This window comes from Amycolatopsis bullii (assembly GCF_014654205.1).
Taxonomy (GTDB): Bacteria; Actinomycetota; Actinomycetes; order Mycobacteriales; family Pseudonocardiaceae; genus Amycolatopsis; species Amycolatopsis plumensis.
In genome coordinates, this window is the sequence record NZ_BNAW01000001.1 from 224,539 (window position 1) to 452,341 (window position 227,803).

214 protein-coding genes and 1 riboswitch (1 of these 215 cut by a window edge) are annotated in these 227,803 nt (G+C 72.5%); of the genes, 87 read left to right on the forward strand and 127 right to left on the reverse strand.

Going from position 1 to position 227,803, the window contains the following annotated elements:
- From IE317_RS01060 to IE317_RS01075, 4 genes are all read right to left on the reverse strand, one after another.
- A protein-coding gene (locus tag IE317_RS01060) for a helix-turn-helix transcriptional regulator (RefSeq protein WP_191306112.1) crosses the window boundary here: on the reverse strand, positions 1-729 show its 5' portion. 228 nt of this gene lie to the left of the window's left edge; 729 of the gene's 957 nt are visible here — the first part of the coding sequence; it begins with the start codon at positions 727-729; its stop codon lies off the left edge, out of view.
- Between the two features lie 89 nt (positions 730-818).
- Entirely contained in the window at positions 819-1,832 is a 1,014-nt protein-coding gene (locus IE317_RS01065; RefSeq protein ID WP_191306113.1) for a HEAT repeat domain-containing protein, read from the reverse strand.
- Positions 1,826-2,524, reverse strand: a complete 699-nt coding sequence (locus IE317_RS01070; protein WP_191306114.1) for a HEAT repeat domain-containing protein — start codon at positions 2,522-2,524, stop codon at positions 1,826-1,828. The genes IE317_RS01065 and IE317_RS01070 overlap by 7 nt, the downstream gene beginning before the upstream one ends.
- 317 nt (positions 2,525-2,841) lie before the next feature.
- The gene (locus tag IE317_RS01075; RefSeq protein ID WP_191306115.1) at positions 2,842-4,287 is read right to left on the reverse strand and encodes a non-reducing end alpha-L-arabinofuranosidase family hydrolase; all 1,446 of its coding nucleotides are present in this window, start codon (positions 4,285-4,287) and stop codon (positions 2,842-2,844) included.
- Positions 4,288-4,634: 347 nt separating this feature from the next.
- On the opposite strand from IE317_RS01075, the gene IE317_RS01080 reads away from it, so the two are divergent.
- From IE317_RS01080 to IE317_RS01110, 7 genes are all read left to right on the forward strand, one after another.
- Complete coding sequence (locus IE317_RS01080; RefSeq protein WP_191306116.1) at positions 4,635-7,088, forward strand: ATP-binding protein; 2,454 nt, start codon at positions 4,635-4,637, stop codon at positions 7,086-7,088.
- 151 nt (positions 7,089-7,239) lie between these two features.
- On the forward strand, positions 7,240-12,276 hold the full coding sequence (locus IE317_RS01085; RefSeq protein WP_191306117.1) for a non-ribosomal peptide synthetase: 5,037 nt from the start codon (positions 7,240-7,242) through the stop codon (positions 12,274-12,276).
- On the forward strand, positions 12,273-19,151 hold the full coding sequence (locus tag IE317_RS01090; RefSeq protein WP_191306118.1) for a non-ribosomal peptide synthetase/MFS transporter: 6,879 nt from the start codon (positions 12,273-12,275) through the stop codon (positions 19,149-19,151). Before IE317_RS01085 ends, IE317_RS01090 begins: the two co-directional genes overlap by 4 nt.
- 5 nt (positions 19,152-19,156) lie before the next feature.
- Positions 19,157-20,083 (forward strand): threonine ammonia-lyase, encoded by a 927-nt coding sequence (locus IE317_RS01095; protein ID WP_191306119.1) that lies wholly within the window; start codon positions 19,157-19,159, stop codon positions 20,081-20,083.
- Complete coding sequence (gene sbnA, locus IE317_RS01100) at positions 20,070-21,059, forward strand: 2,3-diaminopropionate biosynthesis protein SbnA (RefSeq protein ID WP_229902397.1); 990 nt, start codon at positions 20,070-20,072, stop codon at positions 21,057-21,059. The genes IE317_RS01095 and sbnA overlap by 14 nt, the downstream gene beginning before the upstream one ends.
- Positions 21,060-21,069: 10 nt before the next feature.
- Complete coding sequence (locus IE317_RS01105; protein ID WP_191306120.1) at positions 21,070-21,984, forward strand: ornithine carbamoyltransferase; 915 nt, start codon at positions 21,070-21,072, stop codon at positions 21,982-21,984.
- On the forward strand, positions 21,981-23,012 hold the full coding sequence (locus IE317_RS01110; protein ID WP_229902398.1) for an ornithine cyclodeaminase: 1,032 nt from the start codon (positions 21,981-21,983) through the stop codon (positions 23,010-23,012). The genes IE317_RS01105 and IE317_RS01110 overlap by 4 nt, the downstream gene beginning before the upstream one ends.
- 1 nt (position 23,013) lies before the next feature.
- On the opposite strand, the gene IE317_RS01115 is transcribed toward IE317_RS01110, so the two are convergent.
- The gene (locus IE317_RS01115) at positions 23,014-24,066 is read right to left on the reverse strand and encodes an alpha/beta fold hydrolase (protein WP_191306122.1); all 1,053 of its coding nucleotides are present in this window, start codon (positions 24,064-24,066) and stop codon (positions 23,014-23,016) included.
- Between the two features lie 55 nt (positions 24,067-24,121).
- Complete coding sequence (locus IE317_RS01120; RefSeq protein WP_191306123.1) at positions 24,122-25,453, reverse strand: cytochrome P450; 1,332 nt, start codon at positions 25,451-25,453, stop codon at positions 24,122-24,124.
- A gap of 158 nt (positions 25,454-25,611) precedes the next feature.
- On the opposite strand from IE317_RS01120, the gene IE317_RS01125 reads away from it, so the two are divergent.
- Positions 25,612-26,439, forward strand: a complete 828-nt coding sequence (locus IE317_RS01125) for an SAM-dependent methyltransferase (RefSeq protein WP_191306124.1) — start codon at positions 25,612-25,614, stop codon at positions 26,437-26,439.
- Between the two features lie 461 nt (positions 26,440-26,900).
- Positions 26,901-28,418, forward strand: coding sequence for an enoyl-CoA hydratase-related protein (locus IE317_RS01130; protein ID WP_229902399.1), 1,518 nt, complete (start codon positions 26,901-26,903; stop codon positions 28,416-28,418).
- 19 nt (positions 28,419-28,437) lie between these two features.
- On the opposite strand, the gene IE317_RS01135 is transcribed toward IE317_RS01130, so the two are convergent.
- Complete coding sequence (locus tag IE317_RS01135; RefSeq protein ID WP_191306125.1) at positions 28,438-28,860, reverse strand: MarR family winged helix-turn-helix transcriptional regulator; 423 nt, start codon at positions 28,858-28,860, stop codon at positions 28,438-28,440.
- Between the two features lie 88 nt (positions 28,861-28,948).
- Here IE317_RS01135 and IE317_RS01140 point away from each other — a divergent pair, with 88 nt between their 5' ends.
- The 4 genes from IE317_RS01140 (at position 28,949) to IE317_RS01155 (ending at position 32,186) form a co-directional block, all read left to right on the forward strand.
- The gene (locus tag IE317_RS01140) at positions 28,949-29,707 is read left to right on the forward strand and encodes an alpha/beta fold hydrolase (protein ID WP_191306126.1); all 759 of its coding nucleotides are present in this window, start codon (positions 28,949-28,951) and stop codon (positions 29,705-29,707) included.
- A 415-nt stretch (positions 29,708-30,122) separates the two neighbouring features.
- Positions 30,123-30,800 carry a sensor histidine kinase gene (locus tag IE317_RS01145; RefSeq protein ID WP_191306127.1) on the forward strand — a complete coding sequence of 226 codons (678 nt, stop codon included), beginning with the start codon at positions 30,123-30,125 and terminating at the stop codon, positions 30,798-30,800.
- 4 nt (positions 30,801-30,804) lie between these two features.
- Entirely contained in the window at positions 30,805-31,455 is a 651-nt protein-coding gene (locus IE317_RS01150) for a response regulator (protein WP_191306128.1), read from the forward strand.
- Positions 31,456-31,559: 104 nt separating this feature from the next.
- Positions 31,560-32,186, forward strand: a complete 627-nt coding sequence (locus IE317_RS01155) for a response regulator transcription factor (protein ID WP_191306129.1) — start codon at positions 31,560-31,562, stop codon at positions 32,184-32,186.
- A 14-nt stretch (positions 32,187-32,200) separates the two neighbouring features.
- Here the strand turns inward: IE317_RS01155 and IE317_RS01160 are convergent, their stop codons facing one another.
- The 15 genes from IE317_RS01160 to IE317_RS01230 all read right to left on the reverse strand — a co-directional run bounded on the left by IE317_RS01160 (position 32,201) and on the right by IE317_RS01230 (position 50,568).
- Positions 32,201-33,529 (reverse strand): COG1470 family protein, encoded by a 1,329-nt coding sequence (locus tag IE317_RS01160; RefSeq protein ID WP_191306130.1) that lies wholly within the window; start codon positions 33,527-33,529, stop codon positions 32,201-32,203.
- Positions 33,530-33,629: 100 nt separating this feature from the next.
- Positions 33,630-37,715, reverse strand: coding sequence for a VWA domain-containing protein (locus tag IE317_RS01165; protein WP_191306131.1), 4,086 nt, complete (start codon positions 37,713-37,715; stop codon positions 33,630-33,632).
- 27 nt (positions 37,716-37,742) lie between these two features.
- Entirely contained in the window at positions 37,743-38,723 is a 981-nt protein-coding gene (locus IE317_RS01170; RefSeq protein ID WP_191306132.1) for a zinc ribbon domain-containing protein, read from the reverse strand.
- Positions 38,724-38,728: 5 nt separating this feature from the next.
- On the reverse strand, positions 38,729-39,268 hold the full coding sequence (locus IE317_RS01175) for a phage tail protein (RefSeq protein ID WP_191306133.1): 540 nt from the start codon (positions 39,266-39,268) through the stop codon (positions 38,729-38,731).
- The gene (locus tag IE317_RS01180; protein WP_191306134.1) at positions 39,265-41,226 is read right to left on the reverse strand and encodes a putative baseplate assembly protein; all 1,962 of its coding nucleotides are present in this window, start codon (positions 41,224-41,226) and stop codon (positions 39,265-39,267) included. Before IE317_RS01180 ends, IE317_RS01175 begins: the two co-directional genes overlap by 4 nt.
- Positions 41,226-41,636, reverse strand: coding sequence for a GPW/gp25 family protein (locus tag IE317_RS01185; protein WP_191306135.1), 411 nt, complete (start codon positions 41,634-41,636; stop codon positions 41,226-41,228). Before IE317_RS01185 ends, IE317_RS01180 begins: the two co-directional genes overlap by 1 nt.
- A 1-nt stretch (position 41,637) precedes the next feature.
- Complete coding sequence (locus IE317_RS01190) at positions 41,638-41,919, reverse strand: PAAR domain-containing protein (protein ID WP_003098529.1); 282 nt, start codon at positions 41,917-41,919, stop codon at positions 41,638-41,640.
- 12 nt (positions 41,920-41,931) lie between these two features.
- On the reverse strand, positions 41,932-43,755 hold the full coding sequence (locus IE317_RS01195) for a VgrG-related protein (protein ID WP_191306136.1): 1,824 nt from the start codon (positions 43,753-43,755) through the stop codon (positions 41,932-41,934).
- Entirely contained in the window at positions 43,748-44,515 is a 768-nt protein-coding gene (locus tag IE317_RS01200; protein WP_191306137.1) for a CIS tube protein, read from the reverse strand. The genes IE317_RS01195 and IE317_RS01200 overlap by 8 nt, the downstream gene beginning before the upstream one ends.
- 3 nt (positions 44,516-44,518) lie before the next feature.
- The gene (locus IE317_RS01205; RefSeq protein WP_086680386.1) at positions 44,519-44,965 is read right to left on the reverse strand and encodes a phage tail protein; all 447 of its coding nucleotides are present in this window, start codon (positions 44,963-44,965) and stop codon (positions 44,519-44,521) included.
- Positions 44,966-44,976: 11 nt separating this feature from the next.
- On the reverse strand, positions 44,977-47,856 hold the full coding sequence (locus tag IE317_RS01210; RefSeq protein WP_373308955.1) for a hypothetical protein: 2,880 nt from the start codon (positions 47,854-47,856) through the stop codon (positions 44,977-44,979).
- A gap of 93 nt (positions 47,857-47,949) precedes the next feature.
- Positions 47,950-48,108, reverse strand: a complete 159-nt coding sequence (locus tag IE317_RS01215) for a DUF6760 family protein (RefSeq protein ID WP_003098516.1) — start codon at positions 48,106-48,108, stop codon at positions 47,950-47,952.
- Positions 48,105-48,551, reverse strand: a complete 447-nt coding sequence (locus IE317_RS01220; protein WP_191306139.1) for a hypothetical protein — start codon at positions 48,549-48,551, stop codon at positions 48,105-48,107. Before IE317_RS01220 ends, IE317_RS01215 begins: the two co-directional genes overlap by 4 nt.
- Before the next feature lie 4 nt (positions 48,552-48,555).
- Positions 48,556-48,999 carry a phage tail protein gene (locus IE317_RS01225; protein WP_086682601.1) on the reverse strand — a complete coding sequence of 148 codons (444 nt, stop codon included), beginning with the start codon at positions 48,997-48,999 and terminating at the stop codon, positions 48,556-48,558.
- A 15-nt stretch (positions 49,000-49,014) separates the two neighbouring features.
- Positions 49,015-50,568, reverse strand: coding sequence for a phage tail sheath family protein (locus IE317_RS01230; protein ID WP_191306140.1), 1,554 nt, complete (start codon positions 50,566-50,568; stop codon positions 49,015-49,017).
- 191 nt (positions 50,569-50,759) lie between these two features.
- Between IE317_RS01230 and IE317_RS01235 the strand changes: the two genes are divergently transcribed.
- Positions 50,760-54,158 (forward strand): phage tail protein, encoded by a 3,399-nt coding sequence (locus tag IE317_RS01235; protein WP_229902400.1) that lies wholly within the window; start codon positions 50,760-50,762, stop codon positions 54,156-54,158.
- Between the two features lie 26 nt (positions 54,159-54,184).
- Here the strand turns inward: IE317_RS01235 and IE317_RS01240 are convergent, their stop codons facing one another.
- The 4 genes from IE317_RS01240 to IE317_RS01255 form a co-directional block, all read right to left on the reverse strand.
- The gene (locus tag IE317_RS01240; RefSeq protein WP_191306141.1) at positions 54,185-54,937 is read right to left on the reverse strand and encodes an eCIS core domain-containing protein; all 753 of its coding nucleotides are present in this window, start codon (positions 54,935-54,937) and stop codon (positions 54,185-54,187) included.
- A gap of 103 nt (positions 54,938-55,040) precedes the next feature.
- The gene (locus IE317_RS01245; protein ID WP_191306142.1) at positions 55,041-57,026 is read right to left on the reverse strand and encodes an ATP-binding protein; all 1,986 of its coding nucleotides are present in this window, start codon (positions 57,024-57,026) and stop codon (positions 55,041-55,043) included.
- Entirely contained in the window at positions 57,023-57,682 is a 660-nt protein-coding gene (locus IE317_RS01250; RefSeq protein WP_191306143.1) for a DUF4255 domain-containing protein, read from the reverse strand. The genes IE317_RS01245 and IE317_RS01250 overlap by 4 nt, the downstream gene beginning before the upstream one ends.
- A gap of 481 nt (positions 57,683-58,163) precedes the next feature.
- On the reverse strand, positions 58,164-58,961 hold the full coding sequence (locus IE317_RS01255) for a hypothetical protein (protein ID WP_191306144.1): 798 nt from the start codon (positions 58,959-58,961) through the stop codon (positions 58,164-58,166).
- A 602-nt stretch (positions 58,962-59,563) separates the two neighbouring features.
- Between IE317_RS01255 and IE317_RS01260 the strand changes: the two genes are divergently transcribed.
- Positions 59,564-61,054, forward strand: coding sequence for a right-handed parallel beta-helix repeat-containing protein (locus tag IE317_RS01260; RefSeq protein WP_191306145.1), 1,491 nt, complete (start codon positions 59,564-59,566; stop codon positions 61,052-61,054).
- Here the strand turns inward: IE317_RS01260 and IE317_RS01265 are convergent.
- Complete coding sequence (locus tag IE317_RS01265; protein WP_191306146.1) at positions 61,038-61,535, reverse strand: hypothetical protein; 498 nt, start codon at positions 61,533-61,535, stop codon at positions 61,038-61,040. The two genes, IE317_RS01260 and IE317_RS01265, sit on opposite strands and share 17 nt — an antisense overlap.
- Positions 61,536-61,551: 16 nt before the next feature.
- Positions 61,552-62,976 carry an amidohydrolase family protein gene (locus IE317_RS01270; protein WP_191306147.1) on the reverse strand — a complete coding sequence of 475 codons (1,425 nt, stop codon included), beginning with the start codon at positions 62,974-62,976 and terminating at the stop codon, positions 61,552-61,554.
- 130 nt (positions 62,977-63,106) lie between these two features.
- Between IE317_RS01270 and IE317_RS01275 the strand changes: the two genes are divergently transcribed.
- The 5 genes from IE317_RS01275 (at position 63,107) to IE317_RS01295 (ending at position 67,787) form a co-directional block, all read left to right on the forward strand.
- Positions 63,107-63,919, forward strand: a complete 813-nt coding sequence (locus IE317_RS01275) for an IclR family transcriptional regulator domain-containing protein (RefSeq protein ID WP_191306148.1) — start codon at positions 63,107-63,109, stop codon at positions 63,917-63,919.
- Between the two features lie 112 nt (positions 63,920-64,031).
- Positions 64,032-65,189 carry a CaiB/BaiF CoA transferase family protein gene (locus IE317_RS01280; RefSeq protein ID WP_191306149.1) on the forward strand — a complete coding sequence of 386 codons (1,158 nt, stop codon included), beginning with the start codon at positions 64,032-64,034 and terminating at the stop codon, positions 65,187-65,189.
- Entirely contained in the window at positions 65,182-65,976 is a 795-nt protein-coding gene (locus IE317_RS01285; RefSeq protein WP_191306150.1) for a citryl-CoA lyase, read from the forward strand. Before IE317_RS01280 ends, IE317_RS01285 begins: the two co-directional genes overlap by 8 nt.
- Before the next feature lie 11 nt (positions 65,977-65,987).
- Complete coding sequence (locus IE317_RS01290; RefSeq protein WP_191306151.1) at positions 65,988-66,848, forward strand: dioxygenase family protein; 861 nt, start codon at positions 65,988-65,990, stop codon at positions 66,846-66,848.
- Between the two features lie 3 nt (positions 66,849-66,851).
- Positions 66,852-67,787 (forward strand): quinone oxidoreductase family protein, encoded by a 936-nt coding sequence (locus tag IE317_RS01295; RefSeq protein WP_229902401.1) that lies wholly within the window; start codon positions 66,852-66,854, stop codon positions 67,785-67,787.
- A 28-nt stretch (positions 67,788-67,815) separates the two neighbouring features.
- Here IE317_RS01295 and IE317_RS01300 read toward each other — a convergent pair whose 3' ends face one another.
- The 4 genes from IE317_RS01300 to IE317_RS01315 form a co-directional block, all read right to left on the reverse strand.
- Positions 67,816-67,971 (reverse strand): hypothetical protein, encoded by a 156-nt coding sequence (locus IE317_RS01300; protein WP_191306152.1) that lies wholly within the window; start codon positions 67,969-67,971, stop codon positions 67,816-67,818.
- A 144-nt stretch (positions 67,972-68,115) separates the two neighbouring features.
- Positions 68,116-68,841, reverse strand: a complete 726-nt coding sequence (locus tag IE317_RS01305) for a hypothetical protein (RefSeq protein ID WP_191306153.1) — start codon at positions 68,839-68,841, stop codon at positions 68,116-68,118.
- A gap of 55 nt (positions 68,842-68,896) precedes the next feature.
- Positions 68,897-69,430 carry a carboxymuconolactone decarboxylase family protein gene (locus tag IE317_RS01310; RefSeq protein WP_191306154.1) on the reverse strand — a complete coding sequence of 178 codons (534 nt, stop codon included), beginning with the start codon at positions 69,428-69,430 and terminating at the stop codon, positions 68,897-68,899.
- Positions 69,431-69,532: 102 nt separating this feature from the next.
- Positions 69,533-71,248: a glycosyl hydrolase family 18 protein gene (locus tag IE317_RS01315; protein ID WP_191306155.1), complete on the reverse strand. Its 1,716-nt coding sequence runs from the start codon at positions 71,246-71,248 to the stop codon at positions 69,533-69,535.
- Between the two features lie 285 nt (positions 71,249-71,533).
- Between IE317_RS01315 and IE317_RS01320 the strand changes: the two genes are divergently transcribed.
- Genes IE317_RS01320 through IE317_RS01330 form a run of 3 tightly spaced genes read left to right on the forward strand, consistent with a single transcriptional unit; the run spans position 71,534 to position 75,466 of the window.
- Positions 71,534-74,116, forward strand: a complete 2,583-nt coding sequence (locus tag IE317_RS01320; protein WP_191306156.1) for an FtsX-like permease family protein — start codon at positions 71,534-71,536, stop codon at positions 74,114-74,116.
- Positions 74,109-74,801 (forward strand): ABC transporter ATP-binding protein, encoded by a 693-nt coding sequence (locus tag IE317_RS01325; protein WP_191306157.1) that lies wholly within the window; start codon positions 74,109-74,111, stop codon positions 74,799-74,801. Before IE317_RS01320 ends, IE317_RS01325 begins: the two co-directional genes overlap by 8 nt.
- Positions 74,798-75,466 carry an ABC transporter ATP-binding protein gene (locus tag IE317_RS01330; RefSeq protein WP_191306158.1) on the forward strand — a complete coding sequence of 223 codons (669 nt, stop codon included), beginning with the start codon at positions 74,798-74,800 and terminating at the stop codon, positions 75,464-75,466. The genes IE317_RS01325 and IE317_RS01330 overlap by 4 nt, the downstream gene beginning before the upstream one ends.
- Before the next feature lie 34 nt (positions 75,467-75,500).
- On the opposite strand, the gene IE317_RS01335 is transcribed toward IE317_RS01330, so the two are convergent.
- Positions 75,501-76,685 (reverse strand): FAD-dependent monooxygenase, encoded by a 1,185-nt coding sequence (locus IE317_RS01335; protein WP_191306159.1) that lies wholly within the window; start codon positions 76,683-76,685, stop codon positions 75,501-75,503.
- Positions 76,686-76,832: 147 nt separating this feature from the next.
- Here IE317_RS01335 and IE317_RS01340 point away from each other — a divergent pair, with 147 nt between their 5' ends.
- Positions 76,833-77,186, forward strand: coding sequence for a VOC family protein (locus IE317_RS01340; RefSeq protein WP_191306160.1), 354 nt, complete (start codon positions 76,833-76,835; stop codon positions 77,184-77,186).
- Here IE317_RS01340 and IE317_RS01345 read toward each other — a convergent pair.
- Complete coding sequence (locus IE317_RS01345) at positions 77,183-78,022, reverse strand: oxidoreductase (protein WP_191306161.1); 840 nt, start codon at positions 78,020-78,022, stop codon at positions 77,183-77,185. The two genes, IE317_RS01340 and IE317_RS01345, sit on opposite strands and share 4 nt — an antisense overlap.
- A 97-nt stretch (positions 78,023-78,119) precedes the next feature.
- Between IE317_RS01345 and IE317_RS01350 the strand changes: the two genes are divergently transcribed.
- Positions 78,120-79,022, forward strand: coding sequence for a LysR family transcriptional regulator (locus IE317_RS01350; protein ID WP_191306162.1), 903 nt, complete (start codon positions 78,120-78,122; stop codon positions 79,020-79,022).
- On the opposite strand, the gene IE317_RS01355 is transcribed toward IE317_RS01350, so the two are convergent.
- Positions 79,010-79,345 (reverse strand): rhodanese-like domain-containing protein, encoded by a 336-nt coding sequence (locus tag IE317_RS01355; protein WP_191306163.1) that lies wholly within the window; start codon positions 79,343-79,345, stop codon positions 79,010-79,012. The two genes, IE317_RS01350 and IE317_RS01355, sit on opposite strands and share 13 nt — an antisense overlap.
- 10 nt (positions 79,346-79,355) lie before the next feature.
- Complete coding sequence (locus tag IE317_RS01360; protein ID WP_191306164.1) at positions 79,356-79,985, reverse strand: FMN-dependent NADH-azoreductase; 630 nt, start codon at positions 79,983-79,985, stop codon at positions 79,356-79,358.
- Positions 79,986-80,047: 62 nt separating this feature from the next.
- Between IE317_RS01360 and IE317_RS01365 the strand changes: the two genes are divergently transcribed.
- Together IE317_RS01365 and IE317_RS01370 are read left to right on the forward strand one after the other, a co-directional pair.
- Entirely contained in the window at positions 80,048-80,680 is a 633-nt protein-coding gene (locus tag IE317_RS01365; RefSeq protein ID WP_191306165.1) for a TetR/AcrR family transcriptional regulator, read from the forward strand.
- Between the two features lie 43 nt (positions 80,681-80,723).
- Positions 80,724-81,803, forward strand: a complete 1,080-nt coding sequence (locus IE317_RS01370) for a GDSL-type esterase/lipase family protein (RefSeq protein WP_191306166.1) — start codon at positions 80,724-80,726, stop codon at positions 81,801-81,803.
- Between the two features lie 250 nt (positions 81,804-82,053).
- Here the strand turns inward: IE317_RS01370 and IE317_RS01375 are convergent, their stop codons facing one another.
- Positions 82,054-82,521: a winged helix-turn-helix transcriptional regulator gene (locus tag IE317_RS01375; RefSeq protein ID WP_191306167.1), complete on the reverse strand. Its 468-nt coding sequence runs from the start codon at positions 82,519-82,521 to the stop codon at positions 82,054-82,056.
- Between the two features lie 37 nt (positions 82,522-82,558).
- Here IE317_RS01375 and IE317_RS01380 point away from each other — a divergent pair, with 37 nt between their 5' ends.
- Positions 82,559-83,794: an MFS transporter gene (locus IE317_RS01380; protein WP_191306168.1), complete on the forward strand. Its 1,236-nt coding sequence runs from the start codon at positions 82,559-82,561 to the stop codon at positions 83,792-83,794.
- On the opposite strand, the gene IE317_RS01385 is transcribed toward IE317_RS01380, so the two are convergent.
- The 4 genes from IE317_RS01385 to IE317_RS01400 are packed head-to-tail and all read right to left on the reverse strand — an operon-like array spanning position 83,691 to position 85,842.
- Positions 83,691-83,990 carry a hypothetical protein gene (locus IE317_RS01385; RefSeq protein WP_191306169.1) on the reverse strand — a complete coding sequence of 100 codons (300 nt, stop codon included), beginning with the start codon at positions 83,988-83,990 and terminating at the stop codon, positions 83,691-83,693. The two genes, IE317_RS01380 and IE317_RS01385, sit on opposite strands and share 104 nt — an antisense overlap.
- Complete coding sequence (locus IE317_RS01390) at positions 83,977-84,201, reverse strand: hypothetical protein (RefSeq protein ID WP_191306170.1); 225 nt, start codon at positions 84,199-84,201, stop codon at positions 83,977-83,979. Before IE317_RS01390 ends, IE317_RS01385 begins: the two co-directional genes overlap by 14 nt.
- Before the next feature lie 46 nt (positions 84,202-84,247).
- On the reverse strand, positions 84,248-84,703 hold the full coding sequence (locus tag IE317_RS01395) for an Lrp/AsnC family transcriptional regulator (protein WP_176169504.1): 456 nt from the start codon (positions 84,701-84,703) through the stop codon (positions 84,248-84,250).
- Positions 84,700-85,842, reverse strand: coding sequence for a M24 family metallopeptidase (locus IE317_RS01400; RefSeq protein WP_191306171.1), 1,143 nt, complete (start codon positions 85,840-85,842; stop codon positions 84,700-84,702). Before IE317_RS01400 ends, IE317_RS01395 begins: the two co-directional genes overlap by 4 nt.
- Positions 85,843-86,049: 207 nt before the next feature.
- Here IE317_RS01400 and IE317_RS01405 point away from each other — a divergent pair, with 207 nt between their 5' ends.
- Positions 86,050-86,994 carry a 5'-3' exonuclease gene (locus IE317_RS01405; RefSeq protein WP_191306172.1) on the forward strand — a complete coding sequence of 315 codons (945 nt, stop codon included), beginning with the start codon at positions 86,050-86,052 and terminating at the stop codon, positions 86,992-86,994.
- On the opposite strand, the gene IE317_RS01410 is transcribed toward IE317_RS01405, so the two are convergent.
- The 4 genes from IE317_RS01410 to IE317_RS01425 form a co-directional block, all read right to left on the reverse strand.
- Positions 86,991-88,208 carry a GNAT family N-acetyltransferase gene (locus IE317_RS01410; RefSeq protein ID WP_191306173.1) on the reverse strand — a complete coding sequence of 406 codons (1,218 nt, stop codon included), beginning with the start codon at positions 88,206-88,208 and terminating at the stop codon, positions 86,991-86,993. The genes IE317_RS01405 and IE317_RS01410 overlap by 4 nt on opposite strands.
- Before the next feature lie 52 nt (positions 88,209-88,260).
- Entirely contained in the window at positions 88,261-89,463 is a 1,203-nt protein-coding gene (locus IE317_RS01415; protein ID WP_191306174.1) for a GNAT family N-acetyltransferase, read from the reverse strand.
- A gap of 70 nt (positions 89,464-89,533) precedes the next feature.
- Entirely contained in the window at positions 89,534-90,301 is a 768-nt protein-coding gene (locus tag IE317_RS01420; protein ID WP_191306175.1) for a DUF4333 domain-containing protein, read from the reverse strand.
- Positions 90,302-90,460: 159 nt separating this feature from the next.
- Positions 90,461-93,238: a DEAD/DEAH box helicase gene (locus IE317_RS01425; protein ID WP_191306176.1), complete on the reverse strand. Its 2,778-nt coding sequence runs from the start codon at positions 93,236-93,238 to the stop codon at positions 90,461-90,463.
- 121 nt (positions 93,239-93,359) lie between these two features.
- Here IE317_RS01425 and IE317_RS01430 point away from each other — a divergent pair, with 121 nt between their 5' ends.
- Positions 93,360-93,935, forward strand: coding sequence for a hypothetical protein (locus IE317_RS01430; RefSeq protein WP_191306177.1), 576 nt, complete (start codon positions 93,360-93,362; stop codon positions 93,933-93,935).
- Between the two features lie 47 nt (positions 93,936-93,982).
- On the opposite strand, the gene IE317_RS01435 is transcribed toward IE317_RS01430, so the two are convergent.
- From IE317_RS01435 to IE317_RS01465, 7 genes are all read right to left on the reverse strand, one after another.
- A complete protein-coding gene (locus IE317_RS01435) occupies positions 93,983-94,864 on the reverse strand; it encodes a diacylglycerol/lipid kinase family protein (protein WP_191306178.1) in 882 nt (293 codons plus the stop codon).
- On the reverse strand, positions 94,864-95,835 hold the full coding sequence (gene tatC, locus IE317_RS01440; protein ID WP_191306179.1) for a twin-arginine translocase subunit TatC: 972 nt from the start codon (positions 95,833-95,835) through the stop codon (positions 94,864-94,866). Before tatC ends, IE317_RS01435 begins: the two co-directional genes overlap by 1 nt.
- Positions 95,836-95,921: 86 nt before the next feature.
- On the reverse strand, positions 95,922-96,236 hold the full coding sequence (gene tatA, locus IE317_RS01445; RefSeq protein WP_191306180.1) for a Sec-independent protein translocase subunit TatA: 315 nt from the start codon (positions 96,234-96,236) through the stop codon (positions 95,922-95,924).
- Between the two features lie 31 nt (positions 96,237-96,267).
- Positions 96,268-96,480, reverse strand: a complete 213-nt coding sequence (locus IE317_RS01450; protein ID WP_191306181.1) for a bacteriophage holin — start codon at positions 96,478-96,480, stop codon at positions 96,268-96,270.
- A 9-nt stretch (positions 96,481-96,489) separates the two neighbouring features.
- Positions 96,490-97,470, reverse strand: a complete 981-nt coding sequence (locus IE317_RS01455) for a helix-turn-helix transcriptional regulator (RefSeq protein ID WP_191306182.1) — start codon at positions 97,468-97,470, stop codon at positions 96,490-96,492.
- Entirely contained in the window at positions 97,467-98,450 is a 984-nt protein-coding gene (locus tag IE317_RS01460) for a helix-turn-helix transcriptional regulator (protein ID WP_191306183.1), read from the reverse strand. Before IE317_RS01460 ends, IE317_RS01455 begins: the two co-directional genes overlap by 4 nt.
- A 10-nt stretch (positions 98,451-98,460) precedes the next feature.
- On the reverse strand, positions 98,461-98,892 hold the full coding sequence (locus IE317_RS01465) for a winged helix-turn-helix transcriptional regulator (RefSeq protein WP_191306184.1): 432 nt from the start codon (positions 98,890-98,892) through the stop codon (positions 98,461-98,463).
- A gap of 108 nt (positions 98,893-99,000) precedes the next feature.
- On the opposite strand from IE317_RS01465, the gene IE317_RS01470 reads away from it, so the two are divergent.
- Both IE317_RS01470 and IE317_RS01475 read left to right on the forward strand, forming a co-directional pair.
- Positions 99,001-99,924 (forward strand): NADP-dependent oxidoreductase, encoded by a 924-nt coding sequence (locus tag IE317_RS01470; RefSeq protein ID WP_191306185.1) that lies wholly within the window; start codon positions 99,001-99,003, stop codon positions 99,922-99,924.
- A gap of 10 nt (positions 99,925-99,934) precedes the next feature.
- Positions 99,935-100,633, forward strand: a complete 699-nt coding sequence (locus IE317_RS01475; protein WP_191306186.1) for an SDR family oxidoreductase — start codon at positions 99,935-99,937, stop codon at positions 100,631-100,633.
- Here IE317_RS01475 and IE317_RS01480 read toward each other — a convergent pair.
- Both IE317_RS01480 and pafA read right to left on the reverse strand, forming a co-directional pair.
- Positions 100,630-101,652: a WD40/YVTN/BNR-like repeat-containing protein gene (locus IE317_RS01480; RefSeq protein WP_191306187.1), complete on the reverse strand. Its 1,023-nt coding sequence runs from the start codon at positions 101,650-101,652 to the stop codon at positions 100,630-100,632. The two genes, IE317_RS01475 and IE317_RS01480, sit on opposite strands and share 4 nt — an antisense overlap.
- A 118-nt stretch (positions 101,653-101,770) precedes the next feature.
- On the reverse strand, positions 101,771-103,129 hold the full coding sequence (pafA, locus tag IE317_RS01485; RefSeq protein ID WP_191306188.1) for a Pup--protein ligase: 1,359 nt from the start codon (positions 103,127-103,129) through the stop codon (positions 101,771-101,773).
- A 200-nt stretch (positions 103,130-103,329) separates the two neighbouring features.
- On the opposite strand from pafA, the gene IE317_RS01490 reads away from it, so the two are divergent.
- Both IE317_RS01490 and IE317_RS01495 read left to right on the forward strand, forming a co-directional pair.
- Entirely contained in the window at positions 103,330-104,754 is a 1,425-nt protein-coding gene (locus IE317_RS01490) for a bifunctional phosphatase PAP2/diacylglycerol kinase family protein (protein ID WP_373308956.1), read from the forward strand.
- Positions 104,755-104,858: 104 nt separating this feature from the next.
- Positions 104,859-106,073, forward strand: coding sequence for an alpha/beta hydrolase (locus IE317_RS01495; protein ID WP_191306190.1), 1,215 nt, complete (start codon positions 104,859-104,861; stop codon positions 106,071-106,073).
- Between the two features lie 309 nt (positions 106,074-106,382).
- Here the strand turns inward: IE317_RS01495 and prcA are convergent, their stop codons facing one another.
- The 4 genes from prcA to dop all read right to left on the reverse strand — a co-directional run bounded on the left by prcA (position 106,383) and on the right by dop (position 109,988).
- Positions 106,383-107,183 (reverse strand): proteasome subunit alpha, encoded by an 801-nt coding sequence (prcA, locus tag IE317_RS01500; protein ID WP_191306191.1) that lies wholly within the window; start codon positions 107,181-107,183, stop codon positions 106,383-106,385.
- A 53-nt stretch (positions 107,184-107,236) separates the two neighbouring features.
- Positions 107,237-108,091, reverse strand: a complete 855-nt coding sequence (gene prcB, locus IE317_RS01505) for a proteasome subunit beta (RefSeq protein ID WP_191306192.1) — start codon at positions 108,089-108,091, stop codon at positions 107,237-107,239.
- A 114-nt stretch (positions 108,092-108,205) separates the two neighbouring features.
- Complete coding sequence (locus tag IE317_RS01510) at positions 108,206-108,400, reverse strand: ubiquitin-like protein Pup (protein WP_013226725.1); 195 nt, start codon at positions 108,398-108,400, stop codon at positions 108,206-108,208.
- An 85-nt stretch (positions 108,401-108,485) separates the two neighbouring features.
- Positions 108,486-109,988: a depupylase/deamidase Dop gene (dop, locus tag IE317_RS01515; RefSeq protein ID WP_191306193.1), complete on the reverse strand. Its 1,503-nt coding sequence runs from the start codon at positions 109,986-109,988 to the stop codon at positions 108,486-108,488.
- 41 nt (positions 109,989-110,029) lie between these two features.
- Between dop and IE317_RS01520 the strand changes: the two genes are divergently transcribed.
- Positions 110,030-110,548: an NUDIX hydrolase gene (locus IE317_RS01520; protein ID WP_191306194.1), complete on the forward strand. Its 519-nt coding sequence runs from the start codon at positions 110,030-110,032 to the stop codon at positions 110,546-110,548.
- Here the strand turns inward: IE317_RS01520 and IE317_RS01525 are convergent.
- The 3 genes from IE317_RS01525 to IE317_RS01535 are packed head-to-tail and all read right to left on the reverse strand — an operon-like array spanning position 110,539 to position 112,480.
- Complete coding sequence (locus IE317_RS01525; RefSeq protein WP_191306195.1) at positions 110,539-111,159, reverse strand: hypothetical protein; 621 nt, start codon at positions 111,157-111,159, stop codon at positions 110,539-110,541. The two genes, IE317_RS01520 and IE317_RS01525, sit on opposite strands and share 10 nt — an antisense overlap.
- A gap of 53 nt (positions 111,160-111,212) precedes the next feature.
- A complete protein-coding gene (locus IE317_RS01530; RefSeq protein ID WP_191306196.1) occupies positions 111,213-112,148 on the reverse strand; it encodes an aldo/keto reductase in 936 nt (311 codons plus the stop codon).
- Entirely contained in the window at positions 112,145-112,480 is a 336-nt protein-coding gene (locus IE317_RS01535) for a hypothetical protein (RefSeq protein WP_191306197.1), read from the reverse strand. Before IE317_RS01535 ends, IE317_RS01530 begins: the two co-directional genes overlap by 4 nt.
- A gap of 47 nt (positions 112,481-112,527) precedes the next feature.
- Here IE317_RS01535 and IE317_RS01540 point away from each other — a divergent pair, with 47 nt between their 5' ends.
- On the forward strand, positions 112,528-112,866 hold the full coding sequence (locus IE317_RS01540) for an ArsR/SmtB family transcription factor (protein ID WP_191306198.1): 339 nt from the start codon (positions 112,528-112,530) through the stop codon (positions 112,864-112,866).
- 66 nt (positions 112,867-112,932) lie between these two features.
- A complete protein-coding gene (locus IE317_RS01545; RefSeq protein WP_373308953.1) occupies positions 112,933-113,814 on the forward strand; it encodes a TIGR03620 family F420-dependent LLM class oxidoreductase in 882 nt (293 codons plus the stop codon).
- Here IE317_RS01545 and IE317_RS01550 read toward each other — a convergent pair.
- A complete protein-coding gene (locus IE317_RS01550) occupies positions 113,803-114,627 on the reverse strand; it encodes a DUF3626 domain-containing protein (RefSeq protein ID WP_191306199.1) in 825 nt (274 codons plus the stop codon). The genes IE317_RS01545 and IE317_RS01550 overlap by 12 nt on opposite strands.
- 76 nt (positions 114,628-114,703) lie before the next feature.
- Here IE317_RS01550 and IE317_RS01555 point away from each other — a divergent pair, with 76 nt between their 5' ends.
- Positions 114,704-115,630, forward strand: coding sequence for a DMT family transporter (locus IE317_RS01555; RefSeq protein WP_191306200.1), 927 nt, complete (start codon positions 114,704-114,706; stop codon positions 115,628-115,630).
- A 51-nt stretch (positions 115,631-115,681) separates the two neighbouring features.
- On the opposite strand, the gene arc is transcribed toward IE317_RS01555, so the two are convergent.
- Positions 115,682-117,484: a proteasome ATPase gene (gene arc / locus IE317_RS01560; protein WP_191306201.1), complete on the reverse strand. Its 1,803-nt coding sequence runs from the start codon at positions 117,482-117,484 to the stop codon at positions 115,682-115,684.
- Positions 117,485-117,852: 368 nt separating this feature from the next.
- On the opposite strand from arc, the gene IE317_RS01565 reads away from it, so the two are divergent.
- Positions 117,853-118,887, forward strand: coding sequence for a hypothetical protein (locus IE317_RS01565; protein WP_191306202.1), 1,035 nt, complete (start codon positions 117,853-117,855; stop codon positions 118,885-118,887).
- A 10-nt stretch (positions 118,888-118,897) separates the two neighbouring features.
- Complete coding sequence (locus IE317_RS01570; RefSeq protein WP_191306203.1) at positions 118,898-119,347, forward strand: hypothetical protein; 450 nt, start codon at positions 118,898-118,900, stop codon at positions 119,345-119,347.
- A gap of 4 nt (positions 119,348-119,351) precedes the next feature.
- Here IE317_RS01570 and IE317_RS01575 read toward each other — a convergent pair whose 3' ends face one another.
- On the reverse strand, positions 119,352-120,182 hold the full coding sequence (locus IE317_RS01575) for a tRNA (adenine-N1)-methyltransferase (RefSeq protein WP_191306204.1): 831 nt from the start codon (positions 120,180-120,182) through the stop codon (positions 119,352-119,354).
- 62 nt (positions 120,183-120,244) lie between these two features.
- Positions 120,245-121,396, reverse strand: coding sequence for a site-2 protease family protein (locus tag IE317_RS01580; RefSeq protein ID WP_191306205.1), 1,152 nt, complete (start codon positions 121,394-121,396; stop codon positions 120,245-120,247).
- 304 nt (positions 121,397-121,700) lie between these two features.
- Here IE317_RS01580 and IE317_RS01585 point away from each other — a divergent pair, with 304 nt between their 5' ends.
- The 4 genes from IE317_RS01585 (at position 121,701) to IE317_RS01600 (ending at position 125,695) form a co-directional block, all read left to right on the forward strand.
- Positions 121,701-122,600 (forward strand): RecB family exonuclease, encoded by a 900-nt coding sequence (locus tag IE317_RS01585; RefSeq protein WP_191306206.1) that lies wholly within the window; start codon positions 121,701-121,703, stop codon positions 122,598-122,600.
- A complete protein-coding gene (locus IE317_RS01590) occupies positions 122,600-123,391 on the forward strand; it encodes a thioesterase family protein (RefSeq protein ID WP_191306207.1) in 792 nt (263 codons plus the stop codon). The genes IE317_RS01585 and IE317_RS01590 overlap by 1 nt, the downstream gene beginning before the upstream one ends.
- A gap of 64 nt (positions 123,392-123,455) precedes the next feature.
- Positions 123,456-124,394 (forward strand): ParA family protein, encoded by a 939-nt coding sequence (locus IE317_RS01595; RefSeq protein ID WP_191306208.1) that lies wholly within the window; start codon positions 123,456-123,458, stop codon positions 124,392-124,394.
- Between the two features lie 149 nt (positions 124,395-124,543).
- On the forward strand, positions 124,544-125,695 hold the full coding sequence (locus IE317_RS01600) for an IS481 family transposase (protein WP_191306209.1): 1,152 nt from the start codon (positions 124,544-124,546) through the stop codon (positions 125,693-125,695).
- Between the two features lie 75 nt (positions 125,696-125,770).
- Here IE317_RS01600 and hisG read toward each other — a convergent pair whose 3' ends face one another.
- The 6 genes from hisG to metH all read right to left on the reverse strand — a co-directional run bounded on the left by hisG (position 125,771) and on the right by metH (position 133,619).
- Positions 125,771-126,616, reverse strand: coding sequence for an ATP phosphoribosyltransferase (gene hisG, locus IE317_RS01605; protein WP_191306210.1), 846 nt, complete (start codon positions 126,614-126,616; stop codon positions 125,771-125,773).
- A gap of 29 nt (positions 126,617-126,645) precedes the next feature.
- On the reverse strand, positions 126,646-126,909 hold the full coding sequence (locus IE317_RS01610) for a phosphoribosyl-ATP diphosphatase (protein ID WP_043784093.1): 264 nt from the start codon (positions 126,907-126,909) through the stop codon (positions 126,646-126,648).
- 466 nt (positions 126,910-127,375) lie between these two features.
- Positions 127,376-127,861 (reverse strand): methylated-DNA--[protein]-cysteine S-methyltransferase, encoded by a 486-nt coding sequence (locus tag IE317_RS01615; protein ID WP_191306212.1) that lies wholly within the window; start codon positions 127,859-127,861, stop codon positions 127,376-127,378.
- A gap of 17 nt (positions 127,862-127,878) precedes the next feature.
- The gene (locus IE317_RS01620) at positions 127,879-129,339 is read right to left on the reverse strand and encodes an AlkA N-terminal domain-containing protein (protein ID WP_191306213.1); all 1,461 of its coding nucleotides are present in this window, start codon (positions 129,337-129,339) and stop codon (positions 127,879-127,881) included.
- Positions 129,340-129,398: 59 nt separating this feature from the next.
- Positions 129,399-130,031 (reverse strand): HAD family hydrolase, encoded by a 633-nt coding sequence (locus IE317_RS01625; protein WP_229902423.1) that lies wholly within the window; start codon positions 130,029-130,031, stop codon positions 129,399-129,401.
- A 42-nt stretch (positions 130,032-130,073) separates the two neighbouring features.
- Positions 130,074-133,619, reverse strand: a complete 3,546-nt coding sequence (metH, locus tag IE317_RS01630) for a methionine synthase (RefSeq protein WP_191306215.1) — start codon at positions 133,617-133,619, stop codon at positions 130,074-130,076.
- A gap of 38 nt (positions 133,620-133,657) precedes the next feature.
- On the opposite strand from metH, the gene IE317_RS01635 reads away from it, so the two are divergent.
- Positions 133,658-134,563, forward strand: coding sequence for a PAC2 family protein (locus IE317_RS01635; protein WP_191306216.1), 906 nt, complete (start codon positions 133,658-133,660; stop codon positions 134,561-134,563).
- A gap of 1 nt (position 134,564) precedes the next feature.
- On the opposite strand, the gene IE317_RS01640 is transcribed toward IE317_RS01635, so the two are convergent.
- Positions 134,565-135,500, reverse strand: a complete 936-nt coding sequence (locus IE317_RS01640) for a phosphotriesterase family protein (RefSeq protein ID WP_229902402.1) — start codon at positions 135,498-135,500, stop codon at positions 134,565-134,567.
- Between the two features lie 38 nt (positions 135,501-135,538).
- Between IE317_RS01640 and IE317_RS01645 the strand changes: the two genes are divergently transcribed.
- On the forward strand, positions 135,539-136,084 hold the full coding sequence (locus IE317_RS01645) for a CGNR zinc finger domain-containing protein (protein WP_191306217.1): 546 nt from the start codon (positions 135,539-135,541) through the stop codon (positions 136,082-136,084).
- A gap of 94 nt (positions 136,085-136,178) precedes the next feature.
- Here the strand turns inward: IE317_RS01645 and IE317_RS01650 are convergent, their stop codons facing one another.
- Both IE317_RS01650 and IE317_RS01655 read right to left on the reverse strand, forming a co-directional pair.
- Positions 136,179-137,012, reverse strand: a complete 834-nt coding sequence (locus IE317_RS01650; protein WP_191306218.1) for a metallophosphoesterase family protein — start codon at positions 137,010-137,012, stop codon at positions 136,179-136,181.
- A complete protein-coding gene (locus IE317_RS01655; RefSeq protein ID WP_191306219.1) occupies positions 136,976-137,950 on the reverse strand; it encodes a helix-turn-helix domain-containing protein in 975 nt (324 codons plus the stop codon). Before IE317_RS01655 ends, IE317_RS01650 begins: the two co-directional genes overlap by 37 nt.
- A 145-nt stretch (positions 137,951-138,095) precedes the next feature.
- Here IE317_RS01655 and IE317_RS01660 point away from each other — a divergent pair, with 145 nt between their 5' ends.
- Positions 138,096-138,347 (forward strand): hypothetical protein, encoded by a 252-nt coding sequence (locus tag IE317_RS01660; RefSeq protein WP_229902403.1) that lies wholly within the window; start codon positions 138,096-138,098, stop codon positions 138,345-138,347.
- Positions 138,344-139,717 (forward strand): serine hydrolase, encoded by a 1,374-nt coding sequence (locus tag IE317_RS01665; RefSeq protein WP_191306221.1) that lies wholly within the window; start codon positions 138,344-138,346, stop codon positions 139,715-139,717. The genes IE317_RS01660 and IE317_RS01665 overlap by 4 nt, the downstream gene beginning before the upstream one ends.
- Here the strand turns inward: IE317_RS01665 and IE317_RS01670 are convergent.
- The gene (locus tag IE317_RS01670; protein WP_191306222.1) at positions 139,621-140,859 is read right to left on the reverse strand and encodes an MFS transporter; all 1,239 of its coding nucleotides are present in this window, start codon (positions 140,857-140,859) and stop codon (positions 139,621-139,623) included. The two genes, IE317_RS01665 and IE317_RS01670, sit on opposite strands and share 97 nt — an antisense overlap.
- Positions 140,856-141,443: an ArsR/SmtB family transcription factor gene (locus IE317_RS01675; RefSeq protein WP_191306223.1), complete on the reverse strand. Its 588-nt coding sequence runs from the start codon at positions 141,441-141,443 to the stop codon at positions 140,856-140,858. Before IE317_RS01675 ends, IE317_RS01670 begins: the two co-directional genes overlap by 4 nt.
- 145 nt (positions 141,444-141,588) lie before the next feature.
- Between IE317_RS01675 and IE317_RS01680 the strand changes: the two genes are divergently transcribed.
- Positions 141,589-142,065: a MarR family winged helix-turn-helix transcriptional regulator gene (locus IE317_RS01680; protein ID WP_191306380.1), complete on the forward strand. Its 477-nt coding sequence runs from the start codon at positions 141,589-141,591 to the stop codon at positions 142,063-142,065.
- Positions 142,066-142,219: 154 nt separating this feature from the next.
- Positions 142,220-143,851, forward strand: a complete 1,632-nt coding sequence (locus tag IE317_RS01685; protein WP_191306224.1) for an ABC-F family ATP-binding cassette domain-containing protein — start codon at positions 142,220-142,222, stop codon at positions 143,849-143,851.
- A gap of 43 nt (positions 143,852-143,894) precedes the next feature.
- On the opposite strand, the gene mshC is transcribed toward IE317_RS01685, so the two are convergent.
- Together mshC and IE317_RS01695 are read right to left on the reverse strand one after the other, a co-directional pair.
- Entirely contained in the window at positions 143,895-145,133 is a 1,239-nt protein-coding gene (gene mshC, locus IE317_RS01690; RefSeq protein WP_191306225.1) for a cysteine--1-D-myo-inosityl 2-amino-2-deoxy-alpha-D-glucopyranoside ligase, read from the reverse strand.
- Between the two features lie 25 nt (positions 145,134-145,158).
- Positions 145,159-145,935: a MerR family transcriptional regulator gene (locus IE317_RS01695; protein ID WP_191306226.1), complete on the reverse strand. Its 777-nt coding sequence runs from the start codon at positions 145,933-145,935 to the stop codon at positions 145,159-145,161.
- A 48-nt stretch (positions 145,936-145,983) separates the two neighbouring features.
- Here IE317_RS01695 and IE317_RS01700 point away from each other — a divergent pair, with 48 nt between their 5' ends.
- Positions 145,984-147,270, forward strand: coding sequence for an amidohydrolase family protein (locus IE317_RS01700; RefSeq protein ID WP_229902404.1), 1,287 nt, complete (start codon positions 145,984-145,986; stop codon positions 147,268-147,270).
- A 34-nt stretch (positions 147,271-147,304) separates the two neighbouring features.
- On the opposite strand, the gene IE317_RS01705 is transcribed toward IE317_RS01700, so the two are convergent.
- The gene (locus IE317_RS01705; protein WP_191306227.1) at positions 147,305-149,272 is read right to left on the reverse strand and encodes a vWA domain-containing protein; all 1,968 of its coding nucleotides are present in this window, start codon (positions 149,270-149,272) and stop codon (positions 147,305-147,307) included.
- Entirely contained in the window at positions 149,269-150,666 is a 1,398-nt protein-coding gene (locus tag IE317_RS01710; protein ID WP_191306228.1) for an ATP-binding protein, read from the reverse strand. Before IE317_RS01710 ends, IE317_RS01705 begins: the two co-directional genes overlap by 4 nt.
- A gap of 100 nt (positions 150,667-150,766) precedes the next feature.
- Between IE317_RS01710 and IE317_RS01715 the strand changes: the two genes are divergently transcribed.
- Entirely contained in the window at positions 150,767-151,555 is a 789-nt protein-coding gene (locus IE317_RS01715; protein ID WP_191306229.1) for a hypothetical protein, read from the forward strand.
- 11 nt (positions 151,556-151,566) lie between these two features.
- The gene (locus IE317_RS01720) at positions 151,567-152,325 is read left to right on the forward strand and encodes a class I SAM-dependent methyltransferase (protein WP_191306230.1); all 759 of its coding nucleotides are present in this window, start codon (positions 151,567-151,569) and stop codon (positions 152,323-152,325) included.
- Here IE317_RS01720 and IE317_RS01725 read toward each other — a convergent pair.
- Positions 152,322-153,365 carry a ferrochelatase gene (locus tag IE317_RS01725; RefSeq protein ID WP_191306231.1) on the reverse strand — a complete coding sequence of 348 codons (1,044 nt, stop codon included), beginning with the start codon at positions 153,363-153,365 and terminating at the stop codon, positions 152,322-152,324. The two genes, IE317_RS01720 and IE317_RS01725, sit on opposite strands and share 4 nt — an antisense overlap.
- Positions 153,366-153,452: 87 nt before the next feature.
- On the opposite strand from IE317_RS01725, the gene IE317_RS01730 reads away from it, so the two are divergent.
- Positions 153,453-154,034: a TetR/AcrR family transcriptional regulator gene (locus tag IE317_RS01730; protein ID WP_191306232.1), complete on the forward strand. Its 582-nt coding sequence runs from the start codon at positions 153,453-153,455 to the stop codon at positions 154,032-154,034.
- A 68-nt stretch (positions 154,035-154,102) separates the two neighbouring features.
- The gene (locus IE317_RS01735) at positions 154,103-155,263 is read left to right on the forward strand and encodes a Cmx/CmrA family chloramphenicol efflux MFS transporter (protein ID WP_191306233.1); all 1,161 of its coding nucleotides are present in this window, start codon (positions 154,103-154,105) and stop codon (positions 155,261-155,263) included.
- A gap of 3 nt (positions 155,264-155,266) precedes the next feature.
- Here the strand turns inward: IE317_RS01735 and fabI are convergent, their stop codons facing one another.
- Positions 155,267-156,034, reverse strand: coding sequence for an enoyl-ACP reductase FabI (fabI, locus tag IE317_RS01740; protein ID WP_191306234.1), 768 nt, complete (start codon positions 156,032-156,034; stop codon positions 155,267-155,269).
- A 35-nt stretch (positions 156,035-156,069) separates the two neighbouring features.
- Complete coding sequence (gene fabG, locus IE317_RS01745; protein WP_191306235.1) at positions 156,070-156,774, reverse strand: beta-ketoacyl-ACP reductase; 705 nt, start codon at positions 156,772-156,774, stop codon at positions 156,070-156,072.
- Between the two features lie 180 nt (positions 156,775-156,954).
- Here fabG and IE317_RS01750 point away from each other — a divergent pair, with 180 nt between their 5' ends.
- The 7 genes from IE317_RS01750 (at position 156,955) to IE317_RS01780 (ending at position 162,820) form a co-directional block, all read left to right on the forward strand.
- Positions 156,955-158,265, forward strand: coding sequence for an MFS transporter (locus IE317_RS01750; RefSeq protein WP_191306236.1), 1,311 nt, complete (start codon positions 156,955-156,957; stop codon positions 158,263-158,265).
- A 7-nt stretch (positions 158,266-158,272) separates the two neighbouring features.
- A complete protein-coding gene (locus IE317_RS01755) occupies positions 158,273-158,941 on the forward strand; it encodes a response regulator transcription factor (RefSeq protein ID WP_191306237.1) in 669 nt (222 codons plus the stop codon).
- A 4-nt stretch (positions 158,942-158,945) separates the two neighbouring features.
- The gene (locus IE317_RS01760) at positions 158,946-160,340 is read left to right on the forward strand and encodes a sensor histidine kinase (RefSeq protein WP_191306238.1); all 1,395 of its coding nucleotides are present in this window, start codon (positions 158,946-158,948) and stop codon (positions 160,338-160,340) included.
- Positions 160,337-161,281 carry a TAXI family TRAP transporter solute-binding subunit gene (locus tag IE317_RS01765; RefSeq protein ID WP_191306239.1) on the forward strand — a complete coding sequence of 315 codons (945 nt, stop codon included), beginning with the start codon at positions 160,337-160,339 and terminating at the stop codon, positions 161,279-161,281. Before IE317_RS01760 ends, IE317_RS01765 begins: the two co-directional genes overlap by 4 nt.
- Positions 161,282-161,398: 117 nt before the next feature.
- Positions 161,399-161,821, forward strand: a complete 423-nt coding sequence (locus tag IE317_RS01770; RefSeq protein WP_191306240.1) for an acyl-CoA thioesterase — start codon at positions 161,399-161,401, stop codon at positions 161,819-161,821.
- 4 nt (positions 161,822-161,825) lie between these two features.
- A complete protein-coding gene (locus tag IE317_RS01775) occupies positions 161,826-162,287 on the forward strand; it encodes a tRNA (cytidine(34)-2'-O)-methyltransferase (RefSeq protein ID WP_191306241.1) in 462 nt (153 codons plus the stop codon).
- Between the two features lie 23 nt (positions 162,288-162,310).
- The gene (locus tag IE317_RS01780; protein ID WP_191306242.1) at positions 162,311-162,820 is read left to right on the forward strand and encodes a hypothetical protein; all 510 of its coding nucleotides are present in this window, start codon (positions 162,311-162,313) and stop codon (positions 162,818-162,820) included.
- Between the two features lies 1 nt (position 162,821).
- On the opposite strand, the gene IE317_RS01785 is transcribed toward IE317_RS01780, so the two are convergent.
- The 6 genes from IE317_RS01785 to IE317_RS01810 all read right to left on the reverse strand — a co-directional run bounded on the left by IE317_RS01785 (position 162,822) and on the right by IE317_RS01810 (position 168,684).
- Positions 162,822-163,802 carry a VWA domain-containing protein gene (locus IE317_RS01785; protein ID WP_191306243.1) on the reverse strand — a complete coding sequence of 327 codons (981 nt, stop codon included), beginning with the start codon at positions 163,800-163,802 and terminating at the stop codon, positions 162,822-162,824.
- Positions 163,799-164,743 (reverse strand): DUF58 domain-containing protein, encoded by a 945-nt coding sequence (locus IE317_RS01790; protein ID WP_191306244.1) that lies wholly within the window; start codon positions 164,741-164,743, stop codon positions 163,799-163,801. The genes IE317_RS01785 and IE317_RS01790 overlap by 4 nt, the downstream gene beginning before the upstream one ends.
- Before the next feature lie 7 nt (positions 164,744-164,750).
- Positions 164,751-165,818, reverse strand: coding sequence for a chaperone MoxR1 (moxR1, locus tag IE317_RS01795; protein WP_191306245.1), 1,068 nt, complete (start codon positions 165,816-165,818; stop codon positions 164,751-164,753).
- A gap of 227 nt (positions 165,819-166,045) precedes the next feature.
- Positions 166,046-166,591, reverse strand: a complete 546-nt coding sequence (gene mobA, locus IE317_RS01800; RefSeq protein WP_191306246.1) for a molybdenum cofactor guanylyltransferase — start codon at positions 166,589-166,591, stop codon at positions 166,046-166,048.
- 9 nt (positions 166,592-166,600) lie between these two features.
- Complete coding sequence (locus tag IE317_RS01805; RefSeq protein ID WP_191306247.1) at positions 166,601-167,311, reverse strand: SAM-dependent methyltransferase; 711 nt, start codon at positions 167,309-167,311, stop codon at positions 166,601-166,603.
- 47 nt (positions 167,312-167,358) lie between these two features.
- Positions 167,359-168,684, reverse strand: a complete 1,326-nt coding sequence (locus IE317_RS01810; protein ID WP_191306248.1) for an NlpC/P60 family protein — start codon at positions 168,682-168,684, stop codon at positions 167,359-167,361.
- A 343-nt stretch (positions 168,685-169,027) separates the two neighbouring features.
- Here IE317_RS01810 and IE317_RS01815 point away from each other — a divergent pair, with 343 nt between their 5' ends.
- On the forward strand, positions 169,028-171,841 hold the full coding sequence (locus IE317_RS01815; protein WP_191306249.1) for an aconitate hydratase: 2,814 nt from the start codon (positions 169,028-169,030) through the stop codon (positions 171,839-171,841).
- A gap of 284 nt (positions 171,842-172,125) precedes the next feature.
- Here the strand turns inward: IE317_RS01815 and IE317_RS01820 are convergent, their stop codons facing one another.
- The 8 genes from IE317_RS01820 to IE317_RS01855 form a co-directional block, all read right to left on the reverse strand.
- Complete coding sequence (locus IE317_RS01820; protein WP_191306250.1) at positions 172,126-172,830, reverse strand: MgtC/SapB family protein; 705 nt, start codon at positions 172,828-172,830, stop codon at positions 172,126-172,128.
- A 210-nt stretch (positions 172,831-173,040) separates the two neighbouring features.
- A complete protein-coding gene (locus tag IE317_RS01825; protein ID WP_191306251.1) occupies positions 173,041-174,636 on the reverse strand; it encodes an alpha/beta hydrolase in 1,596 nt (531 codons plus the stop codon).
- Positions 174,637-174,777: 141 nt separating this feature from the next.
- Complete coding sequence (locus IE317_RS01830; RefSeq protein WP_191306382.1) at positions 174,778-175,200, reverse strand: nitroreductase family deazaflavin-dependent oxidoreductase; 423 nt, start codon at positions 175,198-175,200, stop codon at positions 174,778-174,780.
- A 46-nt stretch (positions 175,201-175,246) separates the two neighbouring features.
- Positions 175,247-176,224, reverse strand: a complete 978-nt coding sequence (egtD, locus tag IE317_RS01835; protein ID WP_191306252.1) for an L-histidine N(alpha)-methyltransferase — start codon at positions 176,222-176,224, stop codon at positions 175,247-175,249.
- A complete protein-coding gene (gene egtC / locus IE317_RS01840) occupies positions 176,221-177,039 on the reverse strand; it encodes an ergothioneine biosynthesis protein EgtC (protein WP_191306253.1) in 819 nt (272 codons plus the stop codon). The genes egtD and egtC overlap by 4 nt, the downstream gene beginning before the upstream one ends.
- Before the next feature lie 4 nt (positions 177,040-177,043).
- Positions 177,044-178,381: an ergothioneine biosynthesis protein EgtB gene (gene egtB / locus IE317_RS01845; RefSeq protein WP_191306254.1), complete on the reverse strand. Its 1,338-nt coding sequence runs from the start codon at positions 178,379-178,381 to the stop codon at positions 177,044-177,046.
- The gene (locus tag IE317_RS01850; RefSeq protein ID WP_191306255.1) at positions 178,378-179,640 is read right to left on the reverse strand and encodes a glutamate-cysteine ligase family protein; all 1,263 of its coding nucleotides are present in this window, start codon (positions 179,638-179,640) and stop codon (positions 178,378-178,380) included. Before IE317_RS01850 ends, egtB begins: the two co-directional genes overlap by 4 nt.
- 122 nt (positions 179,641-179,762) lie before the next feature.
- Complete coding sequence (locus IE317_RS01855) at positions 179,763-180,689, reverse strand: LysR family transcriptional regulator (RefSeq protein WP_191306256.1); 927 nt, start codon at positions 180,687-180,689, stop codon at positions 179,763-179,765.
- A 122-nt stretch (positions 180,690-180,811) separates the two neighbouring features.
- On the opposite strand from IE317_RS01855, the gene IE317_RS01860 reads away from it, so the two are divergent.
- Entirely contained in the window at positions 180,812-182,011 is a 1,200-nt protein-coding gene (locus tag IE317_RS01860; RefSeq protein ID WP_191306257.1) for a Glu/Leu/Phe/Val dehydrogenase, read from the forward strand.
- On the opposite strand, the gene pip is transcribed toward IE317_RS01860, so the two are convergent.
- The 5 genes from pip to IE317_RS01885 all read right to left on the reverse strand — a co-directional run bounded on the left by pip (position 182,001) and on the right by IE317_RS01885 (position 186,175).
- Positions 182,001-182,945, reverse strand: a complete 945-nt coding sequence (gene pip / locus IE317_RS01865; protein WP_191306258.1) for a prolyl aminopeptidase — start codon at positions 182,943-182,945, stop codon at positions 182,001-182,003. The genes IE317_RS01860 and pip overlap by 11 nt on opposite strands.
- 77 nt (positions 182,946-183,022) lie before the next feature.
- A complete protein-coding gene (locus IE317_RS01870; RefSeq protein ID WP_191306383.1) occupies positions 183,023-183,751 on the reverse strand; it encodes an ESX secretion-associated protein EspG in 729 nt (242 codons plus the stop codon).
- A 25-nt stretch (positions 183,752-183,776) separates the two neighbouring features.
- Positions 183,777-185,123, reverse strand: coding sequence for a WXG100 family type VII secretion target (locus IE317_RS01875; RefSeq protein WP_191306259.1), 1,347 nt, complete (start codon positions 185,121-185,123; stop codon positions 183,777-183,779).
- A gap of 3 nt (positions 185,124-185,126) precedes the next feature.
- On the reverse strand, positions 185,127-185,768 hold the full coding sequence (locus IE317_RS01880) for a DUF3558 domain-containing protein (RefSeq protein ID WP_191306260.1): 642 nt from the start codon (positions 185,766-185,768) through the stop codon (positions 185,127-185,129).
- Positions 185,769-185,779: 11 nt separating this feature from the next.
- The gene (locus IE317_RS01885) at positions 185,780-186,175 is read right to left on the reverse strand and encodes a hypothetical protein (RefSeq protein ID WP_191306261.1); all 396 of its coding nucleotides are present in this window, start codon (positions 186,173-186,175) and stop codon (positions 185,780-185,782) included.
- Positions 186,176-186,359: 184 nt separating this feature from the next.
- Between IE317_RS01885 and IE317_RS01890 the strand changes: the two genes are divergently transcribed.
- From IE317_RS01890 to IE317_RS01910, 5 genes are all read left to right on the forward strand, one after another.
- The gene (locus tag IE317_RS01890; protein WP_043784004.1) at positions 186,360-186,941 is read left to right on the forward strand and encodes a TetR/AcrR family transcriptional regulator; all 582 of its coding nucleotides are present in this window, start codon (positions 186,360-186,362) and stop codon (positions 186,939-186,941) included.
- 200 nt (positions 186,942-187,141) lie between these two features.
- Positions 187,142-188,491: a hemolysin family protein gene (locus tag IE317_RS01895; RefSeq protein WP_191306262.1), complete on the forward strand. Its 1,350-nt coding sequence runs from the start codon at positions 187,142-187,144 to the stop codon at positions 188,489-188,491.
- Complete coding sequence (locus IE317_RS01900) at positions 188,488-189,531, forward strand: hemolysin family protein (RefSeq protein WP_191306263.1); 1,044 nt, start codon at positions 188,488-188,490, stop codon at positions 189,529-189,531. Before IE317_RS01895 ends, IE317_RS01900 begins: the two co-directional genes overlap by 4 nt.
- Positions 189,528-190,409, forward strand: a complete 882-nt coding sequence (locus IE317_RS01905) for a 3-methyladenine DNA glycosylase (protein ID WP_191306264.1) — start codon at positions 189,528-189,530, stop codon at positions 190,407-190,409. Before IE317_RS01900 ends, IE317_RS01905 begins: the two co-directional genes overlap by 4 nt.
- Before the next feature lie 116 nt (positions 190,410-190,525).
- Positions 190,526-192,256 carry a hypothetical protein gene (locus IE317_RS01910; RefSeq protein ID WP_191306265.1) on the forward strand — a complete coding sequence of 577 codons (1,731 nt, stop codon included), beginning with the start codon at positions 190,526-190,528 and terminating at the stop codon, positions 192,254-192,256.
- 56 nt (positions 192,257-192,312) lie between these two features.
- Here the strand turns inward: IE317_RS01910 and IE317_RS01915 are convergent, their stop codons facing one another.
- Together IE317_RS01915 and IE317_RS01920 are read right to left on the reverse strand one after the other, a co-directional pair.
- Positions 192,313-193,092, reverse strand: coding sequence for an aldo/keto reductase (locus tag IE317_RS01915; RefSeq protein ID WP_191306266.1), 780 nt, complete (start codon positions 193,090-193,092; stop codon positions 192,313-192,315).
- Positions 193,093-193,132: 40 nt separating this feature from the next.
- Positions 193,133-193,927 (reverse strand): helix-turn-helix domain-containing protein, encoded by a 795-nt coding sequence (locus IE317_RS01920; protein ID WP_191306384.1) that lies wholly within the window; start codon positions 193,925-193,927, stop codon positions 193,133-193,135.
- 169 nt (positions 193,928-194,096) lie between these two features.
- Here IE317_RS01920 and IE317_RS01925 point away from each other — a divergent pair, with 169 nt between their 5' ends.
- Positions 194,097-194,456 (forward strand): nuclear transport factor 2 family protein, encoded by a 360-nt coding sequence (locus tag IE317_RS01925; protein WP_191306267.1) that lies wholly within the window; start codon positions 194,097-194,099, stop codon positions 194,454-194,456.
- Between the two features lie 71 nt (positions 194,457-194,527).
- On the opposite strand, the gene IE317_RS01930 is transcribed toward IE317_RS01925, so the two are convergent.
- A complete protein-coding gene (locus IE317_RS01930; RefSeq protein WP_191306268.1) occupies positions 194,528-195,682 on the reverse strand; it encodes an NAD-dependent epimerase/dehydratase family protein in 1,155 nt (384 codons plus the stop codon).
- Positions 195,683-195,821: 139 nt separating this feature from the next.
- On the opposite strand from IE317_RS01930, the gene IE317_RS01935 reads away from it, so the two are divergent.
- Positions 195,822-196,319: a GtrA family protein gene (locus IE317_RS01935; protein WP_191306269.1), complete on the forward strand. Its 498-nt coding sequence runs from the start codon at positions 195,822-195,824 to the stop codon at positions 196,317-196,319.
- Here the strand turns inward: IE317_RS01935 and IE317_RS01940 are convergent.
- Both IE317_RS01940 and IE317_RS01945 read right to left on the reverse strand, forming a co-directional pair.
- Entirely contained in the window at positions 196,249-198,423 is a 2,175-nt protein-coding gene (locus tag IE317_RS01940; RefSeq protein WP_191306270.1) for a glycosyltransferase, read from the reverse strand. The two genes, IE317_RS01935 and IE317_RS01940, sit on opposite strands and share 71 nt — an antisense overlap.
- Entirely contained in the window at positions 198,420-199,355 is a 936-nt protein-coding gene (locus tag IE317_RS01945; RefSeq protein ID WP_191306271.1) for an NAD-dependent epimerase/dehydratase family protein, read from the reverse strand. Before IE317_RS01945 ends, IE317_RS01940 begins: the two co-directional genes overlap by 4 nt.
- A 122-nt stretch (positions 199,356-199,477) precedes the next feature.
- On the opposite strand from IE317_RS01945, the gene IE317_RS01950 reads away from it, so the two are divergent.
- Together IE317_RS01950 and IE317_RS01955 are read left to right on the forward strand one after the other, a co-directional pair.
- On the forward strand, positions 199,478-199,957 hold the full coding sequence (locus IE317_RS01950; protein WP_191306272.1) for a hypothetical protein: 480 nt from the start codon (positions 199,478-199,480) through the stop codon (positions 199,955-199,957).
- A 68-nt stretch (positions 199,958-200,025) separates the two neighbouring features.
- Positions 200,026-200,754: a response regulator transcription factor gene (locus IE317_RS01955; RefSeq protein WP_191306273.1), complete on the forward strand. Its 729-nt coding sequence runs from the start codon at positions 200,026-200,028 to the stop codon at positions 200,752-200,754.
- Here the strand turns inward: IE317_RS01955 and gcvP are convergent.
- Together gcvP and IE317_RS01965 are read right to left on the reverse strand one after the other, a co-directional pair.
- On the reverse strand, positions 200,743-203,628 hold the full coding sequence (gcvP, locus tag IE317_RS01960; RefSeq protein WP_191306274.1) for an aminomethyl-transferring glycine dehydrogenase: 2,886 nt from the start codon (positions 203,626-203,628) through the stop codon (positions 200,743-200,745). The genes IE317_RS01955 and gcvP overlap by 12 nt on opposite strands.
- Before the next feature lie 174 nt (positions 203,629-203,802).
- Positions 203,803-203,901, reverse strand: a riboswitch (glycine riboswitch).
- 42 nt (positions 203,902-203,943) lie between these two features.
- Entirely contained in the window at positions 203,944-204,522 is a 579-nt protein-coding gene (locus IE317_RS01965; RefSeq protein WP_033260631.1) for a MerR family transcriptional regulator, read from the reverse strand.
- A 277-nt stretch (positions 204,523-204,799) separates the two neighbouring features.
- Between IE317_RS01965 and IE317_RS01970 the strand changes: the two genes are divergently transcribed.
- Positions 204,800-205,432 carry a TetR/AcrR family transcriptional regulator gene (locus IE317_RS01970; RefSeq protein ID WP_229902405.1) on the forward strand — a complete coding sequence of 211 codons (633 nt, stop codon included), beginning with the start codon at positions 204,800-204,802 and terminating at the stop codon, positions 205,430-205,432.
- Here the strand turns inward: IE317_RS01970 and trxA are convergent.
- The 9 genes from trxA to IE317_RS02015 form a co-directional block, all read right to left on the reverse strand.
- Positions 205,413-205,748: a thioredoxin gene (trxA, locus tag IE317_RS01975; RefSeq protein ID WP_191306275.1), complete on the reverse strand. Its 336-nt coding sequence runs from the start codon at positions 205,746-205,748 to the stop codon at positions 205,413-205,415. The genes IE317_RS01970 and trxA overlap by 20 nt on opposite strands.
- A gap of 10 nt (positions 205,749-205,758) precedes the next feature.
- Complete coding sequence (locus tag IE317_RS01980) at positions 205,759-206,154, reverse strand: MerR family transcriptional regulator (RefSeq protein WP_191306276.1); 396 nt, start codon at positions 206,152-206,154, stop codon at positions 205,759-205,761.
- A 41-nt stretch (positions 206,155-206,195) separates the two neighbouring features.
- On the reverse strand, positions 206,196-206,594 hold the full coding sequence (locus IE317_RS01985) for a VOC family protein (protein WP_191306277.1): 399 nt from the start codon (positions 206,592-206,594) through the stop codon (positions 206,196-206,198).
- Between the two features lie 14 nt (positions 206,595-206,608).
- Positions 206,609-207,082, reverse strand: a complete 474-nt coding sequence (locus tag IE317_RS01990) for a bifunctional nuclease family protein (RefSeq protein ID WP_004559569.1) — start codon at positions 207,080-207,082, stop codon at positions 206,609-206,611.
- A gap of 216 nt (positions 207,083-207,298) precedes the next feature.
- The gene (ftsR, locus tag IE317_RS01995; RefSeq protein WP_191306278.1) at positions 207,299-208,045 is read right to left on the reverse strand and encodes a transcriptional regulator FtsR; all 747 of its coding nucleotides are present in this window, start codon (positions 208,043-208,045) and stop codon (positions 207,299-207,301) included.
- Entirely contained in the window at positions 208,042-208,506 is a 465-nt protein-coding gene (garA, locus tag IE317_RS02000) for a glycogen accumulation regulator GarA (protein ID WP_004559567.1), read from the reverse strand. The genes ftsR and garA overlap by 4 nt, the downstream gene beginning before the upstream one ends.
- Positions 208,507-208,620: 114 nt before the next feature.
- Positions 208,621-209,007, reverse strand: a complete 387-nt coding sequence (gcvH, locus tag IE317_RS02005) for a glycine cleavage system protein GcvH (protein ID WP_013226819.1) — start codon at positions 209,005-209,007, stop codon at positions 208,621-208,623.
- An 89-nt stretch (positions 209,008-209,096) separates the two neighbouring features.
- Positions 209,097-209,717: a CDP-alcohol phosphatidyltransferase family protein gene (locus IE317_RS02010; RefSeq protein ID WP_191306279.1), complete on the reverse strand. Its 621-nt coding sequence runs from the start codon at positions 209,715-209,717 to the stop codon at positions 209,097-209,099.
- A gap of 378 nt (positions 209,718-210,095) precedes the next feature.
- Positions 210,096-210,302 carry a hypothetical protein gene (locus IE317_RS02015; RefSeq protein WP_191306280.1) on the reverse strand — a complete coding sequence of 69 codons (207 nt, stop codon included), beginning with the start codon at positions 210,300-210,302 and terminating at the stop codon, positions 210,096-210,098.
- A gap of 276 nt (positions 210,303-210,578) precedes the next feature.
- On the opposite strand from IE317_RS02015, the gene IE317_RS02020 reads away from it, so the two are divergent.
- Both IE317_RS02020 and IE317_RS02025 read left to right on the forward strand, forming a co-directional pair.
- A complete protein-coding gene (locus IE317_RS02020) occupies positions 210,579-211,082 on the forward strand; it encodes a hypothetical protein (RefSeq protein WP_191306281.1) in 504 nt (167 codons plus the stop codon).
- Positions 211,083-211,117: 35 nt separating this feature from the next.
- The gene (locus IE317_RS02025) at positions 211,118-211,510 is read left to right on the forward strand and encodes a hypothetical protein (protein WP_191306282.1); all 393 of its coding nucleotides are present in this window, start codon (positions 211,118-211,120) and stop codon (positions 211,508-211,510) included.
- Between the two features lie 83 nt (positions 211,511-211,593).
- Here the strand turns inward: IE317_RS02025 and IE317_RS02030 are convergent, their stop codons facing one another.
- Complete coding sequence (locus IE317_RS02030) at positions 211,594-213,288, reverse strand: AMP-binding protein (protein WP_191306283.1); 1,695 nt, start codon at positions 213,286-213,288, stop codon at positions 211,594-211,596.
- A gap of 8 nt (positions 213,289-213,296) precedes the next feature.
- On the reverse strand, positions 213,297-214,139 hold the full coding sequence (locus IE317_RS02035; protein WP_191306284.1) for a crotonase/enoyl-CoA hydratase family protein: 843 nt from the start codon (positions 214,137-214,139) through the stop codon (positions 213,297-213,299).
- Positions 214,140-214,274: 135 nt separating this feature from the next.
- Between IE317_RS02035 and IE317_RS02040 the strand changes: the two genes are divergently transcribed.
- Positions 214,275-215,150 (forward strand): alpha/beta fold hydrolase, encoded by an 876-nt coding sequence (locus IE317_RS02040; RefSeq protein WP_191306285.1) that lies wholly within the window; start codon positions 214,275-214,277, stop codon positions 215,148-215,150.
- A gap of 192 nt (positions 215,151-215,342) precedes the next feature.
- The gene (locus IE317_RS02045; RefSeq protein ID WP_191306286.1) at positions 215,343-215,681 is read left to right on the forward strand and encodes a hypothetical protein; all 339 of its coding nucleotides are present in this window, start codon (positions 215,343-215,345) and stop codon (positions 215,679-215,681) included.
- 127 nt (positions 215,682-215,808) lie between these two features.
- Here IE317_RS02045 and cobA read toward each other — a convergent pair whose 3' ends face one another.
- The 7 genes from cobA to rpmB form a co-directional block, all read right to left on the reverse strand.
- Entirely contained in the window at positions 215,809-217,029 is a 1,221-nt protein-coding gene (gene cobA / locus IE317_RS02050) for a uroporphyrinogen-III C-methyltransferase (protein ID WP_191306287.1), read from the reverse strand.
- A 47-nt stretch (positions 217,030-217,076) separates the two neighbouring features.
- On the reverse strand, positions 217,077-218,942 hold the full coding sequence (locus IE317_RS02055) for a vWA domain-containing protein (protein ID WP_191306288.1): 1,866 nt from the start codon (positions 218,940-218,942) through the stop codon (positions 217,077-217,079).
- Positions 218,939-220,000 (reverse strand): ATP-binding protein, encoded by a 1,062-nt coding sequence (locus tag IE317_RS02060; protein WP_191306289.1) that lies wholly within the window; start codon positions 219,998-220,000, stop codon positions 218,939-218,941. Before IE317_RS02060 ends, IE317_RS02055 begins: the two co-directional genes overlap by 4 nt.
- A gap of 86 nt (positions 220,001-220,086) precedes the next feature.
- Positions 220,087-220,341 carry a 30S ribosomal protein S18 gene (rpsR, locus tag IE317_RS02065; RefSeq protein ID WP_191306290.1) on the reverse strand — a complete coding sequence of 85 codons (255 nt, stop codon included), beginning with the start codon at positions 220,339-220,341 and terminating at the stop codon, positions 220,087-220,089.
- Positions 220,338-220,643 carry a 30S ribosomal protein S14 gene (gene rpsN / locus IE317_RS02070; RefSeq protein ID WP_191306291.1) on the reverse strand — a complete coding sequence of 102 codons (306 nt, stop codon included), beginning with the start codon at positions 220,641-220,643 and terminating at the stop codon, positions 220,338-220,340. Before rpsN ends, rpsR begins: the two co-directional genes overlap by 4 nt.
- Positions 220,643-220,810: a 50S ribosomal protein L33 gene (gene rpmG / locus IE317_RS02075; protein WP_003091682.1), complete on the reverse strand. Its 168-nt coding sequence runs from the start codon at positions 220,808-220,810 to the stop codon at positions 220,643-220,645. Before rpmG ends, rpsN begins: the two co-directional genes overlap by 1 nt.
- A complete protein-coding gene (gene rpmB / locus IE317_RS02080; RefSeq protein ID WP_191306292.1) occupies positions 220,810-221,046 on the reverse strand; it encodes a 50S ribosomal protein L28 in 237 nt (78 codons plus the stop codon). The genes rpmG and rpmB overlap by 1 nt, the downstream gene beginning before the upstream one ends.
- Before the next feature lie 79 nt (positions 221,047-221,125).
- On the opposite strand from rpmB, the gene mrf reads away from it, so the two are divergent.
- The 9 genes from mrf (at position 221,126) to IE317_RS02125 (ending at position 227,792) form a co-directional block, all read left to right on the forward strand.
- On the forward strand, positions 221,126-222,370 hold the full coding sequence (gene mrf, locus IE317_RS02085) for a ribosome hibernation factor-recruiting GTPase MRF (protein WP_191306293.1): 1,245 nt from the start codon (positions 221,126-221,128) through the stop codon (positions 222,368-222,370).
- A complete protein-coding gene (locus IE317_RS02090) occupies positions 222,367-222,621 on the forward strand; it encodes a type B 50S ribosomal protein L31 (protein ID WP_191306294.1) in 255 nt (84 codons plus the stop codon). Before mrf ends, IE317_RS02090 begins: the two co-directional genes overlap by 4 nt.
- The gene (gene rpmF / locus IE317_RS02095; protein WP_191306295.1) at positions 222,621-222,773 is read left to right on the forward strand and encodes a 50S ribosomal protein L32; all 153 of its coding nucleotides are present in this window, start codon (positions 222,621-222,623) and stop codon (positions 222,771-222,773) included. The genes IE317_RS02090 and rpmF overlap by 1 nt, the downstream gene beginning before the upstream one ends.
- Positions 222,770-223,825: a GTP-binding protein gene (locus tag IE317_RS02100; protein WP_191306296.1), complete on the forward strand. Its 1,056-nt coding sequence runs from the start codon at positions 222,770-222,772 to the stop codon at positions 223,823-223,825. Before rpmF ends, IE317_RS02100 begins: the two co-directional genes overlap by 4 nt.
- 21 nt (positions 223,826-223,846) lie before the next feature.
- Complete coding sequence (locus IE317_RS02105; protein WP_191306297.1) at positions 223,847-224,518, forward strand: hypothetical protein; 672 nt, start codon at positions 223,847-223,849, stop codon at positions 224,516-224,518.
- 149 nt (positions 224,519-224,667) lie between these two features.
- Positions 224,668-225,102, forward strand: coding sequence for a MarR family winged helix-turn-helix transcriptional regulator (locus tag IE317_RS02110; protein WP_229902406.1), 435 nt, complete (start codon positions 224,668-224,670; stop codon positions 225,100-225,102).
- Positions 225,099-226,769 (forward strand): MFS transporter, encoded by a 1,671-nt coding sequence (locus IE317_RS02115; RefSeq protein ID WP_191306299.1) that lies wholly within the window; start codon positions 225,099-225,101, stop codon positions 226,767-226,769. Before IE317_RS02110 ends, IE317_RS02115 begins: the two co-directional genes overlap by 4 nt.
- A complete protein-coding gene (locus IE317_RS02120; protein ID WP_191306300.1) occupies positions 226,766-227,506 on the forward strand; it encodes a dienelactone hydrolase family protein in 741 nt (246 codons plus the stop codon). Before IE317_RS02115 ends, IE317_RS02120 begins: the two co-directional genes overlap by 4 nt.
- Before the next feature lie 13 nt (positions 227,507-227,519).
- Positions 227,520-227,792, forward strand: coding sequence for a DUF6295 family protein (locus IE317_RS02125; RefSeq protein ID WP_191306301.1), 273 nt, complete (start codon positions 227,520-227,522; stop codon positions 227,790-227,792).
- Positions 227,793-227,803 lie beyond the last annotated feature (11 nt).

Here is a 227,803-nt window from a genome sequence, read left to right on the forward strand (position 1 = left end):
GGCCTGGCTCCAGACCAGCTCGAACAGCATCCGCAGCGCGGCCACGATGGTCGGGCTGCGGACGAAGACCGCGCCCTCCATCCCGCTCGGATCGAGCGGCATCAGCGCCGAGTGCTGGTCGGCGATCACCATCTTCATCGGCAGCTCGGGGGCGACCCGCATGGTCCAGCCGGCGGCGATGCTGGCCTCGACGACGCCCTTCGCGCCCTCGAACTCCAGCGCGGCGCGCTCGTAGACGTTGCGCAGCCGCACGCCGCGTTCGGTCACCGCGTCGGGCAGGGCCATCACCGTGTTCGCGTCCGGTTTGCGCTTGAAGTGCCGGGTGGTGAAGGTGAGGAACTCCTCCTTCGCCGACAGGCACAGCTCGAGGGACAAGGCCCCGATCCGCTGCGGGTCGGACAGCACCTCGACGGCCGCGTCGCTGCCGCCGCCGTAGGCCGCCCGGTAGACGGTCTGGAGCAGGTCCAGCTGCTGGCGCGCCGCGACGATCTGGCGCTGCTGTTCGAGCAGCCGCTGCTGCGCGCCGAGGATCGCGTGGTCGACGGCCCGGACGGGTTCCATCGGGGCCAGCACCGGGTCGCCGCGGTAGTCGCGCCGCACGAAGCCGCGGTCGATCAGCTCCTGCATCTCGGGGCTGGTGGCACGCGAGTCGTCCAGCGGCACCGGCCCGGACCGCACCATGGCGTCGTACAGCGCGCCCGCGTCGGCCGACAACAGCCCTTCCAGCATCCCCGCCCCCTCCGGCGTCGTCCCGGCTCAGATTAGTCCATCCGGCCGCCTGCCGGAGCCGGGAACGCCGCGCCGGACGCGGGGCCGGTTCAGCCGCCGGGCCGGGCTTCGAGGGCTTCCACGAGGGCGGACGCGACGAGCGCGACGGCTCGGTCCTCGTCGCGGCCCAGGTTCCGCAGGACGTCTCGGGCGGCGCGGCCCGGCAGCTCGGCCAGTGCCTGGGCCACGCGGATCCGCACCGCGGTGTCCGCCGGGTGCGCGGCGAGCGCGTCGGCCAGCTCGCCGGCGATTCCGTCCGCGTGCCCGTCGTCCCGGGACAGCGTTCCCAGCACCTCGGCCGCCTCGACGTCGTTCGTGCCTTCGACCACCATGCCGGTGAGGACCGGTACGGCGGCGATCGCGCCCCGTTGGCCGGAGGCCAGTGCGGCCAGCCGGCGCACGGCGGGGTCGGAGTCGCCGAGCGCCTCCGCGAGCACGGCGTCGGCCTCGGCACCGGGCAGCTCGGCGATCGCCCGCACCGCGCGGCGCCGGACCTCGGCGTCGTCCGAACGCAGGCCGGGCGCGACGCTCGCGACCGCGTCACCGCCGGCGCGGGCGAGGGCCCACCGCAGGGCGCCGGCGACGTTCGGGTCGGCTTCGTCGAGGATCGCCCTGGCCAGCGGGTCGACCGGAACGGGCACCTCCTCGGTCCGCGCCAGGACGGCCTGCTGCCGGCGTGCGGGACTGGGCGAGCCGAGGCCGCGCAGGAGCTCGACGACCCGCAGGACGTCCGGCCAGCCCGAGGGCGCCGAGGCGTCGATCGCCCGGAGGCGCTCGAGGAGTTCCCGCTCGCGCTGCAGCCGGTCCTCGGTCCGGCGGACGAGGTCACCGACCAGGGTGGCCGGGGTGAAGGCGGGATCCTCGAGCGCGCGCCCGATCTGCCGCAGCGACATGCCGAGCGACCGCAGGCCTTCGACGTGGAAGATCCGGCGGATGTCCGCCGCGGAGTACTCGCGGTAGCCGCCCACGGTGCGGCCGGTCGGCCGCACCAGCCCGAGCGACTCGTAGTGCCGGAGCATCCGGGTGCTCACCCCGCAGCGGCGGGCCACCTCGCCGATCAGCACGCGGCTCCCCCGGCGCGCTCCGGGCCGAGCGCGACGATCCGGTCCGCCTCGTCGACGGCGAGGTCGAACGCGGCGTCGGGGTCGTGCAGGAGCCGCTCGGTGGCGCGGGCGTGCGCCCGCACCGCCGGGTCGGCACTCGCCAGTCCCGCCCGCAGGGCCGGTTCGGTGACGTCTCCGAGCGCGGCGAGCGCCCGGCTGAGGCTCAGCTGCACGGTCCGGTCGCCGCGGCCGAGCTGCCCGGCCAGTTCGGCGGCCAGCGCCGCCCGCTCTCCGGCGGGCACCAGGACGACGGCGGCGCGCCAGGCGCTGCGCGCGACCTCGTCGTCGGCGTCGCGCAGCAGCGACCCGGTGATCGCGGGCCAGGTCGACCGGGCCCCGATCTTGGACAGCGTGTGCAGTGCCTGGCTCCGGGCCTGGGCCCGCTCCGAGCGGAGCTCGGCGAGCAGTGCGGGCACCGTGGTCTCCGCCGGGAGGCGGGTCAACGCCCAGGTGAGCATGTCACGCACGAAGAAGTCGGGCTCGATCGCGCACCGGGCGACGAGCGCGCCGGTGAGGGCGGGATCGGCGCGGGTGCCCGCCGCGAGCGCGGCCTGCAGCCGCGTGGACGAGTTCCCGCTGCCCAGCGCGGCGAGCAGGCGGTCGTGGTCCTCGGTGTCCTTGGTTACGGGGTTGATGGGGATCACCTCCTGCACGCAGTGAAGACCTTGTCACAGTGTCAAGGTCAAGCGCGGAACCGGGCACGACGGAAGACGTGACGAGGACCATCCGTTTCCCAGCATTTCGTTCGGTGAGCTTCGACGAGGAGGTCCGATGGAACCCGAAGAATTCACCGCCTCAGCCGCGCTCGTGGACGAGGACCGGACGGAGATCCCGCCGTCCGAGGACCAGTGCATCGTGCTCGGCTACAACTGAGCCCTCCCGGGTTCCGCTGCGCCCGATCGCCTCGCGGCACGCACGAAGGAGCCCCAGCCACCGGAGTGACTGGGGCTCCTCGCCTCCCTGATCTCGGCTAGCGCTGCAGCGTCAGCACACCCGGCCGCCACGGGAGCCGGTTGTAGTCGCCGCCGGCGGACGGGTCCTTGCCCTGGTAGAGGAACTGGAGGTTGCAGGGGTCGATCGTCTTGGTCTGGTCGGGGTTGGTGCGGACCAGGTCACCGTGGCTGATGTCGTTGGTCCAGCTCGCGCCGCTGTTGGCCTTGCCGGCGAAGGGCCGGCTTTCGCTGGCCGCCTGCGGGGTCCACGAACCGCTCAGGCTGCTGGAAGTGAACGACCGGAAGTAACGGCCGCCCGAGCCCATCGCCTCGACGATCATCAGGTACTGGTTCTGGCCCTGGACCTTGTAGACCTCGACCGCCTCGAACAGGTTCGCCTGCGTGTCGCTCATGACCGTCGTGTAGTTCGACCCGAAGCTGCCCGGGAAGTTCCCGATCGGCATGCTGGCGCGGTAGATCTTGCCGTTGTCACCGGCGAAGAACAGGTACATGTTCGAGCCGTCGGCGATCAGGGTCTGGTCGATCGGGCCGGTGCCGGAGCCGGAGATGCTGCCCGTGAACAGCGGCTGCGGCGCGGACCAGCCGTTGGGGTTGGTCGGGTCGCTCGAGGTGCGGTAGATGAACGGCCACTGGCCCCACTGGTAGGCCAGCACCCAGATGTTCTTGGGCGCGAAGTAGAACAGCGTCGGGGCGACGGTGCCGGAGTTCATCCCGGTCTGCCCGGCCGAGGCCATGTCCGACCAGTTGGTGAAGGGGCTGAACGCCATCGAGCCGTAGGACCCGGACGAGTTGACCGTCGAGCCGTAGACCAGGTGCTTGCCGTTGTAGACGACGTTGGTGAAGTCCTTGAGCGAAAGCCAGCCGTTCTTCGGCTGCGCCAGCGCGCCGGAGGACGACCAGCGGTAGGTCGACGGCAGCGAGCAGCCGCTGCTCCCGGTCGTCGTCGTGGTCGTGGTGGGCGTGCTCGACAGGCCCGTCCACTGCTGGTTGGTGCCGCCGTGGCACGTCCAGAGCGCCACCGCGGTGCCGTTGGCCGTGCCGGCGCCCGTGACGTCGAGGCAGAGCCCGGACTGCACGCCGACCACCGTGCCGTCGGCGTTCACCCGCCACTGCTGGTTGGCCCCGCCGTGGCAGGTCCAGATCTGCACCCGGGTGCCGGCGGTGGTGCCGCTGCCGGCCACGTCCAGGCACTTGCCGCCGAACACGGTCAGCTGACCGCCGGCGGTCGAGGTCCACTGCTGGCCCGCACCACCGGAGCAGTCGTAGATCTGCACCGAGGTGCCGTCGGCCTGGTTGGCGTTCGGGACGTCCAGGCACCGGCCCGAACCGACCCCGCGCAGGGCGCCGGTGACGTCGGCCTGGGCCGCGCCGGCCCCGAACAACGCCGTCACCGCGACCGTCGCCGCGGCGGCGGACACGGCCATCAGGTGCCGGCTCCTGCGGCTGAGACTTCTTCTGTTCATGACGACCTTCCCGGTCCGCCACACCGTCGTGGCACGCCGACTGTTATCGCTAACATGCGTCGCGCCAGCCTGAACGTCACGGCGCGCGATTGTCAATGCACGCGCAGGCGCCGCGAGATCCCCCAAGCGGGACCGGAACGCTTTGCCTCCTCAAGGCCGGTGTCGTCGGTCCACAGAGGACAGCCGATCGGTGAAAATTACACCGGTCGCGAGCCGTCGAAACTTTCGAGATCCCTGGTCACGGCCTCGGCGGCCGCGAGACCGGGACCGTGCGTACCGGACGCGCTGCGAACGGTGATGATCACCGTTTTGCCGTGCCGGCAAGGAAAGCCGGAATACCATGCCGCATGGACAGTCAGCCGGACCCGAACCTGCTGGGCGAACTGCGGCGCGTCGCCGGTCTCACGCAGGAAGAGCTCGCCGAACGCACCGGGCTGACCGTGCGGGGCATCAGCAACATCGAACGGGGCCGGGTCGCCCGGCCGCGGCGCAGTTCGCTGGAAGCGCTTGCCCGGGGCCTCGGGCTGCGCGGCGACCAGATCCACCGGTTCGTGCTCCACTACTTCCCCGCCGCGCCGGAACCGGTGCGCACCCCGCACCCGGTCGCGGTGCCGGCCCAGCTGCCCGCCGGCAGCACCGCCTTCACCGGGCGGCAGCGGGAAATCGCCACGCTGGACGCCTTGAGCGCGCGCCGCGACCGCGGGGTGGTCGTCGCGGTGCTCGAAGGGATGGGCGGGGTCGGCAAGACGTCACTGGCCGTGCACTGGGCCCAGGCCGCCCGCGCGGACTTCCCCGACGGCCAGCTGTTCGCGAACCTGCGTGGCTACGGCCCGGGGGCGCCTGCCGAGCCGGGTGACGTGCTGCACGCGTTCCTGCTGGCGTTCGGGGTGCCCGCGTCGGACGTCCCGGCGGACGTCGACGGGCGGTCCGCGCTGCTGCGCAGCGTCCTGGCCACCCGTTCGGTGCTCCTGCTGCTGGACAACGCGCGCTCGGCCGACCAGGTCCGGCCGCTGCTGCCCGGGCACGCCGGCTGCGTGGTCGTGGTGACCAGCCGGACGATGCTGCACGGCCTGGCCGTCAGCGACGACGCCCACCGCCTGCCCGTGCCGCCGCTGGACGAACGGGAGTCGCTGTCGCTGCTCGACCGGCTCGCGGGCGGCAGGCCGGCCGACCGCGCCGCCCTCGCCGACGTCGTGTCCGGCTGCAGCGGGCTGCCGCTGGCGCTGCGGATCGTCGGGGAACGGCTGGCCCACGACCGGGGCCTGGCCGAGGTCGCCGCGGCGATGCGGTCGGCCGGCGACCGGCTCGACGCGCTGACCACGGAGGAAGCCCGCACGTCGCTGCCGGCCGTGCTGTCGTGGTCCTACGAGGCCTTGCCGGAAGATGTCGCGTCGGCGATGCGGCTGCTCGGGCTGCACCCCGGACCGCACTGGGCGGTGGACGCGGCGGCCGCGCTGCTGGCCGAGGGGCCCGGCGAGGCCCGGCGGCGCCTGCGGGTGCTCGTGTCCGGGCACCTGCTGGAACACCGGGCGGACGGCCGGTACGAGTTCCACGACCTGGTCCGCGACTACGCGCGCGGCCTCGCCGCCGCGGACGAGCGGCGGACGGCGGCGCTCGGGCGCCTGGCCGGGCACTACCTGGCCGGAGCCGCCGCCGCGGCGGACACGATCGCGCCACGCGATCCCTACCGCCGTCCGCTGCTCACCGACGTCACCGAGGCCCCGCCGGGCTTCTGCGGCGCCGACGACGCCGCGGCTTGGCTGGCCACCGAACTGCCCACCCTGCTCGGGCTCGCCGAACTGTCCGCCTCGACCGGCCGCACGGCCTACGCCCGCGACCTGTCGACGCTGCTGTGGCAGGCACTGCGGGTGCACGGCCACTACGACGCCTCGCGCAGTCTGCACGGCTTCGCGCTCGCGGAGGCCCGCGCCGCCGGGGACTCCATCGGCGCGCAGCAGGCTCTGGTCGACGTCGCCGCGATCTGCGCCAGGGTCGGCAGTTACGACAAAGCGGTCGAGCACCTCACCGATTCCCTCGGCTTCGACGGCACCCCGGCCATGACCGCGCGCGCCACGAGCACCCTGGGCACGGTGTACGCCCAGCTCGGCCGGTACGACGACGCGGCGTACCACCTCGGCCGGGCGGTCACCCTGGCCAGGGCCGCGGGCGACACCCTCGCCGAGGGACGCACGTACGGGAACCTGGCGTTCGTCCAGGAACGGCTGGGCGAGTTCGACGCCGCGCTCGGGACCTACCACCACCAGCTGGCCATCGCGGAGGAAATCGGCGACCGGGCCAGCGAAGCGATCAGCCTGCACAACCTCGGCGACGTCTACCGCGCGCTCGGCCGCTACGAGGAAGCCCGCGACCACCTCGACCGCTCGCTGTCGGTCAGCCGCGCCGAAGGGCACCGCGAAGCCGAGGGCTACGCGCTGGTCTACCTCGGGCTCGTGCACCCGCACCTGGGCACCCCGCCGGCCGAGGCGAGCCGGTACCTCGAGGACGCCCTCCGCATCGCGGCGGCCACCGGCATCCGCCCGCTCGAAACGCTGGCCCACAACGGCCTCGGCGACAACGCGCGGGCCACCGGCGACCGGGCGGCGGCGCTGGAGCACTACCTGCGGGCCCGAGACCTCGCCCAGGGCACCCACGAGCAGCACGAAGAAGCCCGCGCGCTCGAAGGGATCGCCGGCACCTACGAAGACGCGGGCGAGGCCGACAAGGGCCGGCCGTACCGGCAGCGGGCGCGGGCGCTGTACGACGCGATGGGGATCAAGGCCGAGGCCACCCGGCCGGAGTAGGCCCGACCGGAACTTCCGCGCCCGGAAGTTCCGGTCCGTTGTTCATGGCCCCGCCGGTCCGGCACCGATTCAATCGCGGCAGGTCCGGATGGACCTACTGGGGCGTGAAAGGTTCGGCGGGTTGCGGGCAGATCTCGGCATTGCTGATCGGGTGAACGACGCCTTCGAGGCGCAGAAGAACAGGACACCGCACCGCTGTGCGGTCGTCGCCGGCGATCGCCGGCTGAGCTACACCGAAGTGGACGAGGCGGCCAACGCGGTGGCCCACGCGCTCCTCGGCCGGGGGCTGCGCCGCGGTGACCTGGTCGGGGTGCGCCTGCGCCGCGGGCCGTGGCTGGTGCCGGTGCTGCTGGGCGTGCTGAAGGCGGGCTGCGCGTACGTGCCGCTCGACCCGGCCGCGCCTCCCGCGTCGATCGCCGCGATCGTCGAGGACTCGGGCCTGACCCTGGTGGTGGCGGACGAGCCGGGGCCGGGCGTGCTCGCCGTCGGCGACATCGACGGGACGCGGACCTCCTCCCCCGGCGTCGCGGGCATCGGGAGCGATCTCGCCTACGTCATCTACACCTCCGGCTCCACCGGCCGCCCGAAGGGGGTGGAGGTGGAGCACCGCAACGTGCTGACGTTGCTGCGCTGGGCCGCGGGCACGTACTCCGACGACGAGTTGCGCGGGGTGCTCGGCGCGGCCTCGGTCTGCTTCGACGCCTCGGTCGCGGAGATCTTCCCGCCGCTGGTCACCGGCGGCAGCGTCATCCTCGCCGAGAACCTGCTGGCCCTGCCCGGGTTGGCGGCCCGCGACGAGGTGACGTTCGTGCAGGGCGTGCCGTCGGTGCTCGCGGTGCTGGCCAGGACGCCGCTGCCGGAGTCGGTGCGAACCGTGGCCATCGCGGGCGAGGCGCTGAGCCGTTCGCTGGTCGACCGCCTGTACCGCAACCCCGGCGTGCGCCGGATCGTCAACTGCTACGGCCCCACCGAGGCCACGGTGAACTGCTCGAGCCACGAGGTCGGCCGGGACGGGCGGGCCGACCCGCCGATCGGCACGCCGCTGCCCGGCGCGGGCTTCTCCGTGCGCGACGACGCGGGCCGCCCGCTCGGCGACGGCGCGGTGGGCGAGCTGTGGGTGAGCGGCACGCTGGTGACCCGGGGCTACCTCGGGCAGCCGGAGCTGACCGCGCGCAAGTACGTCCTCGACGAAGCCGGTGTCCGGCACTACCGCACCGGTGACCTCGTCCGGCGCGACGGCGGGGTGTACCACTTCGCCGGGCGGGCCGACGACCAGGTCAAGGTGCGCGGGTTCCGCGTCGAACCGGGGCAGGTGCAGGCGACGCTGCTGACGCATCCGGGTGTCGGCAACGCCGTGGTGCTCGCGCCGGCCGACGCCTCCGGGGAACGGCGGCTCGTCGGGTTCGCCGAACCGGCCGGGGAGCCGCTCACCGAGGCCGGGCTGCGGGACTGGCTGCGGGCGCGGCTGCCGGGGCACCTGGTCCCGTCGCGGATCGCGGTACTGGATGCGATCCCGCTCGGCACGACCGGCAAGGCCGACCGGGCCGCGCTGGCGGCGTGGGTGTTCGACCGCGACGACGCGACCGGGTACGTCGCGCCCGGTACGGCCACCGAGCAGCTCGTGGCTTCCGTCGTCGCGGCGGCGTTCGGGCTGCCGGAGATCGGCGTGCGGGACCGGTTCAGCGATTCCGGCGGGCATTCCCTCGCCGCGGCGCGGGCGGTCGCGCGGCTGCGGGAGGAAGCGCGCCGCGAAGTGACGCTGGAAGAGTTCCTGACCGACGGCACGGTGGCGGCCGTCGCGCGGCGGCTGGACGCGGCCGCGGCGATCGCACCGGCCGCGGCGCCCGTCCCCGATCCCGGGCGGGCCGGCCATCCGCTGACCAACACCCAACGCGACCTGTGGACCCTCGCCCAGCTCGGCTCGACGGGCACCGCGACGACGGCCGCGTGGCGGCTGCGGTGGCACGGCCCGTTTTCCGTGGCGGCCCTGCAGACCGCGGCGGACGCCGTGGTGGTCCGGCACCACTCGCTGCGCGGGACGATCCAGGAGCGCGACGGCGAACCGGCCGTGGTCATCGGCGAACCGGCGCCGGTGCCGATCGACGTGCACGACCTGCGCCCCGGGCAGCACGCGCAGGCCGACGAGCTCGCGGCCGCCGCGGCCCGGCACGCCTTCGACCTGTCCGCCGAAACGCCGTTGCTGCGGATCACCGTGCTCCGGCTGGCCGGCGACGTCACCGACCTGGTCGTCGTCTCCGACCACATCGCCACCGACGGCTTTTCGATCGGCGTCCTGATGGCGGAACTCGCCGGGGTCGTGCCGGACGGCACCCCGGCGCAGGTCGGCGAGATCGCCGTGCGGGAACGTGCCCTCGCCCGGCCGGACCGGGAGCGGTACTGGGCCCGCGAACTGGCCGGGGCCACCCCGCCGGACGCCCTGTTCGACCGCGCCGGCCACCGGTTCCTCGGCGACCGGATCATCAGCCCGCTGCCCGATTCGCTGCGCTCGTCGGTCCGCGCGCTGGCCGAGTCGGCCGGTGTCACGCCGTTCGCGGTGTACCTGGCGGCGCTCGGCGTCCTGGTCGGCGAGCTCGGGCGCACCTCCGACGTCCTGCTCGGCACGGCCGCGGCCCAGCGGGACCGGCCGGAACTCGAACACACCGTCGGGCCCCTGGTCGACGTGCTCCCGGTCCGGTTGCGGCTCACCGCGGACATGACGTTCCGCGACCTGCTGCGCGCGGCGATGACCACGACGGCCCGGGCGATCGACCACCGCGGCCTGCCGACCGGCGAGCTGACCCGGCTGTGGGGCGGCGACCGGCCCGCCGGGATGCCGCTCACCCCGGTCTCGCTCGCCGTCCAGCCGGCCGGGCTGCCGGTGTCGGTGCCCGGCCCCGGAGTCCGTCTCGACCTGCTCGGCGAGCTGCCGACCGGCGGCAGCCACACCCCGCTGACCGTCTTCGTCAACGAACACGCCGACGGCGGCGAGCTGATCGTCGAGCACGATCCGGACCTGCTCTCCCCCGCACGCGCACAGTGGTTCTCCCAGTCCCTGCTGCACGTTCTCCGCACCGCACTGTCCACGCCGGACATAACCTTGTCCACTCTGGACTTGGTCGCCGACGACGAACGGGCGCAGCTGGAAGCTTGGGGAACGGGCCCCGAACTGCCGGCAGCCGAGACGGCGAGCGTGCCGGAGGCGGTCCTGCGGCACGCCGAGCTGACCCCGGACGCGGTCGCGGTGTCCACCGTGGACGGGCAGCTGACGTACGCCGAGCTGGTCCGGCACGCCGATCGGGTCGCCGGCGCCCTGGTCGCCGCGGGGGTCCGCGCCGGTGACGCGGTCGGCGTGTGCCTGCCGCGCGACGAACACCTGCCCGCCACCCTGCTGGGGGTGTGGCGGGCCGCAGCGGCCTACCTGCCGCTCGAGCCGGACCAGCCGGCGCGGCGGCTGGTCCAGCTCGCCGCCGAGGCCGGTGTGCGGGTCGTCCTCACCCACGGCGTCGCCCGGAACACCGCGGCGGAGGTCGTCGCGGCGATGCCGGACGCCGTGCTCGTCGACGCCGGCGACGACGCCCCGCCCGCCGAGCCGGCGGTTCCGGGTGGTGACGCCCTCGCCTACGTGCTCTCCACCTCGGGCTCGACGGGACGGCCGAAAGGCGTCGAAGTCACCCACGCGAACCTGCACGCCTTCGTCCGGTCCCGCACGCTGAGCCACGGCCTGCGGCGTGACGACGCGATGGCCGCGATCGCGCCGCTGGCCTTCGACGTGTCCGTGGAGGAGCTGTGGTGGCCACTGGCGACCGGCGCGCGCTGCGTCGTCGCCGACCGGGACACCGCCGTCGACGGGCACCAGCTCGGGCAGTGGCTCACCAAGACCGGCGTCACCGTCGCCGACCTGACCCCGACGAGCCTGCGGATGCTCCTGGCCGCCGGCTGGACCGGCGATCCCGCACTGCGGCTGCTGCTGGGCGGTGAGGTGCTCGACGCCGAGCTCGCTGCCCGGGTGCGTCCGCTGGTCGGCGAGCTGTGGAACGGGTACGGGCCCACCGAGACGACGGTGGCGGCGACCGCGCACCGCGTCACCGACGCCCGGGTGCCGCTGGGTGCGCCGACGCCGGGGACGCGCCTGTCCGTGCGGGACGAGGCCGGCCGCGTGGCGCCGCCCGGAGCGATCGGCGAGCTGTGGATCGGCGGCGCCGGTGTCGCCCGCGGGTACCGCGGGCGGCCGGAGCTGACGGCGGCGGCGTTCACCGGCGGCTGGTACCGCACCGGCGATCTGGTCCGGTGGCGCCCGGAGGGCACCCTCGAGTTCCTCGGCCGTGCCGACGACCAGGTGAAGGTCCGCGGCAACCGGTTCGAGCTCGGCGAAGTCGAGGCGGTCCTGCGGGCGCAGCCCGGAATCGCCGACGCCGCCGTGGCGGTGGTCGAGGACACCTACCTCGCCGGCTATCTCACGCCCGCCTCGGCCGACGCGGTGGCCGCCGAACGGCAGGTGCGGCGGCTGCTGCCCGGGTACATGGTGCCGACCCGGTGGGCCACGATGGACGCACTTCCGGTGCTGCCCAACGGGAAACTCGACCGGCGCGCCCTCGCCCCGATCCCGGCGGCGCGCCCGGCTCCGGCCGCGCCGCTGACCCCGGCCCAGGCAGTGGTCGCCGAAGTCTGGCGAGCCTGCCTGGACGTCGGCGAGCTCGGTCCGGACAGCGACTTCTTCGCCCTCGGCGGCCGGTCACTGGCGGCGACGCGGGCGGTCGGGCTGCTGCACGAGCGGCTGGGCCGCCGGATCACCGTCCGAGCCCTCTTCGACCACCCGGTGCTCGCCGACTTCACCGCCCACCTGGCCACGGAAGGGGCACTTTCCCGGGAAAGCGGCACGGAGGCACCCTCCGGGGCACTTTCACGTGAAAGTGCCCCCTTGGTGGAAGGGGCGATCGAGGAGCTGGTGGCGGCCGTGTGGGCCGACGTGCTCGGCCGGGCCCGGATCGGCGCGCTCGACGACTTCCGCGCCCTCGGCGGCACACCCGCGCAGGCGGCCGGGGTCACCGGCCGCCTCGGTGAGGCTCTCGGGTTCCCGATCCCGGCCGCCACCCTGCTCGACCGGCCGGTCCTGCGCGACTTCGCGGCCGGCCTGGAAAACCTCGCCTTGGCGGCGCTCGACGCCGTCCCGACCGGAGGCACGGCATGACCGAGTCGGTGCTCACCCCCGCCCAGCGCGTGCGGGAACTCCTCGAAACCCGGGCCGCCGCGGCCCTGCGCGCGACCGCCTCCCGCCCGGCGAAACTCTCCTCGGCCCAGGCTCGGCTGTGGTTCCTGTCCCGGTTCGAACCCGCCGGGCACGCCTACAACATCCCGGTCGCGCTGGAGCTGACCGGACCGGCCGACACCGTGGCCCTGCTGGCGGCGGTCCGCGATGTCGCGGAGCGGCACACCGTGCTGCGCAGCGTGTACCGGGAGATCGACGGCGAGCCCCGCGCCTGCCCGGTCCCCGCCGCCCGGGTCCCGGTGTCCACTGTGGACGTCGGGACCGATGAGCTCGAGGCCGCGCTCGCCGCCGAGGCGGAGAAGCCCTTCGCCCTGGCGGACGAGCCGCCGATGCGGGCCACCCTGTTCCGGCTCGCCGCGGACCACCACGTCCTGGCGCTGACGTTCCACCACATCGCCATGGACGCGGACTCCACCACGGTGGTCCTCGACGACCTCGCCGCCGGTTACGCAGCGCGGCTCGGCGCGCGCCCCGCTCCCGAACCGCCGGCCCGCCAGTACGCCGATGTCGCCTCGGCCCCGTCCGAGGACGACCTGGACTGGTGGTGCGAGCGGCTGGCCGGGCTGCCGCCGCTGCTGGAACTGCCGACCGACCGGCCCCGCCCGGTCGTGGCCACCGACGAAGGCGCGGAGGTCGCCGTCGCGGTGCCGGCCGGACTCACCGCGCGGCTGGAGGAGGTCGGCCGCGCGACCGGCTGCACGCCGTTCGTGGTGCTGCTGGCCTGCTGGCAGGCGCTGCTCTCGCGGCTGGCCGGCACCGGTGACATCGCCGTCGGCGTGCCCGGATCGGGGCGGGGACCGGAGGCCGACCGCGTCGTCGGCTGCTTCGTCGACACGCTCGTGCTGCGCACCGACCTCTCCGGCGTCACCACCGGACGCAGCCTGCTCGCCGCCGCCCGGGACACCGTGCTCGACGCCTTCGCGCACCCGGACGTCACCTTCGAGCGGATCGTCGAACGCGTCGCCCCGAAGCGGAGCCTCGGCGCCTCGCCGGTGTTCCAGGTTATGCTGAACGTCCTCGACGACCCGCCGGGCGAGCCCGCGCTGCCCGGGCTGGGGGTGCGGGTCCGGCCGACGCCGGTGCGGGGCGTCAAGTTCGACCTCAGCCTCGCCCTGTCGCGGGTGGCCGGTGGCTACCGCGGCGGGCTGGCGTTCCGCACCGACCTGTTCGACGCCGGCACGGCCGAGCGGATCGGCCGGTGGTTCGTGGCCCTGCTCGACGGCGTCACCGCGGACCTCGACCGGCCGGTCGCCGACGTGCCGCTCGAAACCGTGACCGGCCCGGTGCTGGCCGGCCCGGAACCGGACGGGACCGAGCCGGTTCCGGTGCCGGTGCTCATCGAGCGGGCCGTCGACCGGTACCCGGACGCGGTCGCCGTCGTCGGCGCCACCGGCGCGCTGACCTACCGCGAGCTCGACGAACGCGCGAACATGCTGGCCCACCGGCTGCGGGCGCTGGGCGTGCGCGCGGACGAGCCGGTCGGGATCCTGCTGGAGCAGGGCACCGACGTCGCCTGCGCGGTGCTCGGCATCATGAAGGCGGGCGGGGCCTACCTGCCGATGGACACGACGTACCCGGCCGCGCGGGTGGCCGCGATCCTGGGGACGGCGAAGGCGCGGATCCTGCTCGCGGAGCCGGGGCTGCCGATCGAGGTCCCCGGTGTGAGCGTGCTGACCGTCGGCGACGCGATCGCGGGGCAGCCTCGCACCCGCCCGGACGTCACCATCGACGGCCGGCAGCTGATCCACGTGATCTTCACGTCGGGTTCGACGGGCGCGCCGAAGGGGGTCGCGGTCGAGCACCGCAACGTCGCGCACTACCTGGCGGGCATGCTGCCGCGCCTCGGCGACGTCGCCGGTGCGTCGTTCGCGGTCGTCTCCACCCCGGCCGCGGACTTCGGCCTGACGTGCGTGTACGGCGCGTTGACCACCGGCGGCACGGTGCACCTGGTCGAGCGGGACACCGCGATGGACCCGGAGGCCTACGCCGCCTACGTCGCCGAACACCCGGTCGACGTGCTCAAGTGCGTGCCCAGCCACCTCGAACTGCTGGCACGCCACGGCGATCTCGCGGCGGTGCTGCCGCGGCGGCTGCTGGTCCTGGCCGGGGAAGCGTGCCCGTGGCCGCTCGTCGAGCGCGTGGAGGCGGCGCGGCCGGGGCTGCGCGTGCAGAGCCACTACGGGCACACCGAAAGCACGATGATCTCGCTGACCTGCGACGTGGCCACCATCCCCGGCCACGAGCGGGCCGGGTACGTGCCGCTCGGGACGCCGCTGCCCGGTGTGGTCGGTCACCTGGTCGACCACACCGGGACGGTCGTGCCGCCGGGTGTGCCCGGCGAGCTGCTCATCGGCGGCCCGCAGATCACCCGGGGCTACCTCGGTGACGACGCGCAGACCGCCGCCCGGTTCCGGCCCGACCCGCTGGGCACCGGCGTGCGCTGTTTCCGCAGCGGGGACGTGCTGCGGGTGCGGGCCGACGGCACCGTCGAGTTCCGCGGCCGGGCCGACGACCAGGTGAAGGTGCGCGGCCACCGCGTCGAACTCGGCGAGGTCGCCGCCGCCTTGCGGGACGTCGAGGGGGTCGCGGAAGCCGTCGCGCTGCCGGTCGGCGAGGGCCTCGACCGCCGGCTCGCCGCCTGGCTGGTCCCCGCAGCGGGCACCGCGCTCGACGTCGCCGCCGTGCGCCGGGCCCTGCGCGACCGCCTGCCGGACTACCTCGTGCCGTCCTCGCTCACGGTGCTGGACCGGTTGCCGCTCAACGCCAACGGCAAGATCGACCGGGCCGCGCTGCCGGACGCGGCCGCCCCGGCACCCGCGGTGCGGCGCCCGGTCGCCACCCCGGCGGAACGGCTGGTGGCGCGGATCTGGGCCGACGTCCTCGACGTGGTCGAGGTCGGCGCCGACGACGACTTCTTCGCCGTCGGCGGCCAGTCCTTCGCCGCGGTCCGCGTGGCCGGGCGGCTGAGCGAGGCGCTGCGCCGGGACGTCGCCGTCCGGACGGTGTTCGAGTACCCGGTCCTGGCCGACCTCGCCGCCGCGCTGGAGTCCGGCGCGGGCGGGGCGTTCGGCGGCGCGCCCATCCCGGTGCGCCCCGACCCGGAGGCGCCCGCGCCGCTGTCCTCGGCGCAGGCGCGGCTGTGGTTCCTGGACCTGCTGGAGCCGGGCCCGGCCTACAACCGCGGCATGGTGCTGCGGCTGCGCGGCCCGTTGGACGCCGAGGCGATGCTGCGGGCGGTCCGGGAGGTGGCGGCCCGGCACGTGGTCCTGCGCAGCGTGATCGAGGAGCGCGACGGCACGCCGACGGCCGTGCCACAGGAGTCCGTCCCGGTGTCCCTCGTGGACGCCGACGGCACCGGGCCTTGGCTGTCCGAAGTGGACCGGCCGTTCGCTCTCGACCGCGAGCCACCGTTGCGGGCCAAACTGTTCCGCGTCGCCCCCGACGACCACGTCCTGGCGGTCACCGTCCACCACATCGCCACCGACAACTGGTCGCGGGGCATCATCGGCGCCGAGCTGGCCGCCGCCTACGCGGGCCGGACGCTCGCGCCGGCCCGCGTCCAGTACGCGGACTACGCCGCCTGGATGGCCGGCCGCAGCAGCACCGCCGACCTCGACTGGTGGTGCGAGCGGCTGGCCGGGCTGCCGCCGCTGCTGGCCCTGCCCACCGACCGGCCCCGGCCGCCGGTGGCCGACTGGTCCGGCGGGCACGTGCGGTACACGCTGGACGCCCCGCTCACCGCGGCGATCCGGCGGGTCGCCGTCGAGCTGGGCGCCACCCCGTTCATGGTCGTCCTCGCCTGCTGGCAGGTGCTGCTCGGCCGGCTCGCGCGCACCGGCGACGTCGCGGTCGGCGTGCCGGAATCGGGCCGCCACCATCCGGACGTCGAGTCGACCGTCGGGTGTTTCGTCAACACGCTGGTGCTGCGCACCGACCTGGGCGGCGACCCGACGGTGCGACAACTCGTCGCGCGGGTCCGGGAGACCGTGCTCGGCGCGTTCGCCCACGCCGAGACCCCGCTGGAGCAGATCATCGAGCGGCTGCGCCCGGACCGGACGATGGCGGCCACGCCGCTGTTCCAGGTCCTGCTCAACGTCCTCGACGAGCCCGCCGCCGAGCCCGCGTTCCCGGGACTCGAGGTCACGACGCTGGGGGCCGCGGCCGAGCGGGTGACGTTCGACCTGAGCATGGTGCTGGTCAACGAAGGCGACCACTACCAAGGCGAACTCGCCTACCGCACCGACCTGTTCGACCCCGGCACGGCCGAGCGCGTGGTCGCCGACTTCCGGCACCTGCTCGCCGATCTGCTGTCCGATGTGGACGCCGTGGTGACGGTCACCGCTTCCGCCCCGCCGGAACCGGTTGCCGTGGCGGAGAAGAAGGGCGGCGGCGTCCTGGCGACGCCGTCGGAGCAGCGCGTGGCCGCGGTGTGGGCAGAGGTCCTCGACGTGCCCCGGGTGGGCGCCGACGACGACTTCTTCGCCCTCGGCGGGCACTCGTTCACCGCGGTCCGGGCGGTGCGCAAGCTCGACGAGCGGCTGCGGGTCATCGACCTCTTCCTGCACCCGACGGTGCGCGAGCTGGCCGCCTACCTCGACGCGGGCGAGGAAACCGGCGGCATGCTGCACCAGCTCTCCCCCGCCGGGACCGCGGAGCTGACGTTGATCTGCGTGCCCTACGGCGGCGCTTCGGCCGCGGTGTTCCGGCCGCTGGCCGACGCACTGGCCGGTTCGGCGATCGACGTCCGGGCCGTGGAGCTGCCCGGGCACGACGTCGCGCGCCCGGACGAGGAGTTCCGGTCGATCGACGAGGTCGTGGCGCTGCTGGCCGAGGAGATCGGCCGGACGGTCACCGGGCCGGTCGTCCTGTACGGGCACTGCGTGGGTTCCGCGGTCGCGACGGCCCTGGCCGCCCGCTTGGAGGCCGACGGCCGGCCGGTGGTCGGCGTGGTGGTGGCGGGCAGCTTCCCGGCGGCGCGCCTGCCGGGCCGGCTGTCGGCGTGGTGGCAGCGCCGGTTCCCGCGGGAGCGCTGGGTGTCGGACCGGCTGTACCGGGACACGCTGCGCGCCGGAGGTGGCCTGCTCGACGACATGGACGAGCGGGCCAGTGCGGCCATGCTGCGCGGGTTGCGGCATGACGCGGAGCAGGCCCAGGCGTGGTTCGGGCGCGAACTGGCCCGGGAGCGGCCGCGGCCTGCTGGGGCGAGCGACCGCGCCCCGGCCTCGCCGAGCGCCGAGCAGCCACCACCGGCCGCCGGGCACCCCGCCGAGCCGAGCCACCCCGGCCTCCTCTCCGCGCCGATCCTCTGCGTGGTCGGCTCCAGCGATCCCGCGACCGAGCTCTACGAAGAACGCCACCGCGAATGGGGCGCGTTCGCCGACCGGGTCGAGCTGGCCGTCATCCCCAAGGCCGGTCACTACTTCCTGCGTCACCAGGCCGCCGAAGTCGCCGAGGTGCTCAAGACCCGGCTCGCCGGCTGGGCCGCCGGGCACCTGCCGCCGCGCGTCGACGACGTGCCCGTCGCCGCCAAGCGCGGCCTCCGCGCGTTCTACACCGTGGCCGGCGGGCAAGCCGTCTCGATGATCGGCAACGAGCTGAGTTCCTTCGCCCTCGGCGTCTGGGCCTACCAGCGCAGCGGCCGGGTGCTCGACCTCGCCCTCGTCGTCCTGCTCGCCCGCGTGCCGGCCATGCTGCTCACCCCGGTGGGCGGCGCGCTCGCCGACCGGGTCGACCGGCGGCGCATCCTGCTCGCCTGCGACCTCGTCGCCGGTGCCGCGATGGCCGCGCTCGCCGTCCTCATCGCCGTCGGCCGGCTCGAACTGGGGTCGGTGTGCGCGATCGTCGGGGTCACGTCGGTGGCGTCGGCGTTCCACCGGCCCGCCTACCTGGCCGCCATCGCCCAGCTGGTCCCGAAACCGTACCTGCCGCAGGCCAACGCGCTCGCCGACATCGGTGCCGGGCTCGGGACCGTCCTCGGGCCGATCCTCGGCGGCCTGCTGATGGGCTTGTCCGGGCTGACCTCGGTGGTCGTGGTCGATGTGGCCACCTTCGCCGTCGGTGTCGGGACGCTCGTGGCCGTGCGGTTCCCGGACCGGCTGTTCTTCACCCGGCACGAGCCGTTCAAGAAGGCACTCACCGGCGGGCTGCTGTTCGTGGTGCGCCGCAAGCCGCTGCTGGCGATGGTCGGCTACTTCGCCGTCGTCAACTACTTCACCGCGCTGATGTGGGTCGTCATCACGCCGCTCGTGCTGTCGGTCGGGTCGGCCGGCGAGCTCGGGCTGGTCAGCGCCGCCGGCGGGATCGGGGCCGCCGTGGGCGCGGTCGTGGTGGTCTTCTGGGGCGGCACGAAACGCCGCGCCACCGGCATGATCGCCTTCGTCATCGGGTCGGGGGCCGGCGTGCTGCTGATGGGCGCGTGGCCGTCGGCCGCCGTTATCGGCGCGGGCCTGTTCGTGCGGCTGGCCTGCATGAGCATCGGCAACGCGCACTGGCTGTCGATCATCCAGACGAAGGTCGGCCAGCACCTGCAGGGCCGGGTGCTCGCCATCAACGTCATGCTGGCGACGGCGATGACCCCGCTCGGCTACCTGACGGCGGGCGCGTTGTCCGACCGGCTGGGCCCGGCCACGCTGATGGTGGTCTCCGGCCTCTTCCTCATGCTCTGGGGCGGGTTCGGGCTGCGCTGGCGGCGGCTGCGCGACATCGACGTCCTGCTGCCGGACGCCGCCCCACCGGCCGAGGTCGACACCGACCTCGACCGCGTGCAGGCCCTCGCCGACCGGGCGCTGGCGCGGTGACGGCGATGACTCTGGTGACCGGAGCGGACGTCGCCGAGGCCGCGGCCCTGATCGGCCCGTCGCTGCTGCCGACGAAACTGGCCGGGCCGGTCCGCAGCCTGTGGATCAAACCGGAGAACCGGCAGCGGACCGGGTCTTTCAAGGTCCGCGGCGCGCTCAACGCCGTGGCGCGCCTGTCCGGACGACAGCACGTGCTCGCCCAGTCCTCGGGCAACCACGGGCGGGCCATCGCCTACGCCGCGGCCCGCCACGGCCTGCGCGCCACCGTGGTCCTGCCCGACACCGCACCCGCGCACAAGGTCGACGCCGTGCGGGCGCTGGGCGCCGAAGTGGTCATCGTGCCGCCCGCGCGCCGGGAACCGGCGACGGCCGAGCTGCTGGCGAGCACCGGCGCGGCGTTGGTCGGCTCGGCCGACTTCGCCGTGATCGCCGGGCACGGCACGGTCGGCGCGGAGATCGTCCGGGACCTGCCGTCCGCCGGCACCGTGCTGGTGCCGGTCTGCAACGGCGGCCTGCTCGCCGGTGTCGCCGTCGCGGTCAAGGCCCTGTCCCCGGGGACGCGGGTCGTCGGGGTCGAGCCCGCACTGGCCGCCGACGCCGCCGAGTCGCTGCGGACCGGACGGCTCGTGCGCTGGCCGGTCGCCCGGACCTACCGCACGATCGCCGACGGGCTGCGGGCCCCGGTGCTGGGCGAACTGGCCTGGCAGCACATCCGGGCGCTGGTCGACGACATCGTCACCGTCGGCGAGGACGACATCGTGGCCGCGCAGGCGTTCCTGCTCGAGTCGTTCGGCGTGCTCGCCGAACCGAGCGGCGCGGTGGCCACCGCCGCGCACCTGACCGGGCGGGTCGCCGGGCCCGTGGTCGCCATCGTTTCCGGCGGGAACGTCGCCGCCCCGAGCAGAGAGCGGGTGTCCGTTGAGCACGGCTGAAATCGGCGGGGTGCTCGCGACCATCGGCGGCACGCCCCTGGTCGCCCTGGACCGGATCGGCAAGGGCCTGCGTGTCTTCGCGAAGATGGAGAAGTTCAACCCCGGCGGCAGCGTCAAGGACCGGACCGCGCTGCACATGCTGCAGGGCGCGCTGCGCGCGGGCGCGCTGGTGCCGGGCCGCTCGGTCGTGGTCGAGTCCACGTCGGGCAACCTCGGCGTCGGCCTGGCCCAGCTGTGCGCCTACTTCGGGCTCGACCTCGTCTGCGTCGTCGACACCCGCACGACCGCCCAGACGATCGCGCTCCTGCGGGCCTACGGCGCCACCGTCGAACTGGTCACCGAGCCGGTGGACGGCGATCTGCTCGGCGCCCGGATCGCCCGGGTGCGCGAGCTGCTCGCGCAGCTGCCGGACGCCTTCTGGCCCGATCAGTACGCCAACCCGCTCAACCCCGCGGCGCACGAGCAGACCATGCGCGAGATCGCCGATGCTCTCGACGGCCGCGTCGACTACCTGTTCTGCTCGGTCAGCACCGGCGGCACCATGCGCGGCTGCGCGGACTACATCCGGCGGCACGGGCTCACCACCGAACTCGTCGCGGTCGATGCCGCCGGCAGCGCGATCTTCCACGTCCCGACCGAGGGACGGCTGCTGCCCGGGCACGGCGCCGGGCGGCGCCCGCCGCTGGTGGACCCCTCCGCCGTGCGCGAGGTGGTCCACGTGACCGACCTCGAGTGCGTGCGTGCCTGCCGCGACCTCGTGGCCCGCGAAGCAATCCTCGCGGGCGGTTCCTCGGGCGCGACCGTCGCCGCACTGGGGAAGCTGCGGGACCGCATCCCGGCGGGCTCGGTGTGCGTGCTCGTCTTCCCCGACGACGGCAACCGGTACCTCGACACCATCTACTCCGACCACTGGGTGCGCGAACACTTCGGCGAGCTGCCCGCTCCCGCGTCCCGCGCGCTCGCGGCCCTTCCCTGAGGAGCTTTTCGTGCGTCATCTCATCTCGCTGGACGACCTCGCCGACGACGATCTGCGGGCCATCGTGCGCCGGGCCGCCCAGCTGGCCGAACGGCCGCGCTCGGCGGGAACGTCGCTGCGCGGCGACGTCGTCGGCATCCACTTCCGCAAGACCTCCACCCGCACCCGCACCGCGTTCTCCGCCGGCGCGCTGCGGCTGGGCGCGCAGATCATCGCCTACGGTCCCGGCGACCTGCAGACCAACACCGGCGAAACCATCGAGGACACCGGCCGGGTGCTGTCCTCGATGCTCGACGTCCTGGTGGCCCGCACCGCCGCCGACCCGGCCGAACTGCGGACCCTCGCCGCGCAGGACCGGATGGCGGTGATCAACGCCATGAGCGAGGACGAGCACCCGACCCAGGCCCTGGCCGACCTGACCACCCTGGTCCGCCGGTTCGGGCGCGTCGACGGGCTCCGCGTGCTCTACCTCGGCGAAGGCAACAACTCGGCGGCCGCGCTCGCACTGGCGCTGAGCCGGTTCCCCGGCGCCGAACTGCACCTGCGCACCCCACCCGGGTACGGCCTCACCGCGGACGTGCTGGCCAGGGCCCAGGCCCACGCGATCCGCAGCGGAGCCTCCATTGTGGAGCTCCACGACCCGGAAGACGTGCCGGACGGCGTCGACGTCGTCTACACCACCCGGTGGGAGACGACCGGCACGACCAAACCCGACCCCGACTGGCGCAAGCTCTTCGCGCCGTTCCAGGTGACGACGCAGCTGTGGCGGACCAGCCCCGGCGCGGTGTTCCTGCACGACCTGCCCGCCCACCGCGGCGAAGAAGTCACCACCGAGGTGCTCGACGGCCCGCACAGCCTCGCCTTCGCCCAGGCGGAGAACAAGCTGTACTCCGCGATGGCGGCGCTGGAATGGTGCCGCTCGTGACCTGGTTCGACGAAGCAGCCACCGGGCTGGCCGGCGCGGGCGAGGTCACCCTGCTGTCCCGGGACGACGTCCGGCGGTGCCTGGCCGGCTTCGACCCCGTCGACGTCGTCCGCGCCACCCTGGAAGACCACGACCGAGGTGCCACCGTGCTGCCCGCCGAGGCGTACCTGCGCTGGGAAAACTCGCACGGCGCCTACACGCGGTCGATCGGCATGCCGGGCGCGGTGCGGTCGCACTACGGCATGAAGATCATCAACGCGAGCGTGTCCAACCCCGCGGCCGGCCTGGAACGCGCGGGCGGGCTCGGCCTGTCCTTCGACCCGGAAACCGCGCGCATCACCACGATCATGGAGGCCGGCCTGCTCAGCGCCGTCCGCACCGCCGCCGTCAGCGCGGCCGGGATCGACGCCGCCGGCTACGCGGAGGCGCGGTCACTGGCCGTCGTCGGCTGCGGTGCCCAGGGCCGGATGCACGCACTCCTGCTGGCCCGCCGCCTGCCCGGGCTGCGGACGGTGGCGCTGTACGACCGGTCGCCGGAAGTGGCGGCCGCGCTGGCCGCCGCCCTCCCGGGACCGGAGGTGACGGTGCACGACTCCGCGCGGGCCGCGGTGTCGGCCGCCGAGATCGCGGTGTTCACCACCACCGCCGACGACGGCTACGCCGAGCCCGACTGGGCACGGCCGGGCGCCCTGCTGGTCAACGTGTCCCTCGGCGACCTCACCGACGCGGTGTTCCTCGAGGCGGCCGCGGTGTACGTCGACGACCTCGACCTGGTCGCCGACAACCCCCGCCGTCCCCTCGGCCGCCTGATGGCCGCCGGCCGGATCAGCCGCCCCGGCGGCCCGGCGCGCCCGATCGACGCCACCCTCGGCGGCCTGCTCACCGGCCGCTACCAAGCCCGCGGTGTCGCCCACCCGTTCGTGGTGCTCAACCCGTTCGGCATGGGCGTCCTGGACGTCGCCCTCTACGCCGCTGTCGCGGAACAGGCCCGGCGCAGCGGGCTCGGGACGGCCGTCCACCTCGGCTGAGTCACCGGCCGACCTTGCGATCGGCCCAGGCGATGACGGCCTTGAAGTAGTCGGGCGCGTTGGGCGCGTAGTTGATCGCGTGCCCGTACCCCTGCAGCGCGTACGTGGTCAGGTCGGCGCCGGCGGCGTAGTACGGCGTCTCGGACGCCTTGATCCCGCCCGCCGACGCGCAGTCGGTGGCCAGCAGCCCGCAGAACACCGTGTCCTGACCCAGCACCACCATCACCGGCCGGTCGATCAGCAGCGAGTAGGGCGCGATGATGCCGATCGGGAAGAGGTCGGCCGCCTGCTCGTACGCCGAAGTGTCCTTCGTCGCCTCGTCGAAGGCGATCGCGCCGTCCACCTTCGGCCCGGGGGCGTGGAAGATCGAGTACCGGCTGCCCGGCATCGTGGTCAGGTAACCGACGTCGTAGCCGCCCCGAGCGAACCTGGGGTCGAGCATGGCCGGGTAGGTCGAGGCGAAGACCGCCGTCGTCCCGGTGAGGTTCAGCCGGTGGGCCAGCCCGGTGACGAGCACCGCGTCGACGTCGGCGAAGGTGGCCGCCTCGATGCTGGCCGTACCGGAGCCGAACGAATGCCCGGCCAGGATCACCTTGCCGAACCGCGGCCCCTGCGCACCGGACCGGACGGCCTGGATCACCTGGTGCACCACGGCCGCTTCGGTGATCGTCGTCAGCACCGCACTCGGCGGCGTGCTGCTCCCCCCGGTGCCCAGCCGGTCCAGGGCGAGCGTGGCGTAACCGGCGTTGTTCATCGCCAGCCGGTAGGACCGGATCGCCGGCTGGTAACCGATGTCCCAGTAGGAACTGTTGTACGTGCCGCCGGGAACGAGCACCTGAACCGTGTTCGCACCCCCCGACGGCACGCACAGGGTGCCGTGCATCGTCTGCGGCAGCGCCACGAGCGTCACCGGGAAATACAGCTCCCGGCAGCTCGCGCCGTCCGCTCTGGCGGACACGGGCACCAGCAGGAAACCCAGCGCCACCAGCACGAGCACGACGGCCCGCCGTCGACGACCGGCGGCGCGCTTCAGCCCACCAAGGATTCCGAACACGGGAAACTACCTCCGAAAGAGATCGAAAATCAGGAAAGGGATCTTCCGGTGCCGGTCAGGCCGCGCGCCGGGGCAGCACGGTCATCGGCATCCGGTCCGGGTAGGCGGCCGAAGTGACGGTGAGCCGCACCGGCACCCCCGGCACCGGGAACAGTTCCCACCCGGCCAGCACAGTGGCCGCGACCAGCGTGATTTCGGTGTGGGCAAACGCCTGCCCGAGACATTGCCGCCCGCCCGCGCCGAACGGCACATACGCCCCCTTCGGGAGGCGCGCCGCTCGCTCGGGCAGCCAGCGATCGGGATCGAACCGCTCCGGATCTTCGTGGAACCGCGGATCGAAGTGCAGCGCAAAGGGGCTGAACATGACCTCCGTACCGGCGGGCAGCCGCACCCCGCCGAGTTCGATGTCCCGCAGGGCCCGCCGCATGAGAATCCAGATCGGGTACATCCGCAGGACTTCGCTGACGACGCGGCGCAGGTACCCCAGCTTCGCGACGTCGGCGAAGGTCGCCGCGCGGCCACCCAGGACCTCGTCCACCTCCGCCCGCGCCCGCCGCTCGACCTCCGGGTGCCGCGCCAGCTCGTGGAACAGCCAGGTCAGCGCGACGGCGCTGGTCTCGCTGCCCGCGGTCAGCAGCGTGATCACCTCGTCGTAGACCTGCTCGTCGGTCATCCCCTCACCGGTGCCGGGATCCCGGGCCAGCATCAGCATGGACAGCAGATCGCCGTGGTCCTCCCCGGTGACGCGCCACCCGGCGATGACCTCGTGCACGACCCGCCGGAGCCGCTCGACGGCCCGGTCGAACCGCCGGTTGGCGGGGACGACCGGAACGTGTTCGAGGAACCGCGGCGACAACGCCCGGACCATCCCCGCCTTCAGCACCACCGGGATCGACCGGCGTGCCTCCGCGACGGCCTGCCGCCCGAGCTCGGTGGCGAACAGCGTCTCCCCCACCACGGTGATCGCCAGCCGCTGCAGGTCGGCGTCCAGCCGGCGGACCTCCCCCGCCCGCCAGGTACCGGTCAGCTCGGTGGCGGCCCGCACCATCGTGTCCGCGTACGCGTCGAGCCGGGCACCGTGGAACGCCGGCTGCATCAACCGGCGCTGCCGCAGGTGGAAGACCCCTTCCGACATGACGAGCCCGTTTCCCATGAACGGCCGGAAACGGTCGAAGATGATCCCCTTCGAGAAGCTGGTCCCCTGCGTCACGAGGACCTGATTGACCAACTCCGGGCTCGTCAGGAAATACGTCTCCAGCGGCCCCAGGAACAGGCGCACGATATCGCCGTGTGCCCGCAGGGAAGACGTGAACCCGACCCGCCGCCGCAACAAAGACGGCGTGTGCCCCAGCAGGATCCGACGGCCGGGTGCGACCGGGACGCTCATTTCCTCTCCTTGGCTGTCCGGAGGAGGACTGCCACCTTAGGCCCAACCGGCGGCACGCGACAGCACCCATCGGCTGAATTGCTGTCACACCGATGGCGTAATCGGGGCCACCGCGGGAGTGAGTATGTTCTTCGTTCGAAGGATCGAGGTGGACCGCGATGACACAACACCGGGAAGAGGAATGGGTTCCTCCGGGTATCGACACGACGAAACCCAGCAGTTCCCGCACCTACGACTATCTGCTCGGTGGCGCGCACAATTTCCAGGCCGACCGGGACGCCGCCGAACAGGCCGAGAAGATCATGCCCGGCATCCGCGACGTCGCCCGCCTCAACCGCGCGTTCCTCGGCCGGGTCGTGCGCACCCTGATGGACCTGGGTATCCGGCAGTTCCTCGACATCGGCTCGGGGATTCCCACGGTGGGCAACGTCCACCAGATCGCCGCCGAGCTCGACCCCCGGTGCCGGGTCGTCTACGTCGACCGCGACCCGATCGCCGTCACGCACAGCAAGATGCTCCTGCGCGCCAGCGAAAACGCCACCATCGCCCACGGCGACTTCACCGACCCCGGCGGCATCTTCGCCGACCCGGACGTGCGCCGGCTCGACTTCGGCGAACCCATCGGCCTGCTCATGGTCGCCATGCTGCACTGGATCCCCGACGCCAGCGACCCCCACACCCTCCTCGCCGAATATCGCCGCCGCGTCCCGCCCGGCAGCTATCTGGCGATCTCGCACATGATCAGCGACCAGGAAGGCAACCGGATCAACACGGCGGTGGGCACGTTCAACCAGGCCAGGGGCCAGGACCAGGCGACCACCCGGACCTACGGGGAAGTCGCGGCGATGTTCGGCGACTTCGAGCTGATCGAACCCGGCCTGGTCGGCTGCGCCCTCTGGCGACCGGGCGGTCCCGGCGACATCTCCGATGATCCCTATACCAACACGCAGCTCTACGGCGGAGTGGCGCGAAAAGTCGCTGGATAATCCGCTGCCGTATATTCCGTTATACACTTTACTGCCGCCGTGATTCCGCATTCGCGGTGAGCGCGGAAAAATATCTCCGGGAAAGCGGCGGGAACGTTATTCCCCGGCTTTGTGGCCGCCGCCGCGCGACCCCGAATGCGCTGTCAGACAACGATCATCGGGGCCGACGTCCCGGTCGGCCGAATGCGCCCACCCTGTTGGTCGCGTCGGCTCCGGTGCCTTGCGGGTAACGTCGACCGGTCGTTCGCCGTCCGTTGTCCGGTCCCTCTCCGAGTGGAGGCCCGTTGAAAATCCTGCTGTTGTGCTCGGCGTTCAACGGACTCAGCCAGCGCGCCCGGCTCGGCCTGCGCGACCGCGGCCACCAGGTCACGGTCCGGACCGTGACCGATCCGCAGTAGATCGCCGCGGCCGCGGCCGCCACGGATCCCGAGCTGATCGTCTGCCCGTTCCTGCGGCAGCGGGTGCCGGAGGCCGTCTGGCGCCGCCACCGCACGATCATCATCCACCCCGGGCCCGAAGGGGACCGCGGCCCGTCCGCGCTCGACTGGGCGATCATGGACGCCGAACCCGCCTGGGGCGTCACCGCCCGGCAAGCGACCGGGGACCTCGACGGCGGGCCGGTCTGGGGCACGCGGGTGTTCCGGATGCCGTCCGAACCGCCACGCAAGAGCACTCTCTACAACACCGAGGTGTCCGACGCGGCGATGAGCCTGCTCGCCGAGGTCGTGGCCAAGGCGGAAGCCCCCGGGTTCACGCCCCGCCGCCAGGATCGGCGGGCGGTGACCGTCCGCCCCTTGGCCCGGCAGGCCGACCGGGCCTTCTCCTGGGGCGACCCGACCGCCCGCATCCTGCGCCGCATCCGCGCCGCGGACGGCCATCCCGGCGTGCACACCGAGCTCGCCGGGATGCCGGTGGCGGTGTTCGACGCCCATCCCGGGGAGGCCTCGGCCGGCGAGCCCGGCACCATCGCGGCCCGCGGCCGGGGTGCCGTACTGGTCCGCACCGGCGACGGCGCGTTGTGGATCGGGCAGGCGCGGCGGCTGGCTCCGGAAGCGCCGGGGACGACGGTCAAGCTGCCCGCGGTGCTCGCGCTCGGGGACCGCGTCCGCGAGGTGCCGGTGGCCGCCGTCCCGCCGGGCCTGCGGGAAATCGGCTACCGGCGGGTCGGCCGGGTGGGGTGGCTGCAGTTCGCGTTCGCCAACGGCGCGATGTCCACCGGTCAGTGCCGCCGGCTCGCCGCGGCCGTGCGCCACGCCGCCGCGCAGGACACCGCCGTCCTGGACCTGGCCGGCGGCGAAGTCTTCGCCAACGGCATTCACCTGGGCGTGATCGACGCCCACCCGGACCCCGCGGCCGAGGCCTGGCGGAACATCATCGCGATCGACGACCTCTGCCGGGAGATCATCGGCTGCATCGGCCAGGTCGTGGTCGCCGCGCTCGCCGGCGACGCGGGCGCGGGTGGCGTCATGCCCGCACTCGGTGCCGACGAAGTGATCGCCCGGGACGGGGTGCTGCTCAACCCGCACTACCGCAGGATGGGCCTGTACGGCTCGGGGTACTGGACGTACCTGCTGCCTCGCCGGGCCGGCGAAGACCAGGCCCGGCGGCTGACCACCGGCTGCGAGCCGATCGCCGCGGCCGAGGCGGCCGAGCTCGGGATCGTCGACCGCCTCGTCGGCGGCGACCGCGCGGAGTTCGCCGGAACCGTGCTCGACCACGCCACCGCGCTGACCGCCGACGCGGCCGCTCTCGTCCGCCGCAAGCAGGCGGCGCGCGACGCCGACGAGCAACGCCGTCCGCTGGAGACCTACCGGGTCCGGGAACTCGCCGAGATGAGCCAGGACATCTTCGACGACCGCCACGGCTTCGCCGGCGCCCGGCGCGCCTTCCTCACCGGACGCGCGCCCGGCCCGGCACCGGAACCGGAACCGCCCGTGCTTCCGGTCCCTCGCCTGCCCGGGATGACGCCGGTCGGCTGACGGTCCGAGGACGGCGCCGTCAGCCGGCCGAATCCGGTCCCAGTGCGCGTTCCAGCAGCGCACCCAGCTGGTCGAGTTCCGCCGCGGACAGGGCGCCGAAAGACGACTCGGCGATGCCGTCGACGAGCTCCTGGCCCGCGGCGCGCAGCCGTGCTCCCTCCTTGGTGAGCCGGTGCCGGACCGCCCGCCCGGGGCCGGGGACGCGTTCGATGAGCCCGCGGTCGGCCATTCGGGTCGCCAGCGAGCCGAAGGACTGGTCGGTCTGGAAGGTCAGCACCGCCAGCTCGTGCAGCGAGGCGTCCGGGCGGCGGTCCAGGTGGCGCAGGGTGTCCCACTGCACGAGGGAAAGCCCGAGCGGCGCCAGCGCCCGGCTCAGCGTCCGGTGGTGGCGGTGCTGCAGGCGCTTGACGGCCAGTGCGACGTCGCCGGGGCGGTACTTCATGCGATCACCCTATCCCATCGAGGTCAGGTTGCTTATCTAAGAAAGCTTATATAAGGTTCCTTATATCGGACCTCCGAAAGAAGGAACCATGACGACCGTCCACACCGGAACCCGCACCCTCGGCCCGGCCGAGGTGACCCTCCAGGACCGCGACCGCACCCGGACTTTCCTGCTCCTGCACGGCGGTGGCGGCGTGGCGACGATGACCGGCTTCGCCGATCTGCTCGCCGACCGCACCCGCTCCCGCGTGCTGCTGCCCACCCACCCGGGCTTCGCCGGCACCCCGAAGGCCGCCGGCCTGACCGGCGTGCCCGAGCTGGCCCGCCTCTACGTCGACCTGCTGGCGGACCTCGACCTCACGGACGTCACCGTGATCGGCAACTCCTTCGGCGGCTGGCTGGCCGCCGAGATCGCGCTGCAGCGGAGTCCGCGCGTGCGCGGCGCGGTGATCGTCGACGGGATCGGCATCGAGGTCGAAGGCCACCCCCTGACCGACATCAGCGGGATGTCCCCGGCGGAGATCCGGGCGCTGTCCTTCCACGACCCCGCCAAGGCGCCGGTCCCGCCGGGCGGCGGCACCGGCCCGAGCCCGGACGTGCGCGCCCTCATCGGGTACACCGGGCCGGCCATGACCGATCCGGCGCTCGCCGGGCGGCTCGGCGAGCTCGACCTCCCCGTGCACGTGATCTGGGGCGAAAGCGACGGCATCGCCGGGCCGGAGTACGGGAAGGCCTACGCCGCCGCGATCCCGGGGTCGACGTTCACCCTGCTCCCCCGGACCGGCCACCTGCCGCAGGTCGAGACGCCCGAAGGACTGCTGGCCGCGTTACCGGACCTCGCGGGCTGACGCATTCATGATCGATCGGCAGATCGAAAACGATCGGCGCACCCGCTGTTCGGCCGGTTGCCACCGGCGTTCTACTCCGTCCGCCGTGCGACTTCCCGAAAGTGCAGCGTCCCGGCTCTGTCGAATTTCCACCGGTCCCGCGCGCAGTTCATGAATCGTTTTTGACTGCCGAAGCCCGATGCGCCGAACGGATCATTGCCCCGACCTGCACCGTTACGAGCGTTTCCGCATCGCGACCATACCGTGACCTGTGGCGACGGCTCCGAATGAAACACCGGGGCGGGATGCGGCGATTAGTACAGCGGGTGACCATCCCGCTACGCGGAACGGAGCAGCCGGCTGGGCTACCCGCACGAGAGCTGGTTCCCCCGGTTCGCGAGGGGGGTCCAGACCATTTCTGGCGGACGGGGAGAAGATGCGCCGGACATTCGTCGTCGCCGACTTCGGTCGTCCCGCGGGGTACGAAGACCGGCTCAAACGCGTGCTCCACGATCTGCACGACGGGCTCGGGCCGACGCTCACGGCCGCCGTCCTGGGGTTGCGCGCCGCCCGGGAGCTGCTCGGGCGGGACCGGGCGGGCACCGAGCACCTCCTGGCCCGGCTCGAGGACGAGCTCTACGGCGCGATCACCGACCTGCGGCGGATCGTGGCCGACGCCCGGCCGCCCGCCCTCGACGAGGCCGGGCTGGTGCAGGCCGTGCGGCGGTACGCGGCCACGCTCACCGGGCGGGTGCCCGCCGAACACGGGCCGCTGCGGGTCGGGGTCGAGGTCCGCGGCGAGCTGCCGCCGCTGCCGGCGGAGGTCGAGGTCACCGCCTACCGGATCATCCGCGAGGCACTGGTGAACGTCGCCCGCCACTCCGGGGCCCGGGAGTGCACCGTGCACCTCTGGCCCCGGGACGGCGACCTGCACGTGGAGATCGTCGACGACGGCGTGGGCACCGACGGCGGCGCCCTGCCCACGGTCGGCGGGACCGGGCTGCGGTCGATGCGGGAACGCGCCGGCGACCTCGGCGGCGGCTGCCGGATCGAGCCGGTTTCCTCCGGTGGCACGCGGATCGCCGCCTGGCTGCCGCTCGCCGCGGGGAAGTGAGGCCGTGTTCGGTTCCCTGCGCGTCCTCGTGGTGGACGACCACCCCGTCTTCCGGTCCGCGCTCTGCGCGATGCTCGACGCCACCGACGGGATGGAGGTCGCCGGCGAGGCCGCCGACGGCCTGACCGCGGTCGCCGACGCGGGCCGGCTCGAACCCGACGTCGTCCTGATGGACCTGAACCTCCCGGACCTGGACGGGGTCGAGGCGACGCGGCGGATCGTGAGCGCGAGCCCGCACACCGGCGTGCTCATGCTGACCATGTTCGAGAACGAGGCCGCGGTGTTCGCCGCCATGCGCGCGGGCGCCCGCGGCTACCTGCTCAAGGGCGCGCGCAACGAGCAGATCATCCGCGCGGTCCGGGTGATCGGCGACGGCGAAGCCATCTTCAGCCCGGCGATCGCCACCCGGGTGCTGTCGCTGTTCGGGACGGCGACCCCGCGCGACGAGTCGTTCCCGCGGCTCACCCTGCGTGAAAAGGAGATCCTGCGGCTCGTCGCGCAGGGCATGGGCAACGCGTCGATCGCCGAGGAACTGGTGCTGAGCCACAAGACCGTGCGCAACCACGTGTCCCACATCTTCCGCAAGCTCCGGGTCACCGACCGCACGCAGGCCATCGCGAAGGCCCGCGAGGCCGGCATTGCCCGATCGGAGTAAGAAAGCGGGACATATCGGGACTCCATGTCCCTGTTCGGCGGGCGTCCGCGCCACGATCCTTGGGGGTGGAGCGATCCGAAGTCGTTCGAGGGAGGGCCACACCCATGATCACCGACCAGGTTCCGGTGCTGCTGCACGCCACCGACACCATCACCCACGCGGGCGTCACGGCCGCGCTGCGGTCACGTCCCGAAATCCGCTTCGCCGATGAGGACTCCGGCGAGCCCGCCGTCGTGCTGGTCATCGTCGAGCGGCTGAACGAACAGGCGCGGCAACTGCTGCGCAGCCTCCAGTGCGCCGGCCACGCGGGCGTCGTCCTGGTCGCCGGTGAGGTGGAGGACTCGGAGCTGCTCGACGTCGTGGGCAACGGCGTGTCGGCGATCATCCGCCGGGCCGACGCCACCCCGGACACGCTGGTGCGGCTGGTGAAGGCCGCGGCCGTCGGCGAAGGTGCGCTGCCGCCCGACCTGCTGGGCCGCCTGCTGTCGCGGGTGTCCCGGCTGCAGCGGGACGTGCTGCGCCCGAACGGCTGGGACCTCGCCGGGATGTCCCAGCGGGAGACGCGGGTGCTGCGGCTGGTCGCCGACGGGTTCGAGACCAAGGAGATCGCCGACCAGCTCAGCTACTCGGAGCGGACGGTGAAGTCGATCCTGCACGACATCACCAACCGCTTCCAGCTCCGCAACCGCGCCCACGCGGTGGCCTTCGCCATGCGCGAAGGGCTGATCTAGCACGAGGCCACGGCCTACTCGACCCGCCCGGAGAAGGAGACCGACGGGGTGCAGCGGCCCCGGTCCCCCGGGTTCTGGCAGCTGACCGCGAGCACGATCTTCTCCCCCGGCTGGAACCGCCAGGCCTGCAGCCAGTGGTGGTCGAGGTCGCGGAAGTTCGAGAGCCCGACCTCCAGCAGCACCGTCTTGGTGCCACCGGAATCCCGCAGCAGCCGCAGGGTTCCGGTGTCACCGCGCGGGTTCTGCAGGATCAGGTCGGTGATCACCAGCGTCTTGGACTCGTCCGGCAGGGTGTAGGGGAATTCGGCGAAGCGGTTGACGTTCGAATCGATCTTCGCGTCCGCGGCCACCCGGAAGTCCGTCGGAGTCCCGTCGGCCGCCGCCGCGTTCGAGACGCGGGTCGGGGGCGTGCCGGGACCGGAGCCGGGAGGCGCGGGGTTGTAACCCGGCGGGGTCAAGCCGACGGCTTTCATCGCCTGCTCGGAGTTCTGCTTGGCCTGGTCGGCCTGCTTCTTCGCCTGGTCGGCCCCGGCGCCGGCGTCCTGCGCCGCCTTCACGATCTCGTGGTTCTGCTCCTGTGCGGCCTCGCGGGCCGCCGACTTCACCGCGGGCCGCAGCACGGTGAACCACAGCGTCACCAGGGCGAGCAGGAGGACCAGCAGCGCGGCGAGCGCGGGCAGCAGCCACTTCGGCAGCAGCTGCCGCTGCACCATCGTGCCTTCGGTCTTCAGCGGCTCGGCCCCGTCGGCAACGACGAACACCTGGAAGCGGTGCCGGATCGGCTGCCCGCGCAGGAACCGCTTCCGCGGCCGGGTGCGCATCCGGATGAACGCGGCGGTGCCCGGCGCCAGGTCGGCCCGGTCGCGCTCGAGCCGGAAGTCCAGCTCGTCCTCCGGGTCCAGCGGGCTCAGCTCGACCGCCACCGGCCGGTTGCCGCGGTTGTCGACGGCGACCTCGAAGTCGGCCTTCGAGCTGCCTTCCACCTTGGCCGGCACGATTTCGGCGGTGACCTCGGTGAAGGCGCCGAGCTCGACGGTGCCCTCCTCGACGACCGAGCCGGCCGGGTCCTCGCTCGAGAACACCCGGACCCCGAACGGGATGGTCCCGGCGGGGACGTCGGAGGACCGCGGCGGCGCGAACCGCACGGTGACCGTCCCGGTCTCCCCCGGCATCAGGTTGACCGTCGCCGGTTCCGCGGTGGCCCAGCCACTCGCGTCGCCGACCACGTCGACCGCGAACTGGTCGACGACCTGCCCGGCGTTCCGGATGGTCACCGTGCAGCTCGTCTCCTGGCCGGGTTCCGCGACCAGGCCGGCCTCGGACAGCGTCGCCGTTGCTCCCATGCGCGGAAGTCTCCCTTCTGTGTCCCGGGTCCGGCACCAGCGGACGGGTGTGCGGCCGTGCGCCGGTGGTTGCCCCTACGGGCAGCGGTTCCGGCGCGGCTCAGCCGCGCGAGATGAACGGCGGTTGCTCGGTGCGCAGCACCACCAGGATCGGGTTCGACGGCACGGTCCCGAACTTCGGCCCGCTCACCGAGGCCGCCGACACCGTCCGCGGCCCGATCAGGTCGTGGTGGAAGACCAGGAACTGCGCCTCGAACTTCCCGTCGACGCCGACGGTGGCCAGGCCCGGTGTCTCGGAAATCCCGTCCGACCAGCTCAGCCGGACCGTCGCACCCGGCGGGAAGTCGGTGCCCGTCACGCGCGGCACGGAGCCCAGCGGGGCGACGCCCGGGTCCACGGTGACCACCGGCCGGCGGATCACCACGCGGCCGGCGGCCGTGTTGTCTCCCGGGTTGTCGTCCGGCCCGCTCGTGCCGACCGTGCCGGACACCGGCGCGTCGGCCGCGGTCCTGGCCGCCAGGGAAATCCGGACCTCGACGGTCTGGCCCGGGGCGAGTGTCCCGAGTGCACAGCTGCCGCCGCCCGGTGTGCACCCCGGTGGCACCGAGGCCACGGGCAGCTGCGGCGGCAGCTGGGTGACCAGGCGGACGTCCGGCATCGGCGCCCCGGAACCGTTGTGCACCAGGAAGGTCAGCACGACGTCGTCGCCGCCGACGAACAGCGGCACCGCCGACACCGCCAAGCCGACCGACAGCGATCCCGGCGTGACCGGGGGCGCCGGCCTTTCGCCGACGGTGACCACGGCCGCGGCGGAGTTGTCGCGCGCGTCGGCGTCCTGACCGGCCGTGGTCACCGTGCCGGTCGCGGCCTGCGCCCCGGGCTCGGTGCCGGTGGCGGTGAACCGCACCCGCGCCTGCGCGCCCGGCGCCAGCGTGCCGAAGGTGCAGACGAGCTCCGGCGTGCACGTGCCCACGCCGGTGATCGGGGCCTGGGGCCGCAACCCGGCGGTCAGCCGGACGAACAACCCGACCCCGGGTGACGCGGCGACGCCGTGGTTGGTGACCACGAACTCGAACGTCGTCAGCCCGGAAAACGGGATCGCCGCGGGGATGGCGGTGGCGGTCACGCCGACGTCCGCGATCCGCTGGAACGCCGGTTGCGCGGCGCCGCCCGGACCGGCGATCAGGACCGTGGGCGTCCCCCCGGACGCCGGCACGATCCGGATGTCCGGCTGCCCTTCGCCGGGTGTGCGGTCGAAGGCGACGAGCGTGCCGTCCGGCGACCAGTCCGGGTTGTCGACGGATCCGGCGTTCTGCACGAGCACCCGCGCCGCGCCGCCGTCGGCCGGGGCCACGCAGATCTGCCGTCGCTCGGTCTGGAACGCCAGCGCGGCGCCGTCCGGCGCGACGTCCGCCGAACCCTGCCGCCCGGCGCACGCCGTGCCGAACGACGGCGAGAGGTTCCGCTGGGTCCCGGCGACGACGGTGTCCGTACCCTCGGTCAGCGAGACCTGCCACAGTTCCTGCCGCGACTCCCCGCCCGGGTCGACCGCCATCACGGCGGTCTCGGTCGCGGTGCCGTTCCGCCCGGTCGCCGTGCAGGTCACGGTGGTGGCGCCGACCGGGAACAGGCTGCCGGACGACGGCGTGCAGAACGGCGTGAGCGGGGTTTTCCCGTCGGCGTCGGCCGCGGTCGCGGGGTACTCGATCACCGTCGGCGCGGTGCCGGGCACGGTCTTGTCGTGCACCGTGATCAACGGCAGCCGCGGATCCTTCACCCGCACGGTGACGTCTTCGGTGTAGCCGGGTCGCGCGGTGGATTCGCCGTTCAGCCGGAAGTCCACCTGGCAGTGCAGCACCGAACCGATCGGCGCGTCCGGGGAGACCGTGGCGGTTTCGACGAAGTGCGCGTCGGCGCCGCCCGGCACCTGCTGCGTCCCTTCGGGGCTGAACGTCAGCGTCAGCCTGGAGTCGCAGTACGGCACCGGCAGCATCTTCACCGGGAGGTCGGTGATCCCGCGGATGATCGCCGGGGTGACCTGCGCCGGGTCCGCGTTCGCGGTCAGGATGCCCTCGGTGGCCCGGGTGATCGCCGTCGCCTGGCCGCGTCCGTCGAGGGCCGCGTCCGTATCCGGTTCCTCCGCGGCGAAGCCCTCCCCCGTTCCGCCGCCGCCCGTGATCGCCGGCACCGCGACGACCCGGATCTTCGCCGCCTTGAGCGCGTCGGCGACGGCCGCGGTGGTCGGGAACGTGCCCCGCTTGTCGTCCTTCGGCGACTCGTGGCTGGCGGCGTCGCCGACCAGCACCACGATCCGGTTGCTGGTGTCGCGGAAGCCGATCGCGCCGGTGGCGATCTTCTGGAGGGCGACGTACCAGTCCTCGGCGGTGTCGTCGCCGCCGGTGGCGGTGATCCGGCCGAAGGCGTCGGTGAGCAGCTTGCGCTGGGCGTCGGTGTCGGCCGCGGTGAGCGGCTGCTGCACGTAGAAGGCCCGCGGCGGGTTCGGCGGCGAGCCCTCGGTCACCCGGTCGTCCACCAGGTCGCCGTACGCGGCGACCGCGAAGTGCGCCGACGGCTGCACCTTCCGCACCTCGTCGATGACGTTGCCGAGGTTTTTCTTGACGTCGTCGATGACGCCGCCCATCGACCCGGTCTGGTCGACGAGCAGGACCACGTCCGGGTCGGGCGGGACCCGGTCGGTTTGCACGGTCTTGTCGGTGACCTTGCGCGAAGTGCCCTGGCCGATCGGGATGTCGGCCACCGACGGGTCCACTCTGGACGGTCCGGGCGGTGGCGTCCGGGTGGCTGCCCTGGTCAGCGTGATCTTCGTGCCGTCGGCCGACCACACCGGCTGCGAGTCCCAGCCGCGCAGGTAGGGCGGGATGGGGATCTCCCCCAGGATCCGGCCGTCGGCGACGCGCGCGATCCGCACGGTGTCGGCCCGGTGTTCGTTCCGGATACCGGTGTTGGTGAAGGCGATCATCGTGGCGTCCGGTGACCACGCCGGGTGCTGCTCGCGTTGGGTGCGGTCCGCCGTGGCGGTCAGCGGGCGCGGTGCGCTCCCGTCGGCGTTCGCCACGACGATCGCGGTCTCCGCCGATTCGCCGGGGGCGGCCTGGGTGTAGGCCAGCTGCGCGCCGTCGGCGGAGAAGGCCGGGTCGTACTCGTCGGCGTCCGGGCGCTGGGTGAGGTCCCGCCGGTCGCCGCCGGTGGCGTCGGAGCTCCAGATGTCGGCGGTGCCGCCGTCGCGCAGCTCGGTGAACACCGCCCGGCCGTCCGGCCGGAACGTCGGCTCGGTCTCGCCGGTGCCGCTCAGCGCCGACAGGACCGACACCTTGCCGCCTTCGATCTGCTTGACGTCACCGGCGGGGTCCTGCGCGCGGGTCGTGAAGGCGAGCCGGGTGCCGTCGCGTGACCACGCCGGCTCGGCCGAGTCGCCGGGGTCGGGGACCGCGCGGGTGACCGCGCCGCCGTTTTCGGCGACCAGGACGACGTCGCCGGCGGGGTGGAAGCGGGTCGTGGTGAACGCGATCCGCGCCGGACCCCACGCGGGCTGGGTGTCCGCCGCCGGGTCGGCGGTCAAGCGCGCCGGCTCGCCGCCGGCGACCGGGACGGTGTAGATGTCCCCGGCCGGGTCGTCGCGGGTGCTGCTGAAGGCCAGCCGCGTGCCGTCGGGTGACCAGCTCGGGGAGTCGTCGGCGGCCGGGCCGGACGTCACCTGGCGCAGGCCGCGGCCGTCCACGCCGATCACGAACAGCTTCCGGCTGCCGGTGCGGTCGGAGGCGAACGCGACCGTACGGCCGTCCGGCGAGAGCGCCGGGTGGAGGTCGACGGCGTCGTCGTCGGTCAGCCGCAGCGGCGCGGTGTCGCCGTCGCGGAGGTAGTACAGCTCGCCGTCCCGCTCGGCGCCACCGGACGCCGCGGCGCGGTGGCTCACCCACACGATGCCACCGGTGCCCGCGGACGCGCCGGAGTCGACGCTGGCGGTGCCCAGCGGCAGCGCCTGCTCCGGGCCTTCGCTGCCCGCCTGGTACAGGCCGGTGGTGGCCTCGCTGACGTACCCGACGCGGTACGGCGAGGCCACCGCGGCCGGTGCCTGGGCCTCGGTCGGCGAGAGCGCTCCGGTGATCGCCCAGCCGCCGAGCACCGCTACGACCGCGATGCCCGCCACCGCTCGGTTCGCGCGCATGGTCGGTCCTCCCCAAAAGCTTCGTGATCAGCCGGCTTCGAACAGCTCGATCTCGGAGATCGCGACGTCCGTGCCGTCGAGCGAGCGGTACAGCCCGGCCACGTGCAGCTCGACGCCGGTGGCGCCTTCGCTGTTCTCGATCGGGACTTCCTGGGCGTCCGGGGTGTCGGCCAGCGCCATGTCGTAGGTCTTGCCGGTGGAGAAGACCAGGTGCAGCTTCGACGGCCGGTGCTCGGCCGGGAAGTTCGCCGCGTCGCCGAGGTAGACGATCGCCTTCCGCAGGTCCGCCGGGTGGTCGAAGGTGAACACCACGGTCTGTTCCCGGTCGGCGGGCGCCGCCCAGAAGGTGTTCTTCGCGTTGTCGCTGATCAGCGGCGCCGCGTGCCCGGCGGCCTCCGCGGTCGCGGTCACCTTGATCGGGTGGACCGGGTTCAGCTTGGCCTCGAAGATGCCGGTCACCTGGCTCCACAGCCCCACCGCCGCCGTATTCATCGCGCCGCGGAAGGGCTGGTACAGCGCGTAGATCAACGCCGAGAAGATCAGCGCCACCGCGACGGCCCGGCGGATCACCTTGCCCACGGTCCGGCGCGCGGCCCCGGCCCGGCCGGTCCGGCGGCGGACGCCGTCCTTGCCGGGCCGCTCCCCCGCCTTGTGCTCCTTCGGCTTGCGGCCGAGCAGCCGCCGCCACCACGACGTCTTGACGACCTCGGACTCGGCCAGCGACGCGCCGCAGCGGCTGCAGAAGTTCCGCGTCGGCGCGTTGCCCTTGCCGCACCGGCCGCAGATCAGGTCGCCGGGGTTGAGGACCTGCTCCTCCACGGTCTGCTGCACCGGCTGCCGGACCGGGGCGATCGGCTCGGCGGGCTGCACGACCTGCTGCTGTTGCACCACCGGCTGCGCCTTGACCGCGACCGGGCCGTCGTCGTCCCACTTCAGGTAGCGGCCGCATTCGCCGCAGAACTCGACGTCGGCGGGCCCCTGGTGCCCGCACTCCGCGTAGATGACCATCTCCGTCAGCCCTCCAGCACTTCCACCGTGACCCGCACGTGGGCGGGCACCGCATCCACGACCGTCGCCGTCAGCCGGCGCACGTCGACCCGGGCCGGGTCGGGCACCCGCACGCGCACCTGCACCCACGGCGGTCCCGGGTCAGGCAGCGGCGCGCCCGGCTGCGGGTCGGCGACGACGCCCCCACTGTCGGTCACCTCGACGACGCCGCCGGTCAGCAGCCGCACGTGCTCGGTGAGGCCGCGCCGCGTGCCGCGCCACCGGTGCAGCTCGACCGAGCGCGTCACCAGCTGCCGCAGCTGCTCCGGACTCCAGCTCTCGTCCACGCGCAACGCGACCCAGTGGGCCAGCCAGCCGACGAAGTCGGCGGGTGCCACACCCGGGTCGAGGTAGCCCGCGAAGTTGTCCAAAGTGGAGATGACGGGGGCGAGGACCTCGTCGAGCGCGCCGGTGAAGCCCTGCACGAAGCGGTCCTCGGCGTACACCGCGGGCAGCTGCTCGCCGATCGGGTGCGGGCTGGCCAGCCCCGGGATGCCCGTCCTCATGCGCCCGCCTCCCGCACCCGCACCTGGTGCCCGAACGAAAACGCCAGCGCGTTCGGCGGCAGATCCAGCCGGTCCACCTGCTCGCCGCGCTCCCGCGTGATCGGGTTCGCGGCGAACAGGCGCACGTCCTCCACCAGCTCGACGCCGGGCAGCCGTTGCAGCACCGCGAACACCTCGCCCGACTGCACCGGCCGCCCGAACGGCCAGCCGTCGCCGTCCGGGCCGCCGCTGATCGGGTTGAAGTAGTCGTACAGGGCCTGGCTCGCCCGGGCGCCCAGCGCGCCCGCCGTCGTCCGGCGCCGGGCGCGCAGCCGCGCCACCACCGTGACCCCCTGGTAGAAGGGCGGCTCCACGGACACGAGCGCACCCACGCACCGCCGTTCGCCGAGGTGGCGCTCGATCCGGGCGCGCATGCCGGCTTCGAGCATCAGCGTCGCGAAGGCGAGTTCGCCGGTGTCGGGCACCGCCGGCACGACCAGGACCCGGATCGCTCCGGTCTCCCGCCCGTCGGCGCCGTGCGCGGGGATGCACCGCACCCGGGCCGCTTCCGGCGCCGCCTCGCGCGCGAGCTGCTCGTAGTCCTCGGCGGTGACCGCGCGGTCGCGGGTGCGCAGCAGCAGCGGGCCGCGGACCGCCGCGTCCCGCACCGACTCGCCGTCCACCCCGCCGATCGCCGGACGGCGGTTCACCACGCTGCTGACGAACGGGATCGGGTCCCGCTGCACCTCGAGCACCTCACGGGCGACGTTGCCGCGCCGGCCGCCCCCGGACCGGTACTCGGGCACGCGGATCGCGGCGGACTTGGCCGGGACGGCCCCGTAGTACCGGAGGCCGCCCTCGGGCTGGCGCACCGCCGGCCCGAACTCGACCTGCCCGCCGACGCGGTCGAGCATGACGTGCCGGTCGTCCGGGCCGGAGTCGGCGAAGGAGCGGACCTCCGTCCACGGCTGCCAGCCGTCCGGGCCCGAGACCTCGACGACCAGTTCGCCCTCCCCGACGACCACCGCGGGCCGGCCGAGCGGGAACCGCTGGCCCGGCGTGCCGTCGGAGGTCCCGACGACCTCGTTGCGGATGATCTCGGCGTGCACGGCGGCGACCGTGCCGCCGATGGTCGAGGCCTCGGCCGTGTGCAGCCGCGGCGAGCGCTGGTAGAACGGCTGGTTCTGCTTGGCCTCGACCAGGCGGCAGCGCAGCCAGCCGGCCCGCTGCCGGGCGAGCACCGACATCGCGTGCCCCTCCGGGACGTGCACCACGATGTCGCCGGCCCGGTTGAACGCGCCGGTGCTGTCCCGGTCGACCTCGCACGCCGCCCAGCCGGTGCCGTCCCAGGCCTCCCACAGCCACGGCGGGTCGCGCGGGTCGACGCCCTGGCCTTCGACTTCGCAGTCCATCCGCAGCAGCACCGCGCAGCCGGGGACGGCGTCCGACAGTCCGAAGAGGACCGCGTCGCCGGGGGCCGGCGTCTCGGAGAAGGCCGCGGGGCCACCGCCGACGAGCAGTTCGTCGGTGCGGTCGACCGGCGGCAGGCCGGTGTCGGCCGTGCTGGTCGCCAGGTGCGCGAGCGAGCACGGCACGATGTTCAGCGTGCGCTCGACGGTGAACACCACCGGGTCCTCGACCTCGTTGCGCACGCTCGCGACCTGCTTGCCGGCCGCGACGACCACCGGGACGTCCCGGGCGGCCGAAAGCCAGAACGTCACGTCGGTCCGCGCCGCGGCGGGCGGGAACAGCCGCACCCCGATCAGGTCGAGGAAGCGCAGGTAGTGCAGGTCGGGAACCCGGTTGAGCCGGTAGAGCAGCTGGTCGACCATCTGCGCGAAGGTCTCGATCAGCGTGACGCCGGGGTCGGAGACGTTGTGGTCGGTCCACTCCGGGCAGTTGCGCTGGACCAGGTACTTGGCTTCGTCCACCAGGTCCTGGAACCGGCGGTCGTCGAGGTTGGGCAGCGGCAGGGACATCACGCACCGTCCTCTGCGGACTCGTGCGGCGGGATGACGTAGAACGGGAAGACGAGGTTGCGCGGGTCGTTGGTGCCGCGCAGGCGGTAGCGGATGTCGATCAGCAGGGTGCCGCGGTCGGCCTGGTCGAAGCTGACGACGACGTCGTCGAGGGTGATCCGCGGCTCCCAGCGCTCGAGCGCGACCCGGACCTCGTAGGCGATCTGCCCGGCGGTCGCCGCGTCGGCGGGCGCGAACACGAGGTCGTGCACCGCGCAGCCGAACTCGGGGCGCATCGGGCGTTCGCCCGGCGAGGTCGCCAGGATCAGGCGGATGCTTTCGACGACCTCGCGCTCGCCGCCGACCAGCGCGATCGACCCGGTCGCGTCGGTGTGCAGCGGGAACGCCAGTCCCCGGCCCAGGAAATCCATCTCAGCCTCCGATCAGGACGGTCGGGCAGCCCATGACGATCGGCGCGCCGCAGGCGGCCATGTCGCCCATCCGGGCCGCCGGCATGCCGCCGATGAGCACCGTCGGGCAGCCCGGCGGCGCGATCGGCGTCGGCGGGTGCACCGCGGGCGGCGGGAACGAGCACGTGTGCAGCGTCCCGACGTTCGCGGCGGGCATCCCGCCGATCAGCACGGTCGGCACCCCCGGGCCGGCGATGACGCCCGGGTGCCCGGTCGGGTCGCCGACCCTCGCGGCTGGTGGCATGCGCACTCCCCGTCAGTTGATCTTGACCACGCTGCCGCGCACGGTGACGACACCGCTCGCGGTCAGCTCCGTCTGGCCCTGGCCCGCCACCGAAACCGTGGCGCCCTCGACCTTCACGCCCGTGGTGCCGTTCAGCTTCAGCTGGCTGGTCGCCTCGATGCTGGCGTCGGTCCGGGACTGCACGGACACCTTCTGGCCCTTGAGCTCCAGCGGCCCGGTGCCGGCGTCGATGCTCACGCCGTTCTGCGCCTTGACCGTGACGCTCTTGCCGCTGGTCACCTCGATGACCTGGTTCTTCTGGTCGATCTTGACCACGAACTTCGCGTCCCCCGACGCCAGGATGATCCCGTCGTCCTCGGCGAACTCGAGCTTGTGGCCCTTCCGCGAGACGAACCCGCGCAGCGCCACCTCGCCGCTGTTGCCGTCGACGACGGGTTTGGTGAACTTCGACGGCGCGGCGTCCTTGGTGTTGTAGAGGCCGCCGAGCACGTAGGGCGCCTCGAAGTCGCCGTGTTCGAAGCCGACCAGCACCTCGTCGCCGACTTCGGGCAGCACCACCGCGCCCCGGTCCTTGCCCGCGCCGGGCTGGACCGTGCGCGCCCAGGTGCTGGCGAAGTCCTTGTCCAGCCACGGGAACGTGAGCTTGACGCGGCCGAGCTTCGCCGGGTCCTTGAGGTCGCTCACCACCGCCGGCACGACGCCCGGCCAGGTCGAGCTCTGCGCCCCGCCCGCGACCAGGCCGTAGAGCGAGCGTTCCTGGCGGCCGGACACGGCGAACTCGGTGGTGTAGCCGACCTCGTCGTTGAACAGGTGGCGCGTGCTGGTGAGCGTGTACTTGCCGGAGAAGGGCCGGCCGACGCCGGTGAGCGTGACGGCGGTGCCGGCGCGCAGCTTCGGGTTGCCCTTGGCGACGCCGTCGAGCTCGGTGCACGCGCTGCCGAACCGGTCGGCCAGTGCTTTCGCGGTCGCGTCCGCCTCGCCCTGGCTGCGCCGGGGCGACGCGGCGTCGAGGAAGGCCGGGCTCGCGAACTTCCCCGCGAGCGCCACCGGGTCCACCCCCGGTACGTCGGTGCCGGCGTTCTTCGGGGTCGCGGTGGCGGCGATCGGCTGCTTGTTCTCGTAGTCCCAGCCGGTGACCCGCACCTCGGGGACCTGCTCGGCCGCGGTGACGCTGGCGCGCAGGGTGAGCAGCGTCCCGTGGGCCTCGAGGACGAGCGGGTCGGCGGTGGCCTTGGTGGTGGTCGGGGGCGCGCCGGACGGCTTCTCCGGGAGTTCGAAGTTCAGCTTCCCGTCCCGCACGGCGATCTGCGCGCCGACCACGTCGGCCAGCCGGGACAGGAACTCCCAGTCGCTGACGTTGTCCTGGGACAGCTGGGTGTTCGGGCGGCCGCCGAAGCCCTTGACGCTGTCGATCCTGCCGACCGGGAGGTTCGCGCGCTGGGCGACCTTGCGCACGACGTCCGAGACGGTCATGTTCGGGTACGCGGCGACCCGGCGCCCGCGGAACAGCCGGTGCGCGTGGTCGTACCCGCGGACCTCGGTGAACGTGCCGTGCGGGTCGAGGTCGATCGCGACCGCGGTGACCTCGCCCGAGAGCAGGTCCTGCGGGCCTTCCGGGTCCGACGTCTGGACCTTGAGTTTGATCTTGGCCCCGACCTTGAACTTCCCCTTGTCGAGCACGACGGTGCCGGGGTCGCGGAAGCGCAGCACGAACGTGTCCGGCAGGTTCCGGCTGTCGTCGACGTAGGCGTAGCTGAGCATCACCCGGACGTCGTCGGGCAGCGCGGTGCCCTCGACCTCGACCATGAGGGTGTTCGTGAAGGTCTCGTTAGCCATGGAGCTCCTCCAGCGCGGGCACCAGGAGGCGGGTGCCCGGCCGCAGCCGCATCGGGTCGTCGATGTCGTTGGCGTCGGCGATCTCGCGCCACTTCCCGGCGTCGCCGTAGGCGCGGAAGGCCACCGACGGCAGCGAGTCCCCGGCGACGAGCACGTGCGTGTCCCGCGCGGCGAGCGCACCGGAGGTCGGGTTCTGGCCGCCCAGCTCGCCGGAGATCTCCTCCAGGTTCACCGTGCAGACCGCGCGCACCGGCGTCCCCGCCGGCGTGAACAGCGTGTACTTCGCGGTGACGCTGGAGACGTACGCGGGGAAGCCGGTCATGCCACCCCACTTGAAGATCACCCACGGCGGTGACGGCTTCTTGTGCTGACGGCTGTCCTCGGTGGCCACGCAGCAGGTGAACAGCTGCTCGACCTTCTTGACGACGGCGTCGTCCATCTTGTCGGTGGCGTCGAGGAACATCTCGAGCGCGAGCTTGGCCGGATCGGACCCCTTGAACTGCGGTGGCGCGCTCTTCTTGGCGTTCGGCTGCGCGTCCCGGCCCCACTTGGCGTTCTTGCTCAGGGACAGTTCTTTGGGGTTGAACTGGAAGTCGATGTCGAACATGAAGTCCCCGGGCGGCTGCCCGGTCCCGCCCGACTGCGGCGGCTTGTGGACCTTGAGCTTCGCGCGCTGCAGGTTGCTGGGCGCCGGCGCCCCGGACCCGTAGGCCGCGGGCGGCTGGGAGCCGGCCGAGGTGAAGGTGACAGGTGAGGACACGGGTCAGCCCTTCTTCGCCGGGCTGAGGAAGCCGTGGTGGGCCAGTTCGAGGGTCTCGGTGGCGACCTTCGGCGAGTCGGGCGAGAGCTGCGGGCCACTCCAGCGCACCGGGACGACGCCTTCGAGCGCCCAGCTGGCGATCACCTTGCCTTCGAGGGTGCGCGCCTCGATGGTGGCGGTCTTGCGTTCGATCCCGCTCGCCAGGCTGGCGAACCACTTGGTGATCTGGGCACTGGCCTCGGTGACCGGGCGCGAGAGCTTGATGTTCGAGTACTTGATCCGGGTCGGCAGCTGCCAGACCATGCCGTTGTTGCCGCCTTCTTCCCGCTGTTCCATGACGAATTCGCAGCCGAGGCCGTCGCAGCTGGAGAACGCGCCGAGGTTGCCGAGGTTCTTGTCGTCCAGCTTGACGACGTAGCACACGGCAACGGCCTCTTCGGTGTCCGGCATCGGCTCCTCCTTCAGTGCGGGCGGTCGGTGAGCGCGCCCCGGCGCTCACGGTCCAGACGGAGTTCGGTCTTCAGGCGCCGCAGGAGCGGGTCGAAGAGTTTCTTGACGAGTTCTTCGGTTTCCATGGGCGGTTGGTGCTGTGGTGCGGGCGCCGGGGTGGGTGCGGGTTCGGGGTCGCGCTGGACGACCTGGGTGAAGGTGGGGCCGGGCGCCGGGTCCGGTGTGGACGGTGGGGCGCTGTGGTCGTTGCTGTGGTCGGCGATCCGCGCGACGGGGAGGACCGCGGGGGGCGGCGGGGCTTCGGGGGTGTGTGGGACCGAGGTGGCCGGGCCATCGATAGCCCGTGCGACTGGCAGCGGCGCGGAGGTGGTTTCGGAGCTTCCGGCTGCGCGGGCCACCGGGAGTGCCGGGGCATCGGTCGCGCGCGCGACCAGAAGCGGTGGCACGGCGGCTCCGGCGACGGGCGCCAGGTCGTTGGCGGCCCGTGCCACCGGCAGCACCGGGTGTCCGGTCGGCGGGGAGCTCTCGGTCGCGCGGCTGACGGGAAGTCCTGGGGTTTCTCCAGCTCGGGCGACCGGGAGCGCGGCCGTGGAACTTTCAAGTGTGCGAGCCACCGGGAATGCCGCGGTTTCTGCCGGCCGGGTGGTTCCGCCCATCGGCGCTGCTAGGCCTTCGACCGTCCCGTCGGAAGCCATGGGAACGGTGGGGACCTCGTCGGCTCGAGCCACCGGGAGCAGCGGCACCGCGGCGCGCGAGGGCTCGAGGATGCCGACGACCTTCGGTGCCGCTCCCGCCGGGGAAGCAGGCGCGTCCTCGACCGCTCGCGTGATCGAAAGCAGCGGCGCCGCCCCGGCCGGTGCCGCTTTCGTGGCGGGGAGTGCCGGAATCTCCGTCGCTCGCAGCACCGGAAGCGGTGCTCGCTCGGCCACTCGCGCCGCGGGGTCGGCCGGGGTCTCGGCCACGCGCAGGACCGGAAGCGGTGAAGCCTCCTGGGCCACCGGGAGAGCCGAGCTCTCGGGCGACGGCGCGGACTTCTGGACCGTCGACGCCACCGGAACCACTGCGATCTCGGCCGACGGCAGCGAGGACCTCTGCGCCACGGGGAGCGCCGAAGTCTCGATCCCTCGCGTCGACAGAGGCAACGGATCCTCCGCCATCCTGGCCACCGCAAGCGGCGAGTCACCGGCAGGCCCCGCCGCCGGGGACTGGAGCGGTGCGGGAGATTCGGCCGCCCGCGAGACCGGAGACTGCGCCGCGGTCGGCGGCGGCTCGACCACCCGCGAAACCGCCAGTGAAACCTCCGCCGCAGTCTCCGCCGCCCGAGAAGCCACCGACGGCGCCTCCACCGGTGGCACCACCGGACTCGCACCTGCCCGCGACGACTCCCCCGCGACCGGCAAGACCGGGACCTCGACCGTCCGCGAACCCGCCAGCGGGGACTCCCCCACCACCGGAGTCTCGACCGCTCGCGAGACCAGCGGAGATTCCGCCGCGGTCGGCGCGGTCTCAGCCGCCCGAGAAGCCCCCGACGGCGCCTCCACCGCCGGACTCTCGATCGCCCGCGAAACCACCAGCGGAGACTCCCCCGCGATCGGCGCCATCGGGTGCTCAACCGCCCGCGGAGACTCCCCAGCGGTCGACACCACCGGCAGCGCCGGGCTCTCGACCGCCCGCGCGACCGTCAGCGGCGACTCGTGCACCGCTCCCCCCATCGGGCCCCCGGAGCTCTCGACCACCCGCGAGACCGTCGGCGGCAACTCGTACGCCGCTCCCCCCATCGGGCCCCCGGAATTCTCGACCACCCGCGGCGGCGACTCGTGCACCGGACCCCCAACCAGGCTTCCGGAACTCTCGACCCCCGAGACCGTCGTCGGCGACTCGTGCGTCGCTCCCCTCATCGGCTCCCCGGAACTCTCGACCACCCGCGCGACCGTCAGCGGTGACTCGTGCACCGGACGCCCAACCAGGGTTCCGGAACTCTCGGCCACCCGCGAGACCACCGGCGGCGACTCGTGCGCCGCTCCCCCCATCGGCTCCCCGGAACTCTCGACCACCCGCGAGACCGTCGGCGCAGACTCCTGCACCGCGAGAGGCACCGGCGTCTCGGCCACCAGCGGCGAACTCTCGACCACCCGTGACACCGGCAAGCCCGCCTCCCGAGCCCCCGACGCGACCGGAAGTTCCGAGACCGGAGCGGAAACGCTCGTCGAGCCGCCCGGTGTCCCGGGCGGCTCCGTGGTGTCGAGCGGGCGGAAGCTGTTCACCGGCGGTGAACCGGTCGGCGGCATCGCGGACGAAGCGATCGGCGAGCCGGGCGAATCTTCAAGGCGCGACACCGGAAGCGACGGAGCAGGCCCAGGCAGCATCGGCGCGCCGAGCCCCAGCCGCCGTGGCACCGCCTGCTCCGTCCGCTGGACGAGGGGCAGCGCCGGCCGCGCCGGCTCGACCGGCGCCGGTTCGGGCGCCCGCGGTTCGGGCGCCGCCAGCGGGACCACCGGGGTGTCCGCGGCCGCCGGAGTGTCCACGGGGGACGGCTCCGCGATCGCCTGCAGTGTCCGCACCGGCGGGGTGACCGCGCTCCCGGCCGACGTCAACGGCGGCACGGCCGCGGTCGCCGCGACCACCGGCAGCACCAGCGGCAGGTCCACGGCCGGGGACACGGCCCGCTGCACCGCCGGCCCGGGAGTCGCCACCGGCAGGGCCGGTCGCACGAGGTCGCCCATGACGCCTGCGGGCTCGCCCGGGCCCACGCTGTGCCCGAGCGGCTCGAGGTAGCCCGGGCTCTGCCACGACGTCAGCGCCGAGCTGAACCGCTGCACCGGGTTGACCAGCGGGTGCTCGGCCAGCACCCGCTGGATCGGCGCGACGCTCCGCCACTCCCCGCGCGTCACCGGCAAGGCGGCCGGTTCAGGCGAAGGCGCCGGCGCAGGCGCAGACGAGACCGCCGGCGGCCGTGCCTCCTTCCTGCGGAACCACATCGTGCGTCACCGTCCCTGGCTCATCCGGGTGTTGATCCGGGCGATCTCGGCGACGTAGGTCAACCGGTCGGGGTGTTCGAGGTCGAGGATGTCGTCGAGGGACCAGTGCAGGTGGTAGGCGACGTACGCGACTTCCTCGTGCAGCCGGTCGGCCGCGTACGTCACGATTCCCCCAGGCGGCCACCGGCGACGTCGACGACGAAGCTGTGGCCGCACTCGGGACACGCCACGCTCGCCCTGGTGTGGCCCTCGCTGTTGACCCGGCGGTACATGTCCTGCAGGAACGCCAGGTCGGAGGCGAACAGGTTCTCGATGATCCCCGCGTGCACGTCGGTGATGTCGCCGATGCGGGTGACCACCCGGGCCAGCAGCACCACCGTGAGGAACGCCGAGTTCTCGCGCACCCGGTCGTCCCGCAGCGGGATCAGCTCGTCGCGGGCGGTGGCCAGGCGCATCACACCGGAGTGGTGCACCTTGCCCTCGTCGTCGACGTACCCGCGCGGGAGCTCGAACGCGAACTCCGTCCGCAGCTTCGGCCGCTCGGTCCGGGGCTCGCCCGCCGGAGCGGGCGCTTCCTCGACCGGCGCCGACGCCATCACCCTGCGCATCGGCTCACTCGACTTCCATCTGCTCGTAGGTGATGACGAGCTTCTCGGTGAGCACGCTCGTGTCGCCGGCCTTCAGCGAACCGATCTCCAGGCTCTTCGGCCAGGCGTTGGTCAGCTTGTAGCGCTTGAGCGCGGTGCCTTCGTAGTCGTAGACGATGATCGCGCCGCCCTTGCGGGCGGTCGTCATCTTGCCGAAGTGGGCGTCCTTGACCCACTTCTCGAAGCTGTTGTCCTCGGTGAGGCCGCGGGTCAGCGTGACCTCGCCCGCCTTGGGGCGGCCGGGCAGCTTCTTGATGACGTACTTGCCGTCGACGGTGTTCTGCTTGAGCTCGATGACGTCCTGCTCCATCTTGAGGCCGGAGACCTCGGAGATCTGCTTGATCTGGACGCCGTCGATCTCGAGCCCGAAGGAGTGGCCGACAGCCTTGTCGAGATCGGGAAGTGCCATGTCAGAACCCCTTCACTACTCGTTGACGAGGCTGGTGCCGCCGGACATCTGGGCCAGCCGGAAGATCACGAACTCCGCCGGTTTCACCGGGGCGATGCCGACTTCGCAGATCACCTGGCCGAGGTCGATGCCCTCGGCCGGGTTGGTCTCGCGGTCGCACTTGACGAAGAAGGCCTCGTCCGGGGTGAGCCCGAACAACGCACCCTTGCGCCACTCCATGACCAGGAACGCGCTGATCGTGCGCCGGATCCGGGCCCACAGCGCGTCGTCGTTCGGCTCGAACACGACCCACTGGGTACCGCCGAGGATGGACTCCTCGAGGTAGTTGAACAGCCGCCGCACGTTCAGGTAGCGCCACGCCGGATCGCTCGACAGCGTCCGCGCGCCCCAGACCCGGATCCCCTTGCCGGAGAACGACCGCACGCAGTTGACGCCGATCGGGTTGAGCAGTTCCTGCTCCGCCTTGGTCAGGTGCGTCTCGAGCGCGAGCGCGCCGCGGACGACCTCGTTGGCCGGGGCCTTGTGCACACCGCGGGTGGCGTCGGTGCGGGCCCACACGCCGGCCATGTGGCCGCTTGGCGGAATGTACGTGTTGGTGCCCGAAGCGGGGTCGAGGACCTGGACCCACGGGTAGTACAGCGCGGCGTACTTCGAGTCGTACCCGGCCGCGTCCATCCGCCAGCTGCGGACTTCCTGGGGGTTGAGCGCGGGCGGCGGGTCGATGATCGCCATCCGGTCGCCCATCAGCTCGCAGTGCGCGATCATCGCCAGCTGCACGGCCTTGACCGTGTCGAGGTCGATGAGGTCGCGCTGGTAGGCGGCCATCAGGTCCGGCGCCGCGACCATGGTGATCTCGTCGATCGCCTCCAGGCCGCCGAAGCCGGTCCGGTCGGCGACGTCGCCGACGTAGTCGTCCGCCGCGACCCGGCCCGGGACCGGCGGGGCGTCCGACTCCTTCGGCGGCGGCGAAAGCACCGCGGTGCCCTTGTCGGGCTTGGTGACCGCACCGCCGGTGGCGACCTCTTCGACGGTGATCAGGCCGGACTTCTCCCGCACCGCGGTGACGACGTTCTCCTTGGTGCGCTTGGTCGTCACGTTGTGCGTTTCGACGACCTTGCCGTCCTGCTTGACCAGCACGGTGAAGCGGTCGTCGGCGGGGTTGTCGCCGGCCGCGTCGGCGACCTCGACGGTGATCTCGCCGGCCTGCTTGCCCTCCGGCAGCTCCTTGGCGACGAAGCGGTAGCCGCCGAGCACGGCCTGGCGGCCCGTGAGCTGTTTCGGCGCGGCGCCGTTGTCCTGGGCGCGCGATCCGCCGATGCGGACGATGTAGCAGTTGGTGCCCCCGTTGAGGAAGTAGCCGTAGACCGACTGGGCCAGGTAGCAGCCCTCCATGAAGTCACCGAAGGTCTGGGTGAACTGACCCCAGTTGGACACCAGCGTCGGGGTGTTGAAGGGACCGTCCGCCGCGAAGCCGACGAAGGCGGCCACTGCGGTGCCCACGCCCTCGATCGGCCGTGCGCCGGCTTCGATCTCCTCGACGTACACCCCCGGCGTGAGATAGGTGGGCATGCGTGCCTCCCTTGTCGACGCACAAGTCTTGTCTTCGGCGATGCTGCTGCCAGGGCCTTCCCCGCGGAACGACCGTGCGGCTAGGCCCGCGGGAACCGATCTCTGCCCTTAAAGGCAACTGCCCGGAGGGGCAGCCGGGCCTGCCCCGACGGCCGTTGGCAACCGCCCCCGGCGCGGCCGACAGTGAAGCCATGCCACCGGCGCGGGACAAAGCGCCACGCGAGCTGTCCGGGCAGCCCGCGCGGCCACCTCGCCCTGCGCGCCGTCCGGTCCCGCCGGCGTTGCTGCGTCTGCAGGCCTCCGCGGGCAACGCGGCCGTGTCGAGGCTCGTCGCACTGCAGCGGCAGAGCTGCCCCGCTCCCCCGGTCGCGCCGCCGGGCGTGACACCGGCGTCCGACCCGAAGTTCCAGTCACTGAAGAAGGACGTCGGCGACAAGGCGAAGACGGCGAAGGCGCACCCGCCCGCCGCCGCGGAGGTCAAGAAGGCCCAGGACGCCGCGGTGGCGCCCGCCGACGACAAGGACGCGCAGGCCAAGGCGGCCCAGGCGGACAAGATGGCGGCGGCGAAGCCGGCCGGCTTCGACAAGGCGGCCTTCATCGCCGCGGTGAACGCCGCGATCGCCAAGCAGGCGCCGAAGAACCTCGACGAGGCCGACAAGTTCGCCACGTCCGGCAAGGCGGACCAGGTCAAGACCGAGGTGCTGGGCAAGGTCACCAGCGGCAAGGACGCCTCGGCCAAGGACGTCACCGACCGGACGAAGGAGCCGCCCGATCCCGGCCGCGCCGTGGAAAAGCCGGTCACCCCGCTGCCGGAAGCCCCGGCCCCGCCCGCGTTGACCCCGCCGGACGCACGCAAGGCCACTCCGGACAAGGCGCCCCCCGAACAGACCGACCTGCGCGCCGACCAGTGCGAAACCCACGGCGCGATGGCCGCGGCGGGCGTCACCGACCAGCAGCTGGCCGAGTCCAACGAGCCGGCGTTCACCGGCGCGCTGGCCGCGAAGCAGGAGGGCGAGCAGCACACGGCTTCGGCGCCGGCGGCGGTCCGCGAGTCCGAAGCCGGGCAGCTGGCCGCGGTGACCGGCGCGGCCCAGGCGTCCGGGCAGGCCGCGATGGCGGGCATGACGGGCGCGCGTTCGTCGTCGGCCCAGCGCGGCCAGGCGGCGAAGTCGGCCACCAAGTCGAAGGACGAGCAGGACCGGGCGCGGATCACCGGCGAGATCAAGGCGATCTTCGACGAGACCAAGACGAAGGTCGAAGGCGTGCTGGGAGCGCTCGACGACCAGGTGGCGAAGAGGTTCGAGGCGGGCGAGGCACAGGCCAAGGCCGCGTTCACCGCCGACCACCAGGCGCGGATGAAGCGCTACAGGGACGAGCGCTACGACGGCGTCACCGGCGCGGCACGGTGGGCGTACGACCTGTTCGCCGACCTGCCGGCCGAAGCGAACAACCTGTTCCTGGAGGCCAAGAAGGTCTACGAGTCGAAGATGCAGGCGGTCATCAGCGACATCGCGGACTTCGTCGGCCAGAAGCTGACCGAGGCGAAACAGCTCATTTCGGACGGGCGCGCGAAAGTCCAGCAGAAGGTGGCGTCCCAATCCCCGGCGTTGCGCAAGATCGCGGGCGAGGCGGCGAAGGAGTTCGGCGGCCAGTTCGACGACCTCGAGAAGTCCGTCGACGAGAAGCAGGAATCGCTGGTCGAGGACCTCGCCCAGAAGTACACCGAGGCCCGCAACGCGGTCGACGAGGAGATCAAGGCCCTGCAGGCCGAGAACAAGGGCCTGTGGAGCAAGGCGAAGGAGGCCGTCGGCGGCGCGATCGAGACGATCCTTTCGCTGAAGAACCTGCTCCTCGGCGTGCTGTCCCGGGCGGCGAACGCGGTCGGGTTGATCATCGCCAAGCCGATCGAATTCCTCGGCAACCTGGTCAACGCGGTCAAGACCGGCGTCATGAACTTCGGCGCCAACATCGTCCAGCACCTCAAGGACGGGCTGAAGGGATGGCTGCTCGGCAACCTGGCGAACGCGGGCATCGAGATCCCCGAGTCACTGGACGCCAAGGGCATCCTGAAGATGGTCCTGTCGCTGCTGGGCCTGACCTGGGCGAGCGTCCGCGCCCGCATCCTGCGGTTCATCCCCGAGCCGGTGCTGACCAAACTGGAGCAGACGTTCGAGGTGGTCAAGATCCTGATCACCGAGGGCGTCCCGGGCCTGCGGCGCTGGATCGTCGAGAAGCTGGGCGACCTGAAAGAGATGGTCCTCGGCCAGATCAAGGAATTCGTGATCGAGAAGATCGTCAAGGCAGGCATCACCTGGATCATCTCAATGCTCAACCCGGCGGCAGCGTTCATCAAGGCCTGCAAGGCGATCTACGACATCGTGATGTTCTTCGTGGACAAGGCGGCGCAGATCAAAGAATTCGTGGACTCGGTACTCGACTCGGTGGAGTCGATCGCCCGCGGCGGGGCGGGGGCCGTAGCGGGGCTGATCGAGCGGACGCTGGCGAAGGCGTTGCCGATGGTGCTGGGGTTCTTGGCCAGTTTGCTGGGGCTGGGCGGGATTTCGGAGAAGATCAAGTCAGTGCTGGAGAAGGTCCAGGCCCCGGTGGGCAAGGTGATCGACTCCGTCGTGGGGACGATCGTCAAGGCGGGGAAGAAGGTCTGGTCGAAGCTCAAGGGCGGCAAGAAGAAGGACGACGATCCGCCAGCCAAGCAGAAGCGCCTGGACGATGGGCTTGCCGCCGCCCAGAGTGCGGTCAACCGGTTCGCCGGACGGCCCGTAATGGCCAACGTGCTGAAACCGCTGATGTTCGGCATCAAACTGAGGTACCGGATGACCCGCCTCGAAGTCGTTCCAGAGGGGGAAAAATGGGCAGTGGAAGGTGAAGTCAACCCGAAGGGAAAGAATTCGACCAACGCTCAAATCACCAAGATCGATCCGCAGAAGGTCCGGGCGGCGATCTCTGCTGCCAAGTCCGAACTCGCTCGGGCGAAGAGTGAATACAAGGCCATCAAAGCTCACGACCCGGAAGCCGTACTCGCGTGCGGGAACGGGCAGACGCGACGACAGGGAGGAGGGTCCTCGCCCGAGCATGAGACGAAGGACGCCGAAAGCGGACAACGCTGGCTGGAAGCCGATGCGGCCCGATGGGGCGATCTCGGCCGGGTGACAGCGGCGAACCTCCGCGAGATGACCACCTTGACCCCTGCCGCCGAACGGAAGCTCCGGCGGCTGCGCAAGCAGGAGAGCATCGACGAACTGTTGAGCAAGTCGAGCAGCTACATGTACGCGGGCCGGCGCAAGAAGGACCGTGAAGCTCACTTGGCGAAGACCGGCGAGTACCTGCCCCGTCGCGACTTCAAGGACCGCGGAATACCCGGTGCGACGAGCGTGGTGCACGCCGAGAAGCTCCTCCGGCAGGCAACCGGAGCCCAAGCCATCGGCGTCGACCCGCTTGACCAGTGCGGGGACTGTCAAATGTGGTTCCAGGCTCAAGCAAAGGCGGCCAACGACTTCATCGTCGTCGCCTCGAAGCAGGTTAGGATATTCATGCCGGACGGCACGGTTAAATCGCCATCGGACTTCCGCTGACGTCACCGCGCGCGAGAAGCGGGACCTCAGGCCTCTTCTTCGCCCTCTTCCTCACGCTGCACAAACGTCTGCGCCATCTTCTCCTCTTCGCCCTCTTCAGCGGCAGGAGCTTCTTCCTCACGCTGGACAGTCATTCGCTGCACCTGCTCCTCGTGCGCCCCACCATCCTCACACCGCTGAACCGCAGGCCCGGCAGCCACAGCGGGCGCAGACATCAGCCGATCCGCGTTCGCCACCGCTTCACGCTCGAACCGATCCGAAGGATCCGAAACCTTGACCCCACCCCCGGCATCCGTCCCCTCCACCGGACCGCTCCGCTGCTGCACCACATGCGTCAGCTCATGCGCCAGCATGTGCTTCCCGGAATCCGACGACGGGTCGTACTTGTCCCGCTGGAAAACGATGTTCGACCCCACCGTGTAAGCCTGCGCGTTCACCGACTTCGCCGAGTCGTGCGCCGCCCCGTCGGTGTGCACGCGGACGTCGGAGAAGTCGGTCCCGAAGCGGGTCTCCATGTCCTCGCGCGTCGAAGAATCCAGTGGCGCTCCGCCGCCCGAACCGACCACGTCGTGGACCGGGGAGCGCTCCTCCTCCACCAGCGATGCCGTCCCCGCGTTGCCCACCGCGCGCTGGAGACCCAGCATGCCCGCCGGGCCCAGGACGTCGGTGCGGCCGGCCGCTGCCGCGCGGCCCAGGAGGTCGTGGTCCTCCCGGTCGATGCGGTCACCCTTCGGCCGCAGGGTCGGGTCGAAGTCGTTGTCATGGCTGTACCCGCGCATGTTCGCTCCCTCCACCGCCCGTAAAGCTTGCCCTGCCGCGGCAGCGAACACCAGACTGCGCCGGCCGTCCGAACGGGCAGCGAAACCTGCCCCGATGGGCAGCTCAGGCGTCGGTCACCATCGCCAGGTACGGTCCGAACTCGCGGTCGAGGCAGAGCCGGCCCAGCTTGCGGTACTCCCGCGCGACCGCGCCGACCAGGTCGGTCATCGCCACCGGACGCCCCGCCTCGGCGGCCAGGTACGCGCCGGTGACCGCCGCCGAGCGGATGTGGCCGCCCGCCAGCTCGAACGCCTCGGCGAGGAACCGCAGGTCCAGGTCCACACCCCGGGGCATCCGGGCGCCCAGGCAGCGGTCCCACAGCCGGTGGCGGAGCTCGACGTCCGGCAGCGGGAAGTCGACGATGACGTCGAGCCGCCGGGTGAAGGCCTCGTCGAGGTTCGCCCGGAGGTTGGTGGCCAGCACCGCGATGCCGTCGAACGTCTCCATCCGCTGCAGCAGGTACGCGCTTTCGATGTTGGCGTACCGGTCGTGCGCGTCGCGGACCTCCGACCGCTTGCCGAAGATCGCGTCCGCCTCGTCGAAGAGCAGGACGCCGTTGACCCCGGACGCCTCGGTGAAGATCCGCTCCAGGTTCTTCTCCGTCTCGCCGACGTACTTGTCGACCACGGTCGCCAGGTTCACGGTGTAGAGGTCCAGGCCGAGGGACGCGGCGATGACCTCGGCGGACATCGTCTTGCCGGTTCCCGAATCCCCCGCGAAGAGCCCGGTGACGCCCCGGCCGCGGCCACCGCCCGGGCGCATCCGCCACTCGTCGAGCACCTGGTCGCGGTAGCGGGCCCGCGCCGCCAGTTCGTCCAACAGCGACAGCACGCCCGCCGGCAGCACCAGGTCGGACCAGCCGACGACCGGTTCGATCCGCCGCGCCAGCCGCTGCAGGCCGGCCGCGTTCTGGCTGCGCGCGCCCGCCCGGACGTGGTCGGTGCGGACCAGCCCGTCGTCGGCCAGCGCGGTCACCGCCGCCGCCTTCGCCGCGCGGGCGATCTGCCCGGGCCCCAGCACGAAGTGGGCCGTCTCCTCACCCGGGTCGACGTCCGGGGCGAGCCGGCCGTCGAGGCGGCTGCGCCAGAGTTCCGCGCGGTCGGCGGCGGACAGCGGCAGCGCGTCGAGCTGCAACGGCGGTGTCGCGCTCCAGCGCGGGTCCCAGGCGCCGGTGCCGTGCGCCACCAGCGGGATCGCCGGGTGCGCCAGCTCCTCCAGCCGCGGGTCCTCCACCGGGCCCAGCACGATCCCGGCGCCGCGCAGCAACGCTTCCCGGCGCAGCGACGCGGTGAGCTCGGCGCGGCCGGGCTCGGCCTGCCAGCGGGCCGCGTCCACCACCAGCGCCGGGTACCCCGCCGCCGCCAGCGCGCCGACGCCGAGCTCCTCGGCCCCGCCCCCGGGATGCTCCTTCAGGTAGACCAGCCCGACCCGGCCGCGGATGGCCCGCGCGAGCCGCTCCCGGCCCGGCACCTCGACCAGCTCGGTGCCCAGGCGCGCACAGCCGGCCAGCTCGGGCGCCAGCCGGTCGTCGCCGAGCAGGTGGTTGACGACCCGGTCGGGGACGCGCAGCGTGCGCGAGAGGAACGGCCGTTCCTCCTCGCCCACGGCGAGCAGGCCGCAGGTGACCAGCGGGGAGTCGGCGTCGAGCCGGGCGCGGCCGGCCGCCGAGGCCTCGGGGATCCCGCACAGGCGCAGCGCCAGTCCGGCGCTGGCGCGGCGGCGGGTCACGTCGTCGTTGAGGTAGCCGTAGAACTGCTCGAACCGGCTGTCCAGGTCGGGGGCGAGCGCGACGAGCAGCAGTTCGACGTCGACGCCGGTGAGCCCCGCGCGTTCGGCGAGCGGGCGCAGCCGGCCGTCCGGGACGGAGTCGGTGAACGGCGCGAACGGCTCGCGCAGCCCTTCCAGCAGCGCGTCGATCGTCTCGTTGGACAGGTAGAGGCCGCGGAAGGGGTCGTCGGGGTTGGGGTCGGCCGCGCGGCGGCTGTCGACGGCGTCGCGGATGCGCTGTTCGAGCCGGGCCAGCCGCTCGAACAGGTACTCCAGGCTCACCGGGGCTTCCGGTGGGTGCGCGCCATGGCGACCCGGCGCTGCCCCTCGACGGCCCCGGTCGCGGACACGTGGTGCCCGAGGAGCTCGCCATCGCCGGTGTCGAGCTTGAGGCCTTCCTTGGCGGGCGGCCCGGCCGGGTAGACGCGGCCGCTGTGGATCGGCGCGGAGACGACGACGTCCAGCGACGGCTTGAGCTCGCCGCCCAGCGCGGTCCACACGTCGGCGAACGCGCGGTCTTCCGGTGGCGGCAGCGCGACGGTCATCGGCACCGGCAGCCCCATCTCGGCCAGCGACCCGGTGAGCACCTCGGCCGGCACGGCCTCGTGGCGCAGCAGGCCGAGCAGCAGGTCCGACAGCACCCGGTGCTCGTCCTCGGGGCGCTGGGTCCACGCGGTGACCAGGTAGGACAGCTTGACGTGCTTGGGCGGCAGGTGCCGCGCGGCGACCTCGCCGCGCTGGTCGTACTCGTTGAGCAGCCCCCGCGACCGGCGGCGCATGTCCTCGCGCACGTCGTAGAGGTAGATGTTCACGGTGGGTGCGTTGCGCCGGGCGGCCCAGTCCTTGGTGGGTGCGTCGAAGGCGACGTCGACCTCGCTGCCGCGCAGCGCCTCGTCCTTCACCAGCCGGCGCAGCGCCTCGTCGACCTCGTGGATCACCGGCGGACCTCCTCGCACTGGCGGTGCTTCCACGATGATCGCGACCGGCGGGAGCGGCCAGCCACGCAGCGGCAAACCTTCGGGTACGCCAGGCTGCCCGTAAGGGCAAAGTGGCCGGCATGACGATGGTCGCCGGCGGTCGGGCGTCGGCGTCGCCCTGCGCCCGGCTCGGCGACGCGGCTGCTCGCGGCCCGAGTCGGGCGGCCGCTGCCACCGCGGCGGCGACCACCAACGGGATGGCGCCGTTCGGGCTGGTCAGCGTGGATCTTGTTCCGGGCCGTGGCGACTACTCCGCCTCGGGCGGCGTCAGCCAGCTCGAGGCCACGCCGGGGTGCGCGAAACGCTGTGCCGCAACCCCGGCAGCTCCTCCCGCTACCGGCGCACCGGCCTGAAGCCGATACTCCGACCCGGAACGAGCTGAGCGAGCCGGGTCCGCAGTGCGCGGACCCGGCTCGCTCAGCCTCGGCTTCGCCCGGGAGCGTCAGCCCCGGTCGTAGTCGGAGTCGCTGTCCGCGTCGTGGTCGGCCCAGACGTTGTCGTGGTCCGTGGCGTCGGCCACCGAGGTGACCGAGTGCGCCGCGGCACCGCCCACGCCGGCCGCGGTGTACCAGGCGTGGTAACCCGCGTAGTCCGGCACCGCCACCGCGTGCGCACCCTCCGACGATGCGCCGAACGGCCCGGCGGTGTACTTCTCCGCGTCGTACGTGGCGTGGTGGTCACCCGCGTGGCTCACCACGTGCCCCGAGGTCGCACCGTCGATCCCGGCCGAGTGCTGCTCGGCGTAGTAGCCCACGTCGTCGGCGTCGTCGTTGTCGACGACGTGGTACACCGGGCGGACGACGTCGTGGTCCACCGGGTCGGGGTGGCTCACCACGTGGTGCACGACGATGTTGTCGTCGTCATCGTCGTAGTCGCCGGTGCCGTGACCGTCGTAGTCGTCGCAGTCGCCGTCGTCTTCGCCGTACCAGCCGTCGTGCGCGGTGTGGTGCCAGGGGCGGTTCCAGCCGTGGTCGCCGGACTCGCCGTTGTGCGTGACGTACGCGCCGCCGATGCCGGCCACCGCGGACTCCGACTCCGACCAGTGGTGTCCCCACCAGGTCGCGCCTTCGTCGGTGTCGGTCGTGCCCGCGCCGCCGATGCCCGCCCAGCTGCTGGAGCTCTCGCTGCTCCAGGAGTCGTGCGGCCAGCCGAGCGGATGCGCCGTCGCCGGCCCGGCGATGACGAGGGAAAGCGGCAGCGCGAATGCGCCGGCGACAGCCAGTCGTCGCAATGTGGACATGATTTCTCGGGGTTCCTTCCTGGGTGCGGCGACCGGGTTTCATTCGGGGCCCGGGCGCCGGGGCAGAAGCTCTGTCCGATAGGTGACGTTACCGCCTCGGTGAGGTCTTCATACGGCCGTGACCTGCGCGAATACCCGATCGGTGCGTGGGAACGCACCGAGTGGAGGACAGATGCGGAATGGGGTTGGACAAGCCTAGTTCGCCACCAGGGGAGTGACCGCAATGAATGGCGGGAAATCACTCGCTCAGGTAGTCCTCCGTTTAAGGGAAAAAACCGTGGTCCGGCCGCCGGGCACCGGGACGGCGCCTGGGGGACCACCCGGCCCCTCCCCCGGCCGACCGCGGCCGCGCTCGGCCGAGCGGTCGACCGCCACGCGGCAGGTGGCCTACCCGCGCGACGCCCGGCACCGCGTCCCGGCGGGGAATTCCGGTCGCCGGCCGCCGTCGAACCACGATAACAGAGCCTTCCACTGATTGTTCCCACGGTATTCACAGTAGTGGAGTAATCACTGCATTTTTCGTTACCTGGTACACCCGAAAAGCACATGAATGGACTCGTTCGGACCAAGCCGCTGCGCGGTCAATTGCGTAGGTTCACGGCATGTCGCCGATGAGATCCATTCTGGCCGCCGTTCTGCTGGCCGCGTTCGTCATGCCACCCGCCTCGCCGGTGGCCGCGGCCGCGGTGACGCCCGGACCGGTGTGCGATCACCAGCCGCTCGCCAACGCGACGGCTCCCGCGGGTGCGGTCACCGTCGACGCCGCGGTGCCCGGCGACCTCTACCGCAAGTCGCAGGAGTCGCCGCCCGGCACGACGTTCTGGCTGCCCCCGGGCACGCACCTGCTGGCGGCGGACCCGTTCGGGCAGGTCATCCCCAAGGACGGCGACGTCTACCTCGGCGCCCCCGGCGCGGTGCTCGACGGCCAGGGCATCAACCGCGCGGCCTTCACCCAGCAGGCGAAGGACGTCGTCATCCGCGGGCTCACCATCCAGAACTTCGTCGCGCCGCAGGACCAGGGCGTGGTGAACCACGATTCCGGCGAGCATTGGATCATCGAAAACACCACCGTGCAGAACAACAAAGGCGCGGGAATCATGGCCGGCGCACGCCAGGAGGTGCGCCACAGCTGCCTGCGCAACAACGGCCAGTACGGCATGAACGCCTACCGGTCGGACAGCACGATCTCCGCGCTGATCATCGAAGGCAACGAAATCTCGGGCAACAACACCGACGACTGGGAAACGCGCAGTCCCGGCTGCGGGTGCAGCGGCGGGATCAAGTTCTGGGTGGTCGACAAGGCCGACGTCCGCGGGAACTGGATCCACCACAACCACGGCGCCGGGCTCTGGGCCGACACCGACAACAACGACTTCCTGATCGAGAACAACCTCATCGAGGACAACGACGCCGAGGCGCTGTTCTACGAGATCAGCTACAACCTCGTCTTCCGCGACAACGTCCTGCGCCGCAACAGCCTGGTCGCGGGCAAGCGCCGCGCCGACAAGGGCGACAACTTCCCGGTGGCGAGCGTCTACCTGTCCGAGTCCGGCGGCGAGCCCCGGGTGCCGGCCCGCACGCACCTGGTCGACATCTACGACAACACCTTCGAGGACAACTGGTCCGGCATCACCGCCTGGGAGAACGCCGACCGGTTCTGCAACAGCCCGGCCAACACCTCGATCAACACCTGCACCAAGCTCGTCGCCGACCGCACGCAGTGCTCGGCACCCGGGATCGCGTCGCCGCCGCTGTACGACGACTGCCGGTGGAAGACCCAGCTGGTCGAGGTGCACGACAACACCTTCCGCTTCGACCCGGTCCGCGCCGGCTGCACGAACGGCTCCTGCGGCAAGATGGCCCTGCTGTCCAACTGGGGGACCTACCCGTCCTGGTCGCCGTACCAGGGCAAGGTCGTCCAGGACGCGATCACCCACGACCAGGGCAACTACTGGTTCAGCAACGCCTACTACGGCCCCTGGAAGTTCGTCGCGGGCGACACGTCCCGGATCCTGACGGCCGAGCAGTGGCAGTCGACCCCGTGGGACCAGGACAACTGCGCGTCCTTCGACGACGTCATGCCGCACTGCTGAGCAGGCCCAGCACCGCGGCCGACTTCGCCTCGTCGAGGAACCGCAGACCCATGAAGTTGTCGCCGGCGTTGAAGCCGGGCAGCGCCCAGACCGCTTCGTACGGCAGCTCGACCCGCCGGTAACGGCGCAGGCTGTAGACGTTGCTGAACAGGCACTTGCCCGGGTCCGGGCGCCACAGGCGGCGCGCGAACGCGGGGTTGCGGAACCCGTGCCCCACCTCCGCGGTGGCCTGGACGTGCTTGCGGCCGGTGAAGAGCACGACGTCGCCGGTGGTCACGGTGTCCATCCGGCGGTCGTACTTGTCCTTGGCGCCCCAGAACCGGGCCCGCCCGCCCGGGTGCAGGTCGTCGAGGCGGGCGAGGTCCGCGGGGTCGAGCAGGTCGGCGAGCTCGCGGAAGGCCACGGTCCGCTCGAGGGATCGCGCGCCGTAGCGGCGGGCGTCCGCGGTGCCGTAGGCGGGCTGGACGAATACCTGGACCACGACCGGGAACGGTAGCTCAGCCGCCGTGGGTGCGGTCGCTCTGGTAGTCGGTGTAGGTGTAGGGGTTGTCGAGGATCTTGGTTTCCGGGACGTCGGGGTTCATCCCCTGCCGCCACGCCTCCTCCCCCAGCTGCGCGCGCAGGTGCTCCACCGTGTCCTCGACGCGCCGCCGGAGGGCCGGCAGGTCCACGCCGACCAGGCGGCCGTCGCGCTTGACCACCCGGCCGCCGACCAGCACGGTGTGGACGTCGGCGCGCTGGGCCTGGAACGCCACGTGGCCGAACGGGTTCAGCAGCGGGAACGACACCGGCGAGTGGTCGTTCTTCAGCAGCACGACGTCGGCCTTCTTGCCCACCTCGAGGCTGCCGATGTCCGAGCGGCCCAGTGCCGCGGCGCCGCCACGGGTGGCCCACTCCACGACCTGTTCCGCGCGCAGCGCCGCGTGCGTCACCGTTTCGCCCTTGGCGTGGGCCTCCAGGTGCTCCCGGGACCGGTCGGCGCCCAGGGTGGCGCGCATGGCCGAGAAGAGGTCGCCGCTCCACCACACCGAGGTGTCCATCGACAGCGACACCGGGATGCCGTACTGGCGCAGCGCCCAGGTGGGCGGGTAGCCCTGGCCGGCGCTCTGCTCGCTTTCGGTCGAGACCGACACCGACCCGCCGGTGGCGGCGATCCGCTGGTAGGAGTCGGCCGAGAGCGACGCGCCGTGGACGTAGATCGTCTCCGGGGTCATGAACCCGTGGTCGTACATCAGCCGGATGCCGTCGTCGCCGGTCGCGCCCCACACCCCGGCGTGCGTGGTCACCGGGACGCCGAGTTCGCGCGCCACCTCGAAGGCCGGCTTCTCGGGGAAGGCCGGGTCGCCGGTGACGTCGAAGGCGAGCTGGAAGCCCTCGAGGCCACGGTCCCCGCCCGTGCGCCGCGAGACGAAGTCGCGGAACTCCGGCGTGGCCGTCCAGTTCGCCGGGGCGTCCTGGATGTTGCCGTAGGCCAGCACGAACCGGCCGGGGACGGCTTCGAGCGCGTCGGCCGCCGCGTCGGCGTGCTGAGTGGTCTGCAGGCCGTGGGACCAGTCGACGGTGGTCGTGACGCCGGCCTCGAGGGCTTCCCACGCGCCGAGCAGGTTGCCCGCGTAGATGTCTTCGGGGCGGAACACCTTGCCCCACTCGAGGTAGTACCAGACGAAGTACTGCGTCAGTGTCCAGTCGGCGCCGTAGCCGCGCATGGCGGTCTGCCACAGGTGGCGGTGGGTGTCGATCATCCCCGGCAGGACGATGCCGCCGGAGGCGTCGATCTCGGTCGTGCCCGCCGGAACCTCCAGCGCCGGGCCGATCGCGGTGATGCGGTCGCCCTCGACCAGGACGTCTTCGCCGGGCAGGACGCGGCGCGCGTCGTCGAGGGTCAGCACCGTGCCACCGCGCAGCACGATCGATCCGGACATGGCTGCCTCCAGTGCGTACAATTGTCCGCTGGACGGACACCCGATGGGTGACGTCACTTTCGTCCAGCGCCGCGCCGGTGTCAATCCCCGCCGTTACGCTGCCCGGAGGGCTACTGCAGAGGGAGGCGGCATGCCACGCGAGGGAACCGGTCCCGACTTCATCGAGGCGCTGGCGCGCGGGCTCGAGGTGATCACGGCGTTCCGCCCGGGCCGGCCGGCGATGACGCTGGCCGAGGTCGCCACCGCGGCCGGGCTGGCCCGCCCGACCGCGCGCCGGATCCTGCTGACCCTCGAGGAGCTCGGCTACGTGCGCACCGACGGGCGCGACTACTCCCTGACCCCGCGGGTGCTCGACCTCGGCGTCGCCTACGTGCACTCCACCGGCCTGTGGGACGTCGCCCGCCCGCACCTGGAACGGCTGGTCGCGCGCACGAACGAGTCGTGCTCGATCGCCCAGCTCGACGGCTCCGACATCGTCTACGTCGCCCGGGTCGCGGTGCCGAAGATCGTCGGCCTGAGCGTGCAGATCGGCACCCGGTTCCCGGCCCTGCCGACGTCGCTGGGCAAGGTGCAGCTCGCGGCGCTGCCGCCGGAGGAGCTCGAGGCGGTGCTGGCCGAGCCGACCCGGTCGGGGCTGGTCCCCCGCTGGCAGCCGGACCGCGCCGAGCGCGACGCCGAACTGCGCGAGGTCCGGGCCCGCGGCTGGGCGCTGACCGACGAGCAGCTCGCGCTGGGCATCCGCTCGGTGGCCGCGCCGCTGCGCGACGGGTCCGGCCGGGTGATCGCCGGCGTCAACGTCAACTGCCACGCCGCCGAGACGCCGGTCGAGCGGCTGGTCGAGCACCACCTCCCGCTGCTGCTGCAGACGGCCGGCGAGATCAGCGCCGACTTCGCCCGCCTCGACGCCATCCCGGCCGTGGTCGTGAGTGGTAAGGCGGGTTAGAACCCGCCTTACCACTCACGAGGGCCGCGGCAGACTCCTTGACCGGTGGCGGCACCCTGTCGCAGACTGGCGGACACGAGTCCGTCTGACGGACAGAAGGCGAGGAGCTGCCTTGGATTCCCCCACCGGCCCGCTGTCCGGGCTGCTGGTCGCGGACTTCTCGCGGGTGCTGGCCGGCCCGTACGCCACGATGCTGCTGGCCGACCTGGGCGCGGACGTCGTCAAGGTCGAGGGCCCGCAGGGCGATGAGACGCGCACGTGGATGCCGCCGGTGCGCGGGGACGTCTCGACCTACTACCTCGGCGTCAACCGCGGGAAGCGGTCCATCGCGCTGGACCTGCGCGACGAGGCCGACGCCGTCGTCGCCCGCGAGCTGGCGGCGCGGGCGGACGTGCTGATCGAGAACTTCAAGCCCGGCGGCCTGGCCAAGTACGGCCTGGACTACGCGGCGGTGAGCGCGGCCAACCCGGGCAGCGTCTACGCCTCGATCAGCGGGTTCGGGGCGGGCGAAGGCGCGCACGTGCCCGGCTACGACCTGATGGTGCAGGCGATCTCGGGCCTGATGAGCCTGACCGGCGATCCGGACGGCCCGCCGTACCGGGCCGGGATCTCGGTGTTCGACGTCATGGCGGGCAACCACGCGGTGATCGGCATCCTGGCCGCGCTGCGCCACCGCGACGCGACCGGTGAGGGCCAGCACGTCGAGGTCAACCTGCTGTCCTCGGCGCTGACCGGGCTGGTCAACCACAGCTCGGCCTTCGCCGCCGGCGGCGTGGTGCCGTACCGGATGGGCAACGCCCACCCCAGCGTGTTCCCCTACGAACCGCTGCCGACCGCCGACCACGACCTGATCGTCGCCGCGGCCAACGACGGGCAGTTCCGCCGGCTGTGCGAGGTCCTCGACCTGCCCGGCGTCCCGGACGACCCGCGGTTCGCCCGCAACGCCGACCGCACGAAGAACCGCGAGGAGCTCCGGCCGATCCTCGTCGAGCGACTGGCGAAACGCGGTGCGGTGGACTGGTTCGACGCGCTGACGAAGGTCGGTGTCCCGTGTGGACCGATCAACACGATCGACGGCGGGTTCGCCATGGCCGAACGCTTCGGGCTGGACCCGATCGTCGAAGTCGGCGAGGGCGACCGCGCGGTCCCGACCACCCGTCACCCCATCCGGTTCTCCGCGACGCCGGCCGGGTACCGGCTGCCGCCACCGGAGCTCGACGAACACGGCGCCGAACTGCGGGCGTGGCTGACGGAGGCCGCCGATGGCTGACCCGGTCTACGAAACCGCCCTCGGGGCGTCCACCCGGGACAGGATCACCCTGCTCGGGCAGGACCTGGCCGAGGACGTGATGGGCACGGTCGGGTTCGGCGAGCTGGCCTTCTGGCTGGCCACACAGCGACGTCCGTCCCCAGGGGAAACGAGGGTCTTCGAGGCGGTGCTGGCCGCGCTGGCCGACCACGGCTTCACCCCGACCGCGATCGTCACGCGGCTGACGTACCTGTCCGCGCCGGATTCCGTCCAGGGCGCTCTGGCGGCCGGCCTGCTGGGCGGCGGCTCGCGCTTCCTCGGCGTCACCGAGGACTGCGGCCGGTTCCTGCACGCCGTCCTGTCCGAAGTGGACACCCTTCCGGACGACGACGGCGGCTGGGACGCCCTCGCGCTCGAAACCGTCGAAGAGTGCCGTGCGCAGAAGCGGTTCCTTCCCGGCCTCGGGCACCACGTGCACAAGGACGGCGACCCGCGCACCCCGCGGCTGTTCGCCATCGCCGACGAGGAGGGCTTGCGCGGCCCGCACCTGGAGCTGTTCGCCGCGATCGGCCGGGTGCACCCGCGGGTGCTGGGCAAGACGCTGCCCCTCAACGGGGCCGGCGTCTGCGGCGCCGCGCTCGCCGACCTCGGGCTGCCGCTGGAACTGCTGCGCGGCTTCGCGCTGCTGGCCCGGACGGCCGGGCTGATCGGCCAGCTCGCCGAGGAGCTGCGCCACCCCGTCGCCAACGACATCTTCCTGTCCGTCGACTTGAACAACCGGTCGGTCCCGCCGGATCCGCACGCGTGAGAGGAACGCCGATGCAGCTGGTCACCGAGGACAACATCACCGAACTCGCCGCGCGGCGCTGGGCGAGCGCGCACGATCCGCGGACGGCCGAGGTGATGGCGGCGCTCGTGCGCCACCTGCACGCCTTCGCCCGCGAGGTGCGGCTGAGCGAGCCCGAGTGGATGGCCGCGATGCGGTGGCTGACCGAGACCGGGCAGATCAGCGACGAGAAGCGCGAAGAGTTCATCCTCGCCTCCGACGTGCTCGGCCTGAGCATGCTGGTCGTGCAGATGAACCACGTCTTCGACGCCAAGGCGACCCCGGCCACCGTGCTCGGTCCCTTCCACATCGAGGGTTCGCCGGAGAAGGAGTTCGGCGGCGACATGTCCGACGGCCTGCCCGGCACGCCGCTCTACATCACCGGCACGGTCCGCGGCCTCGACGGCTTCCCGGTCGTCGGCGCGGTCCTCGACGTCTGGCAGGCCGACGAGGAAGGCGCGTACGAGTCGCAGATCCCGGACGTCGACGAGGCCCGCCTGCGCGCGAAGTACACCAGCCGCGCCGACGGGACCTACTGCGTGCGGACCATCGCGCCGAAGGGGTACTCGATCCCGATGGACGGCCCCGTCGGCGCGCTGATCCGCGGCACCGACATCAGCCACTTCCGTCCCGCCCACGTGCACTTCCTGATCAACGCCGCCGGGTACGAGCCGCTGATCACGCACCTGTTCCAGGAGGGCGCGCAGTACCTGGACAGCGACGTCGTCTTCGGCACCAAGCAGGAACTCGTGGTCGCGTTCGAGCCGCGCGATCCCGGGCCGACGCCGGACGGCGGCGAATCGGCGCACCCGTGGCTCGAGGCGCGCTACGACTTCGTCCTGCAGCCGGTCTGACCGGTGCGCGCGGCCGAGATCCGGACGGCCGGACAGCCGCCGGTGGTGGCCGTCCGGGCCGAGCCCGAGCCGGGGGCCGGGCAGGTCGCCGTCCGCGTGACGGCGGCGCCGATCACCCCGCTCGACCGGCTCTGCGCGTCCGGCACGTCCTACTTCGGCGTGCCCGCCACGCCTTACGTGCCGGGAGTGCAGGGCGTCGGGCTGCTGGCCGGGACGCCGGTCTGGTTCGCCACGGCGGCGGGCATGCGTCCGGGGGACGGCAGCATGGCCGAGTGCGCGGTGGCCGCGTCGGCCGATGTGGTCGTCCTGCCGGAGGGGGCCGATCACGCCCTCGTCGCGGCGCTCGGGTTGTCGGCGGTCGCGGCGTGGATGTGCTTGACGGGCACGGGGCAACTCGCCGCGGGTGAGACCGTGCTGGTGCTCGGCGCGGGCGGGGTGGTCGGGCAGTCGGCCGTCCAGCTGGCGCGGGTGGCCGGGGCCGGGCGGGTGGTGGCGTGCGCGCGGTCGGAGACCGCGCTGGAGCGGGCGCGCCGGCTCGGCGCGGACGCCACGGTCGGGCTCGAGGACGGCGAAGACGTCGAACACCTGGCGCAGCGGCTCGAGGCGGTGGCCGGCCCGGTCGACCTGGTGCTCGACCCGGTGTGCGGGCTTCCGGCCGCGGCGGCGCTGCGCACGCTGCGTCCCGGCGGGCGGCTGGTCAACCTGGGCAGCGCGGCCGGCGAGGTGTGCCCGGTTCCCTCGGCCGTCCTGCGCAGCCGGTCGCTGCGCATCCTCGGCTACACGAACAATGAGCTTTCCGCCGACGAGCGCCGGGAAGCGCTGCGGACGGTGGTGGGGCAGGCGATGACGGGTGCGCTCACGGTCGACCACGAGCGTGTTCCGCTGCACGACGCGGCCCGGGCGTGGAGCCGCCCGGGCCGCGTCGTGCTGGTGCCCTGAATCGGGCGCCCGGCGGTGACCGCTGTGGTCACCGGCCCCCAGGGCCGGGTTTCGGCACGTCGCCGATGTAGGGACCGCTTCCCACCCCGCCGACCGGGTTGGGGTCGCTCGTCGCGGACGCCGCGGGGGCGAGCACGGCGAGCGCGGCCGCGGTGAGCAGAGCGGCAGCTACAGCACGTTTCATCGGTGAGCTCCTTCGCGTTCCCCCGCATTGTGCTCGATCCGGCTTCCAAACCGCTTCCGCTTTCCGGAATCCACCGCCGCGACGGCGGGGTTCGCGCGGATCGGCCGCGCACGGTGCCGGTCCGGGTGCGGGGAGCGATCACCGTCACGACGGCGGGGCGAGGTTCTGGCACAGCGCGGTGGGGAACTTCGGGTCGGCGGCCAGGAGTTCGGCGCAGCCGCCGCCCTTCGCCTCGGCGAAGCTCGCCCAGCCGTAGCTCGCCCAGCGGTAGACGACCCGGGTCGCGGCCTGGCCGCCGTGCCGTTGCCGGTCCTGGATCAGCCAGTCCTGGTCGCACGAGCGCGTGGTGCCGGAGTACTCCGCGTCGGCGCCGCCGTTCCTCTGCGCGATCCACGCCGGGTCGCAGTGGTCGGCGGGCGGATCGCAGCCGAGGCCGGGATAGCACTGCTTCGGGCCGGCGGCCACCGGCCAGGCGTCACCGCCGTTGACGATCACCGGCCGGTTCCCGATCGGCGCCGCCGTCGTGATCGGGAAGTCGGCCGGCCCCGGCGTGCAGCGCACGCCCTTTCGCGGCCGGAAGAGGACCTCGGCCTCGACGCGGTCACCGGCCTCGGTGACCCGGGCGTGCGGTGCTTCGGCGCAGGGGGGCAGGTTGACGTGCAGCACCGCGCTGCGGTCGTCGGGACCCGCCCGGACGTCGAGGACCCACGCGCGCTGCTCCGGCGGTGGGGCCGTCGACGGGACCGGAGTGGTGACCGGCGTGGCGGTGCTCCGGTACGGGATGTCCAACGCCAGCAGCAGCCAGAACGCGAGGCCACCGGCGGCGAGCGCCCCGAACGTCCACAACGCGGGCTTGACGAATCGCGACATCGAAGCTCCCCCCTCAATGCTCGAGGCGGGAGCCTATCCGAGGGATACGACCGCTCTAGCGGCCGTATCCCTCGGCGGCCAGCACCTTGCCGATCCGGTCGTAGACCGCCGGGTCGTCCGGGGCCACCGTGGCGAGGCCGTCGACGTAGCGGTTGAACATGCAGAAGGCCGCGGCGATCAGGACCGTGTCGTGCAGTTCGACGTCGGTCGCGCCTTCCGCGCGGGCCGCCTCGATCAGCTCGGGCGTCACCGCCCGGCCGGTCTCGCGCGTGGCGAGAGCGATCCGCAGCAGCGCCTTCAGCTTCTCCCCCACCGGGGCGTCGTCGATTCCGGTGCAGGCCGCGTCGACCACCGCGCGGCCGCCGTCGAGGGTTTCGGCCGCCACGGCGGCGTGGCTGCCGTGGCAGAAGCGGCACTCGTTGCCGTTCGAGACCACCGCCGCGATCAGTTCACGCTCGCCCACGGTGAGACTGCCCGGGCCACGCAGCAGCGTCTGCGCCAGGTCGTTGAGCGGGACGGCGGTCTCGGGCCGGAACGCGAACAGCGACCGGATACCGGGCAGCTGCGGGTCGAGCGGGATGTGCGGCATCGGTTCCTCCTGGCGCGGGCGAAAGATGGTCCCGCGCAGTCTTTCGCCACGCGGCGGCCCGGCCAACCTCCGTGTTGCCGAACCGGGCCGCCGCCGAAAGCGCTAGCCGATGGCGAAGTCGTCCGCGTAGACGGCACTTTGGCCGTACCAGCCGTGGACGTACACCGTCACCGCACCGGACGCGCCGGTGGTGAAGGGCACCGACAGCTTCGTCCAGCCGCTGCCGGAGGTCCACGCACTCGCCGTGGCCCCGCCGCGGACGCCGACGTAGGCGTAGCTGCCCTGCACCCACGCGGTGAGCGTGTAGGAGTGGTTCGGGGCCAGCGTGACGTTTTGCGCCGCTTCGCCGGTGGCCGACGCCGAGGGCGTCACCTGCAGCGCGTGGGTGCCCGAGTGCGCCGGCGAGGCGACGACCGCGTCGCCGGGTGCGGTCCACGGGCTCAGCGCACCGGTTTCGAAGCCGCCGTTGACCACGCCGCCGGCGGGCGGGGTGCCCTTGACGGTGAGGGTGAAGGTGGCGCTGCGGCTGCCGGAGGCGCCGGTGCCGGTCACCGTGAGCGGGTAGACGCCGGGCACGGCGGCCGCGGTGGTGGCCACCGACAGCGTCGCGCTGCCGCCCGCGGTCACCGTGCCGGGGCTGACCGTGGCGGTGACGCCGGCGGGCGCGCCGGTGACCGACAGCGCGACCTGCTGGGCGGAGCCGGACGTCACGGCCGTGCTCACGGTCGCCGACGCCGAGCCGCCCGGATCCACCGCGGCCGAGGCGGGACTGGCGGCGAGGGAGAAGTCGTTGCCGGGCACGGAGGTGCCGCCGGTGAAGGGCTCGAAAGCGTGGCTGAAGAACCACGTGTCCTGCGCGATGCCGGAGCAGTTGTCGGCCGCGGCGCCGCCGGGGCAGCTGCCGTTGTCGCGTTGCAGAGCCCAGAACGACAGCGTGTTGATGCCCTTGGCCACCGCCCAGTTGTAGACGGTGGTGGCGTCGGCGGTGGTGAACGTTTCGGCCGGGCCGAAGTCGTCGACGCCGATCATCTCGGTGACGCCGACCATCGCCCACAGCTGGGCCTGCGTCTTGCCCGGGTAGAGCGCGCCCAGCTGGGAGACCAGGCCGGTCGCGGCGGTCTGGGTGTCGGTGGCCATCTGGTGGGCGGCGTTGTCGTAGTAGTCGAAGGTCATCAGGTTGACGACGTCGACGCGGGTGCCGTTGGCGACGGCGTTGCGCAGCACGGCCAGGCCGCTGTCGGCCAGGCCGCGGGTGGTCGTCGGCAGGGTGTAGGAGATCTGCAGCGAGCGCCCGGAGGCCGCGGCCCAGTCCTGGACCTTCTTGAGGGCCTTGTTGCGGCGGTCGATCCCGGCGGTGTTGGTCAGCGAGTTGTCCTCGATGTCCATGTCCAGCCGGGGGACGTCGTAGGTGGTGATCACCGACTCGTAGGCGGCGGCGATGGAGTCCACAGTGGTGCAGCTGTCGGCGATTTCGGTGCCGGTGTTGTCGGCGGTGTACCCGCCGAAGGACGGGATGACGTCGCCGCCGCGGGAGCGGATGGTGGCGATGTCGGTCCCGAAGACGCCGGCGGAGACCGGCATGCCGGTGTCGCCGTTCCAGTACACCGTGCAGGAGCCCTTGGTGGCGGCCTGCAGGAACGCCATCGTGAGGTGCTTGGCGCCGGACTGCTGTGCCAGCGCGGCCGGGCTCTCGCCGGTCCAGGCTTCGAAGTACGGCGCGAAGACGTGGGCGGGCAGCGGCGTGGCGGCGTGGGCGGTCCCGGCGGCGGCGACCAGGGAACCGGCCGAGAACGCCGCCAGGGCCAGGGAAACGGACAATCGGGAGAAAGGTCTGCGTCGACGCATCTGCGCTCCTGAGCCGGCGGGGAGCCGTGCGGCGGCGTGGCACGGCGGGACCACCCCAGGATTGGATCAGACCAATTGGCTCGTCAAGGTCTAGACCACTAAACCGGCCGGATGGCCGCAGTGGTTGCTCGGTCGACACCACCGGGCATGAACACACTTGGTGAGCAACGATCGGAACAAAAACGTTCCAACTCCGGGGTGCGGCCGGTAGCGTCCTCGGCCATGCGGGTGATGTGGGGGAAGAATGGACGACGCAGAGTGACCAAGCCGTGGCGGGCGGCCCCGAGGGCCGCCCTCTCCAGCCCGCTGACGCTGATCGTGGCGGCCGTGACCTCCCTGCTGGCGTGCTTCCTCGGCACGGCCGCGGTGCTGCAGGCCTCCGCGGCCGGCGGCGCGGCGGTGCGATACCAGACGGGCATCACCTGCCCGGACAGCTACGGCCCGATGTTCGGCAAGGGCAACATGCCGGTGCGGGACATCCCGGCGGTGACCGGCGCGATCCGGCGCCACGCCGCCGCGCACGGGTTCGGCGCCCCCGTCGTCGGCCAGTTCACGAACGTGCTGCGGGGAACCGAGTTCAACGGCGACCCGCACTACAAGATCCGCCTCGGCTACCGCGACCAGGCAGGCCTGGACAACCTGACGCTGCAGCAGGGCACGCGCGCGCCGGGGCTGTGGCTGGGCAACGTGGTGGCCGACGCCGAGCACATCGGCGTCGGCACGAAGCCGAGCCTGCAGGGCGTGCCGCTGCCGCCGGTCACCGGCATCTACCGCGACCTGCTCGACCCGCCGCCGCGGTGGTGGTGCTCCCAGCAGTCCGGCGCCGTCATCGACCGCCTGGTCGACGACCCGATCGACTCGATCGTCTTCGCCACCGACGGCAAGACCTTCGACGACACGATCAAGGCGATCGGCCTGCCGACGATGCAGTACTTCCACGTCTCCTTCTACGAGCCGGCGCCGGCGACGCTGAGCGCGGCCGAAGACCTGCTGCAGCGCTCGAAGGACCTCGTCGCCGACGTCCGCGCCGACCTGACCGCCCAGGGCCTCGGCTCGCTGATCGCCGCCGACGTCCCGGACTTCGGGCGGTCGGTGCAGATCTCCCGCCAGGCGCAGGACAACGTGTTCGTCTCGATCCTGCCGCTCGCACTGATCAGCGTCCTGGTCGGCTGCGCCGGCCTCGGCACGGTGGCGCTGCAGTGGTACCAGCGGCGGCACGCGCAGCTGCGGCTGCTCTCCGCGCGCGGCAGCGGCCCGGCGGCGCTCGGCGGCCTGGCCGTCGCCGAGCTGGGGCTGCCGATCCTGCTCGGCGGCGCGGTGGGTGCGCTCGCGGCGCGGCTGCTGCTCGGCGTGTACGGCCCACCCGGTGCCCCCGATCCGTCGGCCGAGCTGCGCGCCGCCGGGGTCGCGGCGGGGACCCTGGCCGTGTCGGTGGTGCTGCTGGCGCTGGTCGTGGCGGTGCGGGTGCACCGGGAGTTCGAGCTGGGCCGGGTGCGCCGCGGCGGCAACCGGGTGCGGGTGCTGGCGTACTTCCCGTGGGAGCTGGCGACGGCGGGGATGGCGTGGCTGGGCTGGACGCGCCTGGCGCACTACGGCACGACGTCGCGGCTGGGCAATCCCCTGCCGCAGGTGGATCCGCTGGCGCTGACCTACCCGGTGTTCGTGGTGCTGACGGTGGGGCTGCTGACCGCGCGGCTGGCGTGGCTGGCGCTGCACGCCTCGCACCGGGCCCGGTTCTGGTCGCGCCCGGCGCTGCAGCTGGCGATCCGGCGGCTGGCCGGCGCCCGAGCCCCGGTGACCGGGGTGCTCGTCATCGGCACCCTCGCCATCGGCACGCTGGCCACCGGCATCGGCATCGCCAACGGCCAGGAAGAGGCCCTGGACACCAAGTCGGCGATCTTCGTCGGCAGCAACGCCCGCCTCGACACCGACAGCCCGATCGGCATGGGCCAGGTGGCGATGCCCGCGGCGCTGGCCGGCACCAGCACGGTGGTCGGTGAGCTGACCGGCACCGGCAGCGTGGTGCTGGTGGTCGACCCGGCGACGTTCACCCGCGGCGCCGCGGTGGACCGCGTCCCCGGTGACGACCTGGCCGGGCTGCTGGAGCGGATCTCGCGGCCGGACCCGCGCGGGACGCCGGTGATCCGGGTCGGGCACACGGCCAAGCAGAACACCAAGCTGCCCGACGACCTGCCCGACGCGGTCGTCGCCGGTGACCTGCCGGTGTTCCCGATGATCGGCACCTCCCCCGGCTACGTCGTCTCGCGCACGGTGCTCAGCCACGCCCAGCTGGACGGCATTTCGAAGTGGAGCGTGCTGACCACCGCGCCGATGGCGGAGGCGACCACGGCGCTGCGGGCGGCGGGGGTGTTCATCCCGAACCGGATCAGCCGGGAGTCCGCTTTGGACGGTCTGCCGTTCTTCGTGGTGTCGTGGACGTTTTCGTTCGTGGCGCTGCTGGGCGCGGTGCTCGGCGTGGTGGCGGTGCTGGCCCTGCTGGTGGCGGTCGAGGTCCGGCGGCGGCAGAACGCGCTGGCCGGGGCGCTCGTGCTGCGGATGGGCATGCGGCCGCGGACGCTGCTGGCCAGTCACCTGATGGAGCTGGGTGCGCTCAGCGGGCTGGCGATCGTGGTCGGGGTGGTGTGCGGGGTTTCGGTGGCCGGCCTGTCGGTGCCGCGGTTCGACCCGGCGACGTTCCTCGCGCCGCGGTCGGAGCTGCCGGATCCGCTGCCGTTCGTGCTGACCGTCGTCGCGATCGGCGCGGCGGTGGTCGCGCTGGCCGGCTGGATCGCGGTGCGCTCGGTGCGCACCGCCCGGACCGCGGAGCTGATCCGTGCCTGAGAAACCCATCTTTTCCCTGCGTGGCATCGGCGTCGACTACCCGACGCCGGCCGGGGTCGTCACCGGTGTCGACGACGTCAGCCTCGACGTGCCCGCGCGCGGGATGACCGTGCTCGCCGGCCCGTCCGGGTCGGGGAAGTCGACGCTGCTGCGGGTGCTGGGGCTGTTCGAGCAACCGGCGCGGGGCACGCTGACGTTCCAGGGCGCCGACGTCCGCAAGCTCAAGCACCGCGAGCGGCGGGCGCTGCGGCGGCACCACCTCGGCCTGGTGTTCCAGAACCCGGGCGACAACCTGCTGGGCTACCTGACGGTCGCGGAGAACCTGCACGCCGCGGCCGAGGCCGCCGGCACCGAGTGCAACGCCGAGGACATCCTCGGGCAACTGGGCCTGCACGGCACCGGCGGCTGGAAGATTCCGGCGCTCTCGGGCGGGCAGCAGCAGCGGCTGGCGTTCGGGTGCGTGCTCGCCGCGCGCTCGACGGTGATCCTCGCCGACGAGCCGACGTCGCAGCTGGACGAGGCGTCGGCCGATCTGGTGCTGGAAACCCTGCAGTACCTGGTTGACCAGGACTTCGCGGTCCTGGTCGCCTCGCACGACGAACGCCTGATCGACCTCGGCGCCCGGGTCGCCCGGCTGCACAAGGGCGCGCTCGAGGGCATCGAAGAACGGGAGCTGCCGGCATGACAGTCGTGGAAGCGGTCGGGCTGCGCCGCAGTTTCACCCACCCCAGCGGCGACATCGAGGTGCTGCGCGGGCTGGAACTGCGCGTCGGCGCCGGGGAGCTGGTGACGGTGTCGGGCCGGTCCGGGTCGGGCAAGAGCGCGCTGCTGGCGCTGCTGTGCGGGTTCGACTCCCCCGATTCGGGATGCGTGCTGCTCGACGGCGTCCCGATCAGCGGCGCGCCGCCGTGGCACACGTGCGCGGTGCTGCCGCAGGCGCTCGGGCTGGCCAACGAGCTGACGATCGCCGAGAACGTGGCCTTGCCGCTGCGGCTGCGCTCGGACGTGCCCCGCCCGTCGCCCGCGGCGATCGCCGAGCGGGTGGGTGGACTGCTGGACGAGCTGGGCATCGGCGACCTCGGCGACCGCTACCCCCTGGAGGTGTCGTTCGGGCAGCAGCAGCGGGTGGCCTTGGCCCGCGCGGTCGCCGGACGGCCGCGGGTCCTGCTCACCGACGAGCCGACCGCGCACCTGGACGCCGGCTCGACGCCCCGGGTGCTCCGGCTGCTGCGCCGGTGCGCCGAGGAGGGCGCGGCGGTGATCGTCGCGACGCACGACGACGACGTCCACCGCATCGCCGACCGCCGCGTCCGCCTGCTCGACGGGGTGCTCACCGCGCTGCTGGACTGACGAGGGCCGGGTCCGGCAGCGCCCGGCCGCCTCTTTACCGCGCCGCCGAACCGACCGAACTCCCCGAATCCGGCACCCCCGCGTAGTCCGGCAGCTCGACGCCGTTGATCGCGCGCTCGACCAGCGGCATGACCGCCTCCATGTCGAGCTCGGCGCCGTCGCGGCTCTGGACGTGCAGCCGGCCGATCTCCTGGTTGGCCTCGACGTACGGGCGCATCAGCGTCTCGTACGCGGCGAACCCGGCCTCCGGGTCCCACCCGGCGGCGGCCAGCTCGCCCGCCAGCAGGTAGGCACCGACCAGGGCCAGCCCGGTGCCGCCGCCGGACATCGGTGACGAGCAGAACGCCGCGTCGCCGATCAGCCCCACCCGGCCGTGCGACCAGCGGTCCATGACCACCTGGGCGACCTGGTCGAGGTAGAAGTCCGGGGTGTCGTCCAGGTGCGCGAGGATCTCCGCGGTCCGCCAGCCCAGACCGGCCATCCGCTCGCGCAGCAGGTTCTTCTGCGCTTCGATGTCGCGGTGGTCGACGTCGAAGCCGTCGGCCGGGAAGGACAGCATCGCCATCGCCCGGGTGTCGTCCTTGAGCGGCCGCAGGCCGGCGGAGCGGCCTTCGTGCTGGTAGTCGAGCAGCCAGCGGTCGATGCCGAACTCGTTGGGCACGCTGTAGAAGGCCAGCACCATCCCGAGGTGGCGGACGAACCGCTCGCGCGGCCCGAAGACCATCGCGCGCAGGGCCGAGTGCAGCCCGTCGGCCCCGATCACCAGGTCGAAGCGCCGGCGGCTGCCGCTCGCGAAGGTGACGTCGACGCCGTCGGCGTCCTGGGCCAGCTCGGCGATCCGGTCGCCGAACAGGTACTCCACGCCGTCCCGGGTGTCGTCGTAGAGCACCTGGGACAGGTCTCCGCGCAGGATCTCGATGTCGGCGATGTAACCGTCACCGCCGTCGTCCTCCGCGCTGAAGGTTTCCAGCACGTTCCCGTCGGCGTCCACGTGGTGCGCGCCGGCGGTCTCGGTGCGGGCCGCGCGCACCGCCGCGTCCAGCCCCATCAGCCGGATGACTTCCTTGGCCACCCCGCGCGCGTCCACCGCCTGCCCGCCGGGCCGCAGTCCCGGCGCTCGTTCCACGACGGTCACCTCGGCGCCCCGCCGCCGCAGCCAATGCGCCAGCGCGGGCCCCGCGATGCTCGCCCCGGCCACCAACACCCTGCGCCCGCTCATCGCGGTCCCCCCATCGCCGTCCGGATGACGGTCCGGAGTGTAGCGGCGCGGGCCGCGCCAACCGATCAGGAATCGAGAAGCGCTGGTCAGCGGACCGCGAATAGCGTCAGCGACGTACCGCAGACGACGACTTCAGGAGAACCGAAGATGAGCACCCAGGGGATCAAGACCGTCCTGCACCCCGTCACCGACCTGGCCGCCGCCAAGGCCGTCTACACCGCGCTGCTGGGTATCGAGCCGCAGGCCGACGCGCCCTACTACGTCGGCTACGACGCCGAGGGACAGCACATCGGGCTGGTGCCGAACGGCGCGCAGCAGGGCATGACCGGGCCGGTGACCTACTGGCACGTCGGCGACATCGAGGCGAAGCTCGCCGAGGTGACCGCGGCGGGCGGGAAGGTCAAGGACGAGCCGAAGGACGTCGGCAACGGGCGCCTGGTGGCGACCTTCACCGACCCCGACGGCAACGTCCTTGGCGTGCTGCAGGACCCGCAGTCCTAGTCGAGCGCGGTGGCCCGGCTGACCTCCTCCCAGGCGGCCAGGTCCGCCGCGACGGCCTCGTGGTGGGCGCGGATCGCTTCGACGGCGTCCGCGCCCAGCGCGAGGCGCAGCGGGGCGTCGTCGCTGCCCACCGCCCGGACGATCGCCGCGGCGGCCTTCGCCGGGTCGCCGGGCTGGGTGCCGTCCATGTTCTCGACCGCTTCGCGGGTTCCGCCGGTCGACACCGCGTAGGCGTCGATCGTGCGGGAGCGGTGCATGCGGCCGCCGCCGAACTCGGTGCGGAACGCGCCCGGCTCGACGATCAGCACCTTGACCCCGAACGGCGCCACCTCGGCGGCCAGTGCTTCCGAGATGCCTTCCAGGGCGAATTTCGCCGCGCAGTAGGCGGCGAAACCCGGCGGGGCCAGCTGCCCGCCCATGGAGCTGAGCTGCACGACCGTGCCGCTGCCCTGCGCGCGCAGGTGCGGCAGCACCGCCTTGGTGACCGCGACCGCGCCGAAGAACATGACCTCCATCAGCGCGCGCAGCTCGTCCATGGTGAGTTCTTCGACCGCGCCGACCGACCCGCTGCCGGCGTTGTTGACCACGACGTCGATCCGGCCGAACGTTTCGAGCGCGGTTTTGACCGCCGCGTCGATCTGCCCGGTGTCGGTGACGTCCAGTGCCGCGGTCCGGAGCCGGTCGCCGCCGCGCTCCCGGAGCTCGGCGAGGGCTTCCGGCCGGCGGGCGGTGGCCAGCACGCGGTCGCCCTCGGCCAGCGCGGCCAGCGCGATCTCGCGGCCGAAGCCCGCGGAGCAGCCGGTGATCAGCCAGACGCGGCCGTCGGTGTTCGTCATTCTCGTGTCCTCCCAGTGCTTTCCTCCCTTCCATCCTGGGGACGATCACGGCCGGGCCGCCAACACCGATGTCCTGCCGCGGCTACAGTCAAAGCCTGTGACCCCTGAGTTGCGCCAGCTCCGGTACTTCGTGGCCGTCGCCGAGGCGACCAGCTTCACCCGCGCGGCCGCCGCGCTGCACCTGGCGCAGCAGTCGCTGTCCCAGCAGATCACCGTGCTCGAACGCGCCCTCGGCGTGCGGCTGTTCGACCGCGACGCGCGCGGGACGCGGCTCACCGCCGTCGGCCGGCTCTTCCTGCCGGAGGCCCGCGCGGTGCTGGCGCGCGCCGACGAAGCCGTCGCGACGCTCGGGCGGGCGGTCCGCGGCGAGATCGGCGACGTCCGGCTCGTCTTCCTCGCCACGACGGCGAACTACCTGCTGCCGCCGGTGGTCCGCGCGGTCCGGGAGCGGCTGCCCGGGCTGGCGGTGACGACGGCCGAGGCGCCGATCGCCGAGCTCGTCGAGGGCCTGCGCGAGGGCCGGTTCGACCTGGCGTTCACCCGGCCGCCTCTGGTCGGGGATCTGCAGTCGCGCACTTTGCTGACCGAAGAGGTGTGCGCGGTGCTGCCGGCCGAGCACCCGCTGGCCGGGCGGGCGTCGCTGAAGCTGGCCGACCTCGCGGACGAGCCGTGGGTGCTCACCCCGCGCGCGAGCTGGGAGCCGTGGCACCGAAGCTACGACGACGACTTCGCCGCCGCCGGCTTCACCCCGCGGGTGGTCCAGCGGGCCGCGACCGTGCAGGGCCTGCTCGGTCTGGTCGCGGCGGGCGTCGGCGTCACCCGGCTGGCCCGCTCGTCCCACAGCCTGCGCCGGTCCGGGGTGGCGTTCGTGCCCCTGGACGGCGATGTCGCCCGCACGGAACTGGTGTGGGTGCCCGGCAACGACACCCCGACGGTGCGGGCGATCGCCGAGGTGGCGGTCGCCCTGGCGGCGGCGACGGACCTGACTCAGGCGGGCTGACCGCTTTCGGTGGGCAGGCCGGCGCTCACCCAGTCTTCGATGCCCGCGGCGTACTTGCGGACGTCGGTGTAGCCCAGCCGTTCCAGCTGCGCGGCGACCTGGCCGCTGTTGGCGCAGGCGGGGTTGGAGCAGTAGGTGACGATCGCGGCGGCCTTGTCCGGCAGGAGCCGCGGTGCCTTGGCGGCGACGTCGTCGGCGACGAGGTTGATCGCTCCGGGCAGGTGCCGGGTCTCGTAGGAGGACGCGGGGAGCGCGTCGACGAGGACGAGAGTGCCGGCGGCGAGCCCGGCGCGGAGCGTGGCACGGTCGATGGTCTCGGTCATGGCGGGCCTTTCAGAAGGTCTTGGCGGTGTCGCGAGCGGCTTCGTGGGCGATCCGGCCGAGTTCTTCGACGTCGCCGGTGAGGGTGGGGTGGAAGCGGATCTCGGTGACGTCGTCGATGCCGGTCCAGTTGAGCCAGCCGGTGAAGAACGGGGCCTGGAAGTCCGCGCCGAACTCCGGGCCGAGCCCGGGCGCCCACACCGCGCTGGTGTAGATGACCGCGGCGCGCTTGCCGCGGCCTTCGAGCAGGTGGCGGTAGCCGGTGACCGGGTCGACGCCGAAGATCCAGCCGGGCTGGGACACGACGTCGACGAACTGCTTGAGGACGTAGGGCACGCCGGAGTTCCACATCGGCACGCTGACCAGGATCCGGTCGGCGGCGTCGAACCGGGCGAACGCCGCCTGCGCCGCCGCCCACGCTTCGGCTTCCTCGCCCTGCGGGGTGCCGCCGCCGAAGACGGTCATCTTGGCGCGGGCCGCGGCCGGGCCGAACGCGGGCAGGGAGCCGTCCCAGAGGTCCCATTCGTCGATCTCGGCGTCCGGGTGGAGGCTGCGGTAGGTGTCCAGGAAAGTAGCTGCCAGACGCAGCGATTGGGACGCTTCGCCTCGTGGGGAGGCGGAAATGTGCAGCAGATCGGGCATGGCGATGCTCCTCGATCGGGTGCCGGCTTTCGCCGGAGAGGGAATCGGACTAGAGTCCGCTTATGTCCTCGAACCGTAGCGGACCGCAGTCCGCTTCGTCAACGCCCGCCGGGCTGCCGGTGCTCGGCGCCCCCGTCCGCGAACGGGCCGACGCCGCCCGCAACCGGATCCGCGTCCTGGAAGCCGCCGAGACGCTCTTCGCCGAACGCGGTGTCGACGCGGTCACCATGGACGACGTCGCGGGCGCCGCCGGCGTCGGCAAGGGCACGCTCTACCGCCGCTTCGGCGACAAGGGCGGCCTCGCCATGGCCCTGCTCGACCAGCGCGAACGCGAACTGCAGGAGCGGATCCTCAGCGGGCCGCCGCCCCTGGGCCCCGGCGCCGGCACCGCGGACCGGCTCGGCGCGTTCATCGAGGCCTACCTCGACCTCCTCGACCGGCAGCTGGACCTCGTCCTGCTGTCCGAAACCGCCACGACCGGGGCCCGGTTCCGCACCGGCGCCCACACCCTGTGGCGGCAGCACTGCCGGCACCTGCTCGAAGCCGGCGGCGCGCAGGGCGCCGAGATCGCCGCGGACGTCCTGCTCGCGGCCCTCTCCGCCGAACAGGTACGGCACTGGCGGCGGGACCGGGAGATCGGCTCGGCGACCCTGGCGGAGTCGCTCGTCCGGCTGGTGCGGAGCTGGCTGCCGTGACGCACCGTGTCCGCCGCCGGGCCGGTCCGTAGAATCGGGGGCGATGCGACGTCTTCGGTGGTACTGGGGAGCCCTCGTCCTCGCGTGCGCGGCCTTGCTGGCCGGCTTGTTCGTCTTCTTCGGCTCCGAAAGCCAACCCGGGCAGCCGCAGCCACGGCAGGGCCCGCCGGGCACCGGCCCGCTCACCGTCGTCGCGATGGGGGACAGCACGGTTTCCGGTGAAGGCGCCGGCCAGTACACCGCCGCCACCAACGGCCAGGGCGGCAACTGGTGCCACCGCTCCCCCAACGCCTTCGTCGGGAAGATCGCCGCTCCGGGCATCACCGCGCACGTCAACCTCGGCTGTTCCGGCGCACCCGCCGAGCAGGTCGCGCTCGGTGACGTCAAGCAGTGGACCGAGGCGTCGCAGGCGCAGCAGCTGGCCGCGCTGGTGAAGGACCACCGGGTGGCCGCGGTGGTGATCGCGGTCGGCGCGAACGACGAGCCGAAGTTCTCCAACCAGGTCAACGAGTGCTTCAAGGCGTGGTTCGACCCCGGCGGCCCGGCGTGCAGCGACGCGCTGAAGCAGACCTGGCAGTCCAAAGTGGACGCCATGGTGCCGAAGGTCGCGAAGGCGGTCTCGGACGTGAAGGCGGTGCTCGCGCGAGCGGGGTACGTCCCGGCGGACTACCAGCTGATCCTGCAGTCCTACGCGGCCCCGATCGGCCCGGATCTGCCGGAGAACCTGCGCAGCCTCAACGGCTGCCCGTTCCGCTCCGAAGACCTGCGCTGGATCGCCCAGACCGGCATCGGCGTGCTGTCCTCGGGCCTGAAGGCGGCCGCCCAGCAGACCGGGGCCCGGTTCCTGGACCTGGCCAAGGCGGGCGTCAAGCACGAGGCCTGCAGCGGCGGAGCCAACCCGGCGACGGAGTGGTTCACCCGGCTGACGCTGCAGCTGTCCGACCTCGCCCAGGCCGAGCGCGCCGGCCACGCCCTCCAGGAGTCGTTCCACCCCAACGCCGCCGGCCACGCGGCGATCGCGAACTGCCTGACGGAATTCATCGCGGCCAAGGACGGCAACGCCTCCTGCCTCGCCGGCGCGGACGGCAAACTCCACGCGGTCCCGGAGGTCGTGGCCCGCTGACCCAAAGGGTCGGCCCACGTACCCGGAAAGTCGGCCTGCGTACCCAGAGGGTCGGCCTGCGTACCCAGAGAGTCGGCCTGCGTACCCAGAGAGTCGGCCTGCGTACCCAGAGAGTCGGCCTGCGTACCCAGAGAGTCGGCCTGCGTACCCCTGGAGGGTCGGCTCGCCATCCGACCCTCCAGGTACGCAAACCGACCGCCCGGGTACGCAAACCGACTGCCCGGGTACGCGATCCGACCCTCCGGGTACGTCAGCCGGTTTTGCGGACCGTGGTCGTTTCCACGTCGGCGGGGGTGCCGTCCGAGCCGAGCGGGATCAGCCGGGGCAGCGGGAGGCCGCGGCCGTCGATGAGGACCGAGTGCTCCTCGCCGGGGGCGAACGCGTGCCGTTCGCCCCACTGCCGCAGGGCCACGACGACCGTGAAGAGGTCGCGCCCGGCCGGGGTCAGCACGTAGACCTGCCGACGGCCCGTTGGCGCGGTCCGCCGGTCGAGGACGCCGCGGTCGACCAGGCGGCGGAGCCGGTCGGTGAGGATGTTGCGGGCGATGCCGGTGCGCTGCTGGAAGTCGGTGAACGACCGGGCGCCGTCCATGGCGTCGCGCACGACGAGCAGGCTCCAGCGGTCGCCGACGAGGTCGAGCGTGCGCGCCACGGGACAGCTCGGGTCGGTCCAGTCCTCGGCCACCACACCTCCGGAAGAGTTGCTGTTCGAAACCATTCTGCCGTACGGTCAGATCAGTTGCAAACTGCTACTGATGGGGGCTGGAATGGGCCGGAACACGGTGCTGGCGGCGGTGTGCGCGGTCGCGGTCGCGAGCATTTACGCAGCTCAGCCCGCACTCGCCGGGATGGGCGCGGACCTGGCCGTACCGGCGGCCGGCCTCGGCTGGATCGTCGCCGCCGGACAGCTCGGCTACCTGGCCGGGCTGTCGCTGCTCGTTCCCCTCGGCGACCTGCGGGACCGGCGCAAGCTCATCGCGGCTCACCTCGTCCTGACGGCGGCGGGCGCGGTGGTCGCGGCGGCCGCGACCCGGCTCTGGGTGCTGCTGGCCGGACTCGCGCTCGCCGGCCTGTTCGCGGTCGTCGTCCAGACGACGGTCGCCTACGCCGCGGCGAGCGCCACGCCCGCCGAACGCGGCCGCACCCTCGGCGCGGTGACGTCCGGAGTCGTCCTCGGCATCCTCGGCGCCCGCGTCGCGGCCGGAGCACTGGCCACGGCGTGGGGCTGGCGCAGCGTGTACGTCGTGCTCGCCGTGCTCCTGGTGACATTGGCGGCGGTGGTGCTCAAGACGCTGCCGCCCGACCCGCGCACCGGACCTTCCACGTACCGGGAAGTGCTGACGTCGCTGGGAAAACTGTTCCGCGAACGGCTCTTCGTCTCACGCGGCTTGATCGCGTTCTTCCTGTTCGCCTCGTTCGGCACGCTGTGGAGCGGGCTCGCGCTGCCGCTCGCGGCCGCACCGTGGCGGCTGAGCCCGGCGCAGATCGGCCTGTTCGGATTGGCCGGCCTGGTCGGGGCGCTGGGTGCCGCCCGGGCGGGCCGCTGGGCCGACGCGGGCTTCGCACGCCCGGTCACCGTCGGCGCCCTCGCCCTGCTCGCCGTCTCGTGGGCGGCGATCGGGCCGGTGTCGTGGTCACTGTGGCCGGTGATCGGCGGCGTGGTCGTGCTCGACTTCGCCGTGCAGGCCGTGCACGTGAGCAACCAGCACCTGCTGACCACCGCGCACCCGGACACCACCAGCAGCGCCATCGGCGGCTACATGCTCTTCTACTCGCTCGGCTCGGCCCTGGGCGCCACCGCGACGACGGCCGCGTTCGCCGTCGCCGGCTGGGCGGGCTCCAGCGTGCTCGGCGCGGGGTTCGCCTTGTGCGCCCTGGCGGCCGCTCTCACAGGTCGAGCGCGGCCCGCAACGCGATGTCGATGCGCTCCTGGACGTCCTGGTCGATCTCGGCGACGCGTTCGTCGAACCACGGGCGGTAGAGCCGGGTGAGGTTGAGCGTCGACACCCAGTAGCGGGCGTCGACGGCCACGCCGAGGATGTCCATCGGGTCGCGGTCGAGGAGTTCGGTGCCGAGCAGCCACGGGCGCTCGGACTCGTTCACCCCGTCCGAGGACAGCAACACCACCGTGCGCTGCCGGGCCGGGTCGGTCGGGGGGTGGTACGTCCAGACTTCACCCCTGCGCACGCAGATCCTTCTCCGCCGCGCTCAGCTCGGCCTCGTCCGATTCCGCGGCGGCCGGTTCCGGCTTCTGCGGGGTGTAACCCGTGCGCACCGCCTCGCGCCTGGCCGCCTTCGACAGCCAGGACGAGACCGAGATTCCGTGGGCTTTCGCGGCTCGTTCGGCGAATTCCAGCGCGCCGCTGTCCAGCGAAAGGGTGACCTTACGTGTTGCCATACCTTTTACCGTACCAGCGCCCCGGCCGCCGGACGGGGCACCGGCGTCAGAACGTCGGCGAACGTCCCTCGAACGGCGTAGAGAGCACCACCGTCGTGCGGGTCGACACCTTCGCCGCCTCCCGGATCCGCCGCAGCAGGTCCTCCAGGGCCAGCGGCGACTGGACCCGCACCAGCAGGATGTAGGACTCGTCGCCGGCCACGGAGTAGCACGACTCGATTTCCTTGATGTGCTGGATCCGCTGCGGGTAGTCGTCCGGGGCCGCGGGGTCGTTGGGGGTCAGCGAGATCAGCGCCGTCAGCGGGAGGCCGATCTGCTCGCCGTCGAGCCGGGCGGTGTAGCCGAGGATGACCCCGCGCTGCTCGAGGCGGCGCACCCGCTGGTGCACCGCCGACACCGACAGCCCGACCCGCTCGGCGAGGTCGGTGAAGCTGCGCCGCCCGTCCGCCGCGAGTTCCTGGACGATCGACTGGTCCAGCGGCTCCAGGCCGCCGGCGGTCATGCGTCCAGCACGACGAGCTCGTGCGGCTGGTTGTTGACGGACTCGGCACCGTCGGCGGTGACGACCACGATGTCTTCGATCCGGGCGCCCCACCGGCCCGGCTGGTAGATGCCCGGCTCGACGCTGAAGGCCATGCCCGGCTCCAGCGGCAGCGCGTTGCCGGCGATGATGTACGGCTCCTCGTGCACGTCCAGGCCGATGCCGTGCCCGGTGCGGTGGATGAAGTACTCGCCGAACCCCGCCTCGGCGATGACGTCGCGCGCGGCGGCGTCGACGGCCTCGGCGGTGACGCCCGGCTTGACCGCGGCCACCGCGGCGGCCTGGGCCCGCTGCAGCACCGCGTAGGTCTCGGCCACGTCGGCGTCGCGGGGCGTCCCGACGGCATAGGTGCGCGTGGAGTCGGAGTTGTAGCCGGCGGGCAGCGGGCCGCCGATGTCGACGACCACGACGTCACCCTTCTCGATGACCCGCTCGGAGACGTCGTGGTGCGGGCTGGCCCCGTTCGGACCGGACCCGACGATCACGAAGTCCGCCTGGACGTGGCCCTCCTCGACGATGGCCGCGGCGATGTCGGCGCCGACCTCGGCCTCGGTGCGGCCCGGCCGCAGCCACTCGTGGACGCGGGCGTGCACGCGGTCGATCGCCGCGCCGGCTTCGCGCAGCGACGCGATTTCGGCGGCGTCCTTGCGCATCCGCAGCTCCCGGACCACGGGGCCGGCCAGCGTCTGCTCGGCGTCGCCGAGGGCGGCCCGCAGCGCGAGGACGTGCAGGGCGGGGGTGAAGTCGCTGACGGCGACCCGCCCCGGCTTGCCGAGCCGGTCCGCGACGAGCTTGTACGGGTCGTCGCCGTCCACCCAGGTGAGCAGCTCGACGCCGAGGTCGTCGGTCGGGACGTCGGCGTACCCGGGCGCCTCCAGCTTCGGCACGACCAGCGCGGGGGTGCCGTCGGCGGGGACGACGAGGGTGGTCAGCCGCTCGAACGAGCCGCCGGCCTGCCCGAGCAGGTACCGCAGGTCGGAGCCGGGCGCGATCAGCAGGGCATCGGTGCTCGCGGCGGCCGCGGCAGCGCGGGCACGGTCCAGCCGCGCCCGCAGGGCGGCGGCGTCGGGAGCGGGGGTGTGGAGGGATCGGCGCGACATGAAGGCGAGCCTAGTGGGGCGGCGGGCGAAGTGAACGCGCCCGGGGCGCGACATGCCGGGCCGGGTGACCCACCTTCCCGCTCCCCCGTCCCGGTCGTGAGTGGTACGGCGGGTGAGAACCCGCCCTACCACTCACGACCCGGGGCGGGCACGAGATCGCGGTGCGTCGCGCCCCGCCACCGGCGTCCACCATGGCAGGCTGTGCGGGTGACCGGATCCCTTGCGCTGCTCGACTCCGCGAGCCTGTACTTCCGCTCCTTCTTCGCCCTGCCCGACTCGATGCGCGCCGCGGACGGGACGCAGGTCAACGCCGTGCGCGGGTTCGCCGACACGATCGCGCGGATCCTCACCGACCGGCGGCCCGCGCGGCTGGTCTGCTGCCTCGACGCCGACTGGCGGCCGAAGTTCCGGACCGACCTGCTGCCCAGCTACAAGGCGCACCGGGTGGCCGAGGAGACCGGCAGCGGCCCGGACGTCGAAGAGGTGCCCGACACGCTCACCCCGCAGGTGCCGATCATCCTCGACCTGCTCGAAGCGTTCGGGTTCGCCACCGCCGAAGCCGCCGGCTACGAGGCCGACGACGTCATCGGCGCCCTGGCCACCCGCGAGAAGGCCGACCCGGTCGAGGTCATCACCGGCGATCGGGACCTCTTCCAGCTCGTGCGCACCGAACCCACCCCCACCTCGGTCATCTACGTCGGCAAGGGCTGGGCCAAGGCCGAAGTGCTGGGCCCGGCCGAGATCGCCGAGCGCTACAGCCTGCCCCGCGACACCGCCGGGCCCGCCTACGCGGACATGGCCGCCCTGCGTGGCGACCCGTCCGACGGCCTGCCCGGGGTCGCCGGCATCGGCGAAAAGACCGCCGCGAAGCTGATCACGCAGTTCGGGTCGCTCGAAGCCCTCGTCGCCGCGGGCCAAGCCGGGGACTCCGCGCTCCCCCTCAAGACACGGCTGCGGCTGAAGGACGCGGCGGACTACCTCGCGGTCGCCCCGACCGTGGTCCGCGTGGCCGTCGACGCGCCCGTCGAGCAGTCACGCCCCGACACCGTGCCCGCGACACCCGCCGACCCCGGCCGGGTCGCCGAGCTGGCCGAACGGTGGAACCTCGGCAACTCCGTCGAACGGCTGCTCAAGGCCCTGCCCGGCGCCTAGAAGTGGGTGCCGCACCACGGCGCGGCCGTCGTGGTGAACAACTCGTCGGCCCGCGCGAGCGCGGCCGCGTCGCGCACGTCGACGCGGCCGGCCTCGGCCAGCGTCGTCGCGGCCCAGTGCCCGAGGTAGAGCATGCCGAGCGTGTCGACGTCGAGCGCCAGGTCCGCGGCCGCATCCGTGCGCCGGGCGCCGTCCGGGCCGACTTCGTAGTGCCCCGTGTTGGCCGGCAGCAGCCGGTCGGTCACCGCGAGCACCACCGGACCGGCCGCGCGGTAGGTGCGGGCGGCGAGCGCGGCCGCGACGTCGACCGGGCGCAGCCACAAGTCGTCTTCGACCGCGGCGGTGGCCGCGTGCCGGTGGTCGGTCAGCATCAGGGCGAGGGGCTCGTCGACCGGGCGGTGGCGGGCGTGGACCTCCGAAACCAGGTCCACCGACAGCAGGTACCGCCAGAGCGCGGCCCGCGCCGCCGGGCCGGCCGCGTGCAGGTCGTGGACGTCCAGCGCGGCCCCGTGGTCGGGTGCATCGAACGACCGGCGGGTGATGGTGTCGTACACGACGAACCCGTCATCGCCGTCCGGTCCACTGTGGACGGCGACGAGGTGCGCGCCGTCCGGGCCCGCATACCGGTCGTGGGTCATCGGCCACCACACCTCCGGACGCCCGATCATGCCCGCACGGTGCAGGCTGATCCGGCGGTACAGCGGCGGAAGCTCGCGCACCGCCTCCTCGGGTGTGAGCAGCCGGACGTCACCCCCGGTCGCGACACGCTCGTGGAGACGCGCCGCCGGCCGCGACACCCGCAGGGTCTTGCCGAGCGCGGCCGAGCCGTAGCCGAACCGCCCGTAGATCGTGGGCTCGCTGGCGTGCAGGGCCGCGAGCGGCAGCCCCCGCGCGGCGAAGTCGGCCAGCTGGACGGCCATCATCGCGCTGAGCACCCCGCGGCGGGTCCGGTCGGCGCGGACACCGACACCTTCCACCGCGGCGACCGGCAGCGTCCGCCCGCCCGGGACGGCCATCTCGGTGTCGTAGGAGCTGACGATCCCGATCGGTGTCTCGCCGTCGAACGCGCCGAACTTGTGCGCCGCAGGCCAGGAACCCTCGATCCGGGCCCAGCGTTCGTCGGTGACGCGCTGGGCGTGCAATGCGCGGCGCAGCAGGTCGGCCGTGCTGCGCCGCTCTTCTTCGGTGATCGGGCGGACGTCGAAGTCGGTCATCCGCCCGATCCTGCCGCGGGACCTCCGGCCCGGCACCCGGTTTTCCGCGCCCTCAGAAGTGGCTGCCGCTCCAGGCCGCCGACCTGGTCCCGAACAGCAGGTCCGCCGCCTCCGGGGCGGCCGGGTCACGCAGCTCGATCCGCCCGGCCGCCGCCAGCGCCGAAGGCCGCCAGGTCCCGAGGAACATCATGGCCAGGGTGGTGACGTCCAGGCGGAGCCCGGCCGGCCGGTCCGTGCGTTCGGCGCCGTCCGGGCCGACGCGGTAGGTGCCGCCGTTGGCGGGCAGCAGCGGGTCGGTCACCTCGAGCACCACCGGATCGGCGGGCCCGTACTCGCGGCCGGCCAGTGCGGCGGGGACGTCCACGAGCCGGATCCAGTGCTCGTCCCCGATCCGGTCGACGCTCCCGCACCGGTGGTCGGCGAGCAGCAGCTCGATCGGATCGTCGAGCGGACACGACCCGACGACGACCCGGTCGACCAGGTCGACGCCGAGCAGGAACCGCCACAGCCCGGCGAACGCGCTCGGCGAACCGGCGAACAGGTCCGCCACCTCCAGGGTCCTGGTCCACGGGTGGGCGAGCGCGCCCCCGACGTGGTAGGTCGCGAACCCGTCCGGCCCGCCGGGGCCGTGGTGCACGACCGCCTTCGCCGGCGGGGTGTGCCGCCGCAGCTGCGTTTCGTAGAGCCGCCACAACACCTCCGGCCGGCTCATCATCCCCGGCCGGCGCTCGAGACCGTCGTACACACCCGGGCAGACGGCCATCGCCTCGCCGAGGTCCAGCAGCTCCAGCTCCCCGCCTGCCGGAGCGTCCGGACGCAGCCGCGCCCGGTGCCGGTCGACGCTGTAGGTGCGGTGCCGCGTCGCCAAGCCGTAGCCGAACCGGCCGTAGATCCCGGCTTCGGTCGCGAGCAGGTTCGCGAACACCACCCCGCGCGCGGCGAAGTCCGCCAGCTGCGTCGTCATCAGCGCCCGCAGCACCCCCCGGCGGGTGCGGTCGGCCCGCACCCCCACCGACGTGACCCCCACCATCGGCAGCCGCGCGCCACCGGGCACCGTCAGCTCCGCGTCGAACGACCGGGCCGTCCCCACGAGCTCCGGATCGAACGCCCCGATCGCGCCGCCGGGCTGGTAGTACTGCGCCGCGTACTCCCATTCGGCGTCGTCGGACGGGGGGAAGTGCACACTCTCCCGGAACAGGTTGCTCGCCGCCCGGTGCTCCGCGGTCTCCAGCGTCCGGATCTCGAAGTCGCTCATGCCCGGATCATCTCCGGAAACGCCGAAGCCCGGCCACCGGAAAAATCCGGCGGCCGGGCCGCGGGGCACGCTACTTGGAGACGGGCGGGGAAACCTCGTAGTTGCCGCCGTCGCCCTTCACCGTGATCGGCACCTGCTGCGGCTTCCCGGCGATCGTGGCGGTGCACTCGAACTTCGCCCCGTCCTCCACCTTCTGCTCGGCGGGGCAGGTGACGCCGGTGACGCCGTCGATCTTGTAGGTCTCGGTCAGCAGCTTCTGCACGTCGGTCTGCATCTGGGTGTTGTTGAAGACCTGCGTCTTGAAGAACCCGGGCGCGACGAAACCCAGGATCAGGACCGCCGCGACCACCACGATCGCCGCGACCACACCGATCAGCAGGCCCTTCTTCGACTTCGCCGGCTTCTCCTCCTCCGGAGCGGCGGTGCCGGGGAACTGCTGGCCGTAGTCGTACTGGCCACCGGGCTGCTGCCCGTACTGCGGCTGTGCCTGCGGCCCGCTCTGCGGGTACGCCCCGCCCGGCTGCTGCCCGTACTGCGGCTGCGCCTGCGGCCCGCTCTGCGGATACCCGCCCCCGGGCTGCTGGCCGTAGGGCGGCGGCTGCTGCCCCCACTGCGGCTGCTGCGGCGGGGTGTACCCGCCCGGCTGCTGCCCCCACTGCTGCGGTTGCTGGGGCTGCTGCGGCCGGCCCCACTGCTGCTGCTGGTTCGGGTCGTAAGAAGGCTGCTGCGGCTGTCCCCACTGCGGCTGCTCCTGCGAGCCGCTCGGCGGGTACGCGCCGCCCGGCTGCTGCCCGTACTGGGGCTGCTGTGGGTCGTTGCCGCCATACGGCGTGCTCATCTTCTGCCTCCGCCTGCTTCGCTCATCTCGCTGACCACCCCGAAACCACCGTCAAGCCGCATACAGACGGTGTCGCAAACGATCCAACCACAGGTCGGAGCCGAGCACACGCGCCCACGCTCACCGCCTCCGCCGCTTGGAGCAGGCCTAACACGAAGTTCACGCCGCTCCCGCGGCCACGACTCCGCGGCGAAGCGCCTTCACCGCCTCGGCCGCCGCCGCACCCACCGGATCCGCCTTGCCGAGCACGTCCCGGATCTGGTCGAGCAGATCGATCACCTGACGCGACCAGCGCACGAAGTCACCGGCCGACAGCTCCTGGCCGTTGGCCTCGGCCGCGGTGAGGACCTTCTCCAGGGATTCACCCCGAGCCCACCGGTAAACCGGCCACGCGAACCCCGCGTCGGGCTCCCGGGTCCGGTCGAGCCGGTGCCGCCGCTCGTCCTCGGTCAGCTCCACCCACAGCCGCGCCGTCTCCTGCCACGCCTCGGGCACCGCCCCGCCCGGCAGCCGCGGCTCCCCCGCGGTGTCCCGGCGGGCCTCGAACACCAGCGTCGACACGACCGCCGCCAGCTCGGCCGGATTGAGCTTGCGCCACACGCCGTGCCGGATGCACTCCGCGGCCAGCAGATCGGACTCGCTGTAGAGCCGCGTCAACCGACGACCGTGCTCGGTGACGCGGTCCTCGCCGTCCCCCGCCGACTCCGGCCCCAGGTAGCCGCGCTCACCGAGCAACGCCAGGATCCGGTCGAACGCCCGCGCCAGCGAGTGCGTCGTCGCCGCGACCTTCCGCTCCAGCTGCTGCGTTTCCGCCGCGAGCCGCTGGTACCGCTCCACCCAGCGCAGGTTCGCCTCGCGCTCGGCCAGCCCGTGGCACGGGTGCGCCCGCAACGCCCGCCGCAACGCCGCCAGCTCGCCGTCCTCGTTCGCCCCCGAACCCCGCTTCTGCCTGCCCGGCAACGAAATCCCGGCGTTCCGCAGCGTCGAGGCGATGTCCCGGCGCGTCCGCGGCGACCGCAGCTCGACGTGCTTGGGCAGCCTGATCCGGCCCAGCGCCTCCACCGGCGCCGGGAAGTCCGCCACCGACAACGGCCCCGACCACCGGTCCTCGGTCACCACCACCGGCCGCGGCTCCCGGATCGGGTCCAGCCCCGGATCGACCACCACGGCCAGCCCCGCCCGCCGCCCCGCCGGCACGGCGATGACGTCACCCTTGCGCAGCTTCTCCAGCGACTCGGCGGTCCCGGCGCGGCGCGCGGCCGTGTTCTGCCGCGACAACGCCTTCTCCCGCGCCGAAATCTTCGCCCGCAGCTCGACGTACTCCAGCATCTCGTCGAAATCGCCGGTCACCGCGGCCGTGTAGCCCTTCAGCGCTTCCTTGTTCCGCTCGATCCGCCGCGCGGTCCCCACCACCGACCGGTCGGCCTGGAACTGCGCGAACGACTGCTCCAGCAGCTCCCGCGCCTCGGCCGCCCCGACCTGCGCCACCAGGTTGACCGCCATGTTGTACCCCGGCCGGAACGACGACCGCAGCGGATACGTCCGGGTCGACGCCAGCCCGGCCACCTGCTTCGGATCCACCCCCGGCTGCCACGCGACGACCGCGTGCCCCTCGATGTCGATGCCCCGCCGCCCGGCCCGGCCGGTGAGCTGCGTGTACTCCCCCGGCGTCAGGTCGACGTGCGCCTCGCCGTTGTACTTCACCAGCCGCTCGAGCACGACCGTGCGCGCCGGCATGTTGATCCCCAGGGCCAGGGTCTCCGTCGCGAACACGACCTTCACCAGCCCGCGGACGAACAGCTCCTCGACGGTCTCCTTGAACGCCGGCAGCAACCCCGCGTGGTGCCCCGCGATCCCGCGCTCCAGCGCTTCCCGCCACTCCCAGTACCCGAGCACGCCCAGATCGCCCTCGGGCAGGTCCGCCGTGCGCTCCTCGATGACCCGGCGGATCTCCTCGACCTCGCCCGGCCCGTTCAGCCGCAGCCCCGACCGCACGCACTGCGCCACGGCGGCGTCGCAACCCGCCCGGGAGAAGATGAACACGATCGCCGGCAGCAACCCGGCCCGGTCCAGCTGCTCGACGACGTCCACCCGCGACGGCGGCCGGAACCGCGGCATCCGCGGCGGCGCACCCCGGCGGCCCCGCGGGCTCCGGAACCCCGCCGGCGCGTACTGGCGGCCGATCTCCTCGGTCCGCCGCAGCAGGGTCGGGTTGATCCGCAGCTCGGCGTTCGGCGCGTGCACGTCGTCCCCGGCGAACAGGTCCAGCAGCCGGTTGCCCACCAGCATGTGCTGCCACAGCGGCACCGGCCGGTGCTCGTCGACGACCACCGTCGTGTCGCCCCGGACCTCCACCAGCCACTCGCCGAACTCCTCGGCGTTGCTGACCGTCGCCGACAGCCCGACCACGCGGACGTGCTCGGGCAGGTGCAGGATCACCTCTTCCCACACCGCGCCGCGGAACCGGTCGGCCAGGTAGTGGACCTCGTCCATCACCACGTACCCGAGGTCGGTGATCGTCGACGACCCGGCGTAGAGCATGTTGCGGAGCACCTCGGTGGTCATCACGACCACCTGCGCGTTGCCGTTGATCGAGGTGTCCCCGGTCAGCAGGCCGACGGCGTCGCTGCCGTAGCGGGCCACGAGGTCGGCGTACTTCTGGTTCGACAGCGCCTTGATCGGCGTCGTGTAGAAGCACTTGCGGCCCTCGGCGAGCGCCAGGTGCACGGCGAACTCGCCGACCACGGTCTTGCCCGCGCCGGTGGGCGCGCAGACCAGCACACCGTGCCCGTCTTCGAGGGCCTCGCACCCGCGGATCTGGAACTGGTCGAACTCGAAGGACACTTCCGCGGCGAAGCGCGTCAGCTGGGCGTACTTCCCGCGGCGTGCGGAGGCCGCATAGGCCTCGGCCGGGGACGGAGAAGGGCTACTGGCCACCTCGTCAGGGTTTCACACCCGTCCGACAGTTCGCACGTTGCGTGCACCGACCCGCCGTATAGGTCGTTATACGGGAAAGGGGTCCCGGAACCGGATCGCTTGCGGCCACGTCGGAGCGGGCATGACGGAACCGTGCCCGAGCTGCGGCTTGCTGGACCAGGTGCAGCACGTGCCCGCGGTCTACCACGGCGGTCACTCGTTCTTCCGCGGTCAGGGCCCGACGGTGGCCGTGCCGGTCGGCGATGGCCTCGTTTACACGAGCAGCCAGGTCAGCGGCGTGTCGGTGACGGCGGTCGCCCGCTCGCTGGACCCCTTTCCCCCGCCCCGCCGCGGCGGCGGCCTGCTGGCGGCGACGATCCTCCTGGCCCTGGTCGGGAGCTGTTTCCTGCTGCTCCCGTTCTCGGTGTCCGACGACCCGCCACCGGGCGGTGCGGTGTCGGAGGCGCTGGGTACCGCGCTGTTCGCGCTGCCGTCGGTGTGCGTGTACGTCGCGGCGGGGGTGCTGGTCTGGCTGTACGTGCGCCGGGTGCGGGCGCACCGGCGGCAGCGGCGCGGGGTGCCGGCGGCCCGGCAGGTGTGGGAGCAGGGCTGGTTCTGCCACCGCTGCGGCGGCGTCTACTTCGCCGACTCGGGACGGCTGCTGACACCGGCGCACTTCCGGCACCTGGTGGCGCGGGCGGGCGGCTACGACCGCTGACCCCGCACCCCGGAGGCGGGCACTTTCCCGTGAAAGTGCCCCTCCGGTCAGGCGAGCACGGTGAGCGCCCCGGGCACGCAGGTGGCCGTCACCGGCACCGTGCCCTGTGGTTCCCCGTCGGCGTAGGCAGGCCACGTGTTGCCGGCCAAGGTGACCGAACGGGCGCGCAGCGTCCGGACCGCCGGGTGGGTGAGGTGCTTGCCGGTGCGCAGGCCCGGGAGCATACGGATCAGGCCGCGGCGGGTGGCGTGGCCGATGATCGTGACGTCGAAGACGCCGTCCTCGGGGTCGGCCGTCGGGCAGATCGGGACGCCGCCGCCGTAGAAGCGGGTGTTGCCGATCGCCACCAGGGTGGCGTCGAGCTCGAGGCGGCCGGTGCCGGTGTCGACGACCACCGGGCGGGAGCGGAACGCCGCCAGCTCGGCCAGGATCGCCACGTCGTAGCGGCGCGGGCCGGACGGCCAGCGCATCCGGTTGGCCCGTTCGTTGACGCTCGCGTCGAATCCCGCGCAGAGCACCGTCGCGAACCAGGTGTCGCCCACGCGGCCGAGGTCGACCCGCCGCCGGGCGCCCGAGCGCAGGGCCGCGACCAGCGCGTCGACCGCCGGGAACGGCTCGCCGGGGATGCCGAGGGCGCGGGCGAAGTCGTTGCCGGTACCCGCCGGGACCAGCCCGAGTGCGACGTCGTGGTTCGCGCAGAACTGGACACCCTGGTGGGCGGCGCCGTCGCCGCCGAGCACGATCAGGACGTCCAGCCCGGCGGCGTGGGACGAGCGCATCAGCGCGCGGGACTCTTCGACGGTGTGGGCGACCAGCACGTCGAGCCGGTCCACGGCGGTGCGCAGCCGCTCGGCGACGGTGTCGGCGATCCGGGCGGCGGCGCCGTGCCCCGACGCCGGGTGCACGGCGAGCGCGGCGTGGATCCCCACTAGGTGACGTCGTCGGTGCTCGAGCGGCCGCCGGACGCGGTCGGCGCGGACGGCTCGTCGTCGATGGTGCTCGGCGTGTAGTCGAACGGCGCGGCTTCGTCGTCGGCGAGCTGGTCCCAGCCCTCGTCGGCGCGGACCTTGTCGAGCTTGCGGTCGTGGAAGCGGGCCATCTGCACGGCGATCTCGAACAGCACGGTGAGCGCACCGGCCAGGCCGAGCATCGAGAACGGGTCCGAGCCCGGGGTGGCGAAGGCCGCGAAGACGAACAGCGCGAACACGATGCCGCGCCGCCACTTCTTCAGCTGCACGTACTTCACGACGCCGACGCGGTTGAGCATCACCACCAGCAGCGGGAGCTCGAAACTGATCCCGAAGATGACCAGCAGCGACAGCATGAAGGAGATGTACTTGTCCGCGGTCAGCGCGGTGATGAACTCACCCTGGCCGAAGCCCATGAGCAGCTGCAGCGCGTGCGGGAACAGGATGTAGGCGAGGACCGCACCGGCGGCGAACAGCACCGACGCGAAGCCGACGAACGTCAGCGCGTACTTGCGTTCCTTGGAGTACAGGCCCGGCGCGATGAACGCCCAGAACTGGTAGAGCCAGGCCGGCGACAGCAGCACCGCACCGGCGGCGACGCTGACCTTCAGCTGGATCATGAACGCTTCGAACGGCTGCGTTTGCAGCAGCTGGCAGCCCATCGCGCCGTTGAGCCGCCGGTCGGGCGGGATGGCGCAGTAGGGCGCCTTCATGATCTCGCCCAGCGACGGGACCGGCCCCATCTTGGTGCTGAACCAGATGAACCCGAAAATGGCCCCGACGACGACGGCGAGCAGTGCGAAGCCGAGGCGGCGGCGGAACTCGTAGATGTGCTCGATGAGCGTCATCGTCCCGTCGGGATTGGCCCGACGGCTGCGCTTGCGCCGCTTCGACCGGCGGCTGTCACCGTTTCCGGAGGCGGATTCCGCCACGGGTTGTTCCGTTCTCGTCGGAGTCCGCCGGAGCGCGCCGGGTGCGGCGCGCTCCGTGGACGGGGGACCGGGTGTGGCCTAGCCGCTCAGCTGACGTTCTTCTGCGGCTGCTCGGCGGCCTGCTGCTTCTTCAGCTCGTCGAGCTGACGCTGCAGGTCGGCGACCTGCTGGTCGGTCGAAGCGGGCGTGGCGGGCTGAGCCGGGATCTGCTTGGTGTCGGCGGGCACGGCGTCTTCGTGCGCCGCGGTCTTGTCGCCGGTGAGGTCCTTGGTTTCGGCCTTGAAGATCTTCATGGACTTGCCGATGGACCGGGCCGCGTCGGGAAGCCTCTTGGCCCCGAACAGCAGCACGACGACGAGCACCAAGATGATCAAATGCCACGGCTGCAATCCGTTCAGCATGGTGGCCTCCTATCTGCGTCTGGTAGGGATGTTACTGGTTTTCCGCTTTGCGGTGGCGTTGCCCGAACGCGACGCGCAGCCCCGCCGCCCGGGCCCGGACGAGCCCCGCCCGGTCCTGGGTGTTCGTCACCACCATGCTTGTGGTTTGCCGGAAGGCACGCAAGACCTTGACGGTCCGCACCAGCAGGACCACGAGGACGACGAGGCCGAGCACGAGGAGCGCGGCGGTGGGCAGGTACGGCACGCCGTCAGCCTAGTGGCCGCAGGTTGACGGAAGGTGACGGGCTCGGGCCACGGCGCCGGCGGCCCGGCGGCCGACGTCGGACGCGAGGTCCGCCGGGCTCTCCACCAGCGCTTCCCCGCCCAGTCCCAGCACCAGGCGCACCATCCAGGACTGGTCGGCGTAGCGCATCCGGATCCGCAGGCGGCCGCCGTCGAGCTCGTCGAGCTCCTCGCAGGGGTAGTACTCGGCTACCCAGCGTGCGTCCGGGTCGAGGACCAGGACGGCCTCCCGCTGGTCGGGACGCTCGCGAAAGACACCCTCGGAGATGTCGGTGGGGTGGGCGTGCGCGGGCGGCCGCGACGGCTCGTCGAGGATCGCCAGCTCGTCGATCCGGTCGAGCCGGAACAGCCGGACGCCCTCGGCGCGGCGGCACCAGGCTTCGAGGTAGCCGACGGCCTGGACGATCAGCAGCCGCATCGGGTCGACCGTGCGCTCGGTGATCTGGTCCTTCGAGGCGGTGTAGTAGCGGATCCGCAGGGCGCGCCCGTCCTGCAGCGCGCGGGCGACCTCCTCGCGGGTCCGCGCGGTCTTCTTGCCCTCCCGCACTCCCCCGCCGACGACCACGCCGGCCGGCTGGGCCTGCCCGGCGGCCGCTTCGATCTTGGCGATGGAGCGGCGGACGGCGTCGCCGTCGACCACGCCCGGCGTCTCGGCCAGCGCGCGCAGCGCCACCAGCAGCGCGGTCGCCTCGCCGCCGGTCAGCCGCAGCGGGCGGCTCATCCCGGCGTCGTGGGTGACGACGATCGTGTCCCCCTCGAAGGACAGGTCGATCAGGTCGCCCGGGCCGTAGCCGGGCAGCCCGCACATCCACAGCAGCTCGAGGTCCTTGCGCAGCTGCTTCGGCGTGACGTCGAAGTCCTGCGCGGCGTCGTCGATCCGGATGCCCGGGCGCGCCAGCAGGTACGGCACGAGCGCGAGCAGCCGGGACATCCGGTCGGTGGACCCGCTCACAGCACGCTCCCCTGCCGGGCGACGACGGCTTCCAGCCGGTCCTGGACGCTCTTGGCCAGCAAGTCGGGTTCGAACACGACGACGTCCGGGCCCTGCGCGCTGATCCAGTCGGCGGCCGACTCCGGGTACAGCAGGCCGATCTCCACGACGTCGCCCTCTTCGCCGTCGACGGTGGCGCGGCCGACCACGGTGCCGCGGCGGCGGACCCCGGCCGCGCGGCCGTCGGCGACCCAGAGCCGGGCGGTGGTGACCGGCGACGGTTCGCTGTCCCCGGTCGCCGTGACGAGCTTGAGCAGGTTGACGCCTTCGGGGCGCCGGACCTCGCCGGGCCGGCCGACCGGGCGGACCTGGCCGGTGACGCGGGAGAGCCGGAAGCAGCGGGTGGCGCCGCGGTCGCGATCGTGCCCGACGACGTACCAGCGGGCCCGCCACGACACGATGCCCCACGGTTCGAGGGTGCGCATCATCCGCTCCGGGGAACCGCTGCGGCGGTACTCGAAGCGCACGGCCTGGCCGTTCTGGACCGCGGCCAGCAGCGGCCCGAACGCCGGTTCGGCGCGCACGCGCGGCTCGACCACGGTGGGGGCCTGGTCGTCGACCTCCAGGCCGGCGGCGCGCAGCTTGACGAGCGCGCCCTGCGCCTGGCCGGTCAGTTCCGGGGAGTCCCACAGCCGGGAGGCCAGCGCGACGGCGGCGGCTTCGTCGGGAGCGAGGTCGATCTCGCCGAGTTCGTAGTCGCGGCGGGCGATGCGGTAGCCCTCGATGGCGTCGAACGCGCCGTTGCGGCCGGTCTCCAGGGGGATGCCGAGCTCGCGCAGTTCGGTCTTGTCCCGTTCGAACATCCGGAAGTAGGCGTCGTCGCTGGCCGCGTCGCCGTACCCCGGCACGATGCCACGGATCTTTTCGGCCGTGAGGTACTGCCGGGTGGACAACAGGGCCAGCACCAGATTGACCAGCCGTTCGGCGCGTGCGGTGGACACCCGGTAGAGCCTAGCCCGCGCCGTCCGGCCCGATCGTGAGGTCCGGGGTGCGCGCGTCGTAATCGGTCCGCGCGGCGTCGACGGCATCGAAGTTCGCCTCGGCCCACTCCTTGAACCCGGCCATCAGCGCGCGCAGCGATTCCCCCAGTGGCGTAAGGGAATAGTCGACCCGCACGGGCACCGCCGGAGTGACCTCGCGGCGGACGAGACCGTCCCGCTCGAGCACCCGCAGGGTCTGGGTGAGCATCTTCTGGCTGACCCCGGCGATGCGCCGCGAAAGGTCGCTGTAGCGCTGCGGCCCGTCACCGAGCGCGACCAGGATCAGGCTGACCCACTTGCCGGCGATCTCGTCCAGCAGCTTCCGCGTGGGGCAGGCGGCGAGATAGGCGTCGTAGGCGGCTTTCTCGGCCTGCCGCCGCTGTTCCGCCGTGCGCGTGGGCACCGGGCGCACCTCCTCGTCGGGTAGGCACCTGCAAGTACGTACTTCCCGATGGAGAGTAGCTCCCCATACGTTCGCGGCGGAAGGGTTCCCGGTCGAGAGGAGCAGGCGATGCGTGCGGTGGTGGTCCGGCGGTTCGGTGGACCGGAGGTGCTGGAGGTGGCCTCGGTGCCGCGGCCGGAACCGGGTCCGGGCCAGGTGCGGATCCGGGTGGCGGCGGCCGCGGTGAACCCGGTGGACCTGGCGACCCGCAGCGGGGCGCTGAGTTCGGCCGGGGTGGTGCCGCCGCGCGAGGTGCTCGGGCTGGGCTGGGACGTCGCGGGCGAGATCGACGACGCCGGGGACACCGGGTTCGGTGTCGGCGACGCCGTGATCGGCCTGCGCGACCGGATCGCCACCCCGCTCGGCGCCTACGCCGACCACATCGTCCTCGACGCCTCGGCCGTGGCACCCGCTCCCGCCGGTGTCTCCCCCGTCGAAGCCGCCACCCTCCCGTTGAACGCGCTGACCGCCGCCCAAGCGCTCGACCTCGTCGAAAGCACCGGGACCGTCCTGGTCACCGGCGCTGCCGGGGCCGTCGGCGGTCATGCCGTCGCCCTGGCCCACGCGCGGAAGCTGCGGGTCGTCGCCGTGGCGTCCGAAGCCGACGAAGCGCAGGTCCGGGCGTTCGGCGCGGCCGAGTTCGTGCCGCGCGGGCCGTCGCTGGGCGATCGGGTCCGCGCGGTGGTGCCGGGCGGTGTCGACGCCGTCCTCGACACCGCGCTGCTCGGCCTGGACGCCCTCGACGCGGTCCGGGGCGGCGGCGAGTTCGTGGCGTTCGCGGCGGGGGCGGCCCCCCTGCCGCTGCGCGGGATCCGGGTCCGCAGCGTGTGGATCCGCGCGGACGGCGAGCGCCTGGGCGAGCTGGCCCGGCTGGCCGGGAACGGCACGCTCCCGCTGCGCGTCGCCGGAGTCCTCCCCCTGGCCGAAGCCGCGACGGCGCACGAACGGCTGGCCGCGGGCGGCCTGCGCGGCAGGCTCGTCCTGACTCCCTAGCCTGGAAGGCATGGATGATCGCGTTCTCCTCATCACCGGTGCCTCCCGCGGCCTGGGCGCCGCCACCGCGCGGCTGGCCGCCGCCTCCGGGTTCAAGGTCGCTCTCGTCGCCCGCAGCGCCGAGTCCGTGACGCCCCTGGCCGCCGAACTCGGCGAGGACCGGGCCCTCGCGCTCGGCGCCGACGTCGGCGACTGGGCGGACATCTCGGGAGCCGTCGCCGAGACCGTCGCGAAGTTCGGGCGGCTCGACGCCGCCTTCGCCAACGCCGGCATCGGCGTCGGGACGTCGTTCTTCGGCGACGACGATCCCGATCCCACCGCGTGGGAGCCCATGGTCCGCACGAACGTCCTGGGCGCGGCCTACACCGCCCGCGCCGTCCTCCCGGCGCTCAAGGAGACCGCCGGGCACCTGCTCATCACCGGCTCGGTCGCCGGCCGCTACATCCGCAACGCCAGCCTGTACTCCGCGACCAAGTGGGCCGTGACCGGGATGGCCGGCGCGATCCGCGAGGAAGCCGTCGGCACCGGTGTGCGGGTCACGCTGATCAACCCCGGCATCACCGACACCGACATCCTCTCCGAGGAGCAGCGCGCGAAGCCCAAGCTGGAGCCGGACGACATCGCCCGCGCGGTGCTCTACGCGCTCCAGCAGCCGCCCTCGGTGGACGTCAACGAGATCCTCGTCCGCCCCACCGGCCAGGTGCTCTAGCGGAGCCGGGCGACGCGGCCCTGGGCACCACTGGCCCAGCAGGCGGTTCCGGCGCAGTCCACGCTGTCGAAGCCGCCGGTGTCGAACGGCGTCCAGTGCCGGCCGCCGTCCGGGCTGTAGTCGCTGCCGCCGGGGCCGACCGCCAGGACCGCGCCCCCGCGCCAGGCCAGGCCCGAGCGGTAGCCGGCCGGGTACCGGCCCGGGGTCGTCCAGGTGCGGCCGCGGTCGCGGGTCAGCGCGACGGCGGGACCGGGTGCCGTCGGGTTCGCGAAGTCGCCACCGATCGCGATCCCCCGGGACGGCGAGCGGAAGGCCAGCGCGAACACGCCCGCCGAGGCGCTGCTCGGCAACGGCGTGTCCGACGCCGTCCAGTGCCGGCCGCCGTCACCGGAGTGCAGGACACGGGCGGTCGCACCGCCGCCGGTCGCGAGCCAGGCGTCGAACGGGCCGGCCGTCGTGACGCACTGGCCGCTGGCGGCGAACCCGGCCTCACCGGGAAGCGCGGGCGGGAAGCCGCTCTCGGGCACCGGGCGCCAGCTGCGGCCGCCGTCGAAGGTGGCCTGGACCTGGAACCGGCCGTCGACCGGGTCGCTCATCGCCAGGCCGCGCCACGGGTCGAAGAAGGCCAGGCAGTCGTAGAAGGCCGCCGCGTCGGTGTTCTGGAAGGTCTGGCGCCAGTGCGCGCCGCCGTCGTCGGTCCGGTAGACGCGGGAGTCGGTCCCCGGGCCGATGGAGAGCACGACCGCGTGGTCGGCGTCGAAGGCCTCGATGTCGCGGTACTGGAGCGCCTCGGTGCCCGGCGGTCCCACGGACGTCCAGGTGGCCCCGCCGTCGGTGGTGCGCAGGACCGTGCCCTGGGTGCCGCTGATCCACGCCACCCGCGCGCTGACCGCGGACAGGCCCCGGAACTGGGCCGTGACGCCGGTGGGCTTCAGCTCCCACGCCGGCGTGCGCTCCCCCGCCGAAGCCGGAGCCGCGATCGAGACCAGCAGGGCGAGCACGAGCAGCACGACACGCATGCGGGAGATCCTGCCGCAGTCCCGACCCGACTTTCGTCGCGTCCCGGCCCGGTCGGGAGTGAGAAACAGGGTTAGAACACTGTTTCTCACTCACGACCGGCTGCGGTAGAGCGCTGGGCTAGAGCGAGCTGATCAGGCGCTCCACCCGCTCGTCGACCGAGCGGAACGGGTCCTTGCACAGGACCGTGCGCTGGGCCTGGTCGTTGAGCTTCAGGTGCACCCAGTCGACCGTGAAGTCGCGGCCCGCGGCCTGGGCGGCGGCGATGAAGTCGCCGCGCAGCTTCGCCCGGGTGGTCTGGGGCGGGGTGTCCTTGGCGGCCTCGATCTCGCCGTCGTCGGTGACCCGGCGGACCAGGCCCTTGCGCTGGAGCAGGTCGAAGATGCCCCGGCCACGGCGGATGTCGTGGTAGGCCAGGTCGAGCTGGGCGATGCGCGGGCTGGACAGGTCCAGGTCGTGCTTGTGCCGGTAGCGCTCGACCAGCCGGTGCTTGATCGCCCAGTCGATCTCGGTGTCGATCTTGGCGAAGTCCTGCTGCTCGACCGCGTCCAGCGCGCGGCCCCACAGCTCGACGACGCGCTCGTTCGCCGCCGTCGTGCCGTTGTCCTTGATGTGCTGGACCGCGCGGGCGTGGTACTCGCGCTGGATGTCCAGCGCCGAGGCCTCGCGCCCGCCGGCCAGCCGCACCTGGCGGCGGCCGGTGAGGTCGTGGCTGATCTCGCGGATCGCCCGGATCGGGTTGTCCAGGGTGAAGTCGCGGAACTGGACGCCGGCCTCGATCATCTCGAGCACCAGGTTCGCCGAGCCGACCTTCAGCATGGTCGTCGGCTCGGCCATGTTCGAGTCACCCACGATGACGTGCAGCCGCCGGTAGCGCTCGGCGTCGGCGTGCGGCTCGTCGCGGGTGTTGATGATCGGCCGCGAGCGGGTCGTGGCGCTGGAGACGCCCTCCCAGATGTGTTCCGCACGCTGGGAGAGGCAGTAGACCGCGCCCCGCGGGGTCTGCAGCACCTTGCCGGCGCCGCAGATGAGCTGGCGGGTCACCAGGAACGGGAGCAGGACGTCCGCGATCCGGGAGAACTCCCCCGCCCGGGTCACCAGGTAGTTCTCGTGGCACCCGTAGGAGTTGCCCGCCGAGTCGGTGTTGTTCTTGAACAGGAAGATGTCGCCGCCGATGCCCTCGTCGGCGAGCCGCCGCTCCGCGTCGACCAGCAGGTCCTCGAGGATCCGCTCCCCGGCCTTGTCGTGCGTGACCAGCTGGACCAGGTCGTCGCACTCGGCCGTCGCGTACTCGGGGTGCGAGCCGACGTCCAGGTAGAGCCGCGAGCCGTTCGAGAGGAACACGTTGGAGGAGCGTCCCCACGACACGACCCGCCTGAACAGGTAGCGGGCCACCTCGTCGGGCGAGAGCCTGCGCTGTCCGTGGAAGGTGCACGTGACCCCGAACTCGGTCTCGATGCCAAAGATCCGCCGCTGCATTCCACCAGAGTAGGCGCTGCACCCCCTTCGACGGTGCGCCGTTCGGGCGTCGACACGCCCCCAGTACGCCACAGACGGTGAAATCTCCCCGAATCAGGCACGATTGGAGCACGGCTCTTGACGTCACGCGGAAGGCGGACTCCTTGTCACACCAGCTCATCCGGGCCTTCCGGCGGGTCGGCCGGACCGACCGCGCCCTGATGCGCCGCAGCGCCGCGCTGCCCGCTTCGAAAGCCGACGACGCCCTGATGGCGCTGTCCAGATCGGCGAACAAGTCCCGCCTGTGGTGGGGCGTCGCCGCGCTGCTGGCCGCGCGCCCGGGCGAGACCCGCCGGGCCGCGCTGCGCGGGGTGGTCGCGATCGCCGGGGCCAGCGCCGCGGCCAACCTCATCGGCAAGCCGCTCTTCCCGCGCCGCCGCCCGGCCGAGGAGGAGACGCCGATGCGCCGCCGCCTGCGGAAACGGCCCACGTCCTCGTCGTTCCCGTCCGGGCACTCGGCGTCCGCGGCGGCCTTCGCCACGGCCGTGGCGATGGAGTCGCCGCGGGCCGGCCTGGCCGTGGCCCCGCTGGCGCTGGCGGTGGCCTACTCGCGGGTCCACACCGGCGTGCACTGGCCCTCCGACGTCGGCGTCGGCCTGGGCATCGGTGTCGGGGTCGGCCTGGCCACCCGGCACTGGTGGCCGCTGCACGACGACATCCCGGGCCGCGCGACCCGCGACGCGGACGCCCCCGAGATGGTCGACGGCGAGGACATGCTGGCGGTCGTCAACCCGAACTCCGGCGTGGCGGGCCAGGACCCGACCGACGACGTCAAGTTCGCCTGGCCGAAGGCCACGCTGCTCTACCCGGACCCCGACCGGGGCCTGCGCGCCCAGCTCGAAGCCGAGATCGACGCCCGCGGCACGATCCGCGCGCTGGCCGTCGCGGGCGGGGACGGCACCGTCGCCGCGGTGGCCTCGGTCGCCGCCGAACGCGGCCTGCCGCTCGCCCTGGTCCCGGCCGGGACGCTCAACCACTTCGCCCGCGACGTCGGCATCGGCTCCATGCCCGACGCCGACGCGGCGACCGAGGTGGGCAACGCCGTCCGCGTCGACCTCGGCGAGGTCGAAATCGACGGCGCCGGCGAGGCGGACCACCGCTGGTTCGTCAACACCGCCAGCCTCGGCGGCTACCCCGAGATGGTCCGGCTGCGCGAGAAGCTGCAGGAAAAGCACCCCAAGTGGCCCTCGGCGGCGATCGCGCTGGCCCGGACGCTGCGGCACGCCAAGCCGCTCACCGTCCGGCTCAACGGCAAGAAGACGCAGGTCTGGCTGCTGTTCGTCGGCAACGGCACGTACGCGCCGAAGGGGTTCGCCCCGAGCCGGCGGCCCGCGCTCGACACCGGCCTGCTCGACATCCGCTACCTGCGGGCCGACCTGCCCTACTCGCGCGCCCGGTTCCTGCTCGCGATGATCACCCGCAGCCTCGCCGCCAGCCACGTCTACCAGGAGCTGGACCTGCCCGAACTGGACGTCGAACTGCTCGACGGCAACCGCCGCGTCGCCACCGACGGCGAGGTCGGCCCGCTCGGCAACCGGTTCCGCTTCCGGTCGCGCCCCAGCGCCCTGACGCTCTACCGCCAGTAAAGGTTGCTTTACCTTTTCTCAACGAACCCACAGGCGGCCCCGGCTAGTTTCGCGATCGAGTTGCGGGCCCTCCTGCCCGCGGCCAGGGGACGAGCGGGGAGCAGATGGACGGGCACGGCCTGGCGAGCGTCATCCACCGGGCCGCCGTCGATCCGGTGCTGCCGGGTGACGTCACCGCCCGGGCCCGTGACCTGGGCCCGCTCGAGTCGCCGCTGATCTGGCTCGGCTTCGCCTCGGCCGCCGTCGCCGTGCTCGCCGTCGTGGTCGCGCTGTGGTACCGCCGCCGCGTCCGGCGCTGGGGGTTCACCGCCTTCGGCGTGCTCCTGCTGATCGCGGCGGTCACCGCGCTCAACAGCTACGTCGGGTACGTCCGCACCTCCGACGACCTGGCCCGGCTCCTCCAGCGCGGCCCCGGTGTCGTCAACTACGCCGGCCGGCTGCTCGACGACGGCAAGGAAGCTCCGGAGCCGTCGTCGGACGCTGCGTCTTCGCCGGCGCCGCGGCCCGGCGCGGGCACCGCGGCGGCCGGGCAGCGCATCGACGTCGTCAACCTCCCTGATCCGGCCCACGGGGTTCCGTCGGGGAGCAACTACGTCATCTTGCCGCCCGGGTACGACAGTGACCCCCAGCGGCGGTATCCGGTCGTCTACCTCATCCACGGGTATCCCTTCGGGGGGCCGCGGGACTGGCTCACCTCCGGGGACGCCCCGGGGACGCTTCAGGCGTTGCAACAGGCCAATGTCATCGCGCCGATGATCGTGGTCAGCGTGGACATGACCGCCGGCAATCCGAGTACCGACTGGGAGTGCCTGAACGTTCCCGGCGGGCCGCAGCTGGAGAGCTACCTGGCCGGGACCGTGGTCCCCGGGATCGATCAGCGGTACCGGACGCTCGCCGACCGCACCCACCGGGCACTGGGCGGCATGTCCGGCGGCGGTTTCGGGGCGCTGAACATCGGCCTCCACCACGTCGACGAATTCGCCACCCTGGTGATCGCCCTGCCCTACGACGACCTCAACGACTCGATCGGCATCCTCGACGGCAACCGGGCGGCCATCGCCGCCAACACGCCCCGCCGCTACCTGCCGACGATGAAGTTCAGCGCACCGATCTCGGTGATGCTCGCGGTCGGCACCGGCGCGCCCACCGACGTCTCGACGGCCCACCGGATCGCCGACGCGCTGCACGCCAGGGGGCAGGAGGCGGTGGTCCACGCCGAACGCGGCTTCAACCACACCTGGCACACCGCCCGGGCGACCCTGCCGTACCTGCTGGCGTTCGCCGACCAGAACTTCCGGACCTCGCCTGCGGCGTCCTGAGTCCGTGGATCTCGCGTGGTCCGGCTGGGCGGCTGACTCTGTCGTTGGGACTCTCCCTGTTGGGAGTTCTGCCGGATTGAGTTCTGCCGGATTCTTCCCCGCCGGCCCGAACGCCGGATTGTTCAACGGCCGACAGGCCGTGTCAAGGCGGGAAAGCGTGCCTTGACACGGCCTGTCGGCCGCTGATGCGGCTGCGTATCGGGTCGGCAGGGGGGTGTGGCCGGAGGTGTTGTGCTGATCGTTGCCCGCTCATCGAAACGGGAGTGGGGCGCGGCCTCTCGGCCACGCCCCACTCGTTCCGTCGGGAACTCACTCGCCTTCGGGCTTGCTCTCCGGCTCTTCGCCGTGGGGGTCCGGGACCGGGAGCAACGTGTCCAGTGCTGCTCCGGTGAGCCTGCGGAATGCGCGGCGGGGGCGGTCGCGGTCCAGGACCGCCACCTCGAGCTTGATCGGGTCCGCGTCTCCGTTGCCGTTCGCCGAGTTGGCCGCCGAGGAGGACGATGACGAGCTGCTCGACGAGGATGCTGCCGGGGCCGGCTGGCTCGGGGCCCTCAGGGCCGCCACCGCCACGCCGAGGGCCGCCTGCAGGTCCATGCCGTCTTCGAAGGTCTCCTTCAGCTTGGCCGCGATCTTCTCGTTCTGGCCGCCCATCACCACGTACTGCGGCTCGTCGAAGATCGAGCCGTCGTAGGTCAGGCGGTAGAGCTGGTCCTCCGCCGGGCCCGCGCCGACCTCCGCGACGCAGACCTCGACCTCGAACGGCTTCAGCTGCTCGGTGAAGATGCTGCCCAGCGTCGCCGCGTACGCGTTCGCCAGTGCCCGCGCGCTCACGTCGCGGCGGTCGTACTGGTAGCCCTTCAGGTCCGCGTGGCGGATGCCCGCCACGCGCAGGTTCTCGAACTCGCTGTAGCGCCCGACCGCCGCGAAACCGATGCGGTCGTAGATCTCGGAGACCTTGTGCAGCGTGGCCGAGGGGTTCTCCGCCACGAACAGCACGCCGCCCGAATACTTCAGCACCACCACGCTCCGGCCGCGCGCGATGCCCTTGCGCGCCAGCTCGGAACGCTCCCGCATCAGCTGCTCGGGAGAGGCATACAACGGCATCGTCACGGTGTGCGCTCCAGGTCTTTCGGTGTTCCAACGTTCACTGGTTCAGGCCCCGGTCAGGACAGCCGGCGCTGCTGGCGCTCGATCCGCCCGGCCACCACCGCTTCGGCCACCGCCGCCGTCTCCGACTCCGACAGCTGCACTGCGCCGCGCTCCGCGGTGATCGTCACGACGCTCGGGAAGATGCGGCGCACCAGGTCCGGGCCGCCCGATGCCGTGTCGTCGTCCGCTGCGTCGTACAGGGCCTCCACCGCCACCCGCACCGCGCCCTCGACGTCGGCGTCCGGGTCGTGCAGCTTCTTCAACGCCGATTTCGCGAACAGCGAACCCGAGCCGATGCCCGCGTAGCCGCCGTTCTCCTCGTAGCGCCCGCCCGCGGCGTCGTACGACACGATGCGGCCCGCGTGCTTGGCGTCCTCGGCCTCCAGGTCGTAGCCGACGAACAACGGGATCGCCGCCAGCCCGGCCATCGCCATCTCGAGGTTCGCCTTGACCATCCCGGCCAGCTTGTTCGTCTTGCCGTCCAGCGACAGCGAGACGCCCTCGATCTTCTCGTAGTGCGCCAGCTCGACCGCGTACAGCCGCACCATCTCCACGGCCAGCCCGGCCGTGCCCGCGATGCCGACCGCCGAATACTCGTCGGTGACGTGCACCTTTTCGATGTCGCGGCTGGCGATCAGGTTCCCCGACGTCGCCCGCCGGTCACCCGCGATCAGCACCCCGCCGGCGAAGGTGCACGCCACGATCGTCGTGCCGTGCGGCACGCCCAGCTCCGCCGCGCCCGGTGCCACGCGCCGCTCGGGCAGCAGCTCCGGCGCCTGCACGCGCAGGAAGTCCGAAAACGACGACGTCGCCGAGGAGAAGTACGCCGCAGGCAGCGCGGGACCCGAGATGCCCCTGGTGTTGTCCATACGTGCTCAAAAATCCCATCTGTGCGGGCCGGAGCCCCGCGGACGGCCAGCCGCCACGCGGAACCCCGGCCGCCTGCTGAACGGTCGGCAAGGGCGCAGTGCCCTCGACAGCGGCTACTCGCCGCCCTTCTGCACGTAGGCCCGGACGAAGTCCTCGGCGTTCTCCTCGAGCACGTCGTCGATCTCGTCGAGGATCGTGTCGACGTCCTCGCCGAGCTTTTCGCGCCGCTCCTGACCCGCCGCGCCGGTGTCGTCGAACTCCTCGTCGGAGTCACCACCGCCGTGCTTTTCGATCTTTTCCTGGGCCATCTCGCCTCCCGGTGTGGCTGATGATTCCTAGCCTACCCAGCGGCCCCGACATTCGGGGCAACGCCGCGATCGGTGTGCCAACCGCCTAGTCCGAACCGGTGAGCGCCTCCACCAGCTCCTCCGCCGTCGCCGCGTTGTCCAGCAACTTGCCGACGTGCGCCTTCGTGCCCCGCAGCGGCTCCAGGGTCGGGATCCGCACCAGCGACTCCTTGCCGACGTCGAAGATGACCGAATCCCACGAAGCCGCCGCGATCGACGTCGCGTACTTCTCCAGCGCCCGGCCGCGGAAGTAGGCGCGCGTGTCCGACGGGGGTGTCGTCACCGCGGCCAGCACCTCCTCCTCCGAGACCAGCCGCTTCATCGACCCGCGCGTGACGAGCCGGTTGTACAGGCCCTTCGCCAGCCGCACGTCCGAATACTGCAGGTCGACCAGCCGCAGCCGCGGCGCGCCCCAGGCCAGGTTGTCGCGCTGCCGGTAGCCCTCCAGCAGCCGCAGCTTGGCCGGCCAGTCCAGCCGGTCCGCGCACTCCTGCGGGTCGCGCGCCAGCGCGTCCAGGATCTCGCCCCAGACCCGCAGGACCTCCTTCGAGGCCTCGTCGGCGCCGGTGCGCTCGAGGTTCTGCGAGGCGATCTCGTGGTAGGCGAACTGCAGGTCCAGCCCGGTGTACTTCTTGCCGTTGGCCAGCGCGACCTGGGTCTTCAGCGTCGGGTCGTGGCTGATCTGGTGGACGGCCTTGACCGGCTCGTCGAGCTTCAGGTCGTCGAACCGGATGCCCGACTCGATCAGGTCCAGCACCAGCGCCGTCGTCCCGACCTTCAGGTACGTCGAGTACTCCGACATGTTCGCGTCGCCGATGATGACGTGCAGCCGCCGGTACTTGTCCGCGTCCGCGTGCGGCTCGTCGCGGGTGTTGATGATCCCGCGCTTGAGCGTGGTCTCCAGGCCGACCTCGACCTCGATGTAGTCCGCACGCTGGGAGAGCTGGAACCCGGCCTCTTCACTCTGCTGGCCGATCCCGAGCCGTCCCGAACCGGTCACCACCTGCCGCGACACGAAGAACGGCGTCAGCCCCGCGATCACCGCGGTGAACGGCGTCGACCGCGCCATCAGGTAGTTCTCGTGCGTGCCGTAGCTCGCGCCCTTGCCGTCGACGTTGTTCTTGTACAGCTGCAGCTGCGGCTGACCCGGCACGGAAGCGGCCTTCATCGCCGCCTCCTCCATCACCCGCTCGCCCGCCTTGTCCCAGATGACCGCGTCGCGCGCGTTCGTCACCTCGGGGGCGGAGTACTCCGGGTGCGCGTGGTCGACGTACAGCCGCGCCCCGTTGGTGAGGATGACGTTCGCCGCGCCGAGGTCCTCGACGTCGGGGTCGTGGCCCGGGCCGCCCGGCCCGGTCAGGTCGAACCCGCGCGCGTCCCGCAGCGGGCTCTCCACCTCGTAGTCCCACCGGGCCCGCCGGGCGCGCGGGATGTCGGCCGCCGCCGCGTACGCCAGCACGACCTGGGTGGAGGTGAGTACCGGGTTCGCCGTCGCGTCGCCCGGCACGGAGATGCCGTACTCGACTTCGGTTCCCATGATCCGCCGCATACGCCCACCCTACGGGGTCGTCCTAGTGGAACGATGCACCCATGCCAGGCAGTGACGAACTCGTTGCCCTCTATGACCAGGCCGGCGCGGTGGTCGGCAGCACCACGCGCGCCCGGGTCCGCGCCGGCGCGCTGTGGCACGCCGCCGGCGTCGTCCTGGTCCGTTCGGGTGATGGAAACGCGGTCTACGTGCACCTCCGCACCCCCGGGAAGGACGTGTTCCCCTCCACCTGGGACTGCTGGGCCGGCGGTGTGGTGGCCGCCGGGGAGACCCCGGCCGAGTGCGCCCGCCGCGAACTCGCCGAAGAACTCGGCGTCCGCGGAGTGGAACCCGTGCCGCTGTTCACCAAGGTCTACGACGACGGCCGCAACCGCTGCCACAACTTCGCCTTCGAGGTCCGCTGGGACGGCCCGATCCGCCACCAGGCCGAGGAGATCGTCGAAGGCCGCTGGATCACCTTGGCCGAACTGCGGGCCTGGGTCGACGACCCGGCCCCGGACCTGCCCTTCATCCCCGACGGCCGCGAAGGCGTCCAGGAGTGGTTCCGCCGCTACGGCTGAGCAGCGAGCTTCGCCGTCATCGCGGGCAGCAGGCGCTTCGCCGCGTCCACCGCCCGGGTCTCCGTGCTCGCCGAGACGGTCAGCACGGACACGAGGCTTCCCTTCGCCAGCAACACGGTGCAGGTCTTGCCCTCGCACCACGCCCGCTGGCGCTCGACCCCGGCCTGCGCCGGGACGCTCACCGTCCGGCCCGCGCAGTCCGCGTCCGCGACCACCCCGGCCGCGGTGCGGTCCGGGTACGCGACGACGCGATGGCTCAGCACCGACCCGCTGGGGTAGTGCCAGGTGGCGGTCCGGCTGCCGGCCGACGCCGGGCCGGTCAGGCACCCCGAGGCCTCCCCCGAAGCCGGCTGCACGCCTTCCTCGGCGACGTCGGCGTCGGACAGCAGCGCCCGCTGCGCGAGCCCGCCGAGATCGGGTGCCGCCGGGGTCGCCTTCGCCGGGCTCATCGGGACTTCCGACGTCTTCGGAGCCGGGGCCGGCGGCGCGGTCGACGACGTGGGCACCGGATCGTCGTAGTACGTCTCGAGGTTGTTCGGGTCGGGCCCGTCGCAGCCCGTGAGGCCGACCAACGCGACCGCGGCCAACGCGATCGCCTGCCGATGACGCACCTGCTCCGGCCTCCTGTCGTGGGTGGCGTGCCTGCGAAGGGTAGTGCAGCCCCTCAGTCCCACGCCAAGGAGGACCGGTGTCGCCAGTACGCCCCGGGTTCCTCGGCGAGCGCCGCCAGCGCATCCCGTTCCGCCGCGGTGAGTTCCAGGGCCGTGGCCCGCAGGTTCGCCGCGAGCTGCGCCGGGCTCGCCGGGCCGATGACCGCCCGGTCCACCCAGTCGTTCGCCAGCACGGCGGCCACCGCGACCGCGTCCGGCCCGGTGCCGTGTGCCGCCGCGATCTCCCGCACCGCGGCCGGCGCTTCGACCGCGAGCCTGCCGTTGGCCAGGGTTTCCTTGACCAGCACCCGCTTCCCGGCCGCGTGCGCCGCCGCCAGGGCCGTCCCCGCGGACGGTTCCAGGACGTTCCACGTCGACTGCACCGCGGAGAACACCGGCCGCCCGGCCGCTTCCACCGCGAACGCCCGCTCGATCGCCGCCGCCTGGGCCGGCCCGGACGTCGAAAACCCCACCGCGACCCCGTTCGCGGCCAGCTCGGCGAGCGCTTCCAGCAACGGCTCGTCGGCGAACAACGGACTGTCCACAGTGAGCGAATGGACCTGGTAGAGCCCGACCCGATCCGCCAGCAGGGCCAGGGTTTCCGCCCACTGCGCGGCGAACCGCGCCGCCGAGTGCTCCTTCACCTCGTGGACATCGGCCTCGAGCCGCCACTCCCCGACGTAGGCGTAACCCCACTTGCTGGAGACCTCCACGTCGGCGTGCCCGCGTTCGGCGAGCCAGCCGGCCAGGAACTCCTCGGAACGGCCGTACGAGCGGGCGGCGTCGACGTGCCGGACGCCCGCGGCGTAGGCGGCGTCGAGCACCGCGAACGTCGCCGCACGCATCGAAGCGACGTCCCGCACCGGCGGCAGTGCCCCGTCCCGGCCGAGGTTGATGTACGCGGGACGGCCCAGCGCGGCCAGGCCGAGGGCGATGCGGTCCACGCTCATGCCGTCTGCTTGTGCCGCAGGATGGCCAGCCACTGGCTCGCGTTCTGGGCCTGCCGGTGCAGCTTCTCGAGGCGGGCGGCCGGGGCCCGGACGTAGCCCTTGCCGAACACCGGCGCGATCTGGCGCAGGCTGGCGCCGCCTTCGCGCGCCGCGAGGAGCAGCCAGTCGGACGCGTCGGCGCAGGCCGCGGACGCCCGGCGCAGCTCGCCGAGCATGTCGATGAGTTCCGGGGCGCTCACCTCCCCCGCTTCGACGGCGGCGGCCGTCGTCTCCAGCCAGGCCAGGACGGCGGCTTCGGTGATGGGCGCACGGGGCCGGGTTTCTTCGGTCACGGCGCTGAGTATAGGTCGTTATACGCCGATATACTGGGCGCCACACCATGACGACGCACACTTCATCCCCGGCCGACGTCGAGCGGTTGCTCGACGTGTTCAAGGCGCTCGCGAACCCCGTCCGGCTGCAGGTGCTGCAGTGGCTGCGGGAGCCGGAGCGGCACTTCCCGGTCGAGCGGGCGATCGCCGACCCGGTGGAGGTCGGCGTGTGCGTGAGCCACATCCAGGAGAAGCTGGGGCTGGCGCAGTCGACCGTGTCGGCCTACATGGCGTCGCTGCAGCGAGCCGGGCTGGTCCGGGCGACGCGGGTCGGCAAGTGGACGCACTACAAGCGTGACGAAGCCCGGATCGCCGAGTTCGTCGCGGTGCTCGGCCACTCCCTCTGACTCCCCCTGCTCCCGTTCGCCACCCCTGCCGGCGTCTCACATCGTAAATCTGCGATACTTCGATTTATGGGTATGATCGAGAACATGCGGCTCGGCCGCTACGGGATCTGGACGTTCGACTTCGAGGACCAGCCGGCCGGCCTGATCCGGGACTCGGTGCAGGAGCTGGAGGAACTCGGCTGGCCCGCGATCTGGATCCCGGAGAGCGAGGGCCGGGAAGCCCTCACGCACGCCGGGTTCCTCCTGTCCGCCACCGAACGCCTCACCGTCGTGAACGGCATCGCGCAGATCTGGTCCCGCGAGGCGCAGTGGACCCGCGGCGCGGCCCTGCTGCTGGCCGACGCCTACCCGGACCGCCACCTGCTCGGCCTCGGTTTCGGCGCCGGGAAGCCCGGCGCGAAGCCGCTTCGGGCGATGAACGACTACCTCGACGCGCTGGACGCCGACAAGCACGTCAACCCCGCCCCGCGGGCCCCGATGCGGCGGCTGCTCGCGGCGTACGGCCCGAAGATGCTGGAGCTGGCCCGGGACCGCTCGGAGGGGGCGCACACCTACCACGTGACGCCGGAACACACGGCCCAGGCGCGGGAGATCCTCGGCACCGGCCCGCTCCTCGGCGTCGAGCACGCCGTGCTGTTCGAGACCGACGCGGCCAAGGCTCGCGAGATCGCCCGCAAGCACCTGCACCCGTACCTCACCACGAAGTACAACATCGCGAAGTTCCTCCGGCTCGGCTACACCGAAGCCGACATCGACGGCGGCCACGGCAGCGACCGGCTCGTCGACGACCTGGTGTTCTGGGGCGACCTCGAATCCATCACCGCGAAGCTCCAGCGGCACCTCGACGCGGGCGCCGACCACGTCGGCGTCCAGGTCATCGGGGTCGAGCCGGGCACCTCGGCCATGCCGCACTGGCGACGGCTCACCGAAGCGCTGCTACCCGCGTAGGCCGAACCGCGCGGTGCAGTGCCACACGCGCTTGAGCACCTGGGGGTCGTGCCGGCCGGCGCGGACGGCGTCGCCGATGACGCGGGCGTCCAGCCACCCGTCCTCGGCGATGTCTTCGCCGGCCCGCACGGCGTCCTCGCCGCGGTAGTCCGCGTGCTCGGCGAGCTTCGCCACGGGCAGCCGGAACCCGTGGTGCCAGCAGACCGGGAAGGGGAACTCCGCGGCCGCCGCTTCGACGTCGGTGCCGCGGAACGACGGGTCCAGCACCAGGGCCGCGACGTCGGACGACAGCCGGAGCGGGCCGTGGACGTGGGCCTCGACGTAGTCGTCGAGCTCGTCGGGCGCGTCGGCTTCGACGAGGGGGATCAGCGGCATGTGCGCGGCCGTGCCGAAGTCGGCCGGCTCGCGGAAGCTGTCCGGGTAGCAGAACGTCACCCGCTCCAGCACGGCACGCCGGAGCCGGAAGTGCGCGGAACCGAACCGGACCGAGCCGCCCGCGGGACGGCGGCGGTGGTTGAGCGAGCCGTACTTCGGACGGGACGCGGGCGGCAGGGTGTCGTAGACCCCGCCGAACATCCGGTGCTCCCAGTGCCAGCGGGCCCCGCCCGGGTGCGCGGTCAGGCCGCCGTTGCCGGTGCCGGTCTCGAACTGGGAGCGGTAGACGCCGTCGGTGAGCCAGTGCCGCAGCAGCGGCACCGCTCCCACCAGCCGGTCCGGGTGGAAGTGGATCGTGACGTCCATCTCCGCCGGCAGTGGCGGCCCATCGACCCGGGCGGCGACGTATTCGACTGCTGTCTGCCATTCCTGCCCCATGGTATAGGTCGTTATACACAACACGGCGTCGGAAAACCACTGGCTTCGCGGCCGGTCCGGCCGTTTGACTGCGGCCATGCGATCGGCGGAGTTCGGGGTCACGGTGCGGTTCGCGCTGCTGGCGGTGGTGTGGGGTGCGAGTTTCCTGTTCATCAAGGTGGGTCTGGGCGGGCTCTCCCCCGGTCAGGTCGCGCTCGCCCGTGTCGGGCTGGGTGCGCTCGCGCTGGCCGTGCTGCTGCTGGTGCGCCGACGGCCGCTGCCCCGCGATCCGGTGCTGTGGGGCCACCTCGCGGTCGTGTCGGTGTTGTTGTGCGTGGTGCCGTTCCTGCTGTTCTCGTGGGCGGAGCAGTACATCTCGTCCGGGCTGGCCAGCATCTTCAACGCGACGACGCCGCTGGTCACGATGCTGCTGGCGGCCGCGGCGCTGCCGGAGGAGCGGTTCACGCCGCCGCGGGTGCTCGGCCTGCTGCTGGGGTTCGCCGGCGTGCTCACGATCGTCGGGGTGTGGCACGGCATCGACGTGTCCCACCAGCTGACGGCCCAGCTGGCCTGTCTCGGTGCGACGACCTGCTACGGCGCGTGTTTCGTGTACCTGCGCCGGTTCGTCTCACCGCGGGGGACGGATCCGGTGGTCGTCGCGTTCGGGCAGACGGCGTCGGCGACGGTGATCCTGGGCCTGCTGACCCCGGTGATCGCGGCGACGCCGGTGCGCCTCGACCTGCCGGTGGTGGCGAGCATGCTCGCGCTCGGCGTCTTCGGCACAGGCATCGCGTACGCCTGGAACACCCGGATCATCGCCGCCTGGGGCGCGGCCAACGCTTCGGCGGTGACGTACCTGACGCCGGTCGTCGGGGTGCTGCTCGGCGTGCTCGTGCTGGGCGAGCCCGTGAGCTGGAACCAGCCGGCCGGCGCGCTGCTGGTGGTGCTGGGCATCCTGGCCGCACACGGACGGCTGCGCCTGCGCCGCTCAACCCGGGCGGAAGCGGAACTGGTCCGCCGTTAGACACGCCGATGGGGCGGCCGCCGCGGCGGCCACCCCATCGCACGTTCGCACCTATAGGTACTGACCGGTGTTCGTGGCGGTGTCGATCGCCCGCCCCGAGTCCTGGTTCTTGCCGGTGACGAGCGTGCGGATGTAGACGATCCGCTCGCCCTTCTTGCCGGAGATCCGGGCCCAGTCGTCCGGGTTGGTGGTGTTGGGCAGGTCCTCGTTCTCCGCGAACTCGTCGACGATCGCGTCGAGCAGGTGCTGCACACGGAGACCCGGCTGCTGGGTCTCCAGCACCGACTTGATCGCCGACTTCTTCGCCCGGTCCACGATGTTCTGGATCATCGCGCCCGAGTTGAAGTCGCGGAAGTACAGGACTTCCTTGTCCCCGTTGGCGTAGGTCACCTCGAGGAACCGGTTCTCGTCGCTCTCCTCGTACATCCGCTCGACGGTGTGCTGGATCATCGCGTCGAACGTCGCCTTGTGGTCCCCGCCGAACTCGGCGAGGTCGTCGGCGTGGATCGGCAGGCCTTCGGCCAGGTACTTGGAGAAGATGTCCTTCGCGCCTTCGGCGTCCGGACGCTCGATCTTGATCTTGACGTCGAGCCGGCCCGGCCGCAGGATCGCCGGGTCGATCATGTCTTCGCGGTTGGAGGCGCCGATGACGATGACGTTCTCCAGGCCTTCGACACCGTCGATCTCCGACAGCAGCTGCGGCACGATCGTGGTCTCCACGTCGGACGACACGCCCGACCCGCGGGTCCGGAAGATCGAGTCCATCTCGTCGAAGAACACGATGACCGGGGTGCCCTCGGAGGCCTTCTCCCGCGCCCGCTGGAAGATCAGGCGGATGTGCCGCTCGGTCTCCCCGACGAACTTGTTGAGCAGCTCGGGACCCTTGATGTTCAGGAAGTAGGACTTCCCGTCCGCGGCGTCGCCGCGGGCCTCGGCCACCTTCTTGGCCAGCGAGTTCGCCACCGCCTTGGCGATGAGCGTCTTGCCGCAGCCCGGCGGGCCGTAGAGCAGGACGCCCTTCGGCGGCCGCAGCTGGTACTCCTGGTACAGGTCTGCGTGCAGGAACGGCAGCTCGACCGCGTCCCTGATCTGCTCGATCTGCCGGGTGAGGCCACCGATGTCCTCGTAGCGGACGTCGGGCACCTCCTCCAGCACCAGGTCCTCGACCTCCGCCTTCGGCACGCGCTCGTACGCGTAGCCGGCCTTGGAGTCGACCAGCAGCGAGTCGCCCGGCTTGAGCGGCTGCTCGGCCAGCAGGTCGGAGAGCAGGACCACCCGCTCTTCGTCCGCGTGCCCGACCACGAGCGCACGGGGGCTGCCGCCCTCGACGTCCGGGGCGAGCACCTCGCGCAGCGCACACACCTCACCGGTGCGTTCGAACCCGCCGCCCTCGACCACGGTGAGCGCCTCGTTGAGCCGCAGCGCCTGACCGCGGCGCAGCGACGAGATCTCGACCGCGGGCGAGACCGACACCCGCATCTTCCGGCCGGCCGTGAAGACGTCCACCGTGTTGTCCTCGTACGCCTCGACGAAGACGCCGTACCCGGACGGTGGCTGGGCCAGCCGGTCGACCTCCTCGCGGAGGGCGAGGAGCTGTCCTCGCGCTTCGCGCAGGGTTTCGACCAGTTTGGTGTTGCGTTCGGTGAGCTGGCTCACCCTTTCCGAGGCCTCGGCGAGCCGCTGTTCGAGAACTCGGTTCTGCCGTGGCGAGTCCGTCAGTTTGCGGCGCAGCAGCGCCACTTCTTCCTCGAGAAAACGGATCTGCCGAGCCTGCTCGTCCGCCGTCGTCCCAGCTCCGGATGTTGCTGAAGGGTCGGCCTCCTCGCGCCGACCTCCGGGAAGGTCATGATGCATCGGGCACCTCCTCGGAGTGCTTTTCATTCCACGGTACCGGCGATCACCGACAAGAAAAGGCCTTTCCGGATCACAAGATCGGCGCGTCGCGGTTTGCCTGCCCCCTCCAGCACGGACATTCCCGCAGCGCAAGCGGCCATTTCGGTGCCGTGGCGCCGGTGTGTCGCGGGTCCGTCCGGGCCGGGACGAAGCAAGCACGTCGGGAGTACCCCGCCCGGAAGAGGGCCAACCCCCGCCCGGGAGCCGGGCAAATCCGGCCGGATCCGCCCTAACCGCGCGGCGGGACGGCCCGGTGGCTAGCATCGGGCGACGCTGTACCGGCCTCGACGGCCGGGCGCCACTCGAAGGAACGCTAGGGGGCACCCGCCATGACCTACCCGCCGCAGCAACCGGGCGGCTACGGCCAGCAGCCCGGCGGCTACGGGCAGCAGCCCGATCCGTACGGCCGGCCCCCGCAGGGCGGCCACCCCCAGAGCGGCCCCCAGGCCCAGCCCGGCTACGGCGGCACCCAGCAGTTCGGCCAGCCGGGCCCGTACGACGGCACGCAGCAGTGGGGCCAGCCCGGCGGGTACGACGGGACCCAGCAGTACGGCCAGCCCGGCGGGTACGACGGCACGCAGCAATACGGTCAGCCCGGCGGGTACGACGGCGGGACGCAGCAGTACGGCCAGCCGGGCCCGTACGACGGCACGCAGCAGTACGGCCAGGCCGGCCCGTACGACCAGCCCGGCCAGGGCGGATACCAGCCCCAGACGGGCCCTCAGCCCCAGCAGGGCCACCCGCAGTACGGCCGTCAGGACCAGTGGGGCGGGCCGCCCCAGTCCTTCGGCGGCCACGACCCGTACGGCGGCGGCAGCTTCGGCGAGGCGCCCCCGCCCAAGAAGAAGACCGGCCTGATCGTCGGCATCGCGGCCGCGGCGGTCGTGCTCGTCGGCGGCGGCGTCACCGCGTTCGTCCTCATGAACGGCAACGACGAGCAGACCGCCGCACCGCCGGCGAGCAGCACTTCGGCGGCGCCGACGACCGCGCCGAAGGCGTCCACCCCGAAGCCCAAGAGCACCGCGCCGGCCAGCCCGTCGACGCCGAAGAGCAAGTCCGCGGGCGGCCCCGCCCCCGGCGGCAAGCCCAGCTCCCAGGAGCTGTTCGACTCGACGATCTCGGCCTACAACGCCGGCGACGAGAAGGCACTCGGCGACACCATCTGCCGCAGCGTCTACGAGGGCACCACGGGCGAAATCCCGAAGGTGACGGTGAAGCTGACCGCCACGCCGCAGGAGACCGGCGACAAGGCCACCGCCCGCTACTCCGCCACCGACGGCAGCAAGACCAAGGTCGGCACGATGTCGGCGCAGAAGGAGTCCGGGCTCTGGTGCCTGTCCAACGTGCAGGCGGACGGCTCGTGAGCACCCGGCGGTGAACCGCGTGTTCGCCGCCGGGCTGGTCCTGCTCGGCGTGGCCGGGGCGGGCGTCGTGCTGGGCCTGGTGCTCGTCGCCCCGGCCGGCTCCCCGCCCGCGGCGTCGGCCACGCCGCCGCCGGCCCGGCCGTCGGCACCGCCGCCGGCTCCCGACCAGGCCGACACGGCCGCGGTGGCGGTGCTGGCCCGCGCGATCGTCGACGCGATCGCCCGCCACGACTCGGCGGCGTTCGGGAAGCTCACGTGCCGCCCGCAGACCGCCGAAGCGCTCGCGGGCCTGCAGCGGACGTGGGACGCCGCCGGCCCGGTCACGGCGAAGCTGGCCGCACCCCCGGAACTGCGCGGCGAGTCCGCGACGGCGAAGGTGCACGTCGAAGCGGCGGGCGGGACGAAGGACACGCCTTTCCCGCTGCGCAAGGAGAACGGCCGGTGGTGCGTGCCGGGCTAGGCGGTCAGCCCTTGCCCTTGCTCGGACGGCGCGAGACCCGCGGGGACACGGTGCCGTCCGCCAGCCGGCGCGCGGTCAGCAGGAACGCCGTGTGCGCCACCATCCGGTGGTCCGGGCGGACCGCCAGGCCCACCACGTGCCACGGGCGCATCAGCGTCTCCCACGACTCGGGCTCGGTCCAGCACTGCTGCTCGCGCAGCGACTCCGTGACCCGCGAAAGCTGCGTCACGGTCGCGACGTAGACGGTCAGCACGCCGCCCGGCACCAGGTGGGCGGCCACGTTCGGCAGCTGGTCCCACGGCGCGAGCATGTCCAGCACGACGCGGTCGACCTCGCCCTCGTGCGAGGCCAGGTCGGCCACCGTGAGCGACCAGTTGGCCGGCTTCTCGCCGAAGAACTTCACCACGTTGCGCTCGGCGTGCTCGGCGTGGTCGTCGCGGATCTCGTAGGAGTGCACGCGCCCGGCCGGGCCGACCGCCCGCAGCAGCGAGCAGGTCAGCGCCCCCGAGCCGGCGCCCGCCTCGAGCACGCGCGCACCCGGGAAGATGTCGCCCCACATCACGATCTGCGCGGCGTCCTTCGGGTAGATCACCTGCGCGCCGCGGGGCATCGAGAGCACGTAGTCCGGCAGCAGCGGGCGCAGCGCGAGGTAGGTCGACCCGCCCGCGGACGTGACCACCGACCCTTCGGGACGGCCGATCAGGTCGTCGTGGGCCAGTGCGCCGCGGTGGGTGTGGTACTCACCACCGGCGGCCAGCGTCAGGGTGTAGTGCCGCCCCTTCGAGTCGGTCAACTGCACCCGATCACCCGCGCGAAACGGTCCGCTGACCGACAACACTTCCTCCTGTAACCCGTTTGGCCGACGCCAGATCTTCGCAGGCCGCGTGGGCCGGTGACTCAGCGGGTGCGGCGGTTCAGCGCGGCCCGCAGGTCGTCCCGGCGGAGCACGCCCGCCGGGCGGCCCTCGTCGTCGACCACGAGGAACTGCCACGCCGCGGTTTCACGGACCCGCTCGACGACGTCCTCGCCCGGCTCCGAGGCCAGCAGCACGGTCTCGGCCCGGATCGGCTCGGCCGCGAACTCGGCCGGGGCGTGCGGCGAGGAGCTCGCGAGCCGCTCGGCCGCGCCTTCGTCCAGGAGCCCGGCCGCCACGCCGTCGGCGCGGACCAGGACCACACCGCGGCCGGCCGACGCGGCCAGCGCGTCCGACACCGGGCTTTCGGCGGGCAGCTGCAGCACCGGCCGGACCAGTTCGCCGAGGACCAGGCCGTCCGGCCACGTGCGGCGTGCTTCGGCGGCCAGCTCCGAGCGGGCGCCGAGGATCACGAACCACGCCGTCACCACGCAGACGCCCAGCCGCAGCCAGCGGTCCGGGCTCGCGGTCGCCAGGCCCCACAAGGCCCAGACCAGCAGCCCGGCGGCCACGACCGCGCCGCCGGCGACCGCCGCGCGGGTGCCCTTGGCGCGGATGCCGGTGACCGCCCACACCCCGGCGCGGACCAGCCTGCCGCCGTCCAGCGGCAGCCCGGGCAGCAGGTTGAAGACGCCGACGGCGAGGTTCGCCACCGCGCACTCGGCCACCAGGAGCCAGACCGCACCGTCCGGGGGCACGGCGAACATCAGCAGGCCGCAGAAGCCGCCGAGCAGCAGCGACACCGCGGGCCCGGCCGCGGCGACCAGGCCTTCGTCGCCGGGGCGCTTGGGCGTCCTGGCCACTTCGGACAGGCCGCCGAGGAGGAACAGGCGCAGCCGCCGCACGGGAATCCCCAGCCGCAGCGCGACCAGGCAGTGCCCGAGTTCGTGGGCGAGCACGGACAAGCCCAGCAGCAGCGCGAACGCCCCGGCGAGCAGCCACGACGTCGTCGCGGAGGCCTCCGGGAGCAGCCGCCCGACCAGCGGCGCGTACAGCACGACGACGATCAGCGAGCCGACCCACCACGACGGCGCGAGCAGCACCGGCACCCCGGCGACCCGGAACAGCAGGAGGCCACCGTCCGAGCGGACGGCCTGCCGGGTGCCCCCGGTGCCCTGCTCACTGGTCGCGGCCATGCGGAGAGCCTAGAGCCCCGGGTGTGGGTACGGAGTGATCCGCCCCCACCGGTGTGGCCCGCGCACCCGAAGGGTCGGCCTGCGTACCCGGGCAGTCGGCTTGCGTACCCGGAGGGTCGGCTGCGTTCCTGGGGGGGTCGGGCGGCGCCGGGATCGAACCGACCCCGTGGGTACACCAACCGACCCTTCCGGTACGCAAACCGACCGTCGGGGTACGCAAGCCGACCCTTCCGGTACGCGGTCGTCCGGGGTGGCGGGCGTTGCGGTCGCCGGAACTGTCGGACCCCGGCGTTACGCTCTGCCCATGCCCGACGCCGACACCGTCACCACCGACTCCCCCGCCTCCGCCGTCGCCACCGAGGTACGGCGGCGGCCCGCGTTGTCGCCGTCGAGGGCCAGCGACTTCAAGCAGTGCCCGCTGCTCTACCGGTTCCGCGCGGTCGACCGGCTGCCCGAAGTCCCGACCAAGGCCCAGCTGCGCGGCACGCTCGTCCACTCGGTCCTGGAGCGCCTGTTCGCCCTCCCGGCGGCCGAGCGCGTCCCCGCCCAGGCCCGGGAGCTGCTCGGCCCGGCGTGGACGGACCTGTCCGCGGACCGTCCGGAGTGGACCGAGCTGTTCGACGGCGAAAAGCCCGAAGAACACGCCGAATGGCTGCGGTCGGCCGAAAAGCTCCTCGACGCCTACTTCGACCTGGAAGACCCGCGGCGGCTCGAACCCGAGGCGTGCGAGCTGCACGTCGAGATCGAGCTCGGCTCCGGCGTGCTGCTGCGCGGCTACATCGACCGGCTCGACGTCGCCCCGACCGGCGAGATCCGGGTCGTCGACTACAAGACCGGCGCCGCGCCGCGCGAGATCGGCGAGGCGAAGGCGATGTTCCAGATGAAGTTCTACGCCGTGGTCCTGTGGCGGCTGCGCGGGATAGTGCCCCGCCAGCTGAAGCTCATGTACCTCACCGACGGCCAGTCGCTGGCCTACACGCCCGACGAAGCCGAGCTGCTGCGGTTCGAGCGCACCCTGGAGGCCATCTGGCAGGCCATCCTCAAGGCGGGCAAGACCGGCGACTTCCGGGCGAACAAGAGCAAGCTGTGCAACTGGTGCGACCACCAGGCGCACTGCCCCGAGTACGGCGGCACCCCACCCGCCTACCCCGGCTGGCCGGAGCCCGACGCGGGCGACGAGACGCCCCTGGACCGGGCCGACTGATGGCCGACGCCTTCTACGTCCCGCTCGGCGACGGCCGGTTCTCCGCGACCGGGCACACGGCCGGGCCCTGGACCCCCGACGCCCAGCACTTCGGCCCGCCGTCGGCGTTGCTCGTCCGGGCCCTCGAAAACGTCGAAACCGCGCACCCGGCCGAACTCGCGCGCGTCACCGTCGAGATCCTCGGCCCGGCCCCGGTCGCCGAGCTCACCGTGCGGGCCCGGGTCGAACGGCCCGGCCGGTCGGTCGAGCTGCTGCAGGCCGAACTGGCGAGCGCCGAGCGGGTGGTGGCGCGCGCCTCGGCGTGGCGCATCGCGACGTCGGACACGGCGGCGGTCGCCACCGACGCCGGCCCGCTGCTGCCCGGGCCGGGCAGCGTCGAAGAGTCGCCGTGGCCGGAGGGCTGGCAGGGCGGCTACCTCGACGCGGTCGAGTGGCGCGCGGTGCGCGGCGGCATGGACGCGCCCGGCCCGGCGGCGGTGTGGGCGCGCCAGCGCGTCCCGCTGGTCGACGGCGAGGAGCCGAGCGGCCTGCAGCGGCTGTTCGCCGTCGCCGACTCCGGCAACGGCGTGTCGAACTACCTCGACCCGCGGCAGTGGTGGTTCATCAACTCCGAGCTGACCGTCCACCTGCGGCGGGTGCCGGCGGGCGAGTGGATCGGCCTCGACGCGGTCACGCTGGTCGGCACGCACGGCATCGGCACGGCGACGAGCATCCTGCACGACGACGGCGGACCGGTGGCCACCGGCGCGCAGGCGCTGATGGTCCGGCCGCGACAGGCCGGGGGCGGATAGCCACCCACAACGGGCCCGCATCCAATAACCTTCGCGGAACGACCGACTTGAGGAGCGCTCCGGCATGCAGATCACCTCGGTGGTCAACCAGAAAGGCGGGGTCGGCAAGACCTCTCTGAGCGTCGGCACCGCGGCCGCACTGGCCGAGCGGGGCCGCCGGGTGCTCCTGGTCGACCTCGACCCGCAGGGCCACGCGACGACCGAGATGCTCGGGCTGTCCGAGGTGGCCGCGGACCAGCCGAGCCTGGCGAAGGCGCTGGCCAAGACGTGGAAGGGCCCGATCGAGGAACTCGTCGTGCCACACCCGCGCAGCAACCTCGGCCGCGGCGGCGCGCTCGACGTCGTGCCGACGTCCCCGGGCATGTTCGACCTGATCCGGCGGCTCGACTCGTTCCGCGTCCCCGGCTGGCAGCTCGCGCGGGTCATCCAGTTCGCCAACTACGACCACTGCGTCATCGACTGCCCGCCGGCGCTGGACGTGCTGACGAACAACGCGCTGGCGGCGTCGCACGGCATCCTCGTGCCGGTCCAGCCGGACAAGACGAGCATCCGGGCGCTGCGGCTGCTGGCCGACCAGGTCCGGTACGTCGAGCAGACCGTCGGGCGGCAGCCACTGTCGTGGTTCGGCCTGGTGCCGAGCCTGTACCGGCGGCCGATCTCGCACTACGCGGCCGCGGCACTGCAGGAGATGTACGACTTCGGCATTCCGATGCTGTCGCACCTGCCGCTGGGTGTGGTGATGAACGAGGCGGCGGCGCACGGCGTCCCGGTGACGACGTACGCGCCCGAGACGCTGCAAGCGCTGTCTTTCCGCGAGATCGCCGAGACGCTGGACAGCTACCTGGAGCAGAACGCGGCGCCGGCGGTGGTCCCGGCCGACGAGGAGTTCGTCTTCGAGGACTTCATCTCCGAGGTCGCGGTGGCCCGCAACGTCAACGACAACGGCGCCCGCAAGGGCCTCTACGACCTGCTGCCCAAGAAGCCCAACCGCCCCCGCTCGTGAGTGGCAAGGCGGGTGCTGACCCGCTGTTGAGTTTCAGGAGTTGTCGGACAGTTGATGTCTCAGGACCTCACGGACACTGACCGGCCTGTCGGTGTCGTGATCGGGTGGGTTGTACCGATCATGCGGCGATGGGCAGAGCAGGGTTTGCGATGGATCCTCAGTTCGTCGCCGCGGTCGCTCGGGCCGCGGGCGGGGAGAAGATCAACGTCGCGGTGTTCTGCCGCGAGCACGGACTGTCCCGGGACACCTTCTACCGGTATGTGACCCGGTTCCGGGCCGAGGGCGCCGACGGGTTCACCCGCCGCAGCACCGCCCCGCACCATCACCCCACCGCGCTCGCGCTGGAGGTGGTCGAGGCGGTGCTGCGGGCCCGCAAGCAGCTGGCCGAGGCAGGCTTGGACAACGGGCCGATCTCGATCCGCTGGCGGCTGCAGGACGCCGGGTTCCACCCCCTGCCCTCCCGGGTGTCGATCTACCGGATCCTGCGCGAACGAGGCCAGATCGTGGCCCAGCCACGCAAACGCCCCAGGACCCGGCGGCGGTTCAGCTACGCCGACCCCAACGGCTGCTGGCAGATCGACGGCATGGAACACCACCTCGCCGACGGCACCACCGTCTGCATCATCCAGATCCTGGACGACCACTCCCGCCTCGACGTCGGCACCTACGCCGCAGCCGGTGAAACCACCGCCGGCACCTGGGCCGCCCTGCAACGAGCGTTCGCCGGCTACGGCCTGCCGGTCAGAATCTTGTCCGACAACGGCCTGGCCTTCACCGGCCGCCACCGCGGGTGGATGGTCGAACTGGAACGCCGGCTCGCCGCGCTCGGGGTCACCACCATCGCTGCCACCCCGCACCACCCCCAGACCTGCGGGAAGAACGAACGCGCCCACCAGACCCTGCAGAAATGGCTCGCCGCCCGCCCACCCGCCAGCACCCTCACCGAACTGCAGGACCTGCTCGATGAGTACCGACAGATCTACAACCACCGCCGCCACCAAAGCCTCAACGGCGACACACCCCAGCAGCGCTACGACGCCCGACCGAACGCCATCCCCGCCACCGGCCCACACCGGCCCAGCGGCGTGACCACCCGACCGGTCTCGGCCACCGGCGTGATCGCGTTCTCCGGCTGTTCCATCGTCCTGGGACGCACCTGGGCCGGCCGCACCGCCAGCGTCTACTGGCAAGGCGACCGCGTCACCGTCATGATCGGCGACACCGTCACCCGCCAGCTCACGCTAGACCGCTCGGTACGCTACCAACGCCTCACCAACCACACACTGTCCAGAAAGTCCTGAGACACATCTGTCCGTGAGGTCCTGAGACAGCACAGCGGGTGCTGACCCGCCTTGCCACTCACGACGGGTGCGCGGTCAGAGGCGGCAGGAGCGGATGTCGGAGGCCAGGATCGCCTTGGCGCCGACCTCGGCCAGTTCGTCCATGATCTGGTTGACCTTCTTGCGCGACACCATGGCGCGCACGGCCACCCAGTCTTCGTGGGCGAGCGGGGCGACCGTCGGCGACTCCAGGCCCGGCGTGATCGCGATCGCGCGCTCCACCAGCGTCCGCGGGCAGTCGTAGTCCAGCATCATGTACTGCTGCGCGAACACGACCCCGCGCAGGCGCGCGGCCAGCTGCGACTTCGCCTTGCTCTGCTCGGTGCCCCGGCGCTGCAGCAGCACCGCTTCCGACACGCAGATCGGGTCGCCGAAGGCCACCAGGTTGTGCTGGCGCAGCGACCGGCCCGACTCGACGACGTCGGCGATCGCGTCCGCCACGCCGAGCTGGATCGAGATCTCCACCGCGCCGTCGAGGCGGATCACCTCGGCCTCGACGCCGTGGCGGGCGAGGTCGTCGCGGACCAGCCGCGGGTAGGACGTCGCGAGCCGCTTGCCGTGCAGGTCCGCCGGCTTCCACTCCCGGCCCGCCGGGGCGGCGTAGCGGAACGTCGAGCCGCCGAAGCCCAGTGCCTGGACCTCCTCGACCGGGGCGCCGGAGTCGAGCGCGAGGTCGCGGCCGGTGATGCCGAGGTCGAGCTCGCCGGAGCCGACGTAGATCGCGATGTCCTTGGGGCGCAGGAAGAAGAACTCGACCTCGTTCACCGGGTCGAGCACGGTCAGGTCGCGCTGCTCATGCCGCTTGCGGTAGCCCGCCTCGCCGAGCATCTCCGTCGCCGCGGCGGCGAGGGCTCCCTTGTTCGGCACGGCAACACGCAGCATTGCTTTCTCCTCGTTCTTCGAGCGACCCGTCACAGGTAGCGGTAGACGTCCTCGGTCGACAGGCCACGGCCGAGCATCAGCACCTGCACCCGGTACAGCAGCTGGGAGATCTCCTCGGCGAGGCGCTCGTCGGACTCGTGCTCGGCGGCGATCCACACCTCGCCGGCTTCCTCCAGCACCTTCTTACCCTGGGCGTGCACCCCGGCATCCAGGGCGGCGACGGTGCCGGACCCGTCGGGACGGGTACGCGCGCGCTCGGCAAGCTCCGCGAACAGCTCATCGAAGGTCTTCACGGTCCGGAATCCTTCCATCCCGCAACCCCCGACGCCGCTTCGCCCCGCCGCGGATGCATCCCATCTCACACGGCCGTGGACGCGGCTTCCCACGAACTGGGATCCGGCCGGACGAGAGGGCGGCAAGGTTGCCGCCGGCGGCTGATGAGCCGAACCCGGGCCGCCTGCGGCATGGCTCGGGAGCGACCGGCGCCGATCGCCGCCGCGGGCGGCGCGAGCTCGCCGAGCGCCGGTCGCCAGGAGCCGGTCTTGGGCGCCGTTCGCCGGGGATCTCCGCCGGGCCCGGGCTTTGGCGTTCCGCCGCCGGGCTGCAACGGGTCCGCCGCCGGGCACTTCGGCCGCCGGGCACCGGTCGGCCGCGCGCCGGATTGCCCGCGAGGGCTCGGCGTTGCCCGATTCCGGACACCCCGGCGCCGGAGCCCGGAGTGGTGGCAGTTCCCTGGCCCACCCGATTCCCCGTCATGTCTCAGAACAGCGCGCCCTGCTCGAAGTCCAGCAGGTACCGCTTGCGCTCGAGGCCGCCGCCGTAGCCGGTGAGGGAGCCGGTGGAGCCGACCACCCGGTGGCAGGGGACGATGATGCCGATCGGGTTCTTGCCGTTGGCCAGGCCCACCGCCCGCGACGCCGCCGGGTTGCCCAGCCGGTCGGCGAGCTGGCCGTAGGAGATCGTCGTGCCGTACGGGATCTTACGGAGCTGGGCCCAGACCGCCTGCTGGAACGGCGTGCCCACGAAGGCCAGCGGCACTTCGAACTCGTGGCGCTGCCCGGCGAAGTACTCCTTCAGCTCGGTTTCGGCGCGGTCGAAGATCTCCGCGCCCGGGTCGTGCGAGCCGAAGGTCAGCTCGTCCGGGCGGTGGCGCTGGTCGACCATGTAGAGGCCGCAGAGCGCGGCCCCCTCGGCGACCAGCGTCAACGGGCCGCACGGGCTGTCGACGACGGCGTGGGTGCGCATCGGGACTCCTGTCTGGTTCATGCCGCGGGCATCCGGTTGATCGCGTGGTCACCGGTGGCCCACAGGTGCTGGGTGGCGTAGGCGCGCCAGGGGCGCCAGGCCGCGGAACGGGCGACGACGGCGGCCTGGCCGCCGAGGCCCAGGGTTTCCGCCGCGTACTTGATGCCGAGGTCGGTCGGGAGGAAGGCGTCCGGGTCGCCCAGCGCGCGCATGGCGATGCTCTCGACCGTCCACGGCCCGAAGCCGGGCAACGCGCTCAGAGCGGCCCGCGCCGCCTCCCAGTCGCTGCCCGCGCTGAGGTCCAGGCCGTCGGTCAGCGCCGTCACCAGCGCGAGCAGCGTGCGACGGCGGCTGCGCGGCATGGCCAGGGTCTCCGGGTCCAGCGAAGCCAGCGCCGCCGGTGACGGGAACAGGTGCGTCAGGCCGCCTTCGGGGTCTTCGACCGGTTCGCCGTGCGCGACGACGAGCCGGGCCGCGTGGGTCCGCGCCGCCGCCGTCGAGACCTGCTGCCCCAGCACGGCGCGGACGGCGAACTCGGCCCCGTCGACCGTGCGCGGGACGCGGCGGCCGGGCGCGGCCGCGACGAGCGGGGCGAGCAGCGGGTCGGTGGCGAGCTGGTCGTCGACGGCGACCGGGTCGGCGTCGAGGTCCAGCAGGCGACGGCACCGGCTGGTGGCGGCGGGCAGGTCCCGGAGGTCGGCCAGGGTGAGCCGGCAGGCGATGTGGCCGTCCTCCGGTTTCAGCGCGACGACGCCGTGGCCGTGCGGCAGCCGCAGCGTCCGGCGGTAGGCGCCGTCCCGCCACTCCTCCACCCCCGGCACGCCGGTGGCCACGAGGTGCCCGAAGAGGTTGTCGGGGCACAACGGCTTCCGGTAGGGCAGCCGCAGGACCAGCGCGCCGGCCGCCGCCGGCCTGCCCTTCGCCCGTTGCCGCAGCTGGGTCGGCGAGAGGGCGAACACCTCGCGGACGGTGTCGTTGAACGTCCGGATGCTGCCGAACCCGGCGGCCAGGGCCAGCTCGGTCATCGGCAGCGCGGTCGTCTCGATCAGCGTCCGCGCGGTCTGCGCGCGCTGGGCGCGGGCCAGGGACAGGGGGCCGGCGCCGAGTTCGGCGAACACCTGGCGTTCGACCTGCCGGACGCTGTAGCCGAGCCGGGCGGCGAGGCCGCGGACGCCTTCGGTGTCGACGACGCCGTCGGCGATCAGCCGCATCGCCCGCGCCACCAGGTCGGCGCGCTCGTTCCACAGCGGCGAACCCGGGCTCGCGTCGGGACGGCACCGCTTGCACGCCCGGAACCCGGCCTGCTGGGCGGCCGCCGCGCTCGGGTAGAAGCTCATGTTCCGCGGCTTGGGCGGCACCACCGGGCAGCTGGGCCGGCAGTAGATCTTCGTCGTCAGGACGGCCGTGTAGAACCACCCGTCGAACCGGGCGTCCTTCGCCTGCACGGCCCGCACGCACCGTTCGAAGTCCTCATGCACCCCGTCAGCATCGCGGACGCCGGGGACCCGGGGCTAGCGGAAATGCGACATGGTGGTGATCAGCCGAGCAGGGCCGCCAGCGCCGGCACGTCGATGCCCACCAAGGATTCGCGGAACACCCGCCGCTCCCCCGCCTCGACCGGGACGTCGTTCGGGATCACCAGCACGGTGCAGCCCGCCGCGACGGCGGACGCGGTGCCCGGCGGCGAGTCCTCCACCGCGACACAGCGCGCCGGGTCGACCCCGAGGAGCTCGGCCGCCTTGAGGTACGGGCGCGGGAGGGGCTTGTTCAGACCTTCGACCTCGTCGCCGCACACGGTGACGTCGAAGAAGTCCCGGCCGATCGTGTTCAGCGCGAGCTCGGTCAGGTCACGTTCGGTCGAGGTGACCAGCGCCGAGCGCAGGCCCGCTTCGCGCACCGCCGTCAGCGCCTCGCGCGCGCCCGGGCGCCACGGCAGTTCGTCGTCGAACAGCCCGGCCGTGCGACGGCGGATCTCCTCCCCCGTCGAGGCGATCGCCTCGGGGGTGACTGGGAGGCCGACCACTTCGAGCAGGTACGCCGAGGTGTCGTCCATGTTGGACCCGACGAGGGTCATCCGCTGTTCCTCGGAAAGCTTGCCGCCGAGCCATTCCGCCGTCTCGTAGAGGGCGACGTCCCACAGCTTCTCGGAATCGACGAGCGTGCCGTCCATGTCCCACAACACGGCGTCGATACGGTCCACAGTGGAGGCTCCTCAGGTGTTGAAGTACTTGGCTTCCGGGTGGTGGCAGACGATCGCGTCGGTCGACTGCTCGGGGTGCAGCTGGTACTCCTCGGACAGCTTGACCCCGATCCGGCCCGGTTCGAGGAGGGCGACGATCTTCGCCCGGTCTTCGAGGTCGGGACAGGCGCCATAGCCCAGGGAGAACCTGGCTCCACGGTAGCCGAGCTTGAAGAAGTCCTCGACGTCGTCGGGGTCCTCTGAGGCGACCGCCACACCGCCGGGGAAGGTCAGCTCCTGCCGGATGCGGCAGTGCCAGTACTCGGCCAGCGCCTCGGTGAGCTGCACGCCGAGGCCGTGCACCTCGAGGTAGTCGCGGTAGGCGTTGGCCGCGAACAGCTCGTTCGCGTAGTCCGCGATCGGCTGGCCCATGGTCGCGATCGTGAACGGGACGACGTCCACCTCGCCCGCTTCGCGCGGCCGGTAGAAGTCGGCCAGGCACAGCCGCCGGTCCCGGCGCTGGCGCGGGAAGGTGAAGCGCAGCCGCTCGGGTGCGTCCGGTTCGGGCGCGGTCAGCACGACCAGGTCGTCACCTTCGGCGTAGCACGGGAAGTAGCCGTAGACGACGGCCGCGTGGGCCAGGATCCCGTCCGCGGTCAGCCGGTCGAGCCAGTACCGCAGCCGCGGGCGTCCTTCGGTCTCGACCAGTTCCTCGTACGTCGGCCCGGCGCCGCCGCGGGCGCCCTTGAGCCCCCACTGCCCCATGAACGTCGCCCGCTCGTCGAGCATCGCGGCGTAGTCGGCGAGCGCGACGCCCTTGACCACCCGGGAGCCCCAGAACGGCGGGCTCGGCAGCGGCACGTCGGTGGCGACGTCCGACCGTGCCGGCAGCGGCCCTTCGTCCTCGGCCTTGCGGGCTTTGCGCGCTTCGGCGATCCGCAGCGAGCGTTCGCGGCGTTCCTTGCGCTCCTGACGCTTTTTCTCCGCGTCGGCGTCCACGAGCGGCGACTCGCCGCGCTTGGCGGCCATGATCGCGTCCATCAGCCGCAGGCCCTCGAACGCGTCCCGCGCGTAGCGCACGTCGCCGAGGTACAGCTCGGTCAGGTCGTTCTCCACATAGGACCGGGTGAGCGCCGCGCCGCCGAGCAGCACCGGCCAGCGCGCCGAGACGCCCCGGGAGTTCATCTCCTGGAGGTTCTCCTTCATGATCACCGTGGACTTCACCAGCAGCCCGGACATCCCGATCGCGTCGGCGCCGTGTTCCTCGGCGGCGTCGAGGATGGTCGTGATCGGCTGCTTGATGCCGAGGTTGACGACTTCGTAGCCGTTGTTGGACAGGATGATGTCGACGAGGTTCTTGCCGATGTCGTGCACGTCGCCGCGCACGGTGGCCAGCACGATCCGGCCCTTGCCCGAGTCGTCGTCCTTTTCCATGTGCGGCTCGAGGTGGGCGACCGCGGCCTTCATCACCTCGGCGGACTGCAGCACGAACGGCAGCTGCATCTGCCCGGACCCGAACAGCTCGCCGACGGTCTTCATGCCCGACAGCAGCGTGTCGTTGATGATCTGCAGGGCGGGGCGCTGCTCCAGGGCCGCGTCGAGGTCGTCGGCGAGGCCGCCCCGTTCGCCGTCGACGATCCGGCGTTCGAGCCGTTCGAACAGCGGCAGCGCGGCCAGCTCCTCGGCCCGCGACGCCTTCGACGACGCCGCGCTGCCCCCTTCGAACAGGGCCATCAGCTCCTGCAGCGGGTCGTAGCCTTCGCGACGGCGGTCGTAGACGAGGTCGAGGGCGACCGCGCGCTGGTCGTCCGGGATGCGGGCCATCGGCAGGATCTTCGACGCGTGCACGATGGCGGTGTCGAGCCCGGCCTGGACGCACTCGTGCAGGAACACCGAGTTGAGGACCTGCCGGGCGGCCGGGTTGAGACCGAAGGAGATGTTCGACAGGCCGAGCGTGGTCTGCACCTCGGGGTGGCGGCGCTTGATCTCGCGGATGGCCTCGATCGTCTCGATGCCGTCGCGGCGGGATTCCTCCTGGCCGGTGGCGATGGTGAAGGTCAGCGCGTCGATGATGACGTCGGAGGTGCGCAGGCCCCAGTTCCCGGTGATGTCCTCGATGAGCCGGGTCGCGATGTCGGCCTTCTTCTGCGCGGTCCGGGCCTGGCCTTCCTCGTCGATGGTCAAGGCGACGACGGCGGCGCCGTACTCGCTGACCAGGTCCATGACCTGGGTGAACCGGGATTCCGGGCCGTCGCCGTCCTCGTAGTTGACGGAGTTGACCGCGCACCGGCCGCCGAGGCGTTCGAGGCCCGCGCGCAGCACGGGGACCTCGGTCGAGTCGAGCATGATCGGCAGGGTGGACGCGGTGGCCAGGCGCCCGGCCAGCTCGGCCATGTCCGCGGTGCCGTCGCGGCCGACGTAGTCGACGCACAAGTCCAGCAGGTGGGCACCGTCGCGGGTCTGTTCGCGGGCGATCTCGACGCAGTCGTCCCAGCGGCCTTCGAGCATCGCGGTGCGGAAGGCCTTCGAGCCGTTGGCGTTGGTCCGCTCGCCGATCATCAGCACGCTGGCGTCCTGTTTGAAGGGCACCGCCTGGTAGAGCGAGGACACGCCCGGCTCGGGCCGCGGCCGCCGGGGCACCGGAGACGTGTCCGCGACGGCCGCGGCGAGCTGCCGGATGTGCTCGTCGGTGGTGCCGCAGCAGCCGCCGACCAGGCCGACGCCGAACTCGCGGACGAACCCGGTCAGCGCCTCGACCAGGGCTTCCGGACCGAGCGGGTAGACCGCGCCGTCCGGGCCGAGCTCGGGCAGGCCGGCGTTCGGCATCACCGACAGCGGCACCCGGGCGTGCTTGGCCAGCTGCCGCAGGTGCTCGCTCATCTCGGCCGGGCCGGTGGCGCAGTTGAGGCCGATGACGTCGATGCCGAGCGGTTCGAGCGCGGCCAGCGCGGCGCCGACCTCGGTGCCGAGCAGCATGGTGCCGGTCGTTTCGACGGTGATCGAAGCGAGGATCGGGACGTGCCGCCCTTCGGCGGCCATCGCCCGTTTGGCGCCGATGATCGACGCCTTGGTCTGGAGGATGTCCTGGGTGGTTTCGACGATCACCGCGTCGGCGCCGCCGGCCAGCAAGCCGCGGACTTCCTCGCGGTAGGCGTCACGCAGCGTGGTGAACGGGGCGTGGCCGAGCGTCGGGAGCTTCGTGCCGGGCCCGACCGAGCCCAGCACGAACCGGGGCCGGTCCGGCGTCGAGAACTCGTCGGCCGTCTCGCGCGCCAGCCGGGCCCCGGCCTCGGCGAGCTCGAAGATCCGCCCGGTGATGTCGTACTCGGCGAAGTTGGCGAAATTGGCCCCGAAAGTGTTCGTCTCGACGGCGTCCGCGCCCGCCTCCAGGTACCCGCGGTGCACCGAGCGGACCACGTCCGGCCGGGTCACGTTGAGGATCTCGTTGCAGCCTTCGAGCCCGCCGAAGTCGTCCAGGCTCAGGTCGTGGGCCTGCAGCGCGGTGCCCATCGCCCCGTCGGCGACCAGGACGCGCGTGCGAAGGGCATCGAGGAACGGTGACGACAGGCGGTCGGACATGCTGAACAGGGTAAGGCCGGTGGTCGTAGGCTGGTCCGGTGAGTGAGCCCGTCGACGAGACCCCGCGGCCGCCCGGCGGCCGCCCCGAACCCACCCGACCGTTGATGGTCGTCGCCTTCGAAGGCTGGAACGACGCAGGTGACGCGGCCAGCCGGGCGGTCGAGCACCTGCAGCTGAACTGGGACGCCACCCCGCTGGCGGAACTGGAGCCCGACGACTACTACGACTTCCAGGTCAGCCGCCCGACCGTCCGGATGGTGGACGGCGTCACTCGACGGGTGGACTGGCCGACGACGCGGCTGTCGGTGTGCCGCCCCGACGGCTTCGACCGCGACGTGGTCCTCGTCCAGGGCCCCGAGCCCAACATGCGGTGGCGCGCGTTCTGCGCGGAGCTGCTGGAACACATCCAGCAGCTCGACGTCGCGACGGTGGTGACGCTGGGGGCCCTGCTCGCCGACACCGCGCACACCCGGCCCGTCCCGGTCACCGGAACGGCGTACGACAAGGACACCGCGTCGCTCTACGGCCTCGACCTGAACAACTACCAGGGCCCGAGCGGCATCGTCGGCATCCTCCAGGACTACTGCGTGCAGGCGGGCATCCCGGCGGTGTCGATCTGGGCCGCGGTGCCGCACTACGTGTCGCACCCGCCGTCCCCGAAGGCGACGCTGGCGCTGCTGCACAAGCTGGAGGACATCCTCGACGTCGAGATCCCGCTGGGCGCGCTGCCCGAGCAGTCCGAGGAGTGGCAGCGCACGGTCAGCGAGATGGCCGACGAGGACGAAGAGATCAGCGAGTACGTCCGCAGCCTCGAAGAGCGCGGCGACGCCCAGAGCGAGGTCGCCGAGCAGGACGTCAGCGGCGACAAGATCGCCGCCGAGTTCGAGCGCTACCTGCGCCGCCGCGGCCGCGGCGGCGGGCAGGAAGGCTTCGGCCTGCGGTGACTCACTTGCGCCAGCTGGTGGCGAACGCCCGCGCGGGGTTCGCCACCAGCATGGCCGTGACGACGTCGCCGCCGAGCTGCTTGGCCAGCCGCGGCGCCAGGGTGGTGAGCAGGTAGGCCGCGCCCGGCTGGTTGCGGGCGGCCGCGGTGGTCGTGTCGCCGCCGAGCAGGATCTGCCCGCCGTGCCCGGCCTCGACGAGCGCCTCGAGGCCGTCGAAGAGCTGCGGGTCGGTGGCGTGGTTGGCCCGCGAAGGGCCGTCGAAGCCCAGGAACACGCCGGTCTCGGCGATCTCCCGCTGCAGCCGCGGGTCCGGGTTCCGGTTCAGGTGCCCGAGGATCACCTTGTCCGGGGGGACGTCCAGCTTGCCGCAGAGCAGTTCGGCCACCTCCAGGGCCGCCGTGCCGAGTTCGAGGTGCACCGCGATCGGCGCGCCGGTCTCCTCGTGGGCGACCGCCGCGGCGGTCATGGTCAGCCGGGCGTGCGAGTCGATCGTGTGGAAGGCGCCGGCCACCTTGACCAGCCCGGCCCGCGGGCCGGTCCGCGGCTCGTCGGGCAGGTCGGCGGGCTGCGTCCCCTCGGTCAGGTCGGCGACGAACTCCCGGACCGGATCGTCGATGACCCGGCCGAGGATGACCGGGGCGTAGTGCTCCGCGCGGTGCAGGCCGGTGGCCGCGACCAGGTGCACCCCGACCTCCTCCGACATCCAGGCGAGCTCGCGCGTGCGCCGGGTCAGGCCGTACGGCGTCCACTGGACGAGTGCCGCGCCGCCCCGCGACTTGAACTCGAGCAGCGTGTGGGCGGCCTCGGCCGGGTCGTCCAGCTCCTGGCCGGGCAGAAGTTTCGAGGCGAAGAAGAGGTGGTCGTGCGCGTTCGTCACGCCGAGTTCAGCCGGATCGATGTCGCCCAGCACCGTCCGGACCTTGGGTTCCCCAGTCACGACCCCGAGTGTAACGCCTAAGCCGTTACGATGGCGAGGTGTCCGAAGACTTCCGCCTCGACATGGGCGCACCCTGGCTGAACCTGCTGGCCACCCGCGGCCGCCACTTCGGTGCCCAGCCGGTCGAGCGCCTGCCCACCGTGGACCGGCTGCGCGACTGGCTGGCCGCCTGCGAGCTGACGCCGCTCGCCCCGGTCACGGACGCCGACCTGCGCGCGGCCCGCGAACTCCGCGAGAGCCTGCGCGAACTCGCGCTGGGCGCGGTCGACGGGCTTGCGCCGCGAGCCGACCAGGTGACCCCGCTGACGGCGTTCCTCAAGACCGAGCCGGTCCACCTCGCCGCCCTCGACCGCCTGCACCGCAGCGCTCCCGCGACCACCGCCGACGCGCTCGGGCGGCTGGCGCACCAAGCCGCGGACTGGCTCACCGGGCCGCTGCGGGCGGACCTGCGGGCCTGCCCCGAGCAGGACTGCCGCGGGGTGTTCGCCGATCCGGGCGGCCGGCGGCGGTGGTGTCCCGCCCCCGCCTGCGCCAGCCGAGGCCGCGTGCGCGCGCTCAGGGAGCGGCGGCGCGCGGAATCATGACGCCCGGGTACCGCCGGAGTCGTGGGGGGGGAACAGGGTCAGAACACTGTTTCCCACTCACGACCGGCCGCGGCAGACTGCTCACCGGCGCCCCTCAAGAGGGCCACAGGATCCTGCGCATCGGCACCGCACCTCGCGCCCGCTTCCGCCACTCGCGCGGATAACCCAGCGAGACCTCCTCGAACCGGACGCCGTCGGCCTCGGTGCTGCGCGGGATGTGCAGGTGCCCGTAGACGGCGATCTCCGCGCGGTAGCGGACGTGCCAGTCCTCGGTCTTCGTCGTGCCGCACCAGAGCGCGAACTCCGGCCAGTACAGCGGCGCCGTCGGGTGCCGGTGCAGCGGCCAGTGCGACATCAGGATCGTGCCGTGGTCCTCGGGGATGGCGTCGAGGCGCTCGGTGCTGATCTTCAGCCGGGCCTCGCACCACGCCTGGCGGCTGGGGTACGGGTCGGGGTACAGGAAGTACTCGTCCGTGCAGACCACCCCGGCCTCGCGGGCCTGCCGCAGGGCCTCCTCCAGCGACTCGCCCTCCGCGTCCGGGGTCCGCCAGCTGTAGTCGTAGAGCAGGAACAGCGGCGCGATCGTCAGCGGCCGCGAGCCGTGCCGCCAGACCGGGAACTCGTCTTCCGGGGTCAGGACGTCGATTTCGCGGCACCGCTCGACCAGGTGCTCGTAGCGGGCCTGGCCGCGCAGCTGGCACTCGTCGTTCTTCGTCGTCCACAGCTCGTGGTTGCCCGGTACCCAGACGACCTTCGCGAACCGGCTGCGCAGGGTCTTCAACGTCCCGATGGTGGCTTCGGCCAGCTCGGCGACGTCGCCGGCGACGAGCAGCCAGTCTTCGGGGGTTTCCGGGACGACCGAGTCGAGGATCGGGCCGTTGCCCTCGTGGGTCACGTGGAGGTCGCTGGTGGCGAAGAGGTGCGGCACCCCTCCACCGTAACCACCGTGGCCGGAGAACCTACGCCAAACCTGCGGATCCCTTCGCGGTGAGCCGGGCTCAGGCGATCGGATCGCGCCGTGGCGGTGACCGTCCCGGAGCCGCGCAGTTCGAGGGGATCGGCGATGGCCGGGCGGTGCCGGAGCGCGGCCAAGGCCGCCTCCAGCCGGTCGGGGGGCCAGCCGAGCGCGGTGGCCAGCTCGGCCACGGGCACCGGCCGTCCGGCGTGCACGAGGGCGGCGACCACGGTCAGGGCGTCGTCCCCGGTGGTCTCCGCGACGGTGCTGCCGCCCATCTGCTCGCTGAGCCGTCCGAAGAACCGTGCCATCCGGGCGAGCCGGGCGCCCGCGGTCGTGTGCGGGCCGAAGCGCTCGCTGCCCTCCCGCGCGGCGTCGGCCAGCCGGCCGTGGGCGCCGGTGTCGGCCTGCCACGCCCGGAGCCAGACGTCGTCGTCGATCCGGTAGCGCTCGCGCCGTCCACCGGGGTCCGGCCCGCGCGCGACCAGCTCCATCGCTTCGAGGGCACCGATGGACTTGGACACCGACGCCGGGCTGACCCGCAGCAGCCGGACCAGGTCGGCCGAGGTCAAGCCGGTCTCGGCGGTGAGCAGGCAGGTGAACACCCGGGCGGTCATCCGCGGGAGGCCGGTGGCGGCCAGCAGGGCCGCGAACTCGTCGACGAACCCGCGCACCGCCTCCGCCGGTTCGCCGCCGGGCCGGGGCGGCCGGCGACGGCGGGCGCGGTGGGCGGCGGCTTCCTGCGCGTGGCCGGGCCGGTACTCGCCGGCCGCGCTGTTGCGGGCCACCTCCCGGCTGATCGTGGACGTCGGCCGGCCGAGCCGCCGCCCGATCTCGGCGTACCCGAGCCCGCTCACGAGCCATCCCGCGATGCGGCGGCGGTCGTCCAGGCTGAGCCTGCGTGCGTTCATCGTCACTCCAGCGCAACGACCCGTTGCGTTCATCGGCAGTCTCGGTGCAATGATCTGCCATTCCACCAGGGATTATGTCGTGATCTCCGTTGAGGCGGCCGAAAACGCGCCATAGCTTTTCCGTATGCGGAAAGAGAAGAAACACGTGTTGGCCATCTCGGCCGTCTCGGACGAAGGCCGGTTCTGGAACGGCTTGAAGAAGGCCCACGGCCGGCTGCCCGCGGGCGCCTCGTGGAAGCTGGCGGTCGCGAGCCAGGACGGCACCCGGGCGGTCAACGTCCTCGCCCACGACTCCGTCGAGGAGGTCCGGGCGTTCTTCGAGACCCACGCCGGGGCGCACGCCACGACGGAGTACTTCGAAGCGGACGCCGCGAACGCGGTCGGGCTCGCCCGATGACGGTCCGGGACCGGGTGTCGGCGCTGGCGGCCGAGTACAGCATCCCGAGCGCCGCGGTCGGCGTCCTGCGCGACGGCGAGATCACCGAGTTCGCCGTCGGCGTCAAGAACGTCGAAACCGCCGAGCCGGCGACGACGGACACGGTCTACCAGTGCGGTTCGCTGACGAAGACGTGGACCGCGCTGGCCTTCCTGCAGTTCGTCGACGAGGGGACGGCGGACCTCGACGCGCCGATCCGGACGTACCTGCCGGAGTTCGCGGTGGCCGATCCGGAGACGACCGCGAAGGTCACCGCGCGGCACCTGCTCAACCACACCAACGGCATCGAAGAAGCCTTCGGCGACCCCGGCGAGGGCGACGACGTCCACGAGCGCATGGTCGAAAACATCGCCGGCGCGCCCCAGGTGTTCCCGCTGGGCCACACCCACGGCTACAGCGCGGCGCTGGGCTACGCGATCCTCGCGCGGGTCATGGAGGTCCTCGACGCCAAGCCCTGGGACGACATCATGCAGGACCAGCTCTTCACTCCCCTGGGCCTGAAGAGCACGAACAGCCGCCGCGAGCGGGTGGATCCGGCGCGGGCCGCGACCGGCCATCTGCTCCGGTCTCCGGCCGAAGGCCCGATCGTCACGCCGGTGGACCACCTGCCCCGGGCGTTCGGCGCCGGCGGCGGCCTCACGTCGACCGTCCGTGACGTGCTCGCACTGGCGCACGTGCTGCTCAACGCGGGGATCGCGCCGGACGGCACGCGGATCGTGTCGGCCGCGGGCGTCCGGGAGATGATGCGGTCGCGGGTGCCGGTCCCCGATCCCTACCTGTTCGGGCCGGAGTGGGCGCTCGGCCTGATCGTCTGCGACTGGCACGGCGAGACCGTGTACGCCACCGACGGCAGCACGATCGGCCAGAACGCCCGGCTGCGGATCCTGCCGGACCGGAACGCCGCCGTCGTCGTGCTGACGAACGGCGGCCCACGGGAAAGCTTCGCGCGCAAGGTGTTCCGCGAGATCCTGGGCCCCGTGCCGGACCTGCCGGAGCCGGACCCGGCGCTGAACCTCGACCTGTCGCGGTACGAGGGCGTGTACGAGCGGCCCGGCACCCGGTACGAGGTGTCCGCCGAGGGCGGCGCCCTGCACCTGACACTGGACCTCGACCCGATGCACGCGGAGTTCCTCGGGAAGCCCGGTCGCGTGCGGTACGAACTGCTCCCGGTCAGCCCGACGCACTTCCTGATGCCGTCGGCGGATCCCCTGGAGGACACCCGGACGGTGGCGCTCTACGACTTCAGCGACGGCGCCGCCCGGTACCTCCACACCGACTGCCGGGTCCACCCGCGGCGCGGGAGCAGCATCAGCAGCCCGGCGAGCACGTAGACGCCGGCCTGGACGTTCAGCAGCACAGCGGGCCCGGTCATCGCGACGAGCGCGCCCGCCAGCAGCGCGCCGGCCGTGGTGAAGGTGGCCACGGCGGCGAACGTCGTGCTCAGCACCCGCCCGGCGCGCTCGGGCGCGACCGCGCTCTGGATCTCCGACAGCACTCCGGCGCCGACCACCACGCCCGGGGCGCCGGCCAGGGCGAACAGCCCGACGTACAGCCCCAGCGCCGTCGTGACGAGAGAGAGGTTCCAGATCACCGCCGACAGCAGGCCCAGCACCACCGAGCCCCAGCCGAGCAGCGCGGCCGGCGCGACCCGCCGCGCCACGGTGGCGACGGCGAACCCGGCCACCAGGCCACCGATCGCCTGCACCCCGCGCAGCAGGCCCGCGTCGGCTTCGCTGCCGCCGAGCACGTCGAGGACGTAGACCACGAACAGCACCAGGAACATGCCCTGGGCCAGCGACGTGAACACCAGCGCGAGCCCGGTGCGCCGCAGCCGGTGGTTGCGGGTCAGCTCGCGCAGGCCGTCGAGCCAAGCCCGCACCACCGGCTCCCGCGCGGACGACGCCGCCGGAGCGGCGACCCGGTGGAACGGCTTGGCCAGCAGCGCCGCGGCCACGGCGAGGACGGCCAGGTACCCGATCATCACGTCGGCGAGGCCGCCGAAGCCGAGCAGGGCGCCACCCGCCCAGCCGCCGGCCAGCCGGGCGACACTGCCGTTGACGCTCATCAGGCCGTTCGCCGCGGTCACGTCCGCGACGCCGACGAGCTCCGGCACGAGCGCGTTGCGCGCGGGTTCGAACACCGACGCCAGCGCCGCCTGGGCGGCCATCACCGCGTACACGACGGTGACGCCGGGCTCGGCCACCAGCGGGAGTGCCACGAGGGCGAGCCCGACGCAGACGCCGAACAGCACCGCGCGGCGGTCCCACCGGTCGGCGACGACCCCGGCCACCGGGCTCAGCAGCACCGCGGGCAGCAGGCCGAGCACGATGCTCAGCGCCGTCGTCGCGGCGGAGCCGGTGCGCTGGAAGACGTACACCGGCAACGCCACCTGCAGCATCCACTCGGCCGTCTCGCCGAAGAACGCGGCCACCCACAGCCGCGCGAACCCGGGCACCCCCAGCAGCTGGTTCATTCCTCCGCCTTCCCCGAGTGCTCGATACGCGGGAACGCGCGGAGGCCGACGTGCACCGAGCGGGCGTCGGCGGGGGCGTCGCTCCGGATGGCGCCGATGTACGGGCGGACCAGCGCGTCGATCGCTTCGGTCAGCCGGGTCAGCTCCGCCGGGGTGACGCGCAGGGCGTAGGTCGACAGCCCGGTCGCGGCCCGCCACTGCGGGTCGAGGTCGTCGAGGGAGTCGAGGTACCGCTGGGTCAGCTCCTGCTCGTGGGTCAGCGTCGCGCCGACCGCGCCCAGCTGCGCGGCCCGGTGGGCCGGGTCTTCGGCCAGGTCCCCCAGCTCGAGGCCGACCTGCCGGGCGCGCCACGGCCGTTCGCGGCCGTCCTCGGCGTCGGCCCGCTCGACCAGGCCGTACTGCGCGAGCTGGCGCAGGTGCCAGCTGCAGTTGGACGCCGTCGAGCCGACCGCTTCGGCGCACTCGCTGGCGGTGCGCGGGCCGACGGCGGTCAAGTGGTTCAGCAGCGCCGACCGCAGCGGGTGCGCCAGCGCGCGCAGCAGCTCGACGTCTTCGATCCGCTTGCGCGGCGGCAGCTCGGCCATGGGTCGCCCTATCTGAAAGAATCATTTCGAAAGTTCTCTTTCATGGTTTGCCCCGCCTGCGGGTTTGTCAAGCGGTTCCGCTATCGTTTGCGGGGCAGTGACTGCACGAGGCAGTGGCTGCGCCGTGACCGAACTGGGATGGACGTTGCCCGACCAGCGCGAACTCGCCACCGCCGCCGCTCTCGCCCTCCCCCGGTTCGTGGGCTCGACCGCGCTCTTCCACGCGGCGGTCGCCGAGCGGATGGGCGTCACCCCGACCGAGCTGCACTGCCTGCACCTGCTCCACGGCAGCGTCAGCGACTCCCCCTCCGAACTCGCCCGGCTGCTGGGGATGAGCACGGGCGCGTTCACCCGGCTGCTCGACCGGATGGAGCGCCACCGGCTCGCCGAACGCGCCCCCGATCCCGCCGACCGGCGGCGGCTCGTCGTCCGCCCGCTGCCCGACCGGATGGCCGAGCTCGCCGAGCTGTACGCGCCGATGGCGCGGTTCGTCGGCGAACGTCTCGCCCGCTTCGACCGTCGCCAGCTGATGGCCCTGCTCGAATTCCTCACTGACGGCACCGCGGCCGCGGAACGGTCGACCGGCGACCTGCCGGATGTGACCCAGGCCATATCGAGTTGACTAACTCTACGGTTGTTGCGTTAACCTGGTTCCACTATGAGGAACTGAACTGCGCCCATCCCGCCTGAGGCGGCACCCGGTCGAGCCGACGCTCCCGCGTGCCACGACGCCCGGCCGGGATCCCGCTTCTTCCCCCAGGGCTCGGTGATCGCACATGTCTCCCGTTTTTCCGTTGCAGGCCAAGGACGTCGTCTTCGGCTACGGCACCCGCGTCGTCCTCGACGGCGTCTCCCTCACCGCGTCGGCCGGCCAGCGGCTCGGCCTGGTCGGCGAGAACGGCACCGGCAAGTCCACGCTGCTCCGGCTGCTCGCCGGGCTCGAAGAACCGCGCTCCGGTGCGGTGCTCCGCGGCCCGGACGTCGGGTTCCTGCTGCAGGAACTGCCGTTCCCGATGAACGCGACCTTCGCCGACGTGCTCGACGACGCGCTCGCCGAGATCCGCGCCGCCACGGCCCGGCTCGACGAGCTGACCGCGGCCATGGCCGACCGGCCCGACGACGCGGCCGCGCTCGAGGAGTACGGCCGGGTGCTGGAGTGGGCCCAGGCCCACGACCTGTGGGACGCCGACCGCCGCGCCAAGCTCGTCTGCGACGGGCTCGGCCTCGGCGGCCTCGAACCCGGCCGCCGGCTCGGCACGCTCTCCGGCGGGCAGCGGTCCCGGCTCGGGCTGGCCGCGCTGCTGGTCCGGCAGCCGGAAACGCTGCTGCTCGACGAGCCGACCAACCACCTCGACGGCGGGGCGATGGAGTTCCTGGAACGCCACCTCACCGAGCTGACCGGGATCGTGGTGCTGTCCTCGCACGACCGGGTCTTCCTCGACGCCGTCTGCACCGACATCGTCGACCTCGACCCGGCCGCGGCCGACCGGCAGGCCGGCGGCGCGGTCCGCTACGGCGGCAGCTACACCGATTACCTCGGTCACAAGAAGGCCGAGCGGGCGCGCTGGGAGCAGCGCTACGCCGAGGAGCAGGAGGAGCTGAAGGAGCTGCGAGAAACCGTGGCCGTCACAGCCCGGAACGTCGCCTACGGGCGCGCCCCGCGCGACAACGACAAGTTCATCCACCACTTCAAGGGCGCCCGCGTCCAGAAGACGATCTCGCGACGGGTGCGGGACGCCGAGCAGCGCCTGGAGAAGCTGGAACGCGACCAGGTGCGCAAGCCGCCGGCGCCGTTGCGGTTCCGGGCGGACCTCACCGGCCGCGCGAACGGCGACGGCCCGGCGATCTCGGTGCGGTCACTGGAGGTTCCGGGCCGGCTGAGCCTGCCCCGGCTGGACGTCGGCGGCTCGGCCCGGTTGCTCGTCACCGGCGGGAACGGCGCCGGGAAGTCGACGCTGCTGTCGGTGCTGGCCGGGCGGCTCGCGCCCGCGGCCGGAACGGTCCACTTCGGACAGGGGGTCCGGGTCGGCCTGCTGGAGCAGGACGTCGTGTTCGCTTCACCGGAGCGAACCGCCGCCCGGGTCTACCGGGACACGCTCGGCGAAGACGCTCCCCCGCTGAGCCGGCTCGGCCTGCTGGCGTCCCGGGACCTGCGGCAGCCGGTGGGGGCGCTGTCGGTCGGCCAGCGGCGGCGGCTGGCCCTGGCGATCCTGCTCGCCGACCCGCCGGACGTGCTGCTGCTCGACGAGCCGACCAACCACATTTCGCTGACTCTGGCGGAAGAACTGTTCGCGGCACTGGAGACGGCGCCGGGCGCGGTCGTCATCGCCTCCCACGACCGGTGGCTGCGCCGGGACTGGTCCGGCGACCACCTGGAGCTGGCCGGCGGCCGTCCCGCCGCGGTATAGACCGTTATACGGCCGAAGGGGGGAAAGTGCCCCCTTCGGGTCGTCAGAGGGAGATGCCGAGGAGGGCGTCGACGGCGTCGCGGATCAGGCCCGGCGCTGTCGGGTCGTTCCCGTCGCGGCGCAGCGCCTCGTTCGCCCACGCGTCGACCGCGGCCAGGGCCTTCGGCGTGTCGAGGTCGTCGGACAGGTGGTCGCGCAGCCGCCGGACGGTGTCCTCGGCCGCCGGTCCGGTGGGCAGCGAGACCGCGTCCCACCAGCGCGCGAGCCGGGCTTCGGCGTCGGCCAGCAGCTGATCGGTCCAGGGGCGGTCGTCGCGGTAGTGGCCGGCGAACAGCGCCAGCCGGATCGCGCCCGGGTCGACCTTGTCGGCGCGCAGCCGCGAGACGAACACCAGGTTCCCGCGCGACTTCGACATCTTCTCGCCGTCGAGGCCGATCATCCCCGCGTGCACGTAGTGGCGGGCGAACTGGCCGTCCTTGGCGACGGCCTCCGCGTGCGCCGCGCTGTACTCGTGGTGCGGGAAGATCAGGTCCGAACCACCGCCCTGGAGGTCGAAGCCGAGGCCCAGCCGGTTGACCGCGATCGCGCTGCACTCGATGTGCCAGCCCGGACGGCCCGGGCCGAGCTCGGACTCCCACGACGGCTCGCCTTCGCGGGCCACGCGCCACAGCAGCGCGTCCAGCGGGTGGCGCTTGCCGGCGCGGTCGGGGTCGCCGCCGCGCTCGGCGAAGAACTTCGCCATGGTTTCGGCGTCGTAGTTCGACTCGTAGCCGAACCTCCCGGTCGCCGCGTGGTCGAAGTAGACGTCGGGGAACTCCGGGTCGTCCGCGCGGTAGGCGCTGCCGTTGGCCAGCAGCTTCGCGATGACCTCGACGATCTCCGGGATGCTCTCGACGGCGCCGACGAACTGCCGCGGCGGGAGGACCCGCAGCGCGGTCATGTCCTCGCGGAACAGCGCCGTCTCGCGCATGCCCAGCACGACCCAGTCGTCCTTGTCACGCGCCGCCCGCTCCAGCAGCGGCTCGTCGATGTCCGTGACGTTCTGCACGTAGTGGACGTCGTGCCCGTTGTCCCGCCAGATGCGGTTCACCAGGTCGAAGGCCAGGTACGTCGCGGCGTGCCCCAGATGTGTCGCGTCGTAGGGCGTGATGCCGCAGACGTACATCCGGGCGGTGGCGCCGGGCGCGGTCGGGCGGATCTGCCCGGTGGCCGTGTCGTGGAGCCGCAGCGGGCGGGGGGTGCCGGGGATGCGGGGCACGTCGACCGATGACCAAGTCTGCATACCCCCGACTGTAATTGCCCGGCGTTCAAGCCTTCCCAAGCGGTGGGACGAGCCTCACTCGCGCGTAGGCTCCGATGGCGCGCGCGAGCCACGACGGCAGCTCCGGATCGGCCCGTTCGGCCAGCTCCCGCTGCCGGGGATCGTTCAGGTACAGCTCGCCCATCGCGGCGTAGGCCGGGGCGGTCGGCGACCAGAAGTGGCTCACGGACTCGTAGTGCTCGGCGACGGCGTCGAGCGCGGCGGGGTCCTCCGGCGCGGCGCCGGAGCGCATGACGGCGGCCAGCCGGCGGAACAGCGCGGCGCTGCGGGCGGCGGCGTGCTCGTAGTCCGCGGCGGTGAGTCCGGCCTGGGCGGCCCGGGCGGTGTCGAAGACCGCCGCGGCGCCCTCGCCGAACGTCTCGCGGTACTGCTGCCGCATGGCGGCGCCGTCCTTGCGCAGCCCGGCGAAGAAGCGCTCCGGATCGTCGATCCGGGCGTGGCCGAGGTCGGTGATCGTCTCCTCGACGGTCGCGATGACCCGGTCGAGGCGCCGCCGCTCCTGCTCGAGCTGGGCCAGGTGCCCGCGCAGCGCGGCCGCCTCGTCGACCTGGTCGCCCAGCACGGCACCGATCTCGGCCAGGCCGAGCCCGAGCCGCCGCAGCAGCAGGATGCGCTGCAGGCGCAGCAGTTCGTGCCTGCCGTACCAGCGGTAGCCGTTCGCCGTGACCGACGCGGGGGTGAGCAGGCCGATCGCGTCGTAGTGGCGGAGCATCCGCGCCGAGACGCCGGACGCCTTCGCGACCTGGCTGATCGAGTACTGCATCAAGTCAGCTTAGAAGTTGACCTTCACACCGTGTCAACTTTTACCGTGATGCTCGTGACCACGACCATCACCGGCGCGCGCCTCTTCGACGGCGAGCGCCTCACCGCCCTGACCGCCGTCCGGATGGAGGGCGGCCGCATCACCGCGATCGGGGACGCCACCCTGCTCCGGCCGGGCGACAAGCACGTCGACGCCCGCGGCGGCACCCTGCTGCCCGGGCTGATCGACGCCCACGTGCACCTGCTGCCCGGCGCGCCCCGGCAGGCGCTCACGTTCGGCGTCACCACCGTGCTCGACATGTTCAGCAAGCCGGACACGGTCGCCGACGCCCTGGCCGCCGGACCGGACTGCGCCGACGTGCGGTCGTCGAGCATCGGGGCCACCGCGCCGGGCGGGCACCCGAGCCTGATGTACGCGCCGTTCCCCACCGTGACGGGTCCGGGGGACGCCGAGCGGTTCGTCGCCGACCGGATCGCCGAAGGGGCGGCGCACCTCAAGGTCCTCTACGACGACGGCAGGGGTGGCCCGATGCCGATGCCGTCGCTGGACGTGCCGACGATCGCCGCGCTGACCGAGGCCGCGCACGCGGCCGGCCTGGTGGTGGCCGCGCACGTGTCGACCGCCCGCGCGGCCGTGGACCTGCTCCGCACCGGCGTGGACGTGCTGGCTCACGTGCCGTTCGACGCGCTGTCCGCGCACCAGGTGGACGCGATCGCCGCGGCCGGGGTCGCGGTGATCGCGACGCTGTCGATCGCCGACGGCTTCCCCGGCGGCTCGCTGCTCGACGAGCCCGCGCTCGTCTCCCGGCTGGGCCCGGCGTGGTGCGCGGTCCTCGAACGGCAGGCGCAGCGGTGGCTGCCACCACAGCTGCCGGACTTCGCCGCCGCGCGGGACAACGCGCGGCGGCTGCACGAGGCCGGCGTGCTGGTCCTGGCCGGCACGGACGCGCCCAACCCGGGCACGGTCCACGGCGCGAGCCTGCACCGCGAGCTGGGCCACCTGGTGGCGGCGGGGCTCACCCCGGCGGCGGCGCTGACCGCGGCGACCGCGCGTCCCGCGGACGTGTTCGGGCTGGCCGACCGCGGCCGGATCCGGCCGGGCCTGCGCGCGGATCTCGTGCTGGTCGCGGGACGCCCCGACGAGGACATCACCGCGACCCGGCGGGTTTCGGCCGTCTGGAAGCAGGGAGTCCGGGCGGACTTGGCGGGTTACGTCGGCTCGGCCGACGAGCAGGCGGGACTCGCCGCGTTGCGGGCGCAGACGGAGAAGGTGATCGCCGCCGTCCGCGCCCGGCTGGGAGGGCCCACCGCGGCCGTGGGTGGTGAGGCGGGTTAGAACCCGCCTCACCACCCACGACCGGCTACGGCGGCTATCGGCGGGTGCGCAAGTAGTCCCCCACCACCGCCGCGCCGAGGCCGTCGAGGTCCGGGGCGACCACCCGGCCACCCGACCGGCGCGCGATCAGGTCCACGAACGACGTCAGCCGCGGGTCGTCGCCGAGGCGGAACACCGAGATCGAGGCGCCCAGCTTGGCCAGCCGGTCCACTTCGGACAGTGTCTTGTGGAGGGTCCGCGGCTGGGGCGGGTAGTCGAAGACCGCCTCGCCGTCGGGTTCCAGGTGGGCCGTCGGCTCGCCGTCGGTGACCATCAGGACCACCGGCTGGGCGTCCGGGTGCCGCCGCAGGTGCTGCCCGGCGAGCAGCAGCCCGTGGTGGGCGTTGGTGCCCTGCTCCCAGGCGCCCTCCAGGCCGACCAGCTCCGGCAGCTCCATCGACTGCGCGTAGCGGCCGAAGGTGATCAGCTGCAGGGCGTCGTTGCGGAAGCGGGTGCTGATCAGCTGGTGCAGCGCGAGCGCCGTGCGCTTCATCGGCAGCCAGCGCCCTTCCGACACCATCGACCACGACGTGTCGACCAGCAGCGCCACCGCCGCGCGGGACCGGTGCTCGGTCTCGACCACTTCGACGTCCTCGACGTCGAGGCGCACCTGCCTCTCGCCCACCGAGACCGAGCGCAGGACGGCGTTGCGGATGGTCCGCGGCACGTCCCAGGGCTGCATGTCCCCGAACCGCCACGGCCGGGACGCGCCGGTGGGCTCGCGCTCGCCGGCCGCGCCCGCCGATTCCGTCTCGCGTTCGCCGGTCTTGCCGCGCAGCGCGTTCACGATGTCGGACAGCACCGTCTCGCCGAGGCGCCGCAACGCCTTGGGGGACAACCGGAGCGAGCCGTCGGCGGCCCGTTCGAACAAGCCCTGGCGGCGCAGCTCGCGCTCCAGTTCGGCCAGCCGGCGGGCGTCGACGCCCGCGTCCTTGCCGAGCTGGCGCTCCAGCGCCTCCAGATCGATGTCCTCCAGCCGCGCGCCCGGGTAGGACTGGCCGAGCTGTTCGGCCAGCGCGTCCAGCTCGGCGAGGTCCTGCATGGCCTGGGCGCCTTCGCCCATGCCCAGCGGGTTGTTGCCGCGGAAGCGCGCCGACCCCGTCCAGTCCTCGCCCGGCCGCGCCGCCTGCAGCTGACTGTCCAACCGGGACAGTTGCTGGGCCAGGCGCGGGTCGCCGAAGGCCTGCTGGGTCAGCTCGGCGAGCTCGGCGCGCTGTTCCGCCGACATCGAGTTCAGCATGCGCTGGGCGGCCGCCGACCGCTCGGCCAGCGCGTCGATCAGCTCTTCGACGGTGCGGGGGTCCTCCGGGAAGAACTCGCCGTGCTTGCCCATGAAGTCTTCGAAGCGCTGCTGGATGTCCTCGGCGCCGCGGGCGTGCGCTTCGAGGAGGTCGTTGAGGTCGCCCAGCATCTCGTTGATCCGCTCGACGTCCTCGGGCCCGGCGTTCTGCAGCGCCTGCTTCATGCCCTGGAACCGGGACTCCATCAGCTCCTGGCCGAGCAGGTCCCGGATCTGCTGGTAGTTCTCCCGGCCCTGTTCGGAGCGCCAGTCGTAGTTCGCGAGCTCGTTGACGGCCGCGGCCGTGCCCGGCGGCAGCGCGTCGAGCTGGGCTTCCCGGAAGCGGGCCTCGTCGTCCGGGTCCGGGAACAGCTCGCGGCGCTCGGCGTCGAGGGCCTCCTGCAGCAGGCGCTGGACCTCCTGGAGGGTGCCGTCGAGGTTGTTGCGCCGCTGGATCTGCGACCGGCGCTGCCACAGGCGCCGGGTCAGCTCGTCGAGCCCCGCGGTGCGGTTCGTGCCGCGCCGCAGCATCTCCTCCAGCGCGGCCCGCGGCGAGGCGCCGGCCATCACGTCCTGGCCGATCTCCTCGAGCGCGTCACGCAAGTCAGCCGGCGGCGCGAGGGGGTCCGGCCCGTCGTGCCACGGGCCGTAGGAGTAGCCGTCGGGAAGCGGGACCGCGGTCATCGGCCGTAGACGGTCGTCGCGTCGTCGGAGTCCTTCGCGAGCCTTCGCGACAGGAACAGCATCTCGAGGGCGAGTTCGACGGCGGCCGCGATCCGCCCGGCGGGCTCGTCGGCGGCGACGCCGGCGCGCTGGGCGACCTCGTGCAGCACCGGCAGTTCGGGCAGGGCTTCGAGGACGTCCTTGCCCGGCACGCGCTCGCCGGTGGCCACCAGGTGGCCCTCGCCGACCGCGTCGGCCAGCGGCCGCAGGTCAAGACCGGCGAACCGGTCGCGCGCGGTCTCCGCGATCGCCATCCGCAGCAGGTGCACGAGGTGCTCGATCTCGCGGCCCTCTTCACCGGGCTCGAACTCGATCTTGCCGCGCAGCACCGACGGCACGGCGTCGAGGTCGACCGGGCGCGCCACGGCGGGCTCCTCCCCGGTCAGCGCCGAACGCCGCAGGGCCGCGGCCGCCACGGTTTCCGCCGCGGCGACGGCGAACCGCGCCGACACGCCGGAGCGCTGGTCGATCACCGTGGATTCCCGGAGGTTCCGGACGAACCGGGCGAGCACCTCCAGCAGCGGCTCGCCGACTTCGGCGACGAGGTCGGCCTCCTGCTTGACGACGGCGACCTCGGCCTCGACGTCCAGGGGGTAGTGCGTGCGGATCTCGGCGCCGAAGCGGTCCTTCAGCGGGGTGATGATCCGGCCGCGGTTGGTGTAGTCCTCGGGGTTCGCGGTGGCGACGAGCAGGACGTCCAGGGGCAGCCGCAGCGTGTAGCCGCGGACCTGGATGTCCCGCTCCTCCATCACGTTGAGCAGCGCGACCTGGATGCGCTCGGCGAGGTCGGGCAGCTCGTTGATGGCGACGATGCCGCGGTGGGCGCGCGGGACCAGCCCGAAGTGGATGGTCTCGGGGTCGCCGAGGCTGCGGCCTTCGGCCACCTTCACCGGGTCGACGTCGCCGATCAGGTCGCCGACGGAGGTGTCCGGCGTGGCGAGCTTTTCGGTGTAGCGCTCGGAGCGGTGGCGCCAGGCGACCGGCAGGTCGTCGCCGAGTTCGGCGGCACGGCGGATCGACGCGGGCGTGATCGGCTGCAGCGGGTGTTCGCCCAGCTCGGAGCCCTCGATGACGGGCGTCCATTCGTCGAGCAGGCCGGCCAGGGTGCGCAGCAGGCGGGTTTTGCCCTGGCCGCGTTCGCCGAGCAGCACGACGTCGTGGCCGGCCAGCAGCGCGCGTTCGAGCTGCGGCAGCACGGTGCGGGAGAACCCGACGATGCCGGGCCAGGCGTCCTCGCCGTTCCTGAGGGCGGTCAGCAGGTTGTCGTGGATCTCTCGGGCGATCGGGCGCGGCTCGTACCCGGCCGCGCGCAGGGCCCCGGCGGTGCGGGGAAGAGCGTCTGGAACAGCGTTCACCTCCTCGACGCTACTGCCGGATCGGCGGTGCGTCGACGTGGAGCGGCTCCAGCGTGGGCGCGCTGCTGTCTTGCCCGCCGGACCGGTAAAATAGGGCGTCGTGTGCCGTCCCAGTGCGACTTTCGCCGTCTGGTCGAGCGCGTGGCTCAACGGGGCCGCCGCGTCCGACGATGTCCTCGATGCCCTGCTCGCGTGGGGTGAGGCCCATGACGTCGTGGCCGCCGACGCGGCCGCGGCCGAGGCTTTCGCGCTCCCGCTGGCGTTCAACCGGGCGGCCACACCGGTCCAGCTGCTGATGGCGCTGCGTTCGCAAGGAGCGAAATCCCTCCAGCTGGTCCTCCCGGTTCCCGGCGACGTCCGCGGCCTCGGCGGCGGTGGTCCGTTCACCGAGGCGGCGTTGCGCGCGGGTGACGCACTGGTGCTCTCCGAGCTCGGCTTCGGTCTGGTGCCGGAGCCGATCGCCGAAGGCCTGGTGCGCTGGACGGTCTACTCGCTGACGTCGCCGGAGTACGTGGCGCTCGGCGAGGCCGAGCACGGGCTGACCGACGCGATCCGGGCCAGCGCGGGGGCATTGCAGACCCTGGACGTGGCCTCGGACCGGCCGGGCGTGCGCGCGGAGCTGTCGGCCCACCTGCGCTCGCGGCCGGACGTCGACTGGCCGGCCGGGACACCGGGGCGCGCGTTGCGGGTGCTGCAGCGAGCCGAGGAGATCGCGGCGATCCTGGCCATCGCGTCCTCGGACGACCCGGGCGGAGCGTTGTCGGCATCGGCTTCGACGTTGCGCGCCCAGGCACTGCGGCCGCTGTCGGACGCGGTCCGGACGGCCCGCTGCGCGGCGGTCAACGAGGCGGTGCGGGTGTTCGCGGAGCAGACGGCCCGCGAAGGCTGAGGTCCCGCGCGTTGAGCGAGGACACCTGGGCCGCGATCGCCGACGATTTCGCCGACGGTGCCTACGCGTCCGTGAAGGGGCGCGTGCGCACCTACGTGATGCACCGCCAGCTGCTCGAACACTTGCCCGCTCCGCCGGCCACGGTGCTCGACGTCGGCGGCGGTGCCGGCCACCAGTCGTTCCCGCTCGCCCGCGCGGGCTACGACGTCACCCTGCTCGACTCCTCGGCGGCGATGCTCGACAAGGCCCGGCAGCGGATGCCGGACCGGGTGACGCTCGTGCACGCCGACGGCGCGAACGCCGAAGAGGCGGTCGCCGGCCGCCGCTTCGACGCCGTCTTGTGCCACGGCGTGCTCGGCTACCTGGAGCGGCCGGAGCCCGTGCTCGACCAGCTGTGCCGGTGCGCCGCCCCCGGCGGCCTGGTCTCGATCATGGCGGGCAACGCCGACGCGTCCGCCGTGCGCCCGGCCATGGAACGGCGCTGGGAGGACGCCCTGGCCGCGTTCGACGCCCGCGCCGAAATCGGGGTGCTGGGCCTGCCGACGCACGCCGGCACGGTAGCCGAGCTCAGCGACGACCTCCGCCGTCGCGGGGTGGAACCCCTGCAGTGGTACGGAGTCTGGCTGTTCGTCGACTGGTTCGACCTCAGCGGCACCGAACTGGACCCGGCCGACGCCGAACGGGTCGCGGCCGTCGAATTCGAGGCCGGCCGGCGGGATCCGTACCGCCGGCTCAGCCGCATCTTCCACCTCGTGGGGCGCCGGACCTAACGCGCGGGTCGCTTCGCCGGTTCGCAGCAGCCGATCGCGCACGGCGCACCGTTGACCGTGCAGCCCGCCGCCGGGAACGGGGACAGCTTGCGCGGCCGGACGCCGTGCGTGTGCTCGCGGATCAGCTCCACCACCAGCTCGGCGAACCGCGGATCGCTGCCCGCGGTCGCCGCGCGGGCGAACTTCATCCCGTGCTCGGCCGCGCGGTCCGCCGCCTCGTTGTCCAGGTCCCAGATCACCTCGAGGTGGTCGGACACGAACCCGATCGGCGAGACGACCACGCCCGGCACCCCCGCCTCGTGCAGCGCGTCGATGTGGTCGACGATGTCCGGCTCCAGCCACGGTACCTGCGGCGGCCCGGACCGGGACTGCCACACCACGTCGTAGGAGCCGATACCCGCCTCGGCCGCCACCAGGCGAGCCGCCTCGGCGATCTGGCGCGAGTAGCGGCGGCCGCCCTCCGCGGGCGGGCCGGACGCGCGATCGGCGCTGTCCGGCACCGAGTGCGCCGTGAACACCGTGCGGATCCCCGGCTCGTCGCCCAGCGACGCGTGGGCCGCGCGCACGCCGTCGGCGACCGCCGAGACGAACAGCGGGTGGTCGAAGAACTGGCGGATCTTCACCAGCTCCGGGGCGCCGGCCCCGACGGACGCGCGGGCGCGCTCGATGTCCTCGTCGTACTGGCGGCACGCCGAGTAGCCGCCGTACGCGCTCGTGGGAAACACCAGCACCCGCTTCGCGCCCTCCGACGTCAGGGAAGCCAGTGTCTCTTCGACCATCGGGTGCCAGTTGCGGTTGCCGAAGTGCACCGGCAGGTCCATGCCGGCCGCCGCGAGCTGCTTCCCGACCGCGGCCATCGCGTCGCGGTTCAGCTTGTTGATCGGCGAAACCCCGCCGAAGTGCTGGTAGTGCTCGGCGACCTCCAGCAGCCGCTCGCGCGGCACCCCGCGGCCCCTGGTCACGTTCTCGAGGAACGGCATGACGTCGTCCGGCCCTTCCGGACCGCCGAACGAGAGCCACAGCAACGCGTCGTATCCCACCCCGTCATCTTGCCGATGTGGCGGCCCGCACGCCGACTCGGGCCCGTTGTGAATCGATCAGTCCAAAACTCTGGTACGGTGTCCCCCATGGCCAGGCCACGGGAGTTCGACGAGACCGCCGCCGTCGAGAAGGCGATGCACGCCTTCTGGGAGCGCGGCTACGAAGCGACGTCGACCCAGGACCTGTGCGACGCCACCGGACTCGGCCGCAGCAGCGTCTACAACACCTTCACCAGCAAGCGAGCGCTCTTCGGGCGCTCGCTGGCGCACTACACCAGCACCCAGCTCGACAAGCGCCAGGCGATCCTCGACGGGCCGGGCACCGCGGCCGAGCGGCTCGACGCGGTCCTGCGCAGCGCCATCGAAGACGACCTCGAAGAGCACCGCCGCGGCTGCCTGGTGGTCAACACCCTGGCCGAGCTCGGGGTGCCCGACGACGAAGTGGGCGCCGCCCTGCGGGCCGACACCCACCGGAACCTGACCATGTTCGCCGAGTGCGTCCGCGAAGGCGTGCAAGACGGAAGCCTCCGGGACGGCCTGGACCCCGCCGAGGTGGCGGAGTACCTGCTCAGCACCACTTCGGGCCTGCGCGTGATGGCCCGCCGCGGTTCGAGCCGCGACAGCATGCACGCGGTGGCCGATCTCGCCCTTTCGGCCCTCACGCGCTGACCACCGCAGGACCGGGTCCGCCCGCGCCCTGATTTTGGACCGATCGATACACAACAGGAGGAGAACCCATGCCCCTGGCCGTCTTCGTCCTCGGGCTCAGCGTGTTCGCGCTGGGCACGTCCGAGTTCATGATCACCGGCTTGCTCCCCGGCATGGCCGCCGACCTGCACGTGAGCATCCCCGACGCCGGCCTGCTGATTTCGGCGTTCGCCATCGGCATGGTCGTCGGCGCCCCGCTGCTGGCGATCGGGACGCTGCGGCTCCCCCGCCGCCGCACGCTGCTGGCCCTGCTCGGCGTGTTCGCCGTCGCGCACGTCGTCGGCGCCCTCGCCGAGGGGTACGCGCTCCTGTTCGCGACCCGCGTGATCGCGGCGTTCGCCTGCGCCGGGTTCTGGGCCGTCGCGCTGGCGACGACGATCGCGCTCGTCCCCGCCGAACGGCGCGGGCGCGGGATGGCGGTGCTGGTCGGCGGGCTGACCGTGGCCAACATCGCCGGGGTGCCCGCCGGCACGTTCCTCGGCCAGCACGCGGGCTGGCGGACGGCGTTCTGGGCGGTGACGGCGGTGACGCTGGTGGCGGTCGCCGGAGTGGCGCTGCTGGTGCCGGAGACGACCGGCGGGCCGCTGAGCCTGCGCGGTGAGCTGCGGCTGTACCGGCGGGGCCGGGTCTGGCTCGCACTCGGCGTGATCGCCCTGTGCCAGGCCATGATCTTCGCCGCGTTCAGCTACCTGGCGCCGTTGCTGACCGAGACCGACGGCCTGCCCGGCGAGTGGGTGCCGGGGGTGCTCGCGCTGTTCGGCGTCGGCGCGCTGATCGGGATCAGCGCGGGCGGGCGGCTGGCCGACCGGCGGCCGTTCGCCACGCTCTACGGCTGCCTCGCGCTCGCGCTGGCCGCGTTGCTCGTGCTCGCCCTGACCACCGACGCGCTCGTGGCCGTCGCGGCCGTGCTCGTGTTCGGCGTGGCCGCGTTCGGCGCCAACCCGGCGCTGAACCTGCGCGCCTTCCAAGCCGCCGGCGACGCGCCGACGCTCGTCGGGGCCAGCACGACGTCGGCGTTCAACGTCGGCAACACCGCCGGGCCGTGGCTGGGCGGGGTCGCGATCGACGCCGGGCTCGGCTTCACGGGCGTCGCCTGGACCGGGATCGCCCTCGGCGTGGCGACACTGGCCGCGCTCACGGTCGCCGCCGCCGTCCAGCGCGGCGACGACCGTGCGCTCGTGGCCGTGTGAGGCTCAGCTGCCGAGGAAGTGGACCCCGCCGTCGACCATGATCATCGACCCGGTGGTGGCGGGCAGCCAGTCCGACAGCACCGCGCAGACGCTCTTCGCCACCGGGTCCGGGTCCGTGCTGTCCCAGCCGAGCGGCGCGCGGTCGCCCCAGCCGTCTTCGAGGTCCACGAAGCCCGGGATCGACTTCGCGGCCATGGTCTTCATCGGGCCCGCGCTGACCAGGTTGACGCGGATGCCCTGCGGGCCCAGCTCCTTGGCCAGGTACCGGTTGACCGACTCCAGCGCGGCCTTCGCGACGCCCATCCAGTTGTAGACCGGCCAGGCGACGCGGGCGTCGAAGTCCATGCCGACGATCGAGGAACCCCGGCCCAGCAGCGGCAGGCACGCCTTCGCCAGCGACATGAAGGAGTACGCCGAGACGTCGACGGCGGTCTTGACGTCCTCGGCCGGGGCGTCCATGAACGGCGCGCCGAGGCAGCTCTGCGGGGCGAACCCGATGGAGTGCAGCACCCCGTCGAGGCCGTCGACGTGCGCGCGGACCTTGTCGGCGAGGCCGTCGAGGTGCTCCTGGTTGGTGACGTCGAGCTCGATCACCGGCGCCTCTTCGGGCAGCCGCTTCGCGATGCGCTCGACCAGCGACATCCGGCCGAAGCCGGTGAGCACGACCTTGGCGCCTTCCTGCTGCGCGATCCTGGCCGCGTGAAAGGCGAGCGAAGCGTCGGTGATGATGCCGGTGATCAGCAGGCGCTTGCCTTCGAGCAGTCCGGGCACGGGTCCTCCAAGTCTTGTTCTGGGTGAGGGAAAGATCAGTGGCCGAGGCCGAGGCCGCCGTCGACGGGCAGCACCGCGCCGTTGACGTAGCCGGCTTCCTCCGAGGCCAGGTACCGCACGGCGGCGGCGATCTCCGACGGCTCGGCGTAGCGGCCGGAGGGCACCTGCGCGAGGATCTCCTTCTTGCGGTTCTCGGGCAGTTCGTCGGTCATGTCGGTGTGGACGAACCCGGGTGCGACCACGTTCGAGGTGATGTTGCGCGAGCCGAGTTCGCGGGCCAGCGACCGGGCGAAGCCGACGAGGCCGGCCTTCGACGCCGCGTAGTTGGCCTGGCCGGCCGAGCCGGAGAGCCCGACGACCGAGGAGATGAAGACGAACCGGCCCCACTTGCCGCGCAGCATCCCGCGCGAGGCGCGCTTGGCGACCCGGTAGGCACCGGTGAGGTTCGCGTCGATCACGCGCTCGAACTGCTCGTCGCTCATCCGCATCAGCAGCGTGTCATCGGTCAGCCCGGCGTTGGACACGAGCACCTCGACCGGCCCCTGGTGCTCCTCGACGAGCTTGAACGCGGCGTCGACCTGCTCGGTGTCGGTGACGTCCGCCTGGACGCCGAACAGGCCATCGGGCGCGCCCGAACCACGGTGCGTGACGGCGACCCGGTGCCCCTGCTCGGCGAGGTCCCGGGCGATCGCCAGACCGATGCCCCGGTTGCCCCCGGTGACCAGAACCGACCGTCCCACTGTGCTCTCCACTCTTCGTCTGCGCGGCTGACGCGCACGAGGTTATCGGCAGTGCCCGCGGGTCGTGCAGCCGCGCCCGGGCTCGCCGCGACCGTCCTAAGCCCGTGTTAGGAACCGCCTCCCGACCTTGCTGGTTACCCGCTGGTTGGTCACCGTGAGTCGCAACACAGGAGGTCGACGATGACAACCCGGCTCACCCCCACCGCCGCGCCCGCGGTCGGCGAAAAGCGCGTGATCGGCAACGTGCTGCGCGGCTCGATCGGCAACTTGGTCGAGTGGTACGACTGGTACGCCTACGCCGCGTTCACCACGTACTTCGCCAAGTCCTTCTTCCCGACGACGGACACGACCGCCGCCTTCCTCGGGTCCGCGGCCGTGTTCGCCGTGGGGTTCCTCATGCGGCCGCTGGGCGGGTGGATGCTCGGCCGGTTCGCCGACCGGTTCGGCCGCCGCAGCGCGCTCGTGCTCTCGGTGACGCTGATGGCGGGCGGCTCGCTGCTCATCGCCGTCACGCCGAACTACCACACGATCGGGATCGCCGCGCCGATCCTGCTGCTGACCGCCCGGCTGATCCAGGGCCTTTCGGTCGGTGGCGAGTACTCCACCTCGGCGACGTACCTGTCCGAAGTGGCCACGCCCGGCAAGCGCGGCTTCTACTCGAGCTTCCAGTACGTGACGCTCTACGGCGGCCAGCTGCTCGCCCTGGGCCTCCAGCTGATCCTGCAGGCCCTGCTCACCGAGCAGCAGCTGACGTCGTGGGGCTGGCGGATCGCGTTCGGCGTCGGCACGGTCGCCGCGCTCACCGTCATGTGGCTGCGGCGCGGAATGGACGAATCGGAGAGCTTCCGGCGCAACGCCGGGGAAGGCAAGGGCGACCGCGGCACCCTGCGCGCGCTGGCGAAGTACCCCAAGGAGATCGCCCTCGTCGTCGGCCTGACCCTCGGCGGCACGGTCGGCTTCTACACCTTCGCCACCTACAGCCAGAAGTTCCTCGAGAACACCGCGCACATCCCGCGGCGGCAGGTCACCATCGTGCTGTTCTGCGCGATCCTCGTCGCCGCGTTCCTGCAGCCGGTGTTCGGGCGCCTGTCCGACCGGATCGGCCGCCGTCCGCTGCTGCTGTTCTTCGGCATCGGCGGCACGCTGCTCACCGTCCCGCTGATGACGGTGATGGGCTCGACCCGCAACCCCGTCGGCGCGTTCTTCCTCGTGCTGGCCGGGCTCGTCATCGTCGCCGGGTACACCTCGATCAACGCCATCGTGAAGGCCGAGCTGTTCCCGACGAAGATCCGCGCCATCGGCGTCGGGCTGCCCTACGCGCTCACCGTGGCGATCTTCGGCGGCACCGCCGAGCTCATCGCGCAGGCGCTGAAGAGCGCCGGGCACGAGCAGGTCTTCTTCTGGTACGTCGCCGGGACCGTCCTGGTCTCCCTGATCGTCTACGGCACAATGCGGGAAACCTCGAAGACCTCCGAGCTCGAAGAGCGCTGACAAGGGGATGGCCGTGCGCGTGCTCCTCGTCGAAGACGACGCGGGTGTCGCCGGCGCGCTCGCCGAGTCGCTGCACGCGCGCGGTCATCCCGTCACCAGCGTCGCCCGCGGGGCCGACGCCCTGCACCACCACCGCACGGCCGACCTCGTCCTGCTGGACCTGGGCCTGCCCGACCTGGACGGCCTCGACGTGCTGCGCAAGATCCGGGCCGTCTCGCCGGTGCCGGTGATCGTGCTGACCGCCCGCGGCGACGAACGCTCCGTGGTGCGCGGGCTGCGGCTCGGCGCCGACGACTACCTGACGAAGCCGGTCCGGCTGGCCGAGCTGCTGGCCCGGATGGACGCGGTCGTGCGCCGGGCGGTGGCCCGCGCCACCCCGGCCGGGGACGTCGTGCGGATCGAAGACGTCGAGATCGACCTCGGCGCCCGCCGGGTGCTCGTCGCCGGGCACGACATCGGGCTCACCACCAAGGAGTTCGAGATCCTGGCCGTGCTCGCCGTGCGCCCCGGCACCGCGGTCAGCCGCCAGCAGCTGATGGACGAGGTCTGGGGCGACGCCTACCTCGCGGTGTCGCGCTCGCTCGACGTCCACCTGACCGGGCTGCGCGCCAAGCTGGACCGGCCGGGCCTGCTCACCACCATCCGCGGCTTCGGCTACCGGCTCGGCCGGGACTGACCCCGTGCGCGCCCGGCTGCTGGTGGTACTGGTCGCCCTCGCCCTCGCGGTGGTCGCCGCGTTCGCCGTGCCGCTGCTGACCGCCACCGCCGAGCAGCGCACCCAGCAGCTGGTCATCTCCCGCACCGCCGACGTCGACCGGTTCGTCGTGCTCGCCCAGCAGGCCGTCGACACCCACGACCCCGCGGCCCTCGCGGCCGACGCGGAACGCTACGCCGAGCTGTACGGCGAAGGCGTCCTCATCGTCGACGCCCGGCGCCTCCCGCTGGTCCAGGCGGGCGGGCTGACCGCGGGCGACCCGGCGGTGCGCGCGCTGGTGGAAGCGACCATGCGCAACGAACCGGCGCCGCGGGTGGACCGGCTCGACCCGTGGTCGGCCGCACCGGCCTACTTCGCCCGCCCGGTCGGCACCGGCACCCGCGTGTCCGGGGTGGTCGTGCTGCGCGCGTCGGTGACGGCGGCGGCCGCGGACGTCGCCACCCGGTGGGGCACCATCGGCGCCGGCGCGGTGCTGGTCGCGATGGTGTTCGTGCTGCTCGCGGTGCTGCTGGCCCGGTGGATGGTGCGGCCGCTGCACGAGCTCGAGACCGGCGTGCTGGCCGTGGCCGGCGGGCACCGCGCGCACGTCCCGGAACGCACCGGGCCGCGCGAGCTGCGGTCACTGGCCGCCGAGGTCAACCGGATGTCCGAGGCCGTGCTCGAAGCCGCCGAGCAGCAGCACCGGCTGGTCGCCGACGCCTCGCACCAGCTCCGCAACCCGATGGCCGCGCTGCGCCTGCGCGTCGACTCCCTGGCCGGGCGCATCGACGGCGACGACAAGACCTACCGGGCGACCGTCGCCGAGGTCGAACGCCTGGAGAAGCTCCTCGACGGCCTGCTCGCGCTCGCGCTGGCCGAGAGCACGGCGACCAGGGTCGCGGCCGGCGGGGCCGACGAGGCGTGCGACCTGGCGTCCGTGCTCGCCGAACGCGTCGACGCCTGGCGCCCGGCCGCCGAGGACGCCGGTGCGACGATCGTGCCGCCGCTGAGCCACGATGAGCCGGTGACCGTGCGCTGCCCCGAAGGCGAGCTCGCGCAGATCCTCGACGTGCTGCTGGACAACGCCGTCCACTACGCCGGCCGCGGGGCGAAGATCGCGACCGACTGGGAAAGCGGCGCGTCGACGGCCACGCTCGTGGTCGCCGACGACGGGCCGGGACTGTCCGAAGAGGACAGAGCGCGGGCGACCGAACGGTTCTGGCGCGCGGGTGGCGAAGGTGCCCCGCGCGGTACCGGGCTCGGCCTGGCCATTGCGCAGCAGCAGGTGCGCACCCGCGGCGGCGTCCTGGACCTGCGGCAGGCGGACCCGCACGGCCTCGAAGTCCGCGTCACGCTGCCGCTGCGGGAGGTGCCGGGATGACGCTCACCCGCCGCACGGCCCTGCTCGGCGGCCTCGGCCTCGCGGTGGCCGGGTGCTCGACGGCAGGCTACCGCGGCCCGGAACGCCCGCTCACCATCGCGGCCGGCGAGCGCGGCGGGTTCTACCTGGCCTTCGCCAAGCTCCTCGCCGCCGAGCTGAACCGCGCGGAACCGCTGCTGCACGCCACCGCCCTGCCGACCGAGGCGAGCGTCGCCAACGTCGGGCTGGTGCAGCGGGGCCAGGCCGACCTGGGGCTGGTGCTCGCCGACATCGCCCAGACCGCGCTCGCCGGCGGTCCCCCGTTCGCCGGGAAGGTCCCGCTGTTCGCGCTCGGCCGCGTCTACGAGAACTACCTGCAGCTCGTCGTGCGGGCGGACGGGCCGGTGCGCGACCTCGCCGACCTCGCCGGGCGGCCGGTGTCCCTGGGCGCGAGCGGCTCCGGGGCGGCACAGCTGGGCGAGCGCCTGTTCGCCAAGGCGGGGGTCGCGGTGGACGCCCGGCACCTGCCGTTCGAAGACGCGGTCCAAGCGCTGGCGCGCCGCCGCGTCGACGCCATGCTGTGGTCCGGCGGCGTCCCGACGCCGAGGCTGGCCGAGCTCACCCTCACGACCCCGATCGCGCTGCTCCCCCTGGATTCGGTGGTGCCCGCCCTGCGCGCGGCCTACGGCCCGGTCTACGACCAGGTCCACGTCCCCGACGGCGCGTACCGCGGGGTGGGCGCGCTGAGCACGATCGGCGTGGCCAACCTGCTGGTGTGCGCGCCGTCCCTGCCCGACGACGTCGCCGCGGCCGTGGTCCGGCTGCTCGTCGAACGCGCCACGGCGCTGGTGCCCGCCGAAGCCGTCGGAACGCAGTTCCTCGACGTCCGGCCGCTGATCGGCACCCAGCCGGTGCCCCTGCAGCCCGGCGCGGCAGCCGCTTATCGGGCCCTCCACGGCTGACTGTGCTGATGGTTCCCGATCCGACCTCAGCCACGGCCGCATGGTTCGGCGACGCCGGTCGCGTGCCGCGGAGGGGTGCGGCCTGCTTCGGGTCGGATCGGCAACTAGATTGGGCGGGTGACCGCACCTCGCCGCCCGATCGCCGAGATGCCGCTGCGCGTGCGCTACCACGAGTGCGACGGCCAGGGCATCGTCTTCAACGCCCACTACCTGGCCTATGTGGACATGTGCTCCTTCGAGGCGGAGAAGGCGCTGTTCGGCTCGCACGACGCATTCCTCGCCCACGGCGCCGACGTCGTGGTCGCCGAAGCGAACCTCAAGTTCCGCTCCCCCGCCCGCTACGACGACGACCTGGTCGTCTCGCAGTACCTGAACCACCTCGGCACGACATCGCTGATCTTCGACTTCGAAATCCACCGCGGCGAGACCCTGGTCGCCGCGGCGACCATCCGGTACGTGTTCATCGACCCGGCCACGCTGCGCCCGCAAGCGCCGCCCGACGCCGTCCGCAAGGTCTACGCGACCCTGCTCGGGGACTGAGCCCGTGTTCCGCGTTCTCTTCTACCACCCCGAAATCCCGCCCAACACCGGCAACGCGATCCGGCTGGCCGCCAACACCGGCTGCGAACTCCACCTCGTCGAACCGCTCGGGTTCACCCTGGAGGACAAGCAGCTGCGCCGGGCCGGGCTCGACTACCACGACCTGGCGCGCGTCCACGTCCACGCTGCCCTCGAGGCGGCCTGGGAGGTGCTGCTGCCGTCGAAGGTCTACGCGTTCACCGCGTCGGCGACCCGGCTGTACACCGACGTTTCCTACGCCCCGGGCGACGTGCTGATGTTCGGGCCGGAGTCCGTGGGCCTGCCCGCCGAGGTCCAGGACGCACCCGAGGTCACCGAGCGCGTGCGCCTGCCGATGCGGCCGTCGAACCGGTCGCTCAACCTCGCCAACACCGCGGCGATCACGGTCTACGAAGCCTGGCGCCAGAACGGCTTCGCGGGAGCATGATCGGCCTCCGGTAGGTTCGCCGGATGCGACAGCAGTTCCTGGGGGCGCTCATCGGCGCCGCGTTCGGCACCGTCTTCGTCCTGGTCAACTCCGGTGACCCGCTCCCCGCCGCGCTCGGCTGGGTCCTGCGCGCCCTCGCCGTGCTCGCCCTGGCCGCCGTGGTGGTCCTCGGCGTCCGCGCGGGCGGACGGCCGACCCTGGAGGGCCGGCCGATGTTCGGCCCGAGCTACCGGTTCGTCGTGCTCGGCGAGGTGGTCCTGCTGATCGCCGGCTTCTTCGTGCTGCGGCTGCTGGACGCGCCGGTCCAGGCCAACGTCGCCTGGATCGCGACCGTCGTCGGCCTGCACTTCGCCGCGCTCGCGTCGGCGTGGAAGACCCGCTCGATCCTGGTGGTCGGTGTGGTGCTGACCGCGCTCGGCGTCGTCGGCCTCGCCCTGCTCGGCACCGCCGCGGAGTGGGTGCCGTTCCTCAGCGGCGTGCTCTCCGGGGTGACCCTGCTCGGCGGCAGCCTCTACGGCGTCCGCCGAGCCTGAGTCACGGCAATCTCTGCCCGAAGAACAGGCTCGCCGCGGCACCCAGCATCAGGATCAGCGTGCCCACCACGACCCACGGCTTGCTCGCGTCGGCGTCCTTGAGCTCGTAGCCGATCTGCTCGCCGAGGTCGGCGTAGACCTTCTTCAGCTCCTCGGCACTGGCCGCCTTGTAGAAGTCCCCACCGGAGAGCCGGGCGATCTCGCGCAGGGACTCGTCGTCCACGCTGACCGGCTGCTGCTTGTCGTCGATGGTGACCGAGCCGTGGGTGGTGCCGAACGAGATCGACGAGATCGGCACGCCGGCCTGCTTCGCCGCCTGCGCCGCGGTGTACCCGCCGCGCGCCGCGTACAGGTCTTCCGGGACCGTCTGCTTCCCATCGGACATCAGCACGATCCGCGCCGGCGGCGGCCCGTCGGCACCGCCGACGACGCTCGAGAAGCTCTCCACCGACTGCAGTGCCGCGAAGATGCCTTCGCCGGTCGCCGTCGACTGGGCCAGCTTCAGGTTTTCGATCGCCTTGATCACGCCGTTGCGGTCGGTGGTCGGGTTGACCAGCACCGTCGCCGTGCCCGCGAACGAGATCAGGCCCAGGTTGATGCCCGGCGTCATGTTCCGCGCGAAGCTCGTCGCCGCTTCCTGGGCCGCCTGCAGCCGCGTCGGGAGGACGTCGGTGGCCTCCATCGACAGCGAAACGTCGATCACCAGCATCACGGTCGCCCGGTTGCGCGGCACCTTCTGCTCGGCGGTCGGGCCCGCGAGCGCCACCGTGAGCAGCAGCAGCGACAGCACGATCAGCACGGCCGGCAGGTGCCGGATCCAGCCCTGGCTCTTCGGCGCGACCTTCTCGAGGAGGTCCAGGTTCGCGAACCGCATGGTCCGCTTCCGCCGCGCCCGCTGGGCGAGCACGTACCCGACGGCGACCGCGGCGACCGCGATCAGCAGCAGGAACCACCAGGGTGAAGCGAACCCCGTCAGACTCACGCCACACCTCCCGACCAGCGGCGCTTGCGGGCGACGACGAACCGCACCATGTCGGCGATCCAGTCGGCGTCCGTGCGCAGCGTCAGGTGGGCCGCGCCCGCGCGCCGCAGGCCGGCCGCCACGCGCTGGCGGTGGGCGTGGGCCGCGGCCCCGAACTCCTTGCGCAGCAAGGCCGAAGCGTGCACTTCGCGCTGTTTCCCTGTCTCCGGGTCGGCCAGCACGACGGTGCCCACCTCGGGCAGGTCGACGTCGCGCGGGTCGAGGACTTCGATCGCGATCAGTTCGTGGCGCCCGCCCAGCGCACGCAGCGGCCGCTCCCAGGACTCGTCGCCCAGGAAGTCGGAGATCACCACGGCCAGGCCACGGCGGCGCGGCGGACGGCGCAGCGCTTCCAGGGCCTGGGCGAAGTCGCCCCGGGTGCCCTCGGCCGCGCGCGGGGTCTCGGCGAGCTTGCGCACCAGCCCGCGGGCGTGCGCCAGGCCGCCGCGGGCCGGGATGCGCGTGGTGTCGGCGCCGGTGGAGATCAGCGCGCCGATCCGGTTGCCGCCGCCTCCGGTGAGGTGGGCGACCGCCGCGACGGCGCAGACCACCAGGTCGCGCTTCTCGCACAGCGCGGTGCCGAAGTCGAGGCTGGCCGAAAGGTCGGCGACGACCCACGTTTCCAGCTCGCGGTCGGCCACGGTCTCGCGGATGTGCGGGGTCGTGGTGCGGGCGGTGACCGCCCAGTCCATCCGGCGGACGTCGTCACCGGGCTGGTACGGGCGCGCCTCGCCGGGCTCGGACCCGGGCCCCGGCACGAGGCCGAGGTGGTTGCCCTGCAGCAGGCCGTCGAGCCGGCGGCGGACGTCGAGCTCGAGCGTGCGGAGCCCGGCTTCCATCCGGTCGCCGCGCAGGATCGGCGGCGCCCACGAAGGGCGGACGCCCTTCTCGTTCTTCGCCATCGCCGGGTTACCTGACCGGCGCGCCCGCCGGGACCGGGCCCTGGCCGGCCCCGCCCTGCGGCCGGGCCGAGACCTGCGGCAGCGGCACGGTCTGCAGCACGCGCGTGATGATGTGGTCGATCGGCACGCCGTCGGCCAGCGCGTCGTAGGACAGCACGAGCCGGTGGCGCAGCACGTCGGGAACGACGTCGACGACGTCCTGGGGCAGCACGTAGTCGCGGCCGCGGACCAGGGCCAGCGCTCGCGCGGCCGCGATGATGCCCAGGCTCGCGCGCGGCGAAGCGCCGTAGGAGACCCAGCCGGCGACGTCGGCGAGGCCGTGCTCGTTCGGCGTGCGCGTGGTCAGCACCAGCCGGACCACGTAGTCGACGAGCGCGTGGTGCACGAACACCTGCGACGCGACGCCCTGGAGCCGGACCAGCTCGCCCGGGCTGAGCACCTCGTGCGGGGTGGGCGGGGTGACGCCCATCCGGTAGATGATCTCGCGCTCCTCCTCGGCGGAGGGGTACTCGACGACGATCTTGAACAGGAACCGGTCGCGCTGGGCTTCCGGCAGCGGGTAGACGCCCTCGTTCTCGATCGGGTTCTGCGTGGCGAGCACGAGGAACGGGTCGGGCATCGGGAACGTCTGGCCGCCGATCGACACGTGCCGCTCGGCCATCACCTCGAGCATCGCCGACTGGACCTTGGCGGGCGCGCGGTTGATCTCGTCGGCGAGCACGAAGTTCGCCACGACCGGGCCGAGCTCGACGTCGAAGCGCTCGGCGCCCTGGCGGTAGATCCGGGTGCCGAGGATGTCGGCGGGCACCAGGTCGGGGGTGAACTGCACGCGGGAGAAGGAGCCGCCGACGACCCGGGCGAACGTCTCGACGGCCAGGGTCTTCGCCACGCCGGGCACGCCTTCGAGCAGCAGGTGGCCCTTGGCCAGCAGGCCGACCAGCATCCGCTCGACCAGGCGGTCCTGGCCGACGATGATCCGCTTGACCTCGAACACGGTCCGCTCCAGCAACTGGGCGTCCCGCGCCGGTGTCGCCTGCTGGCCGTTCCCGCCCTCGGCGTAGCCGGGCTCGGTCACACTGCCTCCTCGAAATCTCGTGCGCCGCCCCCGCGACGGTGATCACGCGGTGCGACCGTACTGCGCCCCCGGCCGTGCGTCGCATCCGGCACGCGGGCGGGCTGGCCCCAGGATCAGCCAACACGGTCCCCGGTATGGCACCTGTGAAGCCCCGTTCGGCAGGACAGCGCACTCGCCGAGCTGGTCGCCACCCTCTCGCTGGTGGCCGACCTCAGCATGGGCGCGGCTCAGCGGTGGCGCTCGAGATCCTCAGGCGTGTCGATGTCGTCCGCTTCGCCCCGTTCGGCCGGGACCTCCGCGACCACCAGCCCGCCCAGGACGCGGCGCAGGGCCGCGTTCTCCGCCTGCTCCGGCACCGCCGCCCGCAGTGCCGCGAGCCGCCAGGCGCCCAGGAGCCACTGGCGCTTCCCGGCCGCGTCGACCAGGACCGCGCCGTCTCCCTCGCCGATGGCCGCCGTGAGCCTGTCCACTGTGGACCTACGGACGCCCGGGAGGTCCGCGGCCAGCACCACGACCGCCTCCACCTCGTCGGGCACGAAGACCAGGCCCGCCGCCAGCGCCGCCACCGGGCCGGTGCCCGGGACCGGTTCGCGCGTCCACACGACGTCGAAGCCCGGTCGCCGCGGGCCGACCGCGATCACCCGCTCCGCGCCGTCGAGGGCGTGGATCGCGCGGGCCAGCAACGGTTTCCCGCCCACCGACAGCGCCGGCTTGTCCACACCGGACAGCCGGCGGGCCGCCCCACCGGCCACCACGATCCCCGCGTAGCGCACCGGGGCACCCTAGCGGCCCAGCACGAGGTAGGTGAAGCCCAGCACGCCCCGGTACTCCCGGACGTACTCCCGCAACCGCCGGTCGAGCCACTCGCGCACCTCGGGAGCACGCGGGTCGGCCGGGTGCGCCGCCAGCCACTCCGCCCAGCCGGCGCGCGAGGTCGACTCGAAGTCGTCCCATTCGAGCTGGTCGGCGGTGCTCAGGTGCAGCACGCGCCAGCCGGCGCCGTCCGCCGCGTCGAGCAGGTCCGGCAAGGTCAGCAGGTCCGGGCCGAAGATCTCGCGGGCCGCCGGGCCGGGCGGAGCCGCCCAGAAGCCGTCGCCGTAGAGCAGCCGTCCGGACGGCACCACGCGCGCGAGACGCTCGAGCGCCGCCTTCGTCGAGCCGAAGACGTGGGCCGAGCCGACGCAGAAAGCCCGCTCGGCGGGGACGTCCCAGCCGGCGGCGTCCGCCTGGCGGAACTCCACCGCCAGGCCCCGCGACGCGGCCGCCGCCCGGCCTCGCGCCAGCCCCGTCTCGTCCGTGTCGACGCCGGTCCCGCGCAGGCCCGGCGCCCGGCCGAGGGCCCGCAGCAGCAGCTCACCCCAGCCGCAGCCGAGGTCGACGAGGTGCCCGCCGTCCAGGGCCATCCGGTCGAGCAGCAGCTCCGCGTGGGGCTCCGACAGGGGCGTGTTCCAGCGCATCCGGGTGCGCCGCAGCGCGTTCAGCTCGTCGTCCACCCGGCCGATCTTGACGGCGCGCCGTCCCGGACGTCGAGCGGGTTTTTTCAGCCGACCAGCCGGGTCGCGTACGGCATGATCCCGCCGTAGCGCACCGGGGCGATCCGGACCCGCAGACCGGACTGCGGCGCCTCGACCATCTGCCCGCCGCCGAGGTACAGCGCGACGTGGTGGATGCCGCCCGGCCCGCCCCAGAACAGCAGGTCGCCGCGGCGCATCTGGGACAGCGGCACCTGACGGCCCGACGAGTACTGGTAGCCGCTGTAGTGCGGCAGCGAGCGCACCCCGGCGAAGGCGTAGATCATCAGGCCGGAGCAGTCGAAGCCGATCTTGTTGTAGTCGCCGTAGCGGTCGGCGACGCCGCCGTCGCGGATGCCGCGGGTCGGGCCGCTCGCGTTGCCGCCGCCCCACGCGTACGGCATCCCCAGCTTGGACAGCGCCCGCGCGATCACCGCCTCGATCGACGACCCGGCCGGACCCGACGGCGCCGGGCCGCCCGCGGGACGCCCACCGCCCCCGGCCGCGGCCGCCGCCGCGGCGAGCGCGGCCTGCCGCGCGCGCTCCTCGTCCTCGCGCTGCTTCTGGGCGAGCCAGTCCTGGTAGCGCTGCCGCTGCCCCTGCAGGCCGCTGACCTTGGCCTGGGCGTCGTAGAGCTGCTGCTCGACGTCGGTCTTGTCCTTCTCGAGCGCCGCGTTCTGGGCGGCCTGGCCGTCCTGGGCGCGCTCGGCGGCCGTCCGGGCGGCGTCGGCGCTGGTCTTCGCCCGGCGGGCCGCGTCCTGCTTCTGCTCGGCGATCTCGGCGGCCTTGCGGGCGGCGGCGTCCTTGTTGGACTTCTCGGTCTGCGCCTGCTGGAGCCGGTCGAGGGCGTTGAGCCGGTCGCCGCCCACGGCGTCGAGCAGCTGCGCGCGGGCCAGCATGTCCTTCGGGCTGTCCGCGCTCAGGTACGCCGAGAGCGAGCCGACCGTGCTGCCCTGCTGGAAGCTCGCGGCGGCGAACGTCTTGAGGTCCGCCCTGGCCTTCTCGATGGCCGCCGACGCCGCGTCCGCCTCGGTGCGCGCGGCCTTCGCGTCGTTCTCCGCGCGCGCCGCGTCGTCCTGCGCGGCCTGCAGGTCGACCAGGGCCTTGTTGGCCTGCTCCTGCTTGAGCTCGACGTCGTCCTGCAGCTGCGTCAGCTTCTGCTCGGCCTGGGCCAGCTGGTTGGTCAGCCTGCCGACCTCGCCGGCCTTCGCGTCGGCTTGGGCCTTGCCGGCCTGGATCTCGGAATCGCTGGGGTTGGGCGGCGGCGGGGGCGCCGCGAGGCCCGTGCCGCCGGCGCCGAACAAGATCACCAGCGTGAGCGTGCTCACGCTGAGTCCCCGGCGGACGCGCGGCACCCTCGGACCCCGGCACCGTCCTAACAAGACTGCCACCTCCGCTCACCAGCGCACACGCCGTCACTGCAGTCACATCACTATCACAAGCCCCAGCGGAAACTTACACAACGTAGGCACCAATTCCCCTCATTGAGGGACCTGAGGTTTCGGATGGCGCAGCCCACACCGCGTGTCGTCTTGTCCGTTAAACAGGACGCGCGTACTGTTTGAGGCACCGCGAGGTGTGCCATCCCGCATCCGGTCCTACGGTGGGGGTGCGCAAGACTCGCCCCACCGAACCGACCGAACTGACCCGGGACTCCCCTGCCGCGACGGCGCGGCGTCCCCGCCACTGGAGTTAGACGTGACCTCACCCGCCAGCAAGGACAGCTTCGGCGCCAAAGACACGCTGAAGGTCGGCGACGCCTCGTACGAGGTGTTCCGCCTGAACAAGGTCGAGGGCGCCGAGCGCCTGCCGTACAGCCTGAAGATCCTGCTCGAGAACCTGCTGCGCACCGAGGACGGCGCGAACATCACCGCCGACCACATCCGCGCGCTCGGCTCCTGGGACCCGGGCGCCGACCCGTCGATCGAGATCCAGTTCACGCCGGCCCGCGTGATCATGCAGGACTTCACCGGCGTGCCGTGCGTGGTCGACCTCGCCACCATGCGCGAGGCGGTCACCGACCTCGGCGGCGACCCGGACAAGGTCAACCCGCTCGCCCCGGCCGAGCTGGTCATCGACCACTCGGTGATCATCGACGTCTTCGGCCGTCCCGACGCCTTCGAGCGCAACGTCGAGATCGAGTACGAGCGCAACCGCGAGCGCTACCAGTTCCTGCGCTGGGGCCAGGGCGCCTTCGACGAGTTCAAGGTCGTCCCGCCGGGCACCGGCATCGTGCACCAGGTCAACATCGAGCACCTCGCGCGCACGGTCATGAGCCGGGGCGGCCAGGCCTACCCCGACTCCTGCGTCGGCACCGACTCGCACACCACCATGGTCAACGGCCTGGGCGTGCTGGGCTGGGGCGTCGGCGGCATCGAGGCCGAGGCGGCCATGCTGGGCCAGCCGGTGTCGATGCTCATCCCGCGCGTCGTCGGCTTCAAGCTGACCGGCGAGATCCCGGCCGGCGTCACCGCCACCGACGTCGTGCTGACGATCACCGAGATGCTGCGCCGCCACGGCGTGGTCGGCAAGTTCGTCGAGTTCTACGGCGAGAGCGTCTCCGCGGTGCCGCTGGCCAACCGCGCCACCATCGGCAACATGAGCCCCGAGTTCGGCTCCACCGCCGCGATCTTCCCGATCGACGAGGAGACCGTCCGCTACCTCAAGCTGACCGGCCGCTCGGCCGAGCAGGTCGCGCTGGTCGAGGCCTACGCCAAGGAGCAGGGCCTCTGGCACGACCCGTCGCGCGAGGCCTCCTACTCCGAGTACCTCGAGCTGGACCTCTCGACGGTCGTCCCGTCGATCGCCGGCCCGAAGCGCCCGCAGGACCGCATCGAGCTGTCGGACGCGAAGTCGTCGTTCCGCAAGTCGATCCACGACTACGTGGACGGCGAGGACCTCACGCCGCACACCAAGATGGACGAGGCCTCGGAGGAATCCTTCCCGGCCAGTGACGCGCCGTCGCTGTCCTTCGCCGAGGACGACGCCCCGCCGGTCACCTCCTCCGCCGCGAACGGCGCGCAGGGCCGCCCGAGCAAGCCGGTCAAGGTCTCCACGCCGGACCGCGGCGAGTTCGTCCTCGACCACGGCGCCGTGGTGATCGCCTCGATCACCTCGTGCACCAACACCTCGAACCCGTCGGTCATGCTCGGCGCCGCGCTGCTCGCGCGCAACGCCGTCGACAAGGGCCTCGCGGTCAAGCCGTGGGTGAAGACGTCGATGGCGCCGGGCTCGCAGGTCGTCACCGACTACTACACCAAGGCCAACCTGTGGCCGTACCTGGAGAAGCTGGGCTACCACCTGGTCGGTTACGGCTGCACCACCTGCATCGGCAACTCCGGCCCGCTCTCGGACGAGATCTCCGCGGCCATCCAGGAGAACGACCTCACCGCGGTTTCGGTGCTTTCGGGCAACCGGAACTTCGAGGGCCGGATCAACCCCGACGTGAAGATGAACTACCTCGCGTCGCCGCCGCTGGTCATCGCCTACGCGCTGGCCGGCACGATGGACTTCGACTTCGCGACCCAGCCGCTGGGCCAGGACGCGCAAGGCAACGACGTCTTCCTCAAGGACATCTGGCCGACCGCGCAGGAGATCCAGGAGACCATCGACTCCGCGATCACCCAGGAGATGTTCAGCAAGGACTACGCCGACGTCTTCGACGGCGGCGAGCGCTGGAAGTCGCTGCCCACCCCGGAGGGCAAGACCTTCGAGTGGGACCTCGAGTCCACCTACGTGCGGAAGCCCCCGTACTTCGAGGGCATGACACCGGAGCCGGCCCCGGTCACCGACATCACCGGCGCGCGCGTGCTGGCGAAGCTGGGCGACTCGGTCACCACCGACCACATCTCCCCCGCCGGCGCGATCAAGCCGGGCACCCCGGCCGCGCAGTACCTGACCGAGCACGGCGTGGAGAAGAAGGACTTCAACTCCTACGGCTCCCGGCGCGGCAACCACGAGGTGATGATCCGCGGCACGTTCGCGAACATCCGGCTGCGCAACCAGCTCCTCGACGACGTGCAGGGCGGCTACACCCGCGACTTCACGCAGGAGGGCGCGCCCCAGGCGTTCATCTACGACGCGGCCCAGAACTACGCGGCGGCGGGCACCCCGCTGGTCGTGCTGGGCGGCAAGGAGTACGGCTCGGGCTCGTCGCGTGACTGGGCGGCCAAGGGCACGTCGCTGCTGGGCGTGCGCGCGGTGATCACCGAGTCGTTCGAGCGCATCCACCGGTCCAACCTGATCGGCATGGGCGTGATCCCGCTGCAGTTCCCGGCGGGCGAGTCGGCCTCGTCGCTCGGCCTCGACGGCACCGAGACGTTCGACATCACCGGCATCACGAAGCTGAACGAGGGTTCGACCCCGCGCACGGTGCACGTCACGGCCACCAAGGAGGACGGCACCAAGGTCGAGTTCGAGGCGGACGTCCGCATCGACACCCCGGGCGAGGCGGACTACTACCGCAACGGCGGCATCCTGCAGTACGTGCTGCGGAAGATGACGCAGGCGTAAGGTTTCCGTGCTTGAGGAGGGCCTCCCCGCTCGGGGAGGCCCTCCTTTTTCGGTGCCGTCGCAGGGGGGAACTGCTGCACCACGAGGAACGCGGCCGATCCGCGGTGCTGGTGGGTTTCCCGCTCAGCAGCCCGAGGGTGAACGGGTCGCGCTCGACCATGCCGCTCAACCCGGGCGAGGTGAGCACCAGCCCGTCGACCCGATCCGGGTGCGCGAGCGCGAAGTCGGCCGCGGTGCGGCGCCCCGGAGCAGCCAACCCGGTTCGGCGAATTCCCCCACACCGGCTAGGCGGGCACGGCTTCCCAGCGGACGCTGGACACCGACGGCTCCAGCGACAGCCGCGACACCGCCGCCTCCATCTGGGCGTCGTCGCGCTGGTCTCCGATCAGCTCCGCGCGGACCTCGACCGTGCGGTCCTGGCGGTCGATGCTCAGCACCGACAGGAGCCGGAAGTCCGTGCGGGTCAACGCCTGCACCAGCAGCGCCCGCACGTGGGCCTCGGCTTCGTCGCGGGTCACCGCCTGGAACGCGTACTTCGCCGGGGTCTCCTCACCCGCGTCCGGGCGGCGGTCGACGACGCGGCCGAGCGGCCGCAGCAGCACGTTCACCCCGACCACGACGGCGGTCCCGGCCACCGCGACCGGGTACAGGCCCGCCCCGGCGAGAGCGCCGACGGCGGCCGAGCACCACAGCGTCGCGGCGGTGTTGAGGCCGCGGACGTTGAGGCCGTCGCGCAGGATGACCCCGGCGCCGAGGAACCCGATGCCCGAGACGATCTGGGCGGCCACCCGGGTCGGGTCGGCGTCGCCGCTGGAGGCCAGCCCACCGAAACCGTGGGCGGACAGCAGCACGAACAGCGTGGCGCCGACCGCGACGAGGGCGTTGGTGCGCAACCCGGCCATCCGGGCGCGGAACTGGCGCTCGACCCCGATGACGGCACCCAGGCCGACGCCGGCCCCGACGCGCAGCAGCATTTCGAAAGTGGTCATTTCCGGCTCTTTCCGGCGTGCGTGCACTGCCGGACAGGGGGCAGCCGGGCTCAGCCCCGCCGGAAACCTCCGGTGAGCGCGCGCCCGGCCGTCCGAGGACTGTCCGCTGGCATGTGCCGCTCACCTCGCTTCCCGTGTTCGTCGATGATCAACCCGTCCAGCGTAGCCGGTCCCGCGGCCCGGGGAAGGGCCGCGGGACCGGGTTCACACTCAGAACGGCTGGACGTTCGGCTGGAACACCTGCCCGTTCGCCGGCACCTTGAGGTCGGTCAGGTAGTCGGCCACGGCCTGGTCGACGCCGAGGGCGTCGCCGAGGATGCAGTGGCCGAACGCGTCGACCGACAGCAGCCGGGTGTTGCCGAGCTCGGCCGCCATCCGCTGGGCGAACTTGTACTGCGTGGCCGGGTCGTAGTAGTTGCCGACCACGACCACCGGGACGTCGGTCTTCGCCCGCCACGGCCCGCGGTAGACGTCCGGCTTCTTCGCCGGCCACACCGGGCAGCCCGCCGTGTCGGCGAACGCCTGGTAGCGGCCGAAGGTGCGCGACTCGCGCTCCCACTTCGCGGCGATGTCCGGCACCTGCTCCTGCCGGATCCGGAACGGCTTGTCGGAGCAGTTGACGGCGAAGTACGAGTCGTCGCTGGTGTACGGGCTGTCCGGGTTCTGGTCGGCCAGGCCCTGCCGGCCCGAGCCGACCACGGTGAGCTTCGCGGCCTGCAATGCCTGCGTCTGCGCCCCGGCCGGGTGGATCGCGGTGTAGAGCGCCTGCAGGTCGGCCGCCAGGCCGGCGAACCTCGCGGGCGAATACAGCGCGCTGGACACCCCGCCGGTGAACCGGCTGATGTCCAGCGGGTCGGCGCCGGGGAGCGTGATCGGCTGCTTGCGCAGGTACTCCCGCAGCTCGTCGAACTTCGCCCGCGGGTTGCCGTCACTGAACGCGCACTTCGCGCCGGCCTGGTCGCAGCGCTTGAGGAACGCGTCGAGCGCGATTTCGAAGCCCTGCGCGCGTTCCCGGTCGTACTGCACGCCGTCGCTGGTGCGCAGCGCCGGGTCGACGTTGCCGTCGATCACGATCGCCCGCGACTGCTTCGGGAACATCGAGGTGTACGTCGAGCCGATCAGCGTCCCGTACGAGAAGCCGACGAACGTCAGCTTCTGGTCGCCCACGGCCGCGCGCAGGGTGTCGAGGTCGCGCACGACGTCCTTGGTGGACATGTGGTTGAGCAGCGCACCCGCGTTGTTCCTGCAGAACCGGCCGTAGTCGCGGTAGCTGGCCAGGGTGCTCGAGATTTCGGCGCGCGACAGCGGCACGCCGACCTGGGCGCCGAAGACCTCGTCCGCGTCCTCCTGGGTGGTGAAGCAGCGCAGCGGGTTGCTGTCGCCGACCCCGCGCGGGTCGAAGCCGATGAGGTCGAAGCGGTCGAGGACCTGCGGCTGGAAGTAGTATTGACCGCCGGTCGGCATGGTCAGGCCCGAGCCGCCGGGGCCGCCGGGGTTGAGGAACAGCGAGCCGACGCGCTGGCCGGGTGTGCGGGCGGCGCGCTTGAGCAGGGCGATGTCGATGGTGCCCACGGAGGCGTTGTCGTGGTCGATCGGCACGCGGTAGCGCGCGCAGCTGTAGAGCCCGAGCTGGTCGGCGGGCACTCCGGCGAGCAGTTCGCTCGGGCAGGTGCCCCAGGCGACGGCCGGGGTCGCGCCGACGGCGGCGGGCTTGACCGCGGCGTCTTCGGCCGCGGCGGCGGTGCCGGCCGGCCCGGCCAGCCCGACGCCGGCCACGAGCGCCCCCACCAGTGCGAACGAACGCATCCGGCCCTGTGTGGATCTCGGCAAGACGTCCCTCCCTAGGTCACGCGCTCCGCCGCGCGGTCACGGCGTCACGGCGCGTTACCCGCGTGAGACTGGCACAAACCGGCGATTACCGGCACCGGCCGAACGGATGGTCAGAACCTACCGGGCCACCCGGGTCAGGACGAAAACCGGCAACGGCCGGGCGGCCTCGCGCTGCTCCATCGCGTACCCCGGCCAGAAGGCCAGCAGCTCGGCCCACATCCGCTCGTACTCCTCGCCGTGCAGCTCCCGGGCGAGCACGTCCAGCGGCCTTCCGGCCAGCGCGACCTGGCACTTCGGGTTCGCCCGCAGGTTCAGCGCCCACGCCGGGTCGTGCGGACGGCCCCAGTTGGACGCCGTCAGCACGAAGTCCTCGCCCCGCGGGTAGTAGAGCAGGTTGGTGCTGCGCGGCAGCCCGCTCTTGCGGCCGGTCGTGGTGAGGCGCAGCGACGGCAGCCCGGCGAGCGCCACGAGGCTCACCCGGCCGCCGAACGCCCTGTGCAGTTTGGTGTCCGCCCAGACGACGAACCGGGCCGTGCGCATCAGCCAGGGTTTCGTGCCGGCGGCCCGGGCCAGCGCCCGGAGAGGATTACCCACGCACGGATTTTGCCAGGCTCACCCCGAACCGCTGCTGGGAGTCGGTCCACCAGTGCTCGAGGGCGAACCCGGCCGCGGCCAGCTCGGTCTCGACGCCGCGCGGGCGGAACTTCGCGGAGATCTCCGTCCGGATGTGCTCGCCCTCGGCGAAGCGAACCGTGAGGTCCGCGCCGGGGATCTCGACGGTCAGCTCGCGGCGGGCTCGCAGGCGCATCTCGATCCACTCGTTTTCCGCGTCCCAGTACGACACGTGCTCGAACTCGTCGACGTCGAAGTTCGCGCCGAGCCGGGCGTTGACCACCCTCAGGACGTTCTTGTCGAACTCCGCCGTCACACCGGCCGCGTCGTCATACGCGCGTTCGAGAATCCGGGGGTCCTTGACCAGGTCGGTGCCGAGCAGCAGCCACTCCCCCTCGTCGAGGACCTCCCGGACCGAGCGGAGGAAGACCGCGCGCTCGGCGGGCAGGAAGTTGCCGATCGTGCCGCCGAGGAAGGCCACCACCCGCGGCTGGCCGTCCGGCAGCAGGTTCAGGTGCTGGGTGAAGTCGCCGACGACCCCGCGGACGGCGAGGCCCGGGTAGTCCTTCGAAATCGCTTCGGCGGCCTCGGCCAGCGCGGATTCCGACACGTCGAGGGGGACGAACGCCTCCAGGGTGCCGTGGGCGGTGAGCGCGTCGAGCAGGAGCCGGGTCTTCTCGCTCGACCCCGAGCCGAGTTCGACGAGCGTGTGCGCATCGGTCAGCTTCGCGACGTCGCCGGCGTGCGCGGCCAGCACCTCGCGCTCGCTGCGGGTCGGGTAGTACTCCGGCAGCTGGGTGATCTTCTCGAACAGCTCGCTGCCGTCGGCGTCGTAGAACCACTTGGGCGGCAGCCACTTCCGCGCCGCGGTGAGCCCGGCGACGACGTCGGCGCGCAGTTCCGCGGTGACGGCGTCGCCGGAGCGGTGGTGGTCGAGATCGACTTCGGTCATGAGAGCTCCTGGGTGAGGGGAAGCACGTCGACGCCGGCCGCGGTGGCGCGCACGGCGTGGTGGTCGGGGACGGGCCGCCAGCGCGGGTCGCCGTCGAAGGGTTCGGACGCCAGCCACACGTTGCTTCCGGGGGTTCCGGGTGGCGGAGCCCCCGGCCCGGGGCGAAGCCCCGGCACAACACTGCCGGCCGGGGTCTCCAGCACGGACAGCGCGTGCGTCCAGGTGGTGCCGATCAGCGTGGCGCCGTCGGTGAGCAGGAAGTTGAGCCGGGACCCGGGCGCGGCCGCTTCGACGGCGAGGGTCAGCCCCGCCACCGCCGTCAGCGGGTCCTCGCCCGTGGCGAGCCGGGCGCGCAGCAGGGCCCAGAGCACCACCGAATCCGTCGGCGCTTCCAGGGTCAGCAGCTCGGTGACCGGCAGGGTCTTGGCCAGTTCGGCCAGCGAGTGCGGGTAGCCGCGGACGACACCGTTGTGGCTGAACAGCCAGGGCCCGGCGGTGAACGGCGCCGCGGCCGCTTCGGTCACCGGCAGGCCGGTGGTGCCGTTGCGGACCGCGGCGACGAACGCGCCCGAGGTCACCGCCGCGGCCAGCGGCGGCAGCGTCTCGTCCGTCCACAGTGGAGTCGACCGGCGGTGGCGCAGGGGCGGCGAGCCCGGGCCGGGGTACCACCCCAGCCCGAACCCGTCGGCGTTCACCGAGCCGCCGCCGCGCATGTCGGCCGGCGCGTACGACTGCACCAGCAGGGAATGCGGGGCGCGGAAGAGCGCCTCGGCGGGCGATGCCGGCTCGCCGAGGTAGCCGATGTGGCGGCACATGCGCCTACCCCACCTCGCCGGGGGCCGCGTCGCGGGCGGTGCGGAAGCCGGCGAAGATCTGCCGCCGGATCGGGTAGTCCCAGTTGCGGAACGTGCCCCGGATCGCCGCCGAGTCGGTGCCGAACGAGCCGCCGCGCAGCACCTTGTACTCCGGGCCGAAGAACACCTCCGAGTACTCCCGGTACGGGAAGGCGGAGAAACCCGGGTACCCGTGGAAATCCGTGGAGGTCCACTCCCAGACGTCCCCGATCAGCTGGTGCACGCCGGTCGGCGACGCACCGGCCGGGTACGCCCCCGCGGGCGCCGGGCGCAGGTGCCGCTGGCCGAGGTTGGCGTGCTCGGCCGACGGTTCCTCGTCGCCCCAGGGGAACCGGCGCGACCGGCCGGTGGCCGGGTCGAACCGGGCCGCCTTCTCCCACTCCGCCTCGGTCGGCAGCCGACGCCCGGCCCAGGCCGCGTACGCCTCGGCTTCGAAGTAGGAGACGTGCACGACCGGCTCGCCGGCGGGAATCCGCTCGTACACGCCGAACCGGGTCCGCCACCAGCCGTCCTGCTCCCGCTTCCAGAACCGCGGCGCGGTGATGCCGTTGTCCTGCCGGTACGCCCAGCCCGCCGGGCTCCACCACTGCTCGTCGTCGTAGCCGCCGCCGTCGAGGAATTCGACGTAGGCGCCGCACGTCACCGGGACGGTGTCCATCCAGAACGCGTCGACGGCGATCTCGTGCGCCGGGCGCTCGTTGTCCAGGGCCCACGGCTCGGCCGACGTGCCCATCGTGAAGGCACCGCCCGGCACCAGCACCTCGGCGGGCAGCGTGCCCGAGCGCGCGGGCGGCGGCTCCGGCGCGTGCAGCACCGGGTCGCCCTTGCGGAGCTGGTGGGTGGCCAGCATGGTCTCGTCGTGCTGCTGCTCGTGCTGGGTGATCATGCCGAACGCGAACGCCTGCTCGGTCAGCCGCCTGCCTTCCATCGGCGCGTGTTCCAGCACGTCGAAGGCCTTTTCGCGGACCTGCTTGACGTACGCGCGTGCCTCGGCCGGCCCGAGCAGCGGCAGCTCCGGCCGGTCCGCGCGGGCGTGCTGGAAGGCGTCGTAGATGTCGTCGATGTCCGGGCGCAGCGGTTCCCGGCCGCCGACGTCGCGGACCAGCCACAGCTCTTCCTGGACGCCGATGTGCGCCAGGTCCCAGACCAGCGGCGACATCAGCTTCGAGTGCTGGCGGACCAGGTCTTCGTCGTCCACGGCGTCGGTCAGCGCCACGCTGCGCGCCCGGGCCCGGGTCAGTGCTTCGGCCGCCCGGGCGCGCAGGTCCTGCGCGCTCAGCTCGCCCAGTGCTTCCGTGCTCATGCTTCGCTCCTCGATCGGTACGCGCGCCCCAGCACGCTCTCGCAGATCTCGGTGGTCGACTCCTCCGCCAGCCCGGTCGCGCCCAGCTCGGTGCAGCCGAGGTCGGCCAGGGCCGCCGCGACGGCCGCCAGTTCCGGGTCGGCCAGGCCGCGCCGCGCCGCCGTGGTCCACCGGTCCGCGACCGGTGCGCAGAGCTCGCGCACCTTGTCGACGGTGGCCGGGCGGGCGAGCAGCGCGGACACCAGCGCCACCGGCGCCAGCCACTCGCCCGGCGGTTGCGCGTCGAGGTACCGGATCTCCAGGTACCCCTGCGGCCGGACCGGCGTGAACATGGTCGTGAGGTGGTAGTCGAGGTCTTCGACGGTGGGCCGCGGCAGCAGCGCCGCGGCGCCCCGGCCGTCGATCCAGTCGGCGAACGTCAGCCCGTCGGGCGCGTCCCACGGCCGGTCGCCGCGGGGCAGCACCATCAGGGGGACGTCCATCAGGCGCCCGGCCCACGCCCCGGCCGGGTCGTCGCCCGTCACGGCGGGCGTGCGCGTGCGCACCGCTTCCGTGTCGTGCACCGCCAGCCAGCGGGCGGAGGCGTGGCCGGTGTCCCGGCCGGCGTGGACGCGGGAGTTGGCGAAGAGGGCGAGCAGCGGCGGGCCCATCGCGTGCGCGGCCGCCCACCGCGCGGCGTAGTGCTCGGGCTCCCCCGCGTCGACGCAGATCTGCAGGCCGGCGGTGCTGCACATCATCGTGAGGCCGCCGGGGCCGATCGGCGCGAACCGGCGCTCCATCGCCGCGTAGCGCGGGGTGTGCAGGAGCCGGCGGGGCGCGCGGTGGGCGTCGATGCCCGTTTCGCCCAGGACGAGGTGGTGCCGGACGAGGCGTTCACGCAGGTGGTGGAGGTCGGCCGTGACGACTGCGTCGAGCTCGCGCAGGGAGGCCTGGGGAGGAGCGGAAATCTCCACCTGGCACCCGGGTTCGAGGCTCACGGGTGAGCCGGCCGGGAGCGGGGTGGCGGGGCTGCCGGGGCGGAGCGTCCGCGGGGTGTGCGGACCGAGCGCCGCGGCAAGGACGTCGGGATCGAGGGGTCTGGCCGGGTCGTCGGCATGGTGCACGGTGAACTCCAGCTCCACGCCGGTCAGGCGGGGCGGCCCGTGCTTGAAACACACCGATGCGACGTACGCTTCGCCGGCCGCGCGGTCCGCCAGGACCCGCGCGGTGCGGTTCGACGCACTACCCGACTTCTCGGGGAAATCGTGCACCGCTTGCATGTGGCGTTCCTGTTCCTGTTGTGGGGAACTTCTCGTCTTCGGACGCTACACGCGGGGTACGACAAATTCAGGGCGGTTCCTGCGCTGCGGGAGGTGTTCACCACCCTGTAAGAAGCCCCGGATCAGGGCAAAGCCGGTTCGGTACCCAGTCCGAGCTCGGCCGCGGACGCCCGCACGGCGTCGATGACCAGGTGCAGCGCGGGGCGCCGGAACGCGGTGCGCCGGTAGGCGATCGACACCGTCCGCAGCAGCGGCGTGGTGAGCGTGACGACGTCGATCCCGGGCGGCCGCAGCAAACGCAGGCCCAGGTCGGAGACGAGGGTGACGCCCAGCCCGGCGCCGACCATCGCCATCGCCGTCGACTGCTCTTCGACCTCGTGGTTGATCTTCGGCGCGAAGCCGTGCCGCCGGCATGCGGTGCGCATCGCGCGGCCGAAGTGCGACTTGGCGCCGGCCAGGATCCACGGGTGCTCGGCGAGGTCGTCCAGCGACGCCGACCCCGACGGCACGGCACCGCGCGGCACCGCGGCGTGCAGCCGTTCGACGGCCACGACCGCCCGCTCCAGCCCGGCGTCCCACGGCGTCGGCGCGTCGGAGTAGTCGATCACGAACGACAGGTCGAGGCTGCCGTCGCGGACCGCCTCGGCGGTGTCCTCCGGCGCCAGCTCGCGGGTGCGGACCTCGATGCCCGGGTGCTCGCCGGCCAGCGCGGTCAGCGCGGTCGGCAGCAGGCCGGAGGCCACCGACGCCCACACCCCGGCGGTCAGCCGGACCGTGCGGGCCTCCTGGGCCTCCTCCAGGGCGAGCGTGGCCCGCTCGACCGAGCCGAGGATCTCCTCGGCGTGCTCGGTGAGCAGGGTGCCGAGCTCGGTCAGCTGGACGCGCCGGCCGAGCCGTTCGAACAGCTTCGCGCCCACGTCCCGTTCGAGCTGCGCAAGCTGCTGCGACACCGCCGAAGCGGTGTAGTGCAGCGCCGCGGCCGCCGCCGTCACGGTGCCCCGGCGGTGCAGCTCGCGCAGCATCCGCAAGCGGTGCAACGAAAGCTCCATGCACAAAACTTAAACGAGATCGTGCAGGTTCGTTAAATGGACGCCCGGGCCGTCCGGGGCGCAGGCTCGGGGAAGGCGGCCGAGAACGACCGCCCCGGACTTCCCTGGAGGTGAGTGGCCTGATGACCCCGCGCAACGCCGAGCCGCTGATGCGGCTGACGTGGACCGATCCCGTCACCGGTGCGCACGGCTACCTGGTCGTGCACAGCCTGGTCTCCGGCGTCGCCACCGGCGGCACCCGGATGCGGGCCGGCTGCACGATGACCGAGGTGGAGGACCTCGCCCGGGGCATGGCCAACAAGACCGCGACCTTCAACCTGCCGGTCGGCGGGGCCAAGGGCGGCATCGACTTCGACCCGAAGGACCCCCGCGCGTTCGACGTGCTGAAGCGGTTCTGCGCGTTCCTGCGGCCGTGGCTGGACGCGCACTGGGTGACCGCCGAGGACCTGGGCGTTCCCCAGCACCTGATCGACTCGGTGTTCGCCGAGCTCGGCCTGGAGCAGTCGTACCACGCGGCGATCCGCCGTTCGGCCGATCCGGCGCGCACCCTGCGCCGAGTGCAGGCGGGCCTCAACGCGCCGGTGCCCGGCGGCCTGCTGCTCGGCGACGTCGTCGGCGGCTACGGCGTGGCGCAGGCGTGCCTGGGGGTGGCGGCGGCCTGGGACTGGGACGTCCGGGAAACGACGGTGGCCATCCAGGGCATCGGCACCATGGGCGGCGGAGCGGCCTGGTACCTGCACGAGGCCGGGGTCAAGGTCGTCGCGGTGGCCGACGCGGCGGGCACGCTGTACGACCCCGCCGGCCTCGACGTCCCGGCGCTGCTCGACCTGCGCGACCGGTTCGGCGAAGTGGACCGGTCCCGGCTGCCGGCCGGGGTCCGTTCGCTGCCGCGCGAGACGATCGTCGGGATCGACGCGGACATCTTCGCGCCGGCCGCGATCTCCTACGCGCTGCGGCCCGACAACGAGAGCGCGGTGCGGGCCAAGGTGGTCGTCGAAGCGGCCAACGCGGCGACGACGCCGGAAGCGGAAGCCGCGCTGTCGGCCCGCGGGATCGCGGTGGTGCCCGACTTCGTCGCCAACGCCGGCGCGGCGGCCTGGGCGTGGTGGCTGCTGCTGGGTGAGGTCGGCGCGGACCCGGCCGATTCGTTCCTGCGGCTGCGCACCGAGATGCAGGCGAAGATCGCGCTGCTGCTGGCGGAGTGGAACCTGGACCGGCTGCCGCTGCGCGTCACCGGGCTCCGGCTGGCCGAGGCCAACCGCGCCCGCCGCGCCGAGGCCGAGCTCGCCCCGGAAGGCGAGCCGGCGCTCGTCATCCCCTGAGCGCGAACCGGTCGGTCGCGCCGATCAGGACCTCCTGCATCGACGCGGCCGACACGGTGTGCCCGACGTCGTCCAGCATCACCAGTTCGCTGCCCGGCCAGGCGTGGTGCAGCAGCCAGGGCGTGCCGACGAGGTTGCTCGTGTCGAGCACGCCCTGTGCCAGCACCGCCGGGATGCCCGCGAGCCTGCCCACCTGCCGCAGGATCTCGCCGTCCGGCAGGAACACGCGGTTGCTGAAGTAGTGCGTGACGAGCCGGGCGAAGCAGAGCCGGTAGGCCGGGTCTTCGAAGTCGTCGTGGGGCGGGACGCCGGGGAGCATCGCGTCTTCCCAGGCGCACCAGTTCTTCGCGGCCTGGTGGTGGACGGCCGGGTCCGGGTCCATCAGCAGCCGGTGGTAGGCCGCCGACAGATCGCCGTCGCGCTCGCTTTCCGGCACGCCGTCGCGGAATTTCGCGAAGCCGTCCGGGAAGTAGGCGCCGAGGCCGCGGATGAGCAGCTCGATCTCGATGAAGCGGTCGGTCGCCAGGCCCATCAGGACGATCTCACTGACGCGCTCGGTGTGGCGCAGCGCGTAGGCCAGGCTGAGCACCGAGCCCCAGGAACCGCCGAACAGCAACCACTTCTCGATGCCGAGGTGTTCGCGGAGGCGCTCGAAGTCGGCCACCAGGTGCTCGGTGGTGTTGGCGGACAGGTCGGCGACCGGGGCGCCGGCGTGCGGGGTGCTGCGGCCGCAGCCGCGCTGGTCGGCCAGGACGATCCGGTAGCGCGCCGGGTCGAAGAAGCGGCGGACGTTCGCCGAGCAGCCGGAACCGGGGCCACCGTGCACGACGAGCGCGGGCTTGCCGTCGGGGTTCCCGCAGGTCTCCCAGTAGATCTCGTGGCCGTCGCCGACGTCCAGCATGCCGTGGTCGTAGGGTTCGATTGCGGGGTACATCGGCGCGTCCTCCCAGCCGGATACAACAGCGCTGTCACATTATCCGGTGAACGAGCGGTCGCGCACGCCCTTTTCGTTCAGTTCAGCGTGCCGGCCAGCTCGGTGAGCGTGTCGGCCAGCTCCTGCGGGCCCGCCGGCCCGATGTGGATGACCGCGTCGTCGCCCGAGCCGGACGTGTAGCTGAGGTACCGGCCCCAGTCGGTGTCGGCGTAGTGGAGCGGCTGCTGGAGGCAAGTGTGCCGTCCGACGTCGTCACGCCGTCCGACGTAGAGCTCCCCGCTGCCCGAGACCGGCCGCTGCACGAGGCTGACGATGTCGGCGACGGCCGGGTCGAGCGGGTGGGCGGCCTGCCCGCGGCGGGCCGCTTCGGTCAGGTCCGCCACCCGCACGGTCCGCCGCCGTCCCCCGCCGGGACCGACCGGCGGCAGCTGCTCGACGAGCGACTCGGCCAGCCGGTTCCGGTCGATTTCCTGCACGCCGACGTGGGTCCCGTCGGAGACGGCGAGGACCGCCTGCAGCCCTTTGGCGGCGGCGAGCACGCCGTAGGTCTGCCCGCCGGTGCCGACCCAGCCGTAGCACTCCCGCGCCGGGCTGACCAGCAGCGGGAGCCAGTCGAGGAAGTCGACGGTGGCCCGGCCCCGGGCATCGACCAGCCCGGCCTCGGCGAGCGCGGCGTCGACCCGCTTGCCGGCCTCCTCGCGCTCCTCGTCCGAGAGCCACAGCGGCTCGGGACGCAGGGTGAGGTGGAGCTGGCCGACCTGCTCGCGTTCGGCGAGCGCGGCCAGCGCCTCGACCGGAACATCCACCCGGCCTGTTGCCACGTCCACCTGCCTATTCGCCGATGACCGGCGGACTGGTCCGCTGGTCGGTGCCGAAGATCGCGTCCGGATCCGCTTCGATCAGGTAGTCCGGCCGCTGGTGCTCATCGTCGTCTTCACCCTCACCGCGACGGCCACCGGGCCCCATCGGCCCCATCTGCCCGGACCGCGAGCCGGCCCCCCGCGCGGCGGCGGCTTCCGCGGCGGCGGCGTTGCCGAGGCTGCCCATGCCGGAGCCGCGGCCGCTGCCGAACCCGCGTTCGCCGGCCCCGCTGCCGGTTCCCGATCCGCTGCCGCTGCCGGTTCCTGTTCCGGTTCCGCCCCGGCCGGTCGGGTCGAGGAGCCGCCCGCCGGCGTTGCCGCTGGTGGGGCCGCGGCCGCCGGGGGTGGCGTTGGGGTCGTTGGGGTTCAGGTAGTTCTGGCCGTAGTTCTGGCCTGTGTTGGTGGGATAGAAGTCCATCCCGCCGGTGCCGGGCGGGGTTTTGCCGGGCTGATCGGTCGATTGACCCGGGCGGGTCGGCAGGGTCGGGCGGCCGGTGCCGGTGGTGTGGGTGTCGTCGGTGCCGGTGCCACCCGTTCCTCCGGTGCCGCCAGTGCCTCCCGTGCCGCCAGTGCCTCCGGTTCCCCCGGTGCCTCCCGTGCCGCCGGTCCCGCCCGTTCCGCCGTTCCCGCCGGGCTTGTCGCCGCCGCCGGTCTGCCCGGGGTCGAAGTCGGTGGTGGAGGTGCGGTCGTCATCGCCATGCCCGATGTTCCGCGGCGGCGTCTCCGGCGGAATGTAGGGCGGCGGCTTGATCCGGCCAGGCCCGTCGGGCGTGTTCACCGAGATGGCGGCACCGTCGGCCTCGAGCACGCCGTAGTCGGTGGGCAGCGCGGCACGGGTGCTGTTGGTGGCGTTGCTGTACTGGTCCATCACGCGGACGTTGGTCTCGTTCGCGGCGTTGTACCGCGCCATGCCCTCTTGATAGTTGTCGATGTCGTCCTTGGCCATGAACGGCCCGGCGATCGGGATGGCGGCCTTGAGGCCGGTGGTCCAGGGATTGGGCTTGTCCGGCTTCGGCGGCACCTCGACGACGGTGTTGCTCGAATCCTCGAAGACGGCAGCCTGGGTCTTGACGGACGCGGAGGTCACGTCCAGCGGCGCCGAACTGTCGTGGAAGGCACGTTCCATCGGCCCCGCGCCCGAATTCGCGGCGTCAGCGGCGTCACCGCTCCACGATTCGACCATGCGTGCCTGGAGCGCCTTGATGCTCGCGCCCCGTTCCATGTAGGCGTCGGACAGTTCCTGCACGGTCTGCGCCATCTGCTGCAGCCCGGAGGTGTCGCCCTGTCTGAAGTTGTCGTAGATCTGCTTGCCGTCCACTCGTCATGCCCCCTTGAGTGTCTTGATGACGCTCGACGCCACCTGGTTGGCCACCCCACAGGAGTCGTCGGCTCCCTGGTAGCCCTGCGCATACACGTCGAAGGTGAGGTCGTCGGCGATGCCCACACCGATCCCGCAGGATCCCATCGGCCGTTCGTCCAGCGGTCCCCAGTAGACGGCCGGGTAACCGTCGACGTCCGGGGCGTGCTCGAGGAAGCGAATCACGGTCTTGGCCCGGTAGGCGGCGTAAAGGCCCGCCAGTCCACCGGATCCCGCGTCCCGGCTACCGGTGCCCAGCGACACCAGCACGCCGATGCCCTGGCCGCTGATCTTCCACGCACACGTCGGGCCCGCCTTGGTGAACAGCGTGTCACCCTTCGGCTGAAACGTGCCGACCTCGGGCATCCCCAGCGACGCCAGCACGTCCTTCGGCACCAGAGCGCACGTGTCGGTGACGTATTTGCTCGCGTCCAGCGGCGCGGAGACCTTCGGAACTTCGGGATCAGCCGACGGCGAGCCGGACACCGCCGACGACGAGGCCGTCGACGGGGACGCCGTGCCTCCGGTCGTCGTGGTGCACGCGGTCGTGAGCCCTGCGGACACGGTCACGACGACCGCCAGGACACCCAGTTTGCTTCGGAACAAGTTCGGCTCGCCTATGCCTTGAAGGTGTCGGACAGGTCCTGGTCGGTGACCACGGTCTTCGACTGCGCTGCTTTCAGCTTCTTGATGTAGTCCTGCGCGTACTTGCGCATGGAGTCGTTCTGGGTGAGCAGGGCGATGATCGAATCGGAGCTGGTCGAGGCGAAGTTCCCGCTGGCCGGGTCCTTGCCGGGCGCCACGGTGCTCAATGCCGCCAGCTCGCGGATCTTCTGCCCGTCCTCGACGATCTTGTCGACCAGGTCTTCCCACTGGCCGATCACCGCGGAGAGCTCTTCGGGGTCCATCTTGAACTGGCCGCCCTTGCCCCCGCCGCCGTAGACCCGGCCCGGGGTGTCGAAGACGTCGCCCCAGAGAGCCCTCGCCGCCTGCCCGGCCTCACCGATGATCACGACCGCACCTTCCCCTCAGCTCACCCACCGTGATGGGGCAAACCTTAGCCAACCGTCTCACTTCGTGTCAGCGAATCGCCGCAACGTTCAGACGGTGGGGGTCGGCCGTCGGTTCCCTGCACTCCGGGTCACAGTACGTACGTACGGATTGCGAGATCCCGGTCCGCGGTGCCAGGATTTCAGGATGCCACGCGTAAGCCAGGATCACCTCGACGCACGCCGGCGCCAGATCCTCGACGGCTCGCGCGTCTGCTTCGCGCGCTACGGCTACGAAGGTGCCACAGTCCGGCGCCTCGAGGAAGCCACCGGCCTGTCGCGCGGGGCCATCTTCCACCACTTCCGGGACAAGGAGTCGCTCTTCCTCGCCCTCGCCGAGGACGATGCCCTCCGGATGGCCGACGTCGTCGCCGAACAGGGCCTCGTCCAGGTCATGCGGGACCTGCTCGCCGGGGGCGACCACCCCGCCGACTGGCTCGGGACGCGCCTCGAAGTGTCCCGGCGCCTGCGCACCGATCCCGAGTTCCGCGGCCGGTGGGCCGAACGGTCCGAGCAGCTCACCACCGCCACCCGGCTGCGGCTGCTGCGGCAGCGCGAGGCCGGGAACCTGCGGGACGACGTCGACGTCGACGTCCTCACCGCCTTCCTCGAACTCGTCCTCGAGGGACTCGTCTCGCACCTGGCCATGGGCCTGCCCGCCGCCGGGCTGGGGCCGGTGCTCGACCTCGTCGAAGAAACCGTGCGCCGGCACCGGCCGAGCCGCGGATGAGCGCTCCGACACACCCGGTACGCGAGCGGCGAGCGCGAAAGACACGTTAAGATTGTCCGCAATAACCGCAGTACACACCGATTTATCGCTAGGAGTGACCGTTTCGTGCGCGCAGCGCAGTCACCCGGTGACAGTACCGGGCCGGGTGACCGACCCGGCTGTCCGATAGGTTCATCCCCCGCCACCGAGGCGGGTGCGGAATGATCCAGATCCTGCTCGCCGTCGCCGGCGTCCTCCTCTTCGTCCTGCTGACGATCGGCACCGGGCTCGCCGTCGCGGCCGAGTTCTCGCTGACCGCGCTGGAACGCAGCACCGTCGAGGCCAACGTCCGCCAGGTCGGCGACCGCCGCGCGGTGACCGTCCAGAAGGCGCACCGGACGCTCTCCTTCCAGCTCTCCGGCGCCCAGGTCGCGATCACGCTGACCACGCTGGTCACCGGGTACCTGGCCGAGCCGCTGATCGGCGAGCTCGTCCGGCCGCTGCTCACCGGCCTGGGGCTCCCGGCCGGGTTCGCCGGCGGCGCGTCGATCGTCATCGCCCTGGTCCTGGCCACGTCGCTGTCGATGATCCTCGGCGAAATGGTGCCGAAGAACCTCGCGATCGCCCGGCCGCTGCCGACCGCGCGCGCGGTGGCCGGCTACCACTCGCGGTTCTCCGCGCTGTTCCGCTGGCTGATCACGCTGATGAACAACAGCGCGAACTTCCTGGTGCGCAAGTTCGGCGTCGAGCCGCAGGAAGAGCTGCGGTCCGCGCGCTCGCCGCAGGAACTGGGCTCGATCGTGCGGTCCAGCGCCGAAAGCGGCACGCTCGACACGTCCACCGCCGAGCTGCTCGACCGCTCGCTGCGGTTCGGCGAGCGCACCGCGGAAGAGCTGATGACCCCGCGGGTGCAGCTCGAATCCCTCGCCATCGATGACACCGTGGAAGACCTCATCGAGATCTCCCGCCGCACCGGGTTCTCGCGGTTCCCGGTGCACGCCGAGGACCTCGACGACGTCCGCGGCGCCGTGCACGTCAAGCAGGCCTTCGCGGTGCCCGCCGCCGACCGGGCCGCGGTGCCGATCGGGTCGGTCATGCGGCCGGTGCCGACCGTGCCGGAGTCCCTCCCCGGCGACGACCTGCTGCTGCGCCTGCGCGACTCGCGCTTCCAGCTGGCCATCGTCGTCGACGAGTACGGCGGCACGGCCGGGCTGGTCACCCTCGAGGACGTCGTCGAGGAGATCATCGGCGACGTCCGCGACGAGCACGACGAGCGCGAAGCCCCGGCGTCCCAGCAGGTCGGCACCGACAGCTGGCTGGTGTCCGGGCAGTTGCGCGCCGACGAGGTCACCGGGGTCACCGGGTTCCGGATGCCGGACGGCGACTACGAGACCATCGCCGGGCTGATCCTCGAGCGGCTGGGCAAGATCCCCGCCGAGGGCGACGCCACCGACGTCGACGGCTGGCTGCTCACCGTGACGGTGATGGACAAGCACCGGATCGCCGAGGTCGAGGTCGCCCCGGTCCGCTCGGCGCCGGAAGCGGCCCCGGAAGCGGAGGTGGCCTCGTGACCGACTGGCTGAACATCGCCCTGGTCGTGGTGCTGCTGCTGGCCAACGCCTTCTTCGTCGGCGCGGAGTTCACGCTGATCTCCTCCCGGCGCGACCGGCTCGAAGCGCTGCTGGAGCAGGGCAAGACGCGCGCGAAGATCGTCATCAACGCGAGCAGGCACGTCTCGCTGATGCTCGCCGGGGCGCAGCTGGGCATCACCATCTGCTCGCTGCTGCTCGGCCGGCTCGGCGAGCCCGCCATCGCGCACCGCCTCGCCGCGGGCTTCGACGCGCTGGGCCTGCCCGAGGCGCTGCTGCACCCGATCTCGTTCGCCATCGCGCTGGCGTTCATCACCGTGGCGCACGTGCTCATCGGCGAGATGGTGCCGAAGAACCTCGCCATCGCCGAGCCCGAGCGGCTCGCGCTGTGGCTGGTCCCGGCGCACGTCGCCTGGGTGAAGGTGGCCAACCCGTTCATCTGGCTGCTGAACTTCATCGCCAACTCGCTGCTGCGCGCGTTCCGCGTGGAGCCGAAGGACGAGCTGGAGACGGCCTACACCTCCGACGAGCTGGCCGAGCTGCTCAGCGAGTCGCGCCGGGAGGGCCTGCTCGACCAGTCCGAGCACCAGCGGCTCGCCCAGACGCTCTCGTCGATGCAGAAGACCGTGGCCGACGTGCTGGTGCCCACCGCCGAGCTGACCACGCTCCCCTGCGGGCCGACCGTCGGCGACGTGGAGAAGGCCGTGTCGTCCACCGGGTTCTCGCGGTTCCCGGTGTGCACCGACGACGGGCGGCTGACCGGCTACATCCACGTCAAGGACATCCTCGACCTGGCCGGGCAGGACCCGAAGACGACGGTTCCGGAGTCGAAGACGCGCGCGCTGACCGAACTGCGTGCCGACGCCCGGCTCGACGTCGCGCTTTCGGCCATGCGCAAGGAACGCAGCCACCTCGCGCGGGCGCTGGACGCGAACGGCAACGCCGTCGGCGTCGTCGCGCTGGAAGACCTGGTCGAGGAGTACGTGGGCACGGTGCGCGACGGCACCCACGTGGGCGCATGACGGAGGTCGAGGTGCTCGCGGAGCCGGAGTGGCTGGCCCGCGAGGCGGCGCACGTCTCCCGGATGCGGCGCTGGACCGGCCCGCACCAGGAGCGGCGGTCGCGTGGCGAGAAGCACCCGGTGCTGGACTTCCTGTTCACCTACTACTCGTACCGGCCGTCGCACCTCGAACGGTGGCAGCCCGGGCCCGGCGTCGCGCTCGCCGGGCCCGCGGCGCGGCGCTTCCTGGACCGCAAGGGGTACGTCGACACGCCTGACGGAGTGGTGCTGGATCCCGCCGGGTTCGGCGCGGGCAAGGTCCGGACGGCCGAGTTCGTCCTCGGCCTGCTGACCGCGACGGCGTCCCGCGCGCCCCGGCTGAGCTGCTTCGGCCTGCACGAGTGGGCGATGGTCTACCGCGAGCCCGCCGACTCGGTGCGGCACGACCAGGTCCCGCTCCGGCTCGGCTCGGCGGGGACCGACGCGGTCGTGGAGTCGCTGGACATCCGCTGCGGGCACTTCGACGCGTTCCGCTTCTTCACCGCCGACGCGCGTCCGCTGAACGGGCTGACGCCGTCGAGAGAGACGCAGGTCGCACTCGAGCAGCCGGGGTGTCTGCACGCGAACATGGATCTGTTCAAATGGGCGTACAAGCTCGACCCGTTCGTGCCGGCGGAGCTCGTGGCGGACTGCTTCGAGCTGGCGGCCGAGATCCGGACGCTGGACATGCGGGCCAGCCCGTACGACCTGGCGGCGCTGGGCTACCCGCCGGTGCGGATCGAGACCGCGGCGGGCCGGGCCGAATACGCCAGGGCCCAGGCGGAGTTCGCCCGCCGGGCGGCGCCGCTGCGTCATCGCCTGATTGCGCATTGCCATCGCCTGGTCAGCGCAGCACCCTGAACACGATCAACTGTGAGTCAGATTATTCTCTCACCGATACTCACCTGTTAGGGTGATAACGGTTTGGTTGCATAGCAGCGCGTGCTTGACATGCGCTCACCCCGAAAGGATGACGGATGGGGCGACACTACCGGGACGAGGAGCCGGTGCCGCACCCTCAGGACCGCACGCCGCGCGTTCCCGCCGAGGGACGCAGCGAGGCGTCCGGTGCCTTCCGCACCCCCGGGCGCAGCTCCATTTCCGACGCGTTCGGGATCGCCCGGGTCGCGGGCGAGTCCACCGGATCGGTGTTCTTCACGGAAGGGGCGCAGGCACCCGGCTTCCCGCCCCCGGCCGACGGCCCGGCCGCGCGGCGGGGCGAGGCATCGGGGGCGTACCCGGTCGCCGAGCGCTCGCCGGACGCCCGCCGAGGCGAGACCTCCGGCGCGTACCCCGCCGCAGAACGTTCCTCCGGCGCCCGCCGGGGTGAGACGTCGGGTTCCTACCCGGCTGCCGAGCGCACCACCGCCACCCGCCGGGGTGAGGCTTCCGGGGCGTACCCGGCCGCCGAACGGCCCACCGCCACCCGCCAGGGTGAAACCTCGGGTTCCTACCCGACTGCCGAGCGCGCCACCGCCGCCCGCCGAGACGAGACCTCCGCCGACCGCTCCCCCGCCGCCACCCGCCGCGGCGAGACGTCGGGCTCCTACCCGGTCACGGGCGCCCGCCGCGGCGAGGCCTCCGGCTCGTACCCGGCCGCGGGCCGGGGCGAATCCACCGTGACCCGCGCCCCGGGCCGCGGTGAAGCTTCCGGCGCCCACCCGGTGGCGAGCACGGAAGCCACGACCATCCTCTCCACGCAGCCCGGCGAGGCCCCCGGCGCCGACAGCACCACCCGGTCGCGCCGCCGGCGCGGCGACAGCCCGGCCGCTGACCGCGTCGAAGCGCCTTCCTCCGGCCGGCCCACCCGCGCGTCCCGCCGGGCGGAAGCCGCCGACCCCGCCGCCGCTTCCCGCTCGCGTCGCAAAGGCGGCCCGGCCCCGGCCGAAGCCGCCGCCGAGCGGACCGAGGTCATCACCCGGCCGGACGAAGACGTCAGCGCTTCCCGGACCCTCGACCGCGACGACACCGCCACCCGTCCCGCGGACCGCGGCGACACCACCGGCCCGCAGCGCGCCGGCCGCGGGGACAGCACCGGCCCGCACCGGGCGGCCCGCAGCGAAGGCACCGGCTCGCACCGGATCGTCGGCAAGAGCGACGCCACCGGTTCGCACCGCATCGTCGGGAAGAAGGCGCCGCGCCGCCGGATCGCCGGCTGGCCGATCGCCTGCGCCGTCCTCGCCGTGCTCATCGGGCTCGGCGTCGTCGGCTGGAACTGGGCCGACAACGAGCTCAACAGCCGCGCCGAGGCGCAGGCCAACAGCTGCGACGGCGGTACCGCGAACATGCGGATCGTCGTCACCCCGAGCGTGCAGAAGCCGCTCACCGCCGCGGCCCAGCGGTGGAACCAGGCCGCCACCGTCGTCCACGGGCAGTGCGTGCACGTCGTGATCGAAGCCAAGCCGTCGGCGCAGGTGCTCGACGCGCTGGTCGGCCGGGCGAAGCTGGACGCCATCGGCGGGCTGCCCGCCGCGTGGCTGCCGGAGTCGTCGTACTGGGTCAGCGAGCTCACCACCAAGAAGCCGGAGATGATCGGCTCGCCCGCGCAGTCGGTGGCGAACGCGCGCTCGGCGGACTACCCGTTCATCGGGCTGGCCGGCCCGGGCATCGACGACACCGCGCTGCGCGCCGCCCAGACCTTCCGCGAGTACCTGGAGCAGCCGGCCCAGCAGGCCGACTTCGCGGCCGCGGGCATCAAGTCGACCTAGCCACGCACCGTCTGACGTTTCTCGGCCGCGCCCCGGCTCAAGCGGGACCCCCGGTGCTAGACGCGCGTGCCGTTGTCGAGTTCGGCCACCACGGCGAGGTCGTCGTCGGCCAGCTCGAAGTCGAAGATCCCGAAGTTCTCGCGGATTCGGGTGGTGGTGGCCGACGCCGCCACCGCGACCGTGCCGCACTGCAGGTGCCACCGGAGCACGATCTGGGCCGGGGTCTTGCCGTACTTGGCGGCGAGCGCGGTGACCGTCTCGTCGGACAGCAGCGCCGCGTTCGCGGCCGGGCTGGCGGCGGCCGTCACGATGCCGCGCTCGGCGTGGAATTCGCGCAGCGGGAGCTGCTGCAACCACGGGTGCAGCTCGATCTGGTTGACCGACGGCACCGAGCCGGTCGCGTCGATGAGCCGGCGCAGCTCGGAGCCGCCGAACCCGGCCACGCCGATCGCGCGGGCCCGCCCGTCGGCACGCAACCGGCCCAGCGCGCGCCAGGTGTCGGTGAACGCGCCCTTCGTGCCGTCCAGCAGGCACAGGTCGGCCCGCTCGAGCCCGAGCGCCTCCAGCGCCTGGTCGGCAGCACGGCGGGCGGAATCATAGCCCTGGGCGGGCACGTGGACGCTGACGAAGAGGTCTTCGCGGGGCACCTCGGCCGCGGCGAGCACCGCGCCCACCGCCGTCTCGGTGCCCGGTGTCGCGTCGATGCCGCGGTAACCGGTGTCGAGGGCGATGCGGACGGCCCGGCCGGTTTCGGCCGGGGACAGGCCGGCGACGCCGAACAGCAGCTGGGGGATGCGGACTCCGACGGACAGGGCGAGCGAAGGCGGGACGGCCATCAACCGGTGATCCTCACTTCGGATGCTGCGCGGACCCCCATCATCCCACCCGGGCGGCCCGCTCGCGCAGGAACGCCGCGGTCGCCGGGTCGGCCGGGAAGAACGACTCGATCACCAGTTCCGCGACGGTGACGTCCAGCGGCGTGCCGAACGTCGCCACCGTGCTGAAGAACGTCAGGTCGGTGCCCTCATGCCGGAACCTGAGCGGCACGAAGATGTCACCCGGCCCGGGCACCTCGACCTCCGGCACGGGCTGGTCGCACGGATACCCGCGCAGCTCCTCCAGGAGCGCGGCGAGGCCCGCGTCCGCGGTCTGGGTCACCTGGCGTCGCAGCCGGCCGAGCAGGTGGGCGCGCCACTCCCCCAGGTTCCGGATGTGCGGGGCCATGCCGTCGGGGTGCAGGGTGGCGCGCAGCACGTTGGTGGTCAGCTCGGCCGGGATCCCGGCGACGAAGAGGCCGATGGCGGTGTTGGCCTCGACGAGGTCCCAGTTCCGGTCGACGACGGCGGCCGGGTACGGCTCGTGCCCGGCCAGGAGCTGCCGCACGGCCTGCCGGACGGCGTCCATCCCCGGATCCCCCAGCGCGGTCTCGGTGTAGGCGGGCGCGTACCCGGCGGCGAGCAGCAGCCGGTTGCGTTCCCGCAGCGGGACGTCGAGGTGCTCGCCGAGGCGCAGCACCATGTCCCGGCTCGGCTTGGAGCGCCCGGTTTCCACGAAGCTGAGGTGGCGGGTGGAGATTTCCGCCGAGATCGCGAGGTCGAGCTGGCTGATCCGGCGCCGGTCGCGCCATTCCCGCAGCAGCTCGCCGACGGGCCGCTGCCGCGCCTGCACCATGGTCGTCACGCGAGCGACGCTACGGGGACCGCGCAACCGCGGCCATTACTTCCGGGGTAATGGCCGGGCATTACCTCCCGCGTAATCGACGCGCCGCGACCGGCCCGCCAGAGTGGGTTCCAGCGCAGGGACGACCGAAACCGTTGTCCCCCAACGAAAGGAACGCTTCATGACCGACGTCCGCACCCTCGTCGAGCAGTACATCGCCGTCTGGAACGAGACCGACGGCGACAAGCGCCGCGCCCTCATCGCCGACGTCTTCACCGAGACCGCCGGCTACACCGACCCGCTCGGCGCCGTCACCGGGCACGACGGGATCGACCAGTTCGTGGCCGGGGCGCAGGCGCAGTTCGGCGGGCTCACCTTCAGCCTGCCCGCCGGCCCGGACGCCCACCACGACCTCGCCCGGTTCCAGTGGTACCTCGGCACGCCCGGTGCCGAGCCGGTCGCCATCGGCTTCGACGTCGTCGAGCTCGAAGACGGCAAGATCGCCAAGGTGCACGGCTTCCTCGACAAGCTGCCCGGCTGACCGCCTCGTGAGTGGTAAGGCGGGTTGGAACCCGCCTTGCCACTCACGACCGGCCAGGGCAGCGGGGGTGCCTAGCTCTTCAGCGCGCCCCGCCAGCGGACGGCCGGGCGGAGCTTCTCCGGGTTCACCCGGTGCTTGTTGGCGCCCACGATGTCGAACATCGACTCGATCAGCGTGTCCGAGAGCAGGTGCGGCTGCAGCCCCAGCCCGACCAGCCCCGTGTGCTTCACGTTGTAGTAGTGCTCCGGCGCCTCGGTGCGCGGGTTCTCCAGGTGCTCGATCTGCACCGGGCCGGGGAACCGGTCGGCGACGAGGTCGGCGATGGCCGCCACCGACATGCTTTCGGTCATCTGGTTGAACACGCGGAACTCCCCCGGCTCGGCCGGGTGCTCGACGGCCAGGCGGATGCACTCCACGGTGTCGCGGATGTCGATCAGGCCGCGGGTCTGCGTGCCCTTGCCGTAGACGGTCAGCGGCTGGCCCAGCACCGCTTGGATGACGAACCGGTTGAGGACCGTGCCGAACACCGCGTCGTAGTCGAAGCGGGTCGCCAGGCGCGGGTCCAGCGCCGTCTGCGGGGTCTGCTGGCCGTACACCACGCCCTGGTTGAGGTCCGTCGCGCGCAGGCCCCACGCGCGGCAGGTGAATTCGATGTTGTGCGAATCGTGGACCTTGGTCAGGTGGTAGAAGGAACCCGGCCGTTTCGGGAACAGCACCCGGTCGGAGCGGCCGTTGTGCTCCAGGTCCAGCCAGCCTTCTTCGATGTCGACGTTCGGCGTGCCGTATTCGCCCATCGTGCCCAGTTTGACCAGGTGGATCGCCGGATCGATCTCCGCGATCGCGTACAGCAGGTTCAGGTTGCCGATCACATTGTTGTGCTGGGTGTACACCGCGTGTTCGCGGTCGATCATGGAATACGGTGCCGACCGCTGCTCCGCGTAGTGGACGACGGCGTCGGGCGCGAAGTCACGCACCGCTTCGAACAGGAACTCCGCGTCGAGGAGATCGCCTTCGTAGCTGGTGATGGTCCGGCCGGAGAGCTCCTGCCAAGTCGCGATGCGGTCGGCGAGCGAGGCGATCGGGACCAGGCTCTCGACGCCGAGTTCGGCGTCGTACCCGCGCCGCGCGAAATTGTCGAGAACGGCCACGTCGTGGCCTTTGTCCGATAAGTGCAACGCGGTCGGCCAGCCCAGATATCCGTCACCGCCGAGAACCAGCACACGCATTGTGCCGCCTTTCCTGCTCGTTTACGCCACACGAACGCTATAGATCACGTGCTGATGAAGACCTGGCAATGACCTGTGAATCTCCTATGCATGAGGGGCCCGGACGGCGGCGCGACCGGCCCACGGGGAGGATGGGGGCATGACGACCGTAACCAACGCCGTGCGGCCCCGCACGGCGGAGACGACCCGCCACCGCGGCTGGGCGCGGCTGGCGCGCGCCGCGACGACGTCGGTCGCCGCCACGGTCCTCAGCCAGGTCGTCCTGCTGGCCGTCCTCGCGACCGGCGGTGCCGCGGCCCTGGCGAGCACGCTGGCCTGGGCGGCCGGGGCGGTGCTGAACTTCCTGGTCACCCGGCGCTGGGTGTGGGGCCGCACCGGGCGGCCGCGCGTCCGCCGCGAGCTGCTGCCCTACCTCGCGGTGATCGGGCTCGGCGGCCTGGCGTCGATCGGCCTGACGACCCTCGCCGGTTCGCTGCTGACCCCCCTGGAGCTGCCGCACTTCTGGTGGGTCGTGCTCGTCGACGGCGCGTACGTCGCCAGTTACGCGCTGGTGTTCCTCGTCAAGTTCACGCTGCTCGACCGGGTCGTGTTCGGCCGCGGCGCAGCACGTACCCCCGCCACCACGTCCCGGTCATGACCCGGGCGTAGTTGGCGCCGTAGACCAGGCTGCCGCCCTTCTTGCTCTTGCCCGCCTTGCGCAGCCGCATGCTCATCGGCAGTTCGGCCACCCGGGCGCCGCGGGCGGTGACGCCGAGCAGCAGCTCCGAGGACTGGTACTGCGGCTCGCGCAGCGGGACCGCGCACGCCAGGTCCGCCCGCATCGCGCGGAAGCCGAACGAAGTGTCGGTGATCCGCCGCGCGGTCAGCACCGACGCGAGCGCCGCGAACACCCGGACGCCGAGCCACCGGACGCGGCTGTCGGCCTCCTCGTGCCCGAGCCGCCGGGACCCGGTGACGAAGTCCGCGGTGCCGTCGACGACCGGGCGGACGAGCGTTTCCAGCTCGCTGTTGTCGTACTGGCCGTCGGCGTCGGTCGTCACGACGTACTCGGCGCCGGCCTCGGCCGCGAGGTGGTAGCCCAGCCGCAGTGCGGCTCCTTGTCCGCGGTTGCGGGGCGCGACGCACACGTACGCGCCGTGCGCCTCGGCGATCGCGGCCGTGTCGTCGGTCCCGCCGTCGACGACGACGAGGACGTCCACCGGCATGCCGAGGCACTGGTCCGGCATCTTTTCCAGGACTTCGCCGATGCCGCCGGCCTCGTTGTAGGCGGCGATGACGACGGTCAGCGGCGCCAGTGTCAGTCCCGGGTGGCGGCCGCGGAAGTCGTCGAGGGCACCCGAGTCGACGTCGTCGGGGAAGGCGGCGAGCCGCTTCCGGCTCGCCGAGGTCAGCGTGGTGAAGCCGAGCGCCCCGGCGACCGGCAGCAGGACGAGCGCCGGGATCTGGTAGCGCCAGGAGAACTCGAACGCGGCCGAGGCGAACAGCAGGACGAGCCCGCTCGACGCCGCGAACAGCGCCCCGGCCTGGGCGCGGTCCAGGGGCTTCTTGCGCCGGAACACCGTCAGCAGACCGAGCAGCGCACCGAGGCCGAGCACGCCGCCCGCGACGTACCCGCCGCCGAGCTGGTAGTCGCGGAGGAACTGCGCCAGTGGCCGGTCGACGCTCGCGACGACGCCGTCGTTCTGCAGCGTGACCAGGTCGATCAGGGACTGGTCGGCCCACTGCGGGTACGTCAGCTGGAACTGCCACCGGTCCAGCGGGACGTCGGTGGGGTCCTGCTCGCGCGTCCAGGCGAAGCTCTTCGCGAAGTCGTCCAAGATCGCTTCGGCGACGTCGCCGGGTTGTGCCTTCAGGACTTCGATGGCGAACTGGTGGGCCAGGGCGGTCTTGTCGGCGCCGGGGGGCAGCGGGCCGGGCCAGTTCGGGTCGAGGTCGGCGTGGGTGTAGTTGTCGACGAGCCGCTTCTCGCGGGGTTCGGCCGGGCAGAACACCTGCAGCTGCGGCGCGAGGTGGAGGTTCGGGCAGTCGGCGACGGCGGCGGTGCGGCCGTAGAGCATGTTCCCGGAGGGGCCGGTCAGGCCCCACTTCCCGGTCTCCGCGTGCACGCGGGCGGAATACGGCAGGAGCACGGCGAGCAAGCCCAGCAGGCCGACGCCGGCCCGGCGCCAGCCGGCCCACTGCCGCCACGCTCCCCCGGCGACCACGAGGAACACCAGCAGCGGGAGGGCGAGTGAGATCCCGATCAGCCGCGTGAGCACGCCGAAGCCGAGCAGCAGGCCCGCGGCGCCGGCGCGCTTCCAGCCCGGGGTGCCCCAGCCGAGCATGGCCCAGAGGAGCCCGAGGAGCACGGCCTCGAACGTCACCTCGGACATGATGTTCTGCTCGATCTGCAGCTGGTAGGCGTCGAGCAGGACCGGGGTCGCCGCGAGCGCGCCCACCCACGGACGGCCGCCGAGGCGCAGGACCAGGCCGTAGACGCCGATCGCGATGAGGACGCCGCCGGCGTGCTGGACCGCCGCGACCCAGGCGAGCCCCCCGACCGCCAGCAGCGGCCGCAGGACGAGGTCGTAGCCGATCGGGTTGAGCTGGTCGGCGCGCAGGGCGTGCAGGTTGTCGATGTAGCGGAAGGAGTCGATGTACAGCAGCGCCGGGCGGTAGGCCAGCCAGGTCAGCACGCGGAGCGTGACCGCCGGGACGAGGAGCAGGAGCAGCAGCCAGTGCCGCTTGAGGAAAGCCCTCACTGGTTCGCGAGACCGGAGAAGTACTTCCACGCCGTGGCCAGGCCGTCGGTCAGGGAGACCTCCGGCCGGTAGCCGATGGTCTCCGCGCTCGCCGCGACGTCGACGACGACCGCGGGCATCTCCCCGGCCGGGGCGTCGACGTGCTCGACCGGCAGCTCGGCGCCGGTCACCTCGCGGACGGCCTCGACCATCTCCAGCACCGACACCGAGCGCCCGGCGCCGACGATCGCGTGGCCCGAGTAGCCGCTGTCGAGGGCCAGCAGGACCGCGCGGACGACGTCGTCGACGTGCACGAGGTCGCGGCGCTGGCGGCCGTCGCCGTAGACCCTGACCCCGCCGCCGGTCAGCGCGGCCCGCATCATCCGCGGCACGAAACTGTCCTTGTGGGACATGCCCGGACCGTAGACGTTGGTGAACCGCAACGCACACGTCGTCATGCCGTACGCCCCGGCGTAGCCCGACAGCAGCATTTCGCACGCCGCCTTGGTGGCGCCGTACGGCGTCAGCGGGCGCAGCGGCAGGTCCGGGGTGATCGTCGCGGTGCCGACGTTGCCGATCACCGCGTTGGTCGAGGCGAGCAGGAACTTCGGCACCTCGAGGCGGCGCGCGAGCTCCAGCAGCTCCTGGGTGACCAGGACGTTGTCGGCGAAGGTGTCCTCGGGCAACTCGACCGACTTGAGCACCGACGTCAGCGCGGCGAGGTGCACGATGCCCGCGATCCCGCGATCCACGGCCGCTTCGCGGACGGCCGCGTCGCGGAGGTCGCCGGTGACGACGCGGACGCCGTCGGTGTCTTCGGGGAAGGGGACCCGGTCCACGACGGTGACCGGGACGCCCCGGCCGCGGAGGGCGCGCACGACGGCCCGGCCGATGAAGCCGCTGCCGCCGGTCACGACCACGGACGTCCGATCAGGACCGTGCCCATTCGCCATGGGCGTCAACCTACCTGCCGTTCCTGTGCGCCCGCAGTGGGCATACGCAGAAGTGCGTATGGCCGCCCGAGGCCCCGGGTTGGTGTCCTTGACCGGTCACAGCAATGGGGAGAAGGCACACCATGAAACGACTCTTCACCGTTCCGGCGCTCCTGCTCGCTTCGGTCGCCGGGCTGCTCGGCGTCCCGGGCGCGGCCCAGGCGGCCACGACCGACGTCGGGGTCATCCCGGCGAGCCGGTCGTGCCCGGCCGGGACCGAGGCCGTGGTGATCCGGATGGACGACGAGGACTCCGGCAACACGAACTCGCGCGGCGGGTTCATCGGCGCGGTCAGCAGCACGAGCAACACGGAGTTCTTCTTCTGCCGGGTGAACGGCACCGCGTTCCGCGGCGTCGTGCAGTCCGGCTCGTTCCGGCCCTACGCGGTCCTGAAGCTCGGGGCGAACTGCCCGAACGGCTCCCAGGAGTTCTCGCGGCGGTTCGACAACGAAGACGACAGCAACAACAACCAGTACTCCGCACCCGCGGGGATCAGCAGCATCGCGCAGTCGATGGTCAGCGCCGGGTCGAACACGACGATGAACGTCCGGATCGCCCGGTAGCGTCCGGTTCGTATCTCCCTCGGCTCTCCTGGGTCTTTTCCGACCGGGAGAGCCGAGGGGGATGCGGGATGAGCAGTGAACTGACCGCGCGGTGCCTGCACCGCGCACTCGACGTCGTCCACGAACTGAAGGCGGGACCGGCTGCGGGCCTGGCCGCGCTGGGCCGGCTCGTCGGCTGCGACGTCGTCGCGTGCACGAGCACCGAGCACACGACCCGGCGGCTGACCGGCACGGTGATCGACCGTCCGGAGCAGAACCTGCTGCGCCACCCGCAGTTCCGCGCGCAGGCCCACCAGCACCCGGCGTTCGCGGCCCACCGCGGCGGCCGGCTGCCGCTGGGGGCGTCGGCCGCCCTGACCGACCTGGCGGACCAGCGCACGCTGCGGGCGCTGCCGCTGTACACGGACTTCTACCGGCCGCAGGGCACGGCCGACCAGCTGCTGTGCGTGGTCCAGGCCGACGCCCGGCACGGGCGGATCCTGACGCTCAACCGCTCCCGCCCGGGCTTCTCCGCCCGGGACCGAGCTGGTGGACCTGCTCGCCCCGCACGTGGCCCAGGCGTTCGCCCGCGAGGAGCCGCCACCGGTCCGGCCGGTCACCGCGGTGCCGCTCGCCGTGCTGACCAGGCGGGAGCGCGAGGTGGCCGAGGCGGTGTGGCGCGGGCGGCGACCGACCGGGAGGTCGCCCGGCTCCTGGGGATCAGCCCGCGGACGGTGCAGAAGCACCTGCAGCAGATCTACCGGAAGCTGGACCTGACCAGCCGTGCCGAACTGATGGTCCACCTCTCACGGAGTTGAGGCGAACGCCTCCGGGGGCGGGCAGGAGCAGACCAGGTTCCGGTCCCCGGCCGCGCCGTCGATCCGCCGGACCGGCGGCCAGTTCTTCGCCGCCGTCGTCCCCGCCGGGAACACCGCGGTTTCGCGGCTGTACGGGCGGCTCCACTCGCCGGTGACGCAGCGGGCCGTGTGCGGGGCCTGCCGCAGCGGCGAGTCCTCGAGGGGCCACTCCCCCGCCGCGACGCGGTCGATCTCGCCGCGGATGGCGATCATCGCCGCGCAGAAGCGGTCGAGCTCGGCGAGGTCTTCGCTCTCCGTCGGCTCCACCATCAGGGTGCCCGCGACCGGGAACGACATGGTCGGGGCGTGCAGCCCGTAGTCCGCGAGCCGTTTCGCGACGTCGTCGACCGTGACGCCGGTGGCCTTCGTCAGCGGCCCGAGGTCGAGGATGCACTCGTGCGCGACCAAGCCGTCATGACCGGCGTACAGGACCGGGTAGTGGCCGGCGAGGCGGCGGGCGACGTAGTTGGCGTTGGCCACCGCGACGAGCGTCGCCCGGCGCAGGCCCTCGGCGCCCATCATCCGGACGTACGCCCACGAAATCGGCAGGATCGACGCGCTGCCCCACGGCGCCGCGCTGACCGGGCCGACGCCGGTGGCCGGGCCGGCCGCCGGCTGGAGCGGGTGGTTCGGCAGGAACGGCGCCAGGTGCGCGCGGACCCCGATCGGGCCGACGCCGGGGCCACCACCGCCGTGCGGGATGCAGAACGTCTTGTGGAGGTTGAGGTGCGAGACGTCGGCGCCGAAGCGGCCGTACTGGGCGACGCCGATGAGCGCGTTGAGGTTGGCGCCGTCGACGTACACCTGACCGCCCGCGTCGTGCACCGCCGCGCAGACCTCGCCGACGGTGTCTTCGTAGACGCCGTGCGTCGACGGGTAGGTGAGCATGATCGCCGCGAGATCGGCCCGGTGCCCGTCCACTGTGGACTTCAGGTGGGCGAGGTCGATGTTGCCGTCGTCGTCGCAGCGGACGACGACCACGCGCATGCCCGCCATCACCGCGCTGGCCGCGTTCGTGCCGTGCGCGCTCGCCGGGATCAGGCAGACGTCCCGCGCGTGCTCGCCGCGGGCGCGGTGGAAGGCGCGGATGGCGAGCAGCCCCGCGAACTCGCCCTGGCTGCCGGCGTTGGGTTGCAGGGAAACCGCGTCGTAGCCGGTGATCCGCGCGAGCCAGGCGCTCAGGTCGGCGACGACGTCCAGGAGCCCGGCGGCGTCCTCGGCCGGCGCGAACGGGTGCAGGCCGGCGAACTCCGGCCAGGTGACCGGCTCCATTTCGGCGGTGGCGTTGAGCTTCATGGTGCACGAGCCCAGCGGGATCATGCTGCGGTCGAGGGCGACGTCCTTGTCGGCCAGCTGCCGCAGGTAGCGCAGCATCGCGGTTTCCGAGCGGTGCGCGTGGAAAACCGGGTGCGTCAGGTACTCGCTCGTCCGCCGCAGCGGGGCCGGGAGCGCGTCCGCGGTGTCCGCGTCGAGGCCGTCCACATCGGACACCGAGACGCCGAACGCCTTCCAGACGCAGGAAAGCCGCTCTCGGGTGGTGGTCTCGTCGCAGGCGATGCCGACGTGGTCGCCGTCGATCCGGCGCAGGGAGATGCCGAGGTCGCGGGCCGCGGCGACGACCGCGTCCGCCCGGCCCGGCACGGCCGCGACGACGGTGTCGAAGAACTCGCCGTGCACGACTTCGACGCCGCCTTCGGCGAGGCCGGCGGCCAGCACGGTGGCCATCCGGTGGGTGCGCAGCGCGATCGACCGCAGCCCGTCGGGGCCGTGGTACACCGCGTACATCGACGCCATCACGGCGAGGAGGACCTGGGCGGTGCAGATGTTCGACGTCGCCTTCTCGCGGCGGATGTGCTGTTCGCGCGTCTGGAGGGCGAGCCGGTACGCGGGCGCGCCGTCGGCGTCCTTCGAGACGCCGACGAGCCGGCCGGGCAGCTGCCGTTCGAGGCCCTGCCGCACCGCCAGGTAGGCGGCGTGCGGACCGCCGAAGCCGAGCGGGACGCCGAAGCGCTGCGTCGAGCCGATGGCGACGTCGGCGCCGAGCTCGCCCGGCGGCCGAAGCAGGGTGAGGGCGAGGGGGTCGGCGGCGACGATCACGGCCGCACCGTGCTTCTTGGCCTCGGTGATGGCGAGGTCGAGCTCGCGGACCGCGCCGGACGCGCCCGGGTAGGACAGGAGCACGCCGAAGAAGTCGCCGCCCAGCCCGAGCCCGGTCAGTCCCTGGGAGAGGTCCTCGACGACGAGTTCGATGCCGAGGGGCTCGGCCCGGGTCCGGAGGACGGCGAGGGTCTGCGGGAGGGTGTCTTCGTCGACGACGAACCGGTTCGACGTCGCCCGCCCGGCCCGGCGCACGAGGGTCATCGCCTCGGCCGCCGCGGTGGCCTCGTCGAGCAGGGAGGCGTTGGCGACGGGGAGCCCGGTCAGGTCGGCGACCACGGTCTGGAAGTTGAGCAGCGCTTCGAGCCGCCCTTGGGAAATTTCCGGCTGGTAGGGCGTGTAGGCGGTGTACCAGGCGGGGTTTTCGAGGACGTTCCGCCGGATGACGGGCGGGGTGACCGTGTCGTGGTAGCCGAGCCCGATCATGGCGGCGGTCGGGCGGTTGCGGGCGGCCAGCGTGCGAAGTTCGGCGAGGGCTTGCGCCTCGGAAGCGGCGGGTGGCAGTTCGAGCGGCTGGGCGGAGTCCCGCAGCGATTCCGGGACGGCCCGCTCGGCGAGTTCGTCGAGGGAGGCGACGCCGATGACGTCGAGGATGTGCCGGAGGTCGGCGGAATCGGGTCCGATGTGCCGGTCCGCGAAGGGAATGCCCTGCTCGAGGGAGGCGAGTGACGGATCCACGATGGCCTCCTGGGGACAGCGGGGCTGGACCGGGACGACGATGTCCTGGCCCTCCCCACTCTGTCCGTACCTCCCGGAGGAGGCGCCTGAGAGTTTCGCCCGCAGGTTGAGCCGGGCTTGCACCGTCGGCGGGGCCATCAGGCTGTGTCCTGACGACCCGCTTTCCAGAGGCGTCTCGTCCGCGCGGTCCAGGGTGCCTGAGAGGTTCCGGGGAGGACTTGCTCCTTCGGCGCCGAGCTCAAGGTGTGGCTCGGACTCTCCCGCGCGGATTCGTCGACCGCACGGTGAACCTTACTCTGCCCGCCGCGGTGGTGATCACCCGGTCTTGCGGGCGTTGCGGCGCTGGGTGAGTTCGTCCGGTTCGTGCGTCTCGACGATGCCGCCGTCGGCGCGTTCGGCCGGGAATTCGTGGATCGTGCCGCTGATTTCCTGCATCGCGCCGCTGACGGCGATGCCGAAGACGCCCTGGCCGCCCTGGAGCAGGTCGACGATTTCCTCCGGCGACGTGCACTCGTAGACCGTGGTGCCGTCGGAGAACAGCGTCACCCGGGCCAGGTCGCGGACGCCGCGGACGCGCAGGTGGTCGACGGCGACCCGGATGTTCTGGAGTGAGACGCCGGTGTCCAGGAGCCGCTTGACGACCTTGAGGACCAGGATGTCCTTGAAGGAGTACAGCCGCTGCGAGCCGGAGCCGTGCGCGGTGCGGATGCTGGGCGCGACCAGCTTGGTCCGGGCCCAGTAGTCGAGCTGCCGGTAGGTGATGCCGGCGATCTGGCACGCCGCCGGACCCCGGTAGCCCACCAGCTCGTCGGGCAGCGAGTTGTCGGGGAACAGTTCCCCTTGCTCACCAGTCGCGACCTCGACAGGCTGCTTCTCGGAACCAGCCTCGACCACGCAAGCCTCCCCTCGCCCGACCTGACGGCCGGCGAATGACAGCCGGACGGTCCCAGGAGCGGGACCCGCCGGAGATCAACCGCCACGATCCGGCCCCAGACCGTGAATCACACCGTGGCGATTTCCCTTCTTCGACGGTAAGCGCCCGGACAGTGCCGGTCAACGCGACGCGCGGCAAGGCCAGGCGGTCGGCTGACCCTTTGAGCCGTTTGCTGTACCCCCTGCGGCGTGGTTCAAACCCCTTGACCTTTTTACTCAGCCGAGTAACTTGTTACTCATGCAAGTAAACACCGACCTCATGGCCGAGATGGGCCTCAGCCCCGCCGAGGCCGCGCGCCGGGCGCAGATCATCGGCGCCACCATCGGCGTGCTGTCCGACCTGGGCTACCGGCGGACCACCTTCGCCAAGATCAAGGAGCGAGCCGGGCTGAGCAGCACCCGGCTGATCTCGTACCACTTCACGAACAAGGCCGGCCTGATGCAGGCCGTGCTCAGCACGGTCGTCGAGACGAAGGCCGGCTTCCTCACCGAACGCACCGGCGGCGGCCTCGACCCGGCCGACCGGCGCGGCTACCTGCGGGCGCACATCGAGACGTCGGTGGCGTTCCTGCGCGCCTACCCCGAGTGCGTCCGGGCGCTGTCGGAGCTCGCGGCCAACGCCGACGACGCCGACGGCTGGGTCATGACGAAGGTGCTGGTCGACGACCTGCGCGTGCACGGGCTGGCCCGCCAGCTCAAGCAGGGCCAGGCCGAGGGCGTCTTCGGCGAGTTCACGCCCGAGGTGATGGCGATGTCGATCGCCCAGGCCATCGACGGTGTCGCCGCGGCCTACGCCGCCGACCCGGAGCTGGACCTGGAGCAGTACGGGCGTGAGCTGGCGGACACGTTCGTCAAAGCGACGGCGCCGTGAGGGCCCGGTCGAGCCGCTCTTCGATGCGGGCCTTCGGGAACGCGCCGACGATCGTCTCGACCGGTTCCCCGCCGCGGAAGAGGATCATCGTGGGCAGGGACATGACCTGGTAGGAGCGGGTGGTCTCGGGGTTCTCGTCGGCGTTGATCTTGCGCACGGCGAGCTCGCCGTCCCGCTCGGCGGCCAGCTGCGCGAGCACCGGGCCGACCATCCGGCACGGGCCGCACCAGGTGGCCCAGAACTCGACGAGCACGGGGACGTCACTGCCGAGGACCTCGGCGAAGGTCGCGTCGGTGACGTCGGTGACTGCGGACATGGGGGCTCCTTCAGGGGCGCGGGGATGCGGGCACGACACACGGATCGGGCGCCTGCCGCGTGAGGGCGGCGGCGAGTTTCGCGGCCAGTTCGCCGCGGATGCCGCCGAGCCGCGCGAGGAGGGCGTCGGCTTCTTCGAGCTTGCGCCGGTAGACCTCGATCGAGCTGGCGCAGGAGTCGCCGGTCTCGTGGCCGTTGCGCAGGCACTCGACGAACGGGCGCGTCTCTTCCAGGGTCAGGCCGACCGTCTGGAGGGTCTGGATCTCCTTGACCAGCTGGAGGTCGTCCTCGTCGTACTCGCGGTAGCCGTTCGCCGCACGACGGGCCCTCAGGAGGCCCTGGTCCTCGTAAAACCGCAGCGCACGGGTGGTGACCCCCGTGCGCTGCGCCAGTTCTCCGATCCGCATGCCTCGACGCTAGACGTTGACGTCCACGTCAAGGCAAGTTCTCACGTATCGGCTTCGATGGCGAAGGTGTTGCCGTCCGGGTCCCGGAACCAGGCGATCCGCCCGCCGCCGGCCCGGGCGGTGATCCCCCTCGCGTCGTGTTCGAGCTGGTCGTAGCGGGTGAATTCGACGCCGGCCGCGGTGAGTTCGTCAACGATTTCGTCGAGGTCGTCGACGTACCAGGTCGCCAGGGTGGCCGGGCTCTTCCCGGCGGTGACGGACTGGTACACGTTCAGGGCCGGTCCGCCACCGGATCCGTAGGTCCGGCTGCCGCCGGCGATGTGCGCGCTGGGGCCGGACCGCAGCGCCCGCAGGCCGAGCTTGCCTTCGTAGAACGCGACCGCCCGGTCGATGTCGGACACGGCGACCGAAGCTCGGACCTGGTGCGCGCTCAGGGGCATGGGCTCCGCACCCCTCAGGTGTCGGCACCCCGGAAGTCTTCGGGCGACACGGAGTCGAGGAACTCGCGGAACTTCTCGACCTCGTCCTCCTGCTCGTCCGGGATGATCAGGCCCGCTTCCTCCAGCACCGAGTCCACGGCGTGGATGGGGACGCCGATCCGCAGGGCCAGCGCGACCGAGTCGCTCGGCCGGGCGGACACCCGGATGTCGCCGTCGAACACGAGCTCGGCGAAGAACGTGCCTTCCTTCAGGTCGGTGATGACGACCTGCTCGAGCTCCCGGCCGAGCGCTCCGATGACCTCTTTCAGCAGGTCATGCGTGAGCGGGCGGGCGGGGCGGACCCCCTGCTGCTCCAAGGCGATGGCGGTGGCTTCGACCGAGCCGATCCAGATCGGCAGGTACCGTTCGCCTTCGGTTTCCCGCAGCAACAAGATCGGCTGATTCGCGGGCAGCTCGACCCGCACACCGACGACGCGCATTTCGCTCATCGGGCTTCGCCTCCCTCTCGTGCACACGGGCTGCAGCGCTGAACCGGCTTCACGCCCATACTCCCGACGCTACCCGTCATCCGTGCGCTGTGCTCGCTGTCCGGACTCTCTCGGTTCGCCTGCCGCAAACCCGTGCCTTCACGGTACGGCATGCGGTGCCGAACATTCAGTCATTGACATGGGACCGCAAAGAGGATCTCACTGCCCCGTTATCGATCAACACCCGGCGACGCCGCGGATTCCCGCCTTGACGAGGAGCGTGTGCAGGGTCACGGACAGGGCCGCGAGCTCCCGCACCACCTCGTCGGCGCGCGCCTTCGCCTCGGGGTCGCGGTGCCGGTACACCGGCGTCACGATCTGCTCCAGCAGCCCGACCTCGCGGTCGGCCGCCGCGCGGAAGGCACGCAGGTGCCGCGGCTCGATGCCGAACTCGGTCATCGCCTTGACCGTCCGCGCGACCAGCACCGCGTCCGCGTCGAAGAACCCGGCGGGACCGGACCGGACCAGGCCGTACTGCTGCAGCTCGGCCAGCGCCGGCGCGTCGATGCCGGCCTGCGCCAGGAGCTCCTCGCGGGTCAGGCGCAGCTCCTTGCCCGGGGCGAAGTCGTCCGCGACGGGCAGGCCGACGTTCTCGGCCGGCGCGTCGATCGGCACCAGCCGGCGCGGCGGGCGGGGCAGGGCCGCGGTGGGCTCGGCGCCCGAATCCACCGCGTCCAGCTGCTCTTTGATGACCTTCAACGGGAGGTAGTGGTCCCGCTGGGCGGCCAGGACGAACCGCAGGCGCTCCACGTCCGCCGCGGCGAACTGCCGGTAGCCCGACGGCGTGCGGCCCGGCGTGACCAGGCCTTCCGCTTCGAGGAACCGGATCTTGGAGATGGTGACGTCGGGGAAGTCCCCGCGCAGCTGCGCGAGAACCGCCCCGATGCTCAGTCCGTGGTTCTGTGGCCGCCCGGCCGCCGTCACTGCGCCCCCTGGCCCCCGTGACCCGGGCCGGTCAGGAAGACCAGGCGGAACTTGCCGATCTGCACCTCGTCGCCGCCGGCGAGCACGGCCTGGTCGACCGGCTCGCGGTTGACGTAGGTGCCGTTGAGGCTGCCGACGTCGATGACGACGAACTCGCCGCCCTCACGCCGGAACTCGGCGTGCCGGCGGGAGACCGTGACGTCGTCGAGGAAGATGTCGCTGTCCGGGTGCCGCCCCGCGCTGGTGGTGTCGCGGTCGAGCAGGAACCGCGAACCCGCGTTCGGCCCGCGCTTCACGACCAGCAGCGCCGAACCCGGGGGCAGGGCGTCGACACCCTGGACCGGGGCTTCCGGGGCGGGCTCGCGACCTTCGGCTTCGGCCAGGAAGTCGGCCCGGAAGACAGAGGTCCGCTCCGGAGACTGCTCCGGGGGAACGCCGCCGGGCCCGTCGTTCGTGCTCACCTGAGCTCTCCTCCACACATGCTGTGTTGCCAGTACTCAAGAACGTGTAGCTGCCAACGTACCGTGCCTGATCGATTCTCCGAGCCCCGGCTCCCCGAACCGGCGGAGCGGGCTTCAGCCCTTGGTCAGCGCGTCGTACGCCTCGGCTTCGAGCAGGGCTTCCAGGCCCGCCGGGTCGTCGAGCCGGATCTCGATCAGCCAGCCCTCGCCGTAGGGGTCGCTGTTGATGAGTTCGGGCGAGTCGGCGACGGCGTCGTTGACCGCGACGACCTCCCCGTCGACCGGCGCGAACAGCTCGGAGACGCTCTTGGTCGACTCGACCTCGCCGAAGACGTCGCCCGCGCTCACCTGCCTGCCGACGTCGGGCAGGTCGACGAACACGACGTCGCCGAGCTGGTCCTGCGCGTACTCGGTGATGCCGACGCGCACGAGGGTGTCCTCGCCGCGGGTGGCGACCCACTCGTGTTCCTCGGTGTAGCGAAGCTCTTCAGGAGCGGACACCGCCGGTCCCCTTTCATGCCCTCACTGGAAGTGTTGGGCGAAGTCTTACACCCACACGGCGCAGCCGCCCGCCACGACCCGGCCAAAGCTCACCCGGCCGCTTCGCGCAGGGCGTTGCGCGCCTGGACGACGTAGAGGACGCCGGACCAGACGTAGAGGACGGCGCCCCAGATGGTGAAGGCGTACCCGATCGGCCGCGCCACGGCGGCGACGTCCGAGCCGCCCTGCGCGAGCAGCAGGAACGGGAAGGCGTACATCAGGACGAAGGTCGCGCCCTTGCCGATGTAGGTGACCTCGGGCGGCGCGAAGCCACGGCGGCGCAGGGTGACGACGCAGACGCCGAGCACGGCCTCCCGCAGGACGAGCGGGACGACGACCCACCACGGGATGATGCCGCGGACCAGGAAGGCGATCAGGGTGGCGAGGATGTACAGCCGGTCGGCGGCGGGGTCGAGCAGCTGCCCGAGCCGGGACATCTGGTTGAGCCAGCGGGCGAGCTTGCCGTCGAGCCAGTCGGTCAGGGCGCTGAAGACGAGCAGGGCGAGCGCCCAGCCGTCTTCTTCGGGGCCGAGCAGCAGCCAGAGGAACACGGGGACCCCGGCCAGCCGCAGCAGCGACAGGATGTTGGGGACGTTGAGGGCCTGCCGCAGCAGCGACGGCTCGGCGGCGGGACCCGTCTGAGCGGCGGGTTCGGGGGCGGCTGTGCTCACGGGGCCATTAAACAGCGGAGTGGGGTGGGGGTGTCCGGTGGTGCGGTGGCCGGGTCGGGTGTTCTGCGCCGCGGGGCTTGCTCGCTGGGGCGGCCGGGCCAGGGACGCGAGGCCTGCGCGCCGGGGCGCTCAGGCCGGGGCGCGTCGCTGCGGGCGCCCGAGGCGGGCCTGCGGTGTCACGCGGTGACCTGGCGCTGCTCACCCGGCTGCGGGGCTCCCGGCGCGCGGGATCGGGCTGCCGGGCCTGCGTACTGCGGCGCTCGGGCGGGAGACACGGCGCAACAGGCACCCATGATGCTCAGTCCAGGGACCCGGCGGTGCCCACCGGCCCCGGGCTAAGCAGCCGGGCCACCCCATCGGGGCAACCCGGCGTCACGCTCAGCTCGCGCGGCGGTGGCTCCACCCGCGCCGCTGCAGCTCGGCGCTGGTCAGCGACTCGGGGCGGCCTCGGTAGTCGGTGCCCATCCAGCGGGCGCGGCCGGCCCGTCCCTCGAGGACGTACGGGCGGCCGCAGCACCAGACCACGGTGCTCGGGACGGTCGGCGGACTGGACGGGTCTTCGGTGCTCACAGCGTCGGCGTTCATCGCTCTCACGGATTCGGGACGGGGATTCGGGACGGGGAAGCTCGTCGGCCTCCACCAAGATTCTCGGCCCGCGAGGCCGGATCGTTAACCGTCTCGGCGCGAATTAGACCGATCGATTCTTGATGACAGCGGGAGGTTTCGGAGCGTGAACGGAATGTTAATCGTCCATTGTGGACATCGTTTCGGCAGCCACCGGGCCGGGCCGCCGGGCCGCTGTTGTAATCTCCGGCACACCCGTGGACACACCACGGGAACCGATGGCGAGGAAGGATCGCGGTGCCCCACCCGACCACCACGAGGACGTGGCTCGTGGCCTGCCTCGCCCTGCTCGCGCTCGCCGGCTGTTCCGGCGACCCCGCCGCCCCGGCTCCCCCGGCTCCGCCGTCCGCCTCCTCCGCGCCGCCCGCGACGACCACGGCACCTCCCTCGCCGTCGCCGGCTCCCCCGGCCGGCAGCGAGTCCGCACCCGCCCCGGCGTCCAAGCCCTCCGGGCCGCCGCCGTCGGTGCCCGGGTCGTGCGGCACCGTCACCGCCGCCAGCGGGCTGACGCTCTACGTCTTCGACAGCGGCTCCGCGGGGGTCAGCTGCGCCGCGGCGACGAAGCTGGTCGGCGACTTCCACCACCGGATCGCCGGGCGCCAGGGCGCCGGCTCGAACGACGCGGTGAACGAGACCGTCGACGGCTGGCTGTGCACGTCCGGGCCGCCCGCCGCCCAGGGCGGCACCACCTGCACCAAGGGCGAGCAGACGGTCTTCGCCGCCGTCGTGCCGTCCGAGTGAGTCCCGTTCCTCATCCTCGCGCTCCAGAAGGGCCCATGAAGACACTCGCGTACCCCCTGCTGCTCGTCGCCGCGTCCGCCGCACTGGCCGGCTGCGGAGGCGGCGACCCGGCGCCCGCGGCGCCGTCCGCCACCGTCCCGGCCGCGGTGGCGGCAGCGGAGTCGACGGCACCGGGCGTGCCCTGCGGTGAAATCGCGGGCACGGGCGGCGCGAAGACGGCCGTCGTCGCGCACGGCAAGGTGGACTGCGCCGCGGCGACGAAGCTGCTCACGGACTACTTCGCGAAGCTGACCCCGGCCGAGGCGAACGACGCCGACGGCCCGGGTCCGATCGTCCTCGACGAGTGGACGTGCGGCAGCGGGCCCCACGACCCGGTGACGGCGTGCTCGACCGAGGACGGCCGCCAGGTCGAGGGCACCCGCCGCTGACCGGCACCGGCCGACGCAGTGAATGACTCATTCCCGGCGTCGGACGTCAGGAATGAGTCATTCACTGCATTCGGGCGCGGCGGTCAGGACTTGAGGTCCGGGAAGTCCTCCTCGCGGAACTCGGTCCCCGTGCCCCGCGCCGGGTCGCTCTCGCGGCCCCGCAGCTCGACGCGGCGGATCTTGCCCGAGATCGTCTTCGGCAGCTCCGCGAACTCCAGCCGCCGGATCCGCTTGTACGGCGCCAGGTGCTCGCGGCAGTGGGCCAGGATCGACCGCGCGGTCGCGGCGTCCGGCGAGAAGCCCGCCGCCAGGACGACGTACGCCTTGGGCACCGCGAGCCGGATCGGGTCCGGCGCCGGGACGACGGCCGCCTCGGCGACCGCCTCGTGCTCGATCAGGACGCTCTCCAGCTCGAACGGCGAGATCCGGTAGTCCGATGCCTTGAACACGTCGTCGGTGCGCCCGACGTAGGTGATGTAGCCGCGTTCGTCGATCGAACCGACGTCACCGGTGTGGTAGAAGCCGTTCGCGAAGGCCGCCGAGGTGCGCTCGTCGTCGTCGGCGTAGCCGGTCATCAGGCCCACCGGCCGGTGCGCCAGGTCCAGGCAGATCTCGCCTTCCGAAGCCCGCTCGCCGCTGACCGGGTCGACCAGCGCCACCACGAACCCCGGCAGCGGGCGGCCCATCGAGCCCGGCACGACGTCCTGGCCCGGCGTGTTCGCGATCTGGACGCTGCTTTCGGTCTGGCCGAAGCCGTCGCGGATGGTGACGCCCCACGCCTTCTCGACCTGGTCGATCACCTCGGGGTTCAGCGGCTCACCGGCGCCGACGACCTTCTTCGGCGGGGTCTTCAACGCCGTCAGGTCGGCCTGGATGAGCATCCGCCACACCGTCGGCGGCGCGCAGAAGCTCGTGACGCCGCAGCGGTCCATCTGCGCCATCAGGGCGCCCGCGTCGAACCGGCTGTAGTTGTAGAGGAACACCGTCGCCTCGGCGTTCCACGGGGCGAAGAAGTTGCTCCACGCGTGCTTCGCCCAGCCGGGCGAGGAGATGTTCAGGTGGACGTCCCCGGGCTCCAGCCCGATCCAGTACATCGTCGACAGGTGACCCACCGGGTACGAGACGTGCGTGTGCTGCACCAGCTTCGGCTTCGCGGTGGTGCCGGAGGTGAAGTACAGCAGCAGCGGGTCGGCCGCCTTCGTCGGACCGTCCGGGGTGAACTCGGGCGACTCGGCGAACGCGGCCGAGTAGGCGTGCCAGCCCTCGACCGGCTCCCCCACCGCGATCCGGGTGTAGCCGCCCTCGACGCCGTCGAACTTCGGCGCGTCCACCGAGCGGACGACGACGTGCTTGGCCGCGCCGCGCTCCACCCGGTCGGTCAGGTCGGCCGGGCCGAGCAGCGTCGACGCCGGGATGATCACCGCGCCGAGCTTGATCGCCGCGAGGATCGTCTCCCACAGCTCGCCCTGGTTGCCCAGCATGAGGATCAGCCGGTCGCCGCGGCGGACGCCGAGCGAGCGCAGCCAGTTCGCCACCTGGTTGGACCGGCCGGACATCTCCGGGTAGGTCCAGCGGTTCTCGGTGCCGTCCTCCTCGACGATCCACAGCGCGTACCGCGCGGCGTTGGCCGGGTCGTGCGCGACGACGTCGAACCAGTCGATCGCCCAGTTGAACTCGTCGAACTCCGGCCAGGCGAAGTCGCGGTACGCCGTGTCGTAGTCCTCGCGGTGGGTCTGCAGGTAGTCCCGCGCGACGCGGAACGCGTGGTGGACGCTCACGCTGCCTCCTATTCGCCCTTGAACTCCGGCGGGCGGCGCTCCAGGAAGGCCTGGACCGCTTCGCCGAGGTCCTTGCTGGGCAGGAACGCCGAGTTCCACGCCGCGACGTACCGGAGGCCGTCGGCGACCTGGCGCTCGGTGTTCGCCGCCAGTACCTGCTTCGTACCCTGCACCACCAGCGGCGGGTTCGCAGCGATCTCGCCGGCGAGTTCGCGCGCGGCCTTCAGCAGCGTGTCCTGGCTGTCGTAGACGTCGTTGACCAGGCCGATCTTCTCGGCGCGGGCGGCGTCGATGTCCTTGCCGGTCAGGGCCAGCTCGCGCAGGTGCCCCTCGCCGACGATGGAGGCGAGCCGCTGGAGGCTGCCGAGGTCGGCGACGATGGCCACGCGCACCTCGCGGACGCTGAACTTGGCGTCGGCGCTGGCCAGCCGGACGTCCGCGGCCGCGACGACGTCGACCCCGCCGCCGATGCACCAGCCCGAAACGGCCGCGACGACCGGTTTGCGGCATTCCGCGATGGAGCTGACCGCCGCCTGCAGCGACCGGACCTGGTCGAGGAACGCCGTCCGCGGGCCGGCCAGGTTGTCCCCGCCCAGCATCGGGGCCCAGTCGCCCATCATCGCGGGCAGGTCGAGACCGTAGGAGAAGTGCTTGCCGCTGCCGGTCAGCACCACGGCCCTGACCTGCGGGTCGGCGTCCAGCGCGCGGAACACCAGCGGCAGCTCGCGCCAGAAGTCCGGGCCCATCGCGTTGCCCTTCGACGGGCCGAGAAGCGTCACTTCGGCCACATGGCCGTCGACGTCGACCTTGAGGGACACGAGGTCGGGCAGACTGTCAGCAGTAGCGGTCATGGGGTCATCTTGACCCATGCCCGCGACCACCCGCCATTGGCACCTTGTCAATTGACGCCGGCGTCACCGTGCCAACCTGGTCGGGGGATGCTTTCCTGAAAGAGACTCGCACACGACCGGGGAGGACGGTGGGACATGAGCCCGGCCAGCGCGACCGCGATCGAGTCCGAGTCCCCGTCCGCTCCCGTCCGGCGGGCCTCCCGTCCGATCGAGCTCACCGGTTCGTTCGACCACGAGGGGCACCGGCTCTGGTACACCGAGTTCGGCAGCGGCGACAAGGTCGTCGTCCTCACCCACGGCATCATGCTGACCCGCCGGATGCACGCGCCGCTGGCCCGCCGGCTGGCCCGCGCGGGCTTCCGGGTGATCACCCTCGACCTGCTCGGCCACGGCGATTCGGACCGGCCGACCGAGTCGTGGCTGTACTCGATGCCGTCGTTCGCCGAGCAGACCCTGGCGCTGCTGGACCACCTCGAGGTTTCGTCCGCGGTGATCGGCGGGACGTCACTCGGCGCCAACGTCTCGCTCGAAGTGGCGGTCTCGGCGCCGTCCCGGGCGCGCGGGCTGATCGTCGAGATGCCGGTGCTGGACAACGCGATCGTCGCCGGGCTGGTCACCTTCGCCCCGCTGCTGATGGCCGCCCGGTTCCTGCCGTTCACGGTGCAGGCGGTGGCGCTGGCGGCGTCGGTGGTCCCGCACGGCAACCAGTGGGTCGACGTCGTCACCGACACGCTGTCCCAGCGCCCGGCCCCGATGGCGGCCCTGCTGCACGGAGTGCTGTTCGGCCGGATCGCGCCGCCGAAGGCGGTCCGCCGCAAGATCACGACCCGCGCGCTGGTGATCGGGCACCAGGGCGACCCGATCCACCCGTTCGGCGACGCGGACAGCCTGGCCGTCGACATGCCGGACGCGGAGTTCGTCCAGGCGCGCAGCCCGGTGGAACTCCGGCTCGACCCGACCCGGCTGTCGGACGCGATCCGGGATTTCGCCGCGAGCTGCTACGAAGATTGACATGCCCCTGGTGTGGGTGACCGGCAACGCGGGGGCCGGCAAGTCGGCGGTCTGCGCGCTGCTCAAGGAGCGGGGCGAGCTCGCGGTCGACGCGGACGAGGAGGGCTACCACCACTGGGCGGACCGGGTGAGCGGGGAGATCGTCACCGATCCGCCCGACCCGGTGCCGGCGGGCTGGCTCGACCGCTTCGGGTGGCGATCGACCGGGCGAAGGTCGAAGCCCTGGCGGCGCGCGCGGCCGGCGGGATCGCGTTCTTCTGCGGCTGCCCCGAGAACCACGAGGACGTGCGGGACCTCTTCGACCTCGTGATCTGCCTGGTGATCGACGAAGACACCCTCCGCAACCGGCTCCGGACCCGCACGTCCAACAGCTTCGGCAAACACCCGGAGGAACTGGCCGCCGCCCTCGCCGACAACGCCTACCGCCACCCCGGCGCCACGATCATCGACGGCACCCGCCCATTGCCCGAAGTCGCCGACACGATCCTCGCCACCGCCCGCCGTGCGCAACCGGGCATCTCGCGTGCTTGAACAGGCATCACGCGTGATCCGGCAGGCGTCAAGCGTGCTTGGAGGGGCATCGCGGTGATGCCTCTCCAAGCACGTGTGATGCCCCGCTGATCACGTGTGATGCCTGCCGGGTCACGCGTGTGTCCCCTCAGGACACGGGGGCGAGGCCCGCCACCGGGCCGATCACGATCACTGCCGGGGGGCGGACTCCGGAGACCGCCGCGTCGGTGACCACCGTGTCCAGTGTGGACCTCAGGGATCGCTGGGTGCGCATCGTGCCGTCCTCGATGATGGCGACCGGGGTGTCGGCCGGGCGGCCGCCGTCGAGGAGGGCCTTCGCGAACTGCGGGAGGCGCTCGACGCCCATCATCAGCACGATCGTGCCCTTCATCCGGGCCAGGAGGTCCCAGTCGACGAGGGACCGGTCGTCGCCGGGGGCGACGTGGCCGGAGACCACCACGACCTCGTGGGCCACGCCGCGGTGGGTGACCGGGACGTCCGCCGCCGCGGGGACCGCGAACGCGCTCGTGATGCCCGGGACCATCGTCACCGGGACACCCGCCTCCGCGCAGGCCAGCACCTCCTCGAAGCCGCGGCCGAACAGGTACGGGTCGCCGCCCTTGAGCCGGACGACGAACTTGCCCTCCTTGGCCCGCTCGACCAGCGTGCTGTTGATGACGTCCTGGCTGGCCGCGCGGCCGTACGGGATCTTCGCCGCGTCGACGACCTCGACCTCCGGCGCGAGCTCGTCGAGCAGCTCGCGGGGCGCCAGCCGGTCCACCACGACGACGTCCGCGCGCGCCAGCAGGCGACGGCCGCGGACCGTGATCAGCTCCGGGTCGCCGGGACCGCCACCGACCAGCGCCACCCCGGGCAGCGTGCCTTCCGGGTGCGGACGGCGGCCGTCCTCGATCGTGCCGTTGTGCAGGCCGTCGAGCATCGAGTCGCGGACCGCCGCCGACCGCAGCGGCTCACCGCCGGAGAGCACACCGAACAGCAGGCCGCCGTGACGCCCCGACGCCGGGGTCACCGCCGAACCCGACTCGCCTTCGTCGGCGCGGACGCAGAACACCCGCTCCCGCTCGGCTTCGGCGCAGACGGCGGCGTTCACCGCAGGGTCGTCCGTGCAGGCCAGCGCGTACCAGGCGGCGCGGAGGTCGCCTTCCTGGTAGGGCCGTTCGTGCCAGACCAGCTCGCCCGCGTCCACCATCCCCTGCACCGACGGCGTCGTGTGCGGCGACACCAGTTCGACGCGGGCTCCCGCGCTGATCAGCCGGGGCAGCCGGCGCTGGGCCACGGAGCCGCCGCCGATCATCACGACGCGGCGCCCGGTCAGCTGCAGGCCGGAAAGGTAGTGCGGGTCGTCCATGCGCCGGAGTTTATTGGTGCGGGAGCCCTGCGCCAGCCCAGCGTGGGTCATGCCACGCGGAACACCGGCCCGCGGGCCACGAAGGGCAGCCGCGCGCCCCGCGGCACCAGGTACGCGTGCTCCCGGCGGGGCCGGACGTGGTCGCAGTACGCGTCGGTGATGATCAGGATCGGGCCGTCGGCCGGGAAGTCGGCCGCGCGCTGCAGCAGGTCGACGCCGGGCTGCAGGATCGTCCCGCCGCGCCCGCGGACCTTGACCCGGCCCGCGATGTCCTCGACCGCGAGGTACCCGGCGTCGTAGGCGACGGCGTCGCAGAACACCACGCGCGCGGCCGGCACGTCCCGGGCCAGCGCGTACGACGCGATCGCGCCCAGGGCCTTGCCCAGCAGCTCGGCGTTCATCGACCCCGAGGTGTCCAGGACCACGCCGAAGGTGACGCGCCGGTCCAGGCGTTCCGGGCGCACGCGGCCCGGGCGCGGGATGTCCGGCGTCGACGACTGGCGGCGGGACGCCCGCGCGTAGCTGCGCACCGGCAGCTCGACCCGGACGTGCTCGTCGAACCAGCGCGCGAGCTGGGCGTCCCACGGCAGCGGCGGGTGGTCGAGCGCCCGGATCTCCTGCTCCAGCCCGGCCGGCAGCAGGCCGCGGCCCTGGGCGTGGTGGTATTCGAGGCCCTGGGTGAGCGCCCGGCGGTAGAACTCGTCGAGGTCGACACCCCGGGTGCGGTCGTCCCACGGCGCCGGCCGCGCCTCCCGCCGCGACGACCGGCGCCGCACCGCGTCCGGTTCGGACAGCCACTCGCCCAGCACGTCCCCGGCCTCGCGCGAACCCAGGGTCAGCAGCTTGCGGGCGCGGCGGAGGTCGGTGGTCAGCGTGTCGTACACCGATTCCGCGGACATCCCGGTCAGCTGCCGGTCGTGCAGGACGCCGTGCGGCAGCTCGCCGACGCCCATGGCGACCAGCCAGCCGTTGATGACGTAGTCGCAGGCGACGTTCCACAGGTACGGGTCGCGGCCGAACGCGCGCCGGTCGTGCCGCAGCGCCGCGTGCAGCATTTCGTGGGCCAGCACGAACCGCCACTCCTCGGCGGTCAGGTCGGCGGCCGGGTTGACGTAGATCTCGCCGTGCTCGGCGTCGACCGCGGCCAAGGCGATGTTCCAGGCGCGGACGACCTCGGCGTCGACGACGAGGGTGAACCCGGCGGCGACCGCGGCGAGCAGCGGGAACGACGAGACGAACCAGGACAGGGCGCGGTCCCACTCCCCCATCGCCCGCCGGTGCCGGGTCTGGCCGCGGGCGTCGGCGGCGCGTTCCATGGCCTCGGTGGCCGAGGCGATCAGGCCGCGGGCGAACCGCTCGGTCCACGGCTCCGGCTTCCCGTGGTACTGCAGCTGCCAGTGGCTCATCAAGCGCGCGAGCCGCAGGCACGGACCCGGCCCGCCGGTGAACGGCGCAGGAACTCCCGTCTCGCGCCACACGCGGGTCAGCGCGAGCTCGTCGGTGCCGGGAAGTTCGGGCGAGTCGACGACCGGAGTCCCCACGCGCACCGCCTCGGCGAACCGGTGGACGGCCACGCAGCAGGCCGTGGCGTACACCGGGTCCACGTCGCCGTCCGGCATGATCGCCTCGGCCTCCGTCAGCCGGTCGTCGTCGAGGTGGCCGAGGCCCAGGTGCAGCAACAGGTGCGCGAACACCCAGGCCCACTCGCCGGGCTCGGCGTCGCGCGCGCGGTTCGCCATGATCACCCCGCGGTTGTTGACGACGGCCCAGCCGGCGCCGGCGCTCTCCGGGCTCAGGCTCGCGCCCCGGGCCAGGTGGTCCAGGACCGTGTTCGCCCGCGCCTGAGCCCAGCCGTCTTCGATCGCCTTGTTCCGGCGTTCGCGGCGCCGGGCTTCGGCGCGGGCGTTGCTCATGCCCGCGCCGCCACCAGCCGCGGCAGGTCGCGGGCCGCTTCGACCAGGAACCACGACGGCAGCCGCGGGTTCCCGGCTTCGTCGTCGGCGATGACCAGTTGAGCCATCTCCAGGGAGATCTCGGCCAGCTCGACCAGGAGGCTCTTCGCGCGGAAGGCGAACTGGCGCACGGCCGCCGACGCGTGCCGCTTGTCCGCGGGCAGGTCCTTGACCAGCCGCGCGCGGAACGTCTCGGCGAGGAAGTAGAGCAGGTCGCGGTCGGCCGGCTCGGCGGGCCAGCGCGCCTCGCCCTTGAGGATCGCCTCCAGGTCGAAGGCGTGCCGGGCGACCTTGAGGTACGCGCGGAAGGCGCCGGCGTGGGCCGGGGTGAGGGTCGCGTACGCCAGCAGGGCGACCGTCTCGTCGTCGGCCGGGTCACCCGCGGAGTGCAGCAGGTCCGAGAGCATGTGCCAGGACCGCGGCGTCGAGAACGGCTCTTCGGTCTTCGGCGGCGGGCTCCAGAGGTGGTCCGGGCGCTGGGTGAGGTACTCGAGCACCCACGGGTGGATGCCGTGGCCGGCGGCCCAGGTGAGCCAGTCGTCCGGCGCGGCGCGCAGGTGGACGTGGACCAGGCGGTTGACCAGGGCCGAGGCCATCGGCCGGGCCAGTGCCTGGTCGGTGGCACGGTTGCCGGCGCCGATCACGACCGAGCCCGGCGGCAGCTCGTAGGAGCCGATGCGGCGGTCGAGGATGAGCGAGTAGAACGCCTTCTGGACGTCGGGCGCGGCGGCGTTCAGCTCGTCGAGGAACAGGCAGTACGGCTCGGCGCGGGCGATCTGCTCCGGCGGGCAGAACCGGCTGCGGCCACCCGTGATCTGCGGGACGCCGATGAGGTCTTCGGGGGCGAGCTGGGTGCCCAGCAGCGAAACGCAATCCAGGCCCAGGGACGCCGCGAAATCGCGCACCAGCGAGGACTTCCCGATCCCGGGCGCGCCCCAGAGGAACACCGGCCGCACGACGGCGGTGGTGAGCAGGAGCTCGGGCAGCCGGGCGGGCGTGACCGTGAGCTGGGCGTGCAAGCGGACCTCCTGATTTCAGGACATCCCTGGCGACGCCCCCTTTCGTGCGCCCATGGTCGCGCGCCACCCGGCTTCGCGCATCCGAATTAGTTCGCGCGGCCCGCCGACGGGTACGGCAGCAGGGCCATCTCGCGCGCGTTCTTGATCGCCGTGGCGACCTGTTTCTGTTGCTGCGGCGTCAATCCCGTCACGCGGCGAGCGCGGATCTTGCCGCGGTCGGAGACGAACTTCCGCAGCAGGTCGACGTCCTTCCAGTCGACATGGGTGATCTTGTTGGCGTGCAACAGGTTCACCTTGCGCTTGCCGGGACGGTCGCGGTGCGGTTTCGGCATCCGGCTCACCAGCTCGACTTCGCGACGCCGGGCAGCTCGCCGTGGTGCGCGGCCTGCCGCATTTTCACCCGTGACAGCCCGAACTTCCGGAGGTAGCCGCGCGGGCGGCCGTCCGAGACGTCCCGGTTGCGGATCCGCGTCGGGCTGGCGTCGCGCGGCAGCTTCTGCAGCGCGACGACGGCTTCGGCCTTCTCCTGCGGCGACGAGCCGGGCGAGGCGATGACGGCCTTGAGCGCACGGCGGCGTTCGACGTACCGCGCGGCGATCACCTTCCGCTGCTCGTTCTTCGCAATTTTGGACTTCTTGGCCATCAGCGCTCTTCCTTGAACTCGACGTGCTTGCGCGCGACCGGGTCGTACTTGCGCAGGACCATCCGGTCCGGGTCGTTGCGGCGGTTCTTCTTGGTGACGTACGTGTAGCCGGTGCCCGCGGTGGACCGCAGCTTGATGATCGGCCGGACGTCGGTGCTCTTCGCCATTACAGCTTCACCCCCTTCGCCTCCAGTTCGGCGACGACGGCCTCGATGCCGCGCTTGTCGATCGTCTTCATGCCCTTGGCGGAGACGCGCAGCCGCACCCAGCGGCCCTCGCTCGGCACGAAGTAGCGACGGTTCTGCAAGTTCGGCTCCCACCGCCGGGACGTGCGGCGGTGCGAGTGCGAGACCTGCTTGCCGTAGCCCGGCTTGCGGCCGGTGACCTGGCACACGGCGGACAAGGACCCTCCCGAGTTGATAGTGATTTTCATTTCCATGTACTGTTGCGCACCGCACCTCGCCCGCATTCCTGGAGCCCTTGTGACCCACCACTCCCGCGTCCCGCTCGTCCTCGTGAGCGGCTTGGCCGCCGGACCGAACGCCGCGCTGGCCGAGCTGCTGCGCGTGGCCGAGCCCGGCACCGCCGTCGTCCACCACGACCTGCGCGAGATCCACTCCGGCGTCGTCCGCCGCCGGCTGAAGCTCGGCGAGCGCGACGACCTCACCGTCCTGGAGCTGGCCCACGGCTGCGTGTCCTGCACCCTGCGCGAGGACCTGCTCCCGCTGCTGCGGCGGCTGGCGCGGCGCCCGGAGGTGTCCCGGATCGTCGTCCGGCTCGACGAGGCCATGGAGCCGGAGCCGGTGAGCTGGGCGATCCGGAACGTCCTGGTCGGCGACCACCCGGTGGGCGACGACGTCGACCTGCGGGCCGTCCTCACCGTCGTCGACTGCGCGACCTGGCTCGCCGACGCGACCGGCGACGACGAACTGGCGGACCGGAACCTGCAGGGCAGCCCCGAGGACGAGCGGACCGTCGCCCAGGTCGCGCTGTCCCAGGTGGAGTTCGCCGACGTCCTGGTGCTGGCCGGCGCGGCCCCCGACGCGTGGACCGCCGCGAAGGGGGCCGCGGTCCTCGACCGGGTCGCGCCGTCGGTGCCCCGGGTCGAGCTTTCGCGCGTCGACGGGCACAGCGTCCTCGACGCCGTCCCCACCGATGCCCGCCGCGGCGAGGTCACCGACATGCACGGCGCCCTGCTGCGCGGCCAACCACCGGTGCACGTCGACTGCGGCATCGGGCTGGTCACCTTCACCGCGCAGCGGCCGTTCCACCCCGGACGCCTGCACGACGCGCTGGACGTGCTGCTCGACGGCGTCGTCCGGACCCGCGGGCGCGCCTGGGTGGCCAGCCAGCCCGACGTCGCGTTCTGGATCGAGTCGGCGGGCGGCGGGCTGGGCCTGGGCCACGCCGGGCCGTGGCTCGCCGCGCCCGGCGGTCCGGAGTGGACGGACGTCTCCCCCGAGCGCCGGACGCTCGCGTCCCTGCGGTGGCACCCGGTGCACGGCGACCGCGCGCAGGAGCTCGTCGTCGTGACGGACCAGACAACGCCCGACGAGATCGACGCGGCCCTGCGCGGCGCTCTACTGACCGACGAAGAGCTCGCGGCCGGGCCCGAAGCGTGGGCGCGCTACCCCGACCCGTTCGGCGACTGGCACGAAGAACCGTGCGAGGACGCCGAATCCGACCCGGCGCGGCACTCCGCGGCGAACCGAAAGGAAGAACGATGAAGACCGGAATCCACCCCGACTACCACCCCGTGGTGTTCAAGGACTCGTCGACCGGCGACAGTTTCCTGACCCGTTCCACGATCACCTCCGACAAGACGATCGAGTGGTCCGACGGGAACACCTACCCGCTCGTCATGGTCGACATCAGCTCGTGGTCGCACCCGTTCTGGACCGGCACCCAGCGGATCATGGACAGCGCCGGCCAGGTCGAGAAGTTCCACCGCCGCTACGGGAAGCGAGGGACCCGCTGATGGCCGTCCCCAAGCGCAAGACCTCCCGCAGCAACACGCGCTCGCGGCGGGCGCAGTGGAAGGCCGCCGCGCCGGACCTGGTGCCGATCAAGGTCGACGGCGAGGTCCGGCTGGTCCCCCGGCGGCTGATGAAGCACTTCCACGCGCCGTGAGCGTTCCGGTCACCGTGCTGTCCGGTTTCCTCGGCGCGGGCAAGACGACGCTGCTCAACCACATCCTCGCCCACCGGGCGGGGGTGCGGGTGGCGGTGATCGTCAACGACATGAGCGAGGTCAACATCGACGCCGCGCTCGTCCGGTCGCAGGAACGCCTGGTGGAACTGACCAACGGGTGCATCTGCTGCACCCTGCGGGAAGACCTCCTCGAGGAGGTCGCGGCGCTGTGCGCGGACGGCCGCTTCGACCACGTGCTCATCGAGTCGAGCGGCATCTCCGAGCCGATGCCGGTGGCGGCGACGTTCACGTTCCTCGACGCCGTCGCCCACCTCGACACGATGGTGACGGTGGTGGACGCCGCGCACTTCGCCCGGGAGCTGGCGGCCGGCGACTCCCTGGTGGAGCGCCGGCTCGACCAGTACTCCGGCGACGAGCGGACGGTCAGCGACCTGCTGATCGACCAGGTCGAGTTCGCCGACGTCCTGCTCCTGAACAAAACCGACCTGACTCCTCCGGCCGAGGTGGACCGGCTGGTGGCGACGCTGCGGCGGCTCAACCCGGCCGCCGACGTCGTCACGGGAAGTTTCGGGAAGGTGCCGCTGGAGCGGGTGTTCGGGACCGGCCGGTACGACGCCGCCCGGGCGCAGGAGGCCCCGGGCTGGGTGGCCGAGCTGAACGGCGACCACGTCCCGGAAACCGAGGAGTACGGCATCTCCAGCGTGGTGTTCCGCGCGGTCCGGGCGTTCGACCCCGCGGCACTGTGGGATTTCGTCACCCGGCGGCTGGGCTCCGGCGAATTCGGGACCGTGCTGCGGTCCAAGGGTTTCTTCGCGCTGGCGTCGCGGCCCGGGGTGACCGGGCTGTGGTCCCAGGCGGGCGCGGTGGCCCGGTTCGAACCCCAGGGCGTGGCGGCCGGACCGCGTCAGGAGCTGGTGTTCATCGGCGTCGACCTCGCCGGGGACGCACTGCTGGCGGCCCTGCGGGACTGCCTCGGGGAGGCGAGCGGACCGGACCCGTTCCCGGAATGGGAACCGGTCGAAATCCATTGACCGCGCCGGAAGAATGGCGGCATGGACGGGCGGGGGTACCTGGAGAAACTGATTTCCGATCACCTGGGCGCGGGCCGCGGGCAGCCGTCCCACGGGCGGCAGCTGAGCTTCGACCGGCGGGAGATCCGCGGGGTGGCGATCGGCCTGGTGGCCGCGGGGGCGCTGGCGCAGGAGGACGCCGACCGGATCCTCGCCGACCTGGACGAGACCCTGAAACGGTCCGGCTGGCTCAAGGTCGCGCACGCGGAGGGGTCGGCCTCCGCCGGCTTCGCGCCGGTGGCCAGGCGGGTGGGCGCCGAGCGGCCGGAGTGGCGGCAGGCGATCGAAGAGCCGCCCACGCCCGTGCTGCGGCACGTGGTTTCCCTCGCCGGCCGCACCCTCGAAGCCGGTGAGCTGACGGCGGACCTGGTGAGCCTGGAGGTGTGGTCGACCTTCGTCGTCCTGAGCACGGCCCGCAGCGGCGTCGATCCCCGCCGGATGCGAGAGCTCGTTCACCTTCGCACCGTCTGGCGCGGGTGGGACGACGCCGGAACCCAGTACCGCGGCACCGGCGGCGGAGGCGGGTCGGGCTCCCACGGCCTGCTCGTGGAGCGGCGCACGTTCGAACCCGGGCCGCCGGCGGAGGCCCGGGTGCTCACCCTCGCCGTCGAGTCGCCCGGCGGCCAGGCCACCGTCGAGATCCCGCTCGGCTGATCGCCCTCCCGCAGCTCGTCGTGAGTGGTACGGCGGGTTGGAACCCGCCTTACCACTCACGACCGGCCGGGGAAAGCTCCCGGGTCACCCGAAAGCGCCCGGTCCGTCCGAGTTGATCAACCCAGGTTTATCAGTCTAGGTTGACGATCGTGACGGACGAGGAGCTCCTCCAAGCGAGCGCCGACCTGCGCGTCGCGCTCGGCCGGCTGGTCCGGCGGCTGCGCCAGGGCTACGTCGCCGGCGAACTCACCCTGCCCGAACGCTCGGTCCTGTCCCGGCTCGACCGCGAAGGCCCGGCCACCCCCGGTTGTCTCGCCGACCTCGAACGGGTCAAACCGCAGGCCATGGGCGTCACCCTGGCCGGACTGGTCGAACGCGGACTCGTCGAGCGGCGCAAGGACGACTCCGACGGCCGCAAGGTGCTGATGTCGGTCACCGAAGCGGGCGTCGAACTGCTCACCGACCGGCGCTCCGAGACCACCCGGCAGATGGCGGCCGCGCTGGCGGAGAAGTTCACCGCGGCCGAGCAGCGCGAGCTGACCGCGGCCATCCCGCTGATCGAGCGGCTGGCGGACGAGCTGTGAGCTACAAGTGGGTCGCGCTGTCCAACACCACGCTCGGCGTGCTGATGTCCGCGCTGGACGGCTCGATCGTCATCATCTCGCTGCCGGCGATCTTCCGCGGCATCGGGCTCGACCCGCTCGCCCCGGGCAACATCGGCTACCTGCTGTGGATGATCCTCGGCTACCTGCTGGTGCAGGCCGTGCTGGTGGTGACGCTGGGGCGGCTCGGCGACATGTTCGGCCGGGTCAAGATGTACAACGTCGGCTTCGTCGTGTTCAGCGCAGCGTCGGTGGCCCTGTCGTTCGACCCGTTCCACGCCGGGGCCGGGGCGCTCTGGCTGATCGGCTGGCGGGTCGTGCAGGCCGTCGGCGGGTCGATGCTGACGGCGAACTCGGCGGCCATCCTCACCGACGCCTTCCCCGCCGAGCAGCGCGGCATGGCGCTGGGCGTCAACCAGATCACCGCGCTGGCCGGGCAGTTCCTCGGCCTGGTCGTCGGCGGGCTGCTGGCCGAGATCGACTGGCGCGCGGTGTTCTGGGTGAGCGTCCCGTTCGGCCTGCTCGGCACGATCTGGTCGATCCGCAGCCTCCGCGAGGTGGGGACCCCGCAGCGCGCGAAGGTCGACTGGGGCGGCAACGTCACCTTCGCGGCCGGGACCGCCCTGGTGCTGGCCGCGATCACCTACGGCATCCAGCCCCACGGCGGCGCGGCCACCGGCTGGGGCAACCCGTGGGTGCTCGGCGGGATCGGCGCCGGCGTGCTGCTGCTCCTGCTGTTCGGGGTCATCGAGACCCGCGTCGCCGCGCCGATGTTCCGGCTGAGCCTGTTCAAGATCCGCGCGTTCGCCGCCGGCAACGTCGCCGCGTTGCTGACTTCGATCGCGCGTGGTGGCATGCAGTTCATGCTCATCATCTGGCTGCAGGGGATCTGGCTGCCCCTGCACGGCTACGACTACGAGCAGACGCCGCTGTGGGCGGGCATCCACCTGCTGCCGCTGACCGTCGGGTTCCTGATCGCCGGGCCGGTGTCCGGGTACCTGTCCGATCGCTTTGGCGCCCGGCCGCTGGCCACCGGCGGCCTGCTCCTGGTCGCCGCGGCGTTCCTCGGCCTGCTGGCCCTGCCGGTCGACTTCCCGTACCCCGCGTTCGCGGCCCTGCTCGTGCTGAGCGGCATCGGCCAGGGCATGTTCGCCGCGCCCAACACCTCGGCGATCATGAGCAGTGTCCCGACCGAGCAGCGCGGCGTGGCCTCCGGCATGCGGGCGACGTTCCAGAACTCCGGGACGTCGCTGTCGATCGGCGTGTTCTTCTCGCTGATGGTCGCCGGGCTGGCCTCGTCACTGCCGCAGACGCTCACGAGCGGCCTGCAGGCCCACGGCGTCCCGGCGCCGGTCGCGGACGGGGTCGCGCAGCTGCCGCCGGTCAGCACGCTGTTCGCCGCGTTCCTCGGCAGCAACCCGGTCGGGCACCTGCTCGGCCCGGACGTCCTGTCCGGGCTGGCCCCGGCCGACCGCGCCACGCTGACCGGCGGGGACTTCTTCCCGCGCCTGGTATCCGGCCCGTTCCACCACGGCCTGGTGGTCGTGTTCACCACGGCCGCGGCGATGGCCGTCGTCGCCGCGATCGCGTCCGCTTCGCGCGGCAAGCGCTACCTCCACACTCCCGAAGAAGCGAAGGAGAACCGATGAAGGACGAGATCGTCGCCGGGACGGTCACCATCTCCGGCCACGGCGGGGACGAGCTCGAGGCGTACCTGGCCAAACCCACCGACGAGACCCCGCGCGGCGGTGTCGTCGTGATCCACCACCTGCCCGGCTACGACGCGGCAACGAAGGAGATGGTGCGCCGCTTCGCCGTCGAGGGCTACAACGCGCTCTGCCCGAACCTGTACACGCGGGAGGCGCCCGGCGCGGACCCGGACGACGCGGCCGCGACGGTCCGCGCGGCCGGCGGCGTCCCGGACGACCGGCTGGTCGGCGACGTCTCGGGCGCGGCGGACTACCTGCGTGCGCTGGAGAACGCGAACGGCCGCGTCGGCGTCATCGGGCACTGTTCCGGCGGCCGCCACGCGTTCCTGGCGGCGTGTTCGCTGGAGCTCGACGCGGCGGTGGACTGCTACGGCGCGTTCGTCGTCAACGACCCGCCGGAAGCCATGAGGCAGATGAAGCCGCTGCTCGGCCTGGCGCCACAGCTGTCCTGCCCGCTGCTGGGCATCTTCGGCGCCGACGACCAGTTCCCGAGCCCGGACGAGGTCGCGGTGCTGGCGGCGGAGCTGGAGAAGCACGGCAAGGAGCACGAGTTCCACACCTACGCCGACGCCGGTCACGCGTTCTTCGCCGTCGACCGCCCGAGCTACCGTCCCGAAGCCGCGAAGGACGGCTGGGAACGCATCCTCGACTTCTACGCCCGCACGCTCACCGCCTGAGAGGAACCCGCGCATGTGCACTTACCTGACGGAGAAGTTCGCGCTCGAAGGCAGCGGCAAGGGTGCCCGCGGCTGGTTCCGCCTGAACGAGGGGACCGTGTACGTCGACCACCCGGTGCACGCGCCCTACGCGCACACGGTGAACATCGACTTCCGGAACCCGGCCCTGGGCGCTTCCGCGCGCGTCGCCCTCGAACTGACCGAAGAGGACGCCCTGGCGCTGGCCGACGCGATCCACGCGGCCGTCAAGTCCGCGCCCGCCGGCCTGGCCTCCCGCAACCAGTAAGCCCTCGTGAG

Excerpts from the sequence above, each read along its gene's own strand:
- IE317_RS01475 (WP_191306186.1), top strand. The coding sequence starts at position 99,935 with ATGGATGATCGCGTTCTCCTCATCACCGGTGCCTCCCGCGGCCTGGGC.
- IE317_RS01285 (WP_191306150.1), top strand. The coding sequence starts at position 65,182 with ATGGCTGACCCGGTCTACGAAACCGCCCTCGGGGCGTCCACCCGGGAC.
- IE317_RS01990 (WP_004559569.1), bottom strand. The coding sequence starts at position 207,082 with ATGAGCGAAATGCGCGTCGTCGGTGTGCGGGTCGAGCTGCCCGCGAAT.
- trxA (WP_191306275.1), bottom strand. The coding sequence starts at position 205,748 with ATGTCCGCAGTCACCGACGTCACCGACGCGACCTTCGCCGAGGTCCTC.
- IE317_RS01780 (WP_191306242.1), top strand. The coding sequence starts at position 162,311 with ATGCGACAGCAGTTCCTGGGGGCGCTCATCGGCGCCGCGTTCGGCACC.
- IE317_RS01355 (WP_191306163.1), bottom strand. The coding sequence starts at position 79,345 with ATGACCGAGACCATCGACCGTGCCACGCTCCGCGCCGGGCTCGCCGCC.
- IE317_RS01860 (WP_191306257.1), top strand. The coding sequence starts at position 180,812 with ATGACCCCGCGCAACGCCGAGCCGCTGATGCGGCTGACGTGGACCGAT.
- IE317_RS01920 (WP_191306384.1), bottom strand. The coding sequence starts at position 193,927 with ATGGTGCAGGCGCGGCAGCGGCCCGTCGGCGAGCTGCTGCGGGAATGG.
- IE317_RS01160 (WP_191306130.1), bottom strand. The coding sequence starts at position 33,529 with ATGGGAGCAACGGCGACGCTGTCCGAGGCCGGCCTGGTCGCGGAACCC.
- IE317_RS01340 (WP_191306160.1), top strand. The coding sequence starts at position 76,833 with ATGAGCACCCAGGGGATCAAGACCGTCCTGCACCCCGTCACCGACCTG.
- IE317_RS01825 (WP_191306251.1), bottom strand. The coding sequence starts at position 174,636 with ATGCGTTCGTTCGCACTGGTGGGGGCGCTCGTGGCCGGCGTCGGGCTG.
- IE317_RS01765 (WP_191306239.1), top strand. The coding sequence starts at position 160,337 with ATGACGCTCACCCGCCGCACGGCCCTGCTCGGCGGCCTCGGCCTCGCG.
- IE317_RS01120 (WP_191306123.1), bottom strand. The coding sequence starts at position 25,453 with ATGAGCGTCCCGGTCGCACCCGGCCGTCGGATCCTGCTGGGGCACACG.
- IE317_RS01400 (WP_191306171.1), bottom strand. The coding sequence starts at position 85,842 with ATGTCGCGCCGATCCCTCCACACCCCCGCTCCCGACGCCGCCGCCCTG.
- IE317_RS01530 (WP_191306196.1), bottom strand. The coding sequence starts at position 112,148 with ATGAGCGTGGACCGCATCGCCCTCGGCCTGGCCGCGCTGGGCCGTCCC.
- IE317_RS01915 (WP_191306266.1), bottom strand. The coding sequence starts at position 193,092 with ATGGCCGTCCCGCCTTCGCTCGCCCTGTCCGTCGGAGTCCGCATCCCC.
- IE317_RS01520 (WP_191306194.1), top strand. The coding sequence starts at position 110,030 with ATGCCAGGCAGTGACGAACTCGTTGCCCTCTATGACCAGGCCGGCGCG.
- IE317_RS01430 (WP_191306177.1), top strand. The coding sequence starts at position 93,360 with ATGACGGAACCGTGCCCGAGCTGCGGCTTGCTGGACCAGGTGCAGCAC.
- IE317_RS01155 (WP_191306129.1), top strand. The coding sequence starts at position 31,560 with ATGATCACCGACCAGGTTCCGGTGCTGCTGCACGCCACCGACACCATC.
- IE317_RS01590 (WP_191306207.1), top strand. The coding sequence starts at position 122,600 with ATGGCCGACGCCTTCTACGTCCCGCTCGGCGACGGCCGGTTCTCCGCG.
- metH (WP_191306215.1), bottom strand. The coding sequence starts at position 133,619 with ATGTCCGACCGCCTGTCGTCACCGTTCCTCGATGCCCTTCGCACGCGC.
- IE317_RS01255 (WP_191306144.1), bottom strand. The coding sequence starts at position 58,961 with ATGTCCACATTGCGACGACTGGCTGTCGCCGGCGCATTCGCGCTGCCG.
- IE317_RS01820 (WP_191306250.1), bottom strand. The coding sequence starts at position 172,830 with ATGACCACTTTCGAAATGCTGCTGCGCGTCGGGGCCGGCGTCGGCCTG.
- IE317_RS01075 (WP_191306115.1), bottom strand. The coding sequence starts at position 4,287 with ATGAACAGAAGAAGTCTCAGCCGCAGGAGCCGGCACCTGATGGCCGTG.
- IE317_RS01185 (WP_191306135.1), bottom strand. The coding sequence starts at position 41,636 with ATGGATTTCCTGGGCCGGGGACTGGCGTTCCCGCTGCACACCGACGCG.
- IE317_RS01390 (WP_191306170.1), bottom strand. The coding sequence starts at position 84,201 with ATGGCAACACGTAAGGTCACCCTTTCGCTGGACAGCGGCGCGCTGGAA.
- IE317_RS01140 (WP_191306126.1), top strand. The coding sequence starts at position 28,949 with ATGACGACCGTCCACACCGGAACCCGCACCCTCGGCCCGGCCGAGGTG.
- IE317_RS02125 (WP_191306301.1), top strand. The coding sequence starts at position 227,520 with ATGTGCACTTACCTGACGGAGAAGTTCGCGCTCGAAGGCAGCGGCAAG.
- IE317_RS02055 (WP_191306288.1), bottom strand. The coding sequence starts at position 218,942 with ATGAGCAACGCCCGCGCCGAAGCCCGGCGCCGCGAACGCCGGAACAAG.
- IE317_RS01600 (WP_191306209.1), top strand. The coding sequence starts at position 124,544 with ATGGATCCTCAGTTCGTCGCCGCGGTCGCTCGGGCCGCGGGCGGGGAG.
- IE317_RS01655 (WP_191306219.1), bottom strand. The coding sequence starts at position 137,950 with ATGAACGCACGCAGGCTCAGCCTGGACGACCGCCGCCGCATCGCGGGA.
- IE317_RS01495 (WP_191306190.1), top strand. The coding sequence starts at position 104,859 with ATGGACGGGCACGGCCTGGCGAGCGTCATCCACCGGGCCGCCGTCGAT.
- IE317_RS01420 (WP_191306175.1), bottom strand. The coding sequence starts at position 90,301 with ATGAGCACGCCGTATGGCGGCAACGACCCACAGCAGCCCCAGTACGGG.
- IE317_RS01145 (WP_191306127.1), top strand. The coding sequence starts at position 30,123 with ATGCGCCGGACATTCGTCGTCGCCGACTTCGGTCGTCCCGCGGGGTAC.
- IE317_RS01670 (WP_191306222.1), bottom strand. The coding sequence starts at position 140,859 with ATGAACCAGCTGCTGGGGGTGCCCGGGTTCGCGCGGCTGTGGGTGGCC.
- IE317_RS01180 (WP_191306134.1), bottom strand. The coding sequence starts at position 41,226 with ATGTCCCTGCCGCTGCCCAACCTCGACGACCGCCGGTTCCAGGACCTG.
- IE317_RS01365 (WP_191306165.1), top strand. The coding sequence starts at position 80,048 with ATGTCCTCGAACCGTAGCGGACCGCAGTCCGCTTCGTCAACGCCCGCC.
- cobA (WP_191306287.1), bottom strand. The coding sequence starts at position 217,029 with ATGGACGACCCGCACTACCTTTCCGGCCTGCAGCTGACCGGGCGCCGC.
- IE317_RS01935 (WP_191306269.1), top strand. The coding sequence starts at position 195,822 with ATGACGACCGTAACCAACGCCGTGCGGCCCCGCACGGCGGAGACGACC.
- IE317_RS01260 (WP_191306145.1), top strand. The coding sequence starts at position 59,564 with ATGTCGCCGATGAGATCCATTCTGGCCGCCGTTCTGCTGGCCGCGTTC.
- IE317_RS01310 (WP_191306154.1), bottom strand. The coding sequence starts at position 69,430 with ATGCCGCACATCCCGCTCGACCCGCAGCTGCCCGGTATCCGGTCGCTG.
- IE317_RS01685 (WP_191306224.1), top strand. The coding sequence starts at position 142,220 with ATGTCTCCCGTTTTTCCGTTGCAGGCCAAGGACGTCGTCTTCGGCTAC.
- egtD (WP_191306252.1), bottom strand. The coding sequence starts at position 176,224 with ATGACCGAAGTCGATCTCGACCACCACCGCTCCGGCGACGCCGTCACC.
- IE317_RS01830 (WP_191306382.1), bottom strand. The coding sequence starts at position 175,200 with ATGCGCACGGCCCGGTTCGTCGTCTGGGCGGACACCAAACTGCACAGG.
- IE317_RS02035 (WP_191306284.1), bottom strand. The coding sequence starts at position 214,139 with ATGACCGCTACTGCTGACAGTCTGCCCGACCTCGTGTCCCTCAAGGTC.
- IE317_RS01665 (WP_191306221.1), top strand. The coding sequence starts at position 138,344 with ATGACGGTCCGGGACCGGGTGTCGGCGCTGGCGGCCGAGTACAGCATC.
- IE317_RS01275 (WP_191306148.1), top strand. The coding sequence starts at position 63,107 with ATGCCACGCGAGGGAACCGGTCCCGACTTCATCGAGGCGCTGGCGCGC.
- IE317_RS02015 (WP_191306280.1), bottom strand. The coding sequence starts at position 210,302 with ATGAACGCCGACGCTGTGAGCACCGAAGACCCGTCCAGTCCGCCGACC.
- IE317_RS01985 (WP_191306277.1), bottom strand. The coding sequence starts at position 206,594 with ATGCCCCTGAGCGCGCACCAGGTCCGAGCTTCGGTCGCCGTGTCCGAC.
- IE317_RS01300 (WP_191306152.1), bottom strand. The coding sequence starts at position 67,971 with ATGAAACGTGCTGTAGCTGCCGCTCTGCTCACCGCGGCCGCGCTCGCC.
- IE317_RS01905 (WP_191306264.1), top strand. The coding sequence starts at position 189,528 with ATGACGGAGGTCGAGGTGCTCGCGGAGCCGGAGTGGCTGGCCCGCGAG.
- IE317_RS01370 (WP_191306166.1), top strand. The coding sequence starts at position 80,724 with ATGCGACGTCTTCGGTGGTACTGGGGAGCCCTCGTCCTCGCGTGCGCG.
- IE317_RS02090 (WP_191306294.1), top strand. The coding sequence starts at position 222,367 with ATGAAGACCGGAATCCACCCCGACTACCACCCCGTGGTGTTCAAGGAC.
- IE317_RS01950 (WP_191306272.1), top strand. The coding sequence starts at position 199,478 with ATGAAACGACTCTTCACCGTTCCGGCGCTCCTGCTCGCTTCGGTCGCC.
- IE317_RS01850 (WP_191306255.1), bottom strand. The coding sequence starts at position 179,640 with ATGCAAGCGGTGCACGATTTCCCCGAGAAGTCGGGTAGTGCGTCGAAC.
- IE317_RS01945 (WP_191306271.1), bottom strand. The coding sequence starts at position 199,355 with ATGGCGAATGGGCACGGTCCTGATCGGACGTCCGTGGTCGTGACCGGC.
- IE317_RS01755 (WP_191306237.1), top strand. The coding sequence starts at position 158,273 with ATGGCCGTGCGCGTGCTCCTCGTCGAAGACGACGCGGGTGTCGCCGGC.
- IE317_RS01175 (WP_191306133.1), bottom strand. The coding sequence starts at position 39,268 with ATGAGGACGGGCATCCCGGGGCTGGCCAGCCCGCACCCGATCGGCGAG.
- IE317_RS01135 (WP_191306125.1), bottom strand. The coding sequence starts at position 28,860 with ATGAAGTACCGCCCCGGCGACGTCGCACTGGCCGTCAAGCGCCTGCAG.
- IE317_RS01360 (WP_191306164.1), bottom strand. The coding sequence starts at position 79,985 with ATGCCCGATCTGCTGCACATTTCCGCCTCCCCACGAGGCGAAGCGTCC.
- IE317_RS01270 (WP_191306147.1), bottom strand. The coding sequence starts at position 62,976 with ATGTCCGGATCGATCGTGCTGCGCGGTGGCACGGTGCTGACCCTCGAC.
- IE317_RS01700 (WP_229902404.1), top strand. The coding sequence starts at position 145,984 with ATGCTCGTGACCACGACCATCACCGGCGCGCGCCTCTTCGACGGCGAG.
- IE317_RS01550 (WP_191306199.1), bottom strand. The coding sequence starts at position 114,627 with ATGGGGCAGGAATGGCAGACAGCAGTCGAATACGTCGCCGCCCGGGTC.
- IE317_RS01980 (WP_191306276.1), bottom strand. The coding sequence starts at position 206,154 with ATGCGGATCGGAGAACTGGCGCAGCGCACGGGGGTCACCACCCGTGCG.
- IE317_RS01675 (WP_191306223.1), bottom strand. The coding sequence starts at position 141,443 with ATGGCCGAGCTGCCGCCGCGCAAGCGGATCGAAGACGTCGAGCTGCTG.
- IE317_RS01095 (WP_191306119.1), top strand. The coding sequence starts at position 19,157 with ATGACTCTGGTGACCGGAGCGGACGTCGCCGAGGCCGCGGCCCTGATC.
- IE317_RS01580 (WP_191306205.1), bottom strand. The coding sequence starts at position 121,396 with ATGGCCGCGACCAGTGAGCAGGGCACCGGGGGCACCCGGCAGGCCGTC.
- IE317_RS01090 (WP_191306118.1), top strand. The coding sequence starts at position 12,273 with ATGACCGAGTCGGTGCTCACCCCCGCCCAGCGCGTGCGGGAACTCCTC.
- dop (WP_191306193.1), bottom strand. The coding sequence starts at position 109,988 with ATGCGGCGGATCATGGGAACCGAAGTCGAGTACGGCATCTCCGTGCCG.
- IE317_RS01955 (WP_191306273.1), top strand. The coding sequence starts at position 200,026 with ATGAGCAGTGAACTGACCGCGCGGTGCCTGCACCGCGCACTCGACGTC.
- rpsN (WP_191306291.1), bottom strand. The coding sequence starts at position 220,643 with ATGGCCAAGAAGTCCAAAATTGCGAAGAACGAGCAGCGGAAGGTGATC.
- hisG (WP_191306210.1), bottom strand. The coding sequence starts at position 126,616 with ATGCTGCGTGTTGCCGTGCCGAACAAGGGAGCCCTCGCCGCCGCGGCG.
- mshC (WP_191306225.1), bottom strand. The coding sequence starts at position 145,133 with ATGCAGACTTGGTCATCGGTCGACGTGCCCCGCATCCCCGGCACCCCC.
- IE317_RS01205 (WP_086680386.1), bottom strand. The coding sequence starts at position 44,965 with ATGCCGGACACCGAAGAGGCCGTTGCCGTGTGCTACGTCGTCAAGCTG.
- IE317_RS01290 (WP_191306151.1), top strand. The coding sequence starts at position 65,988 with ATGCAGCTGGTCACCGAGGACAACATCACCGAACTCGCCGCGCGGCGC.
- IE317_RS01585 (WP_191306206.1), top strand. The coding sequence starts at position 121,701 with ATGCCCGACGCCGACACCGTCACCACCGACTCCCCCGCCTCCGCCGTC.
- IE317_RS01080 (WP_191306116.1), top strand. The coding sequence starts at position 4,635 with ATGGACAGTCAGCCGGACCCGAACCTGCTGGGCGAACTGCGGCGCGTC.
- IE317_RS01705 (WP_191306227.1), bottom strand. The coding sequence starts at position 149,272 with ATGACCGCGGTCCCGCTTCCCGACGGCTACTCCTACGGCCCGTGGCAC.
- IE317_RS01555 (WP_191306200.1), top strand. The coding sequence starts at position 114,704 with ATGCGATCGGCGGAGTTCGGGGTCACGGTGCGGTTCGCGCTGCTGGCG.
- pafA (WP_191306188.1), bottom strand. The coding sequence starts at position 103,129 with ATGCAGCGGCGGATCTTTGGCATCGAGACCGAGTTCGGGGTCACGTGC.
- IE317_RS01345 (WP_191306161.1), bottom strand. The coding sequence starts at position 78,022 with ATGACGAACACCGACGGCCGCGTCTGGCTGATCACCGGCTGCTCCGCG.
- IE317_RS01305 (WP_191306153.1), bottom strand. The coding sequence starts at position 68,841 with ATGTCGCGATTCGTCAAGCCCGCGTTGTGGACGTTCGGGGCGCTCGCC.
- IE317_RS01565 (WP_191306202.1), top strand. The coding sequence starts at position 117,853 with ATGACCTACCCGCCGCAGCAACCGGGCGGCTACGGCCAGCAGCCCGGC.
- IE317_RS01415 (WP_191306174.1), bottom strand. The coding sequence starts at position 89,463 with ATGAGCGACTTCGAGATCCGGACGCTGGAGACCGCGGAGCACCGGGCG.
- prcB (WP_191306192.1), bottom strand. The coding sequence starts at position 108,091 with ATGGACAACACCAGGGGCATCTCGGGTCCCGCGCTGCCTGCGGCGTAC.
- IE317_RS01735 (WP_191306233.1), top strand. The coding sequence starts at position 154,103 with ATGCCCCTGGCCGTCTTCGTCCTCGGGCTCAGCGTGTTCGCGCTGGGC.
- IE317_RS02025 (WP_191306282.1), top strand. The coding sequence starts at position 211,118 with ATGAAGACACTCGCGTACCCCCTGCTGCTCGTCGCCGCGTCCGCCGCA.
- IE317_RS01470 (WP_191306185.1), top strand. The coding sequence starts at position 99,001 with ATGCGTGCGGTGGTGGTCCGGCGGTTCGGTGGACCGGAGGTGCTGGAG.
- IE317_RS01240 (WP_191306141.1), bottom strand. The coding sequence starts at position 54,937 with ATGCGCGGGTACAGCCATGACAACGACTTCGACCCGACCCTGCGGCCG.
- IE317_RS01855 (WP_191306256.1), bottom strand. The coding sequence starts at position 180,689 with ATGGAGCTTTCGTTGCACCGCTTGCGGATGCTGCGCGAGCTGCACCGC.
- IE317_RS02105 (WP_191306297.1), top strand. The coding sequence starts at position 223,847 with ATGGACGGGCGGGGGTACCTGGAGAAACTGATTTCCGATCACCTGGGC.
- IE317_RS01615 (WP_191306212.1), bottom strand. The coding sequence starts at position 127,861 with ATGCGCACCCACGCCGTCGTCGACAGCCCGTGCGGCCCGTTGACGCTG.
- IE317_RS01895 (WP_191306262.1), top strand. The coding sequence starts at position 187,142 with ATGATCCAGATCCTGCTCGCCGTCGCCGGCGTCCTCCTCTTCGTCCTG.
- IE317_RS01695 (WP_191306226.1), bottom strand. The coding sequence starts at position 145,935 with ATGCAGTACTCGATCAGCCAGGTCGCGAAGGCGTCCGGCGTCTCGGCG.
- IE317_RS01230 (WP_191306140.1), bottom strand. The coding sequence starts at position 50,568 with ATGCCCACCTATCTCACGCCGGGGGTGTACGTCGAGGAGATCGAAGCC.
- pip (WP_191306258.1), bottom strand. The coding sequence starts at position 182,945 with ATGTACCCCGCAATCGAACCCTACGACCACGGCATGCTGGACGTCGGC.
- IE317_RS01375 (WP_191306167.1), bottom strand. The coding sequence starts at position 82,521 with ATGGTTTCGAACAGCAACTCTTCCGGAGGTGTGGTGGCCGAGGACTGG.
- tatA (WP_191306180.1), bottom strand. The coding sequence starts at position 96,236 with ATGCTGAACGGATTGCAGCCGTGGCATTTGATCATCTTGGTGCTCGTC.
- IE317_RS01890 (WP_043784004.1), top strand. The coding sequence starts at position 186,360 with ATGCCACGCGTAAGCCAGGATCACCTCGACGCACGCCGGCGCCAGATC.
- IE317_RS01195 (WP_191306136.1), bottom strand. The coding sequence starts at position 43,755 with ATGGCTAACGAGACCTTCACGAACACCCTCATGGTCGAGGTCGAGGGC.
- IE317_RS01970 (WP_229902405.1), top strand. The coding sequence starts at position 204,800 with ATGCAAGTAAACACCGACCTCATGGCCGAGATGGGCCTCAGCCCCGCC.
- rpmF (WP_191306295.1), top strand. The coding sequence starts at position 222,621 with ATGGCCGTCCCCAAGCGCAAGACCTCCCGCAGCAACACGCGCTCGCGG.
- IE317_RS01330 (WP_191306158.1), top strand. The coding sequence starts at position 74,798 with ATGACAGTCGTGGAAGCGGTCGGGCTGCGCCGCAGTTTCACCCACCCC.
- IE317_RS01625 (WP_229902423.1), bottom strand. The coding sequence starts at position 130,031 with ATGGACGGCACGCTCGTCGATTCCGAGAAGCTGTGGGACGTCGCCCTC.
- IE317_RS01910 (WP_191306265.1), top strand. The coding sequence starts at position 190,526 with ATGGGGCGACACTACCGGGACGAGGAGCCGGTGCCGCACCCTCAGGAC.
- egtC (WP_191306253.1), bottom strand. The coding sequence starts at position 177,039 with ATGTGCCGCCACATCGGCTACCTCGGCGAGCCGGCATCGCCCGCCGAG.
- IE317_RS01595 (WP_191306208.1), top strand. The coding sequence starts at position 123,456 with ATGCAGATCACCTCGGTGGTCAACCAGAAAGGCGGGGTCGGCAAGACC.
- IE317_RS01540 (WP_191306198.1), top strand. The coding sequence starts at position 112,528 with ATGACGACGCACACTTCATCCCCGGCCGACGTCGAGCGGTTGCTCGAC.
- IE317_RS02040 (WP_191306285.1), top strand. The coding sequence starts at position 214,275 with ATGAGCCCGGCCAGCGCGACCGCGATCGAGTCCGAGTCCCCGTCCGCT.
- IE317_RS01490 (WP_373308956.1), top strand. The coding sequence starts at position 103,330 with ATGCGCCGCAGCGCCGCGCTGCCCGCTTCGAAAGCCGACGACGCCCTG.
- IE317_RS01925 (WP_191306267.1), top strand. The coding sequence starts at position 194,097 with ATGACCGACGTCCGCACCCTCGTCGAGCAGTACATCGCCGTCTGGAAC.
- IE317_RS01790 (WP_191306244.1), bottom strand. The coding sequence starts at position 164,743 with ATGGCGAAGAACGAGAAGGGCGTCCGCCCTTCGTGGGCGCCGCCGATC.
- IE317_RS01545 (WP_373308953.1), top strand. The coding sequence starts at position 112,933 with ATGGGTATGATCGAGAACATGCGGCTCGGCCGCTACGGGATCTGGACG.
- IE317_RS01190 (WP_003098529.1), bottom strand. The coding sequence starts at position 41,919 with ATGCCACCAGCCGCGAGGGTCGGCGACCCGACCGGGCACCCGGGCGTC.
- IE317_RS01125 (WP_191306124.1), top strand. The coding sequence starts at position 25,612 with ATGACACAACACCGGGAAGAGGAATGGGTTCCTCCGGGTATCGACACG.
- IE317_RS01750 (WP_191306236.1), top strand. The coding sequence starts at position 156,955 with ATGACAACCCGGCTCACCCCCACCGCCGCGCCCGCGGTCGGCGAAAAG.
- IE317_RS01380 (WP_191306168.1), top strand. The coding sequence starts at position 82,559 with ATGGGGGCTGGAATGGGCCGGAACACGGTGCTGGCGGCGGTGTGCGCG.
- IE317_RS01395 (WP_176169504.1), bottom strand. The coding sequence starts at position 84,703 with ATGACCGCCGGCGGCCTGGAGCCGCTGGACCAGTCGATCGTCCAGGAA.
- egtB (WP_191306254.1), bottom strand. The coding sequence starts at position 178,381 with ATGAGCACGGAAGCACTGGGCGAGCTGAGCGCGCAGGACCTGCGCGCC.
- IE317_RS02120 (WP_191306300.1), top strand. The coding sequence starts at position 226,766 with ATGAAGGACGAGATCGTCGCCGGGACGGTCACCATCTCCGGCCACGGC.
- IE317_RS01165 (WP_191306131.1), bottom strand. The coding sequence starts at position 37,715 with ATGCGCGCGAACCGAGCGGTGGCGGGCATCGCGGTCGTAGCGGTGCTC.
- IE317_RS01510 (WP_013226725.1), bottom strand. The coding sequence starts at position 108,400 with ATGGCCCAGGAAAAGATCGAAAAGCACGGCGGTGGTGACTCCGACGAG.
- IE317_RS01335 (WP_191306159.1), bottom strand. The coding sequence starts at position 76,685 with ATGAGCGGGCGCAGGGTGTTGGTGGCCGGGGCGAGCATCGCGGGGCCC.
- IE317_RS01235 (WP_229902400.1), top strand. The coding sequence starts at position 50,760 with ATGCCACCGGCGCGGGACAAAGCGCCACGCGAGCTGTCCGGGCAGCCC.
- IE317_RS01170 (WP_191306132.1), bottom strand. The coding sequence starts at position 38,723 with ATGGTCATCTACGCGGAGTGCGGGCACCAGGGGCCCGCCGACGTCGAG.
- rpmG (WP_003091682.1), bottom strand. The coding sequence starts at position 220,810 with ATGGCGAAGAGCACCGACGTCCGGCCGATCATCAAGCTGCGGTCCACC.
- IE317_RS01930 (WP_191306268.1), bottom strand. The coding sequence starts at position 195,682 with ATGCGTGTGCTGGTTCTCGGCGGTGACGGATATCTGGGCTGGCCGACC.
- IE317_RS01220 (WP_191306139.1), bottom strand. The coding sequence starts at position 48,551 with ATGCGCAGGGTGATGGCGTCGGCGCCGGTCGAGGAAGCGCCCGCTCCG.
- arc (WP_191306201.1), bottom strand. The coding sequence starts at position 117,484 with ATGCATCATGACCTTCCCGGAGGTCGGCGCGAGGAGGCCGACCCTTCA.
- IE317_RS01480 (WP_191306187.1), bottom strand. The coding sequence starts at position 101,652 with ATGCGTGTCGTGCTGCTCGTGCTCGCCCTGCTGGTCTCGATCGCGGCT.
- IE317_RS01225 (WP_086682601.1), bottom strand. The coding sequence starts at position 48,999 with ATGGCACTTCCCGATCTCGACAAGGCTGTCGGCCACTCCTTCGGGCTC.
- IE317_RS01410 (WP_191306173.1), bottom strand. The coding sequence starts at position 88,208 with ATGACCGACTTCGACGTCCGCCCGATCACCGAAGAAGAGCGGCGCAGC.
- IE317_RS01730 (WP_191306232.1), top strand. The coding sequence starts at position 153,453 with ATGGCCAGGCCACGGGAGTTCGACGAGACCGCCGCCGTCGAGAAGGCG.